We start from the raw sequence: 230,686 nt of genomic DNA, 5'->3' as shown, positions 1-230,686 counted from the left end.
ATCATGTTTTCTCCTCCAGAAAAAGATTTACCGTATGCACATGGCATCTTCAGTCAGGATTTCGATGGAAGAAAAATACTATGGGGTTATGGACAATTTGATTGCTATTCCAGTTTATTCTTAAAGATTCCTGAAGAAAATCTCACCTTAATATTACTCGCCAACAGCAACTTAATGAGCAATCCTGCGCGTTTGATCAACGGTGACATCGGTACTTCACTGTTCGCGCTGAGCTTTTTGAAAAATTATTGTTACAAATCAATGGATATGCCTCTTTTGGAAATTGCAAAAACTCCTACCGACAATGACCTTAAAGATTCATTTTTTTCCAGAAAGAAATTATTGGCAGAAGCACTTTCTACGTCTTTTCTTTCCCGTTTTGATGCTATATATATGGCCAAAAGTAAAGAATTGTTGAAACTGGTTTTTAAAAAATTTCCCAACTATCTCGATTATGGGGATTTGAATCTTTTGCACACTCTAATTCTTCTTAAAGACGTCTCATCTTATAGAGAAATAGGTGATTTTACTTTGTTTGATGACAACGTAGTAGCGATTGCGGACAAACTTTTAAAAAAAGATAAGGATAACCCTTATGCAAATATGTATATGGGGACATTTTATGATAGAAAAGGAAACATTTCAAAAGCCAGATACCATTTTAAAACTATTATCGATGCCAAGAATTTTTCTTCATTTTGGTATACTGAAGAAGCAAAAAACTGGTTGGAGGCACATAAATGAGCATTGAAATCATGGCAGCCTTAACTAAGTCTCCTGGTCTGGGGCTGAAGCTATACTTATTTGTGAGCGTCAAATTTTGTAATCAGTAATTTTTCTTTGTTCGTATATTGTGCTTGGCTATAGAAATAGCAAATGATATGAATAACAAAACTCAGCAATTTACTCCAAACGGTTTTTTAAGAACACTTTCCATCTTGCATATGGCACTAATGGCAGGCCCTATACTATTTGGTGCGTTTGCTTATGTTCAAGTCTCAAATACAACGTTCGGATATTTGGGCACAAAAGATTTTCTAATTTTTATAGTTCCGGTTTTTACTGTTATAGCCATATTTTTGGGGGATTTTATATTTAAAAAAATTACCGCCGATATTTCAAAGACAAAAGGCTTAAAGCAGAAATTGATGCGTTTTCAAAGCGCTTCCATTTTAAAATATGCTTCGGTTGAAGCACCGGCACTTTTTGCGGTGATTGCCTTCTATATTACCAACAATCTTGCATTTATACTGATAGCATCCATTTTGATATTTTATTTTTTCTCTCTTAGACCAACCAAAGACAAGATACTAAGGTCTCTAAGCTTAAGTATGGAAGAAAAAAATCAATTCAATAAGATGAATCAACCTATTGATGGATAGAAATTATTTCAATTCCAATTTCTCTGCAAAATACTCACAGAAGTCTTTCATGGTAGCGGTCATTTTTTCATCCTGTGTTGCTTTCATGAAAGTATCGGACATTGTTACCAGAGTCTGATGAAAAAAAATCTTCATTTCATCCACGGGCATATCTTTGGTCCACAGGTCTATTTTTAGAGATTCTCTATTTTTACTGTCCCAAACAGAGAGCATCATCGCTTTCGCCTCTTCATTCTCTATACCGCCGTCCTGTGCGGACCAGTTCAATTTTTCGGGAACTCTATTCTCATCCAACCCTACGGTCAATTTTATTTCCGAAGTATGTTCTACTGCCATCTATCTTCTAGGTTTGTAATATGATTTCTTAAAAATTTCATCTGCCGGCAAGCTTAAAAGTTGCTGCAAAGTCACCTCATTCTTTTCCATAAAGGCCCTTACAATCTGCCATCCTATATATCTTCCCAATCTCCCCGGTGATTCGCTATCCAATTCGAGTTGAAATTTGGAGAAGGGTGCTGGGTCCAGAAACCTTCTATCCAATATAGCATCAGTACTATAAAGAAGTTCTCTTTCCACAAAATAGCGCCAAATCTGTTCTTCATTGGCTTGGGACCATGCAATGTCTTCATCGGTAAAGCCTATTTTTTTTGCATCTGAAATTTTGGGAAGTAGTTTATCTTTTACATATAATTCCTTTCCATAATAGACCATACGTGATAAAAATGTCCTGTTCTTGGGATATTGGAGTATTTTTTTTACAAAAGCGCTAGCAACATCCGAAACCATATATTGTTTATCTAGTCCAGCAGCAATATAATTTTGGATACCTCTATAAAAATGATGGTCTTTTCCCAAATAATTATCAAGGCCCAAAATCAATAGTGAATCCGTAAGAATTACTCTATCGTTATAACGAACGTCAGACGTTACAGTAATTATACTCGGCACTTTAATTCTTGGAAAATAAAAAACAATATGTTGAAAGAGAGATTCCAAAGCGGTAGACTCTTCGCTAAAATCATCAAAAACCTTGTGCACTTCGGCAGAAAGCTCCAATTGAACAGTATCAATAAGTTTAGCGGTCCACACACTATCTGGGAACTGGCTTGGAAAAAGATATGGATATCTTGATTTTAGCTCTGGTATATCTTCAGGATTCGCTTCGGCAAATTCCCTGTCAAATCTGTAAACTTTAAGGTCAATAGGAATATTTGAAATCCTTTCTTTGATTTTATCTTCTTCCCTACAACCAAAAAATATCAAAAAAACAGGAAAAATATACCCTGCGAGCAAACGTGGTTCAAAGTATTTTAACAACCTCTTCATTTTTAACATTGAAGCGTTTAAATTTACAGGGAACAAAGGTAAATTATTGATTTTTAAAAAACACATATGCAAACTGAAAAGGTAATAGAGCACATTGTTGGGTGGTTAAAAGACTATGCCATCAACGCAAATTGCAAAGGATTTGTAATCGGTGTGTCCGGAGGAATAGATTCAGCAGTTACCTCAACACTGTGCGCTAAAACAGAACTTGAGCTACTATGTTTGGAAATGCCCATTCACCAAGGTAAAAATCAAGTTACCCGAGCGGATAGGCATATAGAATGGCTTATGAAAACAAAATCCAATGTGCAGAGACAACCCGTAAACCTAACTCCTGTTTTTGACAGTTTAATAGAGGCGCTACCAAAGGTAGACTCAGAAGAGGAACGATTTATGTCCTTGGCCAACACCCGTGCACGATTACGCATGACAACGCTATACTATTTTGCGGCTCTAAAAGGGTATTTGGTCGCTGGTACCGGAAATAAAGTTGAGGATTTTGGAGTTGGATTTTATACTAAATACGGTGATGGAGGGGTTGATTTGAGCCCAATCGCCGATCTTCTAAAAACCGAGGTATATGAACTTGGACGTGTTTTGGGCATAGGGCAGGACATTATGGATGCAGCTCCAACCGATGGGCTTTGGGGCGATAGTAGGACTGATGAAGACCAGATAGGTGCAACCTATCCCGAACTGGAATGGGCAATGAAAATGGATGGAGAAGGTAAAACCGCCATTGATTTTTCTGACAGGGAAAAAGAAGTTTTCACAATATATAAAAACCTCAATACTATTAATCAACATAAGATGATTCCTATACCTGTTTGTGAAATCCCAAAGAACCTTAAACAACCTTTCAACGCTAAAAACCCAGTCTAAAACGAAAAAAATCTTATAAATTCTAAGGTTTTAAGAAAAAAATTAGAGTTTTACACCTCCAAATCATTAACTTGCCAGATTGTGCAACGTAAGTGATTATTTACTAAACAAAGAATAAAACTTTAACCAAATGATAAAAGTAGTAATAGCTGATAACCACCCCATAGTCAGACTTGGTATTAAAAATGTTTTGGAAACCAGTTCAGATATTGAAGTAGTGGCAGATGTTCCCACTACATCAGAACTGTTCGCAACATTGGAAAAGGTTACTCCAGATGTAGTTATTTTGGAGATGGACATTCCTGAAATAAATGGTATTGCGGCTTTGAGAAAATTAAAGCTTGACTTTCCAAATGTTAAATCTTTAATGTATAGCGGACAATCTGAGGATGTTTATGCACTCAGCACTATACGTGCGGGAGCATTTGGATATTTATCAAAAACCGCTGATTTGGATTATATAGTTTCGGCTGTTAAAAAAGTTAGTGAAGGCAACATGTTCATTACCAATGAACTGGCACAAAGACTTGCTTTTGATGAGGGAACACAAAAACCAAGAAGATTCTTTAGAAAATTATCTTCTAGAGAGGTCGAAGTCTTAAAACTTTTGGCCAGTGGAAAAAGAAATAAAGAAGTTGCCGAAGGCCTTAACTTAAATGAAAAGACTGTAAGTACCTATAAGGCACGCTTGATGAAAAAATTAAATGTTGATAATTTGGTGGACTTACTGCAACAAGCCAAAGCTTTGGAATTGTATTAAATAACCAATACAAACTGTTGAAGATTCCGGACAATTGAATTGTCCGGAATTTTTGTTTTAAGACAATACTCTGTTCAACTTGGCATTCAATAATTTGTTCAATTGCAGGTAATTCAAAATCTCCTCCAGAACCTCAGAATTATCATCAATACTATCTTTTGTCCGTTCCTGTAATTTTTGGATTCTATTTTTAATTAAATAGCAACGTAGGGTAAGGATGGTCTCGCCTACTAGCTGTGCAATTCCATGTCCTTTTTCTTTTGGATAGATATCTTTTCTAGCCCAATCATCAAGCCTGTATTTTTCTTCTTCCATAAGAATGGATGATACCTCTCCTACCATTTCCTGTTCTAGTTCACCCAAGAACGTATTAACAGTGAATTCCTCGCTTTCATTCAGATTCTCTATCAATTTATAATATATGATTCTAAATTGCTCGTTGGTAAGTTCAATTTCATCTTCCTGAAGATCTAAGTAAACTTTCTCATACACCCTTGCTTCTACAATTTCTGGCTCTAATACCAAATCTCCCTCATTATTCTCTTTAAGAACCAAATCCTCGAACTTTTGTTTTTGACTTCCATAGAGCAATAGCATTTCGATAATTTTTCGTTCCAGCTCATATTGAACATCTACCCTTTCAACAACTTGGTCGTTTTTTACTACTTCAAAAGCTTTTTGCTCTTGCTTATTTTTCTTATTTGCATCTGCAATGCCTTTTTTATCTATCTGAGCGAGTGTATTAAAAAGTACCGTTTCAGAAATCTGCATAATTTTGGCACATTCCTGAATATAGATTTCTTTTTTTATCTGATCAGGTATCTTACTTATACTATTTACGATGTCCCTTACCGTATCAGCGCGTTTAATAGGGTCATTTGCCGCTTCCCTAGCCAATAATGAAGTTTTAAACTGAATAAAATCCTTGGCATTTTCTTCTAAATAAAGTACTAAATCCTCGTAGGTGTTGTTTTTGGCGAAACTATCAGGGTCCTCACCTTCCGGAAAAGTACAGACCTTAACGTTCATTCCCTGTTCCAAGATCAAATCGATTCCACGAAGCGAAGCACTCAAACCTGCGGCATCCCCATCAAAAAGTACAGTAATGTTTTTGGTAAGCCTATTGATCAGTCTAATCTGCTCGGGAGTCAATGCGGTACCACTAGAAGCCACAACATTTTCTACTCCGCGTTGGTACATTTGGATAACATCTGTATACCCCTCGACCAAAAAACAATTATCCTCTTTGGCAATGGCCTGTTTGGCAAAGTAAATCCCATAGAGAACTTTGCTCTTGTGGTAAATATCGCTTTCGGGAGAATTTAAATATTTAGCGGCTTTTTTGTCATTGACAAGGATTCGCCCCCCAAAACCGAGTACCCTACCACTCATGGAATGGATGGGGAACAAGACACGTCCCTTGAACCTGTCAAATTTTCTGGCCTCACCGCTAGTTTGCTGTTTGACAATGGTCAATCCTGTTTTTTCTAAAAATTCCAACTGATATCCCTTATCCAACGCTGTTTTGGTAAAGGCATCCCATTCGTCCAATCCATAGCCCAGACCAAACTTTCTTATGTTCTCGTTAGTAAATCCGCGTTCCTTAAAATAGCTGAGTCCAATTGCTTTTCCAGGCTCCGTTTCCCAAAGAACCTCTTCAAAATACTTTTGGGCATACTCGGAGACCAAGTACATACTTTCCCTTTCGTTTGCTTGTTCTTTTTGCTCGTCCGTTCGCTCGGTTTCCTCAATTTCAATGTTATACTTTTTAGCGAGATAACGGATTGCCTCGGGATAAGTAAAATGTTCATGTTCCATTAGAAAAGCTACTACGTTCCCGCCTTTGCCGCTGCTAAAATCCTTCCAAATCTGTTTTACCGGAGAGACCATAAAACTGGGCGTACGCTCATCTGAAAAAGGGCTAAGCCCTTTAAAATTGGACCCTGACTTTTTCAATTGCACAAAATCACCGATCACCTCCTCAACACGGGATGTTTCGTACACTTGGTCTATGGTAGTTTTTGAAATCAATATAGTTTTAATAGCCTCTAAAGGTAGCTAAAAAACAAAAAAATCATGAAAAAGAGTTTGCTAATATTAAAAGTGTTTTATAATTCTTGAATGAATTTTTTATAAGACAATGATTAACTAATTTTATGACATAAATCACAGTACAAGATCCAACCATGATTCTCTTTTTCGGAACAAAATTGGGAAAAAAAGAAACCAAATCACTTGCCAACATTCCTTGCCCACATTGTTCACAAGTCAATACTTTAACGGCAACTTCGCAAGCCAGTTATATTCATTTATTTTGGATTCCCCTTTTTAAAATCGGAACGTCCCAATATCTGGAATGTTCGCATTGCAAAAGGGTTTATTATAAAGAAGAGTTCACTGATGAAATAAGGAGTGCGCTATAAAATTTGAAATTTTGGAAATGGTGAGCACAGCCGAATAATTGAAAAATTATCGACTGTGCTAAAACCGGCATTATAATCACAGATCAAACCGGAGGCCCAAGGAAATATTGTTTTGTTCTATTACTGCATTCCTAAAAATTGGATTTAAATCATATTTTGCATACAGGAGTACACCATCAAAGCCTACATATGCACTTAGTCCATAAATTAAATCACTGGTATTATAGTCTCGTTTAAACTTATCCTTAACTTGTTCTCCATCCCTGGAATATTTTAACTTTTGCCTTGTGCCAAGATTGAATCCGCCATACCCTCCAATTCCCATTCTAAATTGGTTTTGAATGGAATATCGAATAGTTTTTTCTGTTTCGCGAAGACGTGAAGGACCAAATTCAAAATAAATGGGAAACACCAAATTGTCCATTCTCAGTTTGGACTTATCCAATTCAAACTCAAACTCTTCCAAAGAGGTCTGATTCCCGTTTTGGACAAAAACTTGATTGTCATCTGGCTTCAGACCATTAAACTGAAAGGAGAAGCCATAATGGAAGCGGAGCCAATTTGTTCTGGCAAAAACCCGGGTTCTCCATTGCCATCCCATTTCAAAAAAACGACTACCGCCAATTTTATATGGAGAATCACTTAAAGATTGTCCTTCAATTATTGCATTATTGAGACCAATGGCAAGAACAAAATCCGAGTATGTCCTTCGGTCATATTTAATTTCTTTTTTCCATTTTCTGGAACGAAAGGAAAATGCAGGCTTACCATCTATATCAATACCAAATCTAACTTTATCATCGGTTTTAGTATCACTATCTGTTAGTACCAACATTTTTCCTTGATTCCGCTTCAATAAAGAAATCTGATTTTCTACAATGGCCAACCTATCCTCTATGTTTCGGGCCCTTTTTTTTGCTACCTCAGACTTTAATAATTGAGCCTCTTCAAAAGTCAAGTCCCCTTGTTCCATATGCTTGTTGATTTCTTTTACTTCAAACTTGAGCGCTTCTTTTTCCTGCTTGGTTATTTTTTCTTTTTGTGCCTTTAGTGCTTCAATTCTTTGTTCATAGACTTCCTGTCCAAAAACATGGTTTGATAGGAAAAGTAAAAGGAGTGTTGCCAGATAATATGTAATAGTTCTCATGATTGTTCTTTGATTATTTTGACCCTTTTAACTTCCTCTCCCATGAAATAGTGGAAGAGGAAAACTAAAAAAGGTCTCTTGATTGATGAATAACTTAATTATTTCTGTCAGCGACCGCAGTGCGCAGCTTAAGATAACCTTCCTTTAGCGCATCAAAAATTTGATTTCTAAACGTGCCATCCAATTCATCTTCTACTTCCGCCAACAAGGCCATCGCATCCACTGTTCCCTTTTGGGCAAACAATTTTTCAGTTAAAATTTGGTCTTGAGCCGCTTTTAAAAGAGAATCAACTTCTGCATCGGTAATTTCTGAGTTCGCTTTTTCCAAAAGCTCCACCTGAGCAAAAACTTCATTCACTTTCTGGGCTATCAAATTATCTGGTTCCCTTGAGAAAGTATCCAGTAATGGTTTTTCTAAAAATGTCTCAACTACTTCTATTTGCGTAGATTCCACAAGCATTTTTGAATTTTTAGGTTCTTGTAAATCGGTATCTTTTGTCTTGATTTCTACAATGCCGATTTCCGTTGTTTCTGATTTTTTAAAATTGTTACGTACTCTATCTAGTGGGGCAATTATTTCTGTTGAACTGGGGTCTTTTACTACTTTGAGTGTATTTTTATTGATTTTTTCTGGTTTGAAGAGAAATGTTGATACCATGATAATGCTCACAAAGCCTGCGGCAATCGCGTAAGGATACCATAGTTTTCGTTTGGGTTTTTCCTCAAGGGCTATTTTAGCGGAAATTTTCTCCCATGCAATGCGGGAGGGTTTTATTTCCCGTTTTTCTAATTTTTCCTTTATATGTTTTTCCAACTTGTCCATAACTATATTTCTTTACTCATTGGATTTAATTCTAGGCGACATACCCTTTAATTTTAGATTTTCTTGAAGCATCTTTCTTGCCTTAAACAGCTGGGACTTAGAAGTGCCTTCCGAAATTCCCAACATATTGGCAATCTCTTGGTGCTTATAGCCTTCTATGGCGTTCAATAGAAAAACCATTTTATAACCCTCGGGCAGTCCGTCTATCAACTTTTGCGCATACTCCATATCCAGAATAGAGGTTACGTCTTCAATCTCTCTTAATCGTGTTTCATAAACTTCATCATCGTAAACGACAAATTGTTTTTTACGCAAGTAAGATATACTCTCCCGCACCATAATTTTTCTTATCCAGCCTTCAAAACTTCCCTTATATTGGAATGACTTCAAATTTTTAAAAACCTTTACAAACCCATTGACCATTATATCTTCTGCAAATTGAATATCCTTGACATATTGCCTGCAAACCCCCAGCATTTTAGGTGCGTACTTTTCGTACAGTTCTTTTTGTCCCTGCTGATTTCCAGCAATAGCTTTTTTGATTAAAAGCTTTTCATTTGTATGCAAAGAGATAATTTTCAAAAGTGGTTCCCGGTTTGTTTTCTATTTATATAGACGTGGCAAATTTCAAAAAGGTTGTCTGGGGATCTATTTTTTTCAGTATTTAAATATATACCAAAAAGACAGCATGTGAATAAGGGATAAACTGAATTTATTTTTTACGTTCGACCACGTAGTTCACCATGAGTGTAAGAGCGCTTTTATATTCGGAGTCTGGATAGTTCTCCAGTAATGTCAGCGCTTCATCTTTAAAGGAAAGCATTTTTGTTACCGCATAGCCCAAACCGCCTTTTTCTTTTACGTAAGCGATAACCTCTTTTACCCTTTTTTTATCCTTGTTGTGTTTTTTGATAGAATTTATGAGCCAACGCTTTTTTTCTTTATCACTTTGGTTCAAGGTATAAATAAGCGGGAGGGTCATTTTCTGTTCCTTAATGTCTATTCCAGTCGGTTTGCCAATTTTTTCGGCACCATAGTCAAAAAGATCATCCTTTATTTGAAATGCCATACCACATAATTCCCCGAATTTTCTAAAAGTTTCCACGTCTTCAGAATCAGGCTTGACAGAACATGCACCCATACTGCAACATGCTGCTACCAAGGTTGCGGTTTTTTGACGAATAATTTCGTAATAGATATCTTCGGTAATATCTAGTAGACGTGCCTTTTCAATCTGAAGCAATTCACCCTCGCTCATATCCCTGACCGCATTGGAGATAATATGCAGAAGGTCATAATCCTTATTTTCCAATGCCACCAAAACACCTTTTGAAAAAAGAAAATCCCCTACCAAAACGGCAATCTTGTTCTTCCAAAGGGCATTTATGGAAAAAAAACCTCTTCTTTTATGGCTATCGTCCACTACGTCATCATGTACCAAACTTGCTGTATGTATAAGCTCAATTATAGAAGCCCCACAATAAGTTCTATCGTTCACTTTGCCACCATTGATTAATTTTGCGGTAAGGAAAACGAACATTGGCCGCATTTGCTTTCCTTTTCTATTTACTATGTAGTACGTAATCCTATTGAAAAGTGCCACTTTGGAAGACATGGACTTTAGAAACTTTTCTTCAAAAAGTTCCATTTCATATTCAATGGGCTCTTTAATTTGTGATACTACTTTCATGCTATTTCCAAAGATACTTATCCGATTCTTTTAACGAGTTGTTATGAGCAAAATTATTATCGGTATCATAGTTTAGTATAAGTAAAATACGCTGTATATGAAACTTATGTTTTTAATATCCTTGGCAGTCATTTTGCTCTGTTGTTCCTACTCATTTTCACAAGAACTTGGACAACAAGTACAGATAGAAAAAATGGATATTTCATGGAAATTTGAAAATGACTGTATAACTTTTACAGCAACTGCACCAGATGATGGTTGGGTGGCACTAGGTTTTAATACCGAGAATAATATTGTTGGCAGTAATTTGATCATGAGCAGTGTTAATGGGTCTAAAGTAAATACTGGGGATTTCTATGTTGTAAGTGCAGGAAATCCAAAACCAGTGGTCTCTTTAGGTTCAAAATCACAAATCATCAAGAATTCGGGTTTTGAAAGTGAAGGAACAACGACTGTTACATTTTCATTGCCGATTGCGGCATTTGATAATTATCATAAAAATCTAAAAAAGGGAAATAAAATATGGCTTATTGGTGCATATAGTATGGAAGATGAGTTTGATCACCACTCAAGAATGAGAAAACACGTTGAAATTACTCTATAACGATCACGATTTATTTGCCAATTGGCCGCAGGCGGCATCAATGTCCTTACCTCGTGATCTTCTCACCGTTACAGTAATGCCGTTTTTTTCCAAAGTGTTTTTATACATATCAACTGCCATATTGGAGGCTTGTTGAAATTCACCATCATCAATGGGGTTGTATTCTATTAAATTGACCTTACTGGGCGCGAATTTACAAAACTTCACCAGCGCATCCGCAGCATCTTGAGTATCATTGATACCTTTCCAGACCACATACTCATAAGTAATTCTGTTTTTTGTTTTACTGTACCAATATTGTAGTGCTTCCCGCAAATCTTTTAATGGGAATGTAGCATTAAAGGGCATTATAGAAGTGCGTACATCATCTATAGCGGAATGTAAAGAGACCGCCAAACCAAACTTTACTCTTTCGTCTGCCATCTTCTTGATCATTTTAGGAACACCAGACGTAGAGACCACGATTCGCTTCGGTGACATTCCCAATCCTTCAGGAGAAACAATTTTTTCAATGGCCTTTAGAACATTGTTGTAGTTCATCAACGGTTCTCCCATACCCATGAAAACGATATTGCTCAATGGTCTATCAAAATATAATCGACTTTCGTTATCAATGGCAACTACTTGGTCGTAAATTTCATCAGGATTCAAGTTCCTCATTCGTTTTAACCGTGATGTGGCACAAAATCTACAATCCAAGCTACAACCAACTTGACTTGACACACATGCTGTGGTTCGTGTAGCGGTAGGGATCAAAACGGATTCCACCACCAAATCATCGTGGAGTCTTACTGCATTCTTGATCGTTCCATCAATACTGCGCTGCATTTGGTCCACCTTGATATGGTTGATTACAAAGTTTTCCTCTAACATACTACGTGTTTCTTTGGAAAGATTGGTCATGGAATCAAAAGAATGTGCCGATTTCTGCCAAAGCCATTCATAAACTTGATTGCCTCTGAAAGCCTTATCGCCCTGACTTACAAAAAAATCACGTAACTGCTCTTTTGTAAGTGCCCTTATGTCTTTCTTTTTTATTTCCACGAGCTAAAGATAGTCAAGAAAAAATCCCACTTGTCCAATTGTCTTGTACAGGCAGGATTTATAATAAGTTTGAACAAAATCAGAGTACTAACATCGCATCTCCATAAGAATAGAAACGATAGCCCTCCAATATGGCCTGCTTGTATGCTTTTTTCATAAGGTCATGACCTACAAATGCTGAAACCATCATCAACAATGTAGATTTTGGCAAATGGAAATTGGTAATCATACAATTAGCAATACTAAATTCATAAGGTGGAAAAATGAATTTATTGGTCCATCCTTCAAATGTATTTAATGTGTGGTCTGAAGAAACTGCACTTTCCAAACCTCTCATCACCGTTGTGCCAACTGCACATACACGTTGTTTATTTTTTTTTGCATTATTAATGATTTCAGTAGCTTTCTCGTCAATAACCAACTCCTCGCTGTCCATTTTGTGCTTTGATAGGTCTTCTACTTCAACAGGGTTAAAAGTTCCCAGTCCAACGTGAAGCGTAACTTCGGCAAAATCCACGCCTTTGATTTCCAACCTTTTCAATAAGTGTTTTGAAAAATGTAGTCCTGCAGTGGGTGCTGCAACTGCTCCCTCATGCTTTGCATAGATTGTCTGGTATCTTTTTTCATCTTCAGGTTCTACGTCACGTTTAATATATTTAGGTAGGGGCGTTTCTCCCAATTCACGAAGTTTTCTCCTAAAATCGGTATATGAACCATCATAAAGAAAACGAAGCGTTCTTCCCCTAGAGGTGGTATTATCAATGACCTCAGCTACCAAACTCTCGTCGTCACCAAAATAAAGCTTGTTCCCTATCCGTATTTTTCTGGCAGGGTCCACCAAAACATCCCAAAGTCGTTGTTCTTGATTGAGCTCGCGCAATAAAAAAACCTCGATGCGCGCGCCTGTTTTTTCTTTATTCCCGTACAGTCTGGCTGGAAATACCTTGGTATTGTTCAGTGCCATCACATCACCTTCATCAAAATAATCAATAAGATCCTTGAACATCTTATGTTCAATTTTTCCAGTTTCCCTGTGAATCACCATTAATTTGGATTCATCCCTGTTTTCTGCAGGATATTCTGCCAATAATTCTTTTGGTAACTCAAAGTTGAAGTTTGATAATTTCATGTAGTGCTTTTTTGGATTTTTTTAGAGAGGGCAAATATACAATCTCAACATAGGGGATGTCAAGTAATTTGTTGATTAAATATGAATTAGATTTCTTCTATTTCAAGACCAAGTTTTTTTAGATCTTTCCAGAAGTCGGGATAGGATTTTGAAACTACCATAGCATCGTTGATAACCATTGATTGTTTTAGTGCCAAAGGCGCAAATGCCATAGCCATTCTATGGTCGTGATACGTATCTACGGTAACCCCTGAAGCAATATTTTTTGAAGAAAAGAGTGAAAGGCTTTCCGCATCCGTCTCCACCTTTGCACCAAATTTTGAAAGCTCTGTTTTTAATGCAGCCAAACGATCGGTTTCCTTTATGGGCAGGGTATGCAAACCTGTTAAATAACAGGCAATGCCCAAGCCAAAACAGGTAACTGAAATAGTTTGTGCAATATCAGGTGCGTTGGAAAGGTCATAATCAACTTTAGAATGCTGACAGTAGGCTGTTTTGGAAATTGTAATTTGATTTTCCATGAATGAAGTTTCAACACCAAAATCTCTGTAGACCTCCGCTAAAACACTATCGCCTTGCAACGAATCCTTTTTGTATGAGGTTAACTTGATTTCAGTACCCACTTCGCTTAATGCAGCTATGCTATAAAAATAACTGGCCGAACTCCAATCGGATTCTACAACCAGTGTCGTTTTTTCAACTTCATGCTTTGGATCAACTTTTATTTGGTTTCCCACAAACGAAGTAATAACTCCTATCTCGTTTAAAAGTGCCAACGTCATTTTTATATAGGGTACTGAAGTGATTTTTCCTATAAGTTCCAGTTCCAATCCATTTTCCAAACTCGGTGCAATCAATAAGAGTGCCGATATGTATTGACTGCTTACGTTCGCAGGTAGGGCTACTTTTTTGTTGAGCAATTTTTTGCCGTTGATCCTAAGTGGTGGATAGCCTTCTTTATTTGCGTACGTTATTTCTGCACCCAAGTCGTTCAATGCATCCACCAAAACGCTGATGGGTCTTTCCTGCATTCGCTCGGAGCCTGTTAAAACTATCGCTTTTCCTTCTTGTGATGCAAAATATGCGGTTAAAAAACGCATCGCTGTTCCTGCATGGTGGATGTCTACTTCCCCAGAAACTTTTTTTAGTCCTTTGCCCATAACAGAACCATCATCTGAATTGGATGGGTTTTTAATAGTTATGTCTGGAAATAGTGCTTGTAACAGCAAAGATCTGTTGGTCTCACTTTTAGAGCCCGTAATTTGTATATCTGCCTTGATTACTTTTTTGGATGGGTAGGAAAGTTGAAGTTTCAAACGTTCTTGGCTTTATGGCTTATCTAAAAACAAAAGCTCAAATATAGTTCATTTAAGCTTTTCGTTATTCTGGTGCCTATCGTGATCGCGTTTTGTCTTTAGGTCCAATTTTCTATCAAAAGCGTCTTGCAGATTTATTCCTGTCTGGTTTGCCAAACAGAGTACCACAAATAGCACATCGGCCAGTTCCTCGCCCAAGTCTTTGGATTTATCGGATTCTTTCTCACTTTGTTCGCCATACCGTCTAGCAATGATCCGTGCCACTTCGCCTACTTCCTCTGTAAGCTGTGCCATGTTAGTGAGTTCGTTAAAATAGCGAATTCCGTGGTTTTTAATCCAATCATCAACGGCATTTTGTGCGTTTTCTATATGCATTATTCCTTGTTCTTTGTATCAATAAATATGGTAACAGGTCCATCATTTAAAAGCTCGACTTTCATATCTGCACCAAATATTCCAGTACCCACTTTTTTTCCCAATTCCAACTCAACACGCTTTATAAAATTCTCATAAATAGGTATTGCAATTTCTGGTTTCGAAGCTTTGATATAGGAAGGCCGATTCCCTTTTTTTGTAGCCGCATAGAGCGTAAATTGACTTACTACGATTACATCCCCTTCTATATCCATAACAGAGCGATTCATCACTCCTGCTTCATCGTTAAAAATACGAAGATTCACTATTTTTTTTGATAACCACTCAATGTCGTCTTTGCAATCTGCATCTTCGATTCCCAGTAAAATCAGTAATCCATTTTCAATTTTGGAAATCACTTTGCCATCTACCGTAACACTTGCACTGGTTACTCGTTGTACTACCGCTCTCATTGATTATTTATAAACATCCACTCTATAGTTTTCATCTTCACCCGTCATCATCTGAACATAACTTCTATATCTGCTCCAAGATATTTCATCATTTTCCAAAGCGTCCTTTACGGCACATTTTGGTTCATCCAGATGCAAGCAGTTATTGAACTTGCATTGTGGTTTCAGTTTAAAAAACTCTGGAAAATAATCCCCAATTTCATCCTGTTCCATATCTACTATGCCAAAACCCTTGATGCCTGGGGTATCTATGATTCTGGCACCAAAAGAAAGATCGTACATTTCTGCAAAAGTGGTGGTATGCTGCCCCTGCAGGTGCTGTTCGGATATCTCAGCCGTTTTTAGTTCAAGTCCTGGTTCAATCGCATTGATTAGTGTAGATTTTCCTACCCCGGAATGCCCGGAAAACATGCTCGTTTTATCTTTCATCAATTCTTTAACAAACTCTACATTTGTTCCTACTTCTGCTGCAATTTCTTCACAGTGGTATCCAATACTCTTGTATAACGCTACCAAATGATTCACTTCGGCCATCTCGTTATCGTTATAGGTATCCATCTTGTTGAACAAAATAACTGCTGGAATTTCATATGCCTCTGCTGTTACTAAAAATCGGTCGATAAAACTGGTAAATGTTTGTGGATTGTTTAGGGTTACCAATAAAAAAACATGGTCTAAATTAGCAGCGATTATATGGGTTTGTTTTGAAAGGTTGACCGATTTGCGTATAATATAATTTTTTCGGTCTCCTATCTCTGAAATTACACCTACGGTTTCATCTCCGATATTCTCCAATTTAAATACAACATTGTCACCCACTGCTACCGGATTAGTACTTTTTATGCCCTTAATACGGAACTTTCCTTTTATGCGACATTTGTAAAAGTTTTCATCTTCTGCCTTAACGGTATACCAACTTCCAGTAGATTTATAAACAATGCCCTTCACTTTTTGTTAACATTTTAAATGCAAAGAAACAATAATCCTTCAATTCAAACGTATATATCAGTTATACAGTTTAACATTTACCAATTAATCAAATACAACATGAAAAAAATTTTATTTATCGCAGTTATTGCGTTGACTGCAACTTTTGAAATGAACGCACAACAGTTTAAGGTCGTGACCAGTGTCGAATCCATTGTTCCAAATGGTCTAGGAAGATCAAGGATAATCAATGCGCTGGAAGAGAAAGACTATAAAGAGTACACTAGTGTACAAACTGAGGATGACAACACCCGAAATAAATCAAGTAGGAGCGATATCCGTGTCAAGAACTTTGAGGAAACCAAATTATTGAACTTTTATAATATTGGTGGAATTCGTTTTCAAAACATTGCGGCCAATGACGCTTTGATTACTTCAATGATCAATGATATGGTAGCCAATGGCTGGGAATTAGCCTTTGTAAGCAGTGCTGTTGAAAGTGAAGGTGGTAAAGGTGATGGTCAAGGTATTTTTATCACCAGATATATCTTTAAAAAGTAAAAAATCTTTTTTTAATAAAAAAAGGGCTACTTAAATTAAGTAGCCCTTTTTTAATACTAATCTTCAATGTAGACCCTTCCGCCAACAAAAGTATTCTTGTACACTTTTTTTGGATTGCCATATACATGTACATCCCCACCGGCCTTTACTTTGATATCAATCTGTTCGGAAGCAAAGACATCGGCTTCACCCCCTGCAGAAATCTTTAGATCCGTATTTGAGGTTCGGAGTTCGCGACCTTCAAAAATACCGCCAGTGTTTAGCACCACGGTTTGGTTTTTTGCCAAACCAGATGCTTCTACGATACCACCGGTTACCGCTCTTATATCCGCATAATCCACATCCATTCCAATGTGTATCTTGGCTCCTTCTTGGGCTCGCAACTCAATTTTGCTCTTTTTCACCATTTCATTGCATGTAATCTTAGCACCTTCATTACCATCAATTATATTCAAATCGGTATAGTGTACTTCTATTAGCGTATCCTCTCCAGTGAATTTTTTATCCAGTTGCATTCTTAGTTTTAGCACGCCTTTTTTGTTCATCCATTTAATGTCATCTACATTCCTTCCCTTGATAACAATTTTATTTTCATCGGATTGAATGAGATTCACTTCGATCAAATCAAAAACCTTGATTTCATTAAAATCCCCAACCTCCGTATCGATCATACGTTGGGAAAACATATTTGCAGAAATAAAAAGGGCAAAAAGCGTAAATATTCTTTTCATGATAGTATTATTTTCTGTTAACAAAGATGAGCAGTTTATAAAATTGTTACAGTTTTCCCAATAAAAAGTCATTTAAAACCTATGGATATAAACCTTTGGTTCTAAATGACCCCTGAATGTATTTTATAAGTGTTTGCCTACTTATTGATAATCTTTTCTTGATGGTTGATCGATTCTTGGTGAATCGCCTTGAACATTCGTAAAACAAATTCCTCGCTCAACCCTTGGGATTCCCCTTCAAGAATCATTTTGCCCAATATGGCATTCCATCTGTTGGATTGCAGGACGGCCACATTCCTTTGTTTCTTTAGCTTTCCGATACCATCAGAGACTTTCATGCGTTTTCCCAAGGTGTCTATCAGCTGATTGTCGATAACATCTATTTGGGCCCTTAAGTTATTCAATTTGCTATTGTATTCCGCTTCTTCATCGGTCTCTTTTCTAATACGAAGGTCGTTCATGATCTGGACCAACCTTTGAGGGGTCACCTGTTGGGCAGCATCGCTCCATGCGTTGTCCGGGTCATAGTGCGTCTCTATCATCAGTCCATCAAAATTTAAATCCAAAGCAGTTTGTGATACATCAAAAATCATATCACGTTTCCCCGTAATGTGGCTTGGGTCATTGATTATGGGCAAATCCGGAAATTTGGACTGTAGCTCAATTGCCAATTGCCATTCAGGAATATTACGGTATTTTGTTTTTTCATAGGTTGAAAAGCCCCTATGTATTACACCTAAATTCTTAATATCGGCAGAATACAATCGCTCCACGGCCCCTAACCAAAGTGATAAATCTGGATTTACCGGATTCTTGATAAGCACAATCTTATCGGTTCCTTCCAGTGCATCTGCAATTTCTTGGACGATAAAAGGGCTTACCGTAGAACGTGCACCAATCCACAACAAATCCACATCATGTTCCAACGCCAAATCTACATGTGCGCGATTGGCGACTTCCGTAGCAGTTTTTAGACCTGTTTCGTCCTTTACCTTTTGTAACCACTTTAATCCAATGGCCCCTACTCCTTCAAAATTACCTGGTCGTGTTCTGGGTTTCCAGATTCCGGCACGGTAATAATTAACATCGGTATCTTTTAGATTATGTGCAATTTTCAGGACTTGGTCTTCGGTCTCGGCACTACAGGGGCCTGCAATGACCAATGGATGTGGCAAGGCCATATCATCCAACCATTTTCTCATTTCTTTTGAATTCTCCATTTGGTATATTATTCGTTGTTTGCTTCGACTGCGCTCAGCACAGGTGTTGTTCGTTGTTCGTTGTTCGTTGTTCGTTGTTCGTTGTTCGTTGTTCGTTGTTCGTTGTTCGTTGTTCGTTAAAAAACTATTTTTACTTTGTAAGCGGTATTCCTTTTAGTATTTGTTTTATTCTATTGGTGTTGTTCATTTCTTCATAAACATTTTCAAAATCGTTATTTATGAGAAGTTTTTTGAACGTTTCCAGGTTTTGAATGTATTCTTCCAAGGTTTCGATTACGTTTTCCTTGTTCTGTTCAAAAATCGGCGTCCACATATCAGGGGAGCTTTTTGCCAAACGCACGGTACTTTCGAAACCACTGCCTGCCATATCAAAAATATCGCGCTCATTCTTCTCCTTTTCGATTACGGTCTTCCCCAACATAAATGAACTGATGTGCGATAAGTGCGATACGTAAGCAATGTGCTTATCATGTGCATCAGGATTCATGTAGCGGATACGCATCTTCATCTTTTGAAATATTTCCAGTGCTTTTTCTTGAAGCTTGAAAGCGGTTTTTTCCACCTCACAGATTATGTTGGTCTTGCCCTCATACAATCCGTTTATTGCAGCAGAAGGTCCTGAAAACTCTGTTCCTGCAATAGGGTGACAAGCCAAAAAGTTTCTTCGCTTTGGATGCCCATCCACGGTCTTGCAAATCAGCTTTTTCGTAGAGCCCGCATCCATCACCACTGCATCCTCACTAACAGCATCTAGAATTTTTGGCAACTCTGATGTCAAGGAATTTACTGGAATACTTACGAAAACAATATCTGAAGTTGCCAAAGTACTATAGTTGCCTATTTCATCGATAATTCCCAGCTCCAACGCTTTTTTGCCGTTCAATTCATTCTTGTCAATGCCTGCTATGTTTGAATCGGGATATAGTTTTTTAAAGTCTTTTGCAAAAGACCCTCCAATCAATCCAACCCCAATAATCGTTAAGTTCATTTATCAACAGTTTTAAATAATGAAAGCGACATTAAAAACATGATTTATATACTCAGCGCCTAACATTTAATTACTTAAATCTTTCTATTGCTTCCTTTATTTTTTCTTCTTCCACACAAAGTGAAAATCGTATATATCCTTCTCCATTGCTGCCAAAAATAGTTCCCGGAGCAATGAAAATATCTTTGCTGTATAATAATTCATCTATAAATGCTTCGGAAGATTTTGACCCCTCGGGCAATTTTGCCCAAATGAACATGCCCGCAGCATCTTTATCGTAGGTAGCGTCAAGTTTATCGACCAATAGAAACATTAGTTTTCTACGTTTTCTATATACCTCGTCCAATTTTTCAAACCAATCACCACCACTTTCAAGGGCAGTGATCGCTCCTTTTTGAATTCCATAAAACATACCGGAATCCATATTACTTTTAACCTTTAAAACTGCCGTAATGTGCTCCGAACTTCCCAACACCATACCCACTCGCCAACCGGCCATATTGAAGGTCTTGCTAAGGGAATTCAGTTCTAATGCAACTTTCTTTGCACCTTCTATCTGTAAAATACTGGTAGGGTTATCGTTGAGTACAAAACTGTATGGGTTGTCATTGACGATGAGTAAATCCTTCGCTTCGGCAAAGGCAACCAATTCTTCCATCTTCGCCCTATCAATTTTGGCTCCTGTAGGCATATTGGGATAGCTTATCCACATTAACTTCACCTTGGACAAGTCCGTTTTCTCCAAAGCTTTTATATTTGGTAACCATCCGTTCTCTGCCGTTAAATCGTACATAATCGGTTTTGCCCCGATTAAATTTGTAACAGAACTATAGGTTGGATACCCTGGATTTGGTATCAAAACCGCATCGCCCACATTCAAAAATGCCAAGCTGATGTGCATGATTCCCTCTTTGGAACCCATCAATGGCAAAAGTTCGGTGTTGGCATCCACATGTACCTTAAAACGCGAAGCATAAAAATTGGCCATGGCTTCCCGCAGTTCCGGTAATCCTTGATAGCTTTGGTATTGATGTGCCTTGTTATCTTCCAAAACATTCTGTAATGTACTTACCGCTTCTTTTGAAGGTGGCAAATCTGGACTACCGATACCCATGTTTATAATAGGTTTTCCCTGATTGATCAAACCACGGACTTCCCTTAGTTTTTTTGAGAAGTAGTACTCCTGGACGCTATGTAACCTATCTGCTGTAATCATTGTTGCAATGCATTTTTATATTCTCCCAATACCCTAAAATCCTCCGACATTATTTCCAGTAAGGATTTGGCTTTTTTGAAAAAATCATATTCATCAAAAGTGACATCGACAAAAAAAGCATATTTCCAAGGCGTTTCAATCACGGGAAGGGATTGGATTTTGGTCAGGTTTAAGTTACAATCGCTCATAACGTTGAGAACTGTGGCCAAACTTCCCCGTTTATGATCTGTTATAAATCGTAGCGATGCCTTGTTTATTTCTTCTTTTGGTAAAACCTTGTTCTGTTTTTTTAGAATGATAAAACGTGTAGCATTATTTTTTATCGTCTGAATCTCATCGGCAATAATATCCAAATCATATAGATCCGCAGCAACTCTTGGAGCAATTGCAGCAATATTGGTTAATTGGCCTTCTTTTATACGTTTAGCTGTTTCTGCTGTGTCCACATCTTCTACCAGTTTTATGTCCGGATATTTTTTAAAAAACTCCTTACATTGCAAAAGTGCCATGGGATGCGAATGTACTTCCTTAATATCCTCAAATGAACTCCCCTTTAACACCATAAGGTTATGGTGAATATTTAAATAGTGCTCGCCAATAATATGCACATTGTTATGATATACCAAGTTGTAATTGGGGATTATAGACCCGGCAATGGAATTCTCGATGGCCATTATTCCTTTATCGATAGCGCCGTTGGATAATTGCTGTATAATAGCATCAAAAGAAAGGCATTCCACCAAATCAATGTCATCCCCAAAAAAATCTTTTGCCACTTGATGGTGGTTAGACCCCCTTATTCCCTGTATTGCTACTTTTAAAGACATTCTTACTGTATTAAGACCCTTCGACTATATTTGGACTTCGCTCGATTACTATTCCTAGGTCGTCCAAAACGAAAGTTCAGGACAAAAAAAATCCCGATTTGCATCGGGACCCTTTGTTATATAGCTACTATATTTCAGAACAGTCCCTTGCTTCTCTTAAAAAAGAAGTAGAAATAAAAACCGTTCCAGAAATATACTTTTGTCATTTTTCAATAAATCTTGGGCTAAGATAGGTATTCAATTGAAAAACAAAAGCTAAACTTAATTTTTTTTTGATTTTTAGCTATATCTCCAGATGTTTTGCATATTGTTTCGCATAAGCACTACTTTTTTAAGAATTCAAGATTTAATATTAATTTATTAAGCCTCGACTTGGCACTCTCATTATTCTTCTTCTTTTCATATTACAGCTAACTTACTCTTTGAGAAATCTAAATCTGTATTTTTGAAAATCAAAACAGCACCAAATGTCCATTACAGTGAGTAACATCTCCAAAAGCTTTGGGAATCAAAAAGCATTGAACAATGTGTCCTTTTCTATTCAAAAAGGAGAAATTGTTGGCTTTTTGGGTCCTAATGGTGCTGGAAAATCTACCATGATGCGCATTTTGACTACATATTATAAAGCTAACTCTGGCGAAGCTGAGGTCAATGGACACAATGTTTTAACATCTGAACAGCGCGTACAAAAAAGTATTGGCTACTTACCAGAACACAATCCCCTTTATCTTGATATGTACGTGAAGGAATATCTCGCTTTTAACGCAGATGTATACCAAGTTGCCAAAGAACGGATCGATATTATAATCGAACAAACTGGACTTACTGTTGAAGCACATAAAAAAATAGGGCAGTTATCCAAAGGATACCGACAACGTGTTGGTTTGGCAGCCGCATTATTGCACGACCCAGATGTACTTATTTTGGACGAACCCACAACAGGGCTTGATCCCAACCAATTGATCGAAATTAGAAAACTCATCAAGGAAATTGGAAAAGAAAAAACTATATTACTTTCCACCCACATCATGAAAGAGGTCGAAGCGGTTTGCGATAGGGTTATCATCATCAATAAAGGAGAAATCGTCGCTGACAAAAAAATGGACGAGCTACGTGAAGTCGAGGAACAGATCATCGAGGTCGAGTTTGATTACAGGGTCGAAGAAATGTTGCTGAACAAGCTGCCAAATGTTACCCATGTTAAGAATGTAGGAGGCTTTGTTTATGAGGTTACGTTCAATACTATAAAAGATATGCGACCGGCAGTTTTTGATTTTGCCCATGACAATGAGCTAAAAACATTGCAGTTAAGTAGAAAAAACAAAAATCTAGAAAGTCTTTTTACCGAATTGACAAGCTAGCCTGTGCTATTTTATTCTTCCCAAATTTTCATCTACGTCCTTGTTTTTAAATTTGGTTTTTTTGGTGTTTCCAAAATCGTATTTTACCGAAAACGCGACCTCCTGCGCATCTACAAAATAGACCCCTGCCGCCTCCACACCGTTTACGGAATAGCGTTCTTCAAAATTCATTGCCTGTGTAATATCGTTCAATCGAATAGCGCACTGTAATTTTTCAAAAAAGGTTTTTGTAATCGTCGCATCCAATACCAACAAGCCGTTACGCTGAAAAATACCTTCTTGCCTTTTTGTTAGCAACCATCCGCCAAAGGCTATTGAAATATCTTTTTTTATTTTGAACTGTTGGTTGGAATATGCGTACAGATACGGACTTGTACTGCCAATAGTAGCTATGCTATCTTCGATCTTGTTATACGTAAGACTGATGGTATTCGTAGAGGTCCATTTTTTATGGGAATAAGGCAATGTTAATTGTACCAAAAACCCAGATTCCCTTTCAAAATTAATCGTGGATAAGATAGCCCTTTCAAGCGTATCATCATACTGAATGGTAAAATTCGTAGTATTTGTATTTCGGTAATACAAGGCATTGATGGATTTATTTTTCCACTGAAAATTGGCAGATACTTCATTGGTCAATGTTGGCAATAAATTGACATCGTTTACGGCTTCTAAAAAAGGATTTATGAATGTTCTAATGGTACTTATTCCCCTGAAACTTGGACGTGAAATGCTACGTGCAAAATTTACCGATACGGTTTTAGTACTATCGAGTTGCAGGTTCAAACTTGCTTTTGGAAATAGGTTGGTGTTTTCTCGGTCAACAAGAGGTAAAGCTTGATCTTTAAGTTCGCTCCTAACCTTATTGTACTCGACCCGTAATCCCAATTCATAATCTATTCCCTTTTTTATGTTTCCTGACAATGTGGTATATCCCGAATGCAATCGCTCCTCATAATCAAAATCAAAAATAGTTGCGGAGTTATTGGATATCTCCTGTATTTCGGTAAAAGCACCTGCTCTCGCCTCGTTAAAATTCGCACCAAGTTCCCAGTTTAAATTATCGGAAATAATATGTTCCAAATCTACCCGAAATGCCAAAGAATTAATTTTATATTCCTGTCCCCTATCTTCATCCAAACTAAACCCATCACCGTTAAAATTGTTTGAGATTTCGGTATCCAAAGTTTGTTTATAAAAAGAGTATTGAAGCCCTGTAAAAAGATTGAGATTTTTGGCTACTTTTTTATTGTAGTTAAAATTACTGCTGAAATAGTCTTTGATGTTATCATTTTCAGAATCCGAGACAATATTGTCTTCCCCAGCTTCACTTCGAACAAAAGTTTCCGTTTCTATTGGGGCATCGTTCGTTTGCCTTCTGAAGGTTGTATTGAATGAAAAATAGTCGTCTTTTTTTAAGGGATAGAAAAATCCCAAGCCACCATTTATTTCCTTACGCTTGTTTAAATCTATCAGTACCAGATAATCGGAAAAAATGTTTTCTTCGGGTATATCAAATGCAAACGTATGGCTTTCCCATTGTCCCAGATCATTGTAAGCAAAATTCCCCTGAATCGTCCAGTTTCCATTGGAATAACTCCCATTTGAGTTTATATAATTGTTGAAGTTCCGTCGAAACGAAGCCGTCTCGCTAACGTTCATTCTTACACCTTTACTTGAATTTCTCTTTCTGGTAACCATCAGTACCGCCCTTCCTTCCGCTTCATATTTTGCCGATGGATTTGCAATCAACTCAATACTTTCAATGGCATCCACCGAAAGCGCGGTCAATTCTTCAAAAGTAATGCGTTGACCCCCCATATAAATCAATGGATTTCCCTTCCCAATAATTGAAATGGATTCCCTGTCTGCCGCAATCTGAACGTTGGGCAATTTGGCCAATACGTCCAACGGGTCGGGTATCGATGAGAATACCGGATTTTGAACATCGATTTTCAGATTGCCGTTCTTATTGGTAATTGGATTTTTGGCAGCTACGACCTCAACTTCCCCCAATTGTTCGGCACTTTCCGTTAAAGTAATTTCCAGTTCAATATTTTTATCGAGAAGAAAGGGCGTTTCATAATCTTCAAAGCCTAAAACGGATATTCTTAAATAATAGCTGTTTCCGACAACGGCATTGAAAGTGAACCCACCATCGTACAATTGTGTGTACTTGATCAGGTTTTCTTGGCTTTCATCATAGAGGAGCACATCTCCGACCGCAACATTGTTTCCATGCTCGTCAACTACGTTACCCCATAACGAAAATTGATCTTGACCAAAAACAGCGGAAATCGAAAAACAAAAAATAAGAAAATACAAATGCCTCAAAATGTCTGAATTTTGAAACAAAGTAATACCTGGGTATCATGGGAATGAAGAAAAACAGGTCTGATTTAGGTACTAGTACCCGTACTCTTTTGCAATAACTCCCGTCTATTGGCCACGTTCAGTTTATTGTAAATATTGGTAATATGGGTCTTTACCGTGCTTAGACTGATAAAAAGTTCATTGGCAATCTCTTTATTACTTTTTCCTTGAAGAATGAGGTTTTGAATGGTCGTTTCCTGTTTACTCAAGTCAGGGATAACGATAGCTTGCTTTTTTCTTTTCACTTTTAAGGTAATGTAGCCCAAAACAAGTACGATTATGAACAGTCCAAGATTCATCCACCTACTTTGTTGCAGTTCTTTTTCCAAAGAAACATTTGTGAGGTAGGCCAACTTTTTTTCCAAAAAGATATATGTAGTCGGGTTCAAATCGCTTTTTCGCAATTCTGAAAGCAGGTTTAGATAATACATTTCATTTTGGGCAATATCTTTGTCCAACAATTGCTGGCTTTCCAACTGTTTGATACCTATGAGCTTTACCATTAAGATTTGAAGTGAGTCCTTGACAAAACCTTTGCGTGAGGCTATCTTTTCTTTTGCAGATCGATAGTGCCCGGACAGATTTGCCTCAAACTCATTGAATTTTTGCCATTCTTGTTGCGCTTCGTTGGTTGTTTCAATATCGGCAAATAATTCTTTACCTCTCTTAAATTGGATAAACCCTTTATTGGAATGAATAAAATCAACTTCTGCTTTCACCGTATCATTTATCATTTTTTTAATACGATTGATGGACAATCGGTACAATTGGTCCGAGTCCGAGATATATTTTTTATTAAAGGAAAATGAGCCATCTTTTTTGATCTTTGCTATGGCCACAGGTTTTCCTTCGGCATCGCTTTTTAAATGGTCGATTGATAATTTACTTAGGTGTATATCGGTTTCCCATTCTTCAGGGTTTTCTAGATTGACAAAACCCGAAACCGCATCTTGGGCAGAAACCCTTAAAACAGTAATGACCAAAGCTATAATTAAAAAGTTTCTGTACATCATAATGGCTTTAGAGCTAAATTTACTGTATTTAACGTATTGAAGCAACTGTGACTGTCGTTTTCCATTGTCATCTGCAGTACTATTTTTTCTACCATTATTTTACCTCAAGCATCATGTTATTCCAGTATTCAAATCGGTATTTTTGCGTTTCCATTTTAACATGATATATGAAAAAGAACCTCGCTAGTTTGGAATTATCGGAAGAAGAGATGAAAACGTATGGTCATCAAGTAATAAATGCCATTGTAGCACATTTTCAAACACAGGATAGTGAATTGCCCGTAGCCATGGGTTCTAGGGAAGAAATGGATTCCCTATTTCTGGAAGAAGCTCCAGAAGAAGGTTCGGCGCCAATCGATGTACTAAATTTTGTTCTTGAAAACGTAATGACAAAGAGTACGAATCTTTCGCACCCCAAATCATACTCGTTTGTTCCAGGTCCAAGTAATTTTGTGAGTGTTATGGCTGATTCGCTTGCAACGGGATACAATATATTCTCAGGAGGATGGGTCGCATCACCGGCCGCGGCAGAATTGGAAATCATAACCATACAGTGGCTCTTAAAAATGTTTGGCTTTCCACAGAAAAAGGGTGGTGGTATTTTTACCAGCGGCGGTTCAATGGCAAACTTAACGGCATTGACAACAGCACGAAGAATTAAATGTGGCGAGGATTTTTCCAAAGCTATAATCTACCTATCCGATCAGGCACATTCATCCAATATTAAAGCGATTAGGGTGCTTGGATTTAAGAAAGAACAAATTCGTATCATCCCTACAGATATTGAGTTTAAGTTTTCCATCAATAAACTCAAAAATTGCATCGCAAAAGATAGGTTAAAAGGTCTTCTTCCTTTTTGTTTGATAGCCACTTCCGGAACTACTAATACAGGTACCGTTGACCAACTCTCCGAGTTGGCAAAAATCTGTAAAAAAGAAGACATCTGGTTTCATATTGATGGTGCATATGGTGCTGCGGCCATATTATCTAAAAAGGGCAAACAAATGATGAAGGGCATTGAAAAAGCGGATTCTTTAACGGTAGATCCCCATAAATGGTTTTTTCAGCCTTATGAAATGGGCTGCCTTTTAGTCAGGAACCACAAACACTTAAGTCATACCTTCACGGAAAAACCTGAATACCTTAGGGATATCGAAGGGAATACATCTGAAATTAATTTTTACGACCACGGCATTCAACTGACTAGAAGATTCAGGGCGTTAAAGTTTTACATGTCCATAAAGACCTTTGGCCTTCAAGAGTTCAGGAATGCGATAACCTATAATATTGATTTGGCCGAAAAAGTAGAAAAAATCCTTAGGGCAAGCAAAACATGGGAAGTTATTTTTCCTGCTACATTGGCAATAATTAACTTTAGGTACAATCCTATTGGAAAAAATTGTACCGAAAAACAGCTTGATGCCATGAATCAATACATTTCAGAAAAAGTGGTCACTTCAAGAAAAGCACTCTTGGTAACGACATTATTGCATGGACAAGTGGTTTTGCGTATGTGCCTCATAAATCCGAGAACTACTATTGATGATGTAAAAGAGACTTTAGCACTTTGCAGAAAGTTCGCAAATGACCAAAGTCTCGTAAAATTATAATGAACCAATCCCGATTGGAATAAAGAAATGTGAAATCTTTACCTTCTTGAGATATGGAGTATTTAAAATTTTAAAGCTACACCAAGGCCATTTCTATTGCCCATAGGAACAAGCCTAAAAGAAGTTTTATAATCAAGATGCTCATTATAAGTCAAAATTGCTTTTTTTGAATTTTTATTTGATTGATACAAGAAGAAACTTCCAATCAACCCGAAACCTATTGTGCCCAACGCCGGTACTAATGCGTCACCATCATCTTCTGCCAATTCTGAAGCTGTCCAAACCGTAAAACCTATTTTGACCAATAAAGGCCAAGTAACCTACAGCAGCATTTATTTCTGATTTTTTCCAATAGGCCGTTGCCTCATTATTCGTATAAAGCAGACTTTTGAATTCGCTTTTGGACAATTTCCCATCATCTTGGCAATACTCTTGTGCTCAGAAACCTTGAAACGAAGTTAGCTCTTGGGCATTGACATTTGATATAAATAAGCTGATTGAGCATAAAGCAAGAATAAAATTAATTTTTTCATTATGTACATGTTAAGTTCAAATGTACCCTGGTTCTTTTCTTTACGGTTGTCAAAAAATCCTTTTTTATTAAAGTTAAAACATCTGTTCGTTGTATGCCCTATTTAAATCATTTTGAATTTGAGGATTTGTACAATTTATCAAGACCGAAATCACGACCTGTTCTTTTGGATACACAAAAAAATTTGAATAAGCACCAACACTGTTCCCCACATGGCCCACATAATTTCTGCCCTGATCATCTTGGCTCACCTGAAATCCCAATCCGTAATAGGTTAAGCTTCCATTCACAGTTTGAGAAGTCAATATTTCTTTTAAAATCTCTGGAGCTACCAGTTCCTTATCTAAAATAGCCTTTCCCAACTTAGCAATATCGTTGCTCGTTGATAAATAACCTCCACCTGCAAGTTTGTAGTAATTATTTACCGGAACTGCTTTTTTGAAGCCCATTTTAGTTTTGGTATAGGTTAGACTTTGCTCAACTACCTTTTTCTGATTACTTCGGCTATGTTCGGTAACCCCTTCGGGCATCGTATTCGACATTCCCAAAGGTTCCAGAATTTTTTCAGCTACATACTTTTCAAATGGAATGCCACAGGCCTCTTGCATAGCAAGTGATAACAGAACAAAATCAAAACTGTTGTAGAGATAGCCCTTTCCCGGTTTAAAAACCAATGGGTCGTCTTTGAATATTTCGATACTATCTTTAATGGAATAAGGCATATTCAAGGCAAATTCTTTTCCCATGTAACCACGAATACCTGCTGTATGACTTGCCAGCTGCCTTAAGGTGAAATCATATTTCTTCTTTGGATAGTAGGGAACATACCTATAAAAAGATGCATCCAATTCCACTATTTCTTCCTCAACCATCTTTGCCAATGCAAGACCTGTTATACATTTTGAAATACTGGCGATACGAAATAATGTTTTTTGGGGACTTATTTTTACTTTTTTGTCTAAATCAGCATAGCCGTATCCCCTTTCGTAAATCAACTTGCCCTTTCTTAAAATAGTAATGGAAACTCCTGGAATTCTGTTTTCAACAACTAAATTGTGCAATATGGCATCCGTCAGATCTAAACCATTGAGTGTTTCAAAAGATTTAATCCCTGATGATGATGAAAATAGACTTTTGAGGTATGAGAACAGATTCATGTCACAAGAATAGTTAGGTAAATCCCAAGAAAACTCTTTTTTATTTAAGTTACGAAGTTGCTTCGCTTTGCTGACATATCAATCTTCAAAAATCAATCTTCCATTAAAAAGTTCTTCAACTTCAACTTCAGGTGGGCGGTTGCTACTGATAACGTCTCCTACTCCCCTAATTACACCACTTATTCGCAATTGTGGATTGACAAAAACATCATTTGACCCACGATGGTTAATATCTACATTTTGGGCAATCAAATTCTCAGCTTCTATTCTGGAATCTCCCGCGGCAATAGTTATACCAAAATCAATAGTGGTTCCTCTCAGTTTAAAATAGGCTATACCATTGGTTGTTATTTGAACGTTTTCAGAATTCACATTTAAATCAAATGTTCCATCTGTGGTCTGCGCTTCTGGTTCGGTAAAACTTTCCGAAACCAAAGAAAGGCTTGGGTAATTCAACATACCGATGCTGGAAATCAGCAAGCCTGTACTACTACGTATTTGCACTATATTTGGAGCGGTCACATATATTGTTGTTAAGGCATAATCCCTAAAAAAGTTACAGCTATTTTCATTGCGCAACATCAGACGTCCATCTGTTACCGTTGCAGAAACGTCATTTCTTAAATACTCCCCTGTTTCAATTTCTACCGATTGTTCCTCACCTTGTTGTATGACAAGATTGATGTTCTCAAAAACGGTAATCGCATCAAATTCTGAAACTTCGACGCTCTCACGAACCAAATTGCCAGCATTTTGAAAACAGTCAGGTGTGTTTTCTCCATTGCAGGACAGTAATAGGGAAAATAGACCAAACCAAAGAAATTCCTTGAGTTTAGTTATAAAGACCTTGCTTCTTCTATTTAAAAAACTAACTTCTAACATGTATCTTTTAAAGTCTGATTCCTATTCCAAATTCAACGGTTTCCGCTTTTGCCCCATGCGATTTTAGTGTGATCGCTCCGAACATTTTTTCTCCAAAATAACGTTTGAGCCCAATACGATTATAGACCCTGCCCTCAAAATCAAAAGGGTAATAAACATAATACCCCAATTGTGCCACAACACTCAATTGATTCACAAAAAGTTCATGCCCAACGAATAATCCAACCCTTCTATAATCCATATCAGGTGCTACGTTTAGCTCTGGAAATGAGATAGATTGAAATCGTATCAGTTCTTTTAAGAAATTTGAGAAAAACACATCTGCACCCAATTGAAGGGCACTTTTTCTCCCCAACCTTTTATCTGCGTATGCGGAGAGAATCCAAAATCCGTAGCGTCCAGAATTAATAATGTCGCTTTCATTGGCCCCAGCCCTTAATGCAAAATTATATCTTATGGGTTCAGATACTTTTTCAACATTTTCAAGCTCAATGAAGTCATGGGATGTTTCAGAATCCAAATCATAGGTCAACCCAAAATTGAAGGCCATAGTATTTGTGGATGTATTTGGAGCTTTAAAATTAGCATTGGAATAATGCAACAAAGAAATACCTGCTTTAAAACCTAGCCCAGCTATAAGATTTTCTTTGTGATAGTTGAGCATAACCATGGTGGATGACAAAATATGCGACCCGTAGGCATTGTTCCTAAAATTCCTGTTCTTGTCGTAAGGGTTGGTACTGTAAGCCAAACCCTGTCCAATACGGAATTGTACATTGCGCTTGAAAAAATAAAAATTATAATGGGTATATAAACCAAAGAGGTCGCCCAAGGTCGAATTATTGGTGTTTTGATAAACAAACGAAAAACCTGTGTCCGGATATCCGTATAATGATTCCCATTCCTCGTTTCCATATCTTTTTCTATTGAAGCCCAAAATAACTCCACCTGGGTGGTTGGTTATAAGATGTGAAATATCTGGATTATGCAATAGAATTGAACCATAAAATTGACTCGCATCCAATACAAATTTTTTTGATTTTTTTTCCTCTTGGGAAAATCCATAGCTACAGCAGACTATTAAAAGAAAATAAAGTAGGCGCTTCATTGGGCGCAAAGGTAAGTATGAATTACGAAGTTGGGAATGAGAAGGATAAATAAAATTTATTGTTAATGATTTAAATCAAATTCACATGAAAAAATGTTGTAGCATAGTTCTTTATGATAAATGGTGGATGACGGATGATAAATGACAGGCAACAGGTGAGTGGTGACGGGTGATAGATGAGGGATAAATTTGAACAATGGACAATGAACAGTGAACAATGGTTGCTAACCACTAACCACTAACCACTAACCACTAACCACTAACCACTAACCAAACTAAAACACTTCTTTTGCAATTGCTTTAATATTATCTGATTTTCCCATAGAATAATAGTGCAATACAGAAACTCCTGCTTCTTTAAGTTCTTTTGATTGGTGTATGCACCACTCCACCCCCACTTGACGCACTTCCTTATTTGTTTTGCATTTCTCAACGGCTTCTATCAAATCTTCAGGGATATCAACACGGAAAACTTGGGGCAGTAATTGTAGATGTTTTTTTACAGCTATTGGTTTTATACCTGGAATGATAGGTACATCAATACCCATTTTTCTCGCCTCTTCCAAAAACTCAAAATATTTCTGATTGTCAAAGAACATTTGTGTCACTACATAATCTGCTCCTCTATCCACCTTTTCTTTTAGTCGTTTTAAATCTGATTTTAGAGAAGGGGCTTCCATATGCTTCTCAGGGTAACCAGCAACACCGATACAAAAATCGGAACAGTTATCCGTTTCGATTACCTCATGCAAATAATTACCACAATTTAACTCTTGAATCTGTTTTACCAATTGGGATGCGTATTGATGTCCCCCATTGGTTGGTTCAAAATACTTTTCTTCTTTCATGGCATCACCTCTAAGTGCCATAACGTTGTCTATCCCCAAATAATGGCAATCAACTAACAGATATTCGGTTTCTTCCTTGGTAAAACCTCCGCAAAGTACGTGCGGAATGGCGTCAACATTGTATTTGTGTTTTATAGAAGCACAGATACCCAAAGTCCCTGGGCGCATTCTGGTCAATTTCTTATCCAATAGATTACCCTTTTCGATATACACAAATTCTTCGCGCGAAGTGGTTACATCAATAAATGGTGGGTTAAATTCCATGAGGGGGTCAATATTGTCATAGAGTTCCTTGATACTTTTTCCCTTTACCGGTGGAATTATCTCAAAGCTGAATAGGGTTTCACCTTTTGCTTTTTTTATGTGGTCTGTTACTTTCATTTTTTTTGTTCGTTGCTGGTTGTTCGCTGTTTTTTATTGATTTGACAACTATGAACCATAAACTGTTTTATTCATCAACCAAATTTGGAGCGAGCCATTTTTGGGCTTTCTCGATTTTAATTCCTTTGCGCGTTGCAAAATCTGCAACTTGGTCCTGTTTTATCTTTCCCAGTCCGAAATACTTAGCCTCTGGATTGCCAAAATAGTAACCACTAACACTTGCAGCAGGCCACATGGCCAAACTTTCCGTTAGTTCTACACCAATATTTTCCTTTACATTTAATAAATTCCAAATGGTCAATTTCTCCAAATGGTCTGGACAAGCAGGATAACCTGGGGCAGGCCGAATACCTCTGTATTTTTCCTCTATTAAATCTTTATTGGACAACGTTTCATCAACCGCATAGCCCCAATGTTTTGTACGGACTTCTTTATGCAAATATTCCGCAAAAGCCTCTGCCAAACGGTCTGCAAGTGCCTTAATCATGATAGAGCTATAATCGTCCAATTTCTTTTCATGGTCCGCTGCCAATTCCGCTGTGCCAAAACCAGTGCTTACACAAAAACAACCTATATAATCTTGTTTGCCACTTTCTTTTGGAGCGATAAAGTCAGCTAACGCATAATCGGGCACTCCCTCCCTTTTCTTTAATTGTTGACGAAGGGTTCTGAATACCCCTTCCCTGCCTCCCCCAGAAGGGGAGGAGTACACTTGAATATCATCGTGGTTCACGGTATTTGCTGGAAATAATCCGAAAATACCCTTTGCCTTTAATTTTTTTTCCAAAACAACTTTTTGAAGCATTTCTTGGGCATCTTTGAATAATTCCGTTGCTTGCTCTCCTACAACATTGTCCGTAAGGATATTGGGGTACTTACCGTGCAGATCCCAGCTCCTAAAGAATGGCGTCCAATCGATATAATCAATAAGTTTTTCCAAATCCAAATCATCAATAATTTGAATGCCCAATGTATTAGGTTTTACGATTTCGGCGCTGCTCCAATCGATTTGAAATTTATTTGCCCTTGCAGCTTCGATTGTTTTATATTCTTTTTTCTTGGTTCGACTTAAAAACTTATCACGAAATTCTTCGTAATCTAGTTTGATATCGCTTTTATAACCATCGGATGTTTCTTTTTGAAGCAAATCACCAACAACGGTTACCGCTCTGGAAGCATCGTTCACATGAACTACAGTATTGCTGTATTGAGGGTCAATTTTGACAGCTGTATGTGCCTTGCTCGTCGTGGCTCCCCCAATTAATAGCGGTACTTTAAAGTTCTGACGTTCCATTTCCTTGGCCAAAAAAACCATTTCGTCCAGCGAAGGAGTTATCAATCCGCTTAAACCTATAACATCCACACTATGCTCTATTGCAGCGTTGATGATTTTTTCAGGGGGAACCATAACCCCTAAATCAACAATTTCATAATTATTACAGGCCAAAACAACGCTCACAATGTTCTTTCCAATATCATGGACATCACCTTTAACGGTAGCCATAAGGATTTTACCGGCACCACGCCCCCCATCCCCCAAAGGGGGAGCCATTAACTGCTCGTGTATTTGCTCCAAGACACATTCAAGGTTTCCCAAAACCTCTTCATTTGTGAAGCGAACGACTCGGTAACCTTCTTTTTCAAGCCAAGCTGTACGTTCCGAATCGGATTTTTTGTTTTCTGGCAGTTGATGGTGCAAACCGTCCACTTCAACAATCAAGTTTTGTTTAAGACAGATAAAATCAGTAATAAATTCTCCAATAATGTGTTGCCTTCTAAACTTGAATCCATTAAGATTTTTTCCACCCAAGGCATTCCAAAGTAGTTTCTCGGCTTCTGTGGGATGATTTCGCATTCTTTTGGCATGCTCCTTCAACAAGCCATATAGCACAGGATTTGCCGTTTTCCAATACTGCTCCCCCTTTGGGGGTTGGGGGGCTGATTTTTCCTTCTCTTCTTCTATATAGGGAAGTAAATATGCTACTGCCTTTTTCATTACCCGTGCAGACTTTACTACTTGGGGAAGGAACATTTTTCCACTACCAAAGAGGTCACCGACTACATTCATTCCAGTCATCAAATGGCCTTCAATAACTTCAATGGGTTTGGAAACGCTTTGACGTGCCAGCTCTACATCCTCTTCAATATATTGATCTATACCTTTTACCAAGGCACGTGTAATCCTGTTCTGCAAGGGTTCTTCGCGCCAAGACAAATCGACCTTACTTTCTTTTGCCTTCCCTACGACCGATTCTGCAAAATCGAGCAATCTTTCCGTAGCATCATTCCTACGGTTTAAGATTACATCTTCGACATGTTCCAGCAAATCCTTTGGAATATCATCATATACTTCCAACATGGTCGGGTTGACGATTCCCATATTCATTCCCGCTTTAATGGCATGGTACAAAAACACGGAATGCATTGCCTCACGTACCGGATTGTTTCCCCTAAAGGAGAACGAAACATTACTGACCCCTCCACTCACGCTACAATGTGGAAGATTTTTACGTACCCAACGTGTAGCCTCAATAAAATCAATGGCATTTCGTTTGTGCTCGTCCATTCCCGTAGCAACAGGAAAAATATTCAGGTCGAAAATAATATCCTCTGGTGCAAACCCAACTTTGTTCACCAGAATATTATACGACCTTTTGGAGATTTCAATACGTCTTTCATAGTTATCAGCTTGACCCACCTCATCAAAGGCCATTACGATTACCGCAGCACCGTAGCGCTTAATCAGTTTTGCGTGATGGATGAATTCTTTTTCCCCTTCTTTAAGACTGATGGAATTCACCACACATTTACCTTGTACCACCTGTAATCCAGCTTCGATAATCTCCCATTTGGAACTATCTATCATAATAGGAACCCTGGCGATATCAGGTTCGGCAATTACCAAATTCAAAAACTTGACCATGGCTTCTTTGCCATCGATCAAACCATCATCCATATTAATATCGATGATCTGGGCACCACCCTCAACTTGATTTCTGGCAATATCTAGAGCCTCGTCAAATTTTTCTTCTTTAATCAAACGAAGAAATTTTTTTGAACCGGCTACATTGGTACGTTCCCCTACATTTATAAAATTGCTTTCCGGAGTTATGACCAGAGGTTCAAGACCCGAGAGTTTGAGATATTTAGTTGATGGTTGATGGTTGCTGGTTGTTGATAATCTCCCCATAATCACTCACTTTTTAAAATATTTGATAAATCCATTCATCAATCTTTTGCAGCTGACAATGTCTCCAATTATTTTATTAAACTTGGGTTTGCTGATGTAATTAAAATCGAGAGCTAAATATAATTGTGTTTCCAGCTCGTATAGAGAACCACGAGCTATGTGTAAAAATTGAATAGTATCTGGAGCGGTTCTTCTTCCGTACCCTTCTGCGATGTTTGAAGGAACAGAAATAGCACAGCGCCTCATTTGACCGGTTAATCCATAAGTTTCTTCTTTTGAAAATTCGTTGGTAGTAGTATAGATTGTACTTACCAATTTTCGAGATTCCTTCCAAATGTCTAATTCCGCATAAACCTTCATAATAATCTAATGACTTTTAAAAACCATCAACTAACAACCATCAACTAAAAATTATCAACTCTCTCGGGTCATAATCTTTTACAACTTGCGCAATTGCGGCAATATGTTCCGGCGTCGTGCCACAGCAGCCGCCAACGATATTCACCAATCCTTTTTCTACGTATTCTTTAATTTGTTTGGCCATTTGCTCTGGGGTTTCATCGTATTCCCCAAAGGCATTGGGCAGTCCCGCATTTGGATGTGCGGAGACCGCATAATCTGTTTTAGCGGACAGCACTTCTAAATGAGGTACTAGTTGACTTGCTCCCAATGCGCAATTAAACCCTACAGATAGCATTGGAATGTGGGAAACGGATATCAGAAATGCTTCGGCAGTTTGGCCGGACAGAGTCCTTCCCGAAGCATCGGTAATGGTACCACTGATCATAATCGGAACGTCGATACCTCGTTCTTCTTTCACCTCTTCAATGGCAAATAAAGCGGCTTTGGCATTGAGTGTATCGAAAATTGTTTCCACCAATAAAATATCCGCACCGCCATCCAACAAACCTTCTACTTGTTGCTTATAGGCAATGCGCAATTCCTCAAAAGAGACTGCCCGAAATCCTGGGTCGTTGACATCCGGTGACATACTCGCCGTTTTGTTTGTTGGACCGATACTCCCTGCTACAAAACGGGGCTTGTTGGGTTCTTTTACAGTGAATTCGTCAGCTACTTGACGTGCAATTTTTGCAGATTCATAATTTAAATCATAAACGAACTCTTCCATGTAATAATCGGCCATGGCAATGGTGGTCCCGGAAAAGGTATTGGTCTCCACGATATCCGCGCCAGCTTCAAAATATTTTCGATGTACTTCGGCAATGGCTTTGGGCTGGGTCAGGGACAATAAATCATTATTTCCCTGTAAAGGATGTTCCCAATCCTTGAACCGTTCTCCCCTAAAATCTTCTTCGGTAAATTTATAGCGCTGCAGCATAGTGCCCATGGCCCCGTCCAGTACCAAAATTCGCTCTTTTAATATGTCTTTTATTTTTGCCATTTTTAAATTCTCCATCTAACGGTTTCAAGAAATTCATAAGTCTGCATTAGGGATTGAAGCACTGTTGAAGCTCTTTTATGGTCCGCGACCATAAAAAGCGACTGCTGAAAGCCCGACCACGCAAGCGTGGTAATGCGCTAATTAATCAAGTAAGGAAAAAAAAAATAAGATTTATTTTCTCATTGTTATCTGCCATGATACCGAACTGGATTCAGCACAAAGTAGAATTTAGCACCTTCTTAGATTCTGATAGGCACCAGAATACGCTAAGGGTTGCTAAGGCATCAAAGGGTCTATTCCCTCAACCTTTCTTGATAACTTCAGAATTTTAATGAACTGGATACAAAGTAACGGCGCAGCTTGATGAAAACCAAATTATGCCCATGGTTTCTTTGTTTTGAACCTTAAAAACCCTCATGCATGCACCTGAGGGCTTTAGCTAAATAAATTAAGAACAAAATTTTAGGCTATACTCTGAATTACTTCTTTTTTAGCCTCTTTCTTGCTTCCATCGAATCCTTCCACGCCGCCCACCGTTGTATATTTCATTACAAAACGTTTGTTTGGGTTGATGATTTGATAGGCATACTGGCACATTACCGCAGCTTCATGGAAACCGGACAGTATCAATTTTAATTTTCCTTCGTACGTATTGACGTCACCGATAGCAAAAACTCCTGGAATATTTGTTTGATAATCTTTGGCATTGTTCACCTTTATGGCATTCTTTTCTATCTCTAAACCCCAATTGCCAATTGGCCCCAATTTTGGTGAAAGTCCGAACAACGGAATAAAATTATCCACTTCTAGATAGGTATCTTCCTTCTTATTATCATTATGTTTTACGACTACGCCATTTAATGCGTCGGTACCATGTAATTCCGTTATTTGAGCTTCGGTAAACAATTTTATTTTACCCAATTTTGCCAACTCTGATGCTTTTTCAACAGAATCGAGTGCGCCACGGAATTCATTTCTACGGTGAACCAAAGAAACTTCAGCGGCTACATCTGCAAGATAAATTGCCCAGTCCAGGGCAGAGTCGCCACCACCAGCGATAACTACTTTTTTATTTCGATATACTTCGGGATCTTTTATAATATACGCAACCCCATGACCTTCGTAGTCTGCAATATTGGCAATTGGTGGTTTTCGTGGTTCAAAAGACCCAAGTCCGCCAGCAATTACAACAACGGGAGCGGTATGCTTTGTACCTTTATTTGTAGTTACCACAAAAGACCCGTCTCCCAGTTTCTCCAATGTTTCCGCTCTTTCGCCCAAGGTAAAGCCAGGCTGGAACGGTTTGATCTGTTCCATTAAATTATTTACCAAATCGCCTGCTAAAATTTCTGGAAATGCAGGAATATCATATATGGGTTTTTTTGGATAAATCTCGGAGCATTGTCCACCCGGTTGTGGTAGCGCATCAATAATGTGCGTTTTCAGCTTTAATAATCCCGCTTCAAAAACGGTGAACAATCCTGTTGGCCCCGCGCCTATGATCAATATGTCTGTTTGTATCATTAGTATTAAGTATTGAATGGTTAGTGGTTAGTGGTTAGTGGTTAGTGGTTAGTGGTTAGTGGTTAGTGGTTAGTGGTTAGTGGTTAGTGGTTAGTGGTTAGTGGTTAGAACTAATGTTTTTGGTTTGCTTGGACAAAGCCTATACTTAATTTATTAAAGGGTTTAGCTCAAATTTTGTTCTTATACCCTTCTACCCTTTTTCCTTGTTCATTGTCCATAGAATGATCAAAAGATGCTAGCTATTCGCAACGCTCTTTTTGCTTTAACCAACCAAGCATATCCTAATTTTCTTTGAGCTGTGGCGGAATTTGAAACTAAGGGACTGGTAATTTCATTCATTTTATCCACTTTTTCCTCAAAATCCCCCTTTATTGTTTTTCTATAACCGTTCAGGTTTTGAACCATTTTATTGATGTCCTCTGGAATCACATCTTCAAAAAACTGGCGTAAGCGTTTGGCCGTAGTGGGAGATTTACCATTAGTGCTGATCGCTATTTTGACATTACCCTTGGTCACGATTCCGCCCATATAGAAATCACAATACGGAGGATTATCGGCTACGTTTACCAACTTGTTCAATTTTCTACAGTCTTCATACACCTTAACATTGACTTCGGGAGCATCGGTCGTTGCTATGACCATGTGTTTTCCTTCCAAATAGCTTTCATCATAACCATCCTCTATCATTTCAACATTGAAGTTGTTGGCCAATGCCACTGTTGCTTTCCTGAACATGGGAGAAACCATGGTCACCTTTGCATCTGGACTGGATTTTGTCAAGAACGTCAATTTTTCTTCGGCCACATTGCCGCCGCCTACAATCAATATGTGAAGGTTTGCTGTTTTGAGGAATACAGGGTATAGATTATTTCTTTCCATTACACTGATATATTTTCTTTTAATTCGACAAAATTATTTTTACGTTGCAGATTCAGTAATTGTTGCCTATTATTTACAACTTCACCAATAATAATGATTGCTGGATTGGATAATTTTTGTCTTGCAACTTCTTCTTCAATAGTTTCAATAGTAGCAATACCTATTTTTTCATTTTCGCAAGTACCGTTTTGAATGATGGCTATCGGTAAAGTTTCTTTTCTCTCTTTTTTAAACAAGCCCACAATTTGTCCCAATTTGGACATGCCCATAAGAATGATTACTGTCGCGCTACTTTTTGCAGCTAGTGCAACATCAATGGATAATCTATGCTCTTTGGTCGTACCTGTAATCACCCAAAAACTCTGCGAAGCTCCTCTTTTGGTTACGGGTATATTTTGTGACGCGGGTACGGATAAGCATGATGATATTCCTGGAACCATTGCGACATTGATACCTTCTGCTGCAGCCACTTCCATTTCCTCCGCTCCCCGACCAAATACAAATGGGTCACCTCCTTTAAGGCGCACCACATGTCCATGACTTTTAGCTCGGCTTACGATCAAATCGTTTATTTGCTCTTGTTGATAGGTGTAGCACCCTTTTCTTTTTCCTACGAATATCTTTTCGGCATAGGGAGCATATTTCAAAAGTTCATCGTTTACCAAGGCATCATATAAAACCACATTTGCCGATTGCAATGCTTTGATGGCTTTTAATGTGATCAGTTCTACATCTCCGGGGCCTGCGCCAATTACGGTCAATTTGGGGGTTCGACTACGCTCACCCACCAAATTCTGGCCAAGCTCACCCATCAAATCCCAACTACGCTCACCCATCAAATCCCTGCCAGAACCGCTCACCAAATCCTTGCTATGCTCACCCACAGGATATCGACCAAATCCTGTTCCTTTTATATTTTTTGAAAAGGTAGAACGCTTATTCGTATGATTATTTTTCTGTTCCATTTTATGCTTCGACCAATTCTTTTTTGCGCAATTTTTCCACTTTTGATAAAAAGACCTCTGCGTTGTTCAAATACCTTTTTGCAAACTTTTTGGTAGGCTCATTTTCCTTAATTTGAAGCACGGTTTCTTTAAAATCATTTTCAAGTTCGATCCTACCTGGTTGAACAAATATTTGATCAAAGTCTTCGATGATACTATGGTGTGTATTCACCTTGGTTTTCTCGGCAGTCAACATGGCTTTTGCCGTGTTCACCATGGAAGAATACGCATAGTAAATACTCGCTGCCCATTTTTCTTCTCCAAAAGCTTCTTCAGCGTTCTTTATTTTTTCCTGACTTTCAAATAATAGTGTAGCAATCAAATCGATTACCACACCGGCACATTCACCGATGCCAATCTCTTTTTTGTAGCGCTCTGTATTCCCCCAGTCGATAAAATCTTCTTGTGTCAGGTTATCTACATCCGTTAAGTGCTTTAAGAAATCATAGAAATACATTTGCCCTTTTTCTTGGTAATAATCGGCAAATGATAGTTCTTTTCCGTTGGTATCGTAATCGTTTAAAATCAAACGTAATGCTTCAGGGCCTCTTTTACTAGGTACTTTTACAACTTTATCCGCAAAGCGACCTTTACCATTACCCGTATTTCCGCCACCTAACAATACCTGTAATGCGGGTGCCACCAATTTATCCTTTGTTCTTACGGACATCCCTTGGAAACCTATGTTAGCCATGTTATGCTGTCCGCAAGCGTTCATACATCCACTGATCTTGATTAGCACGTCTGGGTTACTGATGTAGTGTGGATATTCTGCTTTTATAATTCGTTCCAATTCTTGGGCAATACCCGTGCTGCTCGCAATACCCAAATTACATGTATCTGTACCGGGGCAAGCTGTTATATCCAACGCTTTGTTATATCCTGCTTCAACAAAACCCAATTTTGCCAATTCAGAATAGAAAAAGGGAACCAACTCTTTCTTTACAAAAGGAATCAATATGTTCTGGCGCAAGCTCAATCGTAATTCACCAGCAGCATAGTTCTGTACTAAATCTGCCAGTAATCGGGCCTTATCAGTGTAAAAATCCCCCAATAATACCTTGATGCCGATAGCAACATAGCCTTTTTGTTTTTGCGGAACAATATTGGTCGACTTCCATGTTTCAAAATCTTTTGTATTGGCTATCGAAACTTTGGGTGCTTCTACCTTAACTATTTTCACCTTTGGATAACTTGCTACATCAATGGGATAGGTTTTATATGGAACGGCTTCTTGCTCTTCCTCCAACAAGGCTTTAAATCCTTCCAGTCCAACATCTTTGATCAAGAATTTCATACGGGCCTTTGCCCTGCTTTTTCGCTCTCCGTATCTATCGAACACACGGACAACGCCATCCATCAAAGGAATAATCTTATCTGTAGGAAGAAATTCAAATAAGACATCGGCATGACGTGGTTGTGAGCCTAATCCACCCCCCAACATTACTTTAAATCCTCGTTTATTATCTTGGAGCTTGGCGATAAAACCTAAATCGTGCATGTAGGACAATCCAGTATCTGCATCACTGGCAGAGAAGGAAACCTTAAATTTTCTTCCCATTTCTTGACTGATAGGATTTCTCAAAAAGTATTTAAAAAGTGTATCTGCATACGGTGAAACATCAAAAGGTTCATTAATATCGATACCCGCTGTCTCACTTGCGGTCACGTTACGAACCGTGTTCCCACATGCCTCTCGCAAAGTCACATTATCTTTCTCCAGTTCCGCCCAAAGTTGTGGTGTGCGATTTAAATCCACATAATGAATCTGTAAATCTTGACGCGTGGTGATGTGCAATCTACCCGTAGAATACTCATCAGAAACATCAGCTATACGATGTAATTGTTTTGAAGTGACTTTCCCGTACGGCAGTTTTATACGAATCATTTGCACGCCTTGTTGTCGCTGACCATAAACCCCACGAGCCAAACGTAAACTTCTAAATTTTTCCTCGTCCAACTTCCCATTATGGAACTCGTGGATTTTTTGTTCCAGTTCCAAGATGTCCTTTTGAACTACTGGGTTTTCGATTTCTGTTCTAAAACTCTGCATTTTACAAGATGCTAGAATCTGAATAATAGACACTAGGCTTTTTTATATTTATCCTATAGATTTTATAGATTATTGTAAACAAAAATTATTATTTCCTTATTTAAATACATACAATCTTAGTAATGAATCCTCGGTTTTAATTTTTCAAAAACATTTCAACTAAGAACTGATAAATCCTGCGCCTACTGTATTGTTTGTTTGTGTATCTATCAAAATGAAGGAGCCGTTGGTTCTGTGTTCTTTAAACTTATCGTAAAAGATGGGTTTGTTCAGCCTAAAGCTTACTTGTGCAATATCATTCATTCCCAAGGTATTGGCTTCTGTGTCCAAGCCCGAATAGTCTGGCGCAATCTTATGGTGCACTGTTTCTACTTTCGCCAATACTTTGTTGACTCCGTGCTGTACCACATATTTATTTCCTGCCGTTAATTGTTTGGAATCCATCCAAGAAATAGTTGCTGTAAACTGTTTTTCTATCGTTGGTAAATCATTTGCTCTCACTAGCATATCTCCCCTACTCAGGTTGATTTCATCTTCCAAGGTTATCGTAACCGAGGACCTTCGAGAAGCTGTTTCGTATTTTTTATCATAAAAGTAAATTTCCTTGATTCTGGACCTTGTTTGTGATGGTAGGGCAACAACCTCATCACCAACACTTAATTCACCACCATAGACCTTACCGGCAAAACCCCTAAAATCGTGATGCTCTTCCGTTTTTGGACGTACAACATATTGTACCGGGAAACGTGGCGTACCAACGTTTGAGACTGCTGCCATATCCAATTCCTCTAAATGACCCAATAACGTATCTCCATTATACCAAGGCGTGTTTTCTGACTTATTTACAACGTTATCGCCTTTTAAGGCACTTACTGGAATAAAAGTTATGCGTTGCTCTTGATAATCACGCTTCGCCATCAATCCCTGAAAATCAGCTTTGATTTCATTGTACCGTTCTTCGGAATAATCCACCAAGTCCATTTTATTTATAGCAACTACCACATCTTTGATACGTAATAAATTATTGATGAAAAAGTGACGATTTGTTTGTTCTATCACTCCTTTTCTGGCATCGATCAAAATAATTGCAGCCTGTGAAGTTGATGCTCCCGTAACCATATTTCTGGTATATTCCACATGCCCAGGAGTATCAGCTATGATGTAACTCTTTTTTTCCGTAGAGAAATAAATATGCGCAACGTCTATCGTGATCCCCTGCTCCCGTTCGGCCACGAGACCATCAGTTGCCAAAGAAAAATCCAGATAGTCATACCCTTTTTGTTTACTTGTTTTTTCAATGGCCTCTAGTTTGTCCGAAGTGAGTGATCTTGTATCGTACAGCATTCTTCCTATGAGGGTGCTCTTACCATCGTCTACGCTTCCTGCTGTTGCTATTTTCAGTACTTCCATATTTTTTTGTTGTTATTTGTTCGCTATTTCGCATCGACCATGAACAATAAACTATCCACTATTTTTAAAAATATCCTTGTTGTTTTCTTTTTTCCATTGCGGCTTCTGAACGTTTGTCATCTATTCGTGCGCCACGTTCCGAAATGGACGAATCCCTGATTTCGGAAACTACTTTATCAATGCTTATGGCATCGGATAAAACAGCGGCGGTACAGGACATGTCGCCTACTGTACGAAAACGTACCATACGCTCTTCCACCGCTTCATTTTCTTCTCGAAAAACGATATTATCATCCGCAGACCAAATCATGCCGTCCCTTAAGAAAGTTTTTCGTCTGTGGGCAAAATATATGGATGGGATTTCAATATGTTCTTCTTGAATGTAAGACCAAACATCCAACTCGGTCCAGTTTGAAATTGGGAACACACGTACATTTTGACCCAATTCAATTTGACCGTTCAACATATCGAATAATTCCGGGCGTTGGTTACGCTCGTCCCATTGACCAAAATCGTCACGAACTGAAAATATCCGTTCTTTCGCCCTTGCCTTTTCCTCATCCCTGCGAGCACCGCCAACACAGGCATCGAACTTGAATTCTTCAATCGCATCCAAAAGAGTCGTGGTCTGTAATGAATTACGACTGGCATATCTTCCCGATTCTTCTTTTACCTTTCCTTGATTAATAGAATCCTGAACTTTTCTAATGATAAGCTCCACACCCAATTCTTCCACCAACCTATCCCTGAATTCGATGGTCTCGGAAAAGTTATGCCCCGTATCAATGTGCATTAACGGAAAAGGGATCTTTGCGGGCCAAAATGCCTTTTGTGCCAAGCGTACCAAGGTGATGGAATCTTTACCGCCTGAAAATAACAATACCGGTTTTTCAAATTGTGCCGCTACTTCCCTTAGAATATAAATGGCTTCATTTTCCAAAGCATTTACGTTTGAGGTATCTTTCAAAGAATCAAGTTCAGGTGCTAAGCTTAAATCTGTAGTGTAGATGTTCATATTTTTTCTTTATCCAGCTTCTAAAATCTTTCTTAAGTGTGTAAACCACATTCCCTGTTCTCCAACACTTTGGTCGGATCAAAATAGTTGTGTTCGTTAGGTAAATTATTTTCCGTGAGATAGGTATCCAATTCCGTATCGCTCCAATAGTAAAATGGACTCACTTTTAAAACGCCATCTTTGCTCAAACTAAGAATATCAAGGGAATCACGCAGGGTAGTTTGCCCTTTTCGAAGGTTGGTAAACCAAACATCCGGTTTATGTACTTTCATAGCTCTACTAAATGGTTCCAATTTTACTTGTTCTGTAAAAATTTCATGCTTTGGGTCATCTATTTGTGGAATTCCCATTACCGAATCACGATATGCTGATGTTTGTTTTGGCACGTATAGATCAATATTTAAACGTAACCTTTTAATCAATTCTCCGGCGTGCTTATACGTGTTCGGCGTATTGTAACCCGTATCGCACCAGATAACTGGAATATCTTGCCTTACCTCGGCCACTGCATTTAGTATGGCTACTTCATAAGGGCGGAAATTGGTTGTCACTACAGGGCGTTCGGCATTCTGGACAGCCCAAGAAATAATTTCTTCTGCTGAAATACCCTTAAATTGAACGTTGAGTTTATCTATCTGTTCTTGTGCGAATACCATATCTTTCTATTTTCCCCAGTTAATTTTGTTCCAAACCCGTTCGTGAAAAAAATACAGTATCATCTTGGTAATAAAATCTATCGATGCAATGGATGCCGCCAATGAAACCTTTCCGGTCAACAGATAGGATATTATAAGGGTATCCATAGTCCCGATTATTCTCCAGCTTATGGCCTTAGCTATACTCCGAATGGGTTTCTCGGATTTTTTATCTTCAGCATACGTATTTTTATTGCTGCTGTTTTTCAATATTAACTGATCGGTTATCATAATATTTATTAACCTATAGATTTAGTAGGATAAATCAAAAATAGAATTATTTATTAAAGTAAATCGTTAAATCAGCCATAAAATTACTATTACCCTATAGTTTTTGTAGATTATAAACGAATCATACTAAATTCTAAGAATTTTTCAAATGAGAATGATTTAAACCGAAGATTTTTTAGTTAAGAAATGATGTCTGCCAAGGTGTTGTTTCTATAGACATCTAAAGCACTGTCCCTAACCTGAAGCATTAATTTATGAACGGAGCATGTGTTTTCGTCAGGGCAATCATCGCACTTTTCATAAAAGTTTAGACTAACGCACGGCACCATGGCAATTGGACCTTCCAATACGCGCATTACGGATGTCATAAGAATATCCTTTGGTTCTTTTATTAAATAGTATCCCCCTCCTTTTCCTTTTTTGGAGCCTAAAAAACCGTTTCTTCTAAGAGTGAGCAGAATAGTTTCCAGAAATTTTTGTGAAATGTTTTCATGCTTTGCAATTTCTGCAATTTGGACAGGTTTGGTACTTTCAACTGACGCCAGATACGTCAGTGCCTTTAGACCATATTTAGTTTTCTTGGAGAGCATCTCACGAATATAGCGAAAATTAACAATTGCCTTCCCAACAGCCTATGAAGTAGTTGATTGATTATCCCAATGCCTGTTCTATATCCTCTATGATGTCGTCTATATGTTCCAATCCCACCGAAACACGAACCATTCCATCTGAAATTCCAACCGACTCTCTTTCTTGAGCATTTAGCTTGCTATGCGTAGTAGATGCTGGATGGGTTACAATACTTCTTGAATCTCCCAAATTTGCCGAAAGGGATAATAATTTTATGGAGTCAAAGAATTTTTTGCCAGCTTCCAACCCTCCATCAACTTCAAATGCCACTACACATCCGCCCGCTTTCATTTGTTTTTTGGCAATTTCATATTTAGGGTGTGATTTTAAAAAAGGGTATTTGACCCAAGCCACTTTTGGATGCTCTTCCAAAAACTCGGCCAGCTGTAAAGCATTTGAGCAATGTCTATCAACTCTAAGTGCCAACGTCTCCAGACTTTTGGACAATACCCATGCATTAAAAGGTGAAAGCGCAGGGCCCGTTATTCTAGAAAAACGATAAATCTTATCAATAAGTTCAGTATTCCCAACAGTAATTCCAGCAAGAACACGCCCCTGACCGTCCATCAACTTTGTTCCAGAGTGAATGACCAAATCTGCCCCAAACTTGATGGGTTGTTGCAAATAGGGCGAAGCGAAACAATTATCAATGATGAGTATTAATCCATTTTTTCCGGCAATTTTCCCCAGCACCTCAAGGTCTAAAATATCAACCCCAGGGTTGGTTGGTGACTCGGCATAAATAACCTTTGTTTTGGCAGTTATCAAGTTTTCTATTTCTTCCAAAGCATTGCTATCAAAATAACTTGTTTTGATGTTCCATTTTGGAAAAAACTGTGTGAACAATGTATGCGTTGAACCAAAGATGCTCTTTGCAGATATGATGTGGTCACCACTTTCCAAAAGGGCGGCAAATGTTGAAAAAACGGCAGCCATTCCAGAAGCGAAGGCAAAACCTGCTTCGGCTCTTTCCATTTTGCATACCTTCTCAATAAATTCTGATGAGTTTGGATTGGAGTACCGAGAATAAATATTCCGTTCTTTCTCTTCGGCGAACGAAGCCCTCATATCCTCTGCATCCTCAAAAACAAAACTGGAGGTCAGGTACATTGGCGTAGAGTGTTCCAAGAATTGGGTACGCTCCAATTGTGTACGTATGGCTTCCGTTTCAAACTTCTTATTTTTCTTTATCATACTATGTCAACATCATTTAAATATTTTGCAATCATGGATGAGACCTCTATCAAATTAGATGTCAGACCACCGACTACTAACTACTAAACTTAAAAATCACATCTTTTCCGCAATCCTTAAAACATCTCCAAAAACACCTCTTGCTGTAACGGCGGCACCTGCTCCTGCCCCTTGAATCACTAAAGGATGCTCACCATAGGATTCTGTATAAATTTCAATAATCGAATCTGAACCATTTACCTGACCCAGCGTACTGGATTTAGGAACTGAAATCAATTTTACGTCCAAAATACCTTTTTCTTGTTGCAAATCCCCGTGTAAATCTCCTACATATCGAAGTACATGCCCTTGCTGTTGGTTATTTTTTATTTTTGAAAAACCGCTGTCCATTGATGCAATACTTTCCATAAAGTTTTCAAAACCTACATTTTGTAAGGTATCGGGAATCAAATTTTCTATTTGAATATCTGAAAACTCATTTTCCAAATCCAATTCACGGGCCAAAATCAACAATTTTCTTCCCACATCGTTTCCTGAAAGATCTTCACGGGGATCAGGTTCGGTATACCCTTTCTCCATAGCTGTTTTTACAATCTCGGAAAATGGTATTCTATTCTCCGAAAATGTATTGAAGATATAGCTCAACGAACCAGAAAAGACTCCTTTAATACGGGTAATGTTCTCCCCTGAAAGATGCAGGAGCTTTATAGTATCTATGAGTGGCAGGCCCGCTCCAACATTGGTCTCGTACAAATATTGTTTTTGATTTTTTTCAAGATGGCCGCGTATCGTCCTGTAATAATCAAACCCCAGTGTATTGGCAATTTTATTGGAAGAGACCAAATCGAACCCATTGGCTATAAGGTCTTCATAATTGGATACAAAGGACTCGCTCGCTGTATTGTCTATGGCAATCAGGTTTTCAAGATGGTGCTTTTTGGCAAATTCAATAATGGATTTGGTTCGATGTAGGCCTGTTGCGTTCTCCAAATCGTCTCGCCAAGTATCATTTACACCTTCAACATCAAGTAAGGTCTTTCTAGAGTTGGATACTGCGAAAATCCTTAAATCGATTCCTTTTCGTTTTTCGATACTTTTTTGTGAACTTAGTATCTGGTCTATCAATGTACCACCAACATTTCCATGACCAAAAATAGCCAGGTTTACTTTTTTAGAGATTCCAAAAATCTGCCCATGGACCACATTAACGGCTTTGTGCAAATCAGCGCTGTTGACTACCAAACTCACATTTTTCCCTGAAACCGTATTGTTGAAAAGCAAAGGAACAACCTGATTTTTTGCCAAGGCGTTGAAAGGTTTGTGAAAAGCACTTAAATCCATTCCCACGATAGAGATTACGGCTACATCATCCAGCACAGTAATTTGATTTACATCTTTGTTGGAATAGTCGGTCTTAAATTCTATATCCAATACTCTTTTCGCTTTTTGAGCTTGTTTGGAATCCACGACAAGACCTATGCCTCTTTCTGAAGAACCTTGGGAAATGATTCCTACGTTAATGTTGTTGAGGCCAAGAACCGTAAAGATTCTGGCATCTACCCCAACTTTGCCCAAAAGTCCTCTTCCCTCCAGATTTATTAATGCCACATGCTCCAGAACCGATAAGGATTTTATGCCTCCATTTTCTGTTTCGGCGCCAATGAGTGTACCTTTATTATTTTTATTGAACGTGTTCAGAATACGTAACGGAATGTTTTTCTCCAATAAGGGGATTATTGTCTTGGCATGGAGAATGGTAGCACCAAAATTTGCAAGTTCATTTGCTTCGGCATAAGAAATGGAACGTATCAACCTAGCTTCAGGTACCAAATCGGGATTCGCTGTAAAAATGCCGTCTACATGGGTATAGTTGACAAGCTCTTGGGCATCCAGAAAATTTGCCAGCAAAGCTGCAGAATAATTGCTTCCATTTCTACCCAACGTGGTAGTTTCACCTTCTTTGTTGGAAGCTATGAATCCAGTGATTATAGGTATAATATCAGCATCCAATGCTTGAAAATATCGAATAACATTTTCTTTGGAAATAGGTTCATCTACCTCTGCATCGTTAAATGTATCATCTGTTTTTATCAGCTTTCTGGAATCGACAAGCTGTGCTTTAACTCCAGATTCCGACAATATCGAGGTAATTACTTTTCCCGAAATCAATTCGCCGAAGGACAACAATTCATCCTTCGTTTTTAGACTATAATCTCCTGTAAGTGAAACTCCTTTTAACAGTTTTGCAATGTGATTCAATTCTTCTTTAAGCTCAATTTTTGATAAAGCTCCACTCTGATAGTCAGAAAAAGTTTGAAGTTCTTCACTGAAATCCTTCCCTTTAGCAGCTAAATCAAGCATAGCTTCCAATTGATCCGTTGCCTTACCTCTTGCCGACAGTACTACCCCAAAATTTTCTCCTGCTTTGGCTCTTGTAGCAATAATCTCTAACACATTTTGCAATCCTTCCCCGTTCGCCAGGGATTTTCCGCCAAACTTTAAAATCTTTATACGCTCTTTTTTTCCATTTTTTTGAAAAATTGGTGTGAGCAGATTTTCCAATTGTTGAAATTCAATCAAAAAGGCATCGTGACCGTGAAGCGATTGTACTTCTCCGTAAGTGACGTTAGCATTTGCCTGTGCCAAATTTCGAAATGTTTCCTTGTTTTCTTCTGCGGTAAAAAACAAATCCGAATTAACTCCGATGATATGAATCTTGGTATCGCTTTTCTGAATCAGATCAAAAGCATCCCCGCCATTTCTTGTGATGTCGATTGTCTTTAACAACTGATTCATCAACTTATACGCAGAGAGCTGAAAACGTTCTTGGAGCTTTTCCCCGTGGTGCATCAGCCAGCTTTCTACATTAAAAACCTGCAGTTCTTCATTGGTGCTTCGCTTAAATCTAGCCTTGAAGGATTCAGGGGTACGATAGCATAGCATGGCGTGCATACGCGCATCGTGCACGGGTTGTTTGGAATTTACCAAAAATTGCTCTTGAATCTGACAATTGGCAATCAACCAATCCGTTGATTTCCAATCTGAAGCCACCGGAATTAAATGTTGGGTGATTTTAGGATTAAAGGCTACCATTTCCCAAGCAATACCACCGCCCAAAGAACCGCCGATGATAGCAAATAGTTTCTCTACCTTTAGTTCTTCTAGCCCATCGAGAAAAATGTTTGCAATATCACCCGCCACAAAATCCTTATAATTATCGATTACAAAACCGTCATAGCCGTTTCCAGGAACATTGAATGCTAAAATGGTGTACTTTTTAGTGTCGATACATTTGTTATCGCCAACAATATCGGTCCACCATCCACCATCTCCAGTTACGTTTGAATTTCCCGTTAGGGCATGGTTTACCAATACGATAGGTGCAATATGTAATTCCTGTCCGAACAATTGATAAGATAATTGTAAGTCTTGGGTATTCCCCGATAGGGTTGTGAAATTTGGTATGTTGATGTGTTGGAGCATTTATTATTGAATAGCTCCTTCTTCCTGAAAAGAAGGTCGGGATAAGGAGACTAAATTACCCCTCACCTTAATCCTCTCCCGAAGGAGAGGAAACCTATTATACTTCGTTTACGCCAAAACCGATTTATCTATAGTTGCAAATGCACTTTCCAAATCAGCTTTTAAATCTTCAATATCTTCTAGACCTACGGACAAACGAATCAAATCCTTTGTAACTCCCGTTGATTCTTGAGCGGCATCATCCAACTGTTGGTGCGTTGTACTTGCGGGATGAATAATTAATGACTTTGTATCGCCTATGTTTGCCAACAAAGAGAAAATCTTGGTTTCATCAGCTATCTTTTTAGCGGATTCAAATCCACCTTTGACACCAAAGGTGACAATTCCGCTTTGGCCTTTTGGCAAATAGGCCTCTGCTTGTGCATGGTATCTACTTGACTTTAACCCTGGATAATTTACCCATGCCACTTCGTTTCTGTTTTCCAACCATTCGGCCAATGCCAGTGCATTTTCACTATGTTGTTTCATACGGATGGATAAGGTTTCCAACCCTTGGATAATTTGCCAAGCATTGTAAGGACTAGCCGCTCCACCAAAATCCCTAAGACCTTCTATCCTGACCTTGGCTATAAAGGCTGCGGGGCCTAACACCTCGTGGTATACCAATCCGTGATAACCAGGCGAAGGTTCGGTAAATTCTGGGAACTTTCCATTTCCATAGTCAAAGGTGCCAGCATCAATGATTACTCCTCCCAATGATGTTCCGTTTCCGTTGATATATTTTGTCAGTGAATGAATAACAATATTGGCTCCGTGCTCAATGGGATTTAATAGTGCCGGAGTTGCTACGGTATTGTCTACTATAAAAGGGATTTTAGCATTTTTTGCTTCGGATGAAATTGCTTTCAAATCCAACACATCCAGTTTTGGATTGCCTAAAGATTCCACAAAAATGGCCCTTGTATTTTCTTGTACTGCCTTCCCAAAACCAGAAGGTTCTTCGGGATCAACGAAGGTTGTTGTTATCCCTAATCTGGGCAACGTATTCGCCAGTAAATTATAAGTTCCGCCATATAGACTGCTAGATGCTACAATATGGTCTCCCGTTCTCAGCAAAACCAATAAAGCTGTAGAAATAGCAGCCGTTCCAGACGCAGTTGCCACGGCAGCAATACCCCCTTCCAAAGTAGCCAAACGCTGTTCCAGCACATCGGTGGTGGGGTTGTTCAAACGAGTATAAATATACCCTGGTTCAGAGAGGTTAAAGAGATTTGCGGCATGGTCGGAATTGTTAAAAACATAGGCCGTACTTTGATAAATTGGAACTGCTCGTGTTCCTCCATTTGCAGATACGTCATGACCTGCGTGCAATGCATTTGTTGAAAATTTTTGATCACTCATGATTTTGTTTTTAATAGTTAAGCCCTTAGATTACTCTCAGGACACAAAAAAATTAAAAAGTCAAACCCTTGCTGCCCAATATGCAGTTAGGTAAAATCAAAAAGTTATAAGAAAATGAAATCGATATAAATCGATGACTGTTATCCTTCCCATACACTTTCGAAAAAATCAAAAGATCCCAAAACAAATTTGGGACGGGTAGAATTTAGCACCTTCTCAATATTAGAATTAAGGGTTGCTAAGGCTTCACAGGGTCTATTCCCTCCACCTTTCTTGATAACTATTCAATATGTGTTTGAACTTATGGGCAAATATAACATCAGATTTTTCTAAAATCCTAATGATTATATAAAATTTTACAAATTCCCAGTAATTTGATGGGATATTTCATCTAACCAGTAATTCAAAATAACTTATGTATGACATTATTCGAAATAATTTGATACAGGCTTCACTATCAAAATAAAATATGATACTTTAAATGAACTTGTAATATGCTCACATAAATCTGCCAGGGGAATGAAAATGTGTATTACTATGGCCTCCATTTTTATAGGTAGTTTATGTTTGAAATGCAATGGGACCGTATTGATACAATAAATAAGTTCATGTCATGGCCAAAATTTGCTAATAATCATGGCGCAAAACAACCTTGAGTTGGCAGATTCACGTTTGTTAGGGCCGAACCTGTAGCAAAATCGGTACAAAAAGTAACCATATCCGTCGCCCAGCCACTGAGGTTTTGGTTAAAAGAGGATGCTCCTGAAAACGTTCTTGTCATCACAACAACATTACTAACGTCCCAAACACTGATATCAACATTAAATGTTGTAGCCGAATCAAACATACCCTCCATATTTATTAAACTATCGAGATTCCAACCGCTTATATCCCCATTAAAAGAAGTAGCTTCCCAAAACATGTCCTTCATGTTGGTCACATTACCCACGTTCCAACCGTTCAAGTTTTGGTTGAAAGCAGTGGCGCCCCAGAACATTTTTTCCATCAGGGTTATATTAGATACGTTCCAATTATTTATGCTGCCGTTGTTAAAAGATGTAGCGTCATGAAACATTAGTGTTAAATCCGGTCCATTGGTCAAATCCCAGTTCCCAATGTTTCCGTTAAATGAAGTTGCACCCCAAAACATGCCGTTCATTGTGGTTACGTTCGTTACATCCCAATCGTTTAAACTTCGGTTGAAAGAAATGGCATTTACGAACATACCCTGCATTGTTGTAACATTACTGACATCCCAATCGTTCAAATCTTGATTGAAGGTATCGGTGTTCCTGAAAACGAATCGCATATCCGTTACATTGCTCACGTCCCAATCACCAATATCCCCATTGAAAGAAGATGCCCCAGAAAACATGGCCAACATATTTTCAACCCTGCTCAAATCAGGAGTATCTGATGCATTGTAAACGAGATTTGTACAAGAATTGAACGCACCGCTCATGGACTCCCATTCTATAATACCCCAATTTTCAATAGCCTGCAGTTTGGCTGCGTTATCACTATTGGCTGCGTTACGTATTGCAGGGAAATCACCGGTAATTTTAACGGTATATGTGCCAGAATTGGCATACTCATGTGTTGTAGTTGCCGTAATTCCTTCAGAAACAGTACCATCGCCCCAGTCCACTCTATAATTGTAGTTGCTAAAATCAGCATTTGTGTTGATTGTAATACTTTCATTGGACGATGTAGTTCTCCACGTTGTTATGAATGCATCCGCATCGTCACCGGTAATCGTTTCATCAATATCAATAACAGCAATGGTAAAGTCTACCGTTATGCTAACGCCATCAGCCGTTACACCAATCTGTCCGGTTATCTGGGTATTGGTCTCATAATCGAATGCATTGGCATCCGCAACCTCTAAAACATTCCCGTTTAAACTTACGGCACCGGCAGGAGTTTGGCTCACTATGGTATATGTGGGGTCGCTATCGGAATTTATTACCGTGGCACCGAGTGAAACAATTTCAGTGCCCGCAGAAATGTTTTCGTTCACCTGTTCGGTGATATCCGCCAAAGTGATTTCCACTTCGTTCAAGTCATTGATGCTAAAGGTGAAATTTGCAGTTTCACTGACCCCGTTGAGCGTGGCCCTTACCTGTCCACTTATCTGGGTATTGGTCTCGTAATCGAATGCACTGGCATCTGCAACAACAACCGTGTTACCGTCCAAACGTATTGCACCTGCTGGTGTCTGTTCAACAATTGTTAAGGTTGGTGTACTATTGGAATTTGCTACCGTAACAGTAAAAGTGGCTATTACGGTACCTTCGGCTATATTCTCGTCAACGTTCTCGTTAAGGTCCGCAAACTCTATTTCTACCAGTAAATCATCATTCGAACTCTCTGGGTCGTCGCTACAGGAAAACAAGAGTATAATAAAGGCAAAAATTGTAGTTATAAAGGTGTTGGCTATTTTCATTTTGGTGATTTTCTGTATGTTCTGTTAAGGTGTAATTTTCTTTTGTATTAAAACTAACCCATGGGAACTCCACAATTTTGTCAATGAAAGGCACGAATCAACCATTTATCGCATTACATTATTTTGATAGCACAAACAAGTCAAAAAACAGCATAAAACGTTCACCTGAAAAATTACAGGTCAATTTCAAAAGTAGTTTCGCTATTAAATTTTACTTTTAGATAACTTCAACTGACGATTTTTATGTCCTTTACGATTAAAGAATTAAGTGCCGACGTGCATGCTTTTTTTCAAAAATTGATATCTATAGGAATAGATGAGGACACTCCTGTCACGGAAGTCAAACGCATACGGTTATTGAACATCTTTTGCTGGATTTGGCACTTGCGGACCTTAATTGAACTGCTAAACGATAATTTTGATGTAAAGCCGCTCCATCTAATCCTTTCCGACCTGTTTATTATGCTCTTTGTGGTCATTACGATACAACTCCTGCAGTATAAAGGAAAATTCCTAGCGGCCAGAATCGTTTTTGTAAGCAGCATCATATGCATAACTTTTTTGTTTGCAAGATTTATATATGCCAACGAAACACATCCAAATTTGAACATCGAGTATTACTTTATGCTGGTCCCTGGGGTATCATTAATCTTTTTTGACAACAAAAAAATCATCGCCACATTTGTAATTACAGCATTCTTTATGATGTCCGCTCCGTTTGATGGTATCAATACGTTTGTAAAGGAGGGGTACGTAAAAAAAGAATTTGGGAATTTTGTAATGATCTTTCTATACTTTGGCGTTTTTTTGATGGTAAACTATTTTAAGAGCCTAAACCGAAAAAACGAAGCAGCCTTACAGCGCAAAACAAAGGAACTGGAAGAGCTGGATAAATTCAAATCACAGTTTTTTACCAATATTTCCCACGAAATAAGAACTCCGTTAACGTTAATTAAAGGAGAAATAGACAACCTGATGGACGGTAAAACATCTAAAGAGGAATTAAGGACTATCCATAACAATGCCACCAAACAGATAAATGCCATTACATTGATCGTAAACACTGTTATGGATTTGGCCAAAATGGATTCCTCATCCTTTATGCTCAACACCAAGCTCTCAAATGTTTCCGATTTACTAAGAAAAATTTACTTAAGCTTTGAAGGAATTTTTGCCCAAAAGAACATTTCACTTATATTGGATAGCCCCAATAAAGATTATTTTGCAACTATTGACCCTATCTTTATAGAACGTGCAATTAACAATATTTTGAACAATTCACTTAAATATACCGAACATGGTGAAGTGGCAATAAGGGTATTTAGAAAAAAATCAAATGTTAACATTACCATTTCCGATACAGGGATAGGAATAGCACAAAAATACATGCCCCATATTTTTAATCGTTTTTATCAAATCAATAACGATATTAATCAAGCTGGAGGAAGCGGTATTGGACTTTCCTTCTCAAAAGAAATCATCAACCTACACGGAGGAACGATTGCGGTGAGCAGTATAGAAAATGAAGGAAGCAAGTTTACTATCTGCCTACCTATGGCAGAGGAACAGGCCAATCTTGTTGCCAAGACATTCGTACCTAAAACGAAAAGTCTGGGTAAATTAAATGTGGATACGATACAGAGTAATATTGTTTTTTTGATTGTAGACGACAATGTCGACATGAGAAACTATCTAAAAACCATTCTTATAAATTATGAATGTATTGAAGCCTCCAATGGCCAAGAAGCCATTGAAAAACTGAAAAACAATACGGTGAATTTTATAATTACCGATTATATGATGCCAAAAATGAACGGTCTGGAATTTTCAAAAAGGCTCGATGAATTACAAATTGATATTCCTGTAATTATGATAACCGCCAAAACGGAAATGGAAACCAAATTGGAAATTTTGAAACTGGGTGTGAAAGATTACATCACCAAACCTTTTGATAAGCAAGAACTTTTAATACGAATCAACAACCTATTGCAGAACTATTCCGAAAAATTGGCGTATAATTCTAAAAGTGGTTTACCCACAAATATCAATAATCCCAACGATTTGCATGTAAAGATTGAATCCTATTTGAATTCTGATGTCAATTATCAGGAATTGAACCAAGATTTGCTATGTGAAAAGTTTCATATTTCAAAAAGTTCCCTGTACAGACAAATCAAAAGTAAAACAGGGCTCACCCCAAAAGAATTTATCACTGAAATTAGACTGCAAAGAGCGCAAAGAATTCTTAACAGCACTCCTGATATCTTACTAAAACAACTTGCGCTGGAAGTTGGCTTTAAACACACTTCCTACTTCTCTAAAATTTTCAACAAAAGATTTGGCTATAATCCAATAAAGAAATTCGCCAACAATCCAACATAATTTTCAGTAGAAAATTAGATTCTCATTTTTTTTCTTTTAAATATTTTCAAGCACTTTTACCTACAGTGTAGAATTTGTTTTCGTGAAAATAGGTTTTACCAATTAAAATAGTTTATACAGTACGGTCTCAATGACACCTCCGTAATCCAACACATCTAGGGATAACAACTTTTTTTCTTCTTTCAATTTTAAATGAAATGGAGCTGCCGTTAATACTACCCCACTTTGTTTTTTTAAGCGAATTCCTTGGCCCGAAACCAGTTCTTTGTTGGGAATGAAGCTTCCAACAGGTACATGTTCCGTGAGCAAAAGATATTGAAAACCATACAGCTTATCCACTATATTCGAAATCTCCGTATTGGACAAATGCTGCAGTACCTGGCGCAAAATTGCGCAATCGCCTGATGGAAGTTTGTCCTTAGCAATATCCAAGCAACTGAATTCCAAATTATAATCTCTAAATTGTTTTTTGTTATAGGTTATCAAATCTGGGACAACATCAACAGCAATATATTTTTTAGTGTGTTTGACCAATGACTTTCCTATATTGAAATCTCCACAACCTAAATCGCAAACGGATATGGGTTGCTCAAACGATTTTAAGAATGATGTGACCGCTTTTAGGTAAGGTGCCACAAAATCGGGATGATGCGAACCCTGTCCAGAATAGTAAAGCGAGCCATCTTCCCCCCAAAGTTTTTTCTCATAAACCTGTTCCATTACCTTTATCGTAGGCCAGGCCTTTTTTGAGATTTTCATGAAATGGACATCGCTTATTTTAACACTGAAAACTCTATGCTGGAATCTGTAAATACCGTATGCGTCTGGGTTTTAAAGTCCTCTTCATCCGCTTTAAAGATATTCTCCACGTAGGTCTGCGGATTTAAGTCTATCAAAGGAAACCATGAGCTCTGTACTTGAACCTGTAACTTATGCCCTTTCTTAATGGTATGGAAAACATCTTGCAATTTTATATTGACCTCGGTTTTTTGGTTCGGAACAAAAGGTTCTGGATTTATGAAACTATTTCGAAAACGGCCGCGCATGACTTCACTACGTACCATTAAATGGTAATTGTCCATCTTTAAATGGTCTTGCATCTCCTCATTGGTCTCGACCTTTGCTGGATGCACGTCGATTACCTTAACGATCCAGTCTGCTGCTGTACCCGTAGTTGCAACTTTCAATTTTGCCAAAATATCCCCTGCCAGCGTAAAGTCCTCTTCCATTATTTCGGTTTCAAAAATTAAAACATCGGAACGCCGAGCTGCGAAACGCTGATCATCGGTCATATATTTACGTGGGGTTATTACGGATTTTACATCTTCCGAATAGGGCACGGGCTTTTTAATGTCACTTATAAATTGTATTCCATGAATCTCTTTTGGTCCATTGGTCAACTCTTGATTTTCGGATAGGAACATTTCTTCTTTCTGTACACCATTTGGTGGCCATGTATCGTATTGCTTCCATTCTTTTCTTCCAGAATCAAAAACATAGGCTTCGGGCAAACCAGAATTTTTATCCCCATCCCCTTTTAGAAAATGTTCAAAGAATTTAGTTTCAATATTCTCTTGATAGAATTCTGATATGTTATCACCAAAATAATAATTGCCAACAACCGTTCGCCCATCCCTTTTGGACCATCTTCCATGATCCCAAGGACCAAAAACCATGGTATTATAGTTTTTTGGATTGTATTTTTCAATGTTTTTATAGGTTTCCAAAGGACCGTATAAGTCTTCAGCATCGAACCAGCCACCAACTATCATTGTCGCCACATGGGATTTTACATTTTTTAAATGTTGTATCAATCCTCTACTTTGCCAAAGTTCATCGTAATTTGGGTGTTCTTTTAGTTCATTCCAGAAAAAATCATCTGTTTTACCATCCATTGCCATTCTAGGATTATCAACGGTTTCATATTCGAAAAAGGAGTCAAGGTTTTTTAAAGGGCCTCTTTCCAAAAAAAACTGATATTGGTCTTCCGTCTGTAAATCCGGTAAGTTGTACCATACTTTATCGATAGGTTTGTCACCATCGGGACGTGGTGTCCCAAATAATGAAGTGACCCTAAAGTAGCTCAACAGATATGCTCCGTTATGATGAAAATCATCAAAAAAGAAATCCCCAATACTTGCCTGCGGTGAGGCTGCTTTTAATGCTGGATGTGCATCTACAGTAGCATAGGTAGCATAAAATCCAGGATATGAAATACCCCAAATACCTACTTTTCCGTTGTTGTTGTCCACATTGTTCACTAACCATTCAATAGTATCGTAAGTGTCTGAACTTTCATCAATATCCTTATCTGAAGATTTATTGGAAATGTAAGCCCTCATGTTTTCATAGTGACCTTCGCTCAACCATCTTCCCCTTACATCTTGGTAAACGACTATGTATCCATCTTTCATCATGTGGATATTGGGTGAAATATTATTTCTGAACTCTCTTTTGCCATATGGCGCCGAACTGTAGGGCGTCCGTTGCATGATGATAGGATAGTTTTTGGAAGTATCTTTTGGCGAATAAATTGTAGTGTGCAATGTTATACCATCCCGCATTTCAATATCAACTTCTTTTTTGGAATAATTTTCCTTTACATAGTCTTTTGATATTTTTTCGACATCTGTAATGCCCGCCCTTTTCTCTTTTCCGCATGAGCTCAGAAATAGTACTATCACTATAAATAAAACGCTAAATTTAAATTCTGATCTATTGCACTGCAACTGAAATCTTTTAAGAAATTTGAAGAATTTTAACATGGCACTAGTTTAATTTCACCTTGCTAAAGCTACTAAAGTTCCAACAGTATTACTAATAAAAAGAAAGTTGAAATATGCTAATTCTGTATACAAACCATATTTCTAAAAACAAAAAAAGGAACCTAAAAGTAGGTTCCTTGAGAAGGTTATATTCCAATTGATGTTCCTTAACTAAAAATACATATTGATCATAAAGAGAAAACGGATTTTACTTCTTCGACCTTATCCAATTTTTCCCAAGTAAAGAGTTCTACTTCTTTTTCAATTCTACCGTTATAAGGTGATTCAAAAACTTTATTTATGATACGTGGCTCTTTACCCATGTGCCCATAAGCAGCGGTTTCTAGATAGATGGGGTTTCTCAGTTTTAATCGCTCTTCTATGGCGAAGGGCCGCATATCGAAAAGTTCTGCAACTTTTTCGGCAATTTTCCCGTCTGATAAATCGAGATTGGAAGTGCCGTATGTATCCACAAATATTGATGTCGGTTCCACTACCCCGATAGCATAGCTCACTTGCACCAAAATCTCATCTGCTACTCCTGCGGCCACCAAATTTTTGGCAGCGTGGCGTGCAGCATATGCTGCACTTCTATCCACTTTGCTAGGATCCTTTCCACTAAAAGCACCTCCACCATGTGCTCCTTTTCCACCGTAAGTATCTACAATAATCTTTCGGCCTGTCAAGCCCGTATCCCCATGTGGCCCACCAATAACAAACTTGCCCGTAGGGTTGATATGGTATTCTATTTGATCATTGAACAACTGCTGCACATGTTCTGGAAATTGTGAAATTACTTTTGGGATCAGTATTGAAATGATATCTTTTTTGATTTTCGCCAACATAATATCATCCAAGTCAAAATCATCGTGCTGTGTAGAAACCACAATGGTATCGATACGTTGTGGCACATTGTTGTCTGAATATTCAATGGTCACCTGTGCCTTCGCATCTGGACGGAGGTATGGAATTTGACTTCCTTCCCTACGCAAATCTGCCAAAACCTGAAGAATCTTATGAGAAATATCCAATGCTAACGGCATATAGTTTTTGGTTTCTTTAGTAGCATATCCGAACATCATGCCTTGATCACCTGCTCCCTGCTCCTCTTTAGTGGAACGGTCAACGCCCTGGTTAATATCTTGTGATTGTTCATGAATCAATGAAATTACTCCACAAGAATCACCACTAAACTGATATTCACCTTTAGTATAGCCAATATTGTTGATTACAGTGCGAGCTATATTTTGTACATCCAAATATGTATGGCTCTTGACCTCACCTGCCAAAACTACCTGTCCTGTAGTCACTAAAGTTTCACAGGCTACTTTACTTTCAGGGTCAAAGGCTAGAAAATGATCTAAAAGTGCATCGCTGATTTGATCTGAAACTTTATCTGGGTGTCCTTCACTAACAGATTCGGAAGTAAATAAATATGCCATTCTCAATTATTATTATTATTGGAAGATTTGATAGAAAGGCCCAAAGAAGCTTACACTACTTTTTAGCATTTTTTTTCCGAGGTTGCAATCAGTCAAATCCTTCCTCATGTTTGATGGCAAAATTACATTATTGGTTCAAATTTCAAAACTTTATCGGTAAAGAACTTTTACTTTCATTTCAACCTATTTTTTTCTTCTAACTCCATATACTTTGTATATTGCAAGTTCCGACCATTTTAACAAATAGCTATAAAATAATGCATATTGCAGTTGCAGGAAATATTGGAGCAGGAAAGACAACACTAACCAATTTACTTTCAAAACATTATAAATGGGACGCCCATTTTGAAGATGTCGTAGATAATCCCTATCTAGATGATTTTTACACGCAAATGGAGCGTTGGAGCTTTAACCTCCAAATTTATTTTTTGAACAGTAGGTACCGTCAGATTCTAAAGATTCGTGAAGGTGACAGGAAAGTGATTCAAGATAGGACCATTTATGAGGATGCTCATATTTTTGCACCCAATCTTCATGCCATGGGCCTTATGACCAACCGTGATTTTGAAAATTATTCCAGTCTTTTTAATTTGATGGAGTCTTTGGTCCAGCCACCGGATTTATTGATTTATTTGCGCAGTTCAATTCCTAATTTGGTGAATCAAATCCATAAACGTGGACGGGATTATGAAAACAGTATTTCTATAGATTATTTAAGCCGACTCAATGAGCGCTATGAGGCTTGGGTAAACACTTATGAAAAAGGCAAACTCATAATTCTCGATGTAGACAATCTAAACTTTGTGGACAATCCCGAAGATTTAGGTTCAGTAATCAATAAAATCGATGCTGAAATCCATGGTTTGTTTTAAATAAACTTTAGAGCGCTTCGCTTTTTGAGATAAGAAGACTCCCAATTCCTAACTCCCAACTCCCAACTCCCAACTCCCAACTCCCAACTCCCAACTCCTAACCAAACAACTCCAGTTTGACCTTTCCCTAAATCAAAAGCCTCTTTCACTCATTTCTGCTTTTTAAACAAGTTATTCGCAGTTATTTTCATCCTGTAACTATAAAACAAATGTGATGGAAGCAAAAAAGAACGAAGACTACAAAATAGAAAAGAATAGTATCCTATATTTTTCCGTGGGACTGGCAGCGGTACTTCTAATGATTTATTTGGCATTGGAATGGAAAACATACGCAGTAACCGAATGGGACACCGCCAAACTGAATCTACAAGATGAACTTACCGAAGAAGTTCCTATAACTTTTCAAAAATTACCGCCCCCTCCACCACCTAAAATACAGACACCCCCTACTATTGAAATTGCCGATGATGACGATGATGTAATCGAGACCGTAATCGAAGCTGACGAAACAAACCAAGATACAGAGATATTGACTGTAGATGAAGTTGATTTTGAGGATAATGATGTACCTGATGAAGTGCCTTTCACAGTAATCGAAGATGTCCCTATTTTTCCTGGTTGTGAAGGTGCCAAAGATAAGCGGGCTTGTTTTCAGGAAAAAATGCAAAAACACATTCGAAAAAACTTTCGTTATCCGGAACCAGCTCAAGAAATGGGATTACAGGGCAGAGTAAATTTAGTGTTTACCATTCAAAAAGATGGAAGCATAGACGAGGTAAAAATGCGAGGGCCTCATAAAATACTGGAAACCGAAGCGGCCAGAATAATTTCGAAACTACCCAAAATGATTCCTGGCAAACAGCGGGGCACTCCTGTAAAGGTTCCTTTTGCCATACCGATTACATTTAAGCTACAGTAAATCCAATATAAAAAACTAAAATTATGGGAAAGCCAATATTGATTTATATCACGAGCTTAATATTTTGCTCCGCAATGTACGGACAGGAATGTTTGGATGTAAAGTTTAAGCTTAGGGGATACTTTTATGTAGGAACGAGTCAAATTGATTCAACTGCATTGGGTGGTTTTTATAAAGCTAAGAACAGCCCAAAAAATATCGATTCAAAGATTATTTCACTTTCTAAGGATGAATCGTTTCAAATTATTGTGAAAGTTGATTCAATTGTTGAATACTCTAAAGATATCCTAGGATTTAAGGTGTTTATTGTAAATAGGTCAAATTCTAAAGTTGAACTTTCTGCCCAAGACAGTAGAATTTATCTAAAACGTCAAGTTTTTTATAAAAATGAATGGCAAGATATAGAATATTTGCCCAGCAGTTGGTGCGGAAACAGCTATCATAACGTTATAATCATGCCAAACCAATATTGGGATTTAAAAGCTCCATGTTTACAAGGAAAGATACCGGCTAAATTCAGGTTCAAGCTACAAATTAATGATGTTCCTGATTCGATTTTAAATGTGGATTCAACTATTTATTCCAATGAATTTTTTGGAAGTTTTAATAAAAGTCAGCTTCATAAAGAGGAAGGCCATACAGCATCCGGCATCATGGATCCGTATAATAATTGAAACTATAGTTAGTTATACAAAAGAAAAATGCCGCATTAATGCGGCATTTTCTATTCTTATAAAGATCGTAACTATTCTTCCCTAGTTTCTTCTTTATATGCATCTACCAATGCTTGAACTTCTTCTTTGGTAGCTGCCGTAAATTCTTTTACTTCTTCTTCAATTTCTTCTCCTGCAATATTGGATGTAGAAGTCACTACGGCTTTGTAAGCTCCGTCAGCAGTATTGCTCATTTCAACAAGAAATTTTTTTTCAACCTGTCTGGTTTCCTTCATACCATCTTCGGTTATGGAAATTCTGGTACCATCTTCTTTCATGATTCCGACCCCATCAGCGGGAGAAAGACTTACCAAACTTGGAGCGATTACCAAAGCAACAACTGACATCAGCTTCAATAGAATATTTAGAGATGGTCCCGAAGTATCCTTGAAAGGATCACCAACGGTATCACCTACCACGGCAGCTTTGTGCGCATCGGTTCCCTTACGGCCATCACTTTCAATGGTTTTTTTAGCGTTATCCCAAGCGCCACCTGCATTTGATTGAAAGATTGCCATTAAAACCCCACATGTGGTAACACCTGCAAGTAATCCTCCCAGCATTTCGGCACCCCCAATAAACCCTACGGCGACAGGTACTGCTATCGCCAACAGACCGGGCAATACCATTTCTTTAATAGAGGCCTTTGTAGAAATATCCACACATTTGTCATATTCAGCATACCCATCGGCTGCATCAAAAATGGCACGCTGCTCTGGCGTTGCCCTGGACATATCCGAATCTACGGAACGCATAACTTCCAAAGCTGCTTTTAATTGAGGAATATCTCTAAACTGACGACGAACTTCTTCAATCATTGCCATTGCAGCACGACCTACAGCGTTCATAGACAAAGCAGAGAATACAAAAGGAAGCATACCCCCTACTAGGAGACCGGCCATGATTTTAGGTTGTGATACATCAATAGAGGTTACGTTGGCAACTTTCATAAACGCCGCAAACAATGCCAATGCCGTCAATGCAGCAGAAGCAATTGCAAAACCTTTTCCAATTGCAGCAGTCGTATTACCAACAGCATCCAATTTATCGGTACGTTCACGTACCTCAGGATCTAATTCTGCCATCTCGGCAATACCACCTGCATTATCAGAAATAGGTCCGTATGCGTCAACAGCTAACTGAATACCCGTGTTTGCCAACATACCTACTGCAGCGATGGCAATTCCGTAAAGACCTGCAAAATGATGCGAAACCAGAATAGCGGCAGCAATCAATAAAATAGGAATCATTGTAGACATCATTCCAACACCCAGACCTGCAATAATATTTGTTGCAGCACCGGTTTCTGATTGTTCTACAATTGAGTTTACGGGTTTTTTACCCGTTCCTGTATAGTATTCTGTAATCTTACCTACACCTAAACCGGCAACAAGACCGGCCAAGGTTGCCCAGAAGATTCCCATAGCTCCGTATGGCAAACCTTCAACGCTTTCTGGAATCAAAGCATTGATTATAAAGTAAGAAGCAATGACCATTAGACCTGCAGAACCGAACTCTCCAATATTTAATGCAGTTTGAGGGTTTCCACCATCTTTGACCTTTACAAAGAAAGTACCGATGATGGACATTATAATACCAACCGCAGCTAAAACCAATGGCAGATAAACAGCGCCTAAGCCTGCAAAATCGGGAGTGATAATAAATGCTCCCAACACCATAGTACCGATAATGGAACCTACATAAGATTCAAACAAATCAGCTCCCATACCTGCAACATCACCAACATTGTCACCAACGTTATCTGCAATAGTAGCCGGGTTCAAAGGATGGTCTTCTGGAATACCAGCTTCTACCTTACCTACCAAATCCGCGCCTACATCTGCTGCTTTGGTATAAATACCTCCACCTACGCGTGCAAAAAGGGCAATAGACGATGCTCCCAAAGAAAAACCGGAAAGGATGTTCAATACCAAGCCCAAATTTTCTGCACCTGGCCAGATAGATTGGTACACTACAAACAAACCACTGAGCCCCAAAACACCTAGACCTACTACACCCAATCCCATAACCGCACCACCTGCAAAGGCAACTTCCAAGGCCTTGCCCAAAGAAGTTTTTGCCGCTTGGGTTGTTCTTACATTCGCTTTCGTAGCAACCTTCATCCCAATAAAACCAGCTAAAGCAGAGCAAATTGCACCAACAATGAAAGATACCGCTACCATTCCGTTTGAGCCTTCTTCGTTAGTCCCTTTAAAAAATAAAAGAATAGCAACCGCAATAACAAAAATGCTCAAGATTTTATATTCTGCCTTTAGGAAAGACATTGCCCCATCAGCAATATTTTTGGCAATTCTCGCCATTTTGGCATCACCTACTTCTTGTTTGGATACCCATCCACTTTTAATGAAAACGTATAAGAGGGCCAACACTCCAAATGCAGGCAAAAGTTGTACTATTAATTCCATAGTTGTTCAGTTATTTATATATTTTTTAGTGGCAGCAAAAGTAGTAAAATACCGACTAATAAAAAAAATGCGCTTTTATATGTAGAAAGCGCATTTTTCTAATACAGATTCATTCTTAAATTGTAAAAGTTCGCTTCTTTTTATGTTCGCTTTCTTCATACCTTTTAACACATTGGTGGTATATTTCTATAGCTTCGTTGACATCTCCCCATCCACCTGTATCGACCTTCTTTTCTTCTAAATCCTTATATACCTGAAAGAAATGTTCTATTTCCTTTAATCTATGTGGATTTAGGTCACTAATATCATTTCTTTTGCTCCATATAGGGTCGGAAACAGGGACACAAATGATTTTTTCGTCCGGGCCTTTTTCATCGGTCATGTGAAAAACGCCTACGGGCTTAACTTCCATCACCACCATGGGATAAGTGGGTTCGGTTCCCATAACCAGAACATCTAACGGGTCTTTGTCCAAAGCCAAGGTTTCAGGAACGAAACCATAATCGCCAGGATACATCATTGAGGAAAAAAGCGTTCTGTCAAATCGGATTTTGTTCAAGGTAAAATCATACTCATATTTATTTCTACTTCCTTTTGGAATTTCTATAAGTACATCAAAAGTAACTTCTTCTTTTTTGGACATTTCTTTTTTTTATTTTGCAAAAGTAATGAGTAGAAAGGGATTGGGATGAAGAAATTGATTCTTAACCATTAATTAAAAATTAAATCCAAAGGTACCCGTTATGCCGAATGGACGGGCATTTGGATTATCAAGATAGTTTCCCCTAAAGTTGAAATCCAGCCTAAATATTTTAAAGATATTGCCTATTCCAAAGGAATATTCCCAATAAATTTGGTCGTCAGGTGCTATCAAAGGAATATTAGTAGGTGAGTTCAAAGCAATATTTTCATCGGATAGTTGTCCCCAAGCACCTCTAAGTCCAATAATCTCTCTAAGATTTAACTTTCGCAAAAAAGGTATCCTCGAAAACAGCCGACCGTTAAAATTATGTTCCAGATGTACCGTAGCGTAAGTATCCGTAACAAACTCGTAGAAATCCAGATTAGGAAATGTATTGTACAAAGAAAATAGCGTCTGGTTTCCCGGTACTACACTTAATAAGCTCAAAGGCACCTCCCCAAATGTTTTTCCCAATTCCACACTACTGGTCAATCTGCCCAAGCCTCCTATTTGCCATGGCTGCCTGTAGGAAAATTGTAGGCGCTCATAATCAAAGTCACTTTCTAAAAATCCTCTTGTTCCTTTCGTATAATTTAGTAGAAGCGTACTGTAATCATCATTGATTTCATCCCTTTCTACACCATATCCAATGGTTCTTCTTCCTGGAGTGTATATTAGTGTAGTGTTGATATCAAATTGCCTGACTTCAGAAGAAATACCGTTTGGAGCTTCTGAATCTAAATAATCAAGACTAAAAGCATCGGGCAATGCAGAACTCAATGTCCGGAACGAACCTCCCAATCTCACCCTAAAATTTTTAGCTGGTTCCATCTCAAAGTTGAGGGTCGATAGATTGATGTTAGTAAGACGGTCGTTTGCGCCAACCGTAACCAAAGCAGAGGAAGCGATACTTCTTCCCAGTACATCGTTGGTACTTGTCAAGCTTATTCCCAATTGCTCTATATCCCTTCGGTTACCGCCAGATAATATAAGTCGTGTTTTTCTGTCCAATAAAAATTTGGCCGAAAGTCCATGCTTTGCCTTTTGGTCCTTGAATCCGTATGCCATATAACCTTCCAACCGCCATGTATCGTTCTGTCCAAAATAGGTCCTTGCCCCAAGTCTTACACGTGTACCCTCAGCATCATTAAATCCAAAAACACTGTAAATATTACCAATATCTATATTCCATTTGTCGATTTCGATATATCCCGAACCTAAAATACTGACAATGTCATAATAAGTTCTAAATTTTGGTACGGTCTTTAACGTATCGAGCATTTTGAATATTCCAGATTCATCCTCATTCAATTGCTCTAAGCGGGCATTTTTCCAAAATGTGCTATCTCTTTTAAAGATTCTTGGATCGTAGGGATCGGACTTGGCTTTATAGAAATCTTCCGGACGTTTTTTATCAAATTGGTAATTATCATAGACCGTTGTTCTCTTCCCATATACCCCTCGTGATTCTTCTTTTTTTGAAAAGCTGAAATCACTTAACATATAATCCCTTTTTAGCAGAAATACAGAGTCGTTAACAACATCAAAATCCTGTTCTATATAAATCTCCTTTACCCAATTTATGTTTGCGCTCTTTGTTACTTGAAGATTAATTTTTTTTATGGCATAAGTTGTATCGCTTACCCAAAAATCCCCTTTAAAAGTCAACTCGTTTTTTCGTCTTGGATAGTAGATTATATTGTAACACCACTTGTTGTCTATAAAAGTACTGTCTGACAAAACGTAATTATAGGTATCCACTCCAGTTTTTGAAAGTGGGCTTGTAAAACTTTTATCAAAAAATTTTAAGTAGTTATTATAAATATCGTAGTCGGAGTATAAATCCTCTACAAAAGCGGTTATGGATTGATTTCCACCGAAACCTGCATTCTTGTTCCCTAGGACATCCTCTTTTTCTTCTTTCAATAAATTATCGCCATAAACTTTGGAGAAGCTCTCGTTCAAAAACATGGGCAAGTAGGTCTTTCCCGTAATTCTGGAGGTATCCAAATCTTGAAACATAAATTCCAATCCCTTGAATAGTTTACTTTTGATCAATGCACTATCAATAGTATTCAGGTCAAACTCCAATTTTTCATATTTATCGTATTGGTATTGCTCAAATTGGCGAACACCATTTTGTCGTTTCTTGGCCCAGATTTTTTTTAAGATCTCGATGGCAGGATTGTCTTTTTTAGACTGTTTACCTGTATAGACAACAACCTCCGCTAATTGCTCCGCGGCTTCTTGCAAAATAATTTCCATGTTGTAGGTAACCTTTTGCCCCAATTCAATTTCCAATGTCTCATAGCCTATAAAAGAAACCAAAACAGTGTCATAGACTTCATCTGATTCTATGTAAAAGCGACCATTGTCATTGGTAATCGTTCCTTCTGATGAATTTTTGAAAATAATATTGGCAAAAGCTATTGGCTCACCAGACTCATCTTGTACAATACCCCCGACCTTGGTTTGGGAGAAAACTGAAAAAAAGGATAAGAAGAAAATGATTTGGAGGAATCTATTCATACTTTAATATCTGGAACATGCCAAGAACCCCTAAAAGAGTTTAAAAAATTGGATTTGTTTTAAAGTAATTTTTTTATCAAATACTGTTCCCTTAAAAAAGCCCCTTCAACAATTGTTGAAGGGGCTAATATACTTTACAAATATAAGTATGTTATTTATATAACACTTTCTTAACAGCTTTAATTACATCTTCATGATTTGGTAACCATTCGGCCAAAAGTACCGGAGAATATGGTGCGGGCGTATCGGCCGTATTCAATTTTACTACAGGTGCATCCAAATAATCAAATACTTTATCTTGAACTTGATACGTAATTTCAGTGGCTACATTGCCAAAAGGCCATGCTTCTTCCAAAATAACCAATCGATTAGTTTTCTTTACAGAGTTCAAGATAGCCTCATAATCCATGGGACGCACAGTCCTTAAATCGATTATCTCGCAGCTTATACCATCTTTTTCAAGTTCATCGGCAGCTTTATAAGCTTCTTTTATAATTTTTCCAAAAGATACAATAGTTACATCTGTTCCTTCTCTTTTAATATCCGCAACACCCAACGGAATCGTATATTCACCTTCCGGCACTTCTCCCTTATCCCCGTACATCTGCTCGGATTCCATAAAAATTACAGGGTCGTCATCACGGATAGCTGATTTTAACAATCCCTTGGCATCGGCTGGATTTGACGGCACAACAACTTTTAGTCCAGGACAGTTGGCAAACCAGCTTTCAAAGGCCTGCGAATGTGTTGCGGCCAATTGCCCCGCTGAAGCTGTTGGGCCCCTAAAGACTATGGGACACGGAAACTGACCTCCGGACATTTGCCTGATTTTTGCTGCATTATTGATAATCTGGTCTATCCCGACCAAGGAAAAATTAAAGGTCATAAATTCAATAATGGGTCGGTTACCTATCATTGCTGAACCAACACCAATACCTGAAAAACCCAATTCTGAGATAGGGGTATCAATTACACGTTCGGGTCCAAATTCGTCCAACATACCTTTAGACGCTTTGTAGGCTCCATTATACTCGGCAACCTCCTCACCCATTAAATAAATGGTATCATCTTTTCGCATCTCTTCGGACATTGCCTGTTGAATGGCTTCCCTAAACTGTAGTGTTTTCATTGAATAGTACTAAAAATGTTAGTTCATTGCATCAAAATGCAAGCAAAAATAGGAAAATATACATGAATAATTAGGTGATAAAAACCAAAAAAAAGAACAAATTTTATTATGCATGCATAATAAAATTCATATTTTTATAGCTATCTTTGAAACGTTAAACCTAAAGAGAAATATGAAGATTTTAGTTTGCATTAGCAACGTACCGGATACTACTTCAAAAATCAATTTTACTGAAGGGAATACCAAGTTTGATACAAACGGGGTACAATTTGTTATCAATCCCAATGATGAGTTTGGATTGACCCGCGCCATGTGGTTCAAAGAAAAACAGGGAGCTGCTGTACATGTAGCCACAGTTGGTGGGCCTCAAACAGAACCAACTATACGTAAAGCCCTAGCCATAGGAGCTGATGAAGCCATAAGAATCGACGCAGATCCTACAGACGGTTTTTTTGTTGCACGGCAATTGGCAGAGATAGTAAAAAATGGAGGTTATGACCTTGTAATTGCTGGCAGGGAGTCCATCGATTATAATGGAGGTATGGTTCCAGGTATTTTAGCCACATTATTGGACATGAATTTTGTAAATACTTGTATCAACCTAGAGATTGATGGCAACAACGCAACCGCAATGCGGGAAATTGATGGTGGAAAAGAAAAAATAAGTACAACCCTCCCATTAGTAATAGGTGGCCAAAAGGGATTGGTCGAAGAAAGTGATCTTCGTATTCCCAATATGCGTGGAATCATGATGGCGCGCAAAAAGACCCTTAATGTAGTCGACCCTGTTGATGCTCCAAAGCCAACACGAGATAAAAAGTTCGAGAAGCCGGCAGCTAAAGGGCCGGTTAAGTTGATTGATGCCGATAATGTTGAAGAACTCGTGGAGTTATTACATAATGAAGCTAAAGTGATTTAAAAATCAGAATTAAAAAATATGTCAGTATTAGTATATACCGAATCAGATAAAGGAAAATTTAAAAAGAACGCTTTTGAAGTAGCTTCTTATGCATATAAAATTGCTCAAGATTTAGGTGAAACGGTCACGGCGATTTCCATAAACCCGGAAGATGAAGCATCACTGGGCAATTATGGCGTTTCCAAAGTATTGAAAGTTTCCGATGAAAAGTTGAGAACATTCAATGCAAAAGCTTATGCAAACTCCATAGTACAGGCGGCAGAAGCCGAAGGAGCCAAAGTAATCATTGTAAGTTCAAGTGCGGACACTAAGTTCTTGGCCCCAATTTTAACAGCTAAATTAAATGCAGGCTATGTTCCCAATGTTGTCGCGGCACCAGAGAGCACATCACCATTTATAGTTAAAAGAACTGCCTTTAGCAATAAAGGTTTTGCATATACAGAAATCACCTCTGAAACAAAAGTCGTTGGTGTTTCAAACAATGCGTACGGTGTTCATGAAAATACTATTTCTGCAACAGTGGAAGATTTCAGTCCCTCATTGAGCGATTCAGATTTCACCACTAAATCCGTTGAAATCGATAAAGTTGTTGGTAAAGCAACTATCGCAGATGCAGACGTCGTCGTTTCAGGCGGAAGAGGACTCAAAGGTCCAGAAAATTGGGGTATGATAGAAGAATTGGCCGAAGTTCTAGGTGCTGCTACGGCATGTTCCAAACCAGTATCTGATTTAGGATGGCGTTCTCACGGTGAACATGTTGGCCAAACCGGTAAACCAGTTGCGAGCAATCTATACATCGCTATCGGTATTTCTGGAGCCATTCAACATTTGGCGGGAGTCAGTGCCTCCAAAACCAAAGTTGTAATCAACAACGACCCTGAAGCTCCGTTCTTTAAGGCCGCAGATTATGGGATAGTTGGTGATGCCTTTGAGGTAGTACCGGAACTCATCGAAAAATTAAAGGAATTTAAAGCCCAAAACGCTTAATTTTTGTTAATTTGCCCTCTGCAAGGGGCCGTTCAGATAACTGGTATCGCCACTTATTTGAACGGCTTTTTTGGTTTTAGGAAGATAATATGAGCTTAGTACGATTAAAAATAAAGGGAATCTCTTACAGCCAGACACAAAATGGTGCATATGCCCTTATTTTGAATGAGGTGGATGGAGATAGAAAACTTCCCATAGTTATTGGTGCTTTTGAAGCACAATCCATCGCAATAGCCCTTGAAAAAGAGATAAAACCTCCAAGGCCGTTGACCCATGATCTTTTCAAAAATTTTGCGGACCGTTTTTCAATCGTGGTCAAGCAGGTCATCATACATAAGCTTGTAGATGGCGTTTTCTATTCGAGCATTATATGCGAACGTGATAAAGTGGAGGAAATCGTTGATGCCCGGACAAGTGATGCCATTGCTTTGGCACTACGTTTTGATGCCCCTATTTTTACTTATAAAACCATCTTGGACAAAGCTGGAATATTTCTGAAATTCTCTTCAAAAGAGAACGATGAAAATGAAGATGATGACAGCATAGTGGTAGATGAAATTCTTCAGGAGGGTGAAACCGTAGAAATAGAATCAGGTTCATCATCACAAGGCTATAGAGAACTTACCTTGGATGAACTCCACAAAGAATTGGACAAAGCAGTAGCCAATGAAGACTACGAAAAAGCTGCCAAATTAAGGGACGAAATTTCCAAGCGCAAATAAACCTTTTACATGGGCCGCAAAACCAAAGGTTTCCTGATATTCTTATTGTTTATTTGTTCTGCTTCTTTCGCACAAAACACTATTTCTGCAGATTCATTGAGCATAGCAGTGGATGTACCTCTAATTGATGATATTTTATTGGAAAAATCCCAACAACAATTAATTCCCAACCAAGGTTTTACCGTAACCACCATGTTGAGAGGTATTTTGGGAATGGCCGTTTTGGTTTTGATTTCATTTTTGTTTAGTTCCAACCGAAAAGCGATTAATTGGAAAACAGTTGGCATTGGATTAGCTCTTCAATTACTGATTGCCTTTGGAGTTCTCAAAGTACCGTTTGTACAATATGGATTTGAAAAAGTTGGTCAGGTTTTTGTTAGTATTTTAGATTTTACGCGTTCGGGAAGTCAGTTCCTTTTTGAAGGTTTGGTAGTTGATATGGACACATTTGGTTTTATTTTCGCCTTTCAAGTATTGCCCACTATAATTTTCTTTTCTGCATTGACCTCTGTGTTATTTTATATGGGTATCATCCAGAAAGTAGTACGGGCATTGGCTTGGTTGCTTTCTAAATCCCTAGGCATCTCGGGTGCTGAAAGTCTTTCGGTTGCAGGAAACATTTTTTTGGGTCAAACCGAAGCACCATTGCTCATAAAAGCTTATCTGGAAAAAATGAACAAATCCGAAATTCTCTTGGTTATGATTGGGGGAATGGCGACAGTGGCAGGTGCAGTTTTAGCAGCTTATATTGGATTTTTAGGGGGTGACGACCCTGTGCTGCGATTGGTTTTTGCCAAACATTTGTTGGCAGCTTCTGTAATGGCCGCTCCCGGTGCTATTGTCATATCCAAAATTCTATATCCACAGACCGAAAAAGTGAATACCGATGTAAAAGTTTCTTCAGAAAAAATAGGCTCCAATATTTTGGATGCAATCGCTAATGGAACTACCGAAGGGTTAAAACTTGCCGTTAATGTAGGTGCCATGTTATTGGTTTTTATAGCTTTCATAGCGATGATTAATGGCATCTTGGATTGGGTTGGTGATTTTATGACCCTGAACACATGGATTGCTGCAAATTCACCTTACACTAATTTCTCTCTTGAAGCTATTTTAGGGACCGTTTTTGCTCCGCTCATGTGGTTGATCGGTGTGGCAAATGAAGATATTATGCTTATGGGCCAACTTTTGGGCATTAAACTTGCCGCCAGTGAATTTGTTGGCTACATCCAATTGGCTGAGTTAAAGACCATGACCAACAATCTACACTTTACCTATAACAAATCCGTGATTATGGCAACATATATGTTATGCGGTTTTGCCAATTTTGCTTCCATTGGTATTCAAATTGGCGGTATAGGTTCACTTGCTCCGGGACAGCGTAAAACCTTATCGGAATTTGGGATGAAAGCCGTTTTGGGCGGTTCTTTAGCCTCGCTTTTATCTGCTACTATTGCTGGGATGATTCTTGGGTGATATGGATTTTGAGTGAAGGGTGAAGGGTGAAGGGTGAAGGGTAAAGGGTAAAGGGTAAAGAGTAAAGGGTAAAGGGTAAAAGCAAATAAAAATCAACCTCTAATTTTTTGAACGATATAATCGTAATGAGAAATTTTAGAGAGCTTGAAGTTTGGAAAGAAGGTAGAATATTGGTTAAAAAGACTTATAATTTGACCAAAATACTTCCAGAAACTGAAAGATATGGCCTTACTTCGCAAATAAATAGGTGTGCAGTTTCTATTCCAGCTAACATTGCTGAAGGCTGCGGCAAAGACTCCAATAAAGATTTTGCTAGATTTCTTCAAATGAGTTTAGGTTCTTCTTATGAACTAGAAACACACTTAATACTTTGCGAAGATTTAAGATTTATAGCGCCAGAAGAATTAGAACCCATAATTGATAGCATCCAACTTTTACAACGCAGAATCGCATCGTTAATAAAATATAATAAATCCTAGTAGCCAACCTTTTAACTTTTACCCATCACCCTTTACCTTTACAGGCTATGAAACAATACCACGACTTACTGAAACATGTTTTGGAACACGGAAATCAGAAGGGAGACCGTACAGGAACAGGAACTATTAGCGTTTTTGGCTATCAAATGCGATTTGACCTTTCGGAAGGATTTCCTATGGTGACCACCAAAAAGCTGCATTTAAAATCCATTGTGCATGAACTGCTATGGTTTTTAAAAGGAGATACCAATGTGGGTTATCTACAAGAAAACGGGGTGCGTATCTGGAACGAGTGGGCCGATGAGAACGGTAATCTGGGACCCGTTTACGGATACCAATGGCGCAATTGGAACGGCGAAGAAATAGATCAGATCAAGGAATTGGTTTCAACCCTTAAAAGCAACCCTAATAGCCGTAGAATGTTGGTCTCTGCTTGGAATCCCAGTGTATTGCCGGATACTTCAATCTCTTTTTCTGAAAATGTGGCGCAAGGAAAAGCCGCCTTACCCCCATGTCATGCTTTTTTTCAATTTTATGTGGCGGATGGTAAACTTTCCTGCCAATTGTACCAGCGTAGCGCGGATATCTTTTTGGGCGTACCTTTTAATATTGCCTCTTATGCATTATTTACTCTAATGATAGCACAGGTCTGCGGTTACCAACCCGGGGATTTTATCCACACTTTCGGTGATGCCCATATCTATAACAACCACATGGAGCAGGTAGAACTACAATTAAGTCGTGAGCCAAGGTCTTTGCCCAAAATGAAACTCAACCCAACAGTTAAAGATATTTTCGACTTTACTTTTGATGATTTTGAATTGGTGGACTATAATCCACATCCCCATATTAAAGGGGTTGTTGCAGTTTAAGGATTAAAAAAGTTTTATAAGTCTTGTTCAAATAGACAAAGAATTATTATTCCCAAATAAAATAGCTGTCTATTTTTTAGGGAATAACTTCAGGTTTAGTATCGTTTTCATTTTTCCACTTCATCCCAAATAATAATCTGCTTATTGCTGTTTTTCTGATAATAAAATGGTACAAAGCCCAGATAGTAATTACACATATCATAATCAACAATAATAACTTCAAACCTATACTTATACTTAATTGAAGAACATAATAACCTGAAGCGACAATTACTGCCTGATGAAGTATATAAAATGGATAAATGGCTTTATTCAAGTAACTCAAATAAGTGTTGGAACAATTCAGATATTTCATTGCATATCCAATGGATGTTAAGATTACCGTCCAAATATGGATTCCATTGAAAAATCCATACACATATAAATCTAAATTTTCTTCTTTAGGTTTGTTCAGTTCCCAATTCCAATAGTACTTTATAAATAAAATAGTAGCCATTGTAAGCGCTATACACATAAAAAATCTCCTGTATTTTAAGCAAGATTTCCAAAAAGAATCAATCGCACTGAAAAGGAATCCAAAGTAATAAAAGGTAATTGAAGTAGTAAATACAAACCAATCATCTATCAAACTACCTTGTTCTGGCCAATCAATATATAGTGTATAGAAATAAATAATAAATGGTACGGATAGAAGCAAATGAGCAATTGGCCAAGAGAAAAATATATTTAATCTTGATTTATTATGACTGAACCATTTAATTTTTGCCAGTGAAAAAAATGGCAGCAATAAAATTGTAAAAACAAATAAATATGCAACAAACCACATGTGACTCCAAGTAAATGCACCTTCTGGATAAGGAATAATATTATAGACCTGTGGATAGAAATCCAAGAAATTCATGTTGATTCTGCCGTTTTGCATCCATTCAAAGTATACTTGAATTGGAGTAACAAAAAATATGGCAAACGCAAGAGGAATCAATAACCGTAAAGTTCTTTCTCCAAAAAAAGTCAAAATAGAGCGTCTTTTCAATGAAAATCTAACCCCAACTCCGGCTATAAAAAATAATAAGGGAAGTCGCCATTGATGCGTCCACCAAATTATCCTAGTTATCCAAGGTGAAGTTTCCTTATTATTGATTTCCCAAGTATAGTTTTCGACAAAAGGGACCGCGCAATGAAATAAAATAAGTGTCAAAAATGCTAAAACTCTCAACCAATCAATGTAATAAAGACGCTTGCCCATATAGAATAAAAGTTAGTTACAATTATGATAGACATGAAAATTTTAAAAATGGTTGCCCACTATAATAACTTTGTATAAAATCTTATAGTGAAAAAAAACAAGGATAACAGCGAATATTATGTATGGGGCAGGGGTTGCAGTGGATGGCATTTGGTAAAATCCCAAAGTTTAAGCATAATAGAAGAATTGATGCCGCCGGGGTACATCAGAAAAAAAGCATTACCACAACGTTTCACAACAATTCTTTAGAATATTGAGTGGAAAAGCTACTTTTGAGATAGAAGATAAAGTTATTGAAATTGATAAAGGAAGCGGAATACATATTCCTCCGAAAACAAAACACCGAATCCTGAATCGCCAATCCGAAAACTTGGAATTTATCGTTATTTCAGAACCTACAACCAGGGGAGACAGATATGATGACCCTTTTGAACAAGAAGTTTAAGATGAAAACAATTAATTGGAAAATATGCCTGAATACCGATTCTAAATCAGTCTTTAATTTGCTGACCACTTCAGAAGGTCGGAAAAGTTTTTGGGCCGAAGATGCCAAAGACAATGGCAATATCATTCATTTTGTTTTTCCCAATGGCGAAACTTATGACAGTAAAATTCTAAAAGTCAGTCCAAATAAGGAATTTCATATCGACTATTTTGATTCGCTGGTAAAATTCAAAATTGAATCTACCAAAAACGATAGTTGTGATTTGTTCTTGATCAATAAAGGAGTAAACGAAAGCGATTATAATGAAGTACATTCAGGTTGGGTTTCGGTGCTTATGAATCTAAAAGCGGTAGTAGATTTTGGTTGCGACCTAAGAAACCATGACGTAAAAAAAACTTGGGATCAAGGTTATGTAAACAATTAAAAAGAGAATATCCAAAAGAAAAACACCTAAGCCTTCGCCTAGGTGTCTCTAAGAAACAATCAAACAAGCTCACTAATACTTCTTTTTCATATCATTTCTTGTTACTGTGACCGAATTGGACAACCCATAGAAACCTTCAAAATCAGCTACATTTTTTCCCATTTCCAATCCTGTAAAACCTTCTTCATATGTCAAGTGCCAAATTAAGCATACCCCAGCACCTGCTCCATCAAAGTCAACACCTTGCACGGCATCAATAGTTGGAGGAATCCCCAAAATATTGTTCTTGTCATCCGTAATTACGTAGGTCTGTTTTGTTCCGCTCAAATTGGTATCGTCCAACATAAGTCCACTGACCATATCCGGAGTTCCATCAACTACAAATGTATAAGGGCCCCCTGAAAGAACACCCGCGTCCAATCCATTTCTGGTCACGGTCAATGCGTTGGAAAGCGCATAGAACCCGACCAGATCAGAAACATTGTTTCCTGCTTCCAAACCTGTCAACCCCTCTTCATAGGTTATATGCCAGATTAAGCAAACCCCTACTCCTGCTCCATCAAAGTTCACACCCTCAACGGCATCGATCGTAGGAGGCAGTCCCAAAATATTGTTTTTGTCATCTGTAATCACCCATCCTTGCTTAGTTCCCGTCAAATCATCGGTATCTAAAGAAATTCCACTTACCATATCTGGAGTACCATCCACGGTGAAAGTGTAAGGTCCACCCGCAATAGAACCTGCATTCAATGCATTTCTATTGACCATAACAAAATTGGAAAGTGCAAAATTACCGGACAGGTCGTTCAAATTCTGTCCACCTTCCAATCCAGATACTTCACCAGAGTACGTCAAATGAAATATATAGCAAGAGCCTACACCTGCACCATCAAAATCAACGCCCATTACGGCATCCAAAGTCGGAGGGATTCCCAGAATATTTTTAGAATCGTCCGTAATCACATAGGTCTGTGTATCACCGTTAAGTTGTGAACTGTCCAGGGATATAGCACTCACCATATCAGGGTTGCCGTCTACAATAAATTCGTAAGGACCGCCGGACAGCATACCTGCATTTAAACCATTTCTAGTAACGGTCAATGAATTTGAAAGGTCATATTCTCCAGATAATCCACTAGTGTTCAATCCAGCTTCCAATCCCTGAAGACCATCTACATATACAATATGCCAAATTAGACATACTCCAGCTCCAGCTTCATCAAAATCCACTCCTTCAACGGCCTCCAATGTTGGTGGAAGGCCTAAAATGTTTCCAGCATCATCTGTAATTACATAACCTGTATTACTACCGACCAAATCATTGGCGTTCAAAGTAATCCCGCTTACCATGTCTGGAATTCCATCAACGGTAAAAGTAAAAGGTCCTCCGGAAAGTGTTCCGGCATCCAGTACGATTGGGCTATCATCATCAGTTTCCCCCTTGCAGGAAACCAATAAAATTCCGACACCCAATAGCATCAATAACAATCTTAAGTTGCTCATTTTTCTTTGTTTTTAAATTGCCCTACAAATGAAGAATGAAGTTGTAACGGAAGTATCACATAAAAGTCAAGATTTTTTAATATTTGATTATCAAATAATTACATTAAAATCAAACCTATTTTGTAAAGATTTGAAGTAAATCCAGACTTTTTAAAGAGTATCGTATAAAAGTTTATATAAAACGGTGAGCTTTTCGTGATACTTTACTCCTTAATTCGTTTTATTATGAAGAAAGTCTTAATTGTTGAAGACGATATTGAAATCATCCGCCTTTTAGAAATACATCTTAAGGATTTGGGCTGTAACATCCTAACGGCAACCAGAGGTGATGTTGGACTTAGAAAGGCAATCAATGAAAATCCCGATCTCATTATTTTGGATGTGATGCTTCCGGAAATGGATGGTATTGAAATTTGTCAAAAAATACGGGCCAAAAATATAAAATCCCCTATCCTTATGCTCACGGCACGTTCTGAAGAGATAGATAAAGTACTGGGACTAGAGGTTGGCGCAGACGATTATCTGACCAAGCCATTCAGTGTTCGCGAATTCATAGCTAGGGTAAAGGCCATTTTTAGAAGACAGAAAATGGATATTGCAGAGCAGACTTTGAACAAGAATCCAAAACTTATGCGGTTTGATATGCTATCGATAAACATCGACATGCGCAAAGTGCTTTTGGATGGAGAAAAAATAGAACTGTCCCCAAAAGAATTTGAACTTTTAGTGCTTTTATCTTCCAACCCCGGAAAGAGCTATGATCGCTCCAAGCTGCTGAACATGATTTGGGGCTATGACTTTAAGGGCTACGAGCATACCGTAAACTCGCATATTAACCGGTTACGTTCCAAAATTGAGCCCGATATGAGCAATCCAAAATTTATTTTGACCACTTGGGGCGTGGGTTACAAGTTCAATGAAGAACTCATAGGCGCTTAACCAAACCATCATGTATGAAAAACAGTATACTATCCGTTAGATTCATCTTAAAGCTCACACTTTCGTTTTTGGCCATTCTTTTGCTGGCAGGTATTGGTTATACCATCTCATCCATATACCTTTCCAACAAATATTTCAACGAGACCACCCAACGTCTACATGCAAATCTGGCCCAAGACCTAATCGATGAAAAATTTAAGGATACACATCCGTTTGACTCTACAGGCTCTATAAATAAAGCATTATTTGGGGATATTATGCACGATATGATGGCCGTAAACAGAGCTATTGAGGTGTATTTGCTGGATAAAGAAGGTAACGTCCAGTACTCCGTAGTGCTTGATCATGATGCCCCTGAAACGAAACAGAAAAAAGTGGATTTAGCACCAATTCAAAAATTTATCAACGAAAAAGGAGCTAATTATATTCTAGGTGACGACCCAAAAGATGTATCCAAACAGACCATTTTTTCAGCTGCCCAATTTAATAAAGATGAACATGAAGGCTATGTCTACATCATTCTTGCAGGTGAAGATTTTTTGGCCACGCGCAGTGATCTCTTTAATAGTTATTTTATGAGATTGGGTCTGGGCGGTTCAATCTTAACCTTGATTTTTGCAACTATGCTTGGAATTCTTGCCATTTGGTACCTGACCCGAAGTCTGCGAAAAATCATTTATGCGGCAAAACGCTTTCAAGAAGGAGATTTGGAGTATCGTATCGAAAATGCGGAAAAAACAGATTTGGCGAATGTGGCCACTACCTACAATAGCATGGCCGATACTATTTTATCCGATATTGAAAAAATCAAGTCCGTGGAACAGCTTCGGCAAGAATTGATAGCGAACATCTCGCACGATCTCAGGACACCGCTTTCAGTAATTCAAGGCTATATTGAAACATTGCATATGAAAGATGCTGAACTTTCTTCCGAAGAACGAAATGAATATTTAAAAATTATTTCACGAAGCAGTGAACGGCTCTCCAAATTGATTTCCCAACTATTTGAATATTCAAAATTGGAAGCCAACCAAATTCAACCTGAAAAAGAACCTTTCTTGATCAGTGAACTGGCCAATGATATCCATAGAAATTATTCCATTCTTGCAGAACAGAAGCATATCGATTTAAAATTATCCATGCAAGAAGATGTTCCCTTGGTTTTTGCAGATATTTCCTTGGTTGAGCGGGCCATTCAAAATCTAATGGACAACGCCTTAAAATTTACCCCTGAGGGTGGTGAAGTTATCGTAAAAATAGCTACTGTTGATAATCGCGTAGAAATCACGATAAAAGATTCCGGGCCTGGAATACAATTGGAAAATCATGCATTGGTTTTTGAGCGCTATCGCCAAACAAAGGTTGGTCAAGAAAAAGAAGGTACGGGTCTGGGCTTGGCAATAGTTAAAAAGATTATGGAGATACACAACAGCAGTATCAAAGTTTTTAGCAAACCAAATGAAGGTACTTCCTTTAGTTTTAGTCTTCCGGTTTATTCGGTAAACTAAACCATATTTTTTATCTTTAGGATGAAAAACATTGCTATGATTCTTACCGATTCCCTTTTGGGTCTTTTTTTAGAGACCCGAAAGCACTCTGAGGATATTTGTCAACCTTTAGAAATTGAAGATTATGTCGTTCAGCCCGTGGTGGATGTAAGTCCACCCAAATGGCATTTGGGACATACCACTTGGTTCTTTGAAGAGTTTATCCTAAAACCTTATGCAACGAATTACACTTTGTTTGACGAAGATTTCTCTTTTGTCTTTAACAGCTATTATGAAACTGTTGGTAAAAGGGTGGTACGTTCAGACAGGGGAAATCTATCCAGACCATCTGTAAAAAAGGTATATGAATATCGAAATTATGTTACGGAGAGTATTAAAAAGTTATTTGAAACCGATCAGACCGATGAGGTGAATTCAGTTTTGGAAATTGGAATCCATCATGAAAAACAACATCAAGAGTTATTGTTGACAGATATTAAATATATTTTGGGCAACAATCCGTTATTGCCCATATATTCAAATACTTTCAATGACCACCCCATAGAAACACATCAGCAAGATTGGATTTCCATTGAAGAAGGAGTTTACGACATCGGATATGACTCCAATGATTTCTGTTATGACAATGAATTGGGGAAGCACAAAGTGTATTTGCATTCTTATGAAATCTCCAATAAGTTGGTTACCAATGGGGACTATATCGAATTTATAAAAGCCGGTGGCTACCAGCGTTTTGATATCTGGCATGCAGAAGGATGGGATTGGGTTAATCAGAATCAAGTCTTATCACCGCTATATTGGCATAAAATTGATGGCGAATGGTATCATTATACTTCCCAAGGTCTCCAAAAAGTAAAAGAAGAAGCACCACTCACCCATATTTCCTACTTTGAAGCTTTTGCCTACGCGCAATGGAAAGGTTATCGGCTTCCCACTGAATTTGAATGGGAAGGTGCACAATCCTTCTTTCCTTGGGGCAAACGTTGGGAATGGACTGAAAGTGCCTATCTGCCCTACCCAAACTATCAAAAAGCAGACGGAGCACTTGGTGAATATAACGGTAAGTTCATGGTAAGCCAGAAAGTACTTAGGGGAGGCTCTGTGGCCACTCCCAAAAAGCATACGAGACACACCTATAGAAATTTTTTCCACCCCCAATTAAGATGGCAGTTCACCGGTTTAAGGTTGGCCAGATAATCACGACATATTATTCATGCAAGACAACGAAACAACAACGTTCACCTCAACTTTTGAGCAAGAGGTTTATGAGGGATTGACAGCATACCCAAAACATTTATCCTCCAAATATTTCTATGATGAAACAGGCGACAAGCTATTCCAGGATATTATGGCAATGCCAGAGTATTATTTAACGGATTGCGAGTTCAATATCTTGGAAGAAAATAAGAACGAAATCGCAGCGCTATTTGGAAAGAACGAAGAACCCTTCAGTCTTTTTGAACTTGGAGCGGGTGACGGCAAGAAGACAAAAATACTGCTGCGCCATTTTGTAGAAAAAGGGATTCCTTTTGATTATAGGCCCATAGACATTAGTCAAAACGCACTGGACAAATTAGAGGAATCTTTGAAAAAAGAAATTCCACAAGTTGAGATAAATACGCTACAAGGCACTTATTTTGATACACTACGTGATATTGGCAATACCAACGATAGAAAAAAAATTATTCTTTTTCTAGGTTCAAACATCGGGAATCTGTTGCATCCACAAGCGGTTGAATTCTTAAAAAACATGAGGGATTCGGTCAATGAAGGGGATTTAATTTTTATGGGCTTTGACCAAAAGAAAAATCCGCAGGCCATATTGGATGCCTATAATGATAAAACTGGTATCACCGAAGCATTCAATAAGAATATCTTGGCCCGTATAAACAAGGAAATGGATGCAGATTTTGACTTGGACAAATTTCTACATTGGGAGGTTTATGATCCAGAAACGGGAACGGCGAAAAGCTATCTGGTATCAAAAGAAGAACAGGAAGTTTTTATTGAAAGCTTGGAACTGCAAGTACGGCTAAAAGCTTGGGAAACCATCCATACTGAAATTTCCCAAAAATATGATGATGCTATTGTAGAGTGGCTAGCCAAAAAAGCGGGACTTGAAATAATAACGGAGTTTACCGACTCTAAACAAGACTATAAAAATTACGTTTTTAAAAAAAATACATGAAAGCAATTTGGAACAACACAGTTATAGCTGAAAGCAACGATACCGTGGTTATAGAGAACAATCACTATTTCCCGGAGGATAGTATTAAAAAGGAATTTTTTAGACCGAGCGATACACATACCACGTGCCCTTGGAAAGGTGTTGCCTCTTACTACTCTTTGGAAGTGGATGGAAAAGAAAATACCGATGCTGCTTGGTACTACCCAGAAACCAGTGAACTTGCCAGATCTATAAAGGGGAAAGTGGCCTTTTGGAAAGGAGTCACCATTGAGGCTTAGTGCCTCAATGGCAACATTGGATATTATACTTCCAAAACAGCATTTTCTGTTCCTGCATAATCGTTCCATTGAAAACGATCTGCTTCGGAATCGTTCATATATGCTCCATCTACCAAGTATCTAAACTCATATGTGTTTTCTTTTGGAAGCTCAAAGGTACCCTTGAAGGTGCCATTTTTTAGTTTTCTCAATGTACTCCCTTTTGGATTCCAATTATTGAAATCACCAACAACTGCTACTTTTTTTGCTTCTTCGGCAGGTACGGTGAAGGTAACTTTACAAATCGGTTTGCTTTTAAGGTACTGTTTTTTTATTGCCATGATATTTTATTCTTTATTTACAATTAAGCACAAAACAATATATAAAACCTCTTATTTACAATAAGTTAAATTAGATTTATCATATTGATAAAATGCAGCTAATTATAAGATTACTTTTACAAAAGTAACAGTGTATTTTTCAAAAAAATGATTTTTAACTCTTAGGATTTAAGTATATCCATAATGGCATCAATCTCGTTTTCGGTGTTATAAAAGTGAAAACTCAACCGAATTCCATTTCCGCGCAGCGCGCAGACTATATTTTCCTGTTCCAACTTCTTAAAAAGTTCTTTATCCCCCTTTATATTAAAAATAGTGCTGTGCATATTTCTAAGTACGACTTTTTCTTCGAGGAGTCCCAATGACGAAAAACCAGTTTTGGCTTTAGTCGATAATTTTTCCAATTGAGCTGTGATATGGTGGATACCGATATCTTTCAAAAAATTGAGCGAGAATTGTAAACTTCCAAAGTTTAGAGAATCCAAATGTCCCGGTTCCAAATGTTTACAAAATGGAATGTTCTCTCTTTTGGTACTGTCACCACCTACTGAAGCATAGCCAATATGTTTAAGTTTAAAATGTTCTTTGGCTTTTTCTTTTACCAAAACAAAAGCGTTACCAAATCCTGATAAAAGCCATTTATAGGTACTGGCTACAAGTACATCGACACCGGAAGCTTGAAAATCAAAATCTTGGGTACCACAAAATTGAGTGCCATCCGCAATTATCAAAAGGTCAGGAAATTCTTTTTTGAGGTTTTTCAAAAAGTCCAAGTCAATTTTAATACCGTTCAACCATTGCACCAAGCTAAGCGCCAAAATATCTATATGCCCTGTTTTTACCTTTTCAAGGATGCTATCTTCCAGTTTTTCATCGATCTCAACGTATTGTGTTTTGAAGTTTCTGGTTTCAAAAGGCCAGTTCAAAGAGGGATAATCGTTCTCCAATAAAAGTACGTTCTTATTGTCTGGCAATCCATCCAAAAGCATATTTAGACCCAATGTAAAATTTGGCACCAAAGCAACATTTTCCCATTTACAGTTAAAAAAATCTCCAACGGTAGCTTTAATGTCAGACATGGCCTCAAAACTTTTCATTTTCATTTCACTGCCGCCGATCAAATAATCCAAATCATGTTCTTGCCGCCATTCCATTAAATCTTCATTCAATAATCCAGTCGCCGCCGTGTTGGCATAAATACATTGATTTAGTACTGGAAATTTTTTTCTTAAGTTTTGCATTGCTGGAGTTTTTGGGTCTAATTCAATTATATTTGTTGATAAAGATAGCCATTCAATGTTATCAAAAAAGAAGCAAAAGAATCCCGTTGATATAGAGCAGCATGAGTTTTTGGAAAATGCGCAAAGACGCGTCCGTCAAAAAAAGAAGTTGTTCTCCCATTTTGTTATTTTTCTAATCGGTAGCGTTTTTCTGGTATTGACCAATAAAATCTTAAAATATGGCGAGCCCTATGATTGGTCTATATGGATCATTCTGTTTTGGGCTTTTTTATTGTTCGTCCATATATTCAATGTTTTTGTGACCCATAAGTTTATGGGACAGTATTGGGAGCGCCAACAAAGGGAAAAATTAGTGAGCAAGCAAAAGCAGCGCATTGCGGAGATACAAAAGGAAATAGATACTGATTTTCCTTTGTCCCAAATCAATAAAAAAAAAGAGCTGTGAAGCAATTTATCATTATTGCAGCTGCCGGAGAAAACAATGCCCTTGGTATCAACAACGATTTACCTTGGCATTTGCCAGATGATTTTAAGCGATTTAAGAATCTAACAACAGGGCATAAAATCATTATGGGCCGCAAAACCCTTGAAAGCTTCGCCAAAGCTTTACCAAACAGGGAACATATTGTGATTACCCGTGATAAAGATTATATTCCCAAATTTGAATGTACCGTAGTTCATTCTTTGGAGCATGCTTTGGATTTGGCTGCCAATGAGGATAAATCCTTTATTATAGGAGGGGGGCAGATTTACGAACAAGCCATGGAATTTGCTACGGATATTGAGCTGACCCGAATACATAGTTCTTTTGAAGCTGATACATTTTTTCCCGAAATCGATAAAAACATCTGGAGTCTGGTCAAAGAAGAGTATCATCCAAAAGATGGGAAACACGCCTATAATTTTACCTATTTGACCTATCGCAGACAATAGTTCTAAAAATCTTTGTAAACTATTGAGACATCATAATTATCCATTAAATTTTTTAGCACATTCAAATTTGAATTGGAATAGAAAGTATGCGTAGGTATGTTATTTTCCAATTCCAATGACCTATTTTTCATTAGTACCGCCTTTGTTTGCCTTGCAACTGCTTCTCCAGAATCTATAATTTTGATTTTGCTGGGCAGCATTTTTTTAAGTATCGGTACTAGATATGGGTAATGTGTACATCCTAAAACAAGGCTATCTATATTCTTTTCAAGCATTGGGTCAATGTATTTTTTTAATAAGTCCTCTATTTTTCTTGAGTCGATTTGACCAGCTTCTATCAATTCTACCAACCCGGCTCCTTCTTGTTCGATTACGGTGATCCCTTCGGCAAATAGTTTTGAAGTATTATGGAACAAGCTACTGGACAAAGTGCCTTTTGTAGCTAAAACTCCTATTTTTTTTGTTTTTGTTTGAAGGGCTGCCGGTTTTATTGCCGGTTCAATACCAATAAATGGAATGCTATAATAGGCCCTTAAATAATCGATTGCATTAGTGGTGGCCGTATTACAGGCGACCACAATAAGTTTACAATCTTTTTGAAGAAGAAATTCGGTATTCTTTATGCTCAAACGCAATATTTCTTCATTGGATTTTATTCCATAAGGTGCATTTTTACTATCTGCTAGATAAACTGTACTCTCATAAGGAAGTTGTTTGTTTATTTCTTTCCAAATAGAAGTTCCCCCTACTCCAGAATCAAAAATACCTATAGGTTTGAGCATCTTCAAATATATACTTTAGCTATTAAAACAAAAAAACCGCTTTTCCAAAGAAAAAGCGGTCTAGACTATTTTTACAACAAAAATCTAAAAACCTAATTCTTGTTTGACAGCGGGCAATAAGTCTGTTCCTTTTGCAACGATAAGGCTTAGTCCCGGGCTTGCATCTACAACATATTGAAAACCTTGTGCGGCCGCTACTTTTTCTATAGCCTGTTTTGCCCTATCTGAAATAGGTGCGAACAATTCTTGTTGCTTTTTTTGCATTTCTTGTACTGCTGCTTGTTCGGCTTCTTGAATGTTCTTTTCGAACCCTTGAAGCTCAACTGCTCTTTTTTGGTTCTCCTCTTCGGATTTTGAGGTTGCTTCGTTTGAATACTGTGTATACTTGTTTTTAAGCTCCGTCATTGAGCTTTCGATATCCGCTTTATAAGTTTCCTGTAATTTTTTAAGCTCAGCTTGGGCCGACTTCATCTCTGGCATTTCTGACAGTAATTGCTGTACATTAATATGGGCAATTTTGTTCTGTGCATTTACAAAACCAGTAGCCGCAACAAATAAGACTAGGGCTACGGCAATCTTCTTTACATTTTTCATGATTCTAAGTTACTGTTTGAGTATTAATTTTAATTCTTCAATATTTATTGTTGTATTGAATCTTTTTGTTGTTCCTGAGTTTTTTTCCTTTCTTCAAGTTTCTCTTTTCTTTTGGCCTCACGCTCTTCCAATAATTTATTTCTTCGGGCTTCGTAAGCCTTTTTGCGCTCTTCCCTTAATCTTAACTGTTCTGCTCTTCTATCTTCTACAGCTTTTGCTTTTTCATCCTGTGCCTGTTCCGTTCTTGCTTGGCGCTCTTTTAATGCTTCACTTATCTCTTTATCCTCTTCTGCTTCCTCTTCTTTAAATTTATCCAAACGGCTTTTCTGTTTCTCCTTTTTATTGGATTTACTAATTTTTCTGGTTCTACCTATTTCCCTTAAAACCAAGTCACTAATATCATGCCTTTTTTCGGAGTACAACATTACAACATCTGCTGATTTATCAAAAATAAAATCGTATCTTTTATTGCCTCCAATTTTTTGAACTTCATTGAAAACCTGATCCTGAATTGGCTGAATCAACAGTTGTTTTTGTAAGACCAAATCCCCTTGTGGACCAAATCTATCTTGTTGATAATTCAACATTTCGGTTTCCAAAACTTGTATTTCTTCTTCGCGCTCAATAATCAATTCATCCGTTAAGAGTACTTTCTCGGCCATTAAATCTTTTTTCATTTGCTCAACGACACTTTGTTTCAGCTCAATTTCCTGTTTCCATTTTTGGGCCTTAACATTCAATTGTTCATTCGCATCTCTATATTCTTCTACATTTTCAAGGATGTACTCCATGTCCACATATCCGATACGTACTCCTCTTTGTGAAAATCCATATAAGGACGACATTAAAATAACTAATGATAAAAGAACTTTGGTATTCATTTTTGATTCCGCTTTTTACATAGAAAATATCGTGCCAAAATAACTAAATAATTTAAAATGAGCTATTTATAGGAATGAATCAACAATACTTTCTTTCAATTAAAATTGCTGCCCGATGATGAAGTGCGTTTCCCAACCATTTGGACCGACTGCGCCTGGAGTTGCATCTGAATCAAATCCATATCCAAAGTCTATGCCCAAGAGACCAAATGCCGGCATAAAAATACGTATCCCAACTCCAGCAGATCTTTTTAATTCAAACGGATTATACTCATTAAAATTGTTAAATGCATTACCAGCTTCCAAAAAAGAAAGTGCATAGATAGAGGCTGAGGGTTTCAACGTAAGCGGATAACGCAATTCCAGAGAAAATTTATTATAGATGGTACCACCATCCCTTTCTTGATTACCTGTAATAGGATTTGTGCTAAAGGGGGTCAAAGAACTGTTCTCATATCCTCTTAGTTGTATAATGTCCCTTCCATCTAAAGTAAAGTTTCCAAGACCATCACCACCCACAAAAAACCTCTCAAAGGGTACATCGCCAATATCATTGTTATAGCTACCCAAGAAACCAAGTTCAGCATTGGTACGCAATACTAACTTTCCAACCAATTGTGTGTACCAATCCCCTTTGAACTTTATTTTATAAAATTCCAATAGTTTGAACCTTTCTTCTTCCAATCTTTCCAATTCATCACTTAATTCCACAAACTCAATTTGCTCACTAGGTGATGTTGAATTAGGCCCTATTTCAAAAAGCCTATCTGTTGCCTCATCTATATCTTCCCTAATCTGCTTAAAATCCTTTCCCCTAAATAGTGAATATGGAGGAGTAAATTTTGCCGTAACTTCAAAATTAGATCCAGATAATGGAAAAATACGATTTGGTCCCTGGGAACTTCTTGAAATTCCGAGAGTGTAGCTCAAGGAATTGGAGCTACCGTTACCAAAATTAAAAAGTCCGTTATTGAAATCATCAAATTGATAGAGTTGATAGCTCAAAGAGTGCGAAATAGTAAAATAATCATCTGGCCATTGTACTCTTTTTGCCAAACCTGTTGAAATACCTGTTATTGAAAAACCTCTATCCGGATCTCTGTCAATTCTACCACGATCATCAAAACTGGTTGCGAATTGTTGGGTTCTTGACAGGGAGAGGTTAAACCGTACTGGTTTTTTTCCTCCTAGCCAAGGTTCTGAAAAATTTAAACTATAGACACGAAACGTTCTACTTGCCTGTAAACGAAGAGCCATAGTCTGTCCGTCCCCCATGGGAACAGGTTTATAGGCCTCACCATTAAAAATATTCTTTAAGGAAAAATTACTAAAGGATAGCCCCAGGGTCCCAATAAATCCACCGCCACCAAATCCACCTTGCAATTCAATTTGACTGGAACCTGCTTCAACCAAACTGTAGTTGATATCCACCGTGCCCGCGTTTGGATCTGGGTTTATAATATCGGGCACTATTTGCTCGGCATCAAAAAAGCCCAATTGGCCAAGTTCCCTAATACTCCTTACTATATTATCCTTACTGTATCTTTGACCGGGCCTGGTACGAAGCTCCCTGAAAACCACATGGTCATTGGTTTTATCATTTCCTGTCACCGTAACATGGTTCAAAAATGTTTCTTTGCCTTCAATAATCCTGATCTCAAAGTTTATCGTGTCATTTACTGCGGAAACCTCTACTGGATTTATACTTGAAAATAAATAACCGTTATTTTGATATAAGTTTGTCAAATCCTGGCCATCTGGCTTGGAATCGTCCGCTATGCGTTCTTTAAGTAATACTCCATTATAAGTAGCTCCTTTGCGAATACCCAAAACCTGGCTCAATTGTCTATCTGTGTAAACTGAGTTTCCAACAAAGTTTATATCTCCAAAATAATATTTATCACCTTCTTCAACAGTAATCTTTAAATCGATATTCTTATCGTTGACCTTTACAAAAGTATCTGAAAGGATACGGGCATCCCTATATCCCCTTTCGGCATAAGCATCGACCAAGCTTGATAAATCCTCTTTGTAATCGTCTTCTATGTATTTGGATTTTTTCCAGAAACGATAGAGCTTTTTCTTTTTGGTATTCTTCAGAGATTTTGCCAATCTTTTATCAGAAAGCTTTTCATTGCCCTCAAATACTATATCCCTAATCTTAACCTTATCGCCTTTCTTCACATTAACAACCATACTCTGAGTATTGGTGCCCGTAGTGTCTGCAGCTGTAGCAATGGTAACTTTCGCATTTAGATAACCTTGCTTCTTGTATTTATTTTGAAGATAATTTTTGGTATTGGCAATTAAGCTTTCCGTTATTTTTTTACCTTTTTTTAAGTCGGTGTCATTTATAATATCCTCAACCTTTCGTTTTTTTACACCAAACACGGTTACTTTAGAAAGGGTTGGACGCTCCGTAATGTTCAACTCAAGGAATATTTTATCCCCTTCAATTTTAGTATAGAACATGTCTACATTACTGAAAAGTTCCAAACTCCATAACTTTTTTATGACCGCACTGATTTCATCGCCAGGAATTGTTATGGGCTGTCCTACACGTAAACCAGTATACGTAACAACTGTCTGCTCATTATAACTTTGAAGCCCCGTTACGGTTAAACCGCCCAAAATATATTTCTTCCCATCCTCAAAAGATGTCTCTTGGGCAAAGCTTTGGGTTGTGAAAAGAAGTAGGAGTAATAATTTTAGGAATAGTTGAATAGGATTTTTGGTTTCCTTAATTGAGTTGTTCGCTAGTTTTTCCAAATCGTCGTTCTCTATTTTGGTAACTTAATATTGCCTCTACCAAATGATGCTCTCTAAAATCAGGCCAAAATACGTCAATAAAATATAATTCGGCGTATGCTATCTGCCAAAGTAAAAAATTGCTTATCCTATGTTCCCCACTGGTACGAATAAGCAAATCCACATCTGGCAAAAAATGCGTGTAAAGATGAGTATTAATAACGGCTTCATCAATATTTTCCGGGGAAATTATATTATTTTTAACTTTGAGAGCAATCTCCTTTACTGCTATTTTTATTTCTTCCCTAGAACCGTAACTTAGTGCCAAAGTGAGGGTCATTCCAGTATTTTTGGATGTTTTGGAGATAACCTCGGCCAGTTCTTTTTGAGCTTTGGAAGGCAGGGAATCTATATTACCTATAGCACTAAGTTTTATATTGTTCTTATTTAAAGTTTTTAATTCTTTCCGAAGTGAAGAAACGAGAAGTTTCATTAAAGTTTCGACCTCAATTTTGGGACGGTTCCAATTTTCCGTAGAAAAAGCATATAACGTTAAAAATTGAATCTGAAGTTTAGCGCAGTTTTCTACGGTCTTCCTAACGGCCTCTACACCATTTTGGTGTCCAAAAATCCTGAGTTTTCCGCGCTCTTTGGCCCATCTGCCATTACCATCCATGATAATAGCTACATGTTTTGGAAGTCTATTCTTGTTTAGTTCCTCTAGCGTATGCATTTATTGAAAACAATCCTGGCAAGGTTTACGCCCAAAGGTATACGTTAATGTAATACCTGAAAAGACGTACCAGTCATCGCTTAAAATATTTCCAAATCTAAACTGCTCAAAATTAGAACCCTCAGGATTGCTTCCGTCCAAATTGTCCGTAAACGTATACCTTGCTCCAATTTCCGCACCAAGAACCAAAAATTGATTTAAACGATACTTTGCCCCTACCGTCATTGGTATTGCAAAACTACCTTCTTTTTGGTTAATATCCTGCACTTGGAGCGCATCAAAATAATTAAAATCATACCTAAAATAGGTAACACCCGTGTAAAGATAGGGGGTAAAGGCGGGTCCAAGCTTGTGAAGATTATATTCAACAAAGTTAAATTCTATACCTGCCGAAGCTTCTAGAACTGAATTATCTATAACGTAACCACGTTGTTCCCTAGAAGATTTGCTGGATTTGGAATCATCTGCCGTAAAGCTTCCGTACATAACACTGGCGCGCCATGCATATCTTTTGCTTTTGTTCCACTTAAAAAGACCGCCAAAAGCAGGCCCAGAGGGCAATATATAATTTGTTCTACCCACGTCACCAATGACATTGGCACCTCCCGCAAAAACACCTATCTCATAAGTCTGGGCATTGACCTTGACCGCTAAGCACAATAAAATAGCCAAAACTATCCGCATACTATCCAAAAATTATACATATTAGGGTAAAGGAAAATTTATAGAGTTTTTTGTTACAAAGTTCTCCCTTTTTAAACAGATTTTAGCCTCTTTTATTGTTTTAGAAAGTTTCAATTGCGTTTATCTTGACCCCAAAGCAATTTGTTGCGAAGTGTTTTTAAAAAACTTTCTGATTTATATTCGATCATTTTAATGGTAAAGTCCGATTTTCTAATTCTTATTTCCTTTCCGTTGGATATGCTCGCAATCCTAGAATCCAAAGAAACCAAATGATTTTCCTCTCTACCTGAAACTTTTAACCTGATCTGTGTGTCGTCTGAAATCACCAATGGACGAGCATTGAGATTGTGCGGGGCAATGGGGGTCAACACTAAAGATTTGGCTGTTGGGGCGATTACAGGGCCTCCGCAGCTCAATGAATAACCTGTAGAGCCCGTAGGAGTAGAAACTATTAATCCATCTGCCCAATACGATGTCAAATATTCATCGTTCAAATAGGTTTCTACTGTTATCATTGAGGTAGTATCTTTACGGCTAACGGTGATTTCGTTCAAAGCAAAATTAAGGTCTTCAAATTCATCCAATTCAGAATTCAACATAACCTCTATCAAACTTCGTTCTTCTATTTTGTATTGGCCCTCTACAAATTCCCTGACCACCTTACGGACATCCTCTTTTTTAAAAGTTGACAAAAAACCTAATCGTCCTGTATTCACACCTACAATAGGGATTCCCAAATCTTTTACATAAGTTACAGCCCTGAGCATGGTGCCGTCTCCACCAAAGCTGACGAACATATCAAAAGAACTGTCCAAACCGGATGTCTGAGAAAAAGTACCATAATCCAATTCTAAATTTTGTTCAGAAACCAGTTGGCTAAATTCTTCTTCGATATACACCGATGAACTAATACTTTTGAGCTCATCCAAAAGTTCCATGACACAGGTCTTATCCTGTTCATGAAAGGCTTGACCGTAAATAGCAACTTTCATGTTATACGTTAAGATATTTCTCTAGATAGTCCGATCGCTGTTTTAAGTCTTCAATGAACTGATCATCACTGTTCCCAAAGATTATGGTGTAGTTGTAGCGTCTAAAGGTTTGGGCCACTTCATTAAGATTTAAAGTGCCCACTTTTAAGGTAATCTGGACTACATCGTTTTGCGAATCTGTAATAAAGGCCCCTAAAAGACGGGCATTATTGCTTTCTACTATTTGCGCAATCTCGCTAAAGGAATAATCTTTTATTCCAATGGCAATAACTAGAATTCCACCAGGTTCCCTAAAAAAGGGGGTATCGATAAATGCCGAAACAATATCTTCAAGATCATAATAACCAATAATCACATGATCATCATCCAAGACCGGAAGCACATTTGCCTCATTCCTTGAAAATAATTCCAAAAGGTCCAACCAAGCGGTCTGCTTGGTCACAAAGAACGTTTCAAGCTCAACCCTAAAATCTTCGATTTTTTTTTCAGGTTCAAAACAAGCCAAATCATTCTCTGAGAGTACTCCCAAGTAGACTCCTTTTTCAGTAACCGCTACATGTGAAAAAGTTGTCTCCTCAAAAAATTGAATTACTTCCTCCAAAGTTTCGGAAACCTCAAAAACAGGTAAAGTCGTTATTATTTGATCTTGAATCTGCATAACAATTCTATTAAGCGCAAAATACTAATTTTAAATCGCAAAAGGCGTGCCTAATTCTTATTTTTGATGACTTAAAAAAAGATTCTAAATGACTAAACTAAGCGTAAACATTAACAAACTGGCAACGCTAAGGAACTCTAGAGGCGGTAATGTTCCAGATTTGGTCAAATCCGCAAAGGACATTGAATCGTTCGGAGCACAGGGAATAACAATACACCCAAGACCAGATGAACGCCATATCCGTTACCAAGATGCCCGTGATCTAAAAAAAATCGTAACAACGGAATTCAATATTGAAGGGAACCCAATCCCAAAATTCATTGATCTTGTTTTGTCCGTAATGCCTACGCAGGTAACGCTGGTACCCGATGCCGAAGATGCCATCACCTCAAACGCAGGTTGGAACACTTTAAAACATAAAGAATTTTTGGTCGATGTAATTCAAACATTTAAGGACAAAGGGATAAGGACTTCCATATTTGTGGATGCCAATGCTGAAATGGTAAAAGGTGCAGCTAAAACTGAAACCGATAGAATTGAACTTTACACTGAAAGTTTTGCCAAAAACTTTTCCAAAGGAAAAAAAACGGAAAGTATTCGCCCGTTTGTTGAAGCAGCAAATGTTGCAAACGATTTGGGATTGGGGATTAACGCCGGTCACGATCTAAATTTGGACAATATCAAGTATTTTAAGGATAATATTCCAAACCTGTTGGAAGTCTCCATTGGGCATGCGCTTATATGCGAATCGCTTTATCTAGGATTGGAAAATGTTGTGAACATGTATTTACATAGATTAAAATAGATGGAACTGTTACATTCAAAAATACTGGGACAAGGAAAACCCTTGTTGATTTTACATGGTTTTCTGGGCATGTCCGATAACTGGAAAACTCTCGGGAATCTTTATGCCGACAATGGTTACCAAGTACACCTTGTTGATCAGCGCAACCACGGAAAAAGTTTTCATTCCATTCATTTTGACTATGAATTAATGAGCGCGGACGTTGCGCACTACATGAACCATTATCAAATTCCCAAAACAAGTTTGATGGGCCACTCCATGGGTGGGAAAACGGCCATGCAGTTGGCGACATCGCATCCTGAGCTGGTATCCAAATTGATTGTGGCCGACATTTCACCAAAATATTATCCTCCACACCATCAGCCCATCATTGATGCTCTCCAAAAACTTGATTTTAATATCATATCAAGTAGAAAAGAAGCAGATAAAGTCCTTTCTTCACATATACATGACTTTGGAACACGCCAATTCCTTCTAAAAAATCTATTTTGGGTAGAATCCAAGAAGCTTGGCCTTCGCTTCAACCTGAAAGTTCTTAAAGATAAAATGGATGAAATCGGAGAAAATATAAATTCAAATGCCACTTATGACGGGCCTACATTATTTCTTAGGGGAGACCGTTCAGAATATATAACAGCCAATGATTCTTCAGAAATAAAGAAACATTTCCCAAATGCCCTAATTGAAACAGTAGAAAATGCGGGGCATTGGCTGCATGCAGAAAACCCAAAACAATTTTTTGAAAAAAGCTTCAAGTTTTTGAATTCATAAAAATTAGTGCTTTTTATTATGCATGCATAATTTTTTTGTTCATTTAATTGCCTGTATAACAAATTTGACATAGTTTTGGTTAATTCCGATTTAACCATAGTTTAACTTGAATTAACTCTAACAGATATTAGTATGAAAAAGTTTTATGCCCTGTTCCCTATTTTAGGCCTATTCTTTATAGCATGTAGTGATGATGATGAAACCCCGTCAGAGACAACCCCAACACCAGACCCTATCGTTTATACTTCGGGTTCTGCAGATTTTTCAAATTATGTAGCCGTAGGAAATTCGTTGACTGCCGGTTTTTCAGATAACGCTCTCTTCAGGGCAGGACAAGAAGCCTCTTTTCCAAATATGTTGGCAGCCAACTTTGCATTGGCTGGGGGCGGTACTTTTGAAATTCCATTTATGGCCGATAATCTTGGTGGCGCTACAATCAATGGTCAAACGGATGCAAACATGGACGGTGCACCCGATATAGGCAATAGATTAATCTTGCTTTTTACTCCAGACGGCCCAGCACCAACGCCAAAAACAGGTGTTGGTACAACAGAAATTACGGATAAGCTTTCTGGACCCTTTAATAATATGGGAGTACCAGGTTCTAAAAGTTACGAGTTATTGGCTCCAGGCTATGGTAGTTTGGCAGGATTGGCAGTTGGAGCGGCAAATCCGTATTTTGTTCGCTTTTCATCTGGAGAAGCCGCAACGGTCATTGGTGATGCTGCTGCACAAAATCCAACCTTTTTCTCTTTATGGACAGGTTCAAATGATATTTTGCTTTATGCGACCAGCGGTGGAACAGGTACCTTTCAATCCGACCCAATGGTCAGTCCAGCAGACTATGCAAGAAACGACATCACTAATCCTACAGTTTTCGCTGGTGCTCTCGATGCTGCTTTGCAGGCATTGACCGCTGGAGATACTGATGGTGTGATTGCAAACTTACCAAATGTCACCGATATACCATTTTTTACAACCGTTCCGCACAATCCCGTTCCCTTGGACGAAGCGACTGCTGCACAATTGAACGCTGCATATGCTCTTTATAATGGAGGATTGCTTCAAGCACAAGGCTTTAATCTGATTTCCGAAGAGGAAGTAGCCAAAAGGACTATTTCTTTTACGGCTGGTGAAGGCAATGCCGTTGTGTTGCTAGATGAAGATTTAACGGATTTGACAGGAGTAAATCCTGCGCTGATTAATATGCGCCAAGCAACTGAAGAAGATTTGCTTGTGCTCACTGCTAGAACTTTTATTGGCACAGAAGCCGTTGTTGGAGACCCTACTACTATTAATGGAATAGCCGTACCCTTGGCAGACCAGTGGGTACTAACTCCAGAAGAACAAGCTAATATTGAAACTGCTTTGACCGCATACAACCAGACCATTACAGCCTTAGCTACCCAATATGATTTGGCTCTTGTAGATGTAAATTCGTTATTGAGTGAATTACGTGAAAATGGTATTCCCTTAGCTGATGGTTCAACTGTTACTGCAACATTTGCAACGGGTGGTGGATTCTCTTTGGATGGGGTGCACCCTTCACCAAGAGGGTATGCAATTATTGCCAATGCTTTTGTAGCTGCAATCAACGCAAAATACGGTTCCAATCTTCCAGGGGTAAATCCACTTGATTACACTGGACTTTATATCGATTAGATTACCCATAATTTATTATATTAAAGGCACCGTTATAAAGACGGTGTTTTTTTTTGAACACCAAAACGTATACTATGAAACTAATACTAAAATTGCTTCTTAATGCCTTGGCTGTAATTATTCTAGCCTATGTATTGCCGGGCGTAGGTGTCGATTCGATTACTACGGCCATAATCGTTGCCCTGGTACTCAGCGTGCTCAACTTTTTGGTAAAGCCCATACTGGTTATTTTAACACTGCCCATTACCATTATTACATTGGGACTTTTTCTTTTGGTAATCAATGCGATAATTATTCTGATTGCTGAAAATTTTATTACAGGCTTTCAGGTTTCAAGTATCTGGTGGGCAATTATTTTCAGCTTTTTGCTTTCTTTTCTACAGTCCATCCTGCAATCAATACTAAAGGAGGATAAATAGGATGGATTTTGTTTAATATTCAACACTTTAAAAGTTGTTGTACAGCATAAAATATATTATTTTTGCCACCCATTTTTGAACAACAAAACAGGTAAGGGGATGAATATTACAAAAGAGCAGGTTGACGAGCTTAATGCAGTTGTGAAAGTTGCCATAAGCAAGGATGATTACCAAGACAAGGTTGAAAAAATACTCAAAGACTATAGAAAGCAGGCCAATATCCCTGGTTTTCGCAAGGGTCAAGTACCCATGGGACTTATAAAGAAGCAATATGGCAAAGCCGTTTTGGTAGATGAGGTCAATAAATTATTACAAGACAATCTCAACAAGTACCTTACCGAAGAAAAATTGGACGTTTTAGGCAATCCGCTCCCCAAACAACAAGAAAATTTTGATTGGGATAACGAAAATCTTGATTTTGAGTTTGAACTCGGTCTGGCACCAAGTTTTGATGTACAGGTCAAAACCAAAAAAGCGATCACCCAATATAAGATTACCGCTGATAAAAAAATGATTGAGGAGCAGGTTTCCCGGATTCAAAAACAATATGGAAAACTGGTCTCCAAAAGTGAGGTTGGAAAATCGGATGAAGTCACCGGTACTTTTGTAAATGAAGCTGAAGAGATAGCACACAAAACCACTGTTGAACTTGATAAAATCAAAAGTAAAAAAGCCGTGGACGCCCTAGTGGGCAAAAAAGTAGGAGATACCGTGGTACTGAAAACCAAAGGCCTTTTTAAAGAAGACTATTTATTATCTAGCACTTTGGGCATTGATAAGGAAAAGGCGGAGAAACTAAATATTGAAGTCTCTTTTACCATTGAAGAAATCAATGAGCGCGAACCAGCTGCGCTAGATCAAGAATTATTTGACAAACTTTTTGGTAAGGACAATGTAAAAAATGAGAAAGAGCTCAAAGCCAAAATAAAGGAAGATTCTGAAAAGCAATTTGAACAACAGTCCGATCAAAAATTGCTAAACGATATCACTGAAAAACTTATAGAGAACACGAAGTTCAATCTTCCATCGGAATTTTTGAAAAAATGGATTCAAATCAGTGGAGAAAATCCATTGTCCGACGACGAGGCCAAAGAGGAGTTTGAAAAATCTGAAAAAGGACTTCGCTATCAACTAATAGAAGGTAAGATAATCAAAGACAACGACCTTCAGGTTCAAATGGACGAGCTAAAGGAATTTGCAAAAGGATTTATTAAATCACAAATGGCTCAATATGGTCATTTAGACCCACAAGAAGAAGAGTTGGAAAACATAGCAATTCGTGTTTTGGGTAATCAGGACGAGGTAAAAAGACTTTCAGAACAACTCATGAGCCAAAAACTATTGGACTTCTATAAAGAGAATGCAAATCTCAAAGTAAAGGAAGTCACATATGACAACTTTGTAAAGGAAGCGTATAGCTGATTCTGAGCTAAAGGAAAATTAATTATCTTTGTGGTGCCGAAACGTTAAGTTTTCGGCACCTTTTTTTTAAGCAAAATCGAAAAAAATTCTATGGATTACGGAACAGAATTTAAAAAATACGCTACCAAGCACCACGGTGTGAACAGTATGTACTATGACCAGATCATGAGTAGTATGTATCCTATGAACATGACACCAAATATTATCGAGGAAAGACAATTAAATGCCATTGCCATGGATGTTTTTTCGAGGTTAATGATGGACCGTATCATATTTTTGGGAACTGGCATTAATGATCAAGTAGCCAATATTGTACAAGCACAATTACTTTTTCTGGAAAGTGCAGATGCCGTAAAGGATATACAGATTTATATCAATTCCCCTGGCGGAAGTGTTTACGCGGGATTGGGCATATATGATACTATGCAATTTATTAAACCGGATGTAGCAACTATATGTACGGGCATTGCCGCATCAATGGCCGCTGTTTTACTTTGTGCTGGCCAAGCAGGAAAAAGAAGTGGTCTTACCCATTCTAGAGTAATGATACACCAACCTTTATCAGGTGCTCAAGGTCAGGCAAGCGACATTGAAATAGCAGCGAAAGAAGTTTTAAAAATAAAGGACGAATTATATCAAATCATATCCAAACATTCTGGACAATCTTTTGAAAAAGTTTATGATGACAGTGATCGCGATTACTGGATGAAAGCGGAAGAAGCCAAAAAATATGGTATGATCGACGAAATTTTAGTAAGGGAAAAGTCCTAAATTCGAACAAATACTCAAAAATTGGATGTACGGAGCAAACCAAATGCCTTTTTTTTACGTTATTAGTGTTTAAGGAACATCCGTTTATTTTATATGGCAAAAGAAAACTTAGAGTGTTCATTTTGTGGAAGAAAGAAACCAGAGACCAATTTATTGATCGCTGGATTGGATGCGCATATCTGTGATAGATGTATTGAGCAGGCCCACAGTATTGTTGCGGAAGAATCCAAACAATCCAAAAATCAGGATTTATCCTCAGAATTGGTTTTAAAAAAGCCCATGGAGATTCGGGATTTTCTAGATACGTTCGTGATCGGGCAAGAGCGTACCAAAAAGGTAATGTCCGTAGCCGTATACAATCACTACAAAAGACTTTTACAGCCCAAAGGAAAAGATGATGATGTAGAAATCCAGAAAAGTAATATTGTTATGGTTGGGCAAACAGGAACGGGCAAGACTCTTATAGCCAAAACCATAGCAAAAATGCTCAACGTTCCTTTGGCCATTGTAGACGCCACAGTACTTACCGAAGCAGGATATGTTGGGGAAGACGTAGAAAGTATACTTACTAGATTACTCCAAGCAGCTGACTATAATTTAGAAAAGGCAGAAAGAGGAATTGTTTTCATCGATGAAATAGATAAGATTGCACGTAAAAGTGATAACCCATCAATAACTCGAGATGTGTCTGGAGAGGGTGTTCAGCAAGGATTGCTGAAATTATTGGAAGGCACTGTTGTCAACGTTCCGCCAAAAGGTGGCAGAAAGCATCCAGATCAAAAGTTCATAGAGGTAAATACTGAAAATATACTTTTTGTGGCAGGCGGTGCTTTTGATGGTATTGAGCGTATCATTACAAAACGTCTTAACATGCAAGCTGTTGGTTATAGTGCTTCGAAGGCAGAGGATAATCTGGACAATAAAAATATTCTTCAATATATCATTCCAAAAGATTTAAAAGAGTTTGGCCTTATTCCTGAAATAATTGGGAGACTGCCTGTATTGACCCACATGAATCCCTTGGATACCAAAACGCTAAGGGCTATACTTACGGAGCCAAAAAATGCAATCATAAAGCAATATGAAAAGTTGTTCGGAATGGATGGAATAACTTTCAGTATAACTGAACAGGCTTTGGGATATATTGTAGAAAAGGCCGTAGAATACAAATTAGGTGCAAGGGGATTACGTTCATTATGCGAAGCTGTGTTTACCGATGCAATGTTCACACTGCCCAGTAGCGAAGAAAACGAATTCAAGGTCACAAAAGCCTATGCCGAAGAAAAACTTTCGTACGAAACCATCAAAAAGTTAAAAGCGGTTTCCTAATTTAAATAGCTTTTTTTGTTACTTTTTCAAGGAGCTTCATACAAACTTCGGCAATTATCTTTTCGTCTGAATACAATTGATGACCAAAATTGGGAATCACTTGTAAATCAACACCGACCTTTTGCATCCATTCCGTTTCTGGCTTAAACTGGTCACGTTCCCCAAAAATCAAATTTAGGGAAGTATCCGGTTTTTTGTTTTCAAATCTGATTCTAGTTGGTGATATTGCCGTTAGGGATTTCATGGGCAAACCCTGTAATGCAGCTTTCCATGCTATGGTTCCCCCAGTACTGAACGCCAAATAATGGCAAGAATCTTTTTCCTTTTTTAAAAGGTGTGCCACTGCCATATCAATACCTCCTTCAACAAATGCATTATGAATGTTTTCCTCTGTAGAAACGGGCACATCAATATTCCCCAATTGCTGGCAATCATAGAAAGCAATAGTATAATATTGCTGAAGGTATCCAAAGTAAGAAGTAATCCAAAGTCCTTTTTTTACACCCCACATGTCCGAAATAACTACTAGTTTCTCTGCCATAATACAGTTTGTTTGATACTATTGTTAAGGTTTGTTGGGGGAAAGTTCATCAATAAACGTCAAAACATACTATTTAATTGTTCATTTGAATCAATTCGTCGATGTAAACTCTTTCATTGGACAATCTGGGGATTTTATGTTGTCCGCCCAACTTATTTTTGGATTTGAGCCAATCATGGAACAAATTTCGCCGAGCCATGTGAACTGTTGGCATTCTGAGTGTTATATTATTGTAGCGCTTCGCTTCATAATCAGAATTTAGGGATTTAAGGGCATTGTCCAAAAATTCAGTAAAATAGGAAATATCCTTTGGCTTCTTTCTAAATTCGATAATCCACTCGTGTGCACCTTTTTCATTATCCAGCATGAAAATGGGTGCGGCAGTATAATCCATAATTTCAGCATCGGTCTTTGAGCATACTTGTTTTAGGGCTTCCTCCGCATTTTCTATGATCAGCTCCTCACCAAAGACATTGATATGATGTTTAGTGCGACCTGTTATCCTAATTCTGTAGGGGTTTTTTGAAGTAAAACGAACCGTATCTCCAATCTTGTATCGCCACAGACCTGCGTTGGTAGTAATTACTACGGCATAATTAACACCGATCTTAATTTCCCAGAGCGGGATTGCCCTGTCCTCATTCCCATAAGAATCCATGGGAATAAACTCATAAAAAATACCATAGTCCAACATCAATAATAAATCATCTGAATTATTCCTGTCCTGTATTCCAAAAAAACCTTCCGAAGCATTGTATGTTTCATAGTAGTTAAAGTTTTTTCTTGGCAGTAATTTTTTATACTGGTCTTTATAAGGTGTAAAACTGACACCCCCATGAAAATAAACTTCAAGATTTTCCCATATTTCAAAGAGATGATTTTTTCCCGTCTTTTCAAGCACATCGTTCAGTAACACCAACATCCACGAAGGAACACCCGCCAGACTGGTAACATTTTCACGAATGCTTTCTTGAATTATTGCCTCCAACTTCGATTCCCATTCGCTCATCAAAGAAACTTTATTGCTTGGCGTACTACTATATTCTGCCCATAAAGGCATATTGTCGATTAAAATAGCAGATAAATCCCCAAAAAAAGTTCCATTGTCCTCGTACAATTCTTTACTGCCTCCCAATCTAAGGCTCTTGCCTCTAAACAATTGGGAATTTTCATTATTGTTCAAGTATAAACAGAGTAAATCTTTACTTGATTTATAGTGGCAATCATCCAGCGCTTCCATACTTACAGGTATAAACTTACTTTTTGCATTGGTGGTGCCACTGCTTTTTGCAAACCATTTAATGGTGGTAGGCCAAAAGATATTTTGTTCTCCTCTACGGGTACGTTCAATAATATCTGCTATCTCCTCATAGCTAGAGATAGGAACTTTATTTGCAAAATCCTCATATTTCCCAATATCTGAAAATCCATATTGTCTTCCAATCACCGTATCCTTGGAAAAATCCACCAAGTATTGCAAAACCTCATCTTGAACATCCAAAGGATACTTTAAGAAAAGTTCTATTTGGTGGTAGCGTTTTTTGAGCAGCCATGAAGCTATAGAGTTGAATAGGGGTATTGGCATTTTAGGTATATTTGACCTAGAATTATCGTTAGGTGTATAGCTAAAATAGGCTATCTGACGTTCATTATCAAATCAGCTTTAAAACATACTTGTTCCACTATGCTTTACGAAGGAGTGCTCCGAAAAATGCAAACCGAAATAGGAAATCCTATTCAATATTTTCTGGTTTTTGAAAACGACTTTTTGAACATGAACCAGTTATTGGACAAAGAGCTCCAAATTGATTTCATTAAATTTGAGTGTCTTAATTGCGGAAAGGACAAGCCCATCTACAGACAAGGGTTCTGCAAATCTTGCTTTTTTGAAGTTCCATCAGCAGGTGATTGGATAATGAAACCTGAATTGAGTACAGCGCACTTGGACAAAGAGGACCGTGACCTGGAATATGAAAAAAAGGTTCAACTTCAACCGCATATTGTCTATTTGGCGAATTCCAGTAACGTAAAAGTTGGAGTGACCCGAAAATCCCAAGTACCTACACGTTGGATTGACCAAGGCGCGCACGAGGCCATAGAAATTATTGAAGCACCTAATAGATATTTAGCGGGTATCACGGAAGTTGCCCTAAAAGAGTATGTGAGTGATAAAACAAGTTGGCAGAAAATGCTCACCAATCGTATTGAAGATGTGGATCTAGTAGAATGGCGTGATAAATTACAGTCCAATATTCCTGAAGAGGCTTCCAAATATTTTTTAAGCGAAAAAACAGAGACGCATCTTGATTTTCCCGTTTTACAATATCCCGAAAAAGTAAAAAGCTTGAATTTGGACAAGACACCAAGCTACAAAGGAATTTTAAAGGGCATAAAGGGGCAATATTTAATTTTTGAAGATAGTACTGTTTTTAATATTCGCGGTAGCGAAGGTTATTATATAGGTTTAGATTTAGGTTCTAGCGGGTAGAAAATAACACATTTAATAGAAAAATGAAAAGGATTCATTTGTTCGAATTTGAGGATCAAGAATGGTTTCCAAAATTCTTGAGAAACTATATGACCGACTTCTTACAATTTTTATCAAATAAAGCAAAAATATATTCGCCGATAATACCACTTTTGACAGAAACGCTACAATCAAACCAGATTGATACCATTGTGGATTTGGCTTCAGGCGGCGGTGGCGGTCTACTATCCTTGAACAAGGAACTTAAAAAGCATATTCCAGACTTAAAAATTCTATTGACGGATTACTATCCGAACATCCCCGCTTTTAAGCGAACAAAAAGTTTATCGAACAATTTTGAATACATTAAAAATCCAGTGGATGCGCGAAATGTTTCTAAGAATTTAAAGGGATTCAGGTCCATGTTTCTTTCATTTCATCATTTTAGGCCTCATGATGCAAAGAAAATACTTCAGAATGCCATAGATTGCAAAATGGGCATCGGAGTTTTCGAGGTACAGGACAGAAGTATGGCCAGCATAATCGGGATGTTGTTATCCCCGCTAAGCGTAATTTTAACTACACCATTTATCAGGCCTTTCAAAATTTCAAGAATTTTCTTTACTTATCTAATTCCCATAGTGCCTCTCTGTGTATTGTGGGACGGTTTGGTTTCGTGCTTTAGGACCTATTCAAGTACTGAAATGGAATCCTTGGTAAACACCTTGGAAAACAAGGGCAGTTTCAATTGGAAAATTGGTAGTAAAAAAGAAAAGGCTACAAAAGTATTATATCTGGTAGGTACACCCAAAAAACAATGAAGGACTTAAAAAGCCCTTCATTTGATAATCAAAATGTATTTATTTCACAACTGACAAACCAAATACCAGATTATTGTTTAATGGTATCTTTCTCTTTCTTTTTACCCAAAAGTCCACCTAAAATGGATTTTGCCGCTTTTTCTACAGGATCTTTTTTAATTTCTGTAGAGTCTACTTTTGTGCTATCCTTTTTCGTCCCTCCTAATAAAGACCCCAATGTTTCCCTTACACCAGGTGTTTTTGTTTTGGTAGAATCCTTCTCATCGTTCTTAAATACTCCGCCCAATAAATCCTTCGCGCTATCTTTGCCCTTATTCAATAGTTTTTGTTTCTGGATTTCTACCAGCTGCTTGGTCAATTTGGCAACCCCCGAACTTAAATCCGTACTTACGGTTGGGCTTGTATAGTTTCCACCGATACTCGCTACTACAGGAATTGTTACATCCTCTAAACTGGAATCATCCAATTGTGCAATAAGTTTGTTCACATCACTGCCCAAATACTTCGCAGGTACTTCTAGAGTTGCTTTGTATTGCAATTGCCTGTCAAACGTGTGACTACCATCTACATTGATTGCAATATCCTTATAATTCAAAGTAAAAGGCTCTACATTAACTGCACCATTTTTAAAACTCAGTGCTGTTTTAAGATCGCTCAAATCCAAGTTTTTAATATCTAAAAAATTAAGCTTGCTGCCCAGAGCGGACAATAATGGTGCATTATCCGTATCTATTTGGGTAGAAAGTAGCTCAGCGATCAAACCTCCGGATATTGTTGCTAGATTTGGCGTAAAGTCTTCTTTGAGATTTCCAGAGATTTTAATATCGGAGTTGAGCTTGCCTTCAAGTGCTTTTGCAATCGGGGTCAACACCTTAAACATTTCCAATGATTTAAAGGATTCCCCAATGTTGAAATCGTTCATGCCCAAATCCATATCAAAAGTGGAGGTTTTTCCTTTTGTGGACACAGAGCCCGCCACACCCAATACTCCACCAAAGAGATTGGATTTGAAATTTTTCAGTGTCGCTGTTTCATCACTTATCGTTAAAGTTCCTTCTACATTCTTTAAGCTCAAGTTATCATACAATACGGTGTTTGCAGAAGCATCAATAGTACAATCCAAGAATGATGGAATTCTAATACGTTCGTCCGAACTGGAAGTTGGGGTTTCCCCTGATTCTTTGGGTTCTCCTTTTTTTGTAGCTTCTTCATCTTCCATCATAAAATCATTCAATGCAAATGTATTTGAGGTTAGCTTAAAATTTCCCTCAACATTTTCATCATTGAACATAAATCCAAGCAAATTTGTCAATGTGCCCGTTGTACTGAAATCTGTACTTCCCATTTTACCGTTAAATGAATTCAAGGAAACGGTTTGTGGGTTAAAGGTAAAATCTGCCGAACTTACAACAACAGGGTTTTTTAATTCTTCGGAGGCATATTCAAAATCATTGATGTTCACCGTGCCACTCGTTTTCGTATTTTGGTATTGTTTTTTCTCTAATGAAGCCATATCAAAGGCCGTAGTTACATCGGCATTCATGATTCCTTTAAGATTATAGTCAGCTGGCAATGGATAAGCCTGGGAAATATTTGCCAAATTTATTCTACCATCCATGTGTGCGTTTACTTTGGTATTGCCCAATAAATCACTGATTCTGGAATTTAAATTGAACTTATCCTGATCAATGGTAAATGACAGTTTCTTGATATCCACATAAGTATCTTCGCTTTTTCCAGTAGTATTATTGATTTCCGTGTCGATAAAAACATTCTGAACGGCTTTTGGCAGATCGGGGTATTTGAAAGATGCATTTTCCGAATTCATCTTTATATTAAAAGTAGGAATATGTGTTTCGTCCACAATACCTTTAAATTGACCACTTACTTCAAAATTGCCCGTAGTCTGAACATCTTCAATATTTTTTGAATATGCCTCTGGTATAACCGCCAAAAAGTTTTTGAAATCCGAAGAAGGCGTTTTAAAAGTGATATCCACTTTCTGGTTTTCCTCATTTGTCTTTATGAATCCATCAAAAACCAGTGGCAATTGATTGACCAGTGCCTTATTCTCCAGAAACGAATACTTATTCTCATTTAAATCGATACCTATTAGAGCATCCAAGTAAATTTTGTTTTTGTTCAAGTATTGGATACTGTCCATTTCAAGGGAAACCAAAGCATCGGTAAGGGTTTTTAATTCTGAGTTCTCCAGAGAAAGGTCCCCCGTACCCGAGTGGTTCATTTCAGAAACAACCAAGTGCAGTCCTGTGGCAAAATCATCGTATATAATTTCGGTATTGGTTATTTCGTATGAATCCAGAGCCAAGGTAAAGTTATTGGAGGCTTCATCAGGAGCGGTTGCCGTACTTGCATCATCTTCCAATGCAATGTCATAATTTGCATTTTCGGCCTCATCGAGTTTAATGTGAAGTTTTGCATCATCAATAGTAAGACTCTGAATTGCTATAGGTTCTTCCGCACTTTTAAAAAGTTCTTTTATCGACATCTTCAGTTCAATTTCTTTGGATGCAAAAAGCGTATCCCCTTCAAAAGGAGCCTTGTTTACCAATGCAAGGTTCTTGAGTTCTACATTTGCATTGGGAAAACTTTTTATCAAACTGAGATTGGCATCTTCAAAATCAAGAGTGGCATTGATGCCACTATTGACCTTTTTCTTTATGATATCCGCTATTTTGCCTTCCAATAAAAAAGGTATAGCTGCTATCAACACAATAAAAACGAGTAGGGTTATTCCAGTAATCTTTAGGACTTTTTTCTTCATACTTGAATATTTTATGGCAAAATAAAGAAGAAGCTGTTAATCCAAAGGTATCTCCTCCCCTATTTTTAAGTTAAATCTTTTTCTTAATAGATATACGAACAGATAGAGCAAAGGGGTGTCCAAGGCCGCAATAAATATTTTAAATATAAATCCACTGATGACCAAACCGTAGAATTTATCCCATGGCAATACCCCAAAAACACATAGGAGTCCTACCACGGTCAAGGTATCCACCAATTGCGATGAAAAGGTCGAAAAGTTGTTTCTAAGCCACAGCATTCTACCATTGGTCAGCCTTTTCCAGAAATGATAGATTGAAATATCGATGTATTGCGCAAAAAGATAGGCCAACATCGATGCCAATACACCAAGTGGCGAAAGTCCAAAAACCTTGGTAAAAATCTCATCATTGATACCCGAATCGGGAATAGCAGGAACTACATTGGCAACGAAAATGATGAGCATTGAAAATACCGAGGCGAAGATACCTGCAGTTACTACTTGGTTGGCTTTCTTCTTTCCAAAGATTTCAGAAATCAGGTCGGTAATCAGAAATGTGATGGGGTAAGGAAGAATTCCGACGGAAATTTCAAACAGTGGAGCCCCAAAAACGGTTACATCCCCAAATGGTTTCCAAAAAAAGAATTTTTGAAAGATAAGATTGGACACCACCAAAGACGTGATGAACATTGCACCCAGATAAAGATAGATTGAAAACGCAGCTTTCTTATCCTTTTGCGTCATTCTTTATTTGATGTTTAAGCTAAAAGGCATTTTGGCCTGCACCCCCTCCTGCTTTGCAAACTGTTTGAACTCTTTAAGCATTTTATAGGCTTCCGAACCGATTTCTTCTTGAATCAAAGTTTCTCCAATTTTTGATTTTGCCCCTCCAAAATCTTCCATAAATCGTTCAAAATCAGATTTATACTTTGGATACTTTCTTATTCCGTAAGTATCTATCCCAACCATTTCGGCTGCAGCTTCAATGGCATCATCCAAGCTGCCCAATTCATCGACCAAACCTATTTCTTGTGCATCAATGCCACTCCAAACCCTACCTTGCGCCAATGAATCCACTTCGGCCATGCTCATGTTCCGGCCTTCGGACACGCGTTTTAAGAAAGTCTCATACGTGTCTTCTATACTTTCCTTGAGTACGTTCCTGAATGAATCGCTCATTGGTTCAAAGAGTGAATAATCTACTGAATTTTTATTTGTGCCCACTTGTTCTGCATTTATACCTATGTCCGCAGCTAATTCATTCGCATTGGGAATAACGCCAAAAACACCAATGGAGCCTGTAATAGTAGTTGGTTCAGCAAAAATCTTATCTCCGGCAACACCAATATAATATCCACCGGAAGCTGCAATATTTCCAAAAGAAACAACTACAGGTTTTGCTTTTTTTGCCAATTGTATCTCGCGCCAAATAATATCTGACACCAAGGCGCTTCCCCCTGGGGAATCAACACGCAGCACTATGGCTTTGATGCTCTCGTCATCCACCGCTTTTTTCAATGCTGTAGTAAGCAGTCCTTGCCCAATAACGTCCTTGCTTCCCTCACCGTACATAATTTCACCTTGTGCATAAACAACAGCTATCTTATCTTCTCCCTTACGCAATCCCTTTTTATTCGCAACTTGAATATAGTCGCCAAAATCTACATAATTAATATCGTCATACTCGTCAACACCAATTTTTTCCCTGATCAATGCCTCATATTGGTCAAAATATAAATTATCATCAATAAGACCGGAAGCTACAGCATATTCAGGGCTTCTTGCGCCGAGCGTATCTGCTATTGTATTCAAATTTTCCGGTGTTATGTTTCGAGCATCTGAAATATCTGCGATCATGGTATCCCATATTGATGTTATGAGTTCCTTTATTTGGTTTCTATTTTCCTCGCTCATGTTATTTGAAAGAAATGGCTCAACGGCAGCTTTGTACTTGCCATGTCGAATTACTTCCAATTTAATTCCTGTTTTTTCCTGCAAATCCTTAAAATAAAGCACTTCTGTGGCCAATCCCTTAAAATCCATGGCTCCTACTGGATTCAAATATATTTTATCCGCAACAGTCGCGAGGTAATAATCCTTTTGGTTGCAATAATCGAAATGAGCATAAATAAATTTACCTTCAGATTTAAAGTCAAGTAACGCTTTTCGCATTTCTTGAGTCTGGGCCAGGCCAGTTTGCAAAAAACTTTTGGCAATGCTGATTCCTGCTATGTTAGCATCACCCCTTGCTACTTCTATTGCATGTAAAATATCATCCAATCCCACTTCATCACTTAATAATCCAGCAAATGGGTCGGTTTCGTCCCTGCCCACATAATCCTTTATGGGATCGGTTAAACTTAATTCTAAAACTGAATTTTTCTTTACTACCACGCCATCATTTGCACTGCCCACTAAAGCAGCAAATATGAAAAACATGATCACCAAAAGTCCAAACGCCACCAAACATCCTAAAATTGAAGCTAACAGATTTCTTAAAAAGTTCATTTAAACAATTTTTATTCTTGCCCAAATATAACCATTGTTGCAATGTTCTGTTAACTTTGTTTTCTTGATTATGGGTCAAAAACACAAGGCATATCTTTCTTTGGGCAGCAACTTGGGAAACCGCTACCTAACATTGCAAAAAGCTGTATTTGCTATTGGAAAAAAAGTTGGAAAAGTGGTACGTGTTTCTTCGGTCTACGAAAATCCTGCCATGGGTTTTGAAGGGGAGGATTTTTTGAATGCTTGTTTGATGGTCGAGACAGAACTGGCACCCACAGCGTTACTTCATTTAATATTGAATATTGAGCGAAATTTTGGCCGTGAGCGAAATGATTTGGATGGATATCGGTCTAGAACACTTGATATCGATATAATCCTTTATGACGAGGTAATCATTAAAAACGACGAACTGGAGATACCTCATCCAAAGATGAGCGACAGGAACTTTGTATTGAAACCCTTGGCGGACATTGCTCCCCAATACTATCACCCAATTCTTAACAAGGATATTAGGAATTTGCTACAACAATGCAAAGACCGAAGCAAAATCGTAAAATCAAAATACCGACTTTTTAAACACAGACGCGACCTTTTCTCCAAATTACAGTTTATGGCAATAGAAGGTAATATTGGTGCGGGAAAAACGACACTTTCCAAGATGATTGCTCAGGATTTTAATGCCAAGTTGGTCTTGGAACGTTTTGCCGACAATGCATTTCTTCCAAAATTCTACGAAGACCGTTCCCGTTATGCTTTTCCATTAGAGATGTCTTTCTTGGCTGACCGTTATCAACAATTTACCGATGATACTTCCCAATTTGACCTTTTTAAAAGTTTTATGGTCAGTGATTACGATATTTTTAAATCTTTGATTTTCGCTAAGATCACACTTCAAAAAGAAGAATTTAATTTGTATCGCAAGGTCTTCAACTTTATGTACAAAGAAGTGAAGAAGCCTGACATTTATTTGTACCTCTATCAAAATACAGACCGTCTCTTGGAAAATATTAAAAAAAGAGGAAGGGGATACGAACAGAACATAAATGGCTCATACTTGGAAAAAATAAACAGAGGATATCTCGATTTCATAAAAAGTCATCCCGACCAAAACAGCATGATACTGGATTTAAGTGATATGGATTTTGTAAATGATTCATCGGACTACGAAACCATTTTGGAACAATTGGATCAGCAAATTCTTTTATCATTATTTTAAGAAATTTTAGGAAAATGTTTGCATATAACGAATGGTTTTATTTTATTAGCCCTCTCTTTATGAGGAACTAACTAACTCAAACTATATGTTTAGCCCTGATTTTTCAGGGCTTTTTTTATTTTTGGCCACTGAATTTCGCCCAAATATCCCAAATTGCAATACCCGCACTTACCGATATGTTCAAGGAATGCTTTGTGCCAAATTGCGGAATTTCCAATACCACATCGCTTACCGAAACCACTTCTTGCGAAACCCCTTTTACTTCATTGCCAAAAATAAGCGCTATTGGTAGTTCTTGATTAATTTTAAAATCATTCAACATAGTAGCGTGCTCTGCTTGCTCTATAGCACAGGTCATTACCCCGGTAGCTTTGAGTTCCTCGACAAGTTCCAAAGTATTTTTTCGGTATTCCCAATCCACGCTTTCGGTAGCTCCCAACGCAGTTTTTCTAATATCTTTATGTGGTGGGATAGCGGTAATTCCGCACAAATAAATTTTCTCCACCAAAAAGGCATCAGCAGTTCTAAAGACCGAACCAATGTTGTTGAGACTGCGTATGTTATCCAAAATTAATATGATCGGAGTTTTTTTAGCTTTCTTAAAACCAGCTATATCCAATCGTTCCAACTCTTTGTTTTCCAGTTTACGCATTATATTTTTCAACTATCACCCCTAAAATATCAACAAAAATTTTTGGAGTATCATTAAAACGGTATTTTCGTTTTTATCCGATCGGCAAAAATATAAAGAAATATCGCTTTGGCAGCTTCATCCAAAACAAAGAAAGTAACTCCATTAATGCAGCAGTACAATGCTATCAAGACCAAACATCCTGATGCCTTACTGCTTTTTAGAGTTGGGGATTTTTACGAAACATTTGGGGAAGATGCCATAAAAGCATCCAAAATTCTGGGAATAATCCTTACCCATAGAAACAATGGCGGTGATAAAACAGAACTGGCGGGCTTTCCGCATCATTCTTTGAACACCTATTTGCCAAAATTGGTTAAAGCGGGTCAGCGGGTGGCCATTTGTGATCAATTGGAAGACCCAAAACAGACCAAAACGATTGTAAAAAGGGGAGTTACCGAATTGGTAACGCCTGGGGTTGCGCTAAACGATGATATTCTATCTGCCAAAAACAATAATTTTTTATGTGCTTTGCATTTTGGAAGAAATAAGTTTGGGATTTCTTTTTTGGATATCTCCACGGGGGAATTTTTAACATCGGAAGGGTCTGCCGAGCAGGTGGATAAATTACTCCAGAACTTTGCACCGAACGAAATATTGCTCTCAAAAAACCATAGAAAAGAGTTTTTGGAGATTTTTGGCAGCCAATTCCATACTTTTTTCTTGGAAGATTGGATTTTTCAAGAAGATTATGCCAATGAAAGTCTTAAAAATCATTTTAAGACAAAAAGCCTTCAGGGTTTTGGCATTCAACATTTAAACTGTGGTATTATTGCTTCAGGAGCCGTGCTTCATTATTTATCGGAGACACAGCATAGGCAATTACAGCACATCAACAAAATTCAAAGAATAGCTGAAGAGGAATATGTATGGATGGACCGTTTTACCATTCGCAACCTTGAGCTGTATCAATCCAACAACATCAATGCCGTCACACTTTTGGATGTTATCGATAAGACCATATCCGCTATGGGAGGCAGACTTTTAAAACGATGGTTGGCACTGCCCCTAAAGAATATCCATACTATACAACAACGCCATCAAGTGGTTTCCCATCTAAAGGAAAAAGAAGCATCCCTGAACAAAGCGCAGCATTGGATCAAACAAGTATGTGACCTAGAACGTCTAATCTCTAAATTGGCTACAGGAAAAATTAACCCAAAAGAAGTTGTGCTGCTAAAAAATTCGCTTGAGGCCATTATTCCCATAAAACAATTGGCTCTGGAAAGCACGAATGATTCACTACAACATATTGGTGAGCAATTGAATGCATGTGAAACGCTCAGAACCAAAATAAAAACGGTCTTAAACGAAGAGGCCCCCGTAAACATTGCCAAAGGAAGTACTATTGCCCAAGGCTATTCTGTAGCATTGGACGAACTGAGAGACCTAGCTTTCTCCAGCAAGGATTATCTGGATAAAATGTTGGTGCGCGAAACCAAGGAAACGGGAATTTCGTCACTTAAAATAGCATCCAACAATGTGTTTGGTTATTATATTGAAGTGCGTAATACCCATAAAGATAAAGTGCCAGAGTCTTGGATCCGAAAACAGACCCTTGTCAATGCAGAACGTTATATTACCGAAGAACTTAAAGAATACGAAACCAAAATACTTGGTGCCGAAGAACGTATTTATAGTTTGGAGCAGCAATTGTTCGAACAACTTTTGGTATGGATGCAGGAGTACATTGCCCCAGTTCAAAAAAATGCACAATTGATCGCACAATTGGATTGCCTTTGTGGATTTGCACAATTGGCCAAGGAGAATGATTATGTTATGCCCGCAATCGATGAATCCACAGATCTTGATATTAAGGGTGGAAGGCATCCGGTCATTGAGAAGCAACTACCACTCGGTAAAAGTTATGTTCCCAATGATGTTCTCCTCAACAGGGAAGAGCAACAGATCATCATGATTACTGGTCCAAACATGAGTGGTAAATCTGCCATATTGCGCCAAACCGCCCTCACTGTGCTTTTAGCACAAATGGGAAGTTTTGTTCCCGCATCTTCGGCTAAAATTGGGGTTGTGGACAAGATTTTTACCCGTGTGGGCGCCAGTGACAATATTTCAATGGGGGAATCTACTTTCATGGTCGAAATGAACGAAACCGCCTCCATTCTTAACAACCTTTCAGAAAGAAGCTTAGTTCTTTTGGATGAAATAGGAAGGGGAACCAGTACTTATGATGGTATTTCCATTGCATGGGCCATATCTGAATATTTGCATGAACACCCCGCCAGGGCAAAAACGCTCTTCGCAACGCACTACCACGAACTCAACGAGATGATGAATACGTTTGGTAGAATCAGAAATTATAATGTGTCGGTAAAGGAACTTAAAAATAATGTTCTGTTTCTAAGAAAACTTGTTCCAGGGGGCAGTGAGCACAGTTTTGGCATCCATGTGGCCAAAATGGCGGGAATGCCGCAGCAAGTGATTCAGAAGGCCAATAAAATCCTTAAAAAACTTGAAAAGTCGCATTCCAGCGAGGAAATGACCGATAAACTGCAAGTGTCACAAAATGAGATGCAATTGAGCTTTTTCAATTTGGACGATCCGCTTCTGGAAGAAATTAAAGAAGAAATTTTACATTTGGACATTGATACGCTCACCCCTGTCGAGGCTTTAATGAAGCTCAACGAAATCAAACGCTTGTTGAGTAAAAAGAAAAAAGCAAGTTCCTAGTCAGTTGTAGCTCCAAAGTTTTGTTGTCCGTACTATAAAAACCAGCATCCAAATGAACGGCTTTAATTATTAGAAACAGGACCGCCTTGCTAAAAGTGAAAAGAACAGAGACCTCAATTTTGGGTTTTGGTTCCTGGCTCTAAAAGTCCTGACTCACTTCTCACCAATTAAGAAGGAATTTTCAATTCAAAAAATGCTTTCAGGTTTATAGAAAAATATTAAATTTGCATCCGCATCGGCAAAAACTGATGTTTGTTGATGTTCTTTAAAATGCGAAAATAGCTCAGTTGGTAGAGCATCACCTTGCCAAGGTGGAGGTCGCGGGTTCGAATCCCGTTTTTCGCTCTACTCCACTACGGGCTGCTGAGCGTAGCCGAAGCCTAGTGGAGTTTTTTAGTTTAATGCTATGCTCGAGTGGTGGAATTGGTAGACACGTTGGACTTAAAATCCAATGGCCATTATGGCCGTGCGGGTTCAAGTCCCGCCTCGAGTACAAAGGGAAAGCCAAGGTTTTATAGCCTTGGCTTTTTTTATTCAGCACAACATAGGCACAACAATTCATTTTCAAACTTTAACATTTTGCTTAGCATTAATTGATGCTATTTAGATTCTCGTTCATATAATCCTGCCATGTAGCCAGAACATATTTCTCTTTTCCACTTTCATTCTTTTTCAAAAACCCGTACTCGTAAGCGAATAAGTATGCTTGCTTTTTTTGATTTTTCCAATAGTGGGTAAAGAAGTTTGGATTAAAACCTAATACTAAAAGAACTTTAGCTCTTATTGTTATCTTACCTTTTAGAAAGGCTACAATAGCCGGTAAAGAGATTAGGGGGTGATTAACCTATCGGACAACAAGGAATGCCCATCGATTCAAATGTGCCAAACACCTATTGAATATCCTTATCCGAATACATTATATGTTGATTTTAAAGGTTTTAACTAAGTTTATATAGGAAAACGTTTTACTATAAAACCAATGGGTGTTACCGTATTTAATTTTTCGGTTCAATATTTTCGGTTCTTCTGCTCATAAAGGTGTTCGTTATTTCAGCTTATAACCATAAAATTTACGTCATGAGATCAAAGATGATTTTAAGTCTGTTGCTGCTTTCATTTTCATTGAGTATCAGTGCACAATTTGAAACTGCTATCGTTGAAAAGAAAATTGAAGATATCTGGTCAGAAAACAAGTCCGAAAGAATAACAAAACTCAAAGAATTGTTAATCGAGTTACCTCCTGAGCTAAGAACCGCGTATAGTTCGGAAAAAGATTACTGGCAGGCCTATATCCATTACAAATTGGGCTTGTCCTATTTATCGAAAGACAAGGACAAGGCTAAAGAAAGCTTTCATAATGCCATTGAGATTTTAGAGCAGATAGAGCGGCCCAATAGCGAAAGTTATGCATTGGGCGGAACCCTTAGCAGTACTTTGATAAGTGTTTCGAGCGATAAAGCTTTTGGGCTGTCCCAAGATGCCAATAAACAGTTTCAAAAATCTTTAGAGCTCTCCAAAAACAATCCAAGGGCATATTTGGGTTTGGGAAAAAGTGATTTTTACAAACCAGCACAGTATGGCGGCGGCGAACGAGTGGAGGAATATTTGAAAAAGGCTTTGTCCTATTATAAAGAGGAAGAAAAATCGAACGAGCAGGGGCCGACATGGGGAAAGGAAGAGGTATACTATCTCTTATCTGCATTCTACAATCGAATAGAGCGAATTAGAGATGCTAAATTTCACAATAGTTTAGGATTGAAAGAATTTCCCCAAAATGAACTCTTACTGATCCAAAAAGAAAAGTTCAACTAATTGAGTAATGAGGTGTATTTTATTTCTCTTGACTGTTATGCCTTTCACCGTTCTATGCCAGTCAATTTCAATTGAGGGTAGCATCAAATATGGAAAAAGACCCATCGAATTTGCTAATATTTATATTGAATCGACTTTGGATGGTAGCTCCTCAGATAAAAATGGGTTTTTTAGTTTTACGACAGAGGCAAAGGGAGAGGTTATTTTGGTAATCAGTAGTTTAGGCTACAAAACTGTTGAAAAAAAACTTTTACTGCAGGATGAAGGAATTGTTCTTGAAATTTTTTTGGAAGAAGAAGAAAACCAGTTGGATGAAATTGTCATTTCTGCAGGAACCTTTGAGGCAAGTGAAAAAAAGGCAGGAACTATATTCAAGCCGATCGATATCGTTAGCAATGCAGCCGCTGGAGCCGATGTTTTTTCTGCACTACAAACTTTACCAGGTGTAAGCAACGTTGGCGATCAAACGGGAATATTTGTAAGGGGCGGCGAGGCGACCGAGACCAGAACTTTTATTGATGGCGCATTTGTAACCAACCCTTTCTTCAATAGTGTTCCGGAAATTCCAGCCAGAGGGCGTTTTGACCCTTTTTTATTTCAGGGAACAATCTTTAATACTGGGGGCTATTCCGCGGAGTATGGCCAAGCCTTATCCTCAGTGATTTTGCTAAACACACAGGATTTACCAAAAAACGATATATTCTCATTTGATCTTAACATCGCAGGTCTAGGGGGTTCAATTACTCGGAAATTGTCCGAAAGAACATCATTTTCAGGTAAAATAGGTTACACAAATCTGGCGGCCTTATTCGATATTGTACCTCAGAATAGAGAATGGGTCACTTTTCCAAATAATGTAGAAGGAAGCTTTTTTTTGAAACATCAGAATAAGAATGACGGTATATTCAAAACTTACATCCAGTATCAAAATGGAAGGATAGGACTTGAACTACCAAACGCAACTGATGAAACAGGGGGGTCACAGCTCCAGAACAGCAACCAAAACCTTTTTTTCAACAATTCGTTCGACGGATTTATCGGAAATAACTGGAAGGCTCTGTTTGTAGGCGCAATTAGTTATGATGATGAGGAAACTACTTTGGAGAACGATATTTTTGGCTCAAAAGAATTTCTTGCCCAAAGCAGAATAACTCTTAAAAAAGACATTAGTTCTAGTTTTGTTTTGAAGGCAGGAGGCGAGTTCAATGTTTCTGAAGGTACTTTTTCCTTTAATGAGGAGTCAACAACAGTAAAAAATGCTCTTTCGGCCATTTATGTAGAATCTGATTTTAAAAAAAATAGGGTAATTTCCAGTAGATTGGGTCTTAGAGGAGAATATAATTCGATATTGGATGCATGGAACCTAGCTCCAAGGGCCTCTATTTCTGCTAAAGTGGGAAAATCTTCCTCATTTTCGCTTGCTTATGGAAATTTTTATCAAACTCCTGGACCAGAAGTGCTAAGGGAACAGATAGAAAACCTTGATTATGAAAATTCCCAACATTTGATTTTGAACTATCAATTTAAATCTAAAGACCAAGCCCTGAGAATTGAAGGGTACATTAAAGACTATTCATCATTGATCAGGGAAAGGACCGGAGAAGTTTTTGAAAATACGGGATTTGGATATGCAAGAGGTATAGATTTTTTTTGGAAAGATGAAAAGTCCATAACCAATTTAACCTATTGGATATCTTACTCTTATTTAGATTCAAAAAGATTTTTTGAAGATTACCCTGTTGAGGCCACGCCAACCTTTGTTGCTGAACATACAGGCAATTTGATAGCGAATTATAAAATTGGGAATACTATAAAACTGGGCACTTCGTATACCTATAGTTCTGGACGGCCGTACCTAAATCCTAACAATTCTGTATTTTTAGGAGATAGAACACCAGACTTTCACAATATTAATTTCAATGGAAGCCTTCTAACGACCTTATTTGGAGATCTAACAATTTTTTACGCCTCTTTGAGAAATCCCTTAAACTTTAAGCAGGTGTTTAGTTATCGGTATTCTGATGATGGTTCTTCAAGGACTGCTGTAGATCCTTCAAGCAATTGGTCTTTCTTCGTAGGAATGATTATTAATTACAATTGAAAAAACTAATTATGAAAAAGGAGCCTATCTACCATATTTCTTTTTGGCTCGCTTATCTTATTCTTTGGAGCGCTCAAGACTTTGTTTATTTCAAGGACTACTTTTCCGTGATGCTATTGAATATTTTTACGGTCCTTCCACTTCTGGCAATTGTATATTTCAACTTGTACTTTTTACTTCCCAAGTTTTTATTTAAAAAGAGATATCTTGTTTATGTACTATTTTTATGTGCTTCAATTGTTGCTGCAACCTATATATCCTCATGGAATCATCAGTTCTATTTCACTAACATTATCCATAATGTAGGCATCGGGAATTTTTTTATGTCCTCAGAAGGCAAGCTTGCACAACTCACTGAGATACTTGTACTAATGGGTTTGTCAATGTCTATTTTCTTGCTCAGAGATCGCTACACTAAGGAAAAAGTTTTAGAAGAAGCAAAAAAAAGACAGTTAGAGGTAGAACTCAAACTATTGAAGGAACAAATGAATCCCCATTTTTTGTTCAACAGTTTAAATAGTATTTATATGATGCTGGACAAACATCCGGGAAAGGGAAAAGAAATGCTTCTTCGCTTTTCGGACATTCTAAGCCATCAATTGTATGAATCTACCGAAGATTCGATCGCGCTGAAAAAGGAACTCGAAAATGTCAAAAACTATATCAATATAGAGTCGATTCGACATGGCAGTCTGGCCACCATCAATGTGGATTGTATTGATTATTCTGGGAAGTTGAATATTTCACCAATGATTTTACTCCCAATTATTGAAAATGCATTTAAACATAGCCCAAGCGGTTCCCCATATTACATCACAATTTTCATCAATCTGACCACTGAAAATAGATTAATTTTAAATGTAGAAAACAGTAAAGTTTTTAAACCCGTACAAAAAGCTTCCGGTATTGGATTGGCAAACGTAAAGCGGCGACTTGAATTAATTTATCCTAAAAAATATGAACTATATATTGATGATATAGAAAAAAAATTTAAAATAACACTCAAAATAACTTTAGATGATTAGTTGTATTGTTATAGATGATGAACCTTTGGCAACGGAGGGATTAGAGAGATATATTAGGAAAACACCCTTTCTGGAGTTTATTTGCTCATTTAATTCTGCCAAACAGGCCCGTGCTTTTCTACAAAAAAATCAAGTGGACTTATTATTACTGGACATACAAATGCCTGAAATGAATGGCATAGAATTACTGAAGTCTCTTAAGAATGCCCCTAGGGTAATTTTTACCACGGCCTTTAGAAAATATGCTTTTGAAGGTTTTCAGCTAGATGCCGTGGATTATCTTCTAAAACCTATTGACTATTCTCGATTTCTTAAATCGATCAACAAAGTTTTTTCCCTTGGCGGAAACCAAAGGAGCGAAGAAGCTATTTTTATAAAGTGCGATGGTATTATTGCAAAAATACTTACCAAGGATATTCTCTTTGCAGAAACAGCGAAAGACTATGTAATCATCCACACATTGGAAAAAAAATATATGTCTCTTTTTTCTTTAAAACAGCTGGAGAACTATGTCCCTCCAAATCAATTTTATAGGGTACATCGCTCCTATTTGGTGAATTTGACCAAAGTGGATAAAATAGAGGGAAGTCTTTTACATATTGGTCCTCATAAGATTTCCTGTAGCAAGACTACCAAGGACAATGTTAAATCATTAATTTTAGGAGACCGGCTTATCAATAGAAATATGGAAAACGGCTAAAAGTGATATTGTGGACAGATATTATATCGATATCTCAATCTATTTCGAAACCCATTATCTCTTGTTCCGGGTACAGCTTATTGAATCTTTTGAGAAGATTGTCCGCTTTATCCATTTCCCCTATTTGTCTGTAGTGGAAAATTAAAAGAGAATAACTTTCGATTTTTCCCCAAGAAGGAGAAAAAGAATTCTTACTGGTCTTCGGAGAAAGTTCAATGGCTTTTTTGAGATGTTTTTCTATTATTTGACCTCCTCCAAATTCTTTTGGAGTATAGGCATCATTATTTGCTGCGACAAAGTGACCCCTAACATTAGTGCTATCCAACTTTAAAGATTCCGCAATATTTTTTCTTGCTTTGATACTATAGACGACTACTTTTTGCTTTTTCAAGAACGGAATCGCAAAGCCTTGCAGCATACCCAGAAGTGCATAATCGTCACTGTTTTTCAAAGTTATTCTTTCCAAAATCTCAACACTGCCCAAAATCTCTTCTTTTGCTTTATCCATATAGCCGAGCTCATTGTAGTATCGAGATTTGGCATACCCCAGATAAGCTTGCCAATATAGGACCAAAGACGAGGAGGTTTTATTGTATTCGTTCTGAAGTTGTTTTTCCAAGTCTAAAAATTTATCAATATTGTTATTTTTTTTAGATTCTTTCAGCGACTCTTCTATCGTTGACTCGGGAGAAGTAAAAAGCGAACCCTTGGAGATAGCGGAAGATTTTTTCAAATTATAGTCAAACAGTTCGCCTTCTTCCTTAATGTAAATTGTCTTGTAAGCAATCACGCCAAAACAAATCATTAATATAGCAACTATAATTTTTTTCATGTTCTAGACTAAGTTTAGCCACATTTGCAACCCTTTAGGATGAAGGAGTACAACTATTAAAATTATCCAAAATAAAAGAAGATATTTTTTACCGCCGTCAAAACTGGTATTAAAAACATAATAATCGCGTTGTGTTTTTGCATTGACCAAGATAAAATCAGAGTAAAATGGATTAAATTCTATGATAAATTCTACAGCAAAAGCAAAGTAGATCATTCTGTAATCAAGAATACCTACAAAGTATGAGGTCAAAAAAAGAACTAGTGTCATTCCTGCTCCCGAATAGAAAAACAAATGTCGTTTCCAAAGGACATTGGAATGCTCAACTTTGACAAAAGGGTGAGGGTAAGGAGACTTAGCGATTCCCACACTGAAAATCCTTAATTTTAAAAATTTGGCACTGATTACATGACCGAGTTCATGCGTAAGTGCCAAAATTACCAACCCGATCAGAAGATGTAAAGGATTCAAATGCATCATATTCTCTGAACTTGTCGTTTTCTAAACATCATAAAAAACAATCCGGCAAACGCTCCGGTGAAAAGTGCCATAACCAAAAGTGATAATAAAACATTATCATTCCTGAAAAAGTTAAGAAGATATGTCAAAGGAAAAAATCTGCTGATAGTTCCCATAACAGAATTTATTTCGCTTATCGGAAAAAAAGTATCGCACAAAAAAATCATGAGGAAATAAACTAAATTCCCTATTTCCTTACTCGAGTCCTTATCCGGTTTAAAACTTCCAAAGAAACTTATTAAAAGCCCCATAAAAGAGAACATGACCAGACCTATGATCGATCCAATCAACAGTGATAAAAACTCGCTAGCGGTCAGTAGATATCCAAAAACAAAATATGAAACCAAAGTGAGTATTATAATACTTGCGATGACAACGATTGCCCTACAAAACACCAATCCCAAAAAGTAACTGAAAATATTTAACGGAATCGATTTTAAAAACCTGATCGTATTTTGCTGATAGTACTGTTTAATTACAGTACCGGTCGAGTACAGCCCTTGGCTCAAAAGATTCATTCCCGTAATTCCCGAGACTAGGAAAAAAAGATAATCTGGTTCTGTTATGCCCCAAATACTACCAAAAATAACAAGCAACAAAACAGGGAAAACAATTGAGAAAAATAACGCTACCTTGATTCTCATGTAAATTTTTAAACTATATTTTATGGATAACAACAGAGATTTCATCGAATTGGATTAAGAATTAAATATTGATAAATATCTTCCAAGCTTTTTTGCAAAAGAGAATAATTACGGATAGAATGTTGAACCCGCGCCAAAACACTGTCAATGTCCAAACTAAAAATATGATGCTGATTGTTATAAGTCAGAACTGTGGCCTGAGGAATCTTTTTTTCAATGGCCCACTCCCCCTCCACAACTATTTTGGTCTTGCCAGGAAGGTATTTATCAGATAGTAAGGAACAAACTGTATTCTCGGTAGCGAGTTGAACCCCTTTATTGATAAAAATGATCTTATCCGCATATCTTTGGGCCTCTTCCCATAAATGAGTAGTAAACAATACGGTCAAGTTTTCATTTTCGGTTATGATTTTCCAGTATTTGCTTCTGGTAGGAGGGTCTAGAAAGGATGTTGGCTCGTCTGCTATAAGTAAGCTAGGTGAGTGAATCATTGAAACGATAATACCTACTTTTTTCCTTTCACCTTTGGAAAGACTATAAAAAAAACTGTTCTCCAAATCCGATATTCCCAATATATCTTTTAATCTATCAACAGTTTCGTCTGTATTTTTTTTTCCATACGCAGCTTGTACGAACGAAAGTATTTCACCCACCTTAAGAATTCTGAAAAAAGGAGCATTATCATATAGCACTCCGATCGTATCTTTCATTTTGGAGAACGTGCTCTGAAATAAACTTACGGAACCTTTGACAGGTTTTATGTTTTCAGTGATCAAATCGATCAATGTACTTTTGCCAGACCCGTTACTACCTAGCAATGCAATTTTTTCTTTTGGTTCAATAGCAAAATTTATGTCTCTTAAAATTTCTTTATCATCAATACTATAGGATAGGTGCGAGATGTCTACTGCTTTCATATTTTAAATTTTAATAAACCAAAACCCTATAATTTTTTTATAAAGAAATATAGTTTTAAAAATGGAATTAAGTATGATTTTCAAGGGTTTGGACCTCCATTTCTTCTTTACCTACCACTAAAATATTTTGAACAGTTTCTCCAAAACCGTTTATGCCCAACAGCTCATTGATTTGGTCATCATGGTAAAAACCGAGCATACAACTGCCAAGTCGCATACTTTCACAGATTAGACTCATGTTCTGCGCAACAAAACCGGTTTCCATTAACATAAATCTGTAAGCTCTTTCACCATATTTTATCAATTGTCTTTCCAAAACTGATGTCGTCAAAATGATACAGGAAGCCGTTTTCAAGTCTACCCATGGACTTGCACCAGAATATTTTTGTAAAAATTCCAAAAAATCGCCCTCTTTTACCAATGTCAAAACATTTTTGAAAGAGTTATAGTGATAAAGTCCTTGGTCTATTGCTCCGTTAAGAATTACCACATAAAGCTCCAATGGATAGAGGCCTCCCGCAGAAGGGACAAATCTGTCTGGCCATGCAGGTTCTTTTTCATCAGATTGCAAATCTTTTATGATTCCGTATGAGCAATGAAGAATTTTTTGAAGTTCCATCAAGGAGATTTTATAATCTGCGTTGAACTTTCTGGCGCTATGCCTCTTTTTTAAAACACTGAAAAAATCTTCTTGCGGAACTGCAGCTTTATAAGGGTCGAGTGAATGGCTATTCTTATTAAAATAGTTCTTGTACGGTTTACTTGCCCTTTTAGCAACATAGGGATTGCTAAAGAGAGAAATTTTAGGTATTTGTCGTCTAGATACCGCCCTATTCACTTTTGAATTCTCATGATACATCATGGCCATGGTATCGCCCAAATTATGGGTGCCGGTCATCTCCATATCCAAAGCTCTATACTTCTGTTTTACATTTTCAATATCCATTTATTATTTTTATTAAGGGAATGGAAAAGGATATTCCGTTAAATTATGGTAGTCTTTTTTTGGATAACCTAGGGACGGGGGCACTTCATAAAGACGTTTACCTCCGTTGAAATAATATTTATAGCCACCGGCCATCTGAACAAGCTGTGGAACATATACTTTGACAGAATAGAAACCTGCTTGGTTGACATCGACAGTGGTAACATCTTTGATCATTACATTATAACCTTTAGATCGCATTAATCTTAATATGCTCTGAATTTCCTCTTTATCGGTATTCTTTCTTTCTTCCCTGAAATTTATTTGCTTCGTTGGATTTTTTTCGATCCAATTATTGAATACTTTTTGTTCTTCTTGATAAACAGTGTAATACAATGAGTGATCTTCAAAATTATTAAGTTGATTTCGCTCCTTTTTCCAATCAGGATTCATATTGATGGTATGTCTGAGATAGGAAACGGCTTGCCCACACTCCATAATCACCTTTTTAACTGCCTCTGCATAAGTTCCCCTTGTAGATGAGCCAACTGTGATAAACCTCCCATAATCACTTTCTCCGATGCAAAAGCCAAAAACACTGGGTTTTTCTAGATCCAGTGTTATGTCCAGCAGATGAAAATTATAGTTGGAAGGATAATATTGGTCAATGTAATCCTGTATCTCCTTCGTAATTCTTATTTTGGGAACATCTAACTGATGCATCCAGGTCAATACAAAAGAATCCCTCTCTATACATTCATAAAGACCGCCCAAGACAGCCTTATAAAAATTGGAGTGAGCGGCCAATCCTGTTGAAGTATTCAGCATTAGATAAAAGGAATCTTCAAAAAAAGGCATATATATGAAATTTGCGGGAATATGAGCTTTTTGCCCATCGACCAAATCAGTACAAACATCCCAATGTAGTTCCAGGTTTTCAGTAAACCTTTTAATTTTCACATTTCCCTCTTCATATAATTTGTACTGTTCTTCATGATAAAGAGCGTATTCGGCTAAATCAATTTTTTTATCGGAGGGTAGATCTAAAAACGTAGATTTCACTAAATTCTCCTTCTTGTAAAAGACAGGGGCATATCTTTCCGATATTTCTCCAAGAGTAGTTAACATCGCTCCTTCCCAAGAATAGGCACATCCACTACCCCTACCAGAGAATTTGGTTGCCCCTAATGCCGTAGTGTCAGAAGGAATTACCCCAAAAGCAATCAACTTAGGGTCTCCATTTTGTATCGGCAACTTGGAAACCCTTTTTAAGATTCCCGTTTCATCGGAGATTAGACAAGCACTTTTGTTCAAAACGTGGCTAGCTCTCATATTTTATTGGTTAAGTGATATGTAATCGACCCATGGGGATAAATTATATTCTAATTGTGGTTTACACGTTTTACAAAGAGGGTTTTTCAATAATTTATGTTTTTCAATTGTTAATGCGGGTGAAATGTTTACTATGTTTCCATATGTTTCGGGTACATCCCATTCACTCAAAAATTTCAGGCTGTCATATAGCGCCATCGTAGCGATGATATCCTGAAATCCAGTGGGTATCCAGTCCGGCTTGGCTGACTTTGCGTTAGTCAACAAATGGCTCTCATAAGCCATAAAGTGACTCAAATGCTCTATATTACTTTTAATTCTTGCGGAAAGACACTCATAGCATCCTGTTTCCTTACCAAAGAACAATGGTCCTATACTGCCTTTACCTGACCACATTCCCCGAACAAGCATCCACGCTTTGTTCATTTGCAGAGCTTCACCGTTTATATATTCGAGCAATGCAGGGTTCCACCTATTATTTTCCAGGATAATTAGATCCGCCCGTTTTAAAGCGGTATCAATAATTTTGAAATCATTCTTTCCATTCAATGTTGAAAAATAGACTTCGCCGTAATCTTTGTTGTTGGTCAAAGTTTTAAAGGTGTCGAATAATTCTCCACTGCCCAAAATTTCCAATCGCTTAGTTGTTTGAATTCTTGAAAAATTGGTTTGCCCACCTTGTAAATTAAGCGAGATCCCATTCTTCTTCTCAATCGGATTTACATAGTATTCATTAAAAATACCGCACTCTTTTAATTCTTGAACAACACCAAGAACTATAGGTTCATCAAACTTCTTTTTAAGTTTTTTCATCAAGTCCAAATAAGGAATCTCCTTGTTCTTGCAGAGCGTAACGATTTCAAAAAAAATATTCTTTTTTTGATCAGAATCAAATCGAACCAGAAATACATCGCCTTTTGTTCTTACTTGATAGACGTTGTTTTCAACATCTTCGAAAATATCATAATTATGAAGCATTGATTTTTATTTAAAATTAATAACACCTGTATCTTAATATCATTAAAATACAGGTGTTAATACAATTTACTGGGCTTCTTCGATAATAACATCGTTACAGCAACAATTACAGTTACAGCCAGCTGCAACCATGAACTTGGTACTTGCACCAAGCGCAGAAGATAAACGTTGAATTTCCATAATATAAAATATTAAAAAATTTTACCTACTCTATTTTGGCTTTTCGGTTTCCGCCTATTTTATTTAGAATGACAAGAAAACCTACTACAATTCGATTTTAAAATAATTTACAGAACGCTTTACTTTCATTTGTCTCAATTTAGGGCTGTACGGTCCATTATCCAGTGATACCTTTTTCTGCGAACTCCCTCATGGGTTCGCTGTTGCAACAACAATTACAATTACAGCCAGCTGCAACCATGAATTTAGTTCCAAAACCAAGCGCAGTGAATAAACGTTGAATATTCATGACCTTATATTTTAACGTGGTACCTACTCTAGAAAGCTTTTCGGTTTCCGCCTTAACAGTGCTGAACTGATATTACAATCTTCCAAAGATTAAATTAAAATATTGAAAAATGAATTAATTTACCTCACAAAAAGTAAGGTAAAACCGTAATTTTAATAATATTATTCTTCATATATTTTTTATATAGAACGTATCAAAAAAATGGATTTTAAAATCAATAGTTAAATAATGCCCAGTCTTTGCGCTGCTCTAACAATATTCAGGGATTTAGAGTTTCCTAAAAAAAAGGATTTGGACAGTTTTCTTTTCCTTTTTTCTATCCCAGAAAGAGATAACGGTATATGGTCAGGTAGTTGGTTTGTCGGATATCCATTGGATAAATAATGTAGAATCAATAAATCAAGTTCATCCAATCTGAATTTGTTACTATACCTGGAAACAAATATTTCTTGCAATAATGGACTATAATGTTTTTTACCGTTTGCAATATCTAAAATCATCTTCTTGAGGTCTACCAGCCAAGTATCCTGTTTAATAATAAATACTTCTGGGTGAAGTTTTGTTTGTAACTCAAATAATTTAGGTTTAGACGTAATCTCTGTCATTATACCCAATTTAGAATTGGGAAGTTTATTCCTGATCCAATGGGCTAGCTTCTCCCCATATGCATTTGCTTTAATTTCCCGCACATCACGGGACTGATCATTGTAACTGAAAAGATTTATGAAAAAGAAATGATAATGATAGTCTTTTTTAATGTTGTGGAAAGCATTTTTAAAATCGCTATCGTATTGTAATTCAAATTTTATTCTATTACTTGTAGACTCGAATTCTTCAAACTGTTTCTTTATAGCTTCGTAGACGAAAGGTATTTTTTCAACCATCAGTATTCTCATATCTAGTTTTATTTCTTCAATTTGATGATTGGCCAACTATTGCTTACAAGCTTTTTTGGCATAAATAATCCCATGTAAGACTGGATAAAAGAAAAATAACGAGAGGATACTGTATATCTAGCCGTACCCTTGCTTATCTTAAATGTAGGTAAAACCTTTAAAATATTGATAGAAAATATCTATAGGTAGGGATTTTATAGACGTTTAGTCTTTTCTTATCGATTTGTAACATATTAATATGACCCATTGTGCATTTTGAAAAGCGGAAATCTTGATTTAGCGTCACATTGAACTCGTTTCAACATCCCATTTCCTAATTTTGCAACCGATCCCGAAGATGGGACCCTGAAACAAATTCAAGGTGACGGCAAAAATGTGCTGTTTTAGCATGTATACCTCCAAATTTTGGGGCTGAAAGCTAAAATAGCAAAATGCACTAGGGATTTGGGTTTATATAGAGTTAATAGCCCAAGTTTAAAAAATCAATTTTGTTAAAGTTACGAACAGGTTCTGCTTGTCCATTGAAAGTAATTTGATCAAACGGTTTTCCAAAATCTGAATTACCGCCTCTATCGAAACCTTATGAATCCATTAATTTACCCAACCCCAATTCTAACTGGGGTCCCGAAAACAAACTTATTAATAGAATATCTATATCCGTTGAACATTACAAATCCAAGCACAACAAATAGTGGTTTGACCAGTATTTTATAATTCGAAACGTTCTTATAATACAATGATTTAGTACTATATCAATCAAAGTAAAACAATATTCTGTGACCATCTGGCCATACTGGCACTCTTATCTGCAGACAGGTCAAGATCCGCCTTGAGTAAAACAAAGAAAGTCCTTATTATGTAAGGGCTTTTTTTATGAAGTATGGCGAAATAAGACAATATTTTATTTACTGCAGAAAAAGAAAGCGCTCGTGTCAATTACATTGGCCTGTGTAAACTATTGATTCTTTTGGCTTTTCATTTTTCCTAAGTTTAAAATCCCTTGTTTTAGTTTTACCGGCCTCATAAATCTTCATTCATCAATCCAAACAGGGTATCCATCAATTTTACTTCAATTACATGCCATATATCCATTACTTTTTTTTTCGCTAACAAACTTTAAGAATTATGAAATTGAATCGAATTGTTATTGCAACTATAATTACCATTGTGCTATGTTTAACTTCCTGTACCACAGAAGACGGACTAGATGGCGTTAAAGGAGATCCTGGCAATATTGGTGAAACTGGAACGGCTGGTATCAACTGTTGGGACACGAACAGCGATGGGGTCAACGATGATACCGAAGATACCAACCAAGATGGAGAATACAACGCGCTCGATTGTGTGGGTAATGGGGGGCAATCCGGTGCGGACGGTGCCAATTGCTGGGATACGAACGGCAATGGTGAAAAAGATGATAATGAGGATATCAACCAAGATGGGGAGCACGATGCCCTTGACTGTCAGGGAGCCAATGGTGCAGATGGAACAGATGGAACAGACGGCACCAACGGAGTTGGTCTTGAAGATCTGCTAAAATTTGGGTCGATATCATTAAGCCTGGAAGGTACTCGACCTGATGATGTAGCTTTTACAGATAATCAAATATTTAGATACATTGGAGTAGACGGTACAGATATTGACGGTTACAATAGCGTAGTTATTACACCTTCTGGAGATGATATTGAATATAAATTTGAACTACGCCGTTTTTTAAGTACACCCGATGTGAGTTATCAAAATACAAATATTGACATTGAATTGAATATAACTAACCCAGGAGAGCCTTCGGAACTCGTAACTATCAGATATGATATTGATAAATATGCTGTTATAGGCAATGATAATAAATATTTTGTACTTGATGATACTTTTTATACAGAAGGATTCTATGAAGACCCTGATGACCTAGCTAATGCAATAGATGATGGAGAAATTCTTATTACCGATTTTGAACTATCGGATTTTTCCTTTGATACAGATACAAACCATCTCATATTTAATTACTCCTATACTGTAGACGATAATAATGATTCAGAAAACGAATTGAATGTATCAGGTAGTGTTGATGTATTCGTTCTAGAAGAAATATAAATTAGCTTATTTTTAGTAGTAGTTTCATTTTTGGGGCCAAGATTAAAACCTTGGCTCTTTTTTGTACGCACTACCAGTTTTATTGCAGCCGCAAAATAGGCCATATATAGGAGGTTTTTTTACACTGTGTGAATTGTAACAAGCCATTTATCAATCCAAATAGCATACTCCTCAATTCATTCGCCATTAAAATAAATACATGGATTACTTTAGCTTTTAATAGAACCCCACTATTCAAAATTTATGAAATTGAACATAACCTTTAGATTGGTAATAAGTATTTTGACAATCTGTACGATATCATGTTCCGGTGAAGACGGAACTAATGGAACAAATGGTCTGGATGGAACAAATGGCGAAGGTTTTGAAGAACTCACCAAATTTGGATATATGACCATGGTGTTGGAAGGTACACGTCCGGACAATGTCGCATTTAAAGATTCTACCTTATTTAAATTTACAGCTTCATCCGGAAGTGCTCTATCATCCCAAAGTAGAATCTTTACGATATCTCAAAGTGAAGAGTTCGTACAATACGTAATTAGCCTCAAACGGTATCTAACCGTCCCCAATAACGATATGGAGTCAGCATTTTTAAATTTCAATATCATCATTACCAATCCAGGGGAAGATAACCAAGTAGTAAATGATGCTGATTTCAATATTGTCGATTATGCCATCATAGGTGAGGACAAGAAATTTTTTGTGCTGTCCGATTCATATGACAATAATGTTCAAGCAATTGATTTTGAACTCTTCGATGTCAATTATACCATCGATAACGGCAGCTTTACTTTCTCATATTCTTTTTCTGTGGATGCAGCTGATAATGATTCTGGGAATCTTCTTAAGATTTCAGGATTGGCGAACGTCGTTCTAGTTGATTCAATCGATTGATTTTATCAAAAAAAATTTCAAAATATGTATTGAATCAGGACAATATAATGTCTTTCATTTTCCTCCTAGGCTCTCAGCTGGTTTTATGTTTAAAATCTCCTCAAAAAAAAGATTTGTCTCTTTTGTAACGGCATCTAAATTTTTTGAGGTGATATAAGAGGTCATAACGTGTTCGCCTACCTCTGGGAACGCAACTTTACGTTTGAGCTTTTTATTGGTTCCAAGCTGTTCGTACATTTTCAACATAGCAGGTACAGAGACCACATTATCCTGAATGGAATCATTTTTATAAAAATACCCCAAGAAAACAGCTTGTTCCACTTTTTTAAAGGTTTCGGGTGTCATAGTATTATCCACTAGAGCCTGTAAATGGGTCAGGGCTTCCACTCTATATTTGCCGGTCCAGTATTTTTTTTCCTCTTCCGTAGATTCTGAAATGTGATAATCGCCCTTCTTTACCAATTTAGCGATCTGTAGACCCCATGGACCTGTTAATAGCTTTGCATTTTTATCATAGATTTCAATATTGGGGGAATACAAAAGAATTGCTGCAATATCAGCATCCCCTCCTGCAAGGTGCAACGCCAGAGTACCTCCTGTTGAGGTTGCCATGATAATGACCTTGTTTCCCATTTCTTTCGCAACGGCAATGGCCTCTTTTGCAGAGTTCAACAATTCGTCTGCCGTCAAATCGAGCATCGCCTCCTTCTCATCAAGTCCATGTCCTGCCAATCTCGGTAGGTAGAGATTGCATCCGTAACGTTTGGCGGTTTCCCTGTGCAATGGGTTTCCTTCCATTCTACTGGCAGACCATCCATGCAGATATACAATGCTGTATTCGGTTTTTGTTGGAATACTATCAAACCAGATTATCTGGGCCTCATTTTCCGTTTTAATATTGGGAATGTCAGCTTCCCTATTTACTATCCATTTTTCCAATTCTCCTAAATCAGAACTTACTTTTGGTAAAGATGTATCCAAACTTGGGGTTTGCACTTTAGGCCCAAAAAAGTAAATCAGTCCAAGAACAACCAAAATAAATAGTAACCCCTTAATAATCTTGAAAAATAGCTTCATCTAAAGATGCTTAATTCTTTATGTATATTGGTCTTTTACAGAACTCCATAAATATACTATTTTAGACAGCTATACTTTAACCGCTGATGTCAAAACTGAAAATATTACTTAAAAACTTAGGTCCAGGACTATTATTTGCTAGCATGGCCATAGGAACCTCCCATTTGGTGCTCTCTACAAAAGCTGGTGCACAATATGGTTGGATCATGGTCATTCCCATAATTTTAGCAAATATTTTAAAATACCCATTCTTTGAATTTGGCATCCGCTACACGGCCGTTACCGAAAAAAGTCTGGTACAAGGATATCTGAACTTGGGCAAAAAATATCTTTGGGTCTATGCTTTTGTGACCATCGTATCCACTTTTACCATCTTAGCAGCACTGTATATAGTTACAGCGGGGCTCTTCATGAATTTGTTCAGTATTGAAAATATTGAGGCAAGTACAGTTGCCCTATGCCTATTTGTTTTTATCAGTTTACTATTGATTATAGGGAAATATCAATTTCTTGAAAACTCCTTAAAAGCCATTATTTCGATTTTGTTCGTTGCTTTGATCATTACTACAATTTTGGTGCTACAAAAAGGACAAGTGCCTGGTGCGGAAACATATCAAAGACCAGCAATCCTGAACGAAGTCGGTATTCTTTTTTTGATAGGGTTGATGGGCTGGATGCCCACCGCCGTAGAGGCTTCTGGATGGGTGAGCCTTTGGAGCATGGAGAATTTAAAAACCATGAAAGAAAAACCATCGTTAAAACTTGCACTTCAAGAATTTAACGTAGGTTATTTTCTAACTGCATTGCTTGCTATTTTCTTTTTGATAATCGGTTGGATAACCCTTTATGGAACGGGAACGGAACTAAGTGGTAGTGCAGTGGTCTTTGCTGATCAAGTAGTAAATCTTTTTACCACACACATTGGAAATTGGGCCTATATTTTAATTGCGGTAGCTGCTTTTGCGACCATGTTCAGTACCTGTATGACTGCTCATGATGCGGTTTCTCGGGTAAGTATCGATGTGCTTCAAAAGCTTTTTCCAAATAAAGCCTACCTGCAAAAAAACAGCATTTTTACGATTGCCGTACTATCAATGGCTCTAATCAATTGGATTGTAATCAAGCTATTTGGTGGAAACATGGAGAACCTTGTTGCCTTAGCGACCTTTGTATCCTTTGTCATGGCACCCCTTATAGGGTGGATGAACTTAAAAACCGTTACTGGAAAAGATATGCCCAAAGCATACAGACCAAAATCAAGTTTACGGATATTGACGTATTTAGGGATAATCTTTTTGTCGCTTTTTGCATTTTATTATTTTTGGATGGTCATCAGCTGATCAATCAAAAAGAAGGTTGTGATTGAGTATCACAAATAAAGACCGTTGATTTTGTTGGTGTAACATTTCCAAACAATACACGCCATTGGTACAATTGTTCAATATTTTATTTTCCCCGTAACCTACGGAGAACAAAATATTGGATTCAGGGACTCCTTTTTTTAGCAAATACTTCTTCATGGTATCAGATCTGTTTTGGGTCAGCCTAAAATTGGTACTGCTCCCTCCCCTGCTGTCCGTATACGTTTCTATTCTCAACTGTGCGGCAGGAAAACTTTCTATAAATGCCGCCACTTTGTCCAGCTCGGTCTCGATTTCCGGTGTAAGTTTATATGAATTTCTACCAAAAAAGAATTTCTTTAATTTTATAACGGTCTGGTCTTCCTTTTCTTCTACCAAAACATCATAGTTGGAAACTGTAAAATTATATTTGGTATTTTCCAGAGCGTTCAATTCTTCTTCGGAAAATTTCTTTCTAAAAAATGAATATCGCTCTTTGGAAGATTCCAAAACCACCTCTTTCTCCCAAGGAATTTCAATCCTGTAATTGCCTTCATCATCAGTGTACGTTTCTGCCAACAGGCCTCCGTTTTCATTCAAGAGCCTCACCACTGCTTTCTCCACACCTGTATCACCTTTCAATGTTGTTATTTTTCCTCGTAACGCCAATGTTTTTAGACCTGGTTTTTCGTCGACCTTAAACCCGTACAGATCATCCTTTCCTTTACCACCGGCCCGGTTTGAAGAAAAATATCCTAAAAGTCCATCTCCTTCGTTGCGCATTATAAAACCAAAATCATCATAAGATGAGTTGATGCCTTCTCCCAAATTTACGGGAATACTAAATGTATCATCTTCCAGGTTGGATTTGTAAACATCCATTCCGCCGAGCCCATAGAAAACATCAGAAGAAAAATAAAAACTATTCTCAAATATAAAGGGAGCTATTTCATTGCCCGGAGAATTTATTCTGGGCCCCAAATTAATCGGAGCCGACATGATCTGTCCTCTATTGGTGTAAACATAATAGATATCCGTACCTCCATAGCTGTCCTTAAAATTTGCAGAAAAATAGAGCCGCTCACTTTTTTCATCATAAAAGGGGTAATAAAATGAAGTACTTAAATCCTTGAGCAACAATCGAAAAGTACCATCTGGCAATTGCATTCCTATGGCCAAAGCATTTTTGCCGTTATCATCAAAAGCCAAATTTCCATTTTCCGTATTGGACAGAACATAGAATATTCCCTTTAATCCCTTAGCATAGTATGGGGTCGCCTTATGGTAATCAGAATCGTTGATTTCAGTAAAAGGTTGTACATCTGCCGAAATTTGACCGTCCTTTCTGGATTTGGCCTTAAAAATATTCAAGTAGCTTTCGCCTGCCGGGGAGTAGATATTTCTTTTATCCAATGATCTCCCACTTGAAAACAGCAACTGGTCTTCATAGAACGATGGTGCAAAATCTGATTGTGGACTATTGCTCTTTAAATTGAATATTTGAAAGTCCAAAGCTTCATCTTCTTCTTTCTTGCTCAATATTTGGGTATTAAAATCAAAGTTTTCCAAAAACTCTTTTCTGAATTTTGAGGACATAGCTGTGAGCAGTGTATCATTTTTCCCTTCACCGGATACTTTTAGCAGGCTTTGCATCATTTTGTTCAAATGATGATTTCCCAATAACGAGTCTTTCTCGTATAATTTGAGATAGACCTCAGAAGCTTTTTCAAAATCATTGTTCTTAAAATAAGAATCGGCCAAATTCAAAAATTGCTGCTCCGTCAAAGTGCCCTTGCCCATATCTTGCTCATAGGCCTCTATGGCCGCTTTGTATTCATACTGAAAAAAGTAAGCATCTCCTTTGGATTTCTTTCCTTGGGCAAGACACACCATCGCACCAAAAAAGAAAATCAGTTGTGTTGAGAAAATTTTTTTCACGTGCATTATTTTAGAAAAATCTAGGGGAATCTATTTGTTTTGGTTTCCCCTTTAGTTTTTTATCCTTATTTGTTTTGTTCCCACTGCCAAAACCTCCCCTACCTATATAAAACTTCAATATAGCCTCATGCGATGCACCACTGAATTCTCCGAGTAAGTTTGTATTGTAATCATAGGAATAGCCCAAAAACAATCCGTTCGAGATTTGAATGCCCGCCAATCCGCTAACTGTATCGTTAAAACGATAGGCCGCTCCAATTGTAAGGGCATCCAAAAATTGGAAATTAGCCGATATATCGATGTTCAATGGTGAGCCTTCAAGATAGTTGATCAAAAAGGCAGGTTTGAACTTAGTTCTGTCAGATAGTTGAAAAACGTAACCGCCTATTAAATTAAATTGCAAATTATCCTCAACTATGGTTGCAACCTCATCGTTGTACAAGCCGTTTGTCAAAAAGTTGGGTATGGAAAGTCCTGCATACCAATCTTCTTCATAGAGAAAAAGCCCCGCACCTACTGTTGGATAAAAATTACTTACGTTTTCATTGCCCAATGTCGGGTCCAAAGGATTATTCACCGTTCCTTCGGAGTAATCCAAATTTAGGAGCGATCCACCTGCCGCCATCCCAAAGGAAAGTTTGGTTATTTCCGATAAATTGATCTGATACGAATAGGAAACATCTATAAAGGTTTGGTTTGAAGGACCCAATTGGTCATTTACCACATTAAAGCCCAAGCCCATTTTTTCATTGGCAAAGGGAATGTTAGTTCCAAACCGCATGGTTCTTGGCGCACCTGGAATATCCACCCATTGGGCCCGGTACAGTCCAGCTATCTCCAGACTTTCAACAGTACCTACATAAGCAGGGTTGAAGCTACCTATATTATACATGTATTGGGTATACTGTGGTTCTTTTTGGGCACTGCAAATAGCAGTTATACCAAAGAACAGCAGTACAAATTGTTTATATTTTTTTAAACCAATCCTATTTGGCATACTCAATTTATCTTATAATTTGAATCCAACCTTTTGTTACTTCCGAACCGTCCTTTAAATCAAGTAAGTAAAAATAAGTTCCCTTCGGTAGCTCTCCATTATCTCCAGTTCCGTCCCATGAGCTATCGTAGCTATCCATTTTAAAAACGCTATTACCGTAGCGATCAAAAACCTCGAGTCTTGCATCTTCGAATTCGTTATTGGGGTCTACTAACTTCAAGGTATCATTAAACCCATCTCCATTGGGCGAGAATATGTTACATAGCGTACCTGGCGTTTGACAAGGACTCGGAATTACCTCAACAGAAGCACTAGCTACGTTATTATTTTCTACAGTATCTATTGGAAAGGTTGAAATTATAGTTGCCGTATTGGTCAATGTGCCTATTTCAAGCACCGTGACAGTAATCTCTAATGTCAATATCTCTTCTGGTATGATATTATCAATAGACCAATCCCCTGTTATTGGATCATATAACCCTTTTGATGCTGTATGTGCTATGTAATCGAATCCTGCACCAAGCAAATCGTTTACGACAATATCGATTACTCTATCCATCGTATTGTTCTCCAATGTTATGGTAAAAGAGACTTCCCTGTTCAGTAAAACCGTTTCTTCATTTACTGTTTTGGCCAATGCCAAATCAATAGGGTCCGGGTTGCATGCAGGGGTTAGGAAAGGGTCGCAACTATCCAATGGGTCAGTCATATTTTCAGGAATCAGGGGCGTACTGAGGTCGTCCACAACCAAAACCTCTTCCCCATCCGTCAATCCGTCACCATCCGTATCAGGATTGTTGGGGTCCGTTCCCAAATCGTTTTCCTCACTGTCCGATAGACCGTCGTTATCAGTATCAAAAAGGCAATTGCTCACAAATATGATTACTTGAACCGTACTATCGGTACAGGGGGCTATGGCCCCATCCGTTGTATATTCAAAAACATAATTTCCTGTCGGTAAATTTTCAAAGTCAACAGTATTCCCAGAACCAATGACCAGTGTACCACCGGATAAATCCGTAACAATGCTCCATGACCCGGAATCCTCGCCTGTTAGCGTGTCATCCAAATCAATAACCGTAGGGTCTTCGTTACCCAAAACGTTACAGGCTATAGTATTGGTTGGGGTCCCAACAAAGGGCAACGGGTTCACGGTCGCTACTACTTCGGTTCTTTCGGATGAACATCCATTTGCTGTTGCTTCAACAAAAAAAGATGTAGTTTCGGATATGAAAGGCGTTTCAAAAGATGAACCAACACCTATAACACTACCTCCCGTAGGGCTTGCGTACCAATTTAAAAAACCACTATCGCTTGCTGAAGCTTCTAAAATCAAGGTTCCAGGACCGCATCTTGTTTCCCCTGTTGTGTTTATAACTTCTGGAGAAGTAAATAATTGTAGTGATATTGTGATGAGGGGACTCCGACAATTATTATCTTCATCATAATAATATCCAAAATAGGATGCTGCATTAGTCACTATTACACCAGAATTCAAATTAGGTGGTAAAACATTAGGGTCAGTACTCCATCTAAGCTGACTATTTGGTGGTGGATTGCTAATAACATAATCATCCAGATTTGCATTTATTTCATCACAGAACACTGTCGGTTCGGAAGTATCCAAAACAGGAGCGGTAGTTCCCGCGTTACAAAGTTCAAAACAATCAATTACTGTAATAACTAATTCGGTTGCTTGGTTGTTACAGGGCGCTACAGCCCCATTAGTAGTAAATCTAAATCTATACTCCCCTAATGGTCGAAATAAAAAACTAACCTCATTATCTGGACCAATAACATTTTGAGGTAAATCAAGTGATGTCCAAAATCCGGTATCGGCACCTGCCAATTGGTCATCCAAATCTATAGTGCTGGCCCCTCCTGCAAACGTACAAGCTGCTACATTGTTCGCCACTCCAGAAGAAGGAGTTGTATTCGACGTTAGCGTTACATTAAAAGATGGACTTGTACAATCATTCAATTGATCGTAGAAAAATCCGTAGTAAGTACCCGCAATTGAGGTAAAGCTGGTTTCCAAATAATCATCCGTTTCGGTGATGTCCGGATTGGTGCTCCATCGCAAATCTGAACCTGCAGGAGCAAGACTATTGGTATATTCATCTAAGTCCTGTGCAAATATGTCACAAAAAATCGTATCCACAGATCCGTCCAAAACTGGAGCAACATTGCCTGCGGTACATGCATCATCATTAGTTATGGTAATGGTTGCCGTATCGGAAATATCCACTGTTAGTGTCGTATTCCCAAGGTTTTCCATGGAAATGACCAATGTCTCGTCCGGCTCTTCGGTGGCATCTGCAATCGGTGTAACCGTAAAATTGACGGTTTCACCCGCTGTCCCATCAAACGTAAGTGTTCTACCTGCAATACCCACGTAATCATTGTCATTCAAAGTAGCGGAGCCGTCGGTTGTTGAAATCTGTACGGTGAAGCCACCTTCGACATCATTATCCAGAGTAGCCGACAGGGCTATTGCCCCGGCATCTTCAGGACCATTGGCATTTTCAATGGTTACCGCAAATTGCCCAAATCCGAGATTGAGTCCAAAGAGTACAAAAGCTATAAAAAGTATTTTCTCTTTACGATAGTTAGAGAAAAATAAAGGTGAGGTTTTTTTTAACAACGGTAACATTACCTATTAAATGGTTTTCAGTTTAGTTCCTTCATTTTAATTTTAGGTAGGCTGTTTGGGAGGTGCCAATATTACTAAAAAATAGAAGCAACACCGCAACTTTACAGATTAAATCTATGTTTATTGGTTGAAATACCATTAGGGCGGACAAAGGGTTATTATACCGCCGCGGATGAAGTTTCCACTCCCGAATCTATTTTCCTTACCAAACCCTGCAAAACCTTTCCCGGACCAACCTCAATGAAAGATGTTCCGCCATCTTGAACCATTTGCAATATACTTTGCGTCCATTTTACCGGTGCGGTCAATTGTGATATCAGGTTGGCCTTTATTCCATCTGCATCGGTTACTGCTGTTGTTGGTACGTTTTGATAAATTGGACAGGTAGGCACATTAAATTTTGTGGCTTCTATGGCAGATGCCAATTCTTCTCTCGCAGGTTCCATCAAAGGAGAATGAAAGGCTCCCCCAACAGGTAGCAACAAAGCTCTTCTTGCACCGGCTTCCTTCAGTTTTTCACATGCAGTGTTTACTGCTTCTATTTCTCCCGAAATCACCAACTGACCTGGACAATTATAATTGGCCGGAACGACTATTCCCGGGGTTTCGTTGCATATTGTTTCTACCACTTCATCATCCAGACCTAAAACAGCGGCCATAGTACTTGATTGCATCTCGCAAGCTTTTTGCATAGCCAAAGCACGTTTAGAGACCAATTTTAAGCCATCCTCAAAATTAAGGGTGCCATTGGCCACTAAAGCTGAAAACTCACCCAAAGAATGGCCCGCAACCATATCCGGTTTAAAGTCATCTCCCAAAACCTTGCTCAAAATAACTGAATGTAGAAAAATTGCGGGTTGGGTAACTTTGGTCTGTTTTAAATCCTCGGGGGTACCTTCAAACATGACGTCCGTAATCGAGAAATCCAAAATTTCATTGGCTTGTTCAAAAAGCTCTTGTGCTTGTTGGTGATTTTCATAAAGATCTAATCCCATTCCCACAAATTGGGCACCCTGTCCAGGAAAAATGTATGCATTCATTAGTTGAGTATTTAAGCATTGCTAAAATAGGGATATTTTGAATATTCGGATTCTTGGATATTCTGGATTTTTGGATTGTTCGATAGCTTGATTTTTTTGACTCGATAGATTAAAACCTTATATCTAAAACTCTAAACTTCTGAACTCAGAACTCAGAACTCTGAACTTTGTACACTGGAAATCAAGAACTCAGACAAAAAACCATCACTCCTTGAACCAACCCGAATACGTTACATAGTTATTTGCTATACGGTCAATTTCACCCGAACTGAGTTCTGGGCTTATGTCCTTTATTTTCTTGGCAGGGACTCCCGCATAAATACTCCCTGCTTCAACATGGGTTCCTTGGGTTAGCACGGCACCTGCCGCGATGATGGAGTTACTCTCCACAACGCAATTGTCCATAATGATACTTCCCATTCCTATCAACACATTATCTTTCACCGTACACCCGTGCACCAAAGCATTATGGCCTATGGAAACATTATTGCCAATGGTAGTGGGGGATTTTTGATAGGTACAATGTATAACAGCTCCATCTTGAACGTTCACCTTATTGCCCATTTTGATAAAATGTACATCTCCCCGAATCACGGCATTGAACCATACGCTGCATTGTTCACCCATTGAAACTTCACCAACAATGGTTGCGTTTTCTGCAATAAAACAATCCTCTCCAATTTCTGGGGATTTTCCCCTAACGCTCTTGATTAACATAGTTTATGGTATTCCTTTATGTTTATAGTCACTGTTGTTCTTATTGAAAGTAAGATAGTAATCTTGCTTTTTTTGATGCAGAAACAGAGAGCTCTTTCCCGTTTGAAAGTACTACGCTACCTCCTTTTCCTCTTTTATATTTTACCACTTCGCCCACATTTACCAAATAGGATTTATGGATTCGGGCAAAAGCATACTCGGTGAGTGCATCTTCAAAATATTTGAGTGTTTTGCTTACCACTATTCTTTTGTCCTCTAAATAAATTTCGGTGTAATTGTCATCTGCTTTGCAAAAATAAATATCACCAACATCCAAAACTTGAAATCCATCTTGCTGTGGCAATGTTATTTTTCCTTCTGTTTTAATAGATCTGGCTTTTAATACCTGTCCTTCCAATGCATTTTCCTTCTCTTTTATTTCTTTGACATAATTGACGGCTTTAATCAATTCATCAATATTTATGGGTTTCATAAGATAGTAGGCAGCATGGTTATTCAAAGCGTCCATGGCATATTGATTATATGCTGTCACAAAAACGGTTTCAAAAGTTCTATCGGGCACTTTATCCAATAAATCAAACGCGTTTCCAAAGGGCATTTCAACATCCAAAAACACTAAATCAGGTTTATGCTTTTGAATGAGGTCCAATCCTTCGGTAATGTTTGGCGCCTCTCCCATCAGTTGGACTCCATCACTATATTTGGCAATATAGTTACGAAGTATCTCCCTGCTATTTGCCTCGTCCTCTACTATTATTGTCTTTAATATCATTAATCTTTTTTAAGCTTTAGCGACACTTTTGTCCCTGTTTCATCTTCCAGTAAATCAGAAATAGAGACATCAACCTTATTTTTGTACATGTTGTTCAATATCTGAATTCGTTTTTTGATATTCCCCATCCCCTTTGATTTTTGCTTCTTTTGATTTGCGGTTTTTAAAGCTGCGGATTTTTTTCTTCCAATACCATTATCGGTTATCTTAATTTCTAAAATCTCGTTGGTAATTTGGTCAACTCCAATTTTTAAAAATCCTTTTTGCTCTTTATAGCGCAGACCGTGCCAGATCGCATTCTCTATATAAGGCTGAAGCAACATAGGTGGAATCTCAAAAGCATCTATATCGATTTTTTTATCGATGCTTATTTCAAAATCAAACTTATCCGAAAAACGGGAATGCTCTAGTTTTACGTAGAGCTCCAATAGTTCCAATTCTTTGGAGAGCGGAATAAAATCCTCTTCCGAATTCTCCAAAACACTGCGCATTAAAACCGAAAAGTCACTTAGGAATCTATTTGCGCTCCGTTCATCACTTTTGGCAATATAATTGTTGACCGAATTTAGGGCATTAAAAATAAAATGCGGATTCATTTGGGTGCGCAGTGATTTTAACGCCAATAGGTTATTGGCCAACTTTTGTTGCTTATTGCTTCTATAAAATAGAAACGTTGTGAGTGCCATCAAAAATATTCCAAAAATCAACGAATAAATGAGCCATTTCTGTCTTTTGCTCGTCTCTTGAAAAAGTTGCTGTTCCGTTACGGCAAGGCTATACTTGCTCTGGGAAAGTTCACGCTCCTGTTCAAGACTGGAAATGCGATTTTGTTTTGTAGCTATCTCACGATTAAACCTAGCTGCCCTTGAAATCTCTTGCTCTTTTCTTATATACAGGCTATCCACTACGGCAACATAATCTTGATAGGATTCCAAAGCTTTTGAGAAATCACCCTTGTAACGGTATACCTCGGACAACTTTCTAGTGGCATCCTTCTGCACGACCAAATCATCCTCACTGTCCGCTTCCACAATACTACGCTCCAAATACGGTATGGCCTCATCCAGTTTATCTTGTGCAATGTATGCGTTCGCTATTTTGTAGTTAATTTGTTGCGAGGTTATAGAGTCAGCATTTTCAAGTCCTTTGTTTTCTTTTGCAACGGTTTGCCTTGACAATTGTTTTAGCTCGTTCAGACTTTTCTTCCGCAGTTGTATTTCATCGTCAAACCTGTTCTCCTCATTATAAAAATCAGCGACTTTCTCGTTTTCCTCTATCAATCTTTCAGGAGCTACTTTCTTTGATAAGTTTAGTGAATTATTATAGAATCCTTCTGCTTCTATGAAGCGGTTATCGCTTGCATAGGCATCTGCAATTTTTGAATTCAAATCGATTATTTTTGGAGAAATCTGATTCTTTTCAGCAATTTGAAGACCTTCTTGATAAAAATTCACTGCTTTCTTTAACTTTGATAGGCCCTTGTTCGCATCTCCCAATCCCTCGTAGAGCCTGACCCGTTGATAGGGAATCATATTCTTTAAATCCAATAAAGGCGAAAGTGTCGATTCGGCCTTTTGAAATTCGCCGTTCAAAATATAGGCCTTGCCCAACAGCAATGTAGTTTTTGTTGTCTTTTTTGATGTGAGGGCGTCTTTAAAATTTGTGATGGCAAGATCATATTGTTTGTGGTATAGGTATATCTCGCCCAACGTAGTAAAAGACTTCGACAGTTCTTCTTTGTTTCCCAACCTTTCCAGCTGTGCTATGGATTGCGCTATAAAATCTATACTTTTTTCTAGATTCTTATCCTTGTAAAAATTTGCAGAATCAAGTGAACGTTGATGGTTGAACGTGCTTCTTGAACTCATTCTACCTATAGTTTTCTCTTTTTTTGAAATGACGAATCCTTCTACCAATACGTCAACATCTTCATCTGAGCTAATGCGATGCTGAACGGTTTCAAATTCAGGGCTTTCAAAAATCAGTATGTCGCCCACAGTGGCCCGAATCCTGAATTCACCGAACGCATTGGTCGTTGTATAGCCTCCAGTATTGGTGGAAACCTGTACACCGGAAATAGGTGCAAAATTTTCTTTTCCTTTTACGGAACCTTTTATTTGCACTGATGGACTCTCATTGTTTACCTGTGAAAAGCCCGAATAAAATACAATCAGGAAGAAAAAAAGTATGTGCTTTATTTTTATCATTTACTTTTCAATACGTTAGGTAAACTTAATTCATCTAAAGCGTATTAAAAAATCCCCTTATCCGGAAAAACGACCAAAAACCTATCAATTCCCCTGCTTTACAAAACGACCCCTACCATTCACTCATTCTAAGTTCGCATTCACTCATTCCCAGTTTTTATTGAAAAAAGTTGAAGATACTTTTAGACCATAATTTAAAACTCTAAATCATGAAACATTTTAAGCACCTAATGGGAATAACGCTTTTTACCATTGCAGTGGGAACGGCATATGGCTGTAATTTGAAACCGAAAGAAAATTTTGGCAAAGCAGAAAAACAAGATACGGCAATGTTAACCACCACTGTATCCGAAAAGCCTGCCAAGCAGTTTGTAAAAGTTGCATTGTTATTGGATACCAGTAACAGCATGGATGGCCTTATCAACCAAGCTAAGGCCCAGCTTTGGGATATTGTTAATGAGTTCACGTATGCTAAATGCGGAAATGAGACCCGACCCTCTTTAAAAATAGCATTGTACGAATACGGCAACGATAATCTTGCCTCCAACGAAGGTTATATTAGGCAGGTCATTGGCTTTAGCAGCGATTTGGATGAAATCTCCGAAAAATTATTTTCACTTACAACCAATGGAGGTGAGGAATTCTGCGGAAAAGTAATCCATACTTCCTTAAAGCAATTGGACTGGGGCAAAAATGCCGATGATCTTAAAATGATATTTATTGCCGGCAATGAACCATTTACACAAGGCAAATTGGATTATAAGGACGCTACATTACAAGCAAAGGAAAAAGATGTCATTGTCAATACCATTTTCTGTGGCAACTATGAACAAGGCATTTCCACAAAATGGAAAAATGGCGCTACACTTACCGGAGGCGAATACATGGCTATTGACCATAATAAGCAGGTGGTACATATTGACACGCCTTACGATGATATTATCATAAAATTAAACTCACAATTGAACAACACCTATATTTCTTATGGTGCTTTGGGCAGTAAAAAGAAAGCACAGCAATCTATGCAGGATTCCAATGCGGCCGAAATGGAAGAGGCCGTAGTGGTAAAGCGTGCCGTAAGCAAAAGTTCCAGACTCTATAATAATTCTTCTTGGGATTTGGTAGATGCCATTGAGGATGAAGATTTTGAAGTATCTGAATTGAAAGAAAAAGATTTGCCACAAGAATTAAAAGGAAAATCCGAAAAAGAAATAACGGTATATCTGGAAAGTAAAAAATCAGAGCGTGAAAAAATTCAAAAGCAAATTCAAGAATTGAACAAAAAACGTGAAGCTTATATTGCAAAAAATCAAAAAGAGGAAGCTGGCGAATTGGAGAACGCTCTTTTATCAGCTATTAAAACACAGGCCGCAAAGAAAAATTATAGGTGGGATTAAAACCCTCACCCAGAACTGCCCAAGAGGGCAGTTCTTACCTCACCCCAGGAGAGGAAAATAGTTAAGTCTTATACCTTAAGAATTTCGATTAAAATACTATTAAGTTGAAGTGGGCTATCAGAAATGATGGCCCATTTAGTTATTTGCTGCAGGACAGTAGCAATCGTAACGCTTCCCTTGGTCACTTTGCCCAAAGTCATAGCCCAATGTAATCTGATGAAAGCCGCCATTGTCGAAACGAATATCTCCGGATTGATATGAATAATTATAAGAGAACATAAAATTATTGATGTTGACACCAACTATGGGAGTGAACAATTGTAACCGTTGCTCCCCAAAACCTCCATCGGTTTGGAATTGCGCACCATCAAAACTTCTACGATAGGATAAACCTGCCCAAACTGTACCGAAACTTACATCCCTATACACTTTTGCGTTAATGTCCAAGGTAGTTTCTTTGGTAAAATCTGTCATTTGCAATAAAACAGAGGGTTCTATTCTAGTGTTATTTCCAAAAACATATCCAACGGAAAACAAATATCTTCTTAAATTATCAAATTCTGCTAACGTATATAAGTCACGGCCACTACCCAAAATATTCAAGATTGCGGCATGCGCGTAGAATTCAAAAATATTGTAAGAAACCCCTAAATCAACATTGAAATAACTTACTGTATTTTTTACACCTGAGACCGCGGGGTCAGGTATTACGGATACAAATTCGGTTTCATCCAAACTGCTCAGTATTATTCCTGTACTGAGACCAAAGGATAGTTGGTTTAAGGTTCTAAAATCACCCGCCAACTGCAAATGATGTGCATACGTTGCCTTAAAACCTGTTTGGGAATGGTACCCGTTGGAGTCATTGAATAAAATACCGCCAATACCACTACGCTGCCCTACCCTAAAATTGGCGTTCAATGTCTGTAAACTTGGTGCTTCATCAACATTGAACCACTGCTTTCTTGCCGTTAAACGAATTTTTCCTCCCTCACTGATACCGGCCATTGATGGATAGACTAAATAATAGTTATCTGCCAAATAATCAAAATAAACTGGGATTCCTTCTTGTGCTTTGATAGCGAGCCCAAAAAAAAGAGTAAGAATCAGTGGGGTTAAATAGCGTCTCATTAAGTGATTAGTGCTAAAGTTGGGGTTTATTTAGGTAACCAAACATTTAAATAACGGTTGAAGCGCTACATTATTATATATTCCGCCTCTCCTATTTACTTTGTATTTTTGCATCAAAATTTAGTTATGAACGATTATAACATCACCGTTGTTGCCACTAACAATCCCAAAATTCTAAAATTCGAGACAAATCATTTTCTCACCAAGAGCAACCATGAGTTCAAAAATATAGATGATGCCAAGAATTCCCCATTGGCACAGCAGTTATTTTATCTGCCATTTATAAAGACCGTTTATATCTCAGGTAATTTTATAGCTCTTGAACGTTTTGACATTGTCGAGTGGGATGATGTAAAAGATGAAATAGCACAACAATTGGTCGATTATCTAAATGCTGGAGAACCTATAGTAATTGAAGAAGAGAACCAGAAAAAAGAAGCAATTACCGTCTATGCCGAGGTAACCCCAAACCCAGCGGTCATGAAATTTGTATCCAACAAAAAAATCGTACCTACTTCATACGAATTCAAAAATATTGATGATGCCAAAGATTCACAACTGGCAAAGGAACTCTTTCATTTTCCGTTTGTAAAAGAGGTGTTTTTTGATGAAAATTATGTTTCAGTCTCTAAATATGAAGTTGCGGATTGGAACGAAATTACGATGGAACTGCGGGAATTTATCAGGAACTTCTTGATGGACGGAAAAGAAGTTGTTTCCAAAGAAGCCATTCAGGAATCCAAAAAGATAGCAGAAAAGAGTCTCTCCCCAATTGAGTATGACGATACCTCCCAACAAATAATAGATATTCTTGAGGAATATGTTAAACCAGCCGTAGCTAGTGATGGTGGTAACATTCTTTTTCAATCTTATGAGGAAAAAAGCAGAACCGTTAACGTGATTTTGCAAGGGGCTTGCAGTGGCTGTCCTTCCTCAACATTTACTTTAAAAAATGGCATCGAAACCATGTTGAAGAATATGATGGGCGACAAAGTAAACGAAGTGGTAGCGCTCAACGGTTAGTTTTAGAGCAAAGCGGTTTTTGTTCTGATCAATTTTCCCTAACTTGGAATACATTATAAAAAACATATCCATGGCAGTTTTAAAAGTTATTGAAGTATTGGCAAACTCGGACAAGAGTTGGGAACAAGCAGCAAAAAATGCAATAGAGCATGCATCCAAATCTGTAAAGAACATCAAATCGGTATACATTAACGAACAAAGCGCTTCTGTAAAAGATGATAAAATTGAGCAGTACAGAGTAAATGTGAAAATTACCTTTGAGGTTAAGTAACAAGGGGATGGAAAAATAAGAATCGCGCCCTATTGGGCGCTTTTTTTATGCTTAAATTACTATATGATTAAGAGATTAACCATCATATTAGTTTTGCTTACTATAACTTATGGCTGTACCCAAAAATCAAATAAAGTGACCCATAGACATACCAACGCACTAGTAAATGAGACAAGTCCTTACCTTTTGCAACATGCCCACAATCCCGTAAATTGGGAAGCATGGAATCCAGATGTCCTGGCACGTGCCAAGAAAGAGGATAAACCCCTACTTATAAGTATAGGGTATGCAGCCTGCCACTGGTGCCATGTTATGGAGGAAGAATGTTTTGAAGATGAGGAAGTGGCACAGATGATGAACGAAAATTTCATCAATATTAAAATTGACAGAGAGGAACGACCGGATGTAGATCAAATTTACATGGACGCCATTCAGATAATATCCGGTAATGGAGGTTGGCCTTTGAATATTGTAGCCCTACCGGATGGGAGACCATTTTGGGGGGCCACCTATGTTCCAAAGGATAATTGGATAAAATCCTTAAAACAGCTTAAAGATTTATATAAAAACGACAAATCAAAAGTCGTTCAATATGCAAGTGATCTTGCCAATGGCATCAATGCTATAAATTTGGTTGAAAATAAAAGTGATTCCAGTAATTACACGCTTGACCAATTGGATACGGCAGTAGAAAATTGGTCTCAATATTTTGATACGTTCTTAGGCGGTTATAAACGTGCACCTAAATTTATGATGCCCAATAACTGGGGTTTTTTGTTACATTATGCCACGGTCAATTCCAGACCTGAAATCATGGAATATGTCAATACAACATTGACCCGTATGGCTTACGGAGGAATTTTTGATCATGTAGGTGGTGGATTTTCCAGATACGCTGTGGATACAAAATGGCATGTCCCGCATTTTGAAAAGATGCTGTACGATAATGGTCAACTTACAAGCCTATACGCTGAAGCCTACGCAGTCACCAAAAATGAACTGTACAAGAAGGTTGTAGAAGAAACAATTGGTTTCGTCAAAGAGGAATTGATGGATGAAAATGGAGGTTTTTATTCTTCGCTTGATGCTGATAGCTTAAATGAAAATGGGGAACTTGAAGAAGGTGCCTACTATGTCTGGACGAAAGAAGAGCTTTCAGCATTATTAGGTTCGGATTTCAAGATTTTCAAGGATTACTACAGCATCAACTCTTATGGGTTTTGGGAGAAAGAGAATTATGTTCTGATACGTGATAAATCCGATGAGGAAATCGCTGAAAAGTATGGTATTGCCACACTGGAATTAAAGCTAAAAATGAACAATGCACTTTCAATTCTTAAAAAGAGAAGGGAAAAGCGCTCCAGACCCAGATTGGACGATAAGATTCTTACATCATGGAACGGTCTTATGCTCAAAGGACTGGTTGATGCATATCGTTATTTAAACAATAAGGAATATCTTGATCTTGCTTTAAAAAATGCAATGTTCATTGAAAAAGAAATAATCAAAAACGACCACTCACTTTTTCGAAATCATAAAGACGGTAAAAGTAGCATCAATGCCTTCTTGGAAGATTATGCCACTATAATTGAAGCTTACTTGGCACTCTATGAAGTCACTTTTGATGAGAAATGGCTGAATCTTTCCAAAAAGCTTCTAGATTACACTAAATCACATTTTTTCGATAAAAAATCAGGAATATTTTTTTTCACTTCGGATAAAGATGATTCACTTATTCGAAGAAGCATTGAAACCAACGACAATGTTATTTCTGCCTCCAATTCAATAATGGCTAAAAACCTATTGAAATTTCATAAACTTTTCCCCAACGAGGGCTATGAAAATTTATCGAACCAAATGTTGAAAAACGTTCAGGAGAATTTTGATAAAAGTGCACAGGGTTTTGCCAATTGGCTACATCTAGTGCTATATAAGAATCAGAACTTTTATGAGATAGCCATCGTGGGGGATAATTATAAGGAACTTGGTAAAGAAATCAGCAGCAACTATTTGCCAAATAGTATTTTGGCCGGAGCCAAGGAAGAAGGTAGTATCGATTTACTTCAAAATAGATATGATAAAAATCAAACGCTTGTGTATTTATGTATAGAGGGTTCCTGTAAATTACCTGTAACATCAACCGAACAAGCATTAAAACAATTGGGAAGGTAAAAAATTGGATTGCCGGACTTGTATAGAAAATTTACATACCCTTAATTTGCATCATAATTTAAAAAATGGACAAACTTACCGACTACCAACAACATATTGATGAAGCCATAAATTGGATATGGAACCTCCTGCCCAATCTGGTAATGGCAATTATTTTATTGATTTTAGGACTTTGGGTCGTAAAATTCTTAAATAGATTGGTGCGTAAGTTCTTTGAGAAGAAAGATTACGACCAGACGCTTGAAACTTTTTTACAGAGTTTTATATCCATCACCCTAAAAATTATACTATTTGTGTTGGTAGTGACCCAATTGGGCGTAAAAACCTCTTCTCTTGTAGCTATACTGGGTGCTGCTGGATTGGCTATTGGACTAGCCCTCCAAGGTTCTTTGGCAAATTTTGCCGGTGGTGTACTCATACTGCTTTTTAAGCCTTTTAGGGTAGGCGACTGGATTTCCGCACAAGGTGTAAGTGGTTCTGTAAAGGAGATATCAATTTTCAATACAAAACTGAACACTTTCGAAAATCAAGTGGCCATCATACCTAACGGGCAACTTTCCAATGGGAACATTATAAACTTTAATGCAGAAGATAAAAGAAGGGACAACTACACCGTTGGGATAGGTTACCGTGCCAATATTAAGGAAGCAAAAGATATTCTACTACAAATTTGTGCTGATAACGAAAACATTTTACAAGATCCTGCACCTGAAGTTTATGTGGGTTCACTGGGGGATAGTTCTGTGAATCTCTCGTTGAGATATTGGGCAAAAAATGAAGTGTTTTGGCCTGCCAAATTCTATGTACACGAACAATCCAAATTAAGATTTGACAAAGCTGGAATAGAGATTCCGTTCCCGCAACGCGTCATGCATCAAATGAAAAACAATTAGTTTGTTTTCTTATTCTGAAGTATAAAATCCTTTAAATAATAAGGTTCAAAATAAGCAACATCCTCAAAGAGTCCCTTTTGAAATTTTTTATATGAAATCAATGCCATTTCTTTTGATGATGGTACTATAACAGTATTAAAATTAAAGTTGGGATGTTTTAAAAATTCTTTACATTTTTCTGCTCCGCTACCTACAATATGGGCCTTAGTTTTGATGGCGTATTCGGCGAAAGAATTTTCATTCACAATTTCTGCTTTTGTTTCCCTGATTTTGATATGATTGGAATTATAAACGGCTGAATAAACTTCCATACGTCTTGCATCCAGTACGGGGATGATTACTTCATCATCATTTATATCTAGCTGAAATGCCATGCTTTGCAAGGTAGGCACAGAAATCAAGGGCACATCCAACGAAAAGCAAAGACCTTTTGCTGCCGAAACACCAATACGAAGGCCTGTGTAGGAACCTGGTCCTTTACTTATTGCAACCGCATCAATATCAGAAAAAGAAAAGGAAGCCTCTTTCATGACTTCCTCTATAAATACGTGCAACTGTTCAGAATGTGAATAACTGGAGGCATTGTTCTCCTTCAATACAATAATCCCATCACCATTGGATAGACTAACGGAGCAATTGGTGGTTGCTGTTTCTAAATTAAGTATTAGGGCCATAGCGGCCACAAAGATACTAGTTTAACGAAATTGGAATGCCAAAATAGAATTCCAAAATCTTCAGCCTAAATATATAATCATATTTTGTACGTATTACTTCAGCTTCAGCATTGTCCACTCTTGCCTGAGCCTGACTAAAATCAAACGAATTCATTAACCCTACATTAAAGCGTTCCTTTGCGTAATCGTAAGCCAACCTTCTGGCCTCTACGGTTTTTTCGGCCGCTTCGTAGGATTTGGAAAAGGTGGTCACATCTACATAAGCTTGTTGTATGTTAGATTCCAATTCCAACTTGTTCTGTTCCAGCTGCAACTGGGCTTGTAGCAATCCTATTTTTGATCGCTTAACACCGTTTCTAGCACTCCAACCATTAAAAAAAGGAACCTCTAACTGAAAACCGTAGGCAAGACCGTCAAAAATCCATAACTGGTCCGTAAATGGAATAATCGATAAATCCTGAGGATTCAGGTTTTGATCCGAATATCTTGTATTATAATTTATAAATGCAGATAACCTGGGGTAATATGCACCTTTGGCAATTTTTAAATCCTTTTCCGCAATTTCAACATTGGATTCCGAAAATTTAATATCATTTCTAAAAGTTAGCGCCTTATCATAAATAGTTTTAGCGGAATTGTCCAAAATATCGGAAGGCGGTACTTCGAACTCCTGATCGGCAATGTCAAAATTTTCATAATCGGTAATCTGCAACAACTGTGCAAGATTTACCCTTGAAATCAATACCAGACCTTCTCCGTTAATAATCTGTTGTTCCTGGGTGGCGGCCGTAGCCTCTATTTCCAATAAATCGCCCCTTGGTACCACTCCGGATTCTACCAGTTCCTTTGTCCGCAATAAATCTTGTTCCGTTACGGCATATTGTGCTTTAAAAACCTTCAGTTGTTCCTTGTTGGACAACACTTGTAGATATGCATTGGCTACATTCAATCTAATATCGTCCTTTAAATCATCAAGTCTATAAATATTGGAAATGGTATTCAGCTCGGCCCTTTGCAATTGTCTAATATTTCTGAGACCATCAAACAGATTAAGTACAGAGGTCAGATTACCGGTAAAGTTTAACTGCGTACTTACGGGTTCTTGCGAAGTTGGATTAAACGATAGACCTACGTTTTCCGTCAAACGCCCATCTCCGTTCAAACTCGGTAGTAAATTGCCTATAGCGTCGGATTTATCAATTCTTGCATTATCCAAATCCAGTTCCGCCTGTTCAATGGTCAAATTATTGTCCACTGCATAGGTGACACATTCTTGTAATGTCCATTTTCTCACTTGCGCGTTGGTGATGAACATCGCACAAAATAGCATGAGTAAAGTGATTTTAAATTTCATTCGTTTCTTGATTTTGATTTTTATTGGATTAGGCATCTTCGTCTGCGTTCTCATCATCTTCCAAGCCCTTCTTGATCGGTTCTGTTTTGTTCCATTGTTTTATTTCATCGGTTTTCTCCAATCCTGATACAATTTCCACATTTACGCCGTCCGAAATTCCAATTTCGATATCTCTACGCTCAAACTCTTGTTCTCCCGTAGCAACTTCAACATAAGGCTTGTCCGTTTCTTTATCAAATTGTAACAACGCTTCCTGAATGACCAAGATGCTATCTTTCTTTTCAAGTACCAATGATGCATTGGCACTATATCCTGCACGAATCATAAAATCTCCACCAACTTCGACATCTCCTTCAATTTTAAATTGAACAGCTCCGGATTCTTCAACACCTTTAGGAGCTATGAACTTTAGGTCAGCATCAAACTCTTGATCTTCAATGGCACCTAGACTGATTTTCAATGGCATGCCCAATTTTAATTTCCCTACTTCGCCTTCATCGACCTTTCCTTCAAAAATCATTTTGCTCAAGTCTGCAATGGATGCAATAGTGGTACCATCGTTAAAATTATTGCTCTGAATTACCTGATCTCCTTCTTTTACGGGAATTTCCAAAATGGTTCCGGATACTGTCGCGCGGATATCCGTATTGGCCGCCGATGAACCCCCTATAGATCCCCTACGGATAATTTGATAATCTGCACGTGCGTTCTTCAACTCCTGTTCGGCTTGTTCGTAAGTCAACTTTTGATTTATAAAATCTTGGTTTGAAACCACACCTTTATCATAAAGTGTTTTATTTCTATCGTATTCGATTTTTGCATTGTTCAAAGCCAGTTCCGCATTGCGAACGCGACCTTGGGCTTGGTTCAAGGACTGCTCGTTGGGCACCACTTTTATCACGGCAATCAAGTCACCTGCTTTAATAGGTGCACCTTCCTCAACAAAAATCTTATCGATAATACCCGTTATCTGGGGTTTGATGGCGACCTCGTCCTCAGGTATTACTTTTCCAGTGGCTACAGTCTTTTTTTCTATGCTTGAAATGAATGGCTTATGGGTTTCATATGTTATGGCAGACTTACTGTTTGATTTTATAAAAAATACAGCGGCCCACATTGCTCCTAGCACAAGAACAGCAAGACCTACCCATTTTAAAATTTTCTTCATTTTTTTTGATTATTTAGTTTTAACTTTTTATTCTTCTCTCAATGCATCTATTGGCCTGATGCTAACGGCTCTTTGAGCGGGTATTAAACCAATAAGGACCCCAAGTATTATCATAAGCAACAAAGCTCCCAAAACATAAGGAATCGGAACCGTTGGATTGGTATACGGAAAATCAGCACCCTGCGTTAATGCATCTATTATTTTCAATGTTACCGCTCCCAAGATAATCCCTATGATTCCGGATAACAATGTCAATACTAGGGATTCAATGATAATCTGGTTTCTGACTTCGCTTGGTGTAGCTCCTAAAGCTCTTCTTACACCCAATTCCTTTGTTCTTTCCTTTACTGATATTAAAAGTATATTCCCTATACCAATTACACCAGCTAAAATAGTTGCTATTCCTACAATGAGTGACAAGAAAGTCATTCCGCTGGAAAAGCCCATTATCTTATTGAAAATCTCGCCTAGATTGAAAGAGCCGAAAGCCCTTTCATCTTTTGGATGTACTTTATGGATGCTCTTCAATACGGATTTTACATCTTCCTCTACCTGAATAACATCTGCATCATCATAAGCGGCTATCGTAAACCATGAGACATCATCGCCCGTATTGTACAGTTTTCTGAATGTGGTAAAAGGAATAAATATGTCGCTATCACTTTCAAAACCGCCCCCTGGAGTAAACTTGTGCACACCAACGACCTGAAAATAGATATTGTCTATCCTAATATATCCTCCTATTGGGTCTTCATCTTTCTCAAAAAGTTCTTTTTGGGTGCGCTCACCGATAACACATACCTTACGTGCTTGATCTATATCTTCATCGTTGATGAATCGACCTCCATCGTAGATTTTCTTTGTTGCGATTTTTGTGAATGCGGGAAAGTCACCATACACGGCATAGTTCCCTGATTTCAATCCTCTTGTTATTATTCCGGGTTCAGAGCCAAAAATACCGCGAACGTTTCTTGGGGCTATATTCTCAATTTCCGGTATACGATTGTACATAACATCTACATCTCCAAGCTTTAACTGTATCTGCCTACCCGTTTTAAAACCTGCATGCGGCATACTTGTACTTTGCCCCCACGCAAAAAGACTGTTCATTGCAACAGATTCAAATTGCCTTTCAAAACCGTTGTCCAAACCTTTTGAAGCTCCGGAAAGACCTATATAAATGTAGATGCCAACGAATACACCTATCATGGTCAAAAATGTACGCATTCTGTTTTTCCTAATGGATTGGAAAATTTCTTGCCATGTATTTCTGTCAAATAACTGTCTCATCTATTCATCTCTTAGAGCTACGATCGGTTTTATCCTTGCTGCTCGTTTTGCTGGGATATACCCTGCTATGGCGCCACAAATAATCAATAAAATAGTAGCGAAGATTGCTGTTCCTGTGTTTATGGCGGGGTTGGTTATAAAATAGTCATCTTCCAATGTTTTCCCACCTATGGAATTTAAAACGGATATTCCGATTATCATTCCGATAAATCCAGAAATTGTAGTAATGAAAATCGACTCGAATAGAACCGAGTTAATTACTTTTTTTGGCGTTGCTCCAAGCGCTTTTCTTATCCCAATTTCCTTTGTACGCTCTTTTACCACAAATAGCATAATATTACTGATTCCGATAATGCCCGAGATAATCACGGCAAAGGCAATCCCGGAAATTATAATCTGAAGAACATTCGCAAATTGCTGATTTTGTTTTAACTGATCGGCAACGTTTCTAATGAAAATTCCGTTTGGATCTTCTGGACTTATGATTTTCTTATTACGGATAAAATTATCCAATTTGTTTTCAAAGGCCATTGCGCCAGCATATCCGATTTCAGGTTTGAAAGCCAAAATAATCTGGTCTATTTTATCATTGTTCTTTTCAATGAGCTGTCTTGTGGTAAAGGGCATGTAGATGTATCGCTCCTCATTATCACCGCCATCATCCTGAAAAACCCCTATGACCTTAAAAACACTTCCGCCTATATCTATAAATTCGCCGATGGACTTTTCTCCTTTGAACAAATCCTTCTCAACCAATCTTCCGATAACTGCATATTTGGTTTTTTTAAGGATATCGGTTTCATTTAAGTATCGGCCTTTCATCATTATGGTTTTCTCAGCAAATTGGTGTGCCGGACCAACAGCTCTTGTATTATAGTTATCCGATTCTTCTTTATAGGTGACCAAGGCATTCCTGGAAATTCTTGGGGTTATATATTCCATAAGCATGGAGAAGTTCTTTTCGATATCCTCCAAGTCTTCATTTTCAAATTCTATTTGTCTTTTGGCTTTATAACCCTTGTAAGGTATAGTCGTTCTACCTGGAAAAACAAATAATGTATTGGTGGCATCATCACCAAAGAATTTGGTAAAGGTATTGTTCAAGCCATTTCCCATACCAAAAAGCACCACAAAAATAAAAATGCCCAAGGCTACCGTAAATCCTGTTAAAAAAGTACGAAGCTTGTTTTTTTGTATAGTTTCAAATATTTCTTTCCAAGTATCTCTACTGAACATAAGCGGCTGCTCTGACCTGTTTTACTTCTTTATCCTCTACAATTACACCATCTTTTAAGTGCACTATTCTTTTGCACATATGTGCGATATCTTCTTCATGGGTCACTACCAATATTGTATTGCCCTCATCATTAATTTTTTGGATCAAGTCCATGACCTCGTATGATGTTGTGCTGTCCAAAGCTCCTGTTGGCTCATCTGCCAAAAGCACTTTTGGCTCTGCTGCCATGGCCCTTGCAATGGCAACACGTTGTTTTTGTCCGCCTGACAACTCACTTGGTAAATGCGTAGCCCATTCCTTTAATCCGACGCGCTCTAAATATTTAAGTGCTTTTTCCTGTCTTTCTTTGCGTGCAACACGCTGATAATATAACGGCAAAGCGACATTCTCCATGGCACTTTTATAATTTATTAAATTAAAGGATTGGAAAACAAAGCCCAAAAACTTGTTCCTATACTGTGCAGCTTTGGTTTCACTTAGATTTTTGATAGGGACTCCATCCAAGGTATAATCTCCAGAATCAGCTTCGTCAAGCATCCCCAAGATATTGAGCAAAGTAGATTTTCCAGATCCCGAAGAACCCATTATCGCAATTAGTTCTCCTTCTTTTGCCTTAAAATTGATGCCCTTTAGTACGTGAAGGGAATTACTTCCCATTTTATAGGACTTGTGAAGATCTTTGATTTCTATCATGATTGGTACTGTTAGCTATCTGAAACTTTTAACTCCTCCAATAGGACTTACAAGTTGTTAAATTGTTACAAGATTAAGCGATTTTTTTTGTTAAATAATTAATTGGCGTTTTCTTCTTCTATGGCATTCCAAACTTTAATATTATCTTTTTGATCTATACCTGATTTGACCTCTACAAAAATACCATCGCTAATTCCAAGTTCAATGTCCTTTCGCTCAAATTGTTGTTCCGAAGTTTCAACTTCGACGTATGGCTTTTTAGTATCATCATCAAATTGAACCAATGCTTCCTTTAGTGCAAGAACACTATCTGCTCGTGCCAGTATGATAGAGGCATTGGCGCTCAGTCCCGCACGGATAAAAACGGTGTCCTGTTTTTTCAATGTCCCCTTTATTTCAAATTGAATAGCTCCGTTCTCCTCTTTACCTTTCGGTGCTATATAATCCAGTACGGCATCAAAAGTCTTGTCTTCAATGGCTCCAACGGTTATTTCCAATGGCAGGTCTTCTTTTATTTTTCCAACTTCAGACTCATCCACCTTTCCTTCAAAAATCATTTTTTCCACATCGGCAATGGCCGCAATTGTAGTTCCTTCATTAAAATTATTACTTTCTATAACCTGATTGCCCACTTCAACGGGCACTTCCAGCACCATACCGCTCACCGTGGAACGAATTAAATTATTGGCTGCATTCCTATACCCGCTTGTAGTACCCGTGTTTACAATATCGAACCTTTTATTTGCAGCACTGTAAGCTTGTTTCGCCTGATCGTAAGTGACCTCGGCACGTTCTAAATCAGCCTTTGAAATGACTCCTTTACTAAATAAGGTGAGCTGTCTTTCATAATTTCGCTTTTGGTCGTTCAGTGTAATTTTGGCATCTTCTATGGTATTTCTTGCATCATTTAGAGCTGTAAGATTAGGTACCACTTTGATTTTTGCCAATAAATCCCCGGATTTTACATAGTCCCCACCTTCTATATAAATCTCCTCTATCACCCCAGAAATATTGGGTTTGATCAACACTTCTTCCAAAGGAAGGATGCTGCCGGTGGCGACCGCCTTTTTAACTATGGTCTGTCTTGAAAGTTTTTCTGTTTCGTAAACGACAGGGTCTTCTGAGTTTTTCTGATATAGGTAATACATTGAACCACCAAATACCAGTACGATGAGTAAGAGGATGGTAATTGTAACTGACTTTTTCATTTTGTGCTTATGGATTAATTTGATTGATTTTGATTTATTCCGTTCTTAATGCTTCAATGGGCCTTACACGAATGGCGCTTTGTGCAGGTATGAAACCTGCCAAAAGTCCTGAAATCATCAATATGAGCAATGCGCCACTGACCACCCCAATACTTACACTCGGATTCATGAACATATCCACTGGACCAACACTGTCCAACAAAGAGTTGATTCCATAAATGACCAATGAACCAAAAATGATTCCCGTCATCCCTGAAATAATCGTCAGAAAGATGGATTCCATTAATATTTGTTTTTTTATGGACCACGGTTGTTCTCCCAAAGCCCTCCTAATTCCTATTTCTTTAGTGCGTTCCTTGACAACAATGAGCATAATATTACTTACTCCGATAATACCTGAAAGCAATACCATGATTCCTACGATATAGGCAACACCTTTTAGCGCTCCAAAAAGACTCTCCACTCTATTATATTGTTCATAAAGGTCAAAATAACCAATAGCACGATTATCTTGTGGATGTACTTTATGCCTTTCTTTCATTACGTTCACTATATTTTCCTTTAATTGGGATATAGAACTACCGTCATTTGCAGTTATTGCCATCCAACCTACTTCTTCTCCCCTATTGAACGCCTGGGAGAAAGACGTAAAAGGAACAAAAATCTCTTTTTGAGCTTCTTCACCATCGCCATCATTGCTGTTTTTCTTGTAGGTACCCACCACTAAAAAATTGACTCCCTGAATTTTGATATAAGTTCCAAGAACATTTTCGTCCTTTTCATAAAGATCTGTCTTAACGCCTTGACCGATTATTGCCACTTTTCGCTTTTCGCGGATATCGTTGTGGTTGATGAACCTTCCAGAAGTTACCGTCATTGGGTCTTGGTTTATAATCTCGGGGTAATCTCCATATACATTATAAGCCCCTGTCCTTATTCCCCTTATTACATTATTACCGCCTCTAAAACCGCTAAGTCTATTTCTTGGTGAAACAAATCTCATGTTTGGAATATTGTCATGTATTGCCGATACATCACTTATTTTAAATTCAAAGCTTCTGCCCATAGGCAATCCTTCATAAGCTTTTGTAGTGCTCCGTGTCCACATGAACATGGTGTTGGTGGCGATATCCCCAAAATCTTGTTTGATTCCATTCTCAAGACCTTTACCTGCAGCCAGTAACACAATTAGGATAAAAATACCCCAACACACTCCAAAAGCTGTAAATATGGTACGCCATACATTGCTTGTAAGCACTTCCAAAATTTCCCTCCATCTATCTTTTGTGAACATGTATGGTTTATTTTGATAATGGATTATGATTATTCATCTCGCAATGATTCTATTACCTGTACTTTTGCTGCGCGCCACGCAGGCACAAATCCTGCCAATGTTCCAGCAAAAATAAGTACCAAAACAGTAGAAAAGGCTACTTTAAAATTCACGGAAGGATTGACCACATAATCAATTTCAATATTGGGTCCTAAAACCTCCAAGAGTGCCATACTAAAAATCAGCCCTGCAAAACCTGAGATTGCAGTAACAAAAATGGATTCATGAAGAATCATTGCAATAATGGACCAAGGTTTTGCTCCCAATGCTTTCCTAATACCAATTTCGCGCGTACGCTCCTTAACAACAATCAGCATGATATTGCTTACACCCACAACTCCTGCAATTATGGTACAAATACCAACAAACCAGAAAAAAAGTTTTATGTTATTGGTAAGTCCGTAATAACGCTTAGCCTCTTCCATGGCGCTCCATACCTCCATGGCACCATTATCATCAGGCGCTACCGTATGGGCCTGTTGCAAATATGTTTTCAAGTCATTCTTAAAGGTGACCGCTTGAGCTACGGCCTGCTCAAAATTCTCCGCAGGAGGCAAAGTAAAGGACATATTGTTCACCCTATCACCTCCATTAAAAACCCTTTGCGCCGTTGTGATTGGTATATATATTCGTTCTTCTTCCCTTTCCTCCATTTCTCCAAACACTCCAACTATCTTAAATGGAATTCCCGAAATCTTGATGAACTCACCAACAGGTGATTCAACATCTGCAAAAACATCTTTTTTGATTTTATTACCGATAACGGCTACCTTACCTGTTGAAACCTCATCTTGGTAATTTAGAAAGCGACCTTCCCTCATGGAAGTATTTTCGATAAACTGAAAATCCGATGCAACTCCTTGAACTCCGTACACCAGGGCTTCTTTTCCATAATTTACCGTGATATCACGAACGAATATTCTAGGTGATTCATATTCAATGGCATCTTGAAACATGGATGAAGCAGTTTCAAAATTTTTGTTCACGAATTGAATCCTTCTACCTGGGTTGAGCCCCTTATATTCCTTGGAAGTAACTCCTGGCCATGCCCAAACACTTGTAGATGCATCTTGCTTGAACTCACGTTCAATACCATTCTGCATTCCTTGCCCAAAACCCAATAGAATTACTAAAATAAAAATACCTGAGGCCACAGATAGACCAGTAAGAAAAGTGCGAAGTTTGTTCTTACGGATGGTGTCAAATATCTCTTGCCACCTTTCAATGTCGAACATAGTGGTTAGTGTTTGGTGATTGATGAATACGCTTGTGCGTACCTATATATGACTTAGACCACATCATATTGTTACACTTTGGCGTCGAAAAAAATGTTAAAATTATAATGAAGACTTAATTACGCATCTTTCTATAGATGAAAAAAAACAATCCCGCAACCAAAATATACGGAATTGCCATTAGGTACACAATACCATTGTTTATGCCCTCCGCAGTTTTTCCATCGGCCTCACTTTCCACTACCGCCCTGCACATGGCGCATTGGGCTTCTGAAACTTGCGGGAAAATTAAAAAGATAAAGAGAAAGAGAAACAGCATCCACACTTTCTTTCGTGATATTTTTTCCGAAAGATTTCTATATCGAATTAAAGAAATTATAGTATTTAATTTGTTAGTGAGCATAGTATGGTGAAATCATCAAATAAACCACTACACCGGTAATGGCAACGTATAGCCAAATTGGAAAAGTATATTTAGCCCATTTTCTATGTGCTGAAAAATCGTTCAGGTATGCTTTGGCATAAGTCCTCAACACCAAGGGTATTACCGCAATGGAAAGTATGATATGGGAAATCAATATAAAAAAATAGATATATCTGATAATGCCCTCACCGCCATATTGTGTACTTTCAGAGGTCATGTGGTATGCAACATACATTACAAGAAATAATAAAGAAAGGCCTATGCAAGTGGTCATCAATTTTTGATGGATATTTTTTTTGCCATTTTTTATAGCTATCACGGCCGTGATCAATAAAATTGCCGTCAACCCATTAATGCTGGCATAAATGGGCGGTAAAAATGATAGTGGTTTCGCATTGGGGATTTTATATCCAAACAACAATGCAACTACCAATGGAATTACGATTGATATTACAGTAATCCATTTATTAAAACGTTTTTCCCTTAATGAAACTTCATTAATCATTTTTCCTTCAATAGTTTTTTAATATCCTCCTTTAACATAGTAATCTGCTGTGCTTCACCTTCATTATTGACACCTTGTTTCTCTGTAATGGTTCCTCTGTAGTAAATCAACGGATTTCCGTTTCCGTCAGTTCTGGAGCGAATGTAACCATCCTTATCCACCAGGGCGAACATACCGGAGTGTTCAAAGCCACCTGGAGCATCCTCCACTTCATTTGCCAGAATATAAAAGCCTTCTTGTGCCAATTTATAAATCTCGTCTTGATTGCCTGTCAGCAAATGCCAATCTTTATCGGTTATTCCATAACGGTCGGCATATTTTTTTAAAACAATTGGGGTATCGTACCTTGGGTTGATGGTAAATGATGCCACTCCAAATTCATCGTACGCTTTGAACGTATTTTGAAGTTCAACCAAATTTTTGGTCATAATTGGACAAATGGTAGGGCATGTAGTAAAGAAAAATTCAGCTATATACACTTTTCCCAAATAGTCTTTGTCAGAAACGAGCAAACTATCCTGATTTAAAAAGGAAAACTCGGGAACCTTTCTTTTTTTTCCATCGGCCACTATGAAACTTAGTTCACGCTGCAACGAACCAACGCTCATCCTATCATTTTCTACTACGGAACCATCTTTGAGCCTTTTTGTGATTTCATATATAGCGAAAATCCCAAAAACCAAAATAATCGTTGACACCCAAACGTAGGTATATTTCTTTTTGCTATTTGCTCCTGTCGGCATTATTTTTCTTTAAGGCGAGACGATATTCTGCAAGAATTATTTTTACATCGTCTTCCATTTTATTGTTCAGTTCTGCTACTGAGGTTGTATTAAAACCATATTTGACTCCTTCGTCCTCATCGTCTTTTCTACCTCTTAGATTTCGATCTTTATCAACAATAAAAACATAGGGAGTGCCAAGGTTTTTGTCCAACTTCATATTGACATTGAGCTCGCTGAAGAGTTTCTCTATTTCTGAGTGGTTGCCAAACACAAAATTCCATTTTTCAACACTTGAAAGCTCACCCAATTCTTGTTTTAGGGTTTGTATCTCATCTTCATTTCCTTTAGGCACGATCATCACCATTTGGAAATCATTAAATTCATTGAATCGCTTATAGATTTTTTGGTTGAGGTTAAAAGCATTTCCTTTTACACGTGCTATGTCATCACCCAAAAAACCTAGAATGGTAATTTTTCCTTGAAGGCTTACCTTTTTATTCAAGCCTTTTAAATCTGGGATATTTTCTGTTAGAATAGGTAGTTTTCCAAAGTTATTTACCCCAGAGGCAAAGAATAAGTAGGCCACCAATGGGAAAATGAACAAAACAACGAGAACAAAAGTTTTTTTCATTTTAATCTTACTAATGCAAAAATAAAAAAGACGGTTATCAAACCGTCTTTTTTCTATGTTAATACTTTCTTAGAAGTCCCAGGCCAAGAAACCGTCCTTAAATACATTATAAATATAATCAGCTTCAAAAAGCAAAATAAATATCAAATAACTGACCAAAAAAATGGGTGTCCAAACAATTGCTCTGCGCAGTGAACTTTTCTCATCGCGCAAATGCATAAAATCCCAAGCAATGTAGTATGCCTTGACCAGCGTTAGAATTATAAAGATCCAGTTCAATAATTTCATTCCCAAAAAGTAGGTCTTTACCAAGAACTCGGGTTTTGTAATACCAAGAGCTACTTCTACCGCCGTGACAATGGTAAGAAAAATCAATACTCCCCAGATTTTCTGGACATTGGATTTAAATTTCAATAACCCTCTAAAAATTTCCAGTTTATGCTCGTGTGCCATAATATGCTTACTTTTTTGGATTTCCGACCGTTCCTCGCAGGAAATTAAAAATCAAATTATACTAAATAGAAAAATGTGAATACAAATACCCATACCAAATCAACAAAGTGCCAGTACAATCCGACCTTCTCGACCATTTCATAGTGCTTTCTACGTTCGTAGGTACCGATAATCACATTAAAAAAGATGATTACATTGATTACGACACCGGAAAATACGTGGAACCCGTGGAAACCTGTAATAAAAAAGAAAAAGTCGGCAAACAATCTGCTTCCGTACTCATTACGGACAAGATTCGCTCCTTCCACCACTAAACTTGCATCTTTGAGCTTTGCCAAGGATTCTTGACGGTTCAGTACAGTTTTCTCACCCTCTTCGTTAATGGTCTCTGTTCTTATTAAAATATTTGGTGTGGCCTTAAATCCTTGTACGACCTCGTTCAAGGAATAGCTAGGTAATGTTTTTCCTTCATAATACCAGATTCCATTCTTTTTTTCATGCTCAACACGTTCATCGGGAATAGTCCTTGAAAAATCTGCAAGTGCAGCACGTTTTCCTGTTTCAGCATCAACAAACTGAAGAATCCTACCTCCTTTTGTTTCCAGTGCTCCGTAATCCCCTTTGATGAAGGTTGCCCATTCCCAAGCTTGTGAGCCCACAAAAATGGCTCCTCCTATTATGGTCAGGAACATATAAAAGATAACTTTCTTTTGCATCATTTTGTGTCCTGCGTCCACGGCCAAAACCATGGTAACCGATGACATGATCAAAATAAAGGTCATAAAGGCTACATAGTACATTGGATAATTCCCATGAAAAAATGGCACGTGTGTAAATACCTCATCGGCAATGGGCCATGTCTCTATAAACTTAAATCTGGAAAAGCCGTAAGAGACCAAAAACCCAGAGAATGTCAAAGCATCCGAGACAATAAAAAACCACATCATTAATTTTCCATAGCTAGCTCCAAGTGGGCGGTTTCCGCCTCCCCAAACGCTATCTTCTGTACCGGTAGTAACCGTTGTATCCATAAAAAGGTCGTATTAATAAAACTTTCACAAATTTACATCTTTTGATGTATTCATAAAGAACTCATTTAAACTTTTTGGATTAAAGCGAAAATCAGTAATTTTTTGCTTGATCGATGACTTTTTTGAATTGCATAGCAGGGCTACGGAAGGATAAAAAGACGAAAAGTGGGCGAAAAAGGACAATTTTCCAGCTAATTGAAAAAATTTAAATGAGTTCAAAGATAAAGTTAAATGAAAACCAATTCATCCAATAATTATTTTACGAAATACATAAATAGTATTAGATACACCCAAAGAAAATCCAAAAAATGCCAGAATGTGGCTCCCAATTCAAGTCCCAATAAATTGTTGGGAAGATATTTTCCTCTTAGCTGCTGAACCAAAACCACCAATAGTGATATCAATCCTGCCACTACATGAACTATGTGTACCGCTGCAATTAAAAAAACGTAGGACATTTTAATGCTACTCGTTGGACCTGTAAAATAATATCGGTTCTCAAGCATTTGTGAGAATCCGTTGAATTGCAGTATGATAAACGAGATGCCCAAGGCCAGCGTAGCCAATAAAAATATAGTGCCCAATTTCTGATTGTTTTTCTTAACGGACTCTTTTGCCAATATATAGGTAATACTACTGAATATGATTATGGCAGTGCTTATAAAAAAGGCTTGTGGAAGTTCTAGATCGCTGATCCAGTCATCACGTTTACTGCTCACAATGTAAGCACTCGTCCAACCTGCAAAACCCATAATAAGGCTTATGATACCGAACCAAAGCATCATTTTTTTTGCCCGACTATTTTTTTGCTGTGCTGTTCCTTGGGTCAAATCCATTTAAATCTTAATTTAATTTTGACTGTTCTAAAGTTTCTTTTAAAAGTCTCTACTCTTGAGATTCCATGTTTTATGGAAATCGGTTTATGTTGCTATTTTAAAATAGTGTATGACCGAATTTGTCCAATACGTATATTATCTGTATTAAAGTAATGTAGGTAACACTCGCCAGCATTAGCCTTCTTGCGGATACATTATCTCTTTTTTCATATAACCTGAATGCAAAAATCAGCATAACCAATCCCGATAAAAGTACAATGATTGCTGCAGGGATGGATAAATGTAATCGCCCAGTGAAACCAAATGCAGGCATTATGGAGATAACTATCATCCAAATGGTGTACAATATAATCTGCAATGCGGTACCTGTGTCCTTCTTCCCCGTTGGCAACATTTTAAAACCGCCTCTTTTATAATCTTCATCCAACATCCAGCCCAATGCCCAAAAATGTGGGAATTGCCAAAAAAACTGAATCATAAAAAGTGTTCCCGCCTCTATTCCAAAGTTATTAGTTGCCGCCACCCAACCCAACATAAAAGGTATGGCACCTGGAAATGCCCCTACAAAGACAGATAAAGGTGTTTTTGTCTTTAAAGGCGTATAGACGCTGGTGTAAAGAAATATGGAAATAGCACCGAACATAGCAGTTTTAGGGCTTAGTATATACAAGGCCAAAATGCCCAGAAGCGTAAGTGCAACCGCTATTGCCATAGCCATGTTCACCGACATACGTCCTGAAGGGATTGGACGGTTCTTGGTACGGTTCATCAATACATCCAAATCCTTTTCTATGACTTGGTTGTATGCGTTTGATGCTCCTACCATACAATAACCTCCAAAGGCCAAAAGGGCAACGGATACTAAATCTATTTGGGAAGCTCCAAGAAAATAACCTGCAATGGATGAAAAAACTACACTAACAGATAGTCTGGCTTTGGTAATTTCCTTAAAATCGGCAAAAATTAAGGACCATGATGTATTTTTTGCAAAACCTACGGCAGACTTCATCCACAAAATATATTGGCTGGCAAAGATAATGCTGGGCTACCTCTTTTCCAACCTATTGACAGTCTTTATGTTGTTTTTGGCAAAGTGAGGTTGTTTAAATGATTTGGATTCTTTTTTTTAATGTTATGGTTGGCATATTTGCTCTTATTGTAAACCTATTTCTCGATTTTATCCGCATTTAGACTTTTGAGCGCAACGAGATCAAACTGTCCATAGATACCGCCAAGGCAATTGCCGACGAGCTTGGCGTTATCGTCGATTTTCTGCTAGGGGGCGATGACACCATCATGGACAAGGAACTGTTACAGAAGGTCAGGGACATCGAGAGCTTTACCGAAGCCGAGCGCACCAAGATCTACGAGCTTATCGATATGGCCATCAGCTACCACAAGACCAAAAAGGCTTATTCAAAGGCATAAAAAAACCATCCCGTAGGATGGTCTTTTTCTATTGTGTATTGGTAGGAATCGACTAGTGATCATCCACACCGTAATACCCCCCATCAATCTGCTCACATTTTTCCAAATAACTTAATAGAACTCCTTCCTCTTCATCCAAAATTCCGCTTTGGCTAAAAAAAGTGACATTTTCATTATGGCCTTGTAATAATCTATATGGTTTTTGTTCAAGTAGACTCGTCCAATATCTCCACCAGATACCAACAGCCGTCTATTAAGTTGAACTTATAGGTCAGCATCAATCCATTGTCGTATCCCTTAAGAAGATAATCGACATGATTAGATTTTTTATCAATAGATACTGTGTATTTACCCGATTCTTTATTCATCGCATCTTTATCCTCCGTAAAATCAATGTAGTAGAATTTTCCATTTTCCATAACATCAATTTTTAGCTCATCATAAGAATTCTCATAATAAAACCATTTCATAGGATATTTTACCCTATTCTTTTGAAAGACACTGTCCTTAGCAAATCTTTCGAAGAAAGTCTCAAAGGTCTGATTGCAGTCTTTGGGAATTTCGATGGGTTTAATTATTTGTTCTTTCTCTTCTTTTTGATTGGCCACTTTCTCGCTCAATACAGGCGATCCAATGGTACTTGAAGAGGCATCTTTATTATTGGACTCCTGTTTACAGGAAGATGCTCCCAACATTATTAAAACAAATACGGTCAATTTTATTTTTGTCATATCTTTTTGTTTCTTTTTTAAAATCCACAGTCCACACAATTTGATCTTGGTATTGGAGCTGTCCATCTTGGTACACATGGTTGCCTATATAATCCGTGGTGTTGACCGTACTCACTATCTTTTTTAGTTTTGCGAGCTATCTACATAGATTTCTTTCTCAAAATAGTACTTTTTGACTTCTTCGCTCTTGAAAACAGAATCCATAGGTAATTCCTTATTTTGGTATTCAAGGATGTAACCCCTTATAGTGTCTTTCCCAACAGATTTAAACTTTCTTCCAAATACCGCGGTCTTATCAAAATCGTATTGACCAATCCATTTTTGATTGATCGTATCATGACTTAGATTAGGAAAAATATCCATGGCTACATCATATTCATTGGACAAATTCTGTTTAAGGGAATATTCATCATCATTTGCTATATAAACTATTATTCCGGAATTCTTAAAATGGGATTTTTTCAAGTATGCATAACATCTCAAATACTTATTTACTGTTACTGTATCGGCAGATGTGTGAATTTCAAAAACGACTTGCTCTTTATTTTCTTCATTAGATTCCGTTTCATTTTGCTCTTTATCTCTACAACCGATAAAATAGGCAGCCATACCAACATAAGCCATGAACAAAATGTGGAATGAAATTCTTTTAATATTGAAAATAGGTTTCATTTAGTCTCTTGTTACTGTTGTATCTCTATTAAATCTTCTTTCGCTGGCCCCCATGGCCCTGACAAAATGGGGGCTGACCCTTACCGAATCTATATCAGGATCCGTCCTAAGCAAGCTATCAGCTTTACGAACTGCACCTTCTTGGTCGTCTGCCAAAGTACCTGCATCACTTGTACTGTGAACGCTACTTTTTGTACCCTCTTTGAATGATATCAGGAAATGGCTATAAGAATACTGAACTGTTGGTTCCGGTTCTTTGTTTTATCTCTATTTTGAAGCTGCTGCTTTCAGCCCTTTGTATTGTTCCAAATATTCTTCGTTACCCTCAAATTCGTCTTCGGGCTCTAAGTTCTTTTTAAAATATTCTTCAAATAACCTTATTGGTATTTCATCAAAATTAAGAGTTTTTGCTTTCTGCTTTTTCCATTTTTCCAAGCCGAATGCCGTCAACGTTTGATACATAGTAAATACAAGCATTTTCTCCCATTCACTATATTCCTCTTTGTTAGAAAAATCAACTACTCCTTCTATTTTAGTATAGTTTTGTTTGATATCTCTAAAATACGTTTCCGTTTCTTCTATACCTTCTAGGGTAAAACTTCTATTCCATAGAGGTTCTATTTTATAATAAAAATCTTCAAAGTACATTTTTTAAAAATTAATTTCCGATTACATTACCATCACCATCGATAGTAACCCTTGTTCCTGCTTTCTTCGATGTATTCCCAAAATCTGTTGTTCCCTTTGGCCATGCTTTCCATTGGTCGCCAGTATTACCTGGGTTGCCATGACTAGTTTTTGATTTTGAAAAAATAGCACCAGTATCTTTATGAATCCATTTATCACCTTTTTTCTTAAATTCTCCCGGGTCTAAATCTGGTGTAGGTAACCTTTTTCTTTTCTTCATTAGTTTCTTCACAAGATTGTAACCTTTCTTACCTTTTTTAAGCTTACCTAAGAATATCGATATAGCAGCTGCACCGTATTTTCCTTCTGCTGAATTTACAATACCATCTCCAATATCGTCATAAAAGAAGAAATGTAGTAAATCACTAACTATATTATCCTCGCGTTGTACCTTCATTTCCTTTCCGACTTCTGCCAAAAAAGCTTTAAAGAATTTACTCCTGAGTTCTTTGGGAATAGCACCCGCTTCCGTTATTGTTGCAAATTCATCAGCGGTTACAAAAAATTCAAAGTCAAAACCATCATCTATAAAGAAAGTTTGTGATGGGTCGTCCTCATTTACTACGTTAGTAAATAATCCAGTAGGGTCGTTGTACATTATAGGACTATTGTTGGCGTAATGATAAGGGGTAAAACTTTCAAAACTTTCAGCCATTGCATCAATTCCGATGAATCTTCCAATAGAAGGGTCGTACTGTCTCCAGTCCATTTCGAGAAGGTTCAGGCCAAGACTTTCGTTCTTCTCTTTCCCAACATAGGTCATGTAGTTGTTTTCAGTACCGTTGATGACATTATTGTAACCTTTGTGTTCAAGTCCAAAGGGGTAGTAGTTGCTTTCCTCGATTACCTCGTTGGCAGGGTCTATCGAACCGTTGCCATCAGCATCAGCATAGCTTAACCTTACATTGCCCAGGTGATCCTTATAATTATAGACGTATTGCCATCCATTGCCACCATTGGGGGTTATATAACCTTCAGAATGGCCAATGAACTGTAATTCGTTGTTCCCACCCACAGTCTTATAAATAAAGTTGCCATTATACTCCGTGGATATGGAAGAACCACCATCGTTTACGGTTTTCTTCAATTTTATTCCATTGGCCGCATAGACATATTGGATATTGTTACTGCCAAAGTTCACCTGTACAGGGAGATTCAAGTGGTTGTACGTTATCGATGTTATCCCTTTATTGGCATCGGATGTCATGTTTCCGTTTAGGTCATAGCTAAAATCGTCCCCGGTGCTGCCGGGGATTTCCCTGAAGCCCTGGTCGTCGTTGGCAAAATCGGATACCTTCCTCACCTTGTTGCTCTGGGCGGGGTAATAATAGTACATGCGGTCCATGGAACCGAAGTCTCCGGTGATGGCATTATCGGGGTTCTCCACCACGTGCCCTTTTCTCTTCAGGAAGGTGATGTTCCCGTTCTTGTCATAGGCAATCGGCTCCGTGGGGCTACCAACGTCATATCTCCCGTTGTTGCTTACCGCATGGCCCAGACGGTTGAGCGCATCATAGCCGTAGCGGTACCATTTCAGGCCGTTGTCCACATTGGCCGTTTTCCACTCCGTCTCACTGATGTTCCCGTTGTAGAGCGGTGTGCCCCCATGGTCCGCCGTGTTGTAGTTGATATCGAAGGCGAAAAGGTCGTTGCCCATGCTCGTGTGGTCGTTGATACGTTTGAGCCATCCCCGTACATTATACTCATAGTCCACCGTCTGTAGGTTGCCGCCAACTTTCTTCCCTACCAGTTGCCCCAGTTCACCATAGGTGTTCTCCACGATGGTCTCGGTATGGGCCCCTATGGTCCGGGTCTGCTGGGTGAGCCTGCCCATATGGTCGTACGCATAGTCGTCCGTTGTCACTATCGGCGGGTTTGCCCCCTTGCTGTGGGTGGTGACCACCTGCTCCGGCCTGCCCACAAAGTCAAGCTTGGTCTCCACCTGCGTGAAGGTCTGCAGGTAGTCGTTCAAGGTGCCCTCCGTTATGACCCTGCCCTTTTCGTCATAGGCCCTGGCCCAGCTCACCCACTTGTCGCCGTTGCCGTCCAGCACCAGTACGCCCCCGCCAGTGGGCAGGCCCCTTACGTTCTGGGAGACCGTCTGGCCCAGCACCGTGGTGGGGATGGTGTAGCCCTGCAGGTCAAAGTCATAGGCATCGTAATAGTTCATCGTGTGCAGCACGTTGGGAACGGCGTAGATGGAAGGATAGGTGTTTGTGGTGTACACAGGGCCGTCCCTTTCCTCGAACTGTGCGGCCGCCCCGTCAACGTTGGCCTGTGCCTGCGACCTGGTCGCGACAAGGTCCGCAATGCCCGTATAGGCCACCCTGCCAAAGGCATCGTACTTGGTATAGGACCATTCGTTGTCGGTGCGCTGCACCGCATCCTGTACCATCACGGGTTGGTCCAGCTTGTTGTAGACGATATGTTCCCAGCCCTTGCCCGGTATTTTTTTCTCCACCAGGCGGTTGCGGTGATCGTACTTGTACTGGTAGCAGAGCTCGTTGAGCTCCGTGGCGCTGACCCCGTTGGAGGTGTCCACCTTGGGCGGCAGCACATAGGTGAGGTTGCCGTAGTCGTCGTACACGTAATGGGTATCGTGGGCCTCGACTGCGCTCGGCGACCCGACTTCCCCATACGTCCGCTTGAGCACCACATGGCCCAGCTTGTCGGTATACGACTCGGTGGTGTGCAGCTTGGAGGTTGTCCCGTCATGGTTCTCGTCCTTGGTCACGGTTTTGTAAAGTTCGCCGGTATCATATACTCCAGATAGTTCGTTTAAAACAGGTGTTTCTGGATTTTCTCCTGTAAAAACAACCTCAAACCTACGTACTGCATCTGTTGATGAATAATTCACTTTGTTTTCAAACTCAATCTCATGCCCGCTGCCCATCTTCCAGTCCTCTCCCGGGGCCGCCTGTTTCAGCACACGGTTCAGGGGGGAGGGCTCGAACTCTTTTTCGAAATAAGCGTTCACGTCATTGGTGGCCATGACAGGAAAATCTGATTGATAGACCGAACTATAATACTGCTTGGTTGCCATTTCAATATTTCCTGTCCTGAAATTTCCACTTGCCCCCATGACAGGAACATAGGGAAGCCATTCCCTGTTCATCCGGCCGTACTCGTCATAATCCACGTGAAATACCAAATCGCTGGGCTGCCCGTTGTTAAATAAAGCACTTAACGGAACCTCACTACCATCTACTACTTCAAGCATGGGTTGGGTAAAATACTGCCGTACGTTAACATCCGTGCTATAATACAGGTAGCTCCTGAAGCGTGATGTGGTTGTACCACTGCCCCATTTGTACTCCGTTCCATCAATGACCTTGTTGCCGTTGATGTCGTACACCCCACTCAATCCGATATCCACACTACCATGGTCGTAGGGGTGCACAATACCAATCAATAGGTACCACTCTCCCAATTGCGGCAGGTCACCGCTCCAAAAGTAAGGGTTACCATTGTCACCGCCCCCAAGGTTGTCGACGTTCTGAGTACCATGATAGGTGGTACCGTCATTGGAATGGAAACGGTTCACCCAAACCATATAGCGATAGGTCTTGGTCCTGTCCACTGTGAAGTATTCAGTGTTCCAACCCCCGTCGGAGTTGCTTCCCGGGTCGTTGCCACACCTCCAGACAACCTCCTGTTGCCCAAAGGGACCGGGAGCCAATACCCGTTGGTTCTCCGAAGTATTGCCGTTTTGGTTGAAGAAACCCGTACTGCCATCTCCAATGGTCCAGTCCATGGCCCAGCCTGCGGCGGTATTCGCAGTGGCGGTTTCATTACTAGTGCCCGATGCCCTGATTCCTACCTGCTGAATGGGCCTTCCCAACCCATCGTAATAGGTCACTCTCTCTATGGCTGTTGTACCGTTCGGGTCTTGATACGAAATTGTATGCACGTAGTTCTCATTGCTCAATGTGGTGGTTTGGTCCGGGCAACCAGTAATTGTACCAGAATCATCTGGACAGGGGTCGCCTGTAGTGCTAGCATAGCCCAAGAGCCTGAAACTTGTGTAAACCGTACTGGCACCGTCACCGATACCGTCACCATCCCTGTCACTATAGTACATTTGTGGCAAAATATTGGTTATGAATACAGTACCATCATCGTAGTCACTACTATTGATGACGTGACCAGAGGGTTGGCTACAGGCATTGGTGGTGTTACTGGGATCACCGTAACCGTCTCCATCCGTATCGGCATAATAGATAGAGGATTGATTGATACTATAATTTATTGTTCTAGAACTACCCCAACAACCAGCACTACTTCTGCCTCTTAAGTAGTACACACTACCACTAGTACGTATAACACTCAACTCAGAGTTTGATGTGCTCGTGCCTCCTGAACTACTTTGCCAATACCAAGTGGTTCCACTTGACGGGTTACTCCTTGTCAAAACAGTACTATCACAGTTGTTTGTAATTGTTGGTACAGATGGTATGGGTGGTATTGGTTTAATACTATAGTTTACTGTTCTGGCACTTCCCCAACAACCACTACTGCTCCTTGCTCTCAAATAGTAAACACTTCCACTGGTAAGCGTGATGCTAGATGAGGAATTGGATATACTTGTACCCCCTGAACTACTTTGCCAATACCAAGTTACCCCATTTGGTGGGTTACTACGCGTAAGTACACTATTGCCGCAATTATTGGATACGGATGGTGTTGAAGGTATAGAAGGAATTGAATTAATACTATAGTTTACAGTTCGGGCAGTACCCCATTCCCCACCTGAATTTCTTGCTCTCAAGTAGTAAACACTACCCGAGGTACGTGTTATGGAAGGTGAAGAATTAACAGTACTCGTGCCCCCTGAAGAACTTTGCCAATACCATGTTATATTGGTTGGTGGATTACCACGAGTAAGAACAATACTTCCGCAGTTTTGTGTGATACTTGGCATTAGTGGCACTGCTGGATAGGCATTCTGATTAACCCATAAAAATTGCATACCCGAACTGGTTTGATATGTAATGGATGCATTTCTACTGGCACCCGTGTTCGCTTGACATACTATTTTAATGTTACCACTTGGTCTTGTGACCGTTAGCCAGCCAGGAACATTGCTGAATGCAGAAAGAGGGCGGCATGAAATATCTAAAATTAAAATTGTGGTATCCCCTCCTGAATGTCCAAAATTTTCAGGAATACTTGGACAAAAAGTTTGACCGAAAAGTGAAAAACCGATGGCTAGAAACAACAGATTTAACAAGATATGTATATTATATTTTTTCATTATTTACCTAGTTAGTTTTTATAACGATATCTGTACTGTTCAACTATGCTCCCAGCATTATCCTTAATATGCTCCAGTCTGTTGAAAGTGTCGTAGGCGTACTCAGTGGTATAACCTTTTGGGTCTGTTATATTAACAAGACCTACCATCGGTTTATAGTCGTACGTGGTAATCATCGCAACTGAGAGGTTATTACGAAGTGTACTTTCCTGAAGCAGTGTAAGTCCTCTAGTACCCGAATTAAAATTTAGACCAAATCCATTCAACGCTTCGATTTGGGTCCTAGTGGCATTTTCTATTTTTGCTACAGGGAAGGTCTTATTATATCCCCAGATGTAGGAAACAGAAATACCATCGGCTCTAGTAATTTCAAGCGGATTACCGCGGTCATCATAGTCAAGGTACAAGATTCTGTTTTCCAAAACACTTCCATTCTTTGCGATCTGTATATTTTCTGGTGCAATAAGGTCGTTCCCCCAATCCCTGAAATTCGTTCGCGTAGTAGTTGTGGACAATTGAGTACCTGCACCACTTTCGGTGATCGTTTCTACTTGGACCAGTTCGCCAGGTCTCATCGCTTCCAATAGTCCTAATGTAGTATACGCCGAAGGCGACAAACCGGAAAGAGAGTTTTTGTTGGAAGGATAGTACATTTTTGTTGACACTATCTTGCCATTGTTTACGGCACTCTTGGATTCGCTCACTTGATAGTGGTTCCCATAATCATGACCATATGTTGTTTTTTTGGAAAGAACCGCGGTACCATCGTATGTTTTCTCCTCGGTAGAATACAAATTCAAAGTTCCCGCTGTCAAATAATATGTTTTAAATTCGTTGTGTTCATCGGGGTCTGCCAAAGTTCCATCTTGGTCAAAAGGAATCATTAGCGAAATAACATGTTTGGTCCTTGTGGCTTCATAAATTTCACCGTAAGAGGCTGCAGGTGACAAAGGCGGTGTCATCAAATGAAAAGGAACGCCCAGTAAATCCCCATATCTATATGTATTCTTTATTTCTTTTATAAGCGTATATCCTTCCATGTCTTTTCTGTAATATTTTGTTTCCAGAGATTTTCCCCTCATCCATTCATTATCCGTTGCAAGGTGGTACGGGAATTCATAGAAATCCCCAGAATCTGCATATACCGTAAAACGATGTTCGGTTTTTCCCTGCTTACCGTTTTCTCCGATGATATGTTCGGTAACATATTCATACCCTTCATGATTGCCTTGTTCGTAAGTAATAGGGCTACCAGGACGTGCACCATATTTTCTTCTTATAATAACACCTCCTGCAAGAGGGTCTTCTATGTAATAATAGCTGGGTAATGAAAATACCCTCCCACTACTTATACCCTCTTGGTCTCTATACTCGTATTCTTTTTCGATTGTACCTCCTCTAGCGTCTTTTAAAGTGATTTTTTTAATTCTATTGCCAGAGGTAAAAAGCAGTTCAGTATCTCCTTGATTTCCTACGTCTTCATTCCATACTACTAATACACCAAAAGGATTGTTGAAAATATCATTGTGATCGTGCGATATATTCGTATTAGGGGTAACCCTTATTGTGTAACTGCCAGGTACAAGCTGCATATCAACACTATCATTGATTAACGTTATATTACTTTGAGGACCAATCAATTGTGCACTATACGGACAGGTAGTCATTAACTGGTCAGTACCACAATTATTTGGTAGCCCTAGGGAAGTTATAACCCGCGCCATACCAACAATATCACCAATTACAAAAGGTTCTGACTCATAGACTGTTCCATTAAAAAATAATGGGTTTTTGGCAAGCCCAGCGCTTTTGCTCACTGTAGGATTTGTATCTGGAAAGAAAAGGTTCTTAAAATATTCAGGGGGTATGGCTCTATTTTGTTCATATTCATAGTTTATAGACCCTCCAGTAGGCAATTGTATTTTATTCAACATACCGGCCTGTGATTTCACAGTGTCCACCTCTCTATTTATTGTTGTAGTACCATAATCAAAAAAGGTGAGATAATCACCATTATCCTTTCCATTGTAATACCCCCAAGTATCCTGGGAGTTGGAAAACCTATGGGGCAATAGTATGCTATCGTAGAAAAATTGGTATGGTTGCAACGAAGTGGACCCCAATTTATCATAGGTGTCTATCGAGTTAAGGAAAAGCCTTTTGCTGGCCTTTTGATCACAAGTGCTTAACACACTCAATACATTGGTAGCAGGTCCCGTAGTATATGAATAATTGAATTGGTAGCTATTAACGAGTGTATCTTGGAAATCGGTAATTTGAATTTTATCCAAAGCGTATGCACCATCAAGATCTTCTCTTTCAGTATTTGCCTTTATAAATTTTATCTTACCTTGATCAAATAAGATTTCAGATATCTGATGTTGAACAGGCTTCACTTTCGCGAAAAACGAACTAACAACGTTTGACCCAAAATCTATTTTATCGAAATTCCTTCTACAGTAAATGGGTTCCTCATCAATGTATTTGAACTTTATGGTCTTGCCGTGGGGTGCTGTAATATCCATAAAATACCATGACGTATATGCACCAAAAGACCCACTATCGGGAGAATTGGATAGCATACCGTTCGAAAAAACAGCATTTTCAATTATATTTTCCTTATCCCTAGCGGCTAATACACCATCTTTGGACAGCCCGAAATGGAGCTTGAAACCATCTGGAGTAACTACTATCCAACCTGCTATTTCACCTACTGTCCCATTTGCCCAAACTGGTATTATTTTAAGGTCGGTAAAATGTTGAATCACTGGCATTTTTGTACGCTGATCAAAAATGAATTTGCCCGAATACCCTAAAAAATTAAACATAAAGCTGTCCGGATAAAGATCTTGCTTCCCTAACAAAACACTATTGTAGATTCTTAATCTAGTACTTTCCGAAGTAAAAAAAGTCTCATAAAAGTCATCCCTTAAGTATCCTTTTATCCCATTTGGTACATACTCATCCGCAGTACCCCTAATTTGCCTTGTAATAGCGCCACCAAAGTTCATGGTCCACCCCAAGCCGACCCTTGAAGCTATTTCCTCTACTTGAATTCCTTTGGCGTGGTAACTCAAATAGATTGGTATGGAAATTCCCTCCAAATCAATGGTATGGATTGGGATACTTATATTGGGTGTGCCATTATAAAATGAAACTGGTATGTCTACATACTTTGCCAAAGCTGTAGCTTCCGGGGCTGGTGGAACAAGGTTGGGCATTTCTTGTGTTTGGCCGTATATGAATACTAAGGCCATAATTGCAATAACTACTGTTCTTTTCATCTTCTTTTAAACTTACATTGTGGGGAGCCACACTATTTTTCAATCGTGAATTAGGGAAGGAAAGCATATGAAAAAAAGTTTGAACAATGAAATCCTTGTCCCATGTTATATTCCAATGAGATTGTAGACCAGTGGCCCAAAAGTTTTAAATGCTCGTTTTTGATGCAAATCGGAACCAGAACGGAACGATAGGTTATGTTCATACATCTTGCCCATCTCAGTGCAAAATGTTCTTTTAATCTTGGCAGGGAATTTACCCTAAGGGTTTAAAAGCTAATAAAAGGTCATATTCACGTATGTTAGATTAGAAAAAAAATAGTGAGCGTTTAGTACATAGAAAGATACTAAAATAGTAAGAATAAAGCTATTAAAAATTATAAAAAATTTGTGAAGTCCACACTTTATATTATACAATCTAGGTGTTGTAAATATATCGTTGATGTAATTCTTTTAAAGTAATAAAAGAAGCATGCCCGAACATTGACATTTTGTATGTAACATGTTCTATAAAACGATATAGAGCAATCTCATCCTTAACTATAAAAACACCTCAAAAAGCGCTTTTTAATCAAAAAACTCAAAGAAATAAAAGTTGTGAAGAAAAAAACGGGCTAGTAATAACCGGCATTTTTCTTTTGTTTTCTTACTCTTGTTCTTTGCCACTAGTCACAGACTAGCGGTAGCGGGTGAACGTATTTTATCGATAAGGAAGCGATTGAGGTGGTCGCAGGACGAGCTTGCAAAAAAGGTGGGTACATCAGCCCCCATCATCGGGATTTTGGTTTCTGTATGCTCAATGTGATGCGCAGGGTTTCCAGTTTGGTGGTCTTCATTCCGCCGAGGACGTGCACCTCCAAGTGGTCGGTGCGGTAGGCATAGTTGTGCGGGTTGGTCGTTTCGAGCATTTGTTGAAAACTATTTTGTAACCATATTTGACTACAAATACATAGTTATTGTCTATTAATGGATAACCAATATGGCTATTGTTTTCAACAATAATGCGCTTTATGTTCATAAATAGCTATTTTTGTATAGCATTTTTGATGTTTTGTTTACTTATTACTGTGTTTATGTCATTTGGAGATAACTTAAAGAAAATACGGGCGGACAAGGATATTTCGCAGGACGAGCTTGCAAAGAAGGTGGGTACTTCCGCACCCATCATCGGGCGGTACGAGCGCAACGAGATCAAACCGTCAATTGACACCGCTAAGGCCATTGCGGACGAACTTGGCGTTACCGTGGATTTTCTATTAGGGGGCGATGATACCATCATGGACAAGGAACTGTTGCAAAAGGTCAGGGACATCGAGAGCTTTACCGAAGGGGAGCGCACCAAGATCTATGAGCTTATCGATATGGCCATAAGCTACCACAAGACCAAAAAAGCCTATTCAAAGGCATAAAAAAACCGCCACTTGGGCGGTTTCCTAGTTTTAAACATTATCTGTATTAATATAAGACGTTATCCTTTAGGTATGTGAAATTGAGTTACCTTAAGTAAAACCATATACATCACAGGTATCTTAAAGGCTAAATATTTAAAATTTTCAGATGGTGTAGCTGCAAAAAGCTTATCTACGCTCTCTTTATCACCATAAGTGGTTTCCAACACATTCTGCATTATTTCCAACTGCTTTGATAATACATCGTTTTTTTCTTTCTCAAGAATAGTTGAAGGGCAGTAGAGCAAAACAAAATCTGGATTGTATATAATCTTAGTATCAAGGTATTGATCGTGATTATAAACATGATCATATATATCCTTGTACTTTTCAGGATTTGTTATGACATCATCAATAAATCTTCTATAATCCTGTTTTGAAGAAGAAAAAATGTACCCCTTGGTCAAAAGATATTCTTCAAAATTTGTAAAAGTATCTACTGTATATTGACTTATAGGGTAACCAAATAGCTCTCTTTTCGGTTTTACACCTTCATCTATACAATCTACTATCTTTTCTGATACCAACGCATTATTGACTTTGCATGAAGAAAAGAGTGTTCCTATAAAAACTGTAATTAAAACTATTTTTTTCATTATTGCCTTCTATTAAGTCTTCTATTAAGTAAAGGTCCAAAATCACCTAGGGCACCTATTTCACTGGGTGCACTAGGGCGATTAAAACCATTTCTATCTTTAAACGTTCTAAATTGTAAAAGAGTCGTGGGCTTTGTATTACTTAAAGGTGTGCCTCTTTGTAATGCACTCTCAGTGAACGTATTTGTGAACAATGTTGGCCTACTTTTTCCTATTCCATTTGAACCAGTCAGAACTAAATCAAACAAAACATCGAAAGTCTGACCTCCAGTAGTCATGGAAGCCGTTCCGCTTATGGTGCCACCACCTTGTCCTGTTTTAATTGTTTGAAGATTTGAGAAAAAGTCTCCCGAAAAAAACCTGTCTTCACCTTTTGAAGCAGCAATATCCCCCGCAAAAACAAATTGATCAAAGATTCTCTGCTCTCCTTTTTTTCCTTTTGCTTGGTCTGATGCCAGATCTAGTTGCAGTACGTCACTTTCTGTCACTTGTTTAACTTGCTCTCCAGATATTTCTGTTTCTCCCGCTACAATTTCTTGATTTCCAATTATGGCTTCTGCTTGCCCATCTTCAAGCCCATATTGAGATTGGAAGGTTTCCACGGTATCCCCTTCTTCTGCAATATATGAAGTAGAACCATCCTCATTTAATTTTGGAACCCAGAACGCACTCATTCCTGTAGGATCAATCATAGCTACAGGGTTGTTGTTCATAGCTGCATAAGCATAACCTGTCTGCTCTGCCAATGGGTCGATGGTCAACCATCTGCCAATCGAAGCATCATATTGCCTTGCCCCGAAGTCATGCCAATCAAGACCAAGACTCTCGTCAAGCTCTTTCCCTTGGTAGGTCATGTAGTTGTTCTCCACACCGTTTATGGAATTATTGTACCCTTTATGTTCAAGTCCGAAGGGATAGTAGTTTCTTTCTTGGAGTATCTCGGAGCTGTCGACCGAGCCATCTTCGTTGATGTCCTGATAGCTCAATCTGATGTTCCCTAGATGGTCCCTGTATTGGTACACATAGTCATAGCCTCCCTGTCCATCCGGGACCACATAGCCCTCTGGGTGTCCAAAGAACTGCAGCTGTCCGTTCTCGTAGACGTAGTTGCCCGCATACTCTGTAGTGTTGCCCGTACTCACAATCTTTTTTAGTTTTCTGCCCGTGGCATCGTAAATATACGAAATGGTGCCGTTGTTACCGTTGCCGTTCACCGAAATACTCTCGGGCAAGTCTAAATGGTTGTACACAATACCCGGGTCCGTGGTAGTTGCCCCCCTAATGCCCTTGTTGAGATCAATGGTCATATTCCCATTTTGGTCATAAACGTATTCGGTGGCGATATCGGTCCCGTCATTAAAGCCTTGGCTATCGTTCCCGTTGTCCAGTACCTTTATAAGCTTGTTGCCGCTGTCATACGTGTACACCAGATCGTCCATATTGCCAAAGAGCGTGGCATCTGCATTGGTATGCCCCTGCCTTTGCAAAGATAGAATATTTCCATTTTTATCATAACCAACGCTGTTCAGATGATAGTTGGGACTGTTTGCAGTGGCATTTATGATCCTGTTCAGCGGATCGTAGCCGTAGCGGTACCATTTTAACCCGTTGTCCGTGTTTGCCGTACGCCATTCCGTTTCCGCAATATTGCCATTATAGAGCGGTGTGCCCCCATGGTCCGCCGTATTGTAATTGATATCGAAGGCAAAAAGGTCGTTGCCCAGGTTTGCGGTATTATTGATGGCCTTTAGCCAGCCGCGCACATTGTACCGATAGTCCACCGTCTGCAGGTTGCCGCCCACTTTTTTTGCTACCAGTTGCCCCAGTTCGTCATAGGTATTATTGACCAGCAGCGTCTCCTGTAGTCCAATTTCCTGTTCCCGTCCCATGAGCCTGCCCATATCATCGTATTCATAATCGTTATCGGTCGTTATCGGGTCGTGACCGTCCCTTGCATGGATGTTCCTAGTCTGCAACGGCCTGCCCACAAAATCGAGCCTGGTCTCCGTAACATCCGTACTGCCCAGATAATCGTTGATACTCTTGGTCCAGATGCTCCTTCCCTGGTCATCATAGCCGAGCATCGTTGTGGTCCAATCGTTGGTCCCCAATATGCGAACCTTGCTACCCGTGGCCAGTCCCGTAACCTGTAACGAGGTGTTTGTTCCCAGCACAGATACGGGAAGGCTGAGCCCTGGCCTGTCGAACACATAGTTATCATAATAATTGATCTTGTAAAGCTCCATAATGCCCTGCGGGAACGTATCATTGGAATAATATATCGTTGTCCCCGCAATAGTTCCGGAGCTTCCCTGTTTTGTTTCGTACTGGCCGTAAGAAATGGTATCGTCGGCATACCCTTGCATGGTAGCACGGTCCGTAGCCCCGGGTTGGGTATGTAACCCCGTGTACGCTACCCGCCCATGGGCATCGTACTTAGTAAAAAGCCATTGGTCGTTGATCCTGAGGTTTGCGTCCTGGGTCATAATGGGCCAATCCAGTCTGTTGTAGACGATATGTTCCCAGCCCTTGCCCGGTACCTTCTTTTCCACCAGACGGTTCCTATGGTCATATTTGTATTGGTAACAGAGCTCGGTCAGCTCCGTGGCGCTGACCCCATTGGCGGTGTCCACCTTTGGGGGCAGCACATAGGTGAGGTTGCCATAATCATCATACACATAATGGGTGTCATGGGCCTCTTCCTGTCCGCCGACAAGGACGTAGGTGCGCTTGAGCACAGTCCTGCCAAGCTTGTCGGTAAACGCTTCCGTGGTGTGCAGCTTGGAGGGTGTTCCGTCATGGTTCTCATCATAGTTCACGTTTTTGTAAAGCGTCCCTGAGTTATAGTGACCGTTGGCCACCAAAGTAGGTTCATAAATACCGTTGGCAAAGTTTATATCCACTCTATAAAGACGCACTTCGTTCGCAAAATTTGTTAGATATCCAAATTCAATCTCATGTCCGTTGCCCATTTTCCAATCCTTGCCCGGGGCCGCCTGTTTCAGTAAACGGTTGAGAGGAGAGGCCTCGAACCCGCTCTGAGAGTAGGCGTTGACCTCGTTGACAGACATTGAGGGAAAATCCATAGGGTAGGCCGAAAGATAATATTCTTTGGTGGACATGGCCATATCCCCTCCCCTATAACTTCCCCTTACGCCCGTGTCCGGGACATGGGGCAACCATTCCTTCTCCTTGCGGCCGTATTCGTCATAGTCTATGTGCGTTATTAGGTCGTTTGCCCTTCCATTGCCCAATATAGAGCGTAGCGGCACTTCGGTACCATCCATCACCTCTAATGTTGGTGCATGGAAGTACTGCCGTACGTTCACATCGGTACTGTAGTACAGGTAGCTCCTAAAACGCGAGGTGGTCGTATCATTGCGCCATTTGAATTCTGTGCCATCTACGATGCGATTCCCCTGCATGTCATAGACCCCGCTTACACCAATATCCCCACCTCCATGATCAAAAGGGTGCACCACGCCCACCAATAGGTACCACTCTTCCAATTGTGGCAGGTCACCGCTCCAAAAGTAAGGGTTACCATTGGCTCCTCCCCCAAGGTTGTCGACGTTCTGGGTGCCATGGTAGGTTTTTCCGTCGTTCGAATGAAAACGGTTTACCCAGACCGTGTACCGGTAGGCCTTGGTTTTGTCCACCGCAAAGTAATCCGTGTTCCAACCACCGTCGGCACTGCTACTCGGGTCGTTGCCGCATGACCAAATGACCTGGGGTTTCCCGAACGGCCCCGGTGCGGTAATACGTTTGTTCTCGGTAGTAACGCCATTTTGATTGAAGAAACCGGTGCTGCCGCTACCGATGTTCCAATCCATTGTCCATCCCGCAGGGGCGTTCGCAGCAATGTTTATGGCGCCCGTGCCCGATGCCCCTACTTCCACATGTTGCATGGGCCTGCCCAGTCCATCATAATAGGTTACCTGCTCTATCGCCGTTGTACCCTCCATGTCTTGGAAAGATTTTTTGTGGACATAGTTCTCGTTACTGGGCAATACCGTTTGTGCATCACATCCGTCGCCCAATCCAGGAATATCTGGACAGGGGTCGCCCGTCGTATTGGCATACCCCAAAATCTTAAAACTGGCAAAAATGGTACTGTTGCCATCACCAATACCGTCACCGTCGCTATCGCTATAGTATAGCTGGGGGGCAATGTTGGTAATCAGTACGGTACTATCGTCATGGTCGGCACTGTTGGTCACATATCCTTGGGGATGGCTACAGGCAATGGTACTGCTGCCAGGGTCTCCGTAACCGTCACCATCAGTGTCGGCGTAGTAGGTCTGCCCAGGGTCAACGGTCACTTTTATGACATTGGTGTATTTTGTCTGTCCGCAAGAAACTACTTTTCTACGGTACCATCTGTTGGATGTAAGCCCATTTGGTGGATTATATGTACTGGACGTAGCGCCACCGATGTTGGACCATCCTCCATTTCCATTATTGGAATATTGCCATTGGTACGTGTACCCCCCTACACCATTGTACGGGGAAGCCGCATTTCCCAAAGTATTTGGATTGCCCGCATAACATACCGTTTGGGTACCGTTAATGCTTCCGCCGTTCAATGGTGCCTTGACCGTTATCTTCACGGAACTTGTATAGTTGACAAGAATGCCAGAGGTAACTTTTCTACGATACCATTTTGAAACGGTAAATCCTCCGGGAGGATTATAACTGGTGGAAGTGGCACCATTGATATTGTTCCAGATAGTCCCGCCACCAGGGGAATCTTGCCATTGGTAAACATAACCGCCCCCACCGCCCGATGCAGAGGATGTGTTGCTTATGTTCGCAGGATTTCCCAAATAACAAATGGTCTGTGGGCCAGATATAGTGCCCGGCGATAAACCTGCCTGTATTGTAACATTCTTAGTGACAAAATGAATATTGGCCAAATTATCTTGTATAAAAGCGCTTACAGACGTAGAGCCCGCAGCAGTAAAACTGATACTCGCGGAAGTGGACGTAGAAGATACCACACTCCCGTATAGATTGCTAATCCCCCAAGTAGCGCTCGTAATGGAATTCCCGTGGTTCAATGAATAGTTTCGCGTACTGCCATTATAGACAGGTGAAGGACCAGATATGACATACGTATTGCCACCACCTCCTCCGCCAGGAAAGCCAAATTGGGAATAACCAAATGAGAAACAGAATAATAGAACTAGATTGCTAAGAATTTTTTTAGTGTGTTTGGCCATCGTCTTAGATTTTAGTAAAATATTGATTGGGCACTACACTTTTGGATTCCCGATTTTGCGATACTGTTGTAAGCACAAGCTTGTTATCTTGAATTTTAAATTGAAACGTATAGACAACATCATTCTGGGATTTTATAAAAAGGGCGTCTTCCCTTATATACCATTCTCCGGATGCTCTTGTTCCATCGCCCAAAACCTGGCCATAGGCCCCATTGGCGAGAAAGGTGATTGTTTTTCCCGTATAGGCCGACTGCATCTTTACTCTTAATTGCGGGTTTGCTTCCATAAAATCGTTTACCTCTCTATCTACTTCGGCAAATGAAGATTCACTATCAAAGAACCAAGAACCGACTATACGATCGGAATCATTAATTTGGGACTGAATAGGGTGCAAAGTCAAAAAAAACAATACACTGTAAATACATATTATTGGATAGGTTTTCTTAAATTTTTTCATGCTGTAGGTTTTGTCCTATTATTGGTCCTTATATTTATATTGGTACTCAGAAAGCAACCTACTATTGTGGTCCTCAACTTCTTTTAGTCTGTTGAAGGCATCATATTCGTAGGAAATTTTATAGCCTTTAGTATCGGTTACGTTCATAATGCCTACCAAAGGTCGATATGCGTACGTGGTAATCATGGCTCCTGGGAGTAATGGATTATTGCGAAGGTTATTTATATCCTCAAGGTTGTCTTCATTAAAAGCCTTCAAATCCGCCATGGTTATTCCCAACGCAGTGAATATATCGGCATACGAAGCATTTTCTATTTTTGCTATGGGATATTGCTTGTTGTAGCCCCATATATAGCTGATTGGAGCTCCATCGGTTTTTGATAGCTGTAGTGGATTTCCAAAATGGTCATAGCCCGTAAAAGCTATTCTATTTTCAAATGGCCCCATACCTTTTTGGCTCTTAACAAATTCGGACAAATACTGATTGTTGTCCCATAACCTGAACCGTGTTTCTTTTTTACTGAGCAGTTCGGTGGCTTGTAATATGTCGTCGTTGTTAACATCCATATATGTTTCCTGTCTGACCACTTCAGATAAACGGTGACGATTGAGCAGTTCAACATCGTTCACATCCGTGGCATAGTACATTTTTCTCACTCTTGTGATTTCTTCACTATCTATCGTTTTTACAGTGCTCAATTGGTAATGTTCATCGTAATCATAGAAATATTCAGTTGTCGTTGTAAGTTCCAGACCGTCTTCAAAATAGCTGGTCTCCAAAGATTTGCCCAAATTTAAAGTACCCCCAGTTAGGTAATACGTGCTGTAAGCCAGACCGCCTATGAAATTACAATTGTCATCATCCGGTTCAATGAATTGAATCAATGGCAAATGGTACCGCCTACGATCTTTGGAATAGCCTGGGTCAGAATCACTGTTACAATACATTTTATAACCACCTGGATTGAAAATTGGTGGGGGAAATTCATAATTGTCAAGAATACCACCGTACAAATAGGTGTTTTCCATTTTTTTGAGCAGTGTATAGCCAATACCTGTATTTTTTTTGAACACCTCAGATTTCAACATCTTTCCCCTTAACCATTCATTATCGGTTGGAAGTGGGTAAGGAAATTCATAGTATTTGCCGGCATCGGGGATAACCGAAAAATCATATTCTGTCTTGCCGCTATTTGTATTATTTTTACCATAATATTCCGTAACTTTTGCATAGCCTACCGAATTACCCTGAGGCGTCCCCAGAGGGCTTCCAGGTACCGAACCAAAAGCTTCCAGAATAACAAAATCTCCTATTTGATCTGAAATTGCATAAAAATTGGGCAGACCAAAGATTCTACCACTGGTATTCCCAAGATTATCCAGATACTCATATTCTTTGGTCCGTACCGAACCATTGGCATCGTCATAATTGATCTTTTTGATGCGTTTGCCCCCTGCATAAACTATTTCATTTGCGTCCTCTTCTTCTACCCAGCTGATATAAGCGGTAAAACCATCATTTTCTGGATCGAGGGGATCATGTTCAAACTGTGGTTCGACTATCAGTTTATATGCACCTGGAGAAATATTTATACTATTCTCATTTTCCCCCAGAAAGAGTTCAAAAAATATATTATTGCCTTCTATAAATACTCGAAATTTACACCCTTGATCGAATTCATCATCTAAGCAGAGATTTGTATCGTTGAAGCTAACATCACTACTTAGATTACCCACAAGTCCTTCCCCTATTGTAAAAGGCCTTTCGTACTTATTGGCCACATCATCGTAATATTCATTAAAAGCTATATGGGATAGCACGACACCTTTATCCACAATTGGATTTACGTTTTGAAATACTATTTCCGCAAATTCTAAAGGGGGAATAGCTTTATTTTGCTCGTAAACGAAATTGGTACTGCCCTTTGTAGGATATGTAATTTTCTTGAGCAGTCCCGCTTCAGCCTTTAGCACATCCACAGTTCTGTCCACACTGTTTTGTCCATAATCAAAAAAAGTAAGGTATTGCCCGTTGTTCTTTCCGTTAAAGTATCCCCACAGGTCTTGGGAATTGGAAAACCTGTTGGGAAGCTGTACCGTACTATACTCGAAAATATACGGGGGCAGTTGCTCTTGGTTGGGGGCTGTTTCCTGTATCGAACTCAAAAACAATCTCTTGTTTGCCCTTGGCTCCTCCAATTCCAGATAATCGTGCACATTGTTGTCAGCAATACTCGTAGTGTACATATAACCAAGTTCGTAGGACTTGATGGGATTGTCCTGTTTGTCATAAAGACCGATTTTGTCCAAGGTATACGAACCATGAAGATCTTCCCTTTCTGCTAAAGATCTCTGGAATACCAGTTTTCCCTTGTTGAAACGGATCTCTGACAGTTGATACTGGTACATCCTCAATTTCATGGTGTAGTGCACTGGCACTTGCGATTCACTTTCGATTTTATCGTACAGGTGCCTGAAGGTATAAGATGCTTCTGGTTGTTGGTAATAATGGAATTCTATCATATCCCCATAGCTGGTCTCGATTTCCATCAATTGCCAAGAATTGAAGTAATCTTCGCTAGTTGGGGCGAAAGGATCCCTGCCGCCGTACATCGGTATACGGCTCCCCTCTATGAGGTCGTCATAATTCCGTGCCGTCCGGTTTCCGTCTTTGGATACACCAAAGTAGAACTTGTTGCCATGTTTGTCCGTGATCACAAAACGATCTATTCCATTGAGGTTGCCCACGCCTTGGTTGAGGTACGTAATGTCAATATCATCTAAGCCCTGTACAAGTACTTCGCCATCGGCTTTGTCGATTATGAACTTGCCCCCTATCCCGTTTACATTGAAATGGAACAGATCAGGAGTGAAATCATATTCTTGATTGAACGTATATGTATCTTGAACATCACCTCGCTTATTAGCATCCGTAAAAAAGTCCATATCATAGTTATTGTTCAAGTAACCGTACTGGCTCTCATCCGTTTCTCCACGGGTCTGTCGGGAAATGGAGCCCCCATATTGCAATGCCCACCCCAGGCCGTACCTTGGGGCTATTTCCTCTACTTTTATGCCACGCGAGTGGTAGTTCAAACTTACAGGAATATTGATACCGTTCTGTTGGATGGTGTGGATGGGAATGGAGATGTTCGGTACCCCAGTGTAATGGGAAACCGGTATTTCCGTAAATTTTGCCAGTGCCGTGGCCTCTGGCGATGGTGGTGTAATTTTTGGAAAATCTTGGGTAAAGCCGATATTTTGTGCAATCACTAGTAGCATTCCTACCATTATTTTCTTTGTGTCCATTTTTACTATTTGATCTATTTACATTAGTACATGAAAAATTCCTATACCTTATTTCCGTTATATATTCTCAATCATTTAATATTCAGCTGATTAATATGGAATGAATGTAGGAACTGTCCTATTTTATAAAAATACTTTTTCCGATAGATAAAATGAGGATACAATTCACGAATGGCAATTTTGAATTGACGAAAGAACATTCTTGACAAATTTTTAAAAAAAAAGCCCTAGCGTTTCCGCTAGGGCTTTTTCCATTTCTACCTCAATAAAAATAGTATACTTTATTGCAGCTTAAAGGTAATTGGAATACTGAAAGGTACTTTTACCGCTCTTCCCCTTTGCTTGCCTGGAGTCATTTTAGGAAGCTTGTTGATAATTCTCAAAGCTTCTTTCTCCAAATTTTTATCTGGTCCACGCATTCTTATATTACCGATGCTACCGTCTTTTTGAATAACAAAAATCACGTTCACTCTACCTTGAACACCCATTTCTTGGGCAATTTCCGGATAACGGAAGTTTTTGCGAATATGCTTTTGCATCATTTCTTGAAAACATGCTTTTTTATTACTGGATCCTTCACAACCCGGAAAAACAGGTACGTCCTCAATTACAGCAAACGGAACCGATATATCCTCATCAACTTCCTCTACCTCGACCTCTTCAACTTCCATTACTTCTTCCTCTTGACTGGTTTCCGTTGATTCGATTACAGTTTCCTCAACTTCTTCCTCATCTTCTACAACCTCAATGACTTCAGGTGCAGCTGGTGGCGGTGGCGGTGGCGGAGTTTTTATCTGTTCTGTCATCGGTACTTCCTCATCCAATTGATCTTCAACGTTCATTGAAATATCATAGTCATTGGAATTATCATACTTCTTCCACTCCATGGCGCCATAAACCAATCCCAAAACAGCGGTCAACCCTATTACAAAATAGAGCGAACTGTTTTTACCTACATCTGCCTTTGGATTCTTTTTTAGTTCCATTGTTTTAATTTTAATGTTTGCTAATTTAATTATTAATTGGTTAAATAAGCAATTAAATTTTCCATTTTATCGGCCTTTCTTTAGAAAAAAACCACTTAATTAGGCCAACTCCTACAAATGCACCTAAACTATTTGCCAAAACATCGCCCATTTCGGCCATACGATTCGAGGTAATGGCGTACTGTAGCACCTCAATAAATATGCCATACACTACAGTCGTAACCAGCATAAATTTTACTGCTTTGACCAATCCCATAGCGCCTTGTGTTCTTTCTCTCAAAAATAGACAACCCAAGACTGAAAAAATGAAGTAAAACAAAAAGTGGATAATTTTATCGGCATGGGGAATATTCATTCCACCAGTATCCAAGCCTGAAAAAGAAAATAAGCTGAGCATCGTAATAAACGTTACCCAGCTTATAAATGATAATGTAAAAAATAATTTTTAAGCACCAATCAGGCTTTTGTATTCTTCATCGCTCATTAAGTCATCTACTTCTGATGCGTCACTTATTTTTATTTTAATCATCCAGCCCTCACCGTACGGATCGGAATTTACTTTTTCAGGTTCATCTTCCAATGCTTCATTAAATTCTATTATTTCTCCACTTAATGGCAAAAAAAGGTCAGAGACAGTCTTCACAGCTTCAACCGTGCCAAAAACTTCTTCTTTTTCCAAGGTTTCGTCCACGGTTTCAACTTCAACATATACAATATCCCCCAACTCTCCCTGGGCGAAATCCGTAATGCCAACAGTTGCCGTATCGCCATCGATTTTAATCCATTCGTGATCTTTTGTATACTTTAATTCTGCCGGTACGTTCATTGTTTCAATTTATATTAGTCTTATGACAAATGTAACGGATCAGCGATATCTTTTCAAACAAAATATTGTTCAAAAAATTATGTAAAAAATAGGTTGGATAGAGAAGTAAAATCAATTTCCAAAATTATATCTGAGTGTAAAACCTGTATTGATCGTTGTTTGTGGAAAGGCAGTAGATACTGCAAATTCCGAAAAAGTATGGTCGTAAAAGAATAATGCGTTCAAGCTTTTGCTCAGGGCATAATCCGCAGTAAACTTAATACCCATTAAACTCTGCCCAGATGTAATTTGATTGTTGTCTATGTCAAGATTTCGGATTATTGTTATATTATCTCTTAAAGATAAATCAGCCTTTAAGTTCAAATCACCCTTAAGGCGTGTTTTTTCACCACCAATATTGGTTACAAACTTTACATCCTTAAATCGATAGCCCAATCCTACTGTATACTCTTTACCGTTAATCTCTGTCAAAAGATTGTTATCAAAACTCAATGATAGTGTTCTATCGCTTCTTACCTCGGCCAAAAAACTAAAAGAATTCTTCATTTCAAAATCCATACGAATCAGTGGATTGAACTGGTCAGTGAGTACGACATTATTAATAATGTTTTCTGGAAGGAAATCTTCGGTTTCAGGGTCTATCGTACCATTCTCACGTTCTAAATTGGTTTGAAAGGAATTGATGCTGTATGCCGCACGGTAACCATGGCTCAAAGAAAAACGCTTAAACTTCTTTTTAAACCATCTATTTTTCATCAATCCCGTATACTTGATATTCCAATTTGGAACGGGTATATCCCTAAAAGCATCTAAGTTGACCCTGTTTACATCTTGTCCGGTATATGCCGCAAAAAAGGCGGGCAATAAGACTTCTTGTTGTGTTTTCCCGTAACGCTGTGGGAATCCATCTTCATCCAAAGTACCGGGTGTCTGCCCCCTATCGGAAACCAATCTGTTCGCTATGGTAATCCTGTTTTCCTTGAACTGATCGAATGTTTCTGAATCAAATTCATCGCTCTTGTTAAAAAAGGTTCCTATCATCATTGTGGAAATACTGAAATTTCCAAAATTGTTGCCCAACAATTCTTCGTATTGAAACTCTCCATTACCCAAATCATTGACCTGAAAATTTTCTTGATAACTATTGGATATTTGCCTGTCCATAGTCAAATCTATGGTCAGATCTTGGGTAGGTTGCGCCGTAGCAGTGACATTCAACAGCTTGTTCGAATTCTCCAAATATTGAGAGTTAAATTCTTCGAAAGTCGTTAACCAGCCATTTCTGGCCGCTTCAAACCGTACATCCGCCTGACTGCCAAAAACAAAACCCAAAGTCGGTCTTGTAGTTCCAATAAATCCAATAGACTGTGTGTACCCAGGAAGCACTTTACCATTGTTTTCACTGTAATTAACATTAACCCTTTTTACCATGGTAACAACATCAATAATAGTATTGAAAGCCTTGCTTGTTTTTTTAGGTGCTTTCTTTCCTTCACCTGACGCTGTATTGCCCGCTTTATCCCTTCTAGCAGCAGCTTGATTGGCCGAAACTTTACCATCCTTCTTTTTTAGACCAAGAAAATCATAAAAACGCTGCATGCTCAGATTCGCTGTCAAGTTATGGGTATTGGCATTCTGAACTGTATTGATATCCTCACGGGCAACCTCGTTCAAGGCATCCCCTCCACGTTGCCAGTCGAAATTACTGGTATAGGTATATTGCGCATTAATGAAGTTAAGGAAGGGGAATTTGCTGAACGGCAGTTCGTAGTTCAGCTGCATTTGTTGTGAATGTCTGTTGGGTTCACCGATATCAAAAAAACCGTCCCATAAATCCAAAGCTTGGTTAATACCGGAATCGTCATCGTCATCCACATTAAAATAATTGCGAACAATGTTGTTATTGGACGCTGTTAGATTCAATCGCAATGATTTTGTAATACTGTAATTTAAAGCATACTGCCAATTGAACAAATAATTACGCTGTTGCAAAAGCGGAAGCTCTAAAGACTCCACCCCAGGTTCAAGAACGTCCCTGAATCTTTGCTGGTTAAAAGACCGATTGTAGTTGGCGTTGACGGAAATGCTGGTAGGCAAAACATTAAAATTGAGCTCTTTAAGCCATTTCCAATATTCGCTCATGAACAATGAATCTTTTTTCACAAAGGGCGCAACAGGTGCTGGTTTAAAATTATGGTTGTATACAAAACCCGTGGTCACATTTTGATCTCTCAATTCTTCAACCTCAAAATCCCTATGATCCGTTTCATTGTAAGAATAATTGAATGTAAAATTTTCTATATCGAAAAAATTCTCCTTGGCTTCCTCGCCCCTATCTTTTCTTACGCCTATAAGATTGATGCTTGTTCTTTTCGTGTAATCCTCGGCCTGTCTTTGAATGGTTTCTGCATCTTCTGCAGTTTCAGCGGCTTCAATGCGATCTTCCAACTTTAAGTCATCGTAAACAGGATCAAACTCGGGAGTAATCAATGTTTCTGAAATACCATAATTGAACGGAAGTTGGAGTCCCCATTTTTTTGGAAACAATTGCCCTACATTCACATTGGTGACCACATCGTATGCTATGGCATCTTCCCGGGAGCGTTCATTGGGCATTTGGTCTATAGAGCCAAAACCTGATGTACTTCTGCTTCCCGTTGCGGTTATGTTCGCAAAATCTGCCATGTTAGCATCCAATGCTGCTATGGCGGCCCATCCTCCATTATTATCCAAACCTACCAAGCGTAGCTCATTGAACCAGACTTCTCCCCTGGCAGGTAGGTCATCAATATTCTTAACGCCCACCATCATTCCACGAATGCTTCCCAATGAGGGATTTCCGCGAATTCCTATCCGCAATCTTCCCAGAGTCCTTGGAGCGAATTCGTCTACCAAAATTGCTTCTCCATCAACGATTTCATAATAATTTATATCACTGAGCGATTGTTCCGCAATTCCCCTGGATTTTACCTTGTTCAAATCGTTCAGGGCTATATCGATTTGATTTACGTCCGGCCAAATCTGGTCAGGGGAAGTTACATTGAAAGGTGTGAATTGAAGTGGCAGTTCTATTTGATAAAAATTTTCCGAGAAATCTGTTCCGATACGAAGAAAACCAACAAGAGGAGTATCATTATCCGAATAGTCCCCATTTAATATTTTCTCGGCGTGCATGAACATTTTAATTCGTTCGTACTGTCTTACATCAATATTCACGTTTTTAAAAACCCCACGGGCATCCTCGGATTCCAAATTTTCCACCACAAATGATAAAGACTGCTCATTTTGCCGAATAATGGTGTTATTGTTGTTTAGCTGTTCCCTAACTACACCGGGAGGCAGTACGTAAGGTATGGGCTGCCTATTAAAATTTTCCTCAATGTTCACTGTATTTACATCTGTAACGGTACCATCATCAGAAGGGTCATCGTCAAGTCCTGGTCGTTCCAAAGAATTAGTGTACGTTCTCCAGTCCCCACGAACCAGGTCCAACGTGGCAAAACGAAGTATGACATCGCTAGCGAATCCTGTCATGTACATCCGCATAAAACTAATTGAGCGAAAATCCGTAATTCCGCCTACCGCATCGGTAAAATCACTTAACGGAATCTTATATTGAATCCATCGATAGTTCACTTCTGTTCCGTTGGGCACTCTATTTCCACTTGCTACACCTTCCCTTATATCCGTTACGTATTGATCGTTTACAGTAGTATTTGGTTTTATTTGGATGCGATATTCGTAATAACTGTTTACCGTATTCATAGTGAGGTCTCTGTCAATATCCTCTACATCCGGCAAGGTGGTAGATCCCCTGTTTGTATTGGTAACTGCAACTGGTGAGTTACCTTCGGGATTGTTAAAGTCTAGATAACGCTCCAGTATTCCACCTTCTCTATTTAAATAATATTGGTAATTGTCCAAGGCAGGGTCTTCGCTAGAGCCATTATAAATCGATTGTTCTTCCGTATCGTCCAGCCCATCCAATCCTATATCCTGTAATGCCCTGTTCGTTTCATCAGCATCAAAAGCATATACCAAGGATTGGGTGGAAGGTACTTGACCCCAAATTGTGCTTCTTGGAATTTCATTGTTCGTGGTTGCAGGAAGTCCGTTTTCATATTGTTTTCTTCCATCTTTCAAAATATCTTCTGAAATATTTCCCAGATTCAATACCAACTCTCCTACGTTCGCATCATTGGTTTGGCCATCTACGTAAGGGTCCAACACCCAAAATTGAACAAATTCAACATTTGATTGTTCAAAATTGGTACTGCTTAACGGACGCATTATACCGGCCCATTTATCATTGTTGACTTCTGCTTCAAAATTTGGATTGGCATTGTAGGGCCCCTTTGAGTTTGGGTAGTATACCATATCCAAAGTTCCCTGTACTTGGGTTTGCCCTTGGGCCACATCTGTTTCTGTAAAGACCTCGTTGATGAATACCCTACGGGTTGCGTTCAATGATACGTCATTATCCGATACTCCTGAGGGTCTTTGGTTTGTATAAAAAATAGGATCAACGGTATACCAAGACATTTTTGCACGCTCAAAACCCACACTAATATCTGTTCTGTCCTCTAAAAATTCAACAGGGGGACTAGCAAGGGTCCATCCCAACGAAGAACGAATATCTATCAATGCCTGCGCTCCTTCAAAATCATCAACATACGTTGTGGTCTCTCCTTCAAAATCTGCATTTTTAGGGGAATTGGGCTTTAAAAAAGCTACTTCACCACGAATGGATAAATTGGAAGGGACATCGGTATCTATGTTAGGAAGTTTGTTGGCCAATCTTGTCAAAAAAGGAATCTCGGTACTAAAATTTCCATTTAATCCAAAAATGGTATTGTTAACAGGTTCTATTCCAAAGTTTGATTTTTGAGTAAGTGGCCGTTCGTTTAAGTTTAATAACGTTCCACCCAAAACAAAGTTTTCATTGAATTTATGCTCTACGTTTATTCCCGTGAACCTTCTGGTCTGTTGTCCAAAAACCGCATTGTTCTCCACTGAAATATTGATTGGGGTATTGGAAGCTTCCAAACTTGGATCTAAAATTTGTACTGTACCGGCCTGGTAGTTTACCGTATAATCTATGCCTTCTTGTAGTTGCCGTCCCCCTGCCGTAACCCTTACCGAACCTCTGGGCACATTAAAGGCTCCGATTGGTATACCGTTATTTCCTTGTGATTTATAACGGCCCTTTAACTGGAAACGATTTTTTTCAGCATCTTGTAGGGAAGCAGCTTTTGTCTTCGCATACATATTGCGGAATACATAACGTTGTTGATTGACATTGTAGCCCTGGTCATTTTCCACATCGTACGTTCCACCTCCCAATTGATTGAATAGGAACTCACCAAAAGGTTCCACTTTTGTAAAAATGATTCTACCGGTCTGGGGGTCTATAGTAATGCCCGGCACATAATCAAAAAAACCATCTCCGCCCGGTTGTACATCATTGTAGACATTTAAGCGATCAAAGTTGAAAACATTGATAAGTATGCGATCTTCAAGACCGTCTGGCCAACCTGCGTTAGGGTCAACAGGAGTAATGTAGTTTCTTGGGGTAGGGTCAGAATAAAGGATATTCAACCTAAAGTCCTCTTCGCTCAATTGAAAGGCACCTGTGGAATAGATATTCTTCATCATTAAATCCCATATTGGATCTTCTACATTGGTAATATTACTTTTCAAAAGCTTAAGAATCAAAGTATTATTTTCCACTATTGGATTTACGCCACCAGACACTGTAGTGGCATCCACGCCCCCATTTGCGAATTCCCCAACCTGAAATACTTCCCCATTAAAAGTGTACTGGAAAGCAACACCCAAAACCTCATCATTGCTCAAACGCTGGTTCAAGGAAATGTATCCTAGCTGAGTATCAAATTGATAGTCTCTTCCTTGTTCTAATTTTCGTGCGTTTTCCAATATAGCATAATCGAATCCTTGATTTGCTTCTACATTGAAACCATTGTCTACTGTAGCAATATCTCTTACACCTGTGTTCATTGCCCCACCATTCCCTATCAATGCTGGGTCAAAATCATTTGCACTGTTCTGAGGCAAAGCACCAGGTTGTAAAATATTAAAGAATCCTGGAGGTGCGTTATTCTCTTTTCCTATTCTGGTAATTTCCCTACCATCGCTTCCAAGCTCAACTTCTCCCAAATCCTGTAAAGCGACCACATTCCTAACGTTCAGGGTCTGTTGGTTACGGTTGGTTACCCAAACTTCTAGCCTTGTGATCTGTATCTGACTTTGTATGAATGGGTAACTGGCAAGTGCCCTATCATAATTGTCCCTAAAATATTGAGCCAAGAAAAAGTGTTTGTCCTCATCGTAGTCCAAAGCTGTTAAGGCAAACTCGTTTACCGTTCCACCTCCTTGTGCAACCACTGTATTGTTTTGTGAACGCTGTTCTGAGAAAACCGCAGTGACCGTTGTCTTCCCAAACTGTAATTGTGTTTTCACCCCAAAGAGACTTTGTGCCCCGGTAATCAACGAGCTGTTCAAGGGCATGTTTACATTACCTATCTCTATTTTTTGAAGGATATCGTCCTCAGTGGGCGTGTAATCTATTTTTACCAAATTCTGAAAATCAAAAGTGGCTTCTGTATCATAGTTGGCCGTTACTTGAAGGCGTTCCCCAACTTTTCCCAATAAGCTCAAACTTATTCTTTGGTCAAAATCAAAAGAAAGGTTGGTTCTGTTTCTTGGTGAAAGTGCGGGGTTGTCGTTTTTCTGCCACAAAACACCCAAATCCATTGCAACGGAGCCTTGTGGAATAACCTCAATGGTATTACCTCCAAAAATCGATTCAAAAAAGTTGCTATTTACATAAAAATTGGGCAATAGGTTTTTACGTGCCTCTTCACTGCCTTCCTTTTTTCCCGTGAATGCGTCTATCTTTTCCTTAAAATAGGATTTCATTCGTTCTTTACGAACAAGTTCAAAGTACTGTTCGGGAGTTAAGATAATAGGGTAATTGATATCAAATTCGCCTACACTTTCCGTATAAACGTATAAATCGGTTTTTGGGTCATAGGTATATTTAGCGATAATGCTATCGGGGTTTTCCAATATCAACCGACCAAGTTCAAAACCCGTTTTTACCGAATCCTGTACTTGTTCATTGGTTTCCTGGCCTGTTAGGTTGGCGGTTATCAGAAAACAGATAAAAAAGAAAAAGTACTTAAATCTTAGTGACTTAAGTATTGGTTTTGCCCCTCTTTTCAAACTACTTATAAATTTTTCAGCGCTAATTTTATAATGTTCTCAACGCTTAGTGTAGGATCACCGGATAGTACCTTGTCCACAACCTTTTCAGATTGTCTGCGGACAAAACCGAGAACCTCTAAAGCAGATAACGCTTCTTCCTTACTAGTATTGTTTGATTTGTATGAAACTTCGTCTATATCATAAACTTTTAAAATCTTGTCCTTGAGGTCCAAAATAACGCGCTGTGCCGTCTTTGCCCCAATACCTTTTATTGCCTGTATGGAAGGGACATCTCCATTGGCAATGGCATCTCTTACTTGAGCTGGTGACAACGACGACAACATGGTTCTCGCAGTACTTGAACCAATACCTGAAACCGAGATCAATAATCTAAAAATTTCACGTTCCGATTTCTCTGCGAAACCAAAAAGAGTATGTGAATCTTCTTTTACTTGCAGATGTGTAAAAATGTGAATATTTTCTTCATCCTTTAATTGCGAAAAGGTATGCAGTGAAATATTTAAAAAGTATCCTATCCCACTACATTCAACTATGATATACGTAGGGTTTTTTTCAACTAATTTACCGTTTAAATGAGTAATCATGGATGTTTGTTGTTTGCTTTGACTTCACTCAGTACGAGCGTTGTTTGTTATTCGTAGTTGGTTATTACTTATTCATTGTTCTACTCTGGGTTTGGGTTTTGAACTTGCACTTATCTTTAGTTTTAACCATCTATTCTCCTTTTTTTGCTTTTCTTCGCTTCTCGCGCTCTTGGGCATCGATAACGGCGACGGCGGCCATATTAACCATTTCATCCACACTGGCACCCAATTGTAAAATATGTGCCGATCTGCGAAGACCTACCATTATTGGACCGATAGATTCTGCATTATTCAATCCTTTCAACAATTTATAGGTAATATTCGCGGAATCAAGATTTGGGAATATCAATGTATTCACCTTTTTCCCCGCCAATTTTGAAAACGGAAAATTATTGTGGTTCAATTCCTGACTTAGGGCAAAGTCGGTTTGAATTTCCCCGTCCACTACCAACTCAGGATTTCTTTCATGTAATATTTTAACCGCTTCCCTTACTTTTTTTGAATTGGGGTGGTTTGAAGAGCCATAGTTTGCATAAGATAGCATGGCCATAACAGGATTGAAACCAAATGTATTGGCAACGTTCGCGGTCATTTGTGCTATTTCTGCCAAAGCTTCGGCACTTGGATCAATATTGATAGAGGTGTCTGCCAAAAACAAAGGGCCCCTATCAGTAATCATTATGTTCACTGTTGAAGCGTTCTTTACACCTTTTGCTCTCCCCAACACTTCAAATACGGGTCTTAGCACCAACGGATATGCCCTTGAATATCCTGAAATCATCCCATCCGCATCTCCTTCCAACAGCATCATGGCTCCAAAATAGTTACGTTTGCCCATATTAACATTTGCACTATACTTTGTCTCTCCCTTTCTTTTTCGGAACTCCCAAAGTTTCATTGCATAACGTGAACGCATATCCTTGAACTCATCTGACCGTGGATCTATAATCGGCACTTTCGCATCAAACTCCAGCTCTTTTTTAAGTTGTTCTATGGTTTCCCTATGCCCTAAAAGAATTGGCAGAGCAATACCTTCATCGTGAACAATTTGTGCAGCTTTCATAACGTCAAGAAGTTCGGCTTCCGCAAAAACGATTCGTTTTGGGTTGACACGTGCTCTATTGTGCAATAATCGCACAACTTTATTGTCGTTTCCAGACCTTAAGTACAGTTCTTCCTCATATTTTTTCCAATCCTGTATGGGAAATTTGGCAACTCCGCTTTCTATAGCAGCTTTTGCAACAGCAGGTGGAATTTTCGTTATCAATCTAGGATCAAAAGGTTTTGGTATGATGTATTCCCTACTAAAGGTCAGCCGGGTAGTATCATAAGCAATATTGACCTGCTCTGGAACGGGCTCTCTAGTTAAGTCTGCAAGTGCTCTTACAGCAGCCATCTTCATCTCCTCATTTATTTTGGTGGCCCTTACATCCAACGCTCCCCTAAAAATAAACGGGAACCCTAAAACGTTGTTCACTTGATTGGGGTGATCAGAACGACCGGTTGCCATAATAATGTCATCCCGTGTTTTGCAAGCCAAATTATATTCGATTTCCGGGTCCGGATTTGCCATTGCAAATACAATAGGGTCTTTAGCCATTGATTTTAGCATTGCAGGTGTAAGAATATTGGCAATGGACAATCCAATAAAAACATCGGAATCTTGCATGGCCTCCTCCAAAGTATCTATTTTTCTATCTGAAGCGAACTCCGTCTTTTCCTTGGAAAGATTTTCCCTATCGCTACGGATGACACCTTTACTGTCCAACATCACTATGTTTTCAGCTCTTGCACCGAATGCTTTATACAATCTAGTACAGGAAACTGCTGCGGCACCTGCTCCGCTGACCACTATTTTCACCTCTTCCATTTTCTTATGGGTAAGTTCAAGTGCATTTAATAAAGCAGCAGCAGAGATTATTGCCGTACCGTGTTGGTCATCGTGCATTACGGGTATGTCCAATTCTTCCTTTAGGCGTTTTTCAATCTCAAATGCCTCTGGCGCTTTAATATCCTCTAGATTTATACCACCAAAAGTTGGAGCTATGGTTTTTACGGTTTCAATAAATTTATCCACATCTGTAGTGTCCAACTCAATATCCATTCCATCGATATCTGCAAAGATCTTGAACAAGAGACTTTTTCCTTCCATTACGGGCTTTGATGCTTCGGGACCAATATTTCCCAATCCCAAAACTGCCGTACCATTGGAAATTACCGCTACTAAATTTCCTTTTGCCGTGTACTTATAGACATCATCTTTATTTTTCTCGATTTCAAGACAAGGCACGGCAACCCCGGGAGAATAGGCAAGTGCCAAATCCCTCTGGGTAGCATAAGGCTTTGTTGGAACAATCTTAATTTTACCGGGCTGTGGCTTTGCATGGTAAAGTAATGCTTCACGCCTTTGTTTTTCTTTGCTCATTTGATTTTATTGAAGCTATAAATGTATAGGTTATTCTTTTCAATTGCACTTACATCAATGTAAAATAAAAAGACGCCATTAATTAGTGGCGTCTTCATTCTATTTTTAACGGATAACTACCAAAAATAGCTAACTATAATTGTTGTTACAATTAACAATATTATCGCCAAATACCTGTAGTTTTTATACCAAGGCAAGGCTTTTAGCTCTTCTGTTTCTTCGGTAAACAATTCTTTTCTATAGGTATAGTCCGCTACTTTTTGAGCATCTGGCAATTCCGTTGTCAAACTGACCACAACATGGGTCACTATACTTATCACAAATAAAAGATTTGCCTTTGCAAGAAAATGAAATTCATTCAAATAGGGAGAGATATCATAGCTTGCGGATAGAATCATGAAAACTGCAAATGCTCCACCAACCAATAAACTAACAAAGGCACCTGTTGCATTGGCTCTTTTCCAAAAAAGACCAAGTATGAATGCCGATACCACTGGTGGACTGGTGAATGCTATTACCAATTGCAGGTATCCCCATAGTGAATCACTAACTCTTTCAATAAATGGTACCCACATTGATGCTAGGGCAACCAAAATTAAAGTGGCAATCTGGCCTACCCGCACCAATTGTTTGCTCGTCATTTCTGGTCTTAGTTGTTTTACAAAGTCCATGGTTATCAATGTTGAGGCAGAATTGAACGTAGCGGATACTGAAGACATCATTGCTGCCAACAATCCAGCCACTACCAAGCCTAGGATTCCCGTCGGTAAAAGCTGGAATAACAAAACGGGATAGGTCAAGTTGGGACAATCTGAAAGATTCTCGCACATACCCCCGCTCGCAAGTGGGTAATTTAGATTTGAAATATCCAAAGTATTGAAAAGTAAAAGTGCCAATACCCCTGGCACTACCATGATGAATATTACAGGAAGTTTCAATAAACCAGCAAACAGCGCACCCCATCTCCCGTGGTTCAAATCTTTTGCTCCCAGCACACGTTGCACCATAAACTGATTATTGGCCCAGAAATAAAAGCCCAAAAGAGGAACTCCCGTTAAAAGTCCCCACCAAGGCATAAATTCATCGTTATCCGGCCTAACCAAACTAAAAACTTCATCTGCATTTGCAGGAATAAATTTGCCCTCGGCAGCTCTATCCCCAAAATTTACATCACCGGAAGCCAAAGCACCATCAAGTTTGGACATCATAGCGCTCCATCCGCCACCTAGCTCCTCAAAAGCAAAATAGGTTAATAAACATGAACCGATAATCAACAATACTGCCTGTATAACTTCTGTCTGGATCACAGAGTTCAATCCGCCAGGAATGGTATAGGCAGCTGCTGCTACCGCCAAACCAATGATTATATATGTAGAATCAACATCTGGGAACAACAGTTTTAAAACAATGCTACCCACATAAAGCCCCGCGGCAGTATCTACCAATACATTACCAACTATGGTGATAAGTGAGAAGTAGTATCTAGATCTTTTATCATAACGCCTTTGCATAAATTCTGGCATGGTATAAACTCCAGACTTTAAATAAAAGGGCAGGAAAAATATAGAGAAGAAAATAAGAATTACAACCGCGTACCATTCGTAGTTATAAACGTTGACATTTGTCTGAAAACCATCTGAAGCTAGGCCGACCAACGTTGAACTGGAAATATTTGCGGAAAAAAGTGCAATTCCGACAATGGGCCATGTCATGGTTCTACCTCCTAAAAAATAGTCTTCTGAGCTACTTCTTTTCGATTTTGATATTCCATAGATAATAATCCCTACGAGGTATACCAGAATCACAACAATATCCAAAGTCTGTAATCCACTCATGGCTTTTCTTGATTTAGTTAGTTTAGTATTAGTTTATTTTAACCATGATTTTTAAACCTATTTACCAAAATTTTTGGATTATGATAATTTTATTGGTCGGTTTTTAAGAAAATCATAGTTCCCTTAGCAGCCAATATAGTATTTTTAATTTTTTCTTAAAAAAAACTTAACATCTATTATTATCAAAGGGTTGGCGAAATCGTTATAGTTGGTTTTCAAGATTTTAAAAATTTTATATTTCGCTTTAAACCAGTGTATTTTGTTCGTTTTACTGGAGACTTTTTGAATATCCTTTTGAAAACATCTTCGGTGATTTCCTCCCAATCTTTTTTGGTCATGGACAGTAGTTCCGGGTTGGGATCAAAGAGCGGTTCGTTGTGGGTTTTTGAGAAACGGTTCCAAGGACAGACATCTTGGCAAATATCACAGCCAAACATCCAATCATCAAACTTTCCTTTAAATTCATTTGGAATTTCATTTTTCAGCTCAATGGTAAAATAAGAGATGCATTTGCTACCGTCCACCACATAGGGCTCAACGATGGCCTCTGTAGGACAGGCATCAATACAAGCTGTACATGTTCCACAGTGATCCGAGACGGGTGTGTCATATTCCAATTGCAAATCAACAATCAACTCGGCAATAAAATAGAACGAACCTATTTGTTGGGTCAATAAATTGCTGTGCTTGCCCATCCATCCCAAACCACTTTTGGCAGCCCAGGCTTTATCGAGTACCGGCGCAGAATCAACAAACGCCCTGCCGTGAACCTCTCCAATTTCCTCTTGTATAAAATTCAATAACGATTTCAGTTTATCTTTTATCACAAAGTGATAATCTGTTCCGTAGGCATATTTAGAAATTTTATAGCTCTCGTTATTTTGAGTTTCTGATGGATAATAATTTAGCAGCAAAGAGATTACGGATTTGGAGCCTTCCACCAATTTGGTAGGGTCCAAACGTTTATCAAAATGGTTTTCCATATAATGCATTTCTCCATGCATATTTTGGTTGAGCCATTTTTCCAATCTTGGAGCTTCTTCTTCTAGAAATTCAGCTTTGGAGATTCCACAGGACAAAAAACCAAGGCGTCTTGCTTCATTTTTAATTAGTGCTGTATTTGATTGTATATTCATTTTATCGAGCAACAAAACTCAGCGTAACTTCTTTGGGTTTCAAAGAAATCATGGGATTGATTTCCACACTGGTCATTTTTGTACTGATTTTAAATTTTTTGATGATTTCCATAATCACCATTACCATTTCATAATTTGCAAAGGCATTTCCAACGCACATGCGCGGACCCGCTCCAAAAGGATAATAATAATTAGAAGCTTCTTTCATGTTCATCTTCATAAAACGATCAGGAATATATTCAGTAGCCTTATTCCAAAATTCTGGGTGCCTATGCAATTCAAAAATGGAAAGTAAGACCAGTGTTCCCTTTTTCATCAAGAGTCCATTAATTTCATTTTCGTGCGTAGCTACGCGGTCAATGAAATATACTGGAGGATACAACCGCATTGCTTCTTTGATACAGGACATCGTCAAGGATAACTTGCCCAAATCTTCCAAAGTATAGTTTTCATTCTCCAAAGTATTGATTTCAGCAAAAAGTTTTGCTTGCAATTCTTCATCCTTACTTATAAAATAGAGGGTAAACGCCAAAGCGTTTGCTGTGGTCTCGTGCCCTGCTGTAAAGAGGATCAAAACCTCGTCGATGAGCTGTCTTCTGGGCATCCTTGAACCGTCTTCATAGGTAGCTTTGAGTAACATATCCAATAGGTCTTGCCCTTCCTGTCCGCTGGTTAATCTTTCCTCGATTAAATCATTTAGGATATCGCGACCTATTTGAGACATTTTTAAATGCTTTTTTATTTCCCCTGAAGCTTTGAACCACCATTTGAAATAGGGCTGTCGCATTTCTCGAATCAACATTTTTTGATTTTCTTCTGTAATCTGCTGAAGTCGAGACATAGGTTCTCGTATGTCATTACTGCTAAAGAGTGATTTTGCTACCACTTGAAACGCCAAATCACCCATTAGGGCAAATACGTTTTGCTGCGAATTGGGTTCTATACGTTTCAGTTCATCCACGATGGCATTTCGCATAATGCCGAAAAGTCCTTTTAACTTTTTTACATGAAATGCAGGCTGCACCATTCGTCTATGTGTTCGCCAATGTTCTCCTTCTGATGTCAATAATCCGTAACCGATGTATTTTGCCAAATCTTTGGTCTGGAGCTTGGATTTTGAATAATATCGATGCTTTTTTTGGAGTACTTGTTTGATTAACTCAGGGTCTCTTGAAAACAAAACTTCTCCTTCCCCTGGTATAGAAATACGAAACGTATCGCCTAGTTTTTCAAAATTTTCATAATGAAAGGGTAGCGGGTTTCTTAAAATACGTTTGCTGTTAAGGAGTACTTTAAACGCGGAAACATGGGGGAGATTTTTCATTAAAACAGCCCTCCTTGCTTTCCATCTTTTATGCGGCCAAGATGTTTGTAAGCAAGTTCGGTAACTTCTCGCCCTCTTGGGGTGCGCATGATAAAACCCTGTTGGATCAAAAAAGGTTCATATACTTCCTCAATGGTCTCGGCACTTTCGGAAACCGCAGTGGCCAAGGTTGTAATCCCTACAGGGCCTCCCTTAAATTTATCGATGATGGTACTAAGTATTTTATTGTCCATTTCATCTAGGCCATGAGCATCGACATTCAAAGCTTTCAAACTAAATTTTGAAATATCCATATCAATATTACCATTGCCTTTTATCTGGGCAAAGTCCCTTACTCTTCGCAACAAAGAATTGCAAATTCTAGGTGTGCCCCTGCTTCTGCCTGCAATCTCAATGGCAGCGTCATTGGTAATAGGAACTTTTAATATTTCTGCACTGCGTTCTACAATGGTCGATAATAATTCGGTATTGTAATATTGCAACCTGCTCTGTATGCCGAATCTTGCACGCATTGGTGCCGTTAACAATCCTGAACGGGTAGTGGCGCCTACCAGCGTAAAAGGACTTAAATTAATTTGGACCGTTCTTGCGTTTGGTCCGGTTTCTATCATAATATCGATTTTATAATCTTCCATGGCAGAATATAAGTACTCTTCTACAATGGGACTTAAGCGGTGTATTTCATCAATGAACAGAACATCCCTTTCTTCTAGATTGGTCAAGAGTCCTGCTAAATCTCCGGGCTTATCGAGCACTGGTCCTGATGTAATTTTGATTCCCACCCCCAGTTCGTTTGCCAAAATATGCGCCAAAGTTGTTTTTCCCAGACCTGGTGGTCCATGAAATAAGGTATGGTCCAAAGCCTCATCGCGCAGATTTGCGGCTTGCACAAAAATTTTCAAATTCTCCAAGACTTGTTCTTGGCCCGTAAAGTCATCGAAGGTAATTGGCCTTAAAGCTCTTTCAATATCAAGCTCTTCCTCAGAAAAATTATCTGGCGTAGGATTCAAATTTTCGTTCATCTTCTAACAAATATAGTTGAAATCGAAGTCTGCTTGAAACCATTTCATTTAAAATACCCATCAAATGCTCTATCATGGTCATCTTAAAAATCTAAACCTTAACTTAGTTACATTAAATAAAAATTACTTCAACTATAACGATTTATGCCAACTACTGATTATTCAATCGGAATTCTACAATACATTCCTTTTTTCTATATTATTTGGTCGGATGATTTACTTTCAGCTTCAGAGATTTCCGTAGTGACCAGGGCCATTGAAGATGACAATTCTCTAAATGAAGGTGAAAAACAGCAACTCCTATTATGGTTGAAACGGGACTTTCCCCCTTCCAATGAAGAAATGAAAAGTTGGCAGCGCATCATTTCAAATTCGGATGTAAAACTGGTAGAAAATGATACATATCCATTAACTTCCCTAAGCCAAAGGTTGGGAAATTCCAATGCTCACCAACAAGAACTCAATGATTACTTAAAACATATTGAAATAAATCTGGGCATACAACCCAATCACTACAATCATTTGTTCGATGTTGAGGTAATCCACGAGAAATCCTCAGACCAATATTCTTCCACTATTCTGGATGGAATTCTTATGGGCAGCCATAAATCCATCGTTACCGATTTTAGAAAATTTCTTGATCAATCCATTTTTGATTGGAGCATTCAGCGAGACAAGGAAAAATTCCGTGCCAAAATATTGAAACAGGTAAAGTTTTTGGGCGAAAATGGCTATGGTGCCATGGCCTACGATGAAGAGTATGGCGGCATAGGGGATATGCCTGCATATGCTGCAATTTTTGAACATTTAATGTTTGTTGATGGTAGTTTGGCCATAAAATTTGGAGTACAATTTGGATTATTTGGTGGGAGCATTCAAAAATTGGGCACTAAGAAACATCACGACAAATATTTGGCGGAAACGGGAAAAACGAAACTACTGGGGTGTTTTGCAATGACCGAGACCGGGCATGGTTCCAATGTTAGAGGAATCAAGACAACCGCTACTTATGATAAAACCTCGGATTTGATTGTTATCCACACACCGGGCAAAAACGATAACAAAGAATATATTGGCAATGCACTGCACTCAAAAATGGCTTCGGTTTTTGCACAATTGATTGTAGATGGCAAAAATGAAGGTGTACATGCTGTCTTAGTTCCTTTACGTGATGAAAATCACAATGTGCTTAAAGGGATCACGGTTGAAGATAACGGTTACAAATTAGGTCTGAATGGAGTTGACAATGGTAAAATTTGGTTCGATCAAGTTAAAGTGCCCCGTACAAATCTGCTTGATAAATATGGTGAAATCAGGGACGACGGCACTTATTTTTCAGCCATAAAAAATTCCAACAAACGTTTTTTTACGATGCTCGGCACGTTGGTAGGAGGTCGTATTTGCGTTGCCAAAGGTGCTTTGGGCGGAGCAAAAATGGCGCTGACCATTGCTGTAAAACATGCTTTGAACCGAAGACAGTTCAATGACAGCATAAAAATCCAGGAAGATTTGATCATGGACTATCCTACGCACCAAGTCAGATTAACGCCAAAAGTTGCAAGTGTTTATGTTTACCATATCACATTAGTGGAATTGATGAAGCGCTATAGTGACAATTCCAAATTTGACAAGCGGGAAATAGAGACCCAAGTTGCTGGTTTAAAGTCTATTATCACCTGGTTCGCAAATGATGCAATTCAAGAATGTCGTGAGGCTTGTGGCGGAAAAGGGTATTTACTGGAAAATAGAATTGCGGACCTAAAAGGAGATGTAGATATTTTTACAACTTTTGAGGGAGACAACAACGTATTGCTTCAGCTAGCAGCTAAAGGTGTTTTGTCCGATTTTAAGGCGGAATTTAATAGTGCAGGTTTTACATCAGTATTAAAATTGTTACGGAGTCAACTTGCAGACAAATTGAGTACTATAAATCCTGCATACTCCAATAAAGTTGATAAGGATCATTTATACAATCCAAAGTTTCATAAACATGCTTTCAGTTATAGAACCCGAAGATTAACATACACATTGGCGATGCGAATCAGAAACTATATAAAGAAAGGAATTCCTTCATATCAAGCATTTTTAAAAGTACAGACACATTTATTGGTTCTGGGAAAAGCTTATAGTGTGGAATTGGCCTATGAAATGTATAGTGAGTTTTGCCTGACCATATCCAATAAAGAATACAAGACCTTGTTCGAAAAGTTAGGAACGCTTTATGCGTTGAACCAGATTCACACCGATGCAAGTTGGTACTTGGAGCAGGGATATATTGGGGGAACAAAATCAAAAGCAATTCGTCAACGTGTAGAACGCTTATCCACCGAGCTTCGACCACATATTGAAGTTCTCGTGGATGGATTTGGAATACCCGAGCATTGTCTTACCGCCCCGATAGCTAAATAGTTAGTGGTTAGTAGTCAAACTACCGGCTTTTGCTAGAACAACTAATTTTATTCTACCTTCTTTATCAATTGGGCGGTATCCAAAAATTCCAGTATGGTGATTTTTGGATTTCCGAAAAGATAGATTTTTGAATTGCCCTTGGCAGATAATTCCAAATCCTTAAAGGCGTATAGTCTGGCATTTGAGGTATTCTCAAGATTTGCTTTAAGTGAAGCCGTTTCCATTTTTTCACCTTTAAATTTCGCATTGGAGATTAGATTAATTTCCAATCGGTCGGTTGTTCCTTCCAATGTTAATGAAGCATTACCTTCCAAATCAGCCCTACTGGTTTCGTTTACCGCATACACATAAGCAGATGCCCTATTATTTATACTAATGTTAAGCGAGTCTACATCTACATTAAAATCACCAGAACTTGTATCTTCCAAATTAATATCCATTACAGCAGCGCTCGCTTTTAAATTCATTCTTGTATCCGCAAAGGCATCAACAAATAATTCATCACTTTTTATGATATCATCTGAAACAACATTGCCATTTTTAATAGTAATTGCCTTGAGTTCTGTGTAGTTTATAGTTATATCGAGCTGTTTTTTGGAAGAGACATCGTAAAAAGAGCTTATAATTAGGGTGCTATCTTCGACTACAAACTTTAATATGTCTACCAGATTATCATCTGCTGCTATTATGTAGCCTGGTCCAAATGATTTTTTTAATACAATATCCAAATCATCATTCAGTTGAATTGCATTGAAATCCGGCAGTTCTTCATTAACTTCCGTTACAGTCCTACTTCCTTTTATTCTTGGTTTACGTTGTGCTGTGGATGTGATATAGCCTAACAATATTAAAAGAAGAATGAGGTTTTTCACAATTATTTGCTTAAGGATATTTAAAGATATTATAATTAACCATAATAATTAGTAACGCAAAGACTACAAAAGAAAAAACCCATCCGATTTGGATGGGTTTCATATTTTTTGAAGAGCTTAATGATTGAGTTCTTCTTCGTTTTCTTGAAGCGGAGTATCCTGTGGTACAAAATCCTGTCCCGGTAGAATATATTCGCCATTTTCGTAAGTCTTGCTATAGTCGTAAGCCCATCGGTGTACGTGCGGTATTTTACCGGGCCAATTTCCATGCATATGCTCCATTGGTGCGGTCCACTCCAAAGTATTTGATTTCCAAGGGTTTTTATCTCCTCTTTTTCCGTAAAATATACTACTAATAAAATTATACACAAATACCAGCTGAGCAGCTCCTGCAACAATAGCAAATACAGTCATTAATATCTGTACGTTTGTCAATTCATCAAACATTGGAAATGCAGTGTTCTGGTAATAACGCCTTGGAACACCAGCCATACCTACAAAATGCATTGGAAAGAATACCCCATAAGCGCAAATTGCGGTTATCCAGAAGTGTACGTACCCTAGATTTTTGTTCATCATCCTACCCTGGAACATTTTTGGGAACCAATGATATACACCTGCAAATAAACCATATAATGCAGAGATACCCATTACCAAATGGAAGTGGGCAACAACGAAATATGTATCATGGACGTTAATATCCAGAGTACTGTCCCCTAAAATAATTCCTGTAAGACCACCTGTTATAAAAGTTGAAACCAAGCCTATGGAAAACAACATGGCTGGATTGAGCTGTAAATTCCCTTTCCATAAAGTGGTTATATAATTAAAGGCTTTAACTGCGGACGGAATAGCAATCAGGAGCGTTGTAAACGTAAATACGGAGCCCAAGAAAGGGTTCATCCCCGAAATAAACATATGGTGGCCCCAAACTATAGTGGACAAAAAGGCAATTGCCAAAATAGAAGCGACCATCGCTCGGTAGCCAAATATTGGTTTTCTCGCATTTGTTGACATTACTTCGGATGTAATACCTAATGCAGGTAATAATACAATATAAACCTCTGGGTGCCCTAAAAACCAGAATAAGTGTTCGTACAATACCGGTGACCCTCCTTGATAATGCAATACTTCGCCTTGAATAAAAATATCTGAAAGGAAAAATGATGTTCCAAAACTTCTATCCATAATCAACAACAAGGCAGCAGAAAGTAAAACTGGAAAAGAAATAACACCAATTATTGCGGTAACAAAGAATGCCCAAATTGTTAATGGCAAGCGTGTCATCGACATTCCTTTAGTTCTTAAATTGATTACCGTAACTATGTAGTTTAAAGAACCTAATAATGATGATGCTATAAATATGGCCATTGAAACCAACCAAAGTGTCATACCCGCCCCAGAACCTGGTTGTGCCATTGGCAGTGCACTTAATGGTGGATATATTGTCCATCCTGCTGCTGCAGGCCCAGCTTCAACAAATAATGAAATTACCATGATTACGGAGGAAGTAAAAAACATCCAATAGGAAAGCATGTTCAAGAATCCTGATGCCATATCCCTAGCTCCAATCTGTAATGGAATCAATAAATTACTGAACGTACCGCTCAATCCTGCAGTCAGTACAAAGAATACCATTATGGTACCGTGAATAGTAACCAGTGCCAGATATATATCAGCATCCATTACACCATCTGGTGCCCATTTTCCAAGAACAGCTTCAAAAATCGGGAAAGATTCACCTGGCCATGCCAATTGCATCCTGAATAATAGGGACATTGCTATGCCTATAAATCCCATAATAAGACCTGTTATAAGATACTGCTTGGCAATCATCTTATGGTCTTGACTAAAAATGTACTTGGTTACAAACGTTTCTTTATGATGGTGACCGTGATCATCATGTGCATGATCATCTACGTGTGCTGGTGCATGTGCTGTTACAGACATAACCTAAATTTTTAATATTTATATTTTCTTTTTATAGCCTATTTTACTCTTCGGAATCATCATCAGCAGATTCGTCTTTCATTGTACCCTCAGTGGACTCCTCATCGATAGCATCCTCAGGCGTAGTTTCCACTTCGGAAGAATCTGAAGCTGCATCAACCGTATTAAATGCCTGTTTTGTATCGTCTGACATTACAGTCTGTTTAAAGGTAGCTTGCTCTGCCATCCATTTATTATATTCTTCTTCTGTTTCAACAATGATTTTCATCTGCATATTGTAGTGGGACTTTCCACATATCTTATTACAAAGCAATACATAATCAAATTCCCAAGGATCAGAATCCGGTTTCCCTTCTGCAGCACGTTTTGCCCTTATTGCGTTTGTTCTTTTTACCTTATCGACCACATCCGGGTTTAACCTGATCTCTTCTGTAGTAATTGTTGGTGTAAAAGAAAATTGTGTAATCATTCCTGGTACACAGTTCATCTGTGCCCTAAAATGTGGCATGTAGGCCGAATGCAAAACATCTTGTGATCGCATCATAAAATTCACTTTGCGCCCTACCGGTAAATGTAATTCTTTTACAATAACATCGTCTGCTGCGTTCAGGTCTGATTCGTCCAAACCGAGTACATTTGCCTTGTTGATATCGATTAATCGTACACTGGCATCTCCAAGAACATTATCTTCACCTCCATAGCGTGCCGTCCAATTAAATTGCTGTGCATATAGTTCTACAATCAAAGGATCGTCCTCATCATTGACATCCATAATATTTGTCCATGTATATAATCCCCAAAGAATCAAGCCAGCGAGCACAATAACAGGAATGATAGTCCATATGAACTCCAAACGATCATTGTCTGCATAAAACAATGCTTTTTTCCCCTTTTCACCACGATACTTATAGCCAAAATAATGTAGTAGTGCTTGTGTAATGGTCTGGACAAAAAAGATGATGGCAAAAGACACCCACATTAATTGGTCGTATTCACCACCATGTGCGGATGAAGCTTCTGGTAAAAGCATCTTTGTATATTTCGCAAAACTGAATATCGTGATCCCGTAGATAAAAATCAAGAATGCGAACAAAAGATAGCCATTATACTTGTTATCGGAATCAGTAGCTACCTCAGTGTTTTCTGTTTTCAATTGGGACAATTCGAAAATCTTGGTCATCTGCCAGATTGCGATTGCTACCAGTACTAAAACAGTCAATGTTAATAATGCAGTCATTGTATATCTTTCTAAGCCTTAATCGTATTAATAATGAAATTGTCTACTCTCCTCTATAAATGGATTGCGCTTGGGCTGTAAAGGTTGCTTGGTAAGGGTATTGAATACCCAGTATACAAATAATCCCCCAAAGAACAATATTCCTCCAATTTCAGGTAATCCTATATACCATTGATCCCCAACTGTAGCAGGCATAATCATATTGAAAACGTCCATGTAATGACCAAAGAGGATAATAATCCCAGCCATTATCACGAACCAATTTACTCTTTTATAATCGCTGTTCATCAATACCAACAATGGGAAAATGAAGTTCATCGCCAACATTCCGAAAAATGGCAGCTTGTAATCTTCGATTCTGGTTATAAAATAGGTAACTTCCTCTGGTATATTGGCATACCAAATCAACATGAACTGCGAGAACCACAGGTAGGTCCAAAAAATACTTATTCCAAACATGAACTTTGCCAAATCATGAATATGGCTATCGTTTACATCTGGTAAATGCCCCTTTGATTTTAAATATATCGTAATCATAGCGATTACGGTTATTCCCGAAACAAACATGCTTGCGAAAACATACCATCCGAACAAAGTACTGAACCAGTGTGGGTCCACACTCATAATCCAATCCCAAGACATCATTGATTCTGTTATTAGATAAAATACCAAAAAAGCGGCAGACCATCTGAAATTCTTAACGAAATTTGAATTGTCATCCGATGCATCCTGAGCCAAGGAAAGCTTTCTGGAATATTCTCTATAGAAAATCCATCCTCCCAAGAAAATTGCAGCACGGATCAAAAAGAAAGTAGCGTCCAAATACCCTGCTTTCCCCTGTAACAATTTATCTTCGGCAACTACTTCTGCATCCATCCAAACGAACATATGGTTCATGTGCAATACACTAAGAACCAAAATAACGAATACTATAATCCCACCGGGAACCAGATAGGCAGTAATCCCTTCCATAACACGGAACAACAGCGGTGACCAACCTGCCTGTGCGGCTCGTTGAACGGCATAAAACGCCAAAACACCCAATGATATCATAAAAAAGAAAAAAGCTGCTACATACAAAGCAGACCAAGGTCTGTTTTGTAATTGATGTAACAAATGCTCGTCGTGTGATGCATCATGCGCTTCAGAATGTGTTTCTGTACCATGATGACCCACCGTCTCATCATCTGCAGCTGCACTATTATGTAATGCATCTTCACCATGTCCGCCACCGTGACCATCATCATGAGCCGCGACCATTGCCTTGGCTTCTTCCACAGTACTGGGAGCAGTTAAAAAACCTGTTGCTAAACAAATCAATCCTACTGCCATTGCAATGAAAGATCCTATTTTAAGTCTGTTTGAAAACGTGTACATAGTATACTCTTATCCAATTATTTTGTTAGGTCTTCCTTTAATTTCATAACGTATTCCGATACTTGCCACATCTCTTCTTCGTTGGCAAATTGAGAGGCGTAAGAACCCATAGAGTTCAAGCCATAATAAATGGTATGGTAGGTACTCCCCACATTAATATTACGGGCAACGTCATCATAACTGGGAACACCCAATATTTTTTCGCGTTTGACCAAGGTCCCCTGTCCTGCACCTTTGTCACCATGGCAAATGGCACAATAAACAGTATATAATTGACCTCCAGCGGCCAGGTTCTCTTCTCGTTTTAATGAGTCAAGCGGACTGGATTGCAGTCTTGCCAATTCCTTTCCCTCGGGCGTATTCTCAAATTCGTAAGGCATATATCCCCTAGAAATAGTATTTTCCGCTGGAAGCATAGCTTCTGTTCCTTTAGGAAACAATCCGTTGTCTACTTTTTCATAGGTTTCATAACCCACGGACTCATACATGTTTGGCATATATTGATAATTTGGGCTGTTTTTATCAGCACATGCCGAAAAAAACAGAACAAAAATCAAAACAATACCTATTTTAACTAAATGCTTCATATTTTATGACTCCTTTTCTGTAACATTTATTTCCACAGCTCCAGTATCCCACAGTAAATCCGTAAGTTCTTTCTCATTGTCATGAATGCCTATCTCCATTAAAAAATGATCATCCGTAGTTCTTACATCTGGATTTTCAGCATTTTTGAATGGCCACATCCTACTTCTAAGATAAAATGTAATAACCATTAAGTGCGCTGCAAAGAATACGGTCAATTCAAACATAATCGGAACAAAAGCAGGCATATTTTCCAAATAACTGAAGCTTGGTTTTCCTCCAATATCCTGTGGCCAGTCTTCAATCATGATATAGTTCATCATGAGTATGGCAACTGCAAGTCCCAAGCAACCATACATAAAGGAAGTAATCGCTATTCTGGTATCCGCAAGTCCCATTGCTTTGTCCAATCCATGTACGGGAAAAGGTGTATACACTTCTTCGATATGATGGTGTGCTGCCCTTACTTTTTTAACGGCATGCATCAATATATCATCATCAGTGTAAAGTGCCTGTATAACTTTTGACGCCATTCCTATTTTTTATTATTTAACAATCTTGCTTGACCCGCCCAATCATCGCGCTGCGCACGACCAGGGAATTTACCTGTTATTGAATCCAATAAATCATATTCTTTAACGGTCATTCTACCTACCTGAACATATGTGTAAATTCCTATTTCATTCATAATTCTTTCCATTTCAGGGCCAACACCTTTTATTTTTTTCAAGTCATCAGGCGTTTCTTTGGTTGAATCAAAAGTTCCTATAGTACTCAATAGCTCGGTCACGCCAACTTTATCACCTTTTGCCGGGACCACTTCTCCCATAAGAACATCATCCGTAATCGGTTCTTCTATTTTGCCCCGCTTTGGCATTACGTACAAGGGTTTTCCTGCATCTCGCAGTTTCTTGTAGCGTTCACCTGATGTTTTCAAAATAGATTTGACTTCTGCTTGGGCAATAACAGGGAAAGTTCTTGAGTACAATAAAAAGAGTACAAAGAAAAATCCTATAGTACCGATAAATATGCCAATATCAACAAATGTTGGGGAAAACATAGTCCACGAAGATGGAAGGTAATCCCTATGCAATGAAGTCACGATGATTACGAAACGTTCAAACCACATTCCTATGTTTACAACTATTGAGATGAAGAAAGAGAACATGATGCTGGTACGCAATTTCTTGAACCACATAAATTGAGGAGAGAATACGTTACAGGTCATCATGGACCAATAAGCCCACCAATAAGGGCCTGTTGCCCTGTTCAAGAATGCATATTGTTCGTATTCTACACCTGAATACCATGCAATGAACAATTCCGTTATATAAGCACACCCTACAATAGAACCCGTAATCATAATAACTATGTTCATCAGCTCTATATGCTGCACAGTGATATAAGCTTCTAGGCTACATACTTTTCGCATTATGATAAGCAGTGTGTTCACCATGGCAAAACCAGAGAAAATTGCACCTGCAACAAAATAAGGTGGAAAAATAGTGGTATGCCATCCCGGGATTACCGAAGTGGCAAAGTCAAAGGATACAATGGTATGAACGGAAAGTACAAGGGGCGTTGCCAAACCTGCCAAAACCAAGGAAACCTCTTCAAAACGTTGCCAATCTTTTGCCCTACCTGTCCAACCAAAACTCAAAAGGCTATATATTTTCTTTTGAAACGGCTTGACGGCTCTATCACGAATCATTGCAAAATCAGGCAACAAACCTGTCCACCAGAATACCAAGGACACGGATAAATATGTTGAAATTGCAAATACGTCCCAAAGTAACGGTGAATTAAAATTTACCCAAAGAGACCCAAATTGGTTAGGTATGGGAAGTACCCAATAAGCCAACCAAGGACGTCCCATGTGAATAATTGGGAACAATCCAGCTTGAATAACTGAAAATATGGTCATCGCCTCTGCGGAACGGTTGATTGCCATTCTCCACTTCTGTCTGAACAAAAGCAGTACTGCGGAAATCAATGTCCCTGCGTGACCAATACCTACCCACCAAACAAAGTTTGTAATATCCCAAGCCCAGTTGACCGTCTTGTTAAGACCCCAGACTCCGATACCCGTGGAAATAGTATAAATAATACATCCTAGACCCCAGAGAAATGCAACTAACGCGATGGTGAAAACAATCCACCAATGTTTATTGGCCTTCCCCTCAACAGGAGCAGCGATATCCACGGTAACATCATGGTATCCTTTGTCTCCAAGAACTAAGGGCTTTCGAATAGGTGCTTCGTAATGCGACGCCATAATTTATCTTCTAGTTACTTCTTATTATATTGATTAAGCCTCGTTGGTATTCCTAACTTTAACATGATAGAACACATTGGGTTTTGTACCTACGTGCTCCAATAGATGGTACATTCTGTCGTCTTCCTTCAATTCCGCTATCTTGCTTTCCTTGTCATTGATATCTCCAAAAACCATGGCACCGCTGCCACATGCCGCTGAACAAGCGGTCTGGAATTCTCCGTCCTTTATAACTCTACCGTCACGTTTTGCATCTAAAATGGTCTTCTGTGTCATTTGAATACACATGGAACACTTCTCCATAACCCCTCTTGAGCGGACATTAACATCTGGGTTGATGACCATCTTGCCCAAATCGTTGTTCATATTGAAATCAAACTCGTCATTGTCGTGGTATAAGAACCAATTGAATCTACGTACTTTATAAGGACAGTTGTTCGCACAATACCTTGTACCCACACAACGATTATATGCCATATGATTTTGACCTTGTCTACTATGTGCGGTAGCTGCCACAGGACAAACCGTTTCACAAGGTGCATGGTTGCAGTGCTGGCACATTACTGGCTGGAATGCCACTTGAGGATTGACCGAAGCATCTTCCATCTCACCAAATTCCTCTAAAGAGCCGTTATCGCCCCAAAGTCCATCAATGTTTTCTTTCTTTTCATTATCTGCCTCAAAAGTTTCTTCAGAAGAATAATATCTGTCAATTCGCAACCAATGCATATCCCTAGATTTACGAATCTCTTCTTTTCCAACGACGGGAACATTGTTTTCTGCATGACATGCAATAACACATGCACCACATCCAGTACAGGCATTTAAATCAATCGATAAATTGAAATGATGTCCTATTGAGCGATCAAACCCTTCCCACAAATCTACTTCAGGAGACGTAACGGGGGTTTCTTGATGATTTAAAGAAACCTGGGGCATGTGATTCCACTCGTAATGATCTTTTGTATTGAATATCTCAAGAGTGGTTTCCTTAATAATATCCCCTCTACCCATTAAAGTTTTATGCAGTTGTACACATGCGAACTCATGGATTCCTTCCGATTTCTCAACGGAAACTGATTGAACATTGGAGAAATTATTATATAGGGTATACGCATTGACACCTGTAGCCATTTCAGCCTTCATTCCAGCTTCTTTACCATACCCAAAAGATAGACCAACAGTATTTTTTGCTTGACCGGGCTGAATAATTACCGGGACATTATCCAAAACAGTACCCTCAACAGTTAGTTTAGCATAACTTCCGTTCAACCCTCCATCTGCTACATTAAAGTTTTCCATACCCAACGCTTCAGCATCGGCTTTTGAAATTGTTAAGTAGTTGTCCCAAGAAACTCTGGAGATTGGATCAGGAAACTCTTGCAACCAAGGGTTGTTCGCTTGTCTACCGTCACCCATACCAACTTTTGTAGAAAGCACTAGCTCCATTCCTGAAGCAGTAGTATTGACCAAAGAACGAATTGCCGAAGCTATAGGAACGATACTTCCTTGAATTTCCTCATTTTCTTCTGTTTCCGTTGTGGTCCCGGATGATACTTCTTCAACTTCCGGTGAAACCGAAATCATTGAAGCAGTAAATACACCATCTTGCAAGGCCTTATTCCAATTTGAACCCTGCAACACAAAAGTGCTCCACGTTTCTTTTATATAATCGTAATATGTTTTGTCACTGCCCATCCAAGTCAATAATGTCGATTGGAACTGTCGCGTGTCAAAAAGTTCTCGAATAACAGGCTGTGTTAAGCTGTAATGTCCTTTTTTAATCTGAACATCTCCCCAAGATTCCAAATAATGTGGAGCTGCAGCTACATATTTTGAAGATTGGGCCGTTTCATCATTATTGAATGAAAAACTAACAGATAAGTCAACTTTCTCCAGACCAGATATAAAGTCTTGTGCATTGGGAAGCGTATATGCTGGATTGACACCATCCATAATCAAAGCTCCTACGCGACCTGCATTCATATCAGAAATCAACTTACTTACTTTGGAGATATCTCCTTGACGAACATATTTAGGATTTTCAGCATCAAAAGCTTCACTTGCCAATAGTTTATTTATAGCCAAGACAACAGTCTGTGCATTTATGTCATTGAGGCCTGTGACAATAACAGCTTTGCTGCCCGCTTTTCGTACTTGTGAAGCGATACGATCTACTGCTGCGTCAACATCCGATGTTCCGCCACCTACGTTACTTCCATTTAATTTACCATATAATTTGGCAAGGGCATTCTTCTGTTGTGTTGGCGTCATAGGGTAACGCTTATCAGCATTACCGCCTGTCAATGACATGTTGGATTCCAACTGTATGTGTTTGGACATTTTACCATTTTTGGGTATACGTCCTTTAGCATATCCGCCATCATAACCTCCACCTTGCCAATCTGCCAAGAAATCAGCACCGAAAGAAACAATTAAATCCGCTTTTTCAAAATTATAATCCGCCAAAGCGCGTTCTCCGTAAGCAGCATTAAATGCATTTAGCGCAGCATCTTGAGAAACTGCATCATAGACTACATGGTTTACATTTTCACCATACTCAGCCTTGAATTCAGCTATTAACCTATCTGTTGATGGGCTAGCATACGTTTGGGTCAATAAAGCAATTTGTTTATTTGAACCTTTTAAGCTTCCCAACTTGGCTTTGACCGTCGCATCCAGAACTTTCCAGTCTACAGGCTCTCCGTTGGCCATTGGCCCTTGAACCCTTTTACTATCATATAAGGAGAGAACAGAAGCTTGTACTCTCGCATTTGCACCACCATTTACCTTGGCATCTGTGTTATTTTCTATTTTGATCGGTCTTCCTTCTCGGGTTTTAACCAAAATACTGGCAAAATCGAACCCATCCGCAATGGTTGTCGCATAATAATTTGCTACTCCTGGAACTATACGGTCTGGTTGTACAACATAGGGAATTGACTTGTGTACAGGACCCTCGCATGCTGCAACAGTTGCGGCAGCGGTACTAAAGCCCACATATTTTAGAAAATCCCTTCTATTGGTAGTTGTTGCCGACAAGTTTTCTTTGTCTCCTAAAAACTCATCTACGGGAATTTGTTCCGTGAATTCATTCTGTCTTAGCGCCTCAACAATGGAATCGTTCGGATTTAACTCCGCTTCGCTTTTCCAATATTTTTTGTTTGATGCCATACGATATATCTGAGATTATCTTCTTTTATTTCTTAATAGTGACACTTACCACATTCCAAACCTCCCATCATGGCCGCGGTCAAATTCTCAACTCCATATTTTTTGGAAAGCTCTGCATGAATGGCTTCATAATATTCATTGCCCTCGATTTTTATATTGGTCTCACGGTGACAATTTATACACCAACCCATTGTTAAAGGAGAATATTGATACATAATTTCCATTTCCTCTACAGGACCGTGACATGTCTGACATTGAATACCGGCCACTGAAACGTGCTGTGAATGATTGAAATAAGCAAAGTCAGGAAGATTATGTATCCTAACCCATTCTACAGGTTGACTTTCTCCTGTATATTTTTGATTTTCCTCATCCCATCCAACTGCTTTGTACAATTTCTTTATTTCGCCCGTGTAAAATTCATTGGTATAGCCATTTGCCAAATCATCTGGACTTGGCCCTTCTGGGTTGCCCGTATACTCATAGATGGATTTGTGACAATTCATACAAACATTCAAAGATGGTATGCCCGAATGTTTTGAAACCCTAGCGGACGAATGACAATATTTACATTCAATTTTATTGTCGCCCGCATGTATCTTATGTGAATAATGAATAGGTTGTATAGGTGCGTATCCTTGATCGATACCTATTTGCATCATCCATCCGTATGCAAAATATGCACTTCCCAATAAAAGGAAAATTACACTCACAAGTACTAAAAACTGATTTTGAACAAATGCTTTCCAAATTGGAGTGCTTTTCTCTGCCTTTTCTTTTTCTAAAACTACCCCATTCGCTTCTGCAATACGCCTGAGAGTTTTGTTAACAAGGAAAAGCATAATAACCAAAAGACCAAAAACAAGGGCTAGGGCTCCTAGAATAATTTCATTTGATATTCCTCCTGCGGCAGCTCCATCCGTACCGCCAGCGTTAGTATTCGCAGCGGCTGTGGCAGGTGCAGGCGGGGGCGCGGCAGTATATGCCAATATATCATCAATATCTGCATTGGACAGTGTAGGAAATGCGGTCATTGCAGCTTGATTATACTCGGCATATATTTCATTGGCATAGGCATCTCCGGAAGCTATCATTCCAGCACTATTCCTAATCCAAGCATAGAGCCACTCTTTATCAAGCCCTTCTTCTTCCGCCAACCTTGTTTCAACATTTGCCAGTGCAGGCCCTGTCATTTTACGGTTCAATGCGTGACAAGCAGCACAATTTTGGTTGAACAGTTGTTTTCCCTTAACCGGATCACCAGCTGCAGCTGCAGAATCATCAGCTACGGCTTCTTCAGGCGCAGTTTCTTCAACAACTGCATCTTCTTGCGCATAAGATGAAAATGATAAAAGTAGGAGAGAGAAACCTAAAACTTTAGAAAATAGATGGCGGTATAAAACCTTTTTCATATTAACGAAATTTCTGTCGAAATTTTTGGCACGATAATTACTACTGATACTGAGTGATATAGCATTATACCGCACTAAAATTGATCACAAAAATACGACATCGACTCATTTTTTTAAATGTTAAGGTATTGATAATAGATAATTTATAAACATTCTAAATAAGTTGAGGATATCTTGTTTAACCATAAAAAATTACATTTGTAAAGAGTTAGTAAATAAAAACACTTACATATGATGAAAAGTATAATGTTTACAGCGTTTTTGACATGTTCAATAGTTCAACTTTCAGCTCAAGAAGGTAGTATTACTATTGAACAGGACCCTCGTATCAAGGAATTAATTGAACTGTATACTGAGGTAAATTCGAACGCAGATTTTTATCAAATTCAAGTAGGTTTTGGAAGTTTTCAAAAAGCGCAAAATCTAAAATCTAAAGTAGATATCGATTTCCCAAACTGGTATTCAAAAATAGAGTTTGAATCTCCAACCTATCGTGTTCGTTTAGGTAAGTTCAAAACAAAATTGGAAGCTGAACGTAAGTATTTGGAAGTTCGAAAAAAGTATCCAAATGCTATGTTATTAAAACCAGAAACTAATTCTAGATAAAAAAAACCCGCTAAAGCGGGTTTTTTTATTGGATACTCATCTTTATCTATTATAGCTTCTTCTTAACGGCTACTTCTTGGAATGCCTCTACAATGTCACCTTCCTTAATATCATTGTAATTTTTAATTTGCAGACCACAATCATATCCTTTGGACACTTCCTTTACATCATCCTTAAATCTTTTTAAAGAAGATAGCACTCCAGTATAAACAACAACACCCTCGCGGATCAAACGTATCTGTGAGTTTCTAAATATCTTTCCGCTCGTCACCATACATCCTGCAATAGTTCCAATTTTAGAAATTTTGAAGGTCTCCCTGATTTCAGCGTTACCGGTTATCTCTTCTTTCATTTCTGGAGACAACATACCCTCCATTGCATCCTTCAAATCATTAATCGCATCATAAATAATGGAATACATTCTGATATCAATCTCTTCCTTATCGGCTACAGTTCGTGCATTTCCCATTGGTCTAACATTAAATCCAATGATAATTGCATCTGAGGCGCTTGCCAACAAGACATCAGATTCTGTTATGGCACCAACTCCCTTGTGAATAATATTGACCTGGATTTCGTCCGTAGATAATTTCTGGAACGAATCTGTCAATGCTTCCACAGAACCATCAACGTCACCCTTTAGGATAATGTTCAATTCTTGGAAATCTCCTAGAGCGATTCGCCTACCTATTTCATCCAAAGTAATATGCCTTTGTGTACGGACTGATTGTTCACGTTGCAATTGTGAGCGCTTAGTTGCAATTTGTTTTGCTTCACGCTCATCTTCCAAAACGCTGAATTTATCCCCAGCTTGTGGTGCTCCGTCCAGACCTAATATTGAAATCGGTGTAGCGGGTCCAGCTTTTTTGATATCCTTTCCACGCTCATCCTGCATGGCCTTTACTTTACCACTGCACGTCCCGGCCAAAACATAATCCCCTATTTCTAAAGTCCCTGTCTGGACCAGAATAGTGGAAACATATCCCCTGCCTTTATCCAAGAAAGCCTCAACTACGGTTCCAGAAGCCAATCGGTCAGGATTTGCTTTTAGTTCCAATAATTCAGCTTCCAAAAGGACTTTTTCCAACAAATCATTTACACCCTGTCCTGTTTTCGCAGAGATATCATGGGATTGTATTTTACCTCCCCAATCTTCTACCAATAGGTTCATTGCTGCCAAACCTTCTTTAATCTTATCTGGATTCGCCGTAGGCCTATCAATTTTGTTTATAGCGAAAACAATTGGAACATTTGCCGCTTGAGCATGGCTGATCGCTTCCTTGGTCTGTGGCATAATATCATCGTCCGCTGCTACTACGATAATTGCAATATCCGTTACTTGGGCTCCACGTGCACGCATTGCTGTAAAAGCTTCGTGACCGGGTGTATCCAAAAATGTTATTCTTTGTCCATCTTCCAATGAAACGCCGTATGCACCAATATGCTGGGTGATACCACCACTTTCTCCGGCAATAACATTTTCTTCCCTTATGTGGTCTAATAATGATGTTTTACCATGATCTACGTGACCCATGACAGTAACGATTGGAGCTCTTGGCTGCAAATCTTCCGGAGCATCCACTTCCTCTTCAATAGCCTCTTCAATATCAGCAGTAACGAACTCTACTTCGTAACCGAATTCTTCAGCTACAATAGAAAGTGTTTCTGCATCCAAGCGCTGGTTCATGGTCACCATGATTCCCAACGACATACATGCCGATATGATCTGGGTAGAGGACACATCCATCATGGTGGCAACCTCATTTACCGTAACAAACTCTGTAACTTTTAGTGTTTTGCTTTCCAGTTCTTGGAGCTCAAGATCTTTTTCTGTTTGCTGACGATGCTGGTCTCTTTTCTCTCGGCGATATTTTGCACCTTTGCCCTTACTGGATTTTCCTTGGAGTTTCTCAAGCGTCTCCCGTACTTGTTTTTGTACTTCTTCTTCGGTTGGCTCGACCTTGGGAGCAGATGAACGTTGATTTCCTCTCCTGCCCGGACCACTGTTGCCGCCCCTATTGTTCGGGCGATTTCCGCCTCCGGACTGTGTTGGGTTTTTACTGATAATCCGCTTTCTACGCTTTCTTCTATCCGAACTGTTATCGGAAGACGACGCAGCGGGTTTTTTGGTTTCTTCTTTCTTTTTCTTTGGCTTATTAAATTTTGAAAGGTCTATTTTGTCCCCTGTTATTTTTGGGCCACTAAGTTTTTTATACTGCGTTTCAATTGTCTCTGGCTCCTTAACTTCGGTTTCTTCTTTTTCAGTTTCTTCCTTTTTGGGTGCCTCTTTTGCTTTTACTTTGGGTTCAGTGACTGGAGCTACTGTCTCTTCTTTTTTGGAAACAGGTTTTTCTTCAACTTTTACTTCTTTCGCCTCAACTTTTGGTTCTTCAACTTCTTTTGGCTTCTCCTCGATTTTAGGTTTCTCGACCTTTTTGTTCAAATCTATTTTACCAACGGTCTTTGGTCCTGAAAGCTCTACTTTGGCTTTTATGACCTGCTGAGCGTTTCTTCGCTCTCTTGCAAGTCTTCGTTCCTCTTGTTCCTGCTCAATTTGAATTCTAAGTGCTTCTTTTTCCTTACGTTTTTCTTCACCAACTTCCTTGGAAGCTACTTTTTTGCTCTTATCCGTTTGGAACTCATCCAACAGCACTTGATACACTTCATCCGTAATCTTTGTAGTAGGCCTTGCCTCTACCTCATGCCCCACAGAAGAAAGGTAGTCCACAGCCCTATCCAGTGAAATGTTCAATTCCCTGAGAACTTTATTAAGTCTTATTGTTGGGTTTCCTGCCATAAATTGTATTTCCTAGCCCTAAAATTCGCTGCTAATATATAGTTTAATCTTCAAATTCCTCTTTAAGAATACGCACCACATTCTGAACGGTTTCTTCTTCTAAATCGGTTCTCTTTATCAAATCGTTCACATCTTGTTCCAGAACGCTTCTTGCTGTGTCCAAACCGATTTTCTTGAATTCATCAATGACCCATGCTTCTATTTCATCTGAGAACTCCGTCAATTCCACATCCTCTTCAACACCCTCACGGAATACATCAATCTCATAACCAGTTAGTTGACCAGCCAATCGGATATTATGACCCCCTCTACCTATTGCCTTGGAAACTTCTTCCGGTTTTAAATAAACCTGGGCAGTTTTCTTCTCATCGTTCAGCTTTACAGACGATACTCTTGCCGGGCTCAACGCTCGTGTAACCATGAGTTGTGAATTGTTTGTCCAATTGATTACATCGATATTTTCATTGCCCAATTCCCTAACTATCCCATGAATACGGGAACCCTTCATACCAACACAGGCACCAACAGGGTCAATTCTATCATCATACGAGTCTACAGCAACCTTTGCTTTTTCGCCTGGAATTCTTACCGCTTTTTTGATAGTGATCAACCCATCGAAAACCTCTGGAATTTCTTGGAAAAATAATTGTTCCAAGAAAATTGGAGAAGTTCTGGACATTAAGATTGCAGGTTTATTACCTTTGAGTTCAACACTTTCAATCACACCCCTTACATTATCTCCTTTTCTAAAAAAATCTGATGGAATCTGTTTTTCCTTTGGGAGTATGATTTCGTTTCCTTCATCATCCAATAGTATAATTGCTTTATGGCGAATATGGTGTACCTCTGCAGTGTAAATCTCTCCTTCAAGATCTTTAAACTGCTTATAAATCGTTGTGTTATCGTGTTCGTGAATTTTGGAAATCAGATTTTGACGTAAGGCCAAAATAGCCCGTCTTCCCAAGTCCATCAACTTTACTTCTTCAGAAACATCCTCCCCTACTTCAAAGTCAGGTTCAATTTTTCTAGCCTCAGACAATGAGATTTCTTCATTGGGCTCTTCCACTTCTCCATCCTGAACCACTATACGGTTTCTCCAAATCTCCAAATCTCCTTTATCAGGGTTGATAATGATGTCAAAATTTTCATCAGAACCAAACTTTTTCTTAAGGGCATTTCGGAATACATCTTCCAAAATAGCCATAAGCGTTACCCTATCAATAAACTTATCGTCCTTAAATTCCGAAAAGGATTCGATGAGCGCCAGGTTTTCCATTTTTGAACTACAATTAAAATTTTAATATAACTTTTGCTTCATGGATATCAGAAAATGCAATGTCCCGCTTTTTCTGTACCGTAACTTTTCCTTTACCTATAGCTTTGGGCTCGCGCGCCTTCCACTCCAAGGTAATTTTATCTTCCGTTGCATTTGTCAGGTTTCCTTCCAACTCTTCATCTACAGTCCTGACCAATAATTTTCTGCCAACGTTCTTTTTATACTGACGCGGTAATTCCAATGGTGAAGTAGCTCCCGCAGAGGTTACCTCAAGAGCAAAATCTTCTTCTTCACGATCAAGATTGTGCTCAATAGCCCTGCTTATATCCATACAATCTTTAAGATCGACTCCATTGTCACCATCTAAGATCACTCGAATCGTGTTATTGTTTTCAACCGTAAAATCAATTAAAAACAAAGATGGCTTTTCTTCCAAAGCTTTATTTAATAATGATGCTACCTTTTCCTTAAACATAAAATCGAACAATAAAAGAGGGGACTCGAAGTCCCCTCATGAATACCATCTTATTCGTTCAGTGGTGCAAATATACGATAATTCTCTTGTTTGCAAAATAGGGATTGAACAAAAAATCCCAACTGGAATGTCAGGATTATTATCTCTTCTTGTTGACCGACCAGGACTCCCTCCGACTACACTCATTGCAAACTTCTCATCCCGCGATTTCTCTAAAGACAAAATCCCGATGTCTTTCGAAATCAGGATTTTTATTATCTAGTTGACCCACTAGGACTCGAACCTAGAACGACTGGACCAAAACCAGCTGTGTTGCCAATTACACCATGGGTCATTACCAATACTTTTGCTGAACTTATTTCAGTAAGAGCGTGCAAATTTAAGACAAACTTTGGTTTAGGCAAAAAATTTCAGAAGATTCCAGACTAATTTTTCATTGGAACTTCATGTTAAAGCTTTTCCAAAAATCAACTACCTTCTCTACTATATTTACTAAATTCGCCCCAACTTGGTAAACGCCAATTTTTATGTTTGCAAAAGACTTCAAAAAATGGGATACCATCTTAGGATGGGTATCCTTTACTATAGCATTTATTGTTTACGCACTGACCATAGAGCCGACAGGTAGTTTTTGGGATGCCGGGGAATACATAACCACTTCGGCAAAATTGCAAGTAGGTCATCCGCCTGGAGCGCCCTTGTTACAGATGATCGGAGCCTTTTTTTCAATGTTTGCATTTGGGGATACTTCTAAAGTAGCACTGATGGTGAATGCCGTTTCAATCGTTTCGAGTGCCTTTGCAGTATTATTTACTTTTTGGACGATTACCAATTTGACACAAAAACTTGTTTCCAACAAGAAACCAATCACCAACAGCAAGGCTATAGCAATTTTTGGCAGTGGATTGGTTGGCGCTTTGGCCTTTACATTTTCAGACAGTTTTTGGTTCAATGCCGTGGAAACGGAAGTATATGCTATGGCAAGCTTGATTATGGCATTATTGTTATGGCTTGGTTTAAAATGGACCGATAATCTCGAAGAATCCAGAGGTGACAGGTGGCTATTGCTTATCTGCTTTCTCATCGGTTTAACATTCGGGATTCAATTTATGGGCTTTTTGGCCATCCCATCAATAGGGTTACTTTACTACTTTAAAAAGTACAAAAAAACAACGGTAAAGAATTTTCTCCTGGCCAACGCAATTGTCGTTGCGCTTTTAATGTTGGTCTACAAATTCTCATTGACCTATGTGCTCAAACTGTTTGGGTGGAGCGAGGTGTTCTTTATCAATAATATTGGTTTACCGTTCAATTCAGGGACTATTATAATGGGACTGCTTTTCATAGCTGCATTTTATTTTGGTCTGCAGTATACCCGAAAAAATAATTTTTATACCGCGAATACCATAGTTTTATGTCTTATGTTTCTTTTGCTAGGATTCTCATCTTGGTTAATGCTACCAATAAGAGCAAATGCAAAGACGGTAGTCAACGAAAATGATCCTTCTGATGCACGTTCGCTTTTGGCATATTACAATAGGGAACAATACCCCGGTGTTGAAAGTCCTTTCTATGGCGCTTATTATTCCGATACTTTTGCACCAGCAGGAGAGGATATTGATGACAAACCGAAATATGAAAAAGATGAAAAACTTGGAAAGTATGTCATTGTAAATAATTACAAAGATGCCATCCAAGGACCCAATGAAAAGCATGTGGGCATTCTGCCAAGATTATGGAGCGATCAACATGCGGAAAACTATATGCGCTATTTTGGAGTCCTGGAGTTCCGAATCAAATCTGAATACATCTCCAACAATGAACTTAGGGAAGCAGTGGCCCAATTTAAGGATGCCTATGCCCAGGGAGAGTTGGACACAGAGCAATACATTAGGTTCCTTAGGGAATTCGGTGAGTATATAGAAGTAGAGCCACCATCATTGGGCCAGAATTTGGGCTATCTTTTCAATTTCCAATTTGGCTACATGTATATGCGCTATTTTATGTGGAATTTTGTAGGGCGGCAAAACGATATTCAAGGGAGATATGATGAAAACGGAAATTGGTTGAGTGGCATCGGTTTTGTGGACAGTCTTCGCTTGGGCAGTCAAAACAACCTTCCAGATGATTGGAAAAACAACAAAGGCAGGAACACTTATTTCTTTTTGCCATTGTTATTGGGGATTATAGGGATCGTTTTCCAAATTTCAAAGAATCCAAAACATTTTTGGGTGCTCTTCGTGTTTTTT

General features: G+C 38.5%; 189 protein-coding genes, 3 tRNA genes and 2 riboswitches (2 of these 194 cut by a window edge). Of the genes, 58 read left to right on the top strand and 134 right to left on the bottom strand.

Features of this window, described 5'->3' with window-relative positions; genetic code table 11:
* Together HME9304_RS11225 and HME9304_RS11220 are read left to right on the top strand one after the other, a co-directional pair.
* Positions 1-744, top strand: partial view of a serine hydrolase domain-containing protein gene (locus tag HME9304_RS11225; protein ID WP_112378687.1) — the 3' end only. 750 nt of this gene lie to the left of the window's left edge; only the last 744 of its 1,494 coding nucleotides appear in the window; its start codon lies off the left edge, out of view; the stop codon is at positions 742-744.
* Between the two features lie 137 nt (positions 745-881).
* Complete coding sequence (locus HME9304_RS11220; RefSeq protein ID WP_123877465.1) at positions 882-1,382, top strand: hypothetical protein; 501 nt, start codon at positions 882-884, stop codon at positions 1,380-1,382.
* A gap of 3 nt (positions 1,383-1,385) precedes the next feature.
* On the opposite strand, the gene gldC is transcribed toward HME9304_RS11220, so the two are convergent.
* Positions 1,386-1,718, bottom strand: a complete 333-nt coding sequence (gene gldC, locus HME9304_RS11215; RefSeq protein WP_112378685.1) for a gliding motility protein GldC — start codon at positions 1,716-1,718, stop codon at positions 1,386-1,388.
* Entirely contained in the window at positions 1,719-2,708 is a 990-nt protein-coding gene (gldB, locus tag HME9304_RS11210; protein WP_164674837.1) for a gliding motility lipoprotein GldB, read from the bottom strand.
* Between the two features lie 66 nt (positions 2,709-2,774).
* On the opposite strand from gldB, the gene nadE reads away from it, so the two are divergent.
* Positions 2,775-3,590 carry an NAD(+) synthase gene (gene nadE, locus HME9304_RS11205; RefSeq protein ID WP_112378683.1) on the top strand — a complete coding sequence of 272 codons (816 nt, stop codon included), beginning with the start codon at positions 2,775-2,777 and terminating at the stop codon, positions 3,588-3,590.
* 130 nt (positions 3,591-3,720) lie between these two features.
* On the top strand, positions 3,721-4,350 hold the full coding sequence (locus HME9304_RS11200; protein WP_112378682.1) for a response regulator: 630 nt from the start codon (positions 3,721-3,723) through the stop codon (positions 4,348-4,350).
* A 57-nt stretch (positions 4,351-4,407) separates the two neighbouring features.
* Here HME9304_RS11200 and dnaG read toward each other — a convergent pair whose 3' ends face one another.
* Positions 4,408-6,381, bottom strand: a complete 1,974-nt coding sequence (dnaG, locus tag HME9304_RS11195; RefSeq protein ID WP_112378681.1) for a DNA primase — start codon at positions 6,379-6,381, stop codon at positions 4,408-4,410.
* A 155-nt stretch (positions 6,382-6,536) separates the two neighbouring features.
* On the opposite strand from dnaG, the gene HME9304_RS11190 reads away from it, so the two are divergent.
* Positions 6,537-6,773: a zinc-ribbon domain-containing protein gene (locus HME9304_RS11190; RefSeq protein WP_112378680.1), complete on the top strand. Its 237-nt coding sequence runs from the start codon at positions 6,537-6,539 to the stop codon at positions 6,771-6,773.
* Positions 6,774-6,849: 76 nt separating this feature from the next.
* Here HME9304_RS11190 and HME9304_RS11185 read toward each other — a convergent pair whose 3' ends face one another.
* The 4 genes from HME9304_RS11185 to HME9304_RS11170 form a co-directional block, all read right to left on the bottom strand.
* Entirely contained in the window at positions 6,850-7,920 is a 1,071-nt protein-coding gene (locus HME9304_RS11185; protein ID WP_112378679.1) for a hypothetical protein, read from the bottom strand.
* 94 nt (positions 7,921-8,014) lie between these two features.
* Positions 8,015-8,743: a hypothetical protein gene (locus HME9304_RS11180; protein WP_112378678.1), complete on the bottom strand. Its 729-nt coding sequence runs from the start codon at positions 8,741-8,743 to the stop codon at positions 8,015-8,017.
* Positions 8,744-8,755: 12 nt separating this feature from the next.
* Complete coding sequence (locus HME9304_RS11175) at positions 8,756-9,325, bottom strand: RNA polymerase sigma factor (RefSeq protein ID WP_112378677.1); 570 nt, start codon at positions 9,323-9,325, stop codon at positions 8,756-8,758.
* Between the two features lie 130 nt (positions 9,326-9,455).
* Positions 9,456-10,433, bottom strand: coding sequence for a polyprenyl synthetase family protein (locus HME9304_RS11170; RefSeq protein WP_112378676.1), 978 nt, complete (start codon positions 10,431-10,433; stop codon positions 9,456-9,458).
* Between the two features lie 97 nt (positions 10,434-10,530).
* On the opposite strand from HME9304_RS11170, the gene HME9304_RS11165 reads away from it, so the two are divergent.
* Entirely contained in the window at positions 10,531-11,037 is a 507-nt protein-coding gene (locus HME9304_RS11165; protein WP_112378675.1) for a DOMON domain-containing protein, read from the top strand.
* Positions 11,038-11,040: 3 nt separating this feature from the next.
* On the opposite strand, the gene rlmN is transcribed toward HME9304_RS11165, so the two are convergent.
* The 6 genes from rlmN to rsgA all read right to left on the bottom strand — a co-directional run bounded on the left by rlmN (position 11,041) and on the right by rsgA (position 16,301).
* The gene (gene rlmN / locus HME9304_RS11160; protein ID WP_112378674.1) at positions 11,041-12,081 is read right to left on the bottom strand and encodes a dual-specificity RNA methyltransferase RlmN; all 1,041 of its coding nucleotides are present in this window, start codon (positions 12,079-12,081) and stop codon (positions 11,041-11,043) included.
* 79 nt (positions 12,082-12,160) lie between these two features.
* Positions 12,161-13,210 (bottom strand): tRNA preQ1(34) S-adenosylmethionine ribosyltransferase-isomerase QueA, encoded by a 1,050-nt coding sequence (gene queA, locus HME9304_RS11155; protein WP_112378673.1) that lies wholly within the window; start codon positions 13,208-13,210, stop codon positions 12,161-12,163.
* Positions 13,211-13,296: 86 nt separating this feature from the next.
* Positions 13,297-14,526: a 3-phosphoshikimate 1-carboxyvinyltransferase gene (locus tag HME9304_RS11150; RefSeq protein WP_112378672.1), complete on the bottom strand. Its 1,230-nt coding sequence runs from the start codon at positions 14,524-14,526 to the stop codon at positions 13,297-13,299.
* A gap of 48 nt (positions 14,527-14,574) precedes the next feature.
* Entirely contained in the window at positions 14,575-14,901 is a 327-nt protein-coding gene (locus HME9304_RS11145; RefSeq protein ID WP_112378671.1) for a nucleotide pyrophosphohydrolase, read from the bottom strand.
* Complete coding sequence (gene dtd / locus HME9304_RS11140) at positions 14,901-15,353, bottom strand: D-aminoacyl-tRNA deacylase (protein WP_112378670.1); 453 nt, start codon at positions 15,351-15,353, stop codon at positions 14,901-14,903. The genes HME9304_RS11145 and dtd overlap by 1 nt, the downstream gene beginning before the upstream one ends.
* Positions 15,354-15,356: 3 nt before the next feature.
* A complete protein-coding gene (rsgA, locus tag HME9304_RS11135) occupies positions 15,357-16,301 on the bottom strand; it encodes a ribosome small subunit-dependent GTPase A (RefSeq protein WP_112378669.1) in 945 nt (314 codons plus the stop codon).
* Positions 16,302-16,400: 99 nt separating this feature from the next.
* On the opposite strand from rsgA, the gene HME9304_RS11130 reads away from it, so the two are divergent.
* Complete coding sequence (locus HME9304_RS11130) at positions 16,401-16,841, top strand: hypothetical protein (RefSeq protein WP_112379800.1); 441 nt, start codon at positions 16,401-16,403, stop codon at positions 16,839-16,841.
* A gap of 56 nt (positions 16,842-16,897) precedes the next feature.
* Here HME9304_RS11130 and HME9304_RS11125 read toward each other — a convergent pair whose 3' ends face one another.
* The 5 genes from HME9304_RS11125 to HME9304_RS11105 form a co-directional block, all read right to left on the bottom strand.
* Positions 16,898-17,572 carry a head GIN domain-containing protein gene (locus HME9304_RS11125; RefSeq protein ID WP_112378668.1) on the bottom strand — a complete coding sequence of 225 codons (675 nt, stop codon included), beginning with the start codon at positions 17,570-17,572 and terminating at the stop codon, positions 16,898-16,900.
* Positions 17,573-17,709: 137 nt separating this feature from the next.
* Positions 17,710-18,792, bottom strand: coding sequence for a bifunctional 3-deoxy-7-phosphoheptulonate synthase/chorismate mutase type II (locus HME9304_RS11120; protein WP_112378667.1), 1,083 nt, complete (start codon positions 18,790-18,792; stop codon positions 17,710-17,712).
* A 130-nt stretch (positions 18,793-18,922) separates the two neighbouring features.
* Positions 18,923-19,780 carry a prephenate dehydrogenase gene (locus tag HME9304_RS11115; RefSeq protein WP_112378666.1) on the bottom strand — a complete coding sequence of 286 codons (858 nt, stop codon included), beginning with the start codon at positions 19,778-19,780 and terminating at the stop codon, positions 18,923-18,925.
* A gap of 70 nt (positions 19,781-19,850) precedes the next feature.
* The gene (locus HME9304_RS11110) at positions 19,851-20,996 is read right to left on the bottom strand and encodes a pyridoxal phosphate-dependent aminotransferase (protein ID WP_112378665.1); all 1,146 of its coding nucleotides are present in this window, start codon (positions 20,994-20,996) and stop codon (positions 19,851-19,853) included.
* Positions 20,993-21,823 carry a prephenate dehydratase gene (locus HME9304_RS11105; protein ID WP_112378664.1) on the bottom strand — a complete coding sequence of 277 codons (831 nt, stop codon included), beginning with the start codon at positions 21,821-21,823 and terminating at the stop codon, positions 20,993-20,995. The genes HME9304_RS11110 and HME9304_RS11105 overlap by 4 nt, the downstream gene beginning before the upstream one ends.
* Positions 21,824-22,290: 467 nt before the next feature.
* Between HME9304_RS11105 and gldA the strand changes: the two genes are divergently transcribed.
* Positions 22,291-23,184, top strand: coding sequence for a gliding motility-associated ABC transporter ATP-binding subunit GldA (gldA, locus tag HME9304_RS11100; RefSeq protein ID WP_112378663.1), 894 nt, complete (start codon positions 22,291-22,293; stop codon positions 23,182-23,184).
* A gap of 6 nt (positions 23,185-23,190) precedes the next feature.
* On the opposite strand, the gene HME9304_RS11095 is transcribed toward gldA, so the two are convergent.
* On the bottom strand, positions 23,191-25,518 hold the full coding sequence (locus HME9304_RS11095; RefSeq protein ID WP_123877462.1) for an outer membrane beta-barrel family protein: 2,328 nt from the start codon (positions 25,516-25,518) through the stop codon (positions 23,191-23,193).
* A gap of 65 nt (positions 25,519-25,583) precedes the next feature.
* A complete protein-coding gene (locus tag HME9304_RS17240; protein ID WP_112378661.1) occupies positions 25,584-26,570 on the bottom strand; it encodes a response regulator transcription factor in 987 nt (328 codons plus the stop codon).
* 167 nt (positions 26,571-26,737) lie between these two features.
* Here HME9304_RS17240 and HME9304_RS11085 point away from each other — a divergent pair, with 167 nt between their 5' ends.
* Positions 26,738-28,180 carry a pyridoxal phosphate-dependent decarboxylase family protein gene (locus HME9304_RS11085; RefSeq protein WP_112378660.1) on the top strand — a complete coding sequence of 481 codons (1,443 nt, stop codon included), beginning with the start codon at positions 26,738-26,740 and terminating at the stop codon, positions 28,178-28,180.
* A 62-nt stretch (positions 28,181-28,242) separates the two neighbouring features.
* Here the strand turns inward: HME9304_RS11085 and HME9304_RS11080 are convergent, their stop codons facing one another.
* The 22 genes from HME9304_RS11080 to HME9304_RS10980 form a co-directional block, all read right to left on the bottom strand.
* The gene (locus HME9304_RS11080) at positions 28,243-28,446 is read right to left on the bottom strand and encodes a hypothetical protein (RefSeq protein WP_123877459.1); all 204 of its coding nucleotides are present in this window, start codon (positions 28,444-28,446) and stop codon (positions 28,243-28,245) included.
* Complete coding sequence (locus tag HME9304_RS16990; RefSeq protein WP_164674836.1) at positions 28,433-28,588, bottom strand: hypothetical protein; 156 nt, start codon at positions 28,586-28,588, stop codon at positions 28,433-28,435. The genes HME9304_RS11080 and HME9304_RS16990 overlap by 14 nt, the downstream gene beginning before the upstream one ends.
* 198 nt (positions 28,589-28,786) lie before the next feature.
* Complete coding sequence (locus HME9304_RS11075; RefSeq protein WP_112378658.1) at positions 28,787-29,869, bottom strand: serine hydrolase domain-containing protein; 1,083 nt, start codon at positions 29,867-29,869, stop codon at positions 28,787-28,789.
* A 78-nt stretch (positions 29,870-29,947) separates the two neighbouring features.
* Positions 29,948-30,751: a head GIN domain-containing protein gene (locus HME9304_RS11070; RefSeq protein ID WP_112378657.1), complete on the bottom strand. Its 804-nt coding sequence runs from the start codon at positions 30,749-30,751 to the stop codon at positions 29,948-29,950.
* A gap of 7 nt (positions 30,752-30,758) precedes the next feature.
* On the bottom strand, positions 30,759-31,859 hold the full coding sequence (locus tag HME9304_RS11065) for an acyloxyacyl hydrolase (protein ID WP_112378656.1): 1,101 nt from the start codon (positions 31,857-31,859) through the stop codon (positions 30,759-30,761).
* 275 nt (positions 31,860-32,134) lie between these two features.
* Entirely contained in the window at positions 32,135-33,088 is a 954-nt protein-coding gene (metF, locus tag HME9304_RS11060; RefSeq protein WP_112378655.1) for a methylenetetrahydrofolate reductase [NAD(P)H], read from the bottom strand.
* 67 nt (positions 33,089-33,155) lie between these two features.
* The gene (locus HME9304_RS11055) at positions 33,156-36,278 is read right to left on the bottom strand and encodes a vitamin B12 dependent-methionine synthase activation domain-containing protein (RefSeq protein WP_112378654.1); all 3,123 of its coding nucleotides are present in this window, start codon (positions 36,276-36,278) and stop codon (positions 33,156-33,158) included.
* 6 nt (positions 36,279-36,284) lie between these two features.
* Positions 36,285-36,638, bottom strand: coding sequence for a four helix bundle protein (locus tag HME9304_RS11050; RefSeq protein ID WP_206170464.1), 354 nt, complete (start codon positions 36,636-36,638; stop codon positions 36,285-36,287).
* A gap of 40 nt (positions 36,639-36,678) precedes the next feature.
* Positions 36,679-37,680, bottom strand: a complete 1,002-nt coding sequence (locus HME9304_RS11045) for a homocysteine S-methyltransferase family protein (protein ID WP_112379799.1) — start codon at positions 37,678-37,680, stop codon at positions 36,679-36,681.
* Positions 37,681-37,862: 182 nt separating this feature from the next.
* Positions 37,863-38,001: riboswitch (SAM riboswitch) on the bottom strand.
* Between the two features lie 141 nt (positions 38,002-38,142).
* Positions 38,143-39,204 carry an NAD(P)/FAD-dependent oxidoreductase gene (locus HME9304_RS11040; protein ID WP_112378652.1) on the bottom strand — a complete coding sequence of 354 codons (1,062 nt, stop codon included), beginning with the start codon at positions 39,202-39,204 and terminating at the stop codon, positions 38,143-38,145.
* Between the two features lie 225 nt (positions 39,205-39,429).
* On the bottom strand, positions 39,430-40,083 hold the full coding sequence (locus HME9304_RS11035) for a precorrin-2 dehydrogenase/sirohydrochlorin ferrochelatase family protein (RefSeq protein WP_112378651.1): 654 nt from the start codon (positions 40,081-40,083) through the stop codon (positions 39,430-39,432).
* Positions 40,083-40,895, bottom strand: a complete 813-nt coding sequence (gene cobA / locus HME9304_RS11030; RefSeq protein WP_112379798.1) for a uroporphyrinogen-III C-methyltransferase — start codon at positions 40,893-40,895, stop codon at positions 40,083-40,085. Before cobA ends, HME9304_RS11035 begins: the two co-directional genes overlap by 1 nt.
* Before the next feature lie 154 nt (positions 40,896-41,049).
* On the bottom strand, positions 41,050-43,140 hold the full coding sequence (locus tag HME9304_RS11025; protein WP_112378650.1) for a HEPN domain-containing protein: 2,091 nt from the start codon (positions 43,138-43,140) through the stop codon (positions 41,050-41,052).
* Positions 43,141-43,299: 159 nt separating this feature from the next.
* Positions 43,300-44,550, bottom strand: a complete 1,251-nt coding sequence (locus HME9304_RS11020) for a sulfate adenylyltransferase subunit 1 (RefSeq protein WP_112378649.1) — start codon at positions 44,548-44,550, stop codon at positions 43,300-43,302.
* A 64-nt stretch (positions 44,551-44,614) separates the two neighbouring features.
* Positions 44,615-45,565 (bottom strand): sulfate adenylyltransferase subunit CysD, encoded by a 951-nt coding sequence (gene cysD / locus HME9304_RS11015; protein WP_239023255.1) that lies wholly within the window; start codon positions 45,563-45,565, stop codon positions 44,615-44,617.
* A 32-nt stretch (positions 45,566-45,597) separates the two neighbouring features.
* The gene (locus HME9304_RS11010; protein ID WP_112378648.1) at positions 45,598-46,221 is read right to left on the bottom strand and encodes a phosphoadenosine phosphosulfate reductase domain-containing protein; all 624 of its coding nucleotides are present in this window, start codon (positions 46,219-46,221) and stop codon (positions 45,598-45,600) included.
* A gap of 6 nt (positions 46,222-46,227) precedes the next feature.
* Entirely contained in the window at positions 46,228-46,491 is a 264-nt protein-coding gene (locus tag HME9304_RS11005; protein ID WP_112378647.1) for a DUF2061 domain-containing protein, read from the bottom strand.
* 179 nt (positions 46,492-46,670) lie between these two features.
* Complete coding sequence (locus HME9304_RS11000; RefSeq protein ID WP_112378646.1) at positions 46,671-47,081, bottom strand: RrF2 family transcriptional regulator; 411 nt, start codon at positions 47,079-47,081, stop codon at positions 46,671-46,673.
* A gap of 61 nt (positions 47,082-47,142) precedes the next feature.
* Positions 47,143-48,315: a trans-sulfuration enzyme family protein gene (locus HME9304_RS10995; RefSeq protein WP_112378645.1), complete on the bottom strand. Its 1,173-nt coding sequence runs from the start codon at positions 48,313-48,315 to the stop codon at positions 47,143-47,145.
* 96 nt (positions 48,316-48,411) lie between these two features.
* A complete protein-coding gene (thrA, locus tag HME9304_RS10990) occupies positions 48,412-51,798 on the bottom strand; it encodes a bifunctional aspartate kinase/homoserine dehydrogenase I (RefSeq protein ID WP_112378644.1) in 3,387 nt (1,128 codons plus the stop codon).
* Between the two features lie 108 nt (positions 51,799-51,906).
* On the bottom strand, positions 51,907-53,199 hold the full coding sequence (locus HME9304_RS10985; protein WP_112378643.1) for an O-acetylhomoserine aminocarboxypropyltransferase/cysteine synthase family protein: 1,293 nt from the start codon (positions 53,197-53,199) through the stop codon (positions 51,907-51,909).
* 137 nt (positions 53,200-53,336) lie between these two features.
* Positions 53,337-53,482: riboswitch (SAM riboswitch) on the bottom strand.
* A gap of 351 nt (positions 53,483-53,833) precedes the next feature.
* Positions 53,834-55,645: a BspA family leucine-rich repeat surface protein gene (locus HME9304_RS10980; RefSeq protein WP_112378642.1), complete on the bottom strand. Its 1,812-nt coding sequence runs from the start codon at positions 55,643-55,645 to the stop codon at positions 53,834-53,836.
* A 243-nt stretch (positions 55,646-55,888) separates the two neighbouring features.
* Between HME9304_RS10980 and HME9304_RS10975 the strand changes: the two genes are divergently transcribed.
* Complete coding sequence (locus tag HME9304_RS10975) at positions 55,889-58,027, top strand: hybrid sensor histidine kinase/response regulator transcription factor (RefSeq protein WP_112378641.1); 2,139 nt, start codon at positions 55,889-55,891, stop codon at positions 58,025-58,027.
* Between the two features lie 102 nt (positions 58,028-58,129).
* On the opposite strand, the gene HME9304_RS10970 is transcribed toward HME9304_RS10975, so the two are convergent.
* The 3 genes from HME9304_RS10970 to metK form a co-directional block, all read right to left on the bottom strand.
* Positions 58,130-58,786: a class I SAM-dependent methyltransferase gene (locus HME9304_RS10970; protein ID WP_112378640.1), complete on the bottom strand. Its 657-nt coding sequence runs from the start codon at positions 58,784-58,786 to the stop codon at positions 58,130-58,132.
* A 14-nt stretch (positions 58,787-58,800) separates the two neighbouring features.
* Positions 58,801-60,792, bottom strand: coding sequence for a CocE/NonD family hydrolase (locus HME9304_RS10965; RefSeq protein WP_112378639.1), 1,992 nt, complete (start codon positions 60,790-60,792; stop codon positions 58,801-58,803).
* Positions 60,793-60,980: 188 nt separating this feature from the next.
* Positions 60,981-62,234 carry a methionine adenosyltransferase gene (gene metK, locus HME9304_RS10960; RefSeq protein ID WP_112378638.1) on the bottom strand — a complete coding sequence of 418 codons (1,254 nt, stop codon included), beginning with the start codon at positions 62,232-62,234 and terminating at the stop codon, positions 60,981-60,983.
* 257 nt (positions 62,235-62,491) lie between these two features.
* Between metK and HME9304_RS10955 the strand changes: the two genes are divergently transcribed.
* Positions 62,492-63,106, top strand: coding sequence for a deoxynucleoside kinase (locus tag HME9304_RS10955; protein ID WP_112378637.1), 615 nt, complete (start codon positions 62,492-62,494; stop codon positions 63,104-63,106).
* Here the strand turns inward: HME9304_RS10955 and HME9304_RS16985 are convergent.
* Positions 63,103-63,255, bottom strand: a complete 153-nt coding sequence (locus HME9304_RS16985) for a hypothetical protein (protein WP_164674835.1) — start codon at positions 63,253-63,255, stop codon at positions 63,103-63,105. The genes HME9304_RS10955 and HME9304_RS16985 overlap by 4 nt on opposite strands.
* 65 nt (positions 63,256-63,320) lie before the next feature.
* Between HME9304_RS16985 and HME9304_RS10950 the strand changes: the two genes are divergently transcribed.
* Both HME9304_RS10950 and HME9304_RS10945 read left to right on the top strand, forming a co-directional pair.
* On the top strand, positions 63,321-64,025 hold the full coding sequence (locus tag HME9304_RS10950) for an energy transducer TonB (RefSeq protein WP_112378636.1): 705 nt from the start codon (positions 63,321-63,323) through the stop codon (positions 64,023-64,025).
* Between the two features lie 23 nt (positions 64,026-64,048).
* Positions 64,049-64,699, top strand: a complete 651-nt coding sequence (locus tag HME9304_RS10945) for a hypothetical protein (protein WP_123877456.1) — start codon at positions 64,049-64,051, stop codon at positions 64,697-64,699.
* A gap of 71 nt (positions 64,700-64,770) precedes the next feature.
* On the opposite strand, the gene HME9304_RS10940 is transcribed toward HME9304_RS10945, so the two are convergent.
* The 4 genes from HME9304_RS10940 to HME9304_RS10925 all read right to left on the bottom strand — a co-directional run bounded on the left by HME9304_RS10940 (position 64,771) and on the right by HME9304_RS10925 (position 71,504).
* Entirely contained in the window at positions 64,771-67,164 is a 2,394-nt protein-coding gene (locus tag HME9304_RS10940; protein WP_112378634.1) for a sodium-translocating pyrophosphatase, read from the bottom strand.
* A 115-nt stretch (positions 67,165-67,279) separates the two neighbouring features.
* Positions 67,280-67,807: an inorganic diphosphatase gene (locus HME9304_RS10935; RefSeq protein ID WP_112378633.1), complete on the bottom strand. Its 528-nt coding sequence runs from the start codon at positions 67,805-67,807 to the stop codon at positions 67,280-67,282.
* 72 nt (positions 67,808-67,879) lie between these two features.
* Complete coding sequence (locus HME9304_RS10930; RefSeq protein ID WP_112378632.1) at positions 67,880-70,375, bottom strand: DUF5686 family protein; 2,496 nt, start codon at positions 70,373-70,375, stop codon at positions 67,880-67,882.
* Between the two features lie 151 nt (positions 70,376-70,526).
* On the bottom strand, positions 70,527-71,504 hold the full coding sequence (locus tag HME9304_RS10925; protein ID WP_112378631.1) for a pyruvate dehydrogenase complex E1 component subunit beta: 978 nt from the start codon (positions 71,502-71,504) through the stop codon (positions 70,527-70,529).
* Between the two features lie 172 nt (positions 71,505-71,676).
* Here HME9304_RS10925 and HME9304_RS10920 point away from each other — a divergent pair, with 172 nt between their 5' ends.
* The 6 genes from HME9304_RS10920 to HME9304_RS10895 all read left to right on the top strand — a co-directional run bounded on the left by HME9304_RS10920 (position 71,677) and on the right by HME9304_RS10895 (position 76,959).
* Positions 71,677-72,423 (top strand): electron transfer flavoprotein subunit beta/FixA family protein, encoded by a 747-nt coding sequence (locus HME9304_RS10920; protein ID WP_112378630.1) that lies wholly within the window; start codon positions 71,677-71,679, stop codon positions 72,421-72,423.
* Positions 72,424-72,441: 18 nt separating this feature from the next.
* Entirely contained in the window at positions 72,442-73,410 is a 969-nt protein-coding gene (locus HME9304_RS10915) for an electron transfer flavoprotein subunit alpha/FixB family protein (RefSeq protein ID WP_112378629.1), read from the top strand.
* 89 nt (positions 73,411-73,499) lie between these two features.
* The gene (locus tag HME9304_RS10910; RefSeq protein ID WP_112378628.1) at positions 73,500-74,132 is read left to right on the top strand and encodes a bifunctional nuclease family protein; all 633 of its coding nucleotides are present in this window, start codon (positions 73,500-73,502) and stop codon (positions 74,130-74,132) included.
* A 9-nt stretch (positions 74,133-74,141) separates the two neighbouring features.
* A complete protein-coding gene (locus tag HME9304_RS10905) occupies positions 74,142-75,608 on the top strand; it encodes a NupC/NupG family nucleoside CNT transporter (protein WP_112378627.1) in 1,467 nt (488 codons plus the stop codon).
* 107 nt (positions 75,609-75,715) lie between these two features.
* A complete protein-coding gene (locus HME9304_RS10900) occupies positions 75,716-76,087 on the top strand; it encodes a four helix bundle protein (protein WP_239023253.1) in 372 nt (123 codons plus the stop codon).
* Positions 76,088-76,134: 47 nt separating this feature from the next.
* Complete coding sequence (locus tag HME9304_RS10895; protein WP_112378625.1) at positions 76,135-76,959, top strand: thymidylate synthase; 825 nt, start codon at positions 76,135-76,137, stop codon at positions 76,957-76,959.
* Between the two features lie 76 nt (positions 76,960-77,035).
* On the opposite strand, the gene HME9304_RS10890 is transcribed toward HME9304_RS10895, so the two are convergent.
* Positions 77,036-78,205, bottom strand: a complete 1,170-nt coding sequence (locus HME9304_RS10890; RefSeq protein WP_112378624.1) for an acyltransferase family protein — start codon at positions 78,203-78,205, stop codon at positions 77,036-77,038.
* A gap of 87 nt (positions 78,206-78,292) precedes the next feature.
* On the opposite strand from HME9304_RS10890, the gene HME9304_RS17085 reads away from it, so the two are divergent.
* Genes HME9304_RS17085 through HME9304_RS10880 form a run of 3 tightly spaced genes read left to right on the top strand, consistent with a single transcriptional unit; the run spans position 78,293 to position 79,074 of the window.
* The gene (locus HME9304_RS17085) at positions 78,293-78,454 is read left to right on the top strand and encodes a hypothetical protein (protein WP_206170463.1); all 162 of its coding nucleotides are present in this window, start codon (positions 78,293-78,295) and stop codon (positions 78,452-78,454) included.
* 4 nt (positions 78,455-78,458) lie between these two features.
* Positions 78,459-78,650: a cupin domain-containing protein gene (locus HME9304_RS10885; protein WP_239023250.1), complete on the top strand. Its 192-nt coding sequence runs from the start codon at positions 78,459-78,461 to the stop codon at positions 78,648-78,650.
* 1 nt (position 78,651) lies between these two features.
* Positions 78,652-79,074 carry an SRPBCC domain-containing protein gene (locus HME9304_RS10880; RefSeq protein ID WP_112378623.1) on the top strand — a complete coding sequence of 141 codons (423 nt, stop codon included), beginning with the start codon at positions 78,652-78,654 and terminating at the stop codon, positions 79,072-79,074.
* A gap of 72 nt (positions 79,075-79,146) precedes the next feature.
* Here the strand turns inward: HME9304_RS10880 and HME9304_RS10875 are convergent, their stop codons facing one another.
* A complete protein-coding gene (locus HME9304_RS10875; RefSeq protein ID WP_112378622.1) occupies positions 79,147-80,577 on the bottom strand; it encodes a hypothetical protein in 1,431 nt (476 codons plus the stop codon).
* Positions 80,578-80,802: 225 nt separating this feature from the next.
* On the opposite strand from HME9304_RS10875, the gene HME9304_RS10870 reads away from it, so the two are divergent.
* From HME9304_RS10870 to HME9304_RS10850, 5 genes are read left to right on the top strand one after another with little or no spacing between them, the layout of a single operon-like run.
* Complete coding sequence (locus tag HME9304_RS10870; protein WP_112378621.1) at positions 80,803-81,516, top strand: response regulator transcription factor; 714 nt, start codon at positions 80,803-80,805, stop codon at positions 81,514-81,516.
* Positions 81,517-81,530: 14 nt separating this feature from the next.
* Complete coding sequence (locus tag HME9304_RS10865) at positions 81,531-83,024, top strand: sensor histidine kinase (protein WP_112378620.1); 1,494 nt, start codon at positions 81,531-81,533, stop codon at positions 83,022-83,024.
* Positions 83,025-83,060: 36 nt separating this feature from the next.
* Positions 83,061-84,221: an ergothioneine biosynthesis protein EgtB gene (gene egtB, locus HME9304_RS10860; RefSeq protein ID WP_112379796.1), complete on the top strand. Its 1,161-nt coding sequence runs from the start codon at positions 83,061-83,063 to the stop codon at positions 84,219-84,221.
* A gap of 16 nt (positions 84,222-84,237) precedes the next feature.
* The gene (gene egtD, locus HME9304_RS10855; RefSeq protein ID WP_112378619.1) at positions 84,238-85,212 is read left to right on the top strand and encodes an L-histidine N(alpha)-methyltransferase; all 975 of its coding nucleotides are present in this window, start codon (positions 84,238-84,240) and stop codon (positions 85,210-85,212) included.
* A complete protein-coding gene (locus HME9304_RS10850) occupies positions 85,209-85,490 on the top strand; it encodes a DUF427 domain-containing protein (protein ID WP_112378618.1) in 282 nt (93 codons plus the stop codon). Before egtD ends, HME9304_RS10850 begins: the two co-directional genes overlap by 4 nt.
* A gap of 23 nt (positions 85,491-85,513) precedes the next feature.
* Here the strand turns inward: HME9304_RS10850 and HME9304_RS10845 are convergent, their stop codons facing one another.
* Together HME9304_RS10845 and HME9304_RS10840 are read right to left on the bottom strand one after the other, a co-directional pair.
* Positions 85,514-85,810, bottom strand: coding sequence for an isoamylase early set domain-containing protein (locus HME9304_RS10845; RefSeq protein ID WP_112378617.1), 297 nt, complete (start codon positions 85,808-85,810; stop codon positions 85,514-85,516).
* A gap of 161 nt (positions 85,811-85,971) precedes the next feature.
* A complete protein-coding gene (locus tag HME9304_RS10840) occupies positions 85,972-87,051 on the bottom strand; it encodes an aminotransferase class V-fold PLP-dependent enzyme (RefSeq protein ID WP_112378616.1) in 1,080 nt (359 codons plus the stop codon).
* A gap of 55 nt (positions 87,052-87,106) precedes the next feature.
* On the opposite strand from HME9304_RS10840, the gene HME9304_RS10835 reads away from it, so the two are divergent.
* Positions 87,107-87,496: a 2TM domain-containing protein gene (locus HME9304_RS10835; RefSeq protein ID WP_112378615.1), complete on the top strand. Its 390-nt coding sequence runs from the start codon at positions 87,107-87,109 to the stop codon at positions 87,494-87,496.
* Positions 87,493-87,984 (top strand): dihydrofolate reductase, encoded by a 492-nt coding sequence (locus tag HME9304_RS10830; RefSeq protein ID WP_112378614.1) that lies wholly within the window; start codon positions 87,493-87,495, stop codon positions 87,982-87,984. Before HME9304_RS10835 ends, HME9304_RS10830 begins: the two co-directional genes overlap by 4 nt.
* Before the next feature lie 2 nt (positions 87,985-87,986).
* Here the strand turns inward: HME9304_RS10830 and murI are convergent, their stop codons facing one another.
* From murI to HME9304_RS10790, 8 genes are all read right to left on the bottom strand, one after another.
* Positions 87,987-88,766 (bottom strand): glutamate racemase, encoded by a 780-nt coding sequence (gene murI, locus HME9304_RS10825; RefSeq protein WP_112378613.1) that lies wholly within the window; start codon positions 88,764-88,766, stop codon positions 87,987-87,989.
* An 84-nt stretch (positions 88,767-88,850) separates the two neighbouring features.
* Positions 88,851-89,360, bottom strand: a complete 510-nt coding sequence (locus HME9304_RS10820) for an OmpH/Skp family outer membrane protein (protein ID WP_112378612.1) — start codon at positions 89,358-89,360, stop codon at positions 88,851-88,853.
* A gap of 44 nt (positions 89,361-89,404) precedes the next feature.
* A complete protein-coding gene (locus HME9304_RS10815) occupies positions 89,405-90,241 on the bottom strand; it encodes an OmpH/Skp family outer membrane protein (RefSeq protein ID WP_112378611.1) in 837 nt (278 codons plus the stop codon).
* A gap of 99 nt (positions 90,242-90,340) precedes the next feature.
* Positions 90,341-93,010, bottom strand: coding sequence for a BamA/OMP85 family outer membrane protein (locus HME9304_RS10810; protein ID WP_112378610.1), 2,670 nt, complete (start codon positions 93,008-93,010; stop codon positions 90,341-90,343).
* Positions 92,982-93,722: an isoprenyl transferase gene (locus tag HME9304_RS10805; protein WP_112378609.1), complete on the bottom strand. Its 741-nt coding sequence runs from the start codon at positions 93,720-93,722 to the stop codon at positions 92,982-92,984. The genes HME9304_RS10810 and HME9304_RS10805 overlap by 29 nt, the downstream gene beginning before the upstream one ends.
* Entirely contained in the window at positions 93,723-94,406 is a 684-nt protein-coding gene (gene porG, locus HME9304_RS10800) for a type IX secretion system protein PorG (protein ID WP_112378608.1), read from the bottom strand.
* Between the two features lie 110 nt (positions 94,407-94,516).
* Positions 94,517-95,398, bottom strand: coding sequence for an NAD kinase (locus tag HME9304_RS10795; protein ID WP_112378607.1), 882 nt, complete (start codon positions 95,396-95,398; stop codon positions 94,517-94,519).
* A 1-nt stretch (position 95,399) separates the two neighbouring features.
* Positions 95,400-96,056 (bottom strand): CBS domain-containing protein, encoded by a 657-nt coding sequence (locus HME9304_RS10790; protein ID WP_112378606.1) that lies wholly within the window; start codon positions 96,054-96,056, stop codon positions 95,400-95,402.
* A gap of 88 nt (positions 96,057-96,144) precedes the next feature.
* On the opposite strand from HME9304_RS10790, the gene HME9304_RS10785 reads away from it, so the two are divergent.
* From HME9304_RS10785 to clpX, 7 genes are all read left to right on the top strand, one after another.
* A complete protein-coding gene (locus HME9304_RS10785) occupies positions 96,145-96,861 on the top strand; it encodes a pyridoxine 5'-phosphate synthase (RefSeq protein WP_112378605.1) in 717 nt (238 codons plus the stop codon).
* The gene (locus HME9304_RS10780; RefSeq protein WP_112378604.1) at positions 96,862-97,632 is read left to right on the top strand and encodes an alpha/beta fold hydrolase; all 771 of its coding nucleotides are present in this window, start codon (positions 96,862-96,864) and stop codon (positions 97,630-97,632) included.
* Between the two features lie 132 nt (positions 97,633-97,764).
* The gene (locus HME9304_RS10775; RefSeq protein WP_112378603.1) at positions 97,765-99,294 is read left to right on the top strand and encodes an SGNH/GDSL hydrolase family protein; all 1,530 of its coding nucleotides are present in this window, start codon (positions 97,765-97,767) and stop codon (positions 99,292-99,294) included.
* A 74-nt stretch (positions 99,295-99,368) separates the two neighbouring features.
* Entirely contained in the window at positions 99,369-99,713 is a 345-nt protein-coding gene (locus HME9304_RS10770) for a phage holin family protein (protein ID WP_112378602.1), read from the top strand.
* A 99-nt stretch (positions 99,714-99,812) separates the two neighbouring features.
* On the top strand, positions 99,813-101,135 hold the full coding sequence (gene tig, locus HME9304_RS10765) for a trigger factor (RefSeq protein ID WP_112378601.1): 1,323 nt from the start codon (positions 99,813-99,815) through the stop codon (positions 101,133-101,135).
* Positions 101,136-101,225: 90 nt separating this feature from the next.
* The gene (clpP, locus tag HME9304_RS10760; protein WP_112378600.1) at positions 101,226-101,906 is read left to right on the top strand and encodes an ATP-dependent Clp endopeptidase proteolytic subunit ClpP; all 681 of its coding nucleotides are present in this window, start codon (positions 101,226-101,228) and stop codon (positions 101,904-101,906) included.
* 93 nt (positions 101,907-101,999) lie between these two features.
* Positions 102,000-103,235, top strand: coding sequence for an ATP-dependent Clp protease ATP-binding subunit ClpX (gene clpX / locus HME9304_RS10755; RefSeq protein ID WP_112378599.1), 1,236 nt, complete (start codon positions 102,000-102,002; stop codon positions 103,233-103,235).
* A gap of 1 nt (position 103,236) precedes the next feature.
* Here the strand turns inward: clpX and HME9304_RS10750 are convergent, their stop codons facing one another.
* On the bottom strand, positions 103,237-103,776 hold the full coding sequence (locus HME9304_RS10750) for a hypothetical protein (protein WP_112378598.1): 540 nt from the start codon (positions 103,774-103,776) through the stop codon (positions 103,237-103,239).
* Between the two features lie 73 nt (positions 103,777-103,849).
* A complete protein-coding gene (locus HME9304_RS10745) occupies positions 103,850-105,361 on the bottom strand; it encodes a GH3 auxin-responsive promoter family protein (protein WP_112378597.1) in 1,512 nt (503 codons plus the stop codon).
* Positions 105,362-105,460: 99 nt separating this feature from the next.
* On the opposite strand from HME9304_RS10745, the gene HME9304_RS10740 reads away from it, so the two are divergent.
* Positions 105,461-106,264 carry a DUF2797 domain-containing protein gene (locus HME9304_RS10740; protein ID WP_112378596.1) on the top strand — a complete coding sequence of 268 codons (804 nt, stop codon included), beginning with the start codon at positions 105,461-105,463 and terminating at the stop codon, positions 106,262-106,264.
* 23 nt (positions 106,265-106,287) lie between these two features.
* Positions 106,288-107,064: a hypothetical protein gene (locus HME9304_RS10735; RefSeq protein ID WP_112378595.1), complete on the top strand. Its 777-nt coding sequence runs from the start codon at positions 106,288-106,290 to the stop codon at positions 107,062-107,064.
* Positions 107,065-107,134: 70 nt separating this feature from the next.
* Here the strand turns inward: HME9304_RS10735 and HME9304_RS10730 are convergent, their stop codons facing one another.
* From HME9304_RS10730 to sppA, 3 genes are read right to left on the bottom strand one after another with little or no spacing between them, the layout of a single operon-like run.
* The gene (locus HME9304_RS10730; RefSeq protein WP_112378594.1) at positions 107,135-109,849 is read right to left on the bottom strand and encodes an AsmA-like C-terminal region-containing protein; all 2,715 of its coding nucleotides are present in this window, start codon (positions 109,847-109,849) and stop codon (positions 107,135-107,137) included.
* Positions 109,850-109,885: 36 nt separating this feature from the next.
* A complete protein-coding gene (locus tag HME9304_RS10725; RefSeq protein WP_112378593.1) occupies positions 109,886-110,593 on the bottom strand; it encodes a queuosine precursor transporter in 708 nt (235 codons plus the stop codon).
* 3 nt (positions 110,594-110,596) lie between these two features.
* Positions 110,597-112,357, bottom strand: a complete 1,761-nt coding sequence (gene sppA, locus HME9304_RS10720; protein WP_112378592.1) for a signal peptide peptidase SppA — start codon at positions 112,355-112,357, stop codon at positions 110,597-110,599.
* 70 nt (positions 112,358-112,427) lie between these two features.
* Between sppA and folK the strand changes: the two genes are divergently transcribed.
* A complete protein-coding gene (folK, locus tag HME9304_RS10715) occupies positions 112,428-113,573 on the top strand; it encodes a 2-amino-4-hydroxy-6-hydroxymethyldihydropteridine diphosphokinase (protein ID WP_112378591.1) in 1,146 nt (381 codons plus the stop codon).
* A 115-nt stretch (positions 113,574-113,688) separates the two neighbouring features.
* Here the strand turns inward: folK and HME9304_RS10710 are convergent, their stop codons facing one another.
* The gene (locus HME9304_RS10710) at positions 113,689-114,225 is read right to left on the bottom strand and encodes an RNA methyltransferase (protein ID WP_112378590.1); all 537 of its coding nucleotides are present in this window, start codon (positions 114,223-114,225) and stop codon (positions 113,689-113,691) included.
* A gap of 147 nt (positions 114,226-114,372) precedes the next feature.
* On the opposite strand from HME9304_RS10710, the gene mutS reads away from it, so the two are divergent.
* The 7 genes from mutS (at position 114,373) to HME9304_RS10670 (ending at position 122,593) form a co-directional block, all read left to right on the top strand.
* Positions 114,373-116,955, top strand: coding sequence for a DNA mismatch repair protein MutS (mutS, locus tag HME9304_RS10705; protein ID WP_112379795.1), 2,583 nt, complete (start codon positions 114,373-114,375; stop codon positions 116,953-116,955).
* A 272-nt stretch (positions 116,956-117,227) separates the two neighbouring features.
* A tRNA-Gly gene (locus tag HME9304_RS10700) sits at positions 117,228-117,300 on the top strand.
* Between the two features lie 63 nt (positions 117,301-117,363).
* A tRNA-Leu gene (locus HME9304_RS10695) sits at positions 117,364-117,448 on the top strand.
* A gap of 584 nt (positions 117,449-118,032) precedes the next feature.
* Positions 118,033-118,767: a hypothetical protein gene (locus HME9304_RS10685; protein ID WP_123877453.1), complete on the top strand. Its 735-nt coding sequence runs from the start codon at positions 118,033-118,035 to the stop codon at positions 118,765-118,767.
* Positions 118,768-118,774: 7 nt separating this feature from the next.
* On the top strand, positions 118,775-120,868 hold the full coding sequence (locus HME9304_RS10680) for a TonB-dependent receptor (protein ID WP_112378587.1): 2,094 nt from the start codon (positions 118,775-118,777) through the stop codon (positions 120,866-120,868).
* Between the two features lie 11 nt (positions 120,869-120,879).
* Positions 120,880-121,893, top strand: a complete 1,014-nt coding sequence (locus HME9304_RS10675) for a sensor histidine kinase (protein WP_123877451.1) — start codon at positions 120,880-120,882, stop codon at positions 121,891-121,893.
* On the top strand, positions 121,886-122,593 hold the full coding sequence (locus tag HME9304_RS10670) for a LytR/AlgR family response regulator transcription factor (protein WP_112378585.1): 708 nt from the start codon (positions 121,886-121,888) through the stop codon (positions 122,591-122,593). Before HME9304_RS10675 ends, HME9304_RS10670 begins: the two co-directional genes overlap by 8 nt.
* A gap of 34 nt (positions 122,594-122,627) precedes the next feature.
* Here the strand turns inward: HME9304_RS10670 and HME9304_RS10665 are convergent, their stop codons facing one another.
* The 8 genes from HME9304_RS10665 to HME9304_RS10630 all read right to left on the bottom strand — a co-directional run bounded on the left by HME9304_RS10665 (position 122,628) and on the right by HME9304_RS10630 (position 130,105).
* Positions 122,628-123,425, bottom strand: coding sequence for a hypothetical protein (locus HME9304_RS10665; protein WP_112378584.1), 798 nt, complete (start codon positions 123,423-123,425; stop codon positions 122,628-122,630).
* Positions 123,426-123,428: 3 nt separating this feature from the next.
* On the bottom strand, positions 123,429-123,905 hold the full coding sequence (locus HME9304_RS10660; protein WP_112378583.1) for a hypothetical protein: 477 nt from the start codon (positions 123,903-123,905) through the stop codon (positions 123,429-123,431).
* The gene (locus HME9304_RS10655) at positions 123,902-124,633 is read right to left on the bottom strand and encodes an ABC transporter permease (RefSeq protein ID WP_112378582.1); all 732 of its coding nucleotides are present in this window, start codon (positions 124,631-124,633) and stop codon (positions 123,902-123,904) included. Before HME9304_RS10655 ends, HME9304_RS10660 begins: the two co-directional genes overlap by 4 nt.
* A complete protein-coding gene (locus tag HME9304_RS10650) occupies positions 124,630-125,505 on the bottom strand; it encodes an ABC transporter ATP-binding protein (RefSeq protein ID WP_112378581.1) in 876 nt (291 codons plus the stop codon). Before HME9304_RS10650 ends, HME9304_RS10655 begins: the two co-directional genes overlap by 4 nt.
* A 67-nt stretch (positions 125,506-125,572) precedes the next feature.
* Positions 125,573-126,451, bottom strand: a complete 879-nt coding sequence (locus HME9304_RS10645; protein WP_112378580.1) for a SagB/ThcOx family dehydrogenase — start codon at positions 126,449-126,451, stop codon at positions 125,573-125,575.
* A 12-nt stretch (positions 126,452-126,463) separates the two neighbouring features.
* Positions 126,464-127,762, bottom strand: a complete 1,299-nt coding sequence (locus HME9304_RS10640; protein ID WP_112378579.1) for a YcaO-like family protein — start codon at positions 127,760-127,762, stop codon at positions 126,464-126,466.
* Between the two features lie 3 nt (positions 127,763-127,765).
* Positions 127,766-128,740, bottom strand: coding sequence for a TOMM precursor leader peptide-binding protein (locus HME9304_RS10635; RefSeq protein WP_112378578.1), 975 nt, complete (start codon positions 128,738-128,740; stop codon positions 127,766-127,768).
* A 690-nt stretch (positions 128,741-129,430) separates the two neighbouring features.
* Entirely contained in the window at positions 129,431-130,105 is a 675-nt protein-coding gene (locus HME9304_RS10630; protein ID WP_123877448.1) for a hypothetical protein, read from the bottom strand.
* 1,125 nt (positions 130,106-131,230) lie between these two features.
* Here HME9304_RS10630 and HME9304_RS10625 point away from each other — a divergent pair.
* A complete protein-coding gene (locus HME9304_RS10625; RefSeq protein ID WP_112378576.1) occupies positions 131,231-132,199 on the top strand; it encodes a hypothetical protein in 969 nt (322 codons plus the stop codon).
* 243 nt (positions 132,200-132,442) lie between these two features.
* Positions 132,443-133,096, top strand: coding sequence for a hypothetical protein (locus tag HME9304_RS10620; RefSeq protein ID WP_112378575.1), 654 nt, complete (start codon positions 132,443-132,445; stop codon positions 133,094-133,096).
* A 54-nt stretch (positions 133,097-133,150) separates the two neighbouring features.
* Here HME9304_RS10620 and HME9304_RS10615 read toward each other — a convergent pair whose 3' ends face one another.
* Positions 133,151-134,173, bottom strand: coding sequence for an alpha/beta hydrolase (locus tag HME9304_RS10615; RefSeq protein WP_112378574.1), 1,023 nt, complete (start codon positions 134,171-134,173; stop codon positions 133,151-133,153).
* Between the two features lie 86 nt (positions 134,174-134,259).
* On the opposite strand from HME9304_RS10615, the gene HME9304_RS10610 reads away from it, so the two are divergent.
* Positions 134,260-135,513 (top strand): NRAMP family divalent metal transporter, encoded by a 1,254-nt coding sequence (locus HME9304_RS10610; protein ID WP_112378573.1) that lies wholly within the window; start codon positions 134,260-134,262, stop codon positions 135,511-135,513.
* Here HME9304_RS10610 and HME9304_RS10605 read toward each other — a convergent pair whose 3' ends face one another.
* The 7 genes from HME9304_RS10605 to HME9304_RS10575 form a co-directional block, all read right to left on the bottom strand.
* Positions 135,514-137,457 carry an OmpA family protein gene (locus HME9304_RS10605; RefSeq protein WP_112378572.1) on the bottom strand — a complete coding sequence of 648 codons (1,944 nt, stop codon included), beginning with the start codon at positions 137,455-137,457 and terminating at the stop codon, positions 135,514-135,516. It abuts the gene before it with no gap.
* Positions 137,458-137,461: 4 nt separating this feature from the next.
* Positions 137,462-138,448, bottom strand: coding sequence for a PorP/SprF family type IX secretion system membrane protein (locus HME9304_RS10600; protein WP_112378571.1), 987 nt, complete (start codon positions 138,446-138,448; stop codon positions 137,462-137,464).
* Between the two features lie 7 nt (positions 138,449-138,455).
* A complete protein-coding gene (locus HME9304_RS10595; RefSeq protein WP_112378570.1) occupies positions 138,456-141,101 on the bottom strand; it encodes a T9SS type B sorting domain-containing protein in 2,646 nt (881 codons plus the stop codon).
* 158 nt (positions 141,102-141,259) lie between these two features.
* Positions 141,260-142,141, bottom strand: coding sequence for an ACP S-malonyltransferase (gene fabD, locus HME9304_RS10590; protein ID WP_112378569.1), 882 nt, complete (start codon positions 142,139-142,141; stop codon positions 141,260-141,262).
* A gap of 204 nt (positions 142,142-142,345) precedes the next feature.
* Positions 142,346-142,858, bottom strand: coding sequence for a gamma carbonic anhydrase family protein (locus HME9304_RS10585; RefSeq protein ID WP_112378568.1), 513 nt, complete (start codon positions 142,856-142,858; stop codon positions 142,346-142,348).
* A gap of 40 nt (positions 142,859-142,898) precedes the next feature.
* On the bottom strand, positions 142,899-143,630 hold the full coding sequence (locus tag HME9304_RS10580) for a LytR/AlgR family response regulator transcription factor (RefSeq protein ID WP_112378567.1): 732 nt from the start codon (positions 143,628-143,630) through the stop codon (positions 142,899-142,901).
* Positions 143,630-145,837: a tetratricopeptide repeat-containing sensor histidine kinase gene (locus HME9304_RS10575; RefSeq protein ID WP_112378566.1), complete on the bottom strand. Its 2,208-nt coding sequence runs from the start codon at positions 145,835-145,837 to the stop codon at positions 143,630-143,632. Before HME9304_RS10575 ends, HME9304_RS10580 begins: the two co-directional genes overlap by 1 nt.
* Positions 145,838-146,046: 209 nt before the next feature.
* Here HME9304_RS10575 and HME9304_RS10570 point away from each other — a divergent pair, with 209 nt between their 5' ends.
* A complete protein-coding gene (locus HME9304_RS10570; RefSeq protein ID WP_112378565.1) occupies positions 146,047-147,234 on the top strand; it encodes a VWA domain-containing protein in 1,188 nt (395 codons plus the stop codon).
* A gap of 135 nt (positions 147,235-147,369) precedes the next feature.
* On the opposite strand, the gene HME9304_RS10565 is transcribed toward HME9304_RS10570, so the two are convergent.
* Positions 147,370-148,365 carry a PorP/SprF family type IX secretion system membrane protein gene (locus HME9304_RS10565; protein ID WP_112378564.1) on the bottom strand — a complete coding sequence of 332 codons (996 nt, stop codon included), beginning with the start codon at positions 148,363-148,365 and terminating at the stop codon, positions 147,370-147,372.
* A gap of 126 nt (positions 148,366-148,491) precedes the next feature.
* On the opposite strand from HME9304_RS10565, the gene HME9304_RS10560 reads away from it, so the two are divergent.
* From HME9304_RS10560 to HME9304_RS10545, 4 genes are all read left to right on the top strand, one after another.
* Positions 148,492-149,388, top strand: coding sequence for a NifU family protein (locus HME9304_RS10560; RefSeq protein WP_112378563.1), 897 nt, complete (start codon positions 148,492-148,494; stop codon positions 149,386-149,388).
* Positions 149,389-149,458: 70 nt separating this feature from the next.
* Positions 149,459-149,659 (top strand): dodecin family protein, encoded by a 201-nt coding sequence (locus HME9304_RS10555; RefSeq protein WP_112379794.1) that lies wholly within the window; start codon positions 149,459-149,461, stop codon positions 149,657-149,659.
* Positions 149,660-149,722: 63 nt separating this feature from the next.
* Positions 149,723-151,831 (top strand): thioredoxin domain-containing protein, encoded by a 2,109-nt coding sequence (locus tag HME9304_RS10550; RefSeq protein WP_112378562.1) that lies wholly within the window; start codon positions 149,723-149,725, stop codon positions 151,829-151,831.
* Between the two features lie 65 nt (positions 151,832-151,896).
* The gene (locus HME9304_RS10545) at positions 151,897-152,724 is read left to right on the top strand and encodes a mechanosensitive ion channel family protein (protein ID WP_112378561.1); all 828 of its coding nucleotides are present in this window, start codon (positions 151,897-151,899) and stop codon (positions 152,722-152,724) included.
* Here the strand turns inward: HME9304_RS10545 and tsaB are convergent.
* The 22 genes from tsaB to HME9304_RS10435 form a co-directional block, all read right to left on the bottom strand.
* Entirely contained in the window at positions 152,721-153,398 is a 678-nt protein-coding gene (gene tsaB / locus HME9304_RS10540) for a tRNA (adenosine(37)-N6)-threonylcarbamoyltransferase complex dimerization subunit type 1 TsaB (RefSeq protein WP_112378560.1), read from the bottom strand. The genes HME9304_RS10545 and tsaB overlap by 4 nt on opposite strands.
* A 16-nt stretch (positions 153,399-153,414) precedes the next feature.
* Complete coding sequence (locus HME9304_RS10535; protein WP_112379793.1) at positions 153,415-154,752, bottom strand: TolC family protein; 1,338 nt, start codon at positions 154,750-154,752, stop codon at positions 153,415-153,417.
* Between the two features lie 28 nt (positions 154,753-154,780).
* A complete protein-coding gene (locus tag HME9304_RS10530; RefSeq protein ID WP_112378559.1) occupies positions 154,781-155,920 on the bottom strand; it encodes an efflux RND transporter periplasmic adaptor subunit in 1,140 nt (379 codons plus the stop codon).
* Positions 155,921-155,947: 27 nt separating this feature from the next.
* Positions 155,948-157,210, bottom strand: coding sequence for an ABC transporter permease (locus HME9304_RS10525; protein ID WP_112378558.1), 1,263 nt, complete (start codon positions 157,208-157,210; stop codon positions 155,948-155,950).
* Positions 157,211-158,446: an ABC transporter permease gene (locus HME9304_RS10520; protein ID WP_112378557.1), complete on the bottom strand. Its 1,236-nt coding sequence runs from the start codon at positions 158,444-158,446 to the stop codon at positions 157,211-157,213.
* Entirely contained in the window at positions 158,436-159,140 is a 705-nt protein-coding gene (locus HME9304_RS10515; protein ID WP_112378556.1) for an ABC transporter ATP-binding protein, read from the bottom strand. The genes HME9304_RS10520 and HME9304_RS10515 overlap by 11 nt, the downstream gene beginning before the upstream one ends.
* 98 nt (positions 159,141-159,238) lie before the next feature.
* A complete protein-coding gene (locus HME9304_RS10510) occupies positions 159,239-160,348 on the bottom strand; it encodes an efflux RND transporter periplasmic adaptor subunit (protein ID WP_112378555.1) in 1,110 nt (369 codons plus the stop codon).
* Positions 160,349-160,382: 34 nt separating this feature from the next.
* Positions 160,383-161,642: an ABC transporter permease gene (locus HME9304_RS10505; protein WP_112378554.1), complete on the bottom strand. Its 1,260-nt coding sequence runs from the start codon at positions 161,640-161,642 to the stop codon at positions 160,383-160,385.
* A 29-nt stretch (positions 161,643-161,671) separates the two neighbouring features.
* Positions 161,672-162,916: an ABC transporter permease gene (locus HME9304_RS10500; RefSeq protein WP_112378553.1), complete on the bottom strand. Its 1,245-nt coding sequence runs from the start codon at positions 162,914-162,916 to the stop codon at positions 161,672-161,674.
* Between the two features lie 115 nt (positions 162,917-163,031).
* Positions 163,032-163,235 (bottom strand): hypothetical protein, encoded by a 204-nt coding sequence (locus HME9304_RS10495; protein ID WP_112379792.1) that lies wholly within the window; start codon positions 163,233-163,235, stop codon positions 163,032-163,034.
* Positions 163,236-163,308: 73 nt separating this feature from the next.
* Positions 163,309-163,845, bottom strand: a complete 537-nt coding sequence (locus tag HME9304_RS10490; RefSeq protein ID WP_112378552.1) for a DUF420 domain-containing protein — start codon at positions 163,843-163,845, stop codon at positions 163,309-163,311.
* Entirely contained in the window at positions 163,842-164,588 is a 747-nt protein-coding gene (locus HME9304_RS10485; RefSeq protein ID WP_112378551.1) for an SCO family protein, read from the bottom strand. The genes HME9304_RS10490 and HME9304_RS10485 overlap by 4 nt, the downstream gene beginning before the upstream one ends.
* Positions 164,569-165,201 carry a hypothetical protein gene (locus HME9304_RS10480; protein ID WP_112378550.1) on the bottom strand — a complete coding sequence of 211 codons (633 nt, stop codon included), beginning with the start codon at positions 165,199-165,201 and terminating at the stop codon, positions 164,569-164,571. The genes HME9304_RS10485 and HME9304_RS10480 overlap by 20 nt, the downstream gene beginning before the upstream one ends.
* A 69-nt stretch (positions 165,202-165,270) precedes the next feature.
* Complete coding sequence (locus HME9304_RS10475) at positions 165,271-165,654, bottom strand: cytochrome C oxidase subunit IV family protein (RefSeq protein ID WP_112378549.1); 384 nt, start codon at positions 165,652-165,654, stop codon at positions 165,271-165,273.
* Between the two features lie 56 nt (positions 165,655-165,710).
* Positions 165,711-166,685 carry a cytochrome c oxidase subunit 3 gene (locus HME9304_RS10470; RefSeq protein ID WP_112378548.1) on the bottom strand — a complete coding sequence of 325 codons (975 nt, stop codon included), beginning with the start codon at positions 166,683-166,685 and terminating at the stop codon, positions 165,711-165,713.
* Positions 166,686-166,939: 254 nt separating this feature from the next.
* Positions 166,940-167,521, bottom strand: coding sequence for a cytochrome c oxidase subunit 3 (locus HME9304_RS10465; RefSeq protein WP_112378547.1), 582 nt, complete (start codon positions 167,519-167,521; stop codon positions 166,940-166,942).
* A 97-nt stretch (positions 167,522-167,618) separates the two neighbouring features.
* Positions 167,619-168,530, bottom strand: coding sequence for a heme o synthase (gene cyoE / locus HME9304_RS10460; protein WP_112378546.1), 912 nt, complete (start codon positions 168,528-168,530; stop codon positions 167,619-167,621).
* Between the two features lie 625 nt (positions 168,531-169,155).
* Entirely contained in the window at positions 169,156-169,680 is a 525-nt protein-coding gene (locus HME9304_RS10455; RefSeq protein ID WP_164674833.1) for a DUF4348 domain-containing protein, read from the bottom strand.
* Positions 169,681-169,803: 123 nt separating this feature from the next.
* A complete protein-coding gene (locus tag HME9304_RS10450) occupies positions 169,804-170,352 on the bottom strand; it encodes a hypothetical protein (RefSeq protein WP_112378544.1) in 549 nt (182 codons plus the stop codon).
* Positions 170,353-170,619: 267 nt separating this feature from the next.
* Entirely contained in the window at positions 170,620-171,000 is a 381-nt protein-coding gene (locus HME9304_RS10445) for a hypothetical protein (RefSeq protein ID WP_112378543.1), read from the bottom strand.
* A gap of 10 nt (positions 171,001-171,010) precedes the next feature.
* Positions 171,011-176,293, bottom strand: coding sequence for a DUF6443 domain-containing protein (locus HME9304_RS10440; RefSeq protein WP_112378542.1), 5,283 nt, complete (start codon positions 176,291-176,293; stop codon positions 171,011-171,013).
* Between the two features lie 11 nt (positions 176,294-176,304).
* Entirely contained in the window at positions 176,305-179,577 is a 3,273-nt protein-coding gene (locus HME9304_RS10435; protein WP_123877445.1) for an RHS repeat protein, read from the bottom strand.
* A 1,070-nt stretch (positions 179,578-180,647) separates the two neighbouring features.
* On the opposite strand from HME9304_RS10435, the gene HME9304_RS10430 reads away from it, so the two are divergent.
* Positions 180,648-180,983: a helix-turn-helix domain-containing protein gene (locus HME9304_RS10430; RefSeq protein WP_112378540.1), complete on the top strand. Its 336-nt coding sequence runs from the start codon at positions 180,648-180,650 to the stop codon at positions 180,981-180,983.
* Between the two features lie 59 nt (positions 180,984-181,042).
* Here the strand turns inward: HME9304_RS10430 and HME9304_RS10425 are convergent, their stop codons facing one another.
* The 14 genes from HME9304_RS10425 to ruvB all read right to left on the bottom strand — a co-directional run bounded on the left by HME9304_RS10425 (position 181,043) and on the right by ruvB (position 207,992).
* On the bottom strand, positions 181,043-181,618 hold the full coding sequence (locus HME9304_RS10425; RefSeq protein ID WP_112378539.1) for a hypothetical protein: 576 nt from the start codon (positions 181,616-181,618) through the stop codon (positions 181,043-181,045).
* Complete coding sequence (locus HME9304_RS10420) at positions 181,618-186,840, bottom strand: DUF6443 domain-containing protein (protein ID WP_112378538.1); 5,223 nt, start codon at positions 186,838-186,840, stop codon at positions 181,618-181,620. The genes HME9304_RS10425 and HME9304_RS10420 overlap by 1 nt, the downstream gene beginning before the upstream one ends.
* 4 nt (positions 186,841-186,844) lie before the next feature.
* Entirely contained in the window at positions 186,845-187,297 is a 453-nt protein-coding gene (locus HME9304_RS10415; RefSeq protein WP_123877442.1) for a hypothetical protein, read from the bottom strand.
* A gap of 18 nt (positions 187,298-187,315) precedes the next feature.
* Positions 187,316-190,606, bottom strand: a complete 3,291-nt coding sequence (locus tag HME9304_RS10410) for a hypothetical protein (RefSeq protein ID WP_112378536.1) — start codon at positions 190,604-190,606, stop codon at positions 187,316-187,318.
* A 281-nt stretch (positions 190,607-190,887) separates the two neighbouring features.
* Positions 190,888-191,592: an energy transducer TonB gene (locus HME9304_RS10405; protein ID WP_112378535.1), complete on the bottom strand. Its 705-nt coding sequence runs from the start codon at positions 191,590-191,592 to the stop codon at positions 190,888-190,890.
* A 52-nt stretch (positions 191,593-191,644) separates the two neighbouring features.
* The gene (locus HME9304_RS10400; RefSeq protein ID WP_112378534.1) at positions 191,645-191,989 is read right to left on the bottom strand and encodes a VanZ family protein; all 345 of its coding nucleotides are present in this window, start codon (positions 191,987-191,989) and stop codon (positions 191,645-191,647) included.
* Between the two features lie 48 nt (positions 191,990-192,037).
* Positions 192,038-192,418, bottom strand: coding sequence for a glycine cleavage system protein GcvH (gene gcvH / locus HME9304_RS10395; RefSeq protein ID WP_112378533.1), 381 nt, complete (start codon positions 192,416-192,418; stop codon positions 192,038-192,040).
* Positions 192,419-192,529: 111 nt separating this feature from the next.
* Entirely contained in the window at positions 192,530-199,663 is a 7,134-nt protein-coding gene (gene sov / locus HME9304_RS10390) for a T9SS outer membrane translocon Sov/SprA (protein WP_112378532.1), read from the bottom strand.
* A 5-nt stretch (positions 199,664-199,668) separates the two neighbouring features.
* The gene (gene ruvA, locus HME9304_RS10385) at positions 199,669-200,250 is read right to left on the bottom strand and encodes a Holliday junction branch migration protein RuvA (RefSeq protein ID WP_112378531.1); all 582 of its coding nucleotides are present in this window, start codon (positions 200,248-200,250) and stop codon (positions 199,669-199,671) included.
* Positions 200,251-200,380: 130 nt separating this feature from the next.
* Positions 200,381-202,675: an NADP-dependent malic enzyme gene (locus tag HME9304_RS10380; RefSeq protein ID WP_112378530.1), complete on the bottom strand. Its 2,295-nt coding sequence runs from the start codon at positions 202,673-202,675 to the stop codon at positions 200,381-200,383.
* 116 nt (positions 202,676-202,791) lie between these two features.
* Positions 202,792-204,510, bottom strand: coding sequence for a sodium:solute symporter (locus tag HME9304_RS10375; RefSeq protein ID WP_112378529.1), 1,719 nt, complete (start codon positions 204,508-204,510; stop codon positions 202,792-202,794).
* Between the two features lie 215 nt (positions 204,511-204,725).
* On the bottom strand, positions 204,726-205,646 hold the full coding sequence (gene queG / locus HME9304_RS10370) for a tRNA epoxyqueuosine(34) reductase QueG (RefSeq protein ID WP_112378528.1): 921 nt from the start codon (positions 205,644-205,646) through the stop codon (positions 204,726-204,728).
* A 1-nt stretch (position 205,647) separates the two neighbouring features.
* Entirely contained in the window at positions 205,648-206,970 is a 1,323-nt protein-coding gene (locus tag HME9304_RS10365) for a cytochrome P450 (RefSeq protein ID WP_112378527.1), read from the bottom strand.
* On the bottom strand, positions 206,970-207,992 hold the full coding sequence (gene ruvB / locus HME9304_RS10360) for a Holliday junction branch migration DNA helicase RuvB (protein WP_112378526.1): 1,023 nt from the start codon (positions 207,990-207,992) through the stop codon (positions 206,970-206,972). The genes HME9304_RS10365 and ruvB overlap by 1 nt, the downstream gene beginning before the upstream one ends.
* A gap of 144 nt (positions 207,993-208,136) precedes the next feature.
* Between ruvB and HME9304_RS10355 the strand changes: the two genes are divergently transcribed.
* On the top strand, positions 208,137-210,401 hold the full coding sequence (locus HME9304_RS10355) for an acyl-CoA dehydrogenase family protein (protein WP_112378525.1): 2,265 nt from the start codon (positions 208,137-208,139) through the stop codon (positions 210,399-210,401).
* Between the two features lie 47 nt (positions 210,402-210,448).
* On the opposite strand, the gene HME9304_RS10350 is transcribed toward HME9304_RS10355, so the two are convergent.
* The 9 genes from HME9304_RS10350 to HME9304_RS10310 form a co-directional block, all read right to left on the bottom strand.
* Positions 210,449-211,273: a GIN domain-containing protein gene (locus HME9304_RS10350; RefSeq protein WP_164674832.1), complete on the bottom strand. Its 825-nt coding sequence runs from the start codon at positions 211,271-211,273 to the stop codon at positions 210,449-210,451.
* Positions 211,274-211,390: 117 nt separating this feature from the next.
* On the bottom strand, positions 211,391-213,223 hold the full coding sequence (locus tag HME9304_RS10345) for a cytochrome c oxidase subunit I (protein WP_112378523.1): 1,833 nt from the start codon (positions 213,221-213,223) through the stop codon (positions 211,391-211,393).
* A gap of 43 nt (positions 213,224-213,266) precedes the next feature.
* On the bottom strand, positions 213,267-214,460 hold the full coding sequence (locus tag HME9304_RS10340; protein ID WP_112378522.1) for a cytochrome c oxidase subunit II: 1,194 nt from the start codon (positions 214,458-214,460) through the stop codon (positions 213,267-213,269).
* 27 nt (positions 214,461-214,487) lie between these two features.
* The gene (locus HME9304_RS10335) at positions 214,488-215,837 is read right to left on the bottom strand and encodes a quinol:cytochrome C oxidoreductase (protein WP_112378521.1); all 1,350 of its coding nucleotides are present in this window, start codon (positions 215,835-215,837) and stop codon (positions 214,488-214,490) included.
* 17 nt (positions 215,838-215,854) lie between these two features.
* Positions 215,855-216,424, bottom strand: coding sequence for a c-type cytochrome (locus HME9304_RS10330; RefSeq protein ID WP_112378520.1), 570 nt, complete (start codon positions 216,422-216,424; stop codon positions 215,855-215,857).
* A 3-nt stretch (positions 216,425-216,427) separates the two neighbouring features.
* Positions 216,428-216,955 carry a DUF3341 domain-containing protein gene (locus HME9304_RS10325; protein ID WP_112378519.1) on the bottom strand — a complete coding sequence of 176 codons (528 nt, stop codon included), beginning with the start codon at positions 216,953-216,955 and terminating at the stop codon, positions 216,428-216,430.
* Positions 216,956-216,957: 2 nt separating this feature from the next.
* Complete coding sequence (gene nrfD, locus HME9304_RS10320; protein ID WP_112378518.1) at positions 216,958-218,697, bottom strand: NrfD/PsrC family molybdoenzyme membrane anchor subunit; 1,740 nt, start codon at positions 218,695-218,697, stop codon at positions 216,958-216,960.
* Between the two features lie 33 nt (positions 218,698-218,730).
* Positions 218,731-221,871 (bottom strand): TAT-variant-translocated molybdopterin oxidoreductase, encoded by a 3,141-nt coding sequence (locus tag HME9304_RS10315; RefSeq protein ID WP_112378517.1) that lies wholly within the window; start codon positions 221,869-221,871, stop codon positions 218,731-218,733.
* Between the two features lie 32 nt (positions 221,872-221,903).
* Positions 221,904-223,283: a cytochrome c3 family protein gene (locus HME9304_RS10310; protein WP_112378516.1), complete on the bottom strand. Its 1,380-nt coding sequence runs from the start codon at positions 223,281-223,283 to the stop codon at positions 221,904-221,906.
* A gap of 231 nt (positions 223,284-223,514) precedes the next feature.
* On the opposite strand from HME9304_RS10310, the gene HME9304_RS10305 reads away from it, so the two are divergent.
* Positions 223,515-223,889, top strand: coding sequence for an SPOR domain-containing protein (locus HME9304_RS10305; RefSeq protein WP_239023248.1), 375 nt, complete (start codon positions 223,515-223,517; stop codon positions 223,887-223,889).
* A 49-nt stretch (positions 223,890-223,938) separates the two neighbouring features.
* Here HME9304_RS10305 and infB read toward each other — a convergent pair whose 3' ends face one another.
* From infB to HME9304_RS10285, 4 genes are all read right to left on the bottom strand, one after another.
* Positions 223,939-226,686 (bottom strand): translation initiation factor IF-2, encoded by a 2,748-nt coding sequence (gene infB, locus HME9304_RS10300; RefSeq protein ID WP_112378515.1) that lies wholly within the window; start codon positions 226,684-226,686, stop codon positions 223,939-223,941.
* Between the two features lie 43 nt (positions 226,687-226,729).
* The gene (gene nusA / locus HME9304_RS10295) at positions 226,730-227,962 is read right to left on the bottom strand and encodes a transcription termination factor NusA (protein ID WP_112378514.1); all 1,233 of its coding nucleotides are present in this window, start codon (positions 227,960-227,962) and stop codon (positions 226,730-226,732) included.
* A gap of 13 nt (positions 227,963-227,975) precedes the next feature.
* Positions 227,976-228,437 (bottom strand): ribosome assembly cofactor RimP, encoded by a 462-nt coding sequence (gene rimP / locus HME9304_RS10290; protein WP_112378513.1) that lies wholly within the window; start codon positions 228,435-228,437, stop codon positions 227,976-227,978.
* A gap of 262 nt (positions 228,438-228,699) precedes the next feature.
* A tRNA-Gln gene (locus tag HME9304_RS10285) sits at positions 228,700-228,771 on the bottom strand.
* A 193-nt stretch (positions 228,772-228,964) separates the two neighbouring features.
* On the opposite strand from HME9304_RS10285, the gene HME9304_RS10280 reads away from it, so the two are divergent.
* Positions 228,965-230,686, top strand: the 5' portion of a protein-coding gene (locus HME9304_RS10280; protein ID WP_112378512.1) for a glycosyltransferase family 117 protein. The gene runs 1,614 nt beyond the window's last position; the window shows 1,722 of its 3,336 coding nt (coding positions 1-1,722); the start codon lies at positions 228,965-228,967; its stop codon lies off the right edge, out of view.

The organism is Flagellimonas maritima (genome assembly GCF_003269425.1).
GTDB lineage: Bacteria > Bacteroidota > Bacteroidia > Flavobacteriales > Flavobacteriaceae > Flagellimonas > Flagellimonas maritima.
Note: the sequence above shows the minus strand (reverse complement) of the source record. Positions and strands in the feature narration are given on the sequence as shown.

Coding starts and splice junctions, on each gene's coding strand:
- HME9304_RS10670 (WP_112378585.1), top strand. CDS start 121,886: ATGATTAGTTGTATTGTTATAGATGATGAACCTTTGGCAACGGAGGGA.
- HME9304_RS10605 (WP_112378572.1), bottom strand. CDS start 137,457: ATGCACGTGAAAAAAATTTTCTCAACACAACTGATTTTCTTTTTTGGT.
- HME9304_RS11180 (WP_112378678.1), bottom strand. CDS start 8,743: ATGGACAAGTTGGAAAAACATATAAAGGAAAAATTAGAAAAACGGGAA.
- HME9304_RS11185 (WP_112378679.1), bottom strand. CDS start 7,920: ATGAGAACTATTACATATTATCTGGCAACACTCCTTTTACTTTTCCTA.
- HME9304_RS10475 (WP_112378549.1), bottom strand. CDS start 165,654: ATGGCACACGAGCATAAACTGGAAATTTTTAGAGGGTTATTGAAATTT.
- HME9304_RS10940 (WP_112378634.1), bottom strand. CDS start 67,164: ATGGAATTAATAGTACAACTTTTGCCTGCATTTGGAGTGTTGGCCCTC.
- HME9304_RS10600 (WP_112378571.1), bottom strand. CDS start 138,448: ATGCCAAATAGGATTGGTTTAAAAAAATATAAACAATTTGTACTGCTG.
- HME9304_RS10435 (WP_123877445.1), bottom strand. CDS start 179,577: ATGAAAAGAACAGTAGTTATTGCAATTATGGCCTTAGTATTCATATAC.
- HME9304_RS10310 (WP_112378516.1), bottom strand. CDS start 223,283: ATGAAAAAGGTTTTATACCGCCATCTATTTTCTAAAGTTTTAGGTTTC.
- HME9304_RS10970 (WP_112378640.1), bottom strand. CDS start 58,786: ATGAAAATCTCAAAAAAGGCCTGGCCTACGATAAAGGTAATGGAACAG.
- murI (WP_112378613.1), bottom strand. CDS start 88,766: ATGCTCAAACCTATAGGTATTTTTGATTCTGGAGTAGGGGGAACTTCT.
- HME9304_RS10985 (WP_112378643.1), bottom strand. CDS start 53,199: ATGAGTGATCAAAAATTTTCAACAAATGCATTGCACGCAGGTCATGAC.
- gldC (WP_112378685.1), bottom strand. CDS start 1,718: ATGGCAGTAGAACATACTTCGGAAATAAAATTGACCGTAGGGTTGGAT.
- egtD (WP_112378619.1), top strand. CDS start 84,238: ATGCAAGACAACGAAACAACAACGTTCACCTCAACTTTTGAGCAAGAG.
- HME9304_RS10520 (WP_112378557.1), bottom strand. CDS start 158,446: ATGTTCAGTAGAGATACTTGGAAAGAAATATTTGAAACTATACAAAAA.
- HME9304_RS10415 (WP_123877442.1), bottom strand. CDS start 187,297: ATGAAAAAATTTAAGAAAACCTATCCAATAATATGTATTTACAGTGTA.
- HME9304_RS11055 (WP_112378654.1), bottom strand. CDS start 36,278: ATGGGGAGATTATCAACAACCAGCAACCATCAACCATCAACTAAATAT.
- HME9304_RS10935 (WP_112378633.1), bottom strand. CDS start 67,807: ATGTCCAAAAAAGAAGAAGTTACTTTTGATGTACTTATAGAAATTCCA.
- HME9304_RS10305 (WP_239023248.1), top strand. CDS start 223,515: ATGATGAAAAGTATAATGTTTACAGCGTTTTTGACATGTTCAATAGTT.
- HME9304_RS11040 (WP_112378652.1), bottom strand. CDS start 39,204: ATGATACAAACAGACATATTGATCATAGGCGCGGGGCCAACAGGATTG.
- HME9304_RS10335 (WP_112378521.1), bottom strand. CDS start 215,837: ATGTACACGTTTTCAAACAGACTTAAAATAGGATCTTTCATTGCAATG.
- HME9304_RS11145 (WP_112378671.1), bottom strand. CDS start 14,901: ATGCATATAGAAAACGCACAAAATGCCGTTGATGATTGGATTAAAAAC.
- HME9304_RS11025 (WP_112378650.1), bottom strand. CDS start 43,140: ATGCAGAGTTTTAGAACAGAAATCGAAAACCCAGTAGTTCAAAAGGAC.
- HME9304_RS10490 (WP_112378552.1), bottom strand. CDS start 163,845: ATGATTAATGAAGTTTCATTAAGGGAAAAACGTTTTAATAAATGGATT.
- HME9304_RS10330 (WP_112378520.1), bottom strand. CDS start 216,424: ATGAAGCATTTAGTTAAAATAGGTATTGTTTTGATTTTTGTTCTGTTT.
- gcvH (WP_112378533.1), bottom strand. CDS start 192,418: ATGAACGTACCGGCAGAATTAAAGTATACAAAAGATCACGAATGGATT.
- metK (WP_112378638.1), bottom strand. CDS start 62,234: ATGGCATATTTATTTACTTCCGAATCTGTTAGTGAAGGACACCCAGAT.
- HME9304_RS11105 (WP_112378664.1), bottom strand. CDS start 21,823: ATGTCTTTAAAAGTAGCAATACAGGGAATAAGGGGGTCTAACCACCAT.
- HME9304_RS10880 (WP_112378623.1), top strand. CDS start 78,652: ATGAAAACAATTAATTGGAAAATATGCCTGAATACCGATTCTAAATCA.
- HME9304_RS10525 (WP_112378558.1), bottom strand. CDS start 157,210: ATGAGACAGTTATTTGACAGAAATACATGGCAAGAAATTTTCCAATCC.
- HME9304_RS10445 (WP_112378543.1), bottom strand. CDS start 171,000: ATGTACTTTGAAGATTTTTATTATAAAATAGAACCTCTATGGAATAGA.
- HME9304_RS10505 (WP_112378554.1), bottom strand. CDS start 161,642: ATGTTCACAAAAGATAGATGGAGGGAAATTTTGGAAGTGCTTACAAGC.
- gldA (WP_112378663.1), top strand. CDS start 22,291: ATGTCCATTACAGTGAGTAACATCTCCAAAAGCTTTGGGAATCAAAAA.
- HME9304_RS10555 (WP_112379794.1), top strand. CDS start 149,459: ATGGCAGTTTTAAAAGTTATTGAAGTATTGGCAAACTCGGACAAGAGT.
- HME9304_RS11050 (WP_206170464.1), bottom strand. CDS start 36,638: ATGAAGGTTTATGCGGAATTAGACATTTGGAAGGAATCTCGAAAATTG.
- HME9304_RS10485 (WP_112378551.1), bottom strand. CDS start 164,588: ATGCCGACAGGAGCAAATAGCAAAAAGAAATATACCTACGTTTGGGTG.
- HME9304_RS11190 (WP_112378680.1), top strand. CDS start 6,537: ATGATTCTCTTTTTCGGAACAAAATTGGGAAAAAAAGAAACCAAATCA.
- HME9304_RS10790 (WP_112378606.1), bottom strand. CDS start 96,056: ATGCAGATTCAAGATCAAATAATAACGACTTTACCTGTTTTTGAGGTT.
- HME9304_RS10675 (WP_123877451.1), top strand. CDS start 120,880: ATGAAAAAGGAGCCTATCTACCATATTTCTTTTTGGCTCGCTTATCTT.
- HME9304_RS10615 (WP_112378574.1), bottom strand. CDS start 134,173: ATGAAGCTATTTTTCAAGATTATTAAGGGGTTACTATTTATTTTGGTT.
- infB (WP_112378515.1), bottom strand. CDS start 226,686: ATGGCAGGAAACCCAACAATAAGACTTAATAAAGTTCTCAGGGAATTG.
- HME9304_RS10835 (WP_112378615.1), top strand. CDS start 87,107: ATGTTATCAAAAAAGAAGCAAAAGAATCCCGTTGATATAGAGCAGCAT.
- HME9304_RS10585 (WP_112378568.1), bottom strand. CDS start 142,858: ATGTTAATCAAGAGCGTTAGGGGAAAATCCCCAGAAATTGGAGAGGAT.
- folK (WP_112378591.1), top strand. CDS start 112,428: ATGGGTCAAAAACACAAGGCATATCTTTCTTTGGGCAGCAACTTGGGA.
- HME9304_RS11115 (WP_112378666.1), bottom strand. CDS start 19,780: ATGAACTTAACGATTATTGGGGTTGGATTGATTGGAGGGTCTTTTGCA.
- HME9304_RS10545 (WP_112378561.1), top strand. CDS start 151,897: ATGGACAAACTTACCGACTACCAACAACATATTGATGAAGCCATAAAT.
- HME9304_RS10480 (WP_112378550.1), bottom strand. CDS start 165,201: ATGAAAAAAACTTTTGTTCTCGTTGTTTTGTTCATTTTCCCATTGGTG.
- HME9304_RS10500 (WP_112378553.1), bottom strand. CDS start 162,916: ATGTTCGACATTGAAAGGTGGCAAGAGATATTTGACACCATCCGTAAG.
- nrfD (WP_112378518.1), bottom strand. CDS start 218,697: ATGGCGTCGCATTACGAAGCACCTATTCGAAAGCCCTTAGTTCTTGGA.
- clpP (WP_112378600.1), top strand. CDS start 101,226: ATGGATTACGGAACAGAATTTAAAAAATACGCTACCAAGCACCACGGT.
- HME9304_RS10495 (WP_112379792.1), bottom strand. CDS start 163,235: ATGCTGTTTCTCTTTCTCTTTATCTTTTTAATTTTCCCGCAAGTTTCA.
- HME9304_RS10665 (WP_112378584.1), bottom strand. CDS start 123,425: ATGAAAAAAATTATAGTTGCTATATTAATGATTTGTTTTGGCGTGATT.
- ruvB (WP_112378526.1), bottom strand. CDS start 207,992: ATGAACGAAAATTTGAATCCTACGCCAGATAATTTTTCTGAGGAAGAG.
- HME9304_RS11200 (WP_112378682.1), top strand. CDS start 3,721: ATGATAAAAGTAGTAATAGCTGATAACCACCCCATAGTCAGACTTGGT.
- HME9304_RS10645 (WP_112378580.1), bottom strand. CDS start 126,451: ATGGATATTGAAAATGTAAAACAGAAGTATAGAGCTTTGGATATGGAG.
- HME9304_RS10430 (WP_112378540.1), top strand. CDS start 180,648: ATGTCATTTGGAGATAACTTAAAGAAAATACGGGCGGACAAGGATATT.
- HME9304_RS10975 (WP_112378641.1), top strand. CDS start 55,889: ATGTCCTTTACGATTAAAGAATTAAGTGCCGACGTGCATGCTTTTTTT.
- HME9304_RS11085 (WP_112378660.1), top strand. CDS start 26,738: ATGAAAAAGAACCTCGCTAGTTTGGAATTATCGGAAGAAGAGATGAAA.
- HME9304_RS10515 (WP_112378556.1), bottom strand. CDS start 159,140: ATGATAGAAATCAAAGATCTTCACAAGTCCTATAAAATGGGAAGTAAT.
- HME9304_RS10610 (WP_112378573.1), top strand. CDS start 134,260: ATGTCAAAACTGAAAATATTACTTAAAAACTTAGGTCCAGGACTATTA.
- HME9304_RS10730 (WP_112378594.1), bottom strand. CDS start 109,849: ATGAAGAAAAAAGTCCTAAAGATTACTGGAATAACCCTACTCGTTTTT.
- queA (WP_112378673.1), bottom strand. CDS start 13,210: ATGAAATTATCAAACTTCAACTTTGAGTTACCAAAAGAATTATTGGCA.
- HME9304_RS10595 (WP_112378570.1), bottom strand. CDS start 141,101: ATGTTACCGTTGTTAAAAAAAACCTCACCTTTATTTTTCTCTAACTAT.
- HME9304_RS10650 (WP_112378581.1), bottom strand. CDS start 125,505: ATGAAAGCAGTAGACATCTCGCACCTATCCTATAGTATTGATGATAAA.
- mutS (WP_112379795.1), top strand. CDS start 114,373: ATGCAGCAGTACAATGCTATCAAGACCAAACATCCTGATGCCTTACTG.
- HME9304_RS10965 (WP_112378639.1), bottom strand. CDS start 60,792: ATGTTAAAATTCTTCAAATTTCTTAAAAGATTTCAGTTGCAGTGCAAT.
- thrA (WP_112378644.1), bottom strand. CDS start 51,798: ATGCTCCAACACATCAACATACCAAATTTCACAACCCTATCGGGGAAT.
- HME9304_RS10710 (WP_112378590.1), bottom strand. CDS start 114,225: ATGCGTAAACTGGAAAACAAAGAGTTGGAACGATTGGATATAGCTGGT.
- HME9304_RS10890 (WP_112378624.1), bottom strand. CDS start 78,205: ATGGGCAAGCGTCTTTATTACATTGATTGGTTGAGAGTTTTAGCATTT.
- sppA (WP_112378592.1), bottom strand. CDS start 112,357: ATGAACTTTTTAAGAAATCTGTTAGCTTCAATTTTAGGATGTTTGGTG.
- rimP (WP_112378513.1), bottom strand. CDS start 228,437: ATGTTTAAGGAAAAGGTAGCATCATTATTAAATAAAGCTTTGGAAGAA.
- HME9304_RS10820 (WP_112378612.1), bottom strand. CDS start 89,360: ATGAAAAATGTAAAGAAGATTGCCGTAGCCCTAGTCTTATTTGTTGCG.
- gldB (WP_164674837.1), bottom strand. CDS start 2,708: ATGAAGAGGTTGTTAAAATACTTTGAACCACGTTTGCTCGCAGGGTAT.
- HME9304_RS10405 (WP_112378535.1), bottom strand. CDS start 191,592: ATGGAACTAAAAAAGAATCCAAAGGCAGATGTAGGTAAAAACAGTTCG.
- HME9304_RS10780 (WP_112378604.1), top strand. CDS start 96,862: ATGGAACTGTTACATTCAAAAATACTGGGACAAGGAAAACCCTTGTTG.
- HME9304_RS10620 (WP_112378575.1), top strand. CDS start 132,443: ATGAAATTGAACATAACCTTTAGATTGGTAATAAGTATTTTGACAATC.
- HME9304_RS10530 (WP_112378559.1), bottom strand. CDS start 155,920: ATGAAGAAAATTTTAAAATGGGTAGGTCTTGCTGTTCTTGTGCTAGGA.
- HME9304_RS10375 (WP_112378529.1), bottom strand. CDS start 204,510: ATGAGTGGATTACAGACTTTGGATATTGTTGTGATTCTGGTATACCTC.
- HME9304_RS10570 (WP_112378565.1), top strand. CDS start 146,047: ATGAAACATTTTAAGCACCTAATGGGAATAACGCTTTTTACCATTGCA.
- HME9304_RS10440 (WP_112378542.1), bottom strand. CDS start 176,293: ATGAAAAAATATAATATACATATCTTGTTAAATCTGTTGTTTCTAGCC.
- HME9304_RS11065 (WP_112378656.1), bottom strand. CDS start 31,859: ATGAAGCGCCTACTTTATTTTCTTTTAATAGTCTGCTGTAGCTATGGA.
- HME9304_RS10450 (WP_112378544.1), bottom strand. CDS start 170,352: ATGAAACCTATTTTCAATATTAAAAGAATTTCATTCCACATTTTGTTC.
- tig (WP_112378601.1), top strand. CDS start 99,813: ATGAATATTACAAAAGAGCAGGTTGACGAGCTTAATGCAGTTGTGAAA.
- HME9304_RS10660 (WP_112378583.1), bottom strand. CDS start 123,905: ATGATGCATTTGAATCCTTTACATCTTCTGATCGGGTTGGTAATTTTG.
- HME9304_RS11220 (WP_123877465.1), top strand. CDS start 882: ATGAATAACAAAACTCAGCAATTTACTCCAAACGGTTTTTTAAGAACA.
- HME9304_RS10535 (WP_112379793.1), bottom strand. CDS start 154,752: ATGAAATTTAAAATCACTTTACTCATGCTATTTTGTGCGATGTTCATC.
- HME9304_RS10875 (WP_112378622.1), bottom strand. CDS start 80,577: ATGAGCAACTTAAGATTGTTATTGATGCTATTGGGTGTCGGAATTTTA.
- HME9304_RS10380 (WP_112378530.1), bottom strand. CDS start 202,675: ATGAGCAAAGAAAAACAAAGGCGTGAAGCATTACTTTACCATGCAAAG.
- HME9304_RS10630 (WP_123877448.1), bottom strand. CDS start 130,105: ATGAGAATACTGATGGTTGAAAAAATACCTTTCGTCTACGAAGCTATA.
- HME9304_RS10995 (WP_112378645.1), bottom strand. CDS start 48,315: ATGATAAAGAAAAATAAGAAGTTTGAAACGGAAGCCATACGTACACAA.
- HME9304_RS10910 (WP_112378628.1), top strand. CDS start 73,500: ATGAGCTTAGTACGATTAAAAATAAAGGGAATCTCTTACAGCCAGACA.
- HME9304_RS11110 (WP_112378665.1), bottom strand. CDS start 20,996: ATGATTACAGCAGATAGGTTACATAGCGTCCAGGAGTACTACTTCTCA.
- dtd (WP_112378670.1), bottom strand. CDS start 15,353: ATGAGAGCGGTAGTACAACGAGTAACCAGTGCAAGTGTTACGGTAGAT.
- HME9304_RS17240 (WP_112378661.1), bottom strand. CDS start 26,570: ATGATGTACAGAAACTTTTTAATTATAGCTTTGGTCATTACTGTTTTA.
- HME9304_RS10575 (WP_112378566.1), bottom strand. CDS start 145,837: ATGATAAAAATAAAGCACATACTTTTTTTCTTCCTGATTGTATTTTAT.
- HME9304_RS10325 (WP_112378519.1), bottom strand. CDS start 216,955: ATGGCGTCAAAAGTTATACAGGCACTTTACACTGATGATGATATATTG.
- HME9304_RS10945 (WP_123877456.1), top strand. CDS start 64,049: ATGGGAAAGCCAATATTGATTTATATCACGAGCTTAATATTTTGCTCC.
- HME9304_RS10770 (WP_112378602.1), top strand. CDS start 99,369: ATGAAACTAATACTAAAATTGCTTCTTAATGCCTTGGCTGTAATTATT.
- nadE (WP_112378683.1), top strand. CDS start 2,775: ATGCAAACTGAAAAGGTAATAGAGCACATTGTTGGGTGGTTAAAAGAC.
- ruvA (WP_112378531.1), bottom strand. CDS start 200,250: ATGATTACTCATTTAAACGGTAAATTAGTTGAAAAAAACCCTACGTAT.
- tsaB (WP_112378560.1), bottom strand. CDS start 153,398: ATGGCCCTAATACTTAATTTAGAAACAGCAACCACCAATTGCTCCGTT.
- HME9304_RS10550 (WP_112378562.1), top strand. CDS start 149,723: ATGATTAAGAGATTAACCATCATATTAGTTTTGCTTACTATAACTTAT.
- HME9304_RS11120 (WP_112378667.1), bottom strand. CDS start 18,792: ATGGAGAATTCAAAAGAAATGAGAAAATGGTTGGATGATATGGCCTTG.
- HME9304_RS10865 (WP_112378620.1), top strand. CDS start 81,531: ATGAAAAACAGTATACTATCCGTTAGATTCATCTTAAAGCTCACACTT.
- clpX (WP_112378599.1), top strand. CDS start 102,000: ATGGCAAAAGAAAACTTAGAGTGTTCATTTTGTGGAAGAAAGAAACCA.
- HME9304_RS11045 (WP_112379799.1), bottom strand. CDS start 37,680: ATGGCAAAAATAAAAGACATATTAAAAGAGCGAATTTTGGTACTGGAC.
- HME9304_RS10315 (WP_112378517.1), bottom strand. CDS start 221,871: ATGGCATCAAACAAAAAATATTGGAAAAGCGAAGCGGAGTTAAATCCG.
- HME9304_RS10815 (WP_112378611.1), bottom strand. CDS start 90,241: ATGAATACCAAAGTTCTTTTATCATTAGTTATTTTAATGTCGTCCTTA.
- HME9304_RS10980 (WP_112378642.1), bottom strand. CDS start 55,645: ATGAAAATAGCCAACACCTTTATAACTACAATTTTTGCCTTTATTATA.
- cysD (WP_239023255.1), bottom strand. CDS start 45,565: ATGAACATCTACACTACAGATTTAAGCTTAGCACCTGAACTTGATTCT.
- HME9304_RS10840 (WP_112378616.1), bottom strand. CDS start 87,051: ATGCAAAACTTAAGAAAAAAATTTCCAGTACTAAATCAATGTATTTAT.
- HME9304_RS11005 (WP_112378647.1), bottom strand. CDS start 46,491: ATGATAACCGATCAGTTAATATTGAAAAACAGCAGCAATAAAAATACG.
- HME9304_RS10870 (WP_112378621.1), top strand. CDS start 80,803: ATGAAGAAAGTCTTAATTGTTGAAGACGATATTGAAATCATCCGCCTT.
- HME9304_RS11070 (WP_112378657.1), bottom strand. CDS start 30,751: ATGTTAGAAGTTAGTTTTTTAAATAGAAGAAGCAAGGTCTTTATAACT.
- HME9304_RS11170 (WP_112378676.1), bottom strand. CDS start 10,433: ATGAAAGTAGTATCACAAATTAAAGAGCCCATTGAATATGAAATGGAA.
- HME9304_RS11165 (WP_112378675.1), top strand. CDS start 10,531: ATGAAACTTATGTTTTTAATATCCTTGGCAGTCATTTTGCTCTGTTGT.
- HME9304_RS10850 (WP_112378618.1), top strand. CDS start 85,209: ATGAAAGCAATTTGGAACAACACAGTTATAGCTGAAAGCAACGATACC.
- HME9304_RS10365 (WP_112378527.1), bottom strand. CDS start 206,970: ATGAAAAATCTCCCCCATGTTTCCGCGTTTAAAGTACTCCTTAACAGC.
- HME9304_RS10420 (WP_112378538.1), bottom strand. CDS start 186,840: ATGGCCAAACACACTAAAAAAATTCTTAGCAATCTAGTTCTATTATTC.
- HME9304_RS10750 (WP_112378598.1), bottom strand. CDS start 103,776: ATGGCAGAGAAACTAGTAGTTATTTCGGACATGTGGGGTGTAAAAAAA.
- HME9304_RS10680 (WP_112378587.1), top strand. CDS start 118,775: ATGAGGTGTATTTTATTTCTCTTGACTGTTATGCCTTTCACCGTTCTA.
- HME9304_RS10510 (WP_112378555.1), bottom strand. CDS start 160,348: ATGAAAAAGTCAGTTACAATTACCATCCTCTTACTCATCGTACTGGTA.
- HME9304_RS10905 (WP_112378627.1), top strand. CDS start 74,142: ATGGGCCGCAAAACCAAAGGTTTCCTGATATTCTTATTGTTTATTTGT.
- HME9304_RS11125 (WP_112378668.1), bottom strand. CDS start 17,572: ATGAAAAGAATATTTACGCTTTTTGCCCTTTTTATTTCTGCAAATATG.
- HME9304_RS11075 (WP_112378658.1), bottom strand. CDS start 29,869: ATGAATCTGTTCTCATACCTCAAAAGTCTATTTTCATCATCATCAGGG.
- porG (WP_112378608.1), bottom strand. CDS start 94,406: ATGCGGATAGTTTTGGCTATTTTATTGTGCTTAGCGGTCAAGGTCAAT.
- HME9304_RS11010 (WP_112378648.1), bottom strand. CDS start 46,221: ATGGTATTCGCACAAGAACAGATAGATAAACTCAACGTTCAATTTAAG.
- HME9304_RS10455 (WP_164674833.1), bottom strand. CDS start 169,680: ATGACAAAAATAAAATTGACCGTATTTGTTTTAATAATGTTGGGAGCA.
- HME9304_RS10565 (WP_112378564.1), bottom strand. CDS start 148,365: ATGAGACGCTATTTAACCCCACTGATTCTTACTCTTTTTTTTGGGCTC.
- HME9304_RS10685 (WP_123877453.1), top strand. CDS start 118,033: ATGAGATCAAAGATGATTTTAAGTCTGTTGCTGCTTTCATTTTCATTG.
- HME9304_RS10915 (WP_112378629.1), top strand. CDS start 72,442: ATGTCAGTATTAGTATATACCGAATCAGATAAAGGAAAATTTAAAAAG.
- HME9304_RS10895 (WP_112378625.1), top strand. CDS start 76,135: ATGAAACAATACCACGACTTACTGAAACATGTTTTGGAACACGGAAAT.
- HME9304_RS10805 (WP_112378609.1), bottom strand. CDS start 93,722: ATGCATACGCTAGAGGAACTAAACAAGAATAGACTTCCAAAACATGTA.
- HME9304_RS10470 (WP_112378548.1), bottom strand. CDS start 166,685: ATGGATACAACGGTTACTACCGGTACAGAAGATAGCGTTTGGGGAGGC.
- queG (WP_112378528.1), bottom strand. CDS start 205,646: ATGAATATACAATCAAATACAGCACTAATTAAAAATGAAGCAAGACGC.
- HME9304_RS11035 (WP_112378651.1), bottom strand. CDS start 40,083: ATGGAAAGAAATAATCTATACCCTGTATTCCTCAAAACAGCAAACCTT.
- HME9304_RS10625 (WP_112378576.1), top strand. CDS start 131,231: ATGAAATTGAATCGAATTGTTATTGCAACTATAATTACCATTGTGCTA.
- HME9304_RS10400 (WP_112378534.1), bottom strand. CDS start 191,989: ATGCTCAGCTTATTTTCTTTTTCAGGCTTGGATACTGGTGGAATGAAT.
- cobA (WP_112379798.1), bottom strand. CDS start 40,895: ATGGGTGAGCTTGGCCAGAATTTGGTGGGTGAGCGTAGTCGAACCCCC.
- HME9304_RS10950 (WP_112378636.1), top strand. CDS start 63,321: ATGGAAGCAAAAAAGAACGAAGACTACAAAATAGAAAAGAATAGTATC.
- metF (WP_112378655.1), bottom strand. CDS start 33,088: ATGAAAGTAACAGACCACATAAAAAAAGCAAAAGGTGAAACCCTATTC.
- HME9304_RS10425 (WP_112378539.1), bottom strand. CDS start 181,618: ATGAAAAAAATAGTTTTAATTACAGTTTTTATAGGAACACTCTTTTCT.
- HME9304_RS10920 (WP_112378630.1), top strand. CDS start 71,677: ATGAAGATTTTAGTTTGCATTAGCAACGTACCGGATACTACTTCAAAA.
- HME9304_RS10745 (WP_112378597.1), bottom strand. CDS start 105,361: ATGCCAATACCCCTATTCAACTCTATAGCTTCATGGCTGCTCAAAAAA.
- HME9304_RS10845 (WP_112378617.1), bottom strand. CDS start 85,810: ATGGCAATAAAAAAACAGTACCTTAAAAGCAAACCGATTTGTAAAGTT.
- HME9304_RS10725 (WP_112378593.1), bottom strand. CDS start 110,593: ATGACGCAAAAGGATAAGAAAGCTGCGTTTTCAATCTATCTTTATCTG.
- HME9304_RS11130 (WP_112379800.1), top strand. CDS start 16,401: ATGAAAAAAATTTTATTTATCGCAGTTATTGCGTTGACTGCAACTTTT.
- HME9304_RS11000 (WP_112378646.1), bottom strand. CDS start 47,081: ATGCTCTCCAAGAAAACTAAATATGGTCTAAAGGCACTGACGTATCTG.
- HME9304_RS10785 (WP_112378605.1), top strand. CDS start 96,145: ATGACTAAACTAAGCGTAAACATTAACAAACTGGCAACGCTAAGGAAC.
- HME9304_RS10640 (WP_112378579.1), bottom strand. CDS start 127,762: ATGAGAGCTAGCCACGTTTTGAACAAAAGTGCTTGTCTAATCTCCGAT.
- HME9304_RS10340 (WP_112378522.1), bottom strand. CDS start 214,460: ATGACTGCATTATTAACATTGACTGTTTTAGTACTGGTAGCAATCGCA.
- HME9304_RS10955 (WP_112378637.1), top strand. CDS start 62,492: ATGCATATTGCAGTTGCAGGAAATATTGGAGCAGGAAAGACAACACTA.
- HME9304_RS10635 (WP_112378578.1), bottom strand. CDS start 128,740: ATGCTTCATAATTATGATATTTTCGAAGATGTTGAAAACAACGTCTAT.
- HME9304_RS10465 (WP_112378547.1), bottom strand. CDS start 167,521: ATGGATTTGACCCAAGGAACAGCACAGCAAAAAAATAGTCGGGCAAAA.
- HME9304_RS10795 (WP_112378607.1), bottom strand. CDS start 95,398: ATGAAAGTTGCTATTTACGGTCAAGCCTTTCATGAACAGGATAAGACC.
- nusA (WP_112378514.1), bottom strand. CDS start 227,962: ATGGAAAACCTGGCGCTCATCGAATCCTTTTCGGAATTTAAGGACGAT.
- HME9304_RS10775 (WP_112378603.1), top strand. CDS start 97,765: ATGAAAAAGTTTTATGCCCTGTTCCCTATTTTAGGCCTATTCTTTATA.
- cyoE (WP_112378546.1), bottom strand. CDS start 168,530: ATGAAGTCTGCCGTAGGTTTTGCAAAAAATACATCATGGTCCTTAATT.
- HME9304_RS10410 (WP_112378536.1), bottom strand. CDS start 190,606: ATGGACACAAAGAAAATAATGGTAGGAATGCTACTAGTGATTGCACAA.
- fabD (WP_112378569.1), bottom strand. CDS start 142,141: ATGAATGCATACATTTTTCCTGGACAGGGTGCCCAATTTGTGGGAATG.
- HME9304_RS10740 (WP_112378596.1), top strand. CDS start 105,461: ATGCTTTACGAAGGAGTGCTCCGAAAAATGCAAACCGAAATAGGAAAT.
- HME9304_RS11020 (WP_112378649.1), bottom strand. CDS start 44,550: ATGGAAGTACTGAAAATAGCAACAGCAGGAAGCGTAGACGATGGTAAG.
- HME9304_RS10580 (WP_112378567.1), bottom strand. CDS start 143,630: ATGATATTAAAGACAATAATAGTAGAGGACGAGGCAAATAGCAGGGAG.
- HME9304_RS10560 (WP_112378563.1), top strand. CDS start 148,492: ATGAACGATTATAACATCACCGTTGTTGCCACTAACAATCCCAAAATT.
- HME9304_RS10925 (WP_112378631.1), bottom strand. CDS start 71,504: ATGAAAACACTACAGTTTAGGGAAGCCATTCAACAGGCAATGTCCGAA.
- HME9304_RS10735 (WP_112378595.1), top strand. CDS start 106,288: ATGAAAAGGATTCATTTGTTCGAATTTGAGGATCAAGAATGGTTTCCA.
- HME9304_RS10355 (WP_112378525.1), top strand. CDS start 208,137: ATGCCAACTACTGATTATTCAATCGGAATTCTACAATACATTCCTTTT.
- egtB (WP_112379796.1), top strand. CDS start 83,061: ATGATTCTTACCGATTCCCTTTTGGGTCTTTTTTTAGAGACCCGAAAG.
- HME9304_RS10655 (WP_112378582.1), bottom strand. CDS start 124,633: ATGAAATCTCTGTTGTTATCCATAAAATATAGTTTAAAAATTTACATG.
- HME9304_RS10345 (WP_112378523.1), bottom strand. CDS start 213,223: ATGTCTGTAACAGCACATGCACCAGCACACGTAGATGATCATGCACAT.
- HME9304_RS10930 (WP_112378632.1), bottom strand. CDS start 70,375: ATGAATAGATTCCTCCAAATCATTTTCTTCTTATCCTTTTTTTCAGTT.